Annotated in this window: 197 protein-coding genes, 4 pseudogenes and 1 riboswitch (1 of these 202 running past the window's edge); of the genes and pseudogenes, 99 read left to right on the forward strand and 102 right to left on the reverse strand. The window is 58.4% G+C overall.

Features of this window, described 5'->3' with window-relative positions:
• Positions 1-19 precede the first annotated feature (19 nt).
• Together hutC and N7578_RS03385 are read right to left on the reverse strand one after the other, a co-directional pair.
• Positions 20-763, reverse strand: coding sequence for a histidine utilization repressor (gene hutC, locus N7578_RS03380; RefSeq protein WP_311108892.1), 744 nt, complete (start codon positions 761-763; stop codon positions 20-22).
• 47 nt (positions 764-810) lie between these two features.
• Positions 811-2,157 carry a formimidoylglutamate deiminase gene (locus N7578_RS03385; protein ID WP_311108893.1) on the reverse strand — a complete coding sequence of 449 codons (1,347 nt, stop codon included), beginning with the start codon at positions 2,155-2,157 and terminating at the stop codon, positions 811-813.
• Positions 2,158-2,268: 111 nt separating this feature from the next.
• On the opposite strand from N7578_RS03385, the gene hutI reads away from it, so the two are divergent.
• The 6 genes from hutI to N7578_RS03415 all read left to right on the forward strand — a co-directional run bounded on the left by hutI (position 2,269) and on the right by N7578_RS03415 (position 9,399).
• On the forward strand, positions 2,269-3,528 hold the full coding sequence (gene hutI / locus N7578_RS03390) for an imidazolonepropionase (protein WP_311108894.1): 1,260 nt from the start codon (positions 2,269-2,271) through the stop codon (positions 3,526-3,528).
• Positions 3,525-5,060: a histidine ammonia-lyase gene (gene hutH / locus N7578_RS03395; protein WP_311108895.1), complete on the forward strand. Its 1,536-nt coding sequence runs from the start codon at positions 3,525-3,527 to the stop codon at positions 5,058-5,060. The genes hutI and hutH overlap by 4 nt, the downstream gene beginning before the upstream one ends.
• A gap of 1 nt (position 5,061) precedes the next feature.
• Positions 5,062-5,877 carry an N-formylglutamate deformylase gene (gene hutG / locus N7578_RS03400; protein ID WP_311108896.1) on the forward strand — a complete coding sequence of 272 codons (816 nt, stop codon included), beginning with the start codon at positions 5,062-5,064 and terminating at the stop codon, positions 5,875-5,877.
• Positions 5,874-7,559: a urocanate hydratase gene (gene hutU / locus N7578_RS03405; RefSeq protein WP_311108897.1), complete on the forward strand. Its 1,686-nt coding sequence runs from the start codon at positions 5,874-5,876 to the stop codon at positions 7,557-7,559. Before hutG ends, hutU begins: the two co-directional genes overlap by 4 nt.
• Positions 7,560-7,773: 214 nt before the next feature.
• Positions 7,774-8,796: an alpha/beta fold hydrolase gene (locus N7578_RS03410; protein ID WP_422646664.1), complete on the forward strand. Its 1,023-nt coding sequence runs from the start codon at positions 7,774-7,776 to the stop codon at positions 8,794-8,796.
• A 33-nt stretch (positions 8,797-8,829) separates the two neighbouring features.
• Complete coding sequence (locus N7578_RS03415) at positions 8,830-9,399, forward strand: HutD family protein (RefSeq protein ID WP_311108899.1); 570 nt, start codon at positions 8,830-8,832, stop codon at positions 9,397-9,399.
• Between the two features lie 4 nt (positions 9,400-9,403).
• On the opposite strand, the gene N7578_RS03420 is transcribed toward N7578_RS03415, so the two are convergent.
• The 4 genes from N7578_RS03420 to N7578_RS03435 all read right to left on the reverse strand — a co-directional run bounded on the left by N7578_RS03420 (position 9,404) and on the right by N7578_RS03435 (position 14,229).
• Positions 9,404-10,882, reverse strand: a complete 1,479-nt coding sequence (locus N7578_RS03420) for a M81 family metallopeptidase (protein ID WP_311108900.1) — start codon at positions 10,880-10,882, stop codon at positions 9,404-9,406.
• 71 nt (positions 10,883-10,953) lie between these two features.
• Entirely contained in the window at positions 10,954-12,039 is a 1,086-nt protein-coding gene (locus N7578_RS03425) for a D-TA family PLP-dependent enzyme (RefSeq protein WP_311108901.1), read from the reverse strand.
• 30 nt (positions 12,040-12,069) lie between these two features.
• Positions 12,070-12,465, reverse strand: a complete 396-nt coding sequence (locus N7578_RS03430; RefSeq protein ID WP_311108902.1) for a RidA family protein — start codon at positions 12,463-12,465, stop codon at positions 12,070-12,072.
• Positions 12,466-12,837: 372 nt separating this feature from the next.
• The gene (locus N7578_RS03435) at positions 12,838-14,229 is read right to left on the reverse strand and encodes an FAD/NAD(P)-binding protein (RefSeq protein WP_311108903.1); all 1,392 of its coding nucleotides are present in this window, start codon (positions 14,227-14,229) and stop codon (positions 12,838-12,840) included.
• 420 nt (positions 14,230-14,649) lie between these two features.
• Between N7578_RS03435 and repA the strand changes: the two genes are divergently transcribed.
• From repA to N7578_RS03460, 5 genes are all read left to right on the forward strand, one after another.
• A complete protein-coding gene (gene repA, locus N7578_RS03440; RefSeq protein ID WP_311108904.1) occupies positions 14,650-15,864 on the forward strand; it encodes a plasmid partitioning protein RepA in 1,215 nt (404 codons plus the stop codon).
• On the forward strand, positions 15,861-16,874 hold the full coding sequence (repB, locus tag N7578_RS03445; protein ID WP_311108905.1) for a plasmid partitioning protein RepB: 1,014 nt from the start codon (positions 15,861-15,863) through the stop codon (positions 16,872-16,874). The genes repA and repB overlap by 4 nt, the downstream gene beginning before the upstream one ends.
• A gap of 285 nt (positions 16,875-17,159) precedes the next feature.
• Entirely contained in the window at positions 17,160-18,437 is a 1,278-nt protein-coding gene (repC, locus tag N7578_RS03450; RefSeq protein WP_311110043.1) for a plasmid replication protein RepC, read from the forward strand.
• A 311-nt stretch (positions 18,438-18,748) separates the two neighbouring features.
• Positions 18,749-18,991, forward strand: a complete 243-nt coding sequence (locus N7578_RS03455; RefSeq protein WP_311108906.1) for a hypothetical protein — start codon at positions 18,749-18,751, stop codon at positions 18,989-18,991.
• Positions 18,992-19,152: 161 nt separating this feature from the next.
• The gene (locus tag N7578_RS03460; protein ID WP_311108907.1) at positions 19,153-20,358 is read left to right on the forward strand and encodes a low temperature requirement protein A; all 1,206 of its coding nucleotides are present in this window, start codon (positions 19,153-19,155) and stop codon (positions 20,356-20,358) included.
• 13 nt (positions 20,359-20,371) lie between these two features.
• Here the strand turns inward: N7578_RS03460 and N7578_RS03465 are convergent, their stop codons facing one another.
• Complete coding sequence (locus N7578_RS03465) at positions 20,372-21,841, reverse strand: glycosyl transferase family protein (RefSeq protein WP_311108908.1); 1,470 nt, start codon at positions 21,839-21,841, stop codon at positions 20,372-20,374.
• Positions 21,842-21,989: 148 nt separating this feature from the next.
• Here N7578_RS03465 and N7578_RS03470 point away from each other — a divergent pair, with 148 nt between their 5' ends.
• Positions 21,990-24,101 carry a TonB-dependent receptor domain-containing protein gene (locus N7578_RS03470; RefSeq protein WP_311108909.1) on the forward strand — a complete coding sequence of 704 codons (2,112 nt, stop codon included), beginning with the start codon at positions 21,990-21,992 and terminating at the stop codon, positions 24,099-24,101.
• A 36-nt stretch (positions 24,102-24,137) separates the two neighbouring features.
• Here N7578_RS03470 and N7578_RS03475 read toward each other — a convergent pair whose 3' ends face one another.
• A complete protein-coding gene (locus tag N7578_RS03475; RefSeq protein ID WP_311108910.1) occupies positions 24,138-25,088 on the reverse strand; it encodes a LysR substrate-binding domain-containing protein in 951 nt (316 codons plus the stop codon).
• Positions 25,089-25,295: 207 nt separating this feature from the next.
• On the opposite strand from N7578_RS03475, the gene speB reads away from it, so the two are divergent.
• Positions 25,296-26,354 carry an agmatinase gene (speB, locus tag N7578_RS03480; RefSeq protein ID WP_311108911.1) on the forward strand — a complete coding sequence of 353 codons (1,059 nt, stop codon included), beginning with the start codon at positions 25,296-25,298 and terminating at the stop codon, positions 26,352-26,354.
• Positions 26,355-26,440: 86 nt separating this feature from the next.
• On the opposite strand, the gene N7578_RS03485 is transcribed toward speB, so the two are convergent.
• The 5 genes from N7578_RS03485 to N7578_RS03505 form a co-directional block, all read right to left on the reverse strand.
• On the reverse strand, positions 26,441-27,118 hold the full coding sequence (locus tag N7578_RS03485; RefSeq protein WP_311108912.1) for an ABC transporter permease subunit: 678 nt from the start codon (positions 27,116-27,118) through the stop codon (positions 26,441-26,443).
• Between the two features lie 7 nt (positions 27,119-27,125).
• Positions 27,126-27,803 (reverse strand): ABC transporter permease subunit, encoded by a 678-nt coding sequence (locus N7578_RS03490; protein ID WP_311108913.1) that lies wholly within the window; start codon positions 27,801-27,803, stop codon positions 27,126-27,128.
• Between the two features lie 58 nt (positions 27,804-27,861).
• Positions 27,862-28,632: a lysine/arginine/ornithine ABC transporter substrate-binding protein gene (locus tag N7578_RS03495; RefSeq protein ID WP_311108914.1), complete on the reverse strand. Its 771-nt coding sequence runs from the start codon at positions 28,630-28,632 to the stop codon at positions 27,862-27,864.
• A 23-nt stretch (positions 28,633-28,655) separates the two neighbouring features.
• On the reverse strand, positions 28,656-29,438 hold the full coding sequence (locus N7578_RS03500; protein ID WP_311108915.1) for an ATP-binding cassette domain-containing protein: 783 nt from the start codon (positions 29,436-29,438) through the stop codon (positions 28,656-28,658).
• Positions 29,439-29,509: 71 nt separating this feature from the next.
• The gene (locus N7578_RS03505) at positions 29,510-30,472 is read right to left on the reverse strand and encodes a LysR family transcriptional regulator (protein WP_311108916.1); all 963 of its coding nucleotides are present in this window, start codon (positions 30,470-30,472) and stop codon (positions 29,510-29,512) included.
• A 332-nt stretch (positions 30,473-30,804) separates the two neighbouring features.
• Here N7578_RS03505 and N7578_RS03510 point away from each other — a divergent pair, with 332 nt between their 5' ends.
• Positions 30,805-32,268, forward strand: a complete 1,464-nt coding sequence (locus tag N7578_RS03510) for an FAD-binding oxidoreductase (RefSeq protein ID WP_311108917.1) — start codon at positions 30,805-30,807, stop codon at positions 32,266-32,268.
• Between the two features lie 54 nt (positions 32,269-32,322).
• On the opposite strand, the gene N7578_RS03515 is transcribed toward N7578_RS03510, so the two are convergent.
• The 5 genes from N7578_RS03515 to N7578_RS03535 form a co-directional block, all read right to left on the reverse strand.
• Entirely contained in the window at positions 32,323-33,945 is a 1,623-nt protein-coding gene (locus N7578_RS03515; RefSeq protein ID WP_311108918.1) for an ABC-F family ATP-binding cassette domain-containing protein, read from the reverse strand.
• A gap of 137 nt (positions 33,946-34,082) precedes the next feature.
• Positions 34,083-35,315 carry a TadE/TadG family type IV pilus assembly protein gene (locus N7578_RS03520; protein WP_311108919.1) on the reverse strand — a complete coding sequence of 411 codons (1,233 nt, stop codon included), beginning with the start codon at positions 35,313-35,315 and terminating at the stop codon, positions 34,083-34,085.
• Positions 35,316-35,478: 163 nt separating this feature from the next.
• Positions 35,479-36,360 carry a transglutaminase family protein gene (locus tag N7578_RS03525; protein WP_311108920.1) on the reverse strand — a complete coding sequence of 294 codons (882 nt, stop codon included), beginning with the start codon at positions 36,358-36,360 and terminating at the stop codon, positions 35,479-35,481.
• A gap of 3 nt (positions 36,361-36,363) precedes the next feature.
• Complete coding sequence (locus tag N7578_RS03530) at positions 36,364-38,781, reverse strand: circularly permuted type 2 ATP-grasp protein (RefSeq protein WP_422646665.1); 2,418 nt, start codon at positions 38,779-38,781, stop codon at positions 36,364-36,366.
• A 1-nt stretch (position 38,782) separates the two neighbouring features.
• The gene (locus N7578_RS03535; protein WP_311108921.1) at positions 38,783-42,109 is read right to left on the reverse strand and encodes a transglutaminase family protein; all 3,327 of its coding nucleotides are present in this window, start codon (positions 42,107-42,109) and stop codon (positions 38,783-38,785) included.
• A gap of 278 nt (positions 42,110-42,387) precedes the next feature.
• Here N7578_RS03535 and N7578_RS03540 point away from each other — a divergent pair, with 278 nt between their 5' ends.
• On the forward strand, positions 42,388-44,196 hold the full coding sequence (locus tag N7578_RS03540) for an ABC transporter ATP-binding protein/permease (RefSeq protein WP_311108922.1): 1,809 nt from the start codon (positions 42,388-42,390) through the stop codon (positions 44,194-44,196).
• A gap of 17 nt (positions 44,197-44,213) precedes the next feature.
• Here the strand turns inward: N7578_RS03540 and N7578_RS03545 are convergent, their stop codons facing one another.
• A complete protein-coding gene (locus N7578_RS03545) occupies positions 44,214-44,408 on the reverse strand; it encodes a hypothetical protein (RefSeq protein WP_311108923.1) in 195 nt (64 codons plus the stop codon).
• Positions 44,409-44,583: 175 nt separating this feature from the next.
• Here N7578_RS03545 and N7578_RS03550 point away from each other — a divergent pair, with 175 nt between their 5' ends.
• From N7578_RS03550 to N7578_RS03560, 3 genes are all read left to right on the forward strand, one after another.
• Positions 44,584-44,973: an acyl-CoA thioesterase gene (locus N7578_RS03550; protein WP_311108924.1), complete on the forward strand. Its 390-nt coding sequence runs from the start codon at positions 44,584-44,586 to the stop codon at positions 44,971-44,973.
• A 71-nt stretch (positions 44,974-45,044) separates the two neighbouring features.
• A complete protein-coding gene (locus N7578_RS03555; RefSeq protein WP_311108925.1) occupies positions 45,045-46,232 on the forward strand; it encodes an ATP-grasp domain-containing protein in 1,188 nt (395 codons plus the stop codon).
• A 13-nt stretch (positions 46,233-46,245) separates the two neighbouring features.
• Positions 46,246-47,298, forward strand: a complete 1,053-nt coding sequence (locus N7578_RS03560; protein ID WP_311108926.1) for a polysaccharide deacetylase family protein — start codon at positions 46,246-46,248, stop codon at positions 47,296-47,298.
• 45 nt (positions 47,299-47,343) lie between these two features.
• Here N7578_RS03560 and N7578_RS03565 read toward each other — a convergent pair whose 3' ends face one another.
• From N7578_RS03565 to N7578_RS03575, 3 genes are read right to left on the reverse strand one after another with little or no spacing between them, the layout of a single operon-like run.
• Complete coding sequence (locus N7578_RS03565; RefSeq protein WP_311108927.1) at positions 47,344-48,588, reverse strand: amidohydrolase family protein; 1,245 nt, start codon at positions 48,586-48,588, stop codon at positions 47,344-47,346.
• A gap of 8 nt (positions 48,589-48,596) precedes the next feature.
• The gene (locus N7578_RS03570; RefSeq protein ID WP_311108928.1) at positions 48,597-50,156 is read right to left on the reverse strand and encodes a gamma-glutamyltransferase family protein; all 1,560 of its coding nucleotides are present in this window, start codon (positions 50,154-50,156) and stop codon (positions 48,597-48,599) included.
• Positions 50,157-50,166: 10 nt separating this feature from the next.
• Positions 50,167-50,856 (reverse strand): GntR family transcriptional regulator, encoded by a 690-nt coding sequence (locus tag N7578_RS03575; RefSeq protein WP_311108929.1) that lies wholly within the window; start codon positions 50,854-50,856, stop codon positions 50,167-50,169.
• Between the two features lie 242 nt (positions 50,857-51,098).
• Between N7578_RS03575 and N7578_RS03580 the strand changes: the two genes are divergently transcribed.
• The 10 genes from N7578_RS03580 (at position 51,099) to N7578_RS03625 (ending at position 61,115) form a co-directional block, all read left to right on the forward strand.
• On the forward strand, positions 51,099-52,652 hold the full coding sequence (locus N7578_RS03580) for an ABC transporter substrate-binding protein (protein ID WP_311108930.1): 1,554 nt from the start codon (positions 51,099-51,101) through the stop codon (positions 52,650-52,652).
• Between the two features lie 79 nt (positions 52,653-52,731).
• Entirely contained in the window at positions 52,732-53,697 is a 966-nt protein-coding gene (locus tag N7578_RS03585) for an ABC transporter permease (RefSeq protein ID WP_311108931.1), read from the forward strand.
• A gap of 12 nt (positions 53,698-53,709) precedes the next feature.
• Entirely contained in the window at positions 53,710-54,666 is a 957-nt protein-coding gene (locus N7578_RS03590) for an ABC transporter permease (RefSeq protein WP_311108932.1), read from the forward strand.
• Between the two features lie 9 nt (positions 54,667-54,675).
• The gene (locus N7578_RS03595; RefSeq protein WP_311108933.1) at positions 54,676-55,869 is read left to right on the forward strand and encodes an amidohydrolase family protein; all 1,194 of its coding nucleotides are present in this window, start codon (positions 54,676-54,678) and stop codon (positions 55,867-55,869) included.
• Positions 55,866-57,371: an amidohydrolase family protein gene (locus N7578_RS03600; RefSeq protein WP_311108934.1), complete on the forward strand. Its 1,506-nt coding sequence runs from the start codon at positions 55,866-55,868 to the stop codon at positions 57,369-57,371. The genes N7578_RS03595 and N7578_RS03600 overlap by 4 nt, the downstream gene beginning before the upstream one ends.
• On the forward strand, positions 57,368-58,369 hold the full coding sequence (locus N7578_RS03605) for an ABC transporter ATP-binding protein (RefSeq protein WP_311108935.1): 1,002 nt from the start codon (positions 57,368-57,370) through the stop codon (positions 58,367-58,369). The genes N7578_RS03600 and N7578_RS03605 overlap by 4 nt, the downstream gene beginning before the upstream one ends.
• Complete coding sequence (locus N7578_RS03610; RefSeq protein WP_311108936.1) at positions 58,366-59,346, forward strand: oligopeptide/dipeptide ABC transporter ATP-binding protein; 981 nt, start codon at positions 58,366-58,368, stop codon at positions 59,344-59,346. Before N7578_RS03605 ends, N7578_RS03610 begins: the two co-directional genes overlap by 4 nt.
• 41 nt (positions 59,347-59,387) lie before the next feature.
• The gene (locus N7578_RS03615) at positions 59,388-60,587 is read left to right on the forward strand and encodes an amidohydrolase family protein (RefSeq protein ID WP_311108937.1); all 1,200 of its coding nucleotides are present in this window, start codon (positions 59,388-59,390) and stop codon (positions 60,585-60,587) included.
• 17 nt (positions 60,588-60,604) lie between these two features.
• Complete coding sequence (locus tag N7578_RS03620; RefSeq protein WP_311108938.1) at positions 60,605-60,979, forward strand: OsmC family protein; 375 nt, start codon at positions 60,605-60,607, stop codon at positions 60,977-60,979.
• A 13-nt stretch (positions 60,980-60,992) separates the two neighbouring features.
• Entirely contained in the window at positions 60,993-61,115 is a 123-nt protein-coding gene (locus tag N7578_RS03625; protein ID WP_311108939.1) for a hypothetical protein, read from the forward strand.
• A gap of 40 nt (positions 61,116-61,155) precedes the next feature.
• Here the strand turns inward: N7578_RS03625 and N7578_RS03630 are convergent, their stop codons facing one another.
• The 6 genes from N7578_RS03630 to N7578_RS03655 all read right to left on the reverse strand — a co-directional run bounded on the left by N7578_RS03630 (position 61,156) and on the right by N7578_RS03655 (position 69,001).
• Positions 61,156-61,305: a hypothetical protein gene (locus tag N7578_RS03630; protein WP_311108940.1), complete on the reverse strand. Its 150-nt coding sequence runs from the start codon at positions 61,303-61,305 to the stop codon at positions 61,156-61,158.
• A gap of 133 nt (positions 61,306-61,438) precedes the next feature.
• Positions 61,439-62,518 carry an ABC transporter permease gene (locus N7578_RS03635; protein ID WP_311108941.1) on the reverse strand — a complete coding sequence of 360 codons (1,080 nt, stop codon included), beginning with the start codon at positions 62,516-62,518 and terminating at the stop codon, positions 61,439-61,441.
• On the reverse strand, positions 62,515-64,059 hold the full coding sequence (locus N7578_RS03640) for a sugar ABC transporter ATP-binding protein (protein ID WP_311108942.1): 1,545 nt from the start codon (positions 64,057-64,059) through the stop codon (positions 62,515-62,517). Before N7578_RS03640 ends, N7578_RS03635 begins: the two co-directional genes overlap by 4 nt.
• Positions 64,056-64,679, reverse strand: a complete 624-nt coding sequence (locus N7578_RS03645) for a DUF2291 domain-containing protein (protein ID WP_311108943.1) — start codon at positions 64,677-64,679, stop codon at positions 64,056-64,058. The genes N7578_RS03640 and N7578_RS03645 overlap by 4 nt, the downstream gene beginning before the upstream one ends.
• Positions 64,680-64,750: 71 nt before the next feature.
• The gene (locus N7578_RS03650; protein WP_311108944.1) at positions 64,751-65,692 is read right to left on the reverse strand and encodes a D-ribose ABC transporter substrate-binding protein; all 942 of its coding nucleotides are present in this window, start codon (positions 65,690-65,692) and stop codon (positions 64,751-64,753) included.
• 321 nt (positions 65,693-66,013) lie between these two features.
• A complete protein-coding gene (locus tag N7578_RS03655) occupies positions 66,014-69,001 on the reverse strand; it encodes an autotransporter domain-containing protein (protein ID WP_311108945.1) in 2,988 nt (995 codons plus the stop codon).
• A 436-nt stretch (positions 69,002-69,437) separates the two neighbouring features.
• Between N7578_RS03655 and N7578_RS03660 the strand changes: the two genes are divergently transcribed.
• The 7 genes from N7578_RS03660 to N7578_RS03690 are packed head-to-tail and all read left to right on the forward strand — an operon-like array spanning position 69,438 to position 75,384.
• A complete protein-coding gene (locus N7578_RS03660) occupies positions 69,438-69,872 on the forward strand; it encodes an acetyl-CoA carboxylase biotin carboxyl carrier protein subunit (protein ID WP_311108946.1) in 435 nt (144 codons plus the stop codon).
• A complete protein-coding gene (accC, locus tag N7578_RS03665) occupies positions 69,872-71,239 on the forward strand; it encodes an acetyl-CoA carboxylase biotin carboxylase subunit (protein WP_311108947.1) in 1,368 nt (455 codons plus the stop codon). Before N7578_RS03660 ends, accC begins: the two co-directional genes overlap by 1 nt.
• On the forward strand, positions 71,236-71,649 hold the full coding sequence (locus tag N7578_RS03670) for an acetyl-CoA carboxylase (RefSeq protein WP_311108948.1): 414 nt from the start codon (positions 71,236-71,238) through the stop codon (positions 71,647-71,649). Before accC ends, N7578_RS03670 begins: the two co-directional genes overlap by 4 nt.
• Entirely contained in the window at positions 71,646-72,353 is a 708-nt protein-coding gene (gene pxpB, locus N7578_RS03675; protein ID WP_311108949.1) for a 5-oxoprolinase subunit PxpB, read from the forward strand. The genes N7578_RS03670 and pxpB overlap by 4 nt, the downstream gene beginning before the upstream one ends.
• Positions 72,350-73,345 (forward strand): biotin-dependent carboxyltransferase family protein, encoded by a 996-nt coding sequence (locus N7578_RS03680; RefSeq protein ID WP_311108950.1) that lies wholly within the window; start codon positions 72,350-72,352, stop codon positions 73,343-73,345. Before pxpB ends, N7578_RS03680 begins: the two co-directional genes overlap by 4 nt.
• Before the next feature lie 16 nt (positions 73,346-73,361).
• Complete coding sequence (locus N7578_RS03685; RefSeq protein ID WP_311108951.1) at positions 73,362-74,129, forward strand: 5-oxoprolinase subunit PxpA; 768 nt, start codon at positions 73,362-73,364, stop codon at positions 74,127-74,129.
• 52 nt (positions 74,130-74,181) lie between these two features.
• On the forward strand, positions 74,182-75,384 hold the full coding sequence (locus N7578_RS03690; protein WP_311108952.1) for a pyridoxal phosphate-dependent aminotransferase: 1,203 nt from the start codon (positions 74,182-74,184) through the stop codon (positions 75,382-75,384).
• 4 nt (positions 75,385-75,388) lie between these two features.
• On the opposite strand, the gene nac is transcribed toward N7578_RS03690, so the two are convergent.
• The gene (gene nac / locus N7578_RS03695) at positions 75,389-76,294 is read right to left on the reverse strand and encodes a nitrogen assimilation transcriptional regulator NAC (protein ID WP_311108953.1); all 906 of its coding nucleotides are present in this window, start codon (positions 76,292-76,294) and stop codon (positions 75,389-75,391) included.
• Between the two features lie 262 nt (positions 76,295-76,556).
• On the opposite strand from nac, the gene N7578_RS03700 reads away from it, so the two are divergent.
• The 6 genes from N7578_RS03700 (at position 76,557) to N7578_RS03725 (ending at position 81,212) form a co-directional block, all read left to right on the forward strand.
• Complete coding sequence (locus tag N7578_RS03700; RefSeq protein WP_311108954.1) at positions 76,557-77,330, forward strand: SDR family oxidoreductase; 774 nt, start codon at positions 76,557-76,559, stop codon at positions 77,328-77,330.
• The gene (locus tag N7578_RS03705; protein ID WP_311108955.1) at positions 77,327-78,034 is read left to right on the forward strand and encodes an amino acid ABC transporter permease; all 708 of its coding nucleotides are present in this window, start codon (positions 77,327-77,329) and stop codon (positions 78,032-78,034) included. Before N7578_RS03700 ends, N7578_RS03705 begins: the two co-directional genes overlap by 4 nt.
• Positions 78,031-78,789: an amino acid ABC transporter permease gene (locus tag N7578_RS03710; protein ID WP_311108956.1), complete on the forward strand. Its 759-nt coding sequence runs from the start codon at positions 78,031-78,033 to the stop codon at positions 78,787-78,789. Before N7578_RS03705 ends, N7578_RS03710 begins: the two co-directional genes overlap by 4 nt.
• Positions 78,786-79,553, forward strand: a complete 768-nt coding sequence (locus tag N7578_RS03715; RefSeq protein WP_311108957.1) for an amino acid ABC transporter ATP-binding protein — start codon at positions 78,786-78,788, stop codon at positions 79,551-79,553. The genes N7578_RS03710 and N7578_RS03715 overlap by 4 nt, the downstream gene beginning before the upstream one ends.
• A gap of 36 nt (positions 79,554-79,589) precedes the next feature.
• On the forward strand, positions 79,590-80,426 hold the full coding sequence (locus N7578_RS03720) for an ABC transporter substrate-binding protein (RefSeq protein WP_311108958.1): 837 nt from the start codon (positions 79,590-79,592) through the stop codon (positions 80,424-80,426).
• 111 nt (positions 80,427-80,537) lie between these two features.
• Complete coding sequence (locus tag N7578_RS03725; RefSeq protein WP_311108959.1) at positions 80,538-81,212, forward strand: 4-carboxy-4-hydroxy-2-oxoadipate aldolase/oxaloacetate decarboxylase; 675 nt, start codon at positions 80,538-80,540, stop codon at positions 81,210-81,212.
• Between the two features lie 123 nt (positions 81,213-81,335).
• On the opposite strand, the gene N7578_RS03730 is transcribed toward N7578_RS03725, so the two are convergent.
• From N7578_RS03730 to N7578_RS03760, 7 genes are all read right to left on the reverse strand, one after another.
• Positions 81,336-82,517: a M20 aminoacylase family protein gene (locus N7578_RS03730; RefSeq protein ID WP_311108960.1), complete on the reverse strand. Its 1,182-nt coding sequence runs from the start codon at positions 82,515-82,517 to the stop codon at positions 81,336-81,338.
• Between the two features lie 16 nt (positions 82,518-82,533).
• Positions 82,534-83,358, reverse strand: coding sequence for an ATP-binding cassette domain-containing protein (locus tag N7578_RS03735; RefSeq protein WP_311108961.1), 825 nt, complete (start codon positions 83,356-83,358; stop codon positions 82,534-82,536).
• The gene (locus N7578_RS03740; RefSeq protein WP_311108962.1) at positions 83,351-84,241 is read right to left on the reverse strand and encodes an ABC transporter ATP-binding protein; all 891 of its coding nucleotides are present in this window, start codon (positions 84,239-84,241) and stop codon (positions 83,351-83,353) included. Before N7578_RS03740 ends, N7578_RS03735 begins: the two co-directional genes overlap by 8 nt.
• Before the next feature lie 9 nt (positions 84,242-84,250).
• Positions 84,251-85,162: an ABC transporter permease gene (locus N7578_RS03745; RefSeq protein ID WP_311108963.1), complete on the reverse strand. Its 912-nt coding sequence runs from the start codon at positions 85,160-85,162 to the stop codon at positions 84,251-84,253.
• Positions 85,159-86,166 (reverse strand): ABC transporter permease, encoded by a 1,008-nt coding sequence (locus tag N7578_RS03750; protein WP_311108964.1) that lies wholly within the window; start codon positions 86,164-86,166, stop codon positions 85,159-85,161. Before N7578_RS03750 ends, N7578_RS03745 begins: the two co-directional genes overlap by 4 nt.
• Positions 86,167-86,226: 60 nt before the next feature.
• Positions 86,227-87,783, reverse strand: a complete 1,557-nt coding sequence (locus tag N7578_RS03755) for an ABC transporter substrate-binding protein (protein WP_311108965.1) — start codon at positions 87,781-87,783, stop codon at positions 86,227-86,229.
• 65 nt (positions 87,784-87,848) lie between these two features.
• Positions 87,849-91,709 carry a hydantoinase B/oxoprolinase family protein gene (locus N7578_RS03760; RefSeq protein WP_311108966.1) on the reverse strand — a complete coding sequence of 1,287 codons (3,861 nt, stop codon included), beginning with the start codon at positions 91,707-91,709 and terminating at the stop codon, positions 87,849-87,851.
• A 237-nt stretch (positions 91,710-91,946) separates the two neighbouring features.
• On the opposite strand from N7578_RS03760, the gene N7578_RS03765 reads away from it, so the two are divergent.
• The 4 genes from N7578_RS03765 (at position 91,947) to N7578_RS03780 (ending at position 96,949) form a co-directional block, all read left to right on the forward strand.
• Positions 91,947-92,684 carry an IclR family transcriptional regulator gene (locus N7578_RS03765; protein WP_311108967.1) on the forward strand — a complete coding sequence of 246 codons (738 nt, stop codon included), beginning with the start codon at positions 91,947-91,949 and terminating at the stop codon, positions 92,682-92,684.
• Positions 92,685-92,821: 137 nt separating this feature from the next.
• Positions 92,822-93,481 (forward strand): ABC transporter ATP-binding protein, encoded by a 660-nt coding sequence (locus N7578_RS03770; protein WP_311108968.1) that lies wholly within the window; start codon positions 92,822-92,824, stop codon positions 93,479-93,481.
• Complete coding sequence (locus N7578_RS03775) at positions 93,478-95,886, forward strand: FtsX-like permease family protein (protein ID WP_311108969.1); 2,409 nt, start codon at positions 93,478-93,480, stop codon at positions 95,884-95,886. Before N7578_RS03770 ends, N7578_RS03775 begins: the two co-directional genes overlap by 4 nt.
• Before the next feature lie 31 nt (positions 95,887-95,917).
• Positions 95,918-96,949 (forward strand): lipocalin-like domain-containing protein, encoded by a 1,032-nt coding sequence (locus N7578_RS03780; protein ID WP_311110045.1) that lies wholly within the window; start codon positions 95,918-95,920, stop codon positions 96,947-96,949.
• Between the two features lie 91 nt (positions 96,950-97,040).
• Here N7578_RS03780 and N7578_RS03785 read toward each other — a convergent pair whose 3' ends face one another.
• Complete coding sequence (locus N7578_RS03785; protein WP_311108970.1) at positions 97,041-97,790, reverse strand: SDR family oxidoreductase; 750 nt, start codon at positions 97,788-97,790, stop codon at positions 97,041-97,043.
• Positions 97,791-97,950: 160 nt separating this feature from the next.
• Between N7578_RS03785 and N7578_RS03790 the strand changes: the two genes are divergently transcribed.
• On the forward strand, positions 97,951-98,877 hold the full coding sequence (locus tag N7578_RS03790) for a LysR family transcriptional regulator (RefSeq protein ID WP_311108971.1): 927 nt from the start codon (positions 97,951-97,953) through the stop codon (positions 98,875-98,877).
• Between the two features lie 27 nt (positions 98,878-98,904).
• Here the strand turns inward: N7578_RS03790 and N7578_RS03795 are convergent, their stop codons facing one another.
• Positions 98,905-99,819, reverse strand: a complete 915-nt coding sequence (locus N7578_RS03795) for an asparaginase (RefSeq protein WP_311108972.1) — start codon at positions 99,817-99,819, stop codon at positions 98,905-98,907.
• Between the two features lie 23 nt (positions 99,820-99,842).
• Positions 99,843-101,318: an amino acid permease gene (locus N7578_RS03800; protein WP_311108973.1), complete on the reverse strand. Its 1,476-nt coding sequence runs from the start codon at positions 101,316-101,318 to the stop codon at positions 99,843-99,845.
• Between the two features lie 237 nt (positions 101,319-101,555).
• On the opposite strand from N7578_RS03800, the gene N7578_RS03805 reads away from it, so the two are divergent.
• Positions 101,556-102,980: an aspartate ammonia-lyase gene (locus N7578_RS03805; protein ID WP_311108974.1), complete on the forward strand. Its 1,425-nt coding sequence runs from the start codon at positions 101,556-101,558 to the stop codon at positions 102,978-102,980.
• On the opposite strand, the gene N7578_RS03810 is transcribed toward N7578_RS03805, so the two are convergent.
• The 7 genes from N7578_RS03810 to N7578_RS03840 form a co-directional block, all read right to left on the reverse strand.
• Entirely contained in the window at positions 102,952-103,665 is a 714-nt protein-coding gene (locus N7578_RS03810) for a FadR/GntR family transcriptional regulator (RefSeq protein WP_311108975.1), read from the reverse strand. The genes N7578_RS03805 and N7578_RS03810 overlap by 29 nt on opposite strands.
• A 237-nt stretch (positions 103,666-103,902) precedes the next feature.
• Complete coding sequence (locus N7578_RS03815) at positions 103,903-104,424, reverse strand: 2'-5' RNA ligase family protein (protein WP_311108976.1); 522 nt, start codon at positions 104,422-104,424, stop codon at positions 103,903-103,905.
• Between the two features lie 258 nt (positions 104,425-104,682).
• Positions 104,683-106,938 carry a TonB-dependent siderophore receptor gene (locus N7578_RS03820; RefSeq protein WP_311108977.1) on the reverse strand — a complete coding sequence of 752 codons (2,256 nt, stop codon included), beginning with the start codon at positions 106,936-106,938 and terminating at the stop codon, positions 104,683-104,685.
• 80 nt (positions 106,939-107,018) lie between these two features.
• Positions 107,019-107,351, reverse strand: coding sequence for a DUF2218 domain-containing protein (locus tag N7578_RS03825; protein WP_311108978.1), 333 nt, complete (start codon positions 107,349-107,351; stop codon positions 107,019-107,021).
• A gap of 11 nt (positions 107,352-107,362) precedes the next feature.
• Positions 107,363-109,642 carry a TonB-dependent receptor gene (locus tag N7578_RS03830; RefSeq protein WP_311108979.1) on the reverse strand — a complete coding sequence of 760 codons (2,280 nt, stop codon included), beginning with the start codon at positions 109,640-109,642 and terminating at the stop codon, positions 107,363-107,365.
• Positions 109,643-109,772: 130 nt separating this feature from the next.
• Complete coding sequence (locus N7578_RS03835; RefSeq protein WP_311108980.1) at positions 109,773-110,723, reverse strand: FecR domain-containing protein; 951 nt, start codon at positions 110,721-110,723, stop codon at positions 109,773-109,775.
• A 143-nt stretch (positions 110,724-110,866) separates the two neighbouring features.
• Complete coding sequence (locus N7578_RS03840; RefSeq protein WP_311108981.1) at positions 110,867-111,412, reverse strand: sigma-70 family RNA polymerase sigma factor; 546 nt, start codon at positions 111,410-111,412, stop codon at positions 110,867-110,869.
• Positions 111,413-112,068: 656 nt separating this feature from the next.
• Between N7578_RS03840 and N7578_RS03845 the strand changes: the two are divergent.
• Both N7578_RS03845 and N7578_RS03850 read left to right on the forward strand, forming a co-directional pair.
• Positions 112,069-112,407 (forward strand): annotated as a pseudogene (locus tag N7578_RS03845) (alpha/beta fold hydrolase); the annotation flags it as partial.
• Positions 112,408-113,240: 833 nt separating this feature from the next.
• A complete protein-coding gene (locus N7578_RS03850) occupies positions 113,241-114,329 on the forward strand; it encodes a hypothetical protein (RefSeq protein WP_311108982.1) in 1,089 nt (362 codons plus the stop codon).
• A 1,073-nt stretch (positions 114,330-115,402) separates the two neighbouring features.
• Here N7578_RS03850 and N7578_RS03855 read toward each other — a convergent pair.
• The 3 genes from N7578_RS03855 to N7578_RS03865 all read right to left on the reverse strand — a co-directional run bounded on the left by N7578_RS03855 (position 115,403) and on the right by N7578_RS03865 (position 117,463).
• On the reverse strand, positions 115,403-115,549 hold the full coding sequence (locus tag N7578_RS03855; protein ID WP_311108983.1) for a hypothetical protein: 147 nt from the start codon (positions 115,547-115,549) through the stop codon (positions 115,403-115,405).
• 355 nt (positions 115,550-115,904) lie between these two features.
• On the reverse strand, positions 115,905-116,798 hold the full coding sequence (locus N7578_RS03860; RefSeq protein ID WP_311108984.1) for an SDR family oxidoreductase: 894 nt from the start codon (positions 116,796-116,798) through the stop codon (positions 115,905-115,907).
• Positions 116,799-117,241: 443 nt separating this feature from the next.
• Complete coding sequence (locus N7578_RS03865) at positions 117,242-117,463, reverse strand: hypothetical protein (RefSeq protein ID WP_311108985.1); 222 nt, start codon at positions 117,461-117,463, stop codon at positions 117,242-117,244.
• 61 nt (positions 117,464-117,524) lie between these two features.
• Here N7578_RS03865 and ligD point away from each other — a divergent pair, with 61 nt between their 5' ends.
• Positions 117,525-120,158: a DNA ligase D gene (gene ligD, locus N7578_RS03870; protein WP_311108986.1), complete on the forward strand. Its 2,634-nt coding sequence runs from the start codon at positions 117,525-117,527 to the stop codon at positions 120,156-120,158.
• A gap of 23 nt (positions 120,159-120,181) precedes the next feature.
• Here ligD and N7578_RS03875 read toward each other — a convergent pair whose 3' ends face one another.
• From N7578_RS03875 to N7578_RS03895, 5 genes and pseudogenes are all read right to left on the reverse strand, one after another.
• The gene (locus N7578_RS03875) at positions 120,182-121,000 is read right to left on the reverse strand and encodes a Ku protein (protein ID WP_311108987.1); all 819 of its coding nucleotides are present in this window, start codon (positions 120,998-121,000) and stop codon (positions 120,182-120,184) included.
• A gap of 16 nt (positions 121,001-121,016) precedes the next feature.
• The gene (locus N7578_RS03880) at positions 121,017-121,901 is read right to left on the reverse strand and encodes a Ku protein (protein WP_311108988.1); all 885 of its coding nucleotides are present in this window, start codon (positions 121,899-121,901) and stop codon (positions 121,017-121,019) included.
• Between the two features lie 103 nt (positions 121,902-122,004).
• The gene (locus N7578_RS03885; RefSeq protein ID WP_311108989.1) at positions 122,005-122,343 is read right to left on the reverse strand and encodes a hypothetical protein; all 339 of its coding nucleotides are present in this window, start codon (positions 122,341-122,343) and stop codon (positions 122,005-122,007) included.
• A 75-nt stretch (positions 122,344-122,418) separates the two neighbouring features.
• Entirely contained in the window at positions 122,419-123,306 is an 888-nt protein-coding gene (locus N7578_RS03890) for a TIGR02587 family membrane protein (protein WP_311108990.1), read from the reverse strand.
• Positions 123,307-123,375: 69 nt separating this feature from the next.
• Positions 123,376-123,723: pseudogene (locus tag N7578_RS03895) on the reverse strand (MgtC/SapB family protein); the annotation flags it as partial.
• An 11-nt stretch (positions 123,724-123,734) separates the two neighbouring features.
• Between N7578_RS03895 and N7578_RS03900 the strand changes: the two are divergent.
• Positions 123,735-124,094, forward strand: a complete 360-nt coding sequence (locus N7578_RS03900; protein WP_311110046.1) for a DNA-binding protein — start codon at positions 123,735-123,737, stop codon at positions 124,092-124,094.
• 98 nt (positions 124,095-124,192) lie between these two features.
• On the opposite strand, the gene amyA is transcribed toward N7578_RS03900, so the two are convergent.
• The 6 genes from amyA to N7578_RS03930 all read right to left on the reverse strand — a co-directional run bounded on the left by amyA (position 124,193) and on the right by N7578_RS03930 (position 131,076).
• Positions 124,193-125,680 (reverse strand): alpha-amylase, encoded by a 1,488-nt coding sequence (gene amyA / locus N7578_RS03905; RefSeq protein ID WP_311108991.1) that lies wholly within the window; start codon positions 125,678-125,680, stop codon positions 124,193-124,195.
• 129 nt (positions 125,681-125,809) lie between these two features.
• Complete coding sequence (locus N7578_RS03910; protein ID WP_311108992.1) at positions 125,810-126,574, reverse strand: amino acid ABC transporter ATP-binding protein; 765 nt, start codon at positions 126,572-126,574, stop codon at positions 125,810-125,812.
• A complete protein-coding gene (locus N7578_RS03915; RefSeq protein WP_311108993.1) occupies positions 126,571-127,677 on the reverse strand; it encodes an amino acid ABC transporter permease in 1,107 nt (368 codons plus the stop codon). The genes N7578_RS03910 and N7578_RS03915 overlap by 4 nt, the downstream gene beginning before the upstream one ends.
• Complete coding sequence (locus N7578_RS03920; protein ID WP_311108994.1) at positions 127,674-128,798, reverse strand: ABC transporter permease subunit; 1,125 nt, start codon at positions 128,796-128,798, stop codon at positions 127,674-127,676. Before N7578_RS03920 ends, N7578_RS03915 begins: the two co-directional genes overlap by 4 nt.
• A 16-nt stretch (positions 128,799-128,814) precedes the next feature.
• Entirely contained in the window at positions 128,815-129,840 is a 1,026-nt protein-coding gene (locus N7578_RS03925) for an amino acid ABC transporter substrate-binding protein (protein WP_311108995.1), read from the reverse strand.
• 39 nt (positions 129,841-129,879) lie between these two features.
• Entirely contained in the window at positions 129,880-131,076 is a 1,197-nt protein-coding gene (locus tag N7578_RS03930) for an aminotransferase class I/II-fold pyridoxal phosphate-dependent enzyme (protein WP_311108996.1), read from the reverse strand.
• Positions 131,077-131,183: 107 nt separating this feature from the next.
• Between N7578_RS03930 and N7578_RS03935 the strand changes: the two genes are divergently transcribed.
• Positions 131,184-132,068 (forward strand): LysR substrate-binding domain-containing protein, encoded by an 885-nt coding sequence (locus N7578_RS03935; RefSeq protein WP_311108997.1) that lies wholly within the window; start codon positions 131,184-131,186, stop codon positions 132,066-132,068.
• A gap of 298 nt (positions 132,069-132,366) precedes the next feature.
• Here N7578_RS03935 and N7578_RS03940 read toward each other — a convergent pair whose 3' ends face one another.
• Positions 132,367-133,188, reverse strand: coding sequence for a DUF429 domain-containing protein (locus N7578_RS03940; protein WP_311108998.1), 822 nt, complete (start codon positions 133,186-133,188; stop codon positions 132,367-132,369).
• Complete coding sequence (locus tag N7578_RS03945; protein ID WP_311108999.1) at positions 133,189-133,857, reverse strand: hypothetical protein; 669 nt, start codon at positions 133,855-133,857, stop codon at positions 133,189-133,191. It lies immediately after the preceding gene.
• A 156-nt stretch (positions 133,858-134,013) separates the two neighbouring features.
• Between N7578_RS03945 and N7578_RS03950 the strand changes: the two genes are divergently transcribed.
• Positions 134,014-134,619, forward strand: a complete 606-nt coding sequence (locus N7578_RS03950) for a J domain-containing protein (protein WP_311109000.1) — start codon at positions 134,014-134,016, stop codon at positions 134,617-134,619.
• Positions 134,620-134,731: 112 nt separating this feature from the next.
• On the opposite strand, the gene vapC is transcribed toward N7578_RS03950, so the two are convergent.
• From vapC to N7578_RS03980, 6 genes and pseudogenes are all read right to left on the reverse strand, one after another.
• Positions 134,732-135,046 (reverse strand): tRNA(fMet)-specific endonuclease VapC, encoded by a 315-nt coding sequence (gene vapC, locus N7578_RS03955; RefSeq protein ID WP_311109001.1) that lies wholly within the window; start codon positions 135,044-135,046, stop codon positions 134,732-134,734.
• A gap of 27 nt (positions 135,047-135,073) precedes the next feature.
• Positions 135,074-137,383: a GAF domain-containing protein gene (locus tag N7578_RS03960; RefSeq protein WP_311109002.1), complete on the reverse strand. Its 2,310-nt coding sequence runs from the start codon at positions 137,381-137,383 to the stop codon at positions 135,074-135,076.
• A gap of 26 nt (positions 137,384-137,409) precedes the next feature.
• Positions 137,410-137,835, reverse strand: a complete 426-nt coding sequence (locus tag N7578_RS03965) for a response regulator (protein ID WP_311110047.1) — start codon at positions 137,833-137,835, stop codon at positions 137,410-137,412.
• Positions 137,836-137,846: 11 nt separating this feature from the next.
• Positions 137,847-138,956 carry a PAS domain-containing protein gene (locus tag N7578_RS03970; RefSeq protein WP_311109003.1) on the reverse strand — a complete coding sequence of 370 codons (1,110 nt, stop codon included), beginning with the start codon at positions 138,954-138,956 and terminating at the stop codon, positions 137,847-137,849.
• A 166-nt stretch (positions 138,957-139,122) separates the two neighbouring features.
• A pseudogene (locus tag N7578_RS03975) lies at positions 139,123-139,380 on the reverse strand (IS3 family transposase); the annotation flags it as partial.
• Between the two features lie 254 nt (positions 139,381-139,634).
• The gene (locus N7578_RS03980; RefSeq protein ID WP_311109005.1) at positions 139,635-140,243 is read right to left on the reverse strand and encodes a TetR family transcriptional regulator; all 609 of its coding nucleotides are present in this window, start codon (positions 140,241-140,243) and stop codon (positions 139,635-139,637) included.
• Positions 140,244-140,678: 435 nt separating this feature from the next.
• On the opposite strand from N7578_RS03980, the gene N7578_RS03985 reads away from it, so the two are divergent.
• Both N7578_RS03985 and N7578_RS03990 read left to right on the forward strand, forming a co-directional pair.
• Positions 140,679-141,866 carry an efflux RND transporter periplasmic adaptor subunit gene (locus N7578_RS03985; protein WP_311109006.1) on the forward strand — a complete coding sequence of 396 codons (1,188 nt, stop codon included), beginning with the start codon at positions 140,679-140,681 and terminating at the stop codon, positions 141,864-141,866.
• 3 nt (positions 141,867-141,869) lie between these two features.
• Positions 141,870-144,983, forward strand: coding sequence for an efflux RND transporter permease subunit (locus N7578_RS03990; RefSeq protein WP_311109007.1), 3,114 nt, complete (start codon positions 141,870-141,872; stop codon positions 144,981-144,983).
• A gap of 592 nt (positions 144,984-145,575) precedes the next feature.
• On the opposite strand, the gene N7578_RS03995 is transcribed toward N7578_RS03990, so the two are convergent.
• Together N7578_RS03995 and N7578_RS04000 are read right to left on the reverse strand one after the other, a co-directional pair.
• Positions 145,576-145,815, reverse strand: a complete 240-nt coding sequence (locus N7578_RS03995; protein WP_311109008.1) for a DUF6894 family protein — start codon at positions 145,813-145,815, stop codon at positions 145,576-145,578.
• 492 nt (positions 145,816-146,307) lie between these two features.
• On the reverse strand, positions 146,308-146,568 hold the full coding sequence (locus N7578_RS04000; RefSeq protein ID WP_311109009.1) for a hypothetical protein: 261 nt from the start codon (positions 146,566-146,568) through the stop codon (positions 146,308-146,310).
• A gap of 299 nt (positions 146,569-146,867) precedes the next feature.
• On the opposite strand from N7578_RS04000, the pseudogene N7578_RS04005 reads away from it, so the two are divergent.
• Positions 146,868-147,106: pseudogene (locus N7578_RS04005) on the forward strand (alpha/beta hydrolase); the annotation flags it as partial.
• Between the two features lie 60 nt (positions 147,107-147,166).
• Here the strand turns inward: N7578_RS04005 and N7578_RS04010 are convergent.
• A complete protein-coding gene (locus N7578_RS04010; RefSeq protein ID WP_311109010.1) occupies positions 147,167-148,159 on the reverse strand; it encodes a GlxA family transcriptional regulator in 993 nt (330 codons plus the stop codon).
• A gap of 250 nt (positions 148,160-148,409) precedes the next feature.
• Between N7578_RS04010 and N7578_RS04015 the strand changes: the two genes are divergently transcribed.
• Entirely contained in the window at positions 148,410-149,249 is an 840-nt protein-coding gene (locus N7578_RS04015) for an alpha/beta hydrolase (RefSeq protein WP_311110048.1), read from the forward strand.
• A gap of 61 nt (positions 149,250-149,310) precedes the next feature.
• Here the strand turns inward: N7578_RS04015 and panB are convergent, their stop codons facing one another.
• The 8 genes from panB to N7578_RS04055 form a co-directional block, all read right to left on the reverse strand.
• Positions 149,311-150,132, reverse strand: coding sequence for a 3-methyl-2-oxobutanoate hydroxymethyltransferase (gene panB, locus N7578_RS04020; RefSeq protein WP_311109011.1), 822 nt, complete (start codon positions 150,130-150,132; stop codon positions 149,311-149,313).
• Entirely contained in the window at positions 150,129-151,007 is an 879-nt protein-coding gene (gene panC, locus N7578_RS04025; protein ID WP_311109012.1) for a pantoate--beta-alanine ligase, read from the reverse strand. Before panC ends, panB begins: the two co-directional genes overlap by 4 nt.
• Positions 151,008-151,107: 100 nt before the next feature.
• Positions 151,108-151,902, reverse strand: coding sequence for an enoyl-CoA hydratase-related protein (locus N7578_RS04030; RefSeq protein WP_311109013.1), 795 nt, complete (start codon positions 151,900-151,902; stop codon positions 151,108-151,110).
• Positions 151,892-152,818 (reverse strand): hydroxymethylglutaryl-CoA lyase, encoded by a 927-nt coding sequence (locus N7578_RS04035; RefSeq protein WP_311109014.1) that lies wholly within the window; start codon positions 152,816-152,818, stop codon positions 151,892-151,894. Before N7578_RS04035 ends, N7578_RS04030 begins: the two co-directional genes overlap by 11 nt.
• 1 nt (position 152,819) lies before the next feature.
• On the reverse strand, positions 152,820-154,808 hold the full coding sequence (locus tag N7578_RS04040; protein WP_311109015.1) for an acetyl/propionyl/methylcrotonyl-CoA carboxylase subunit alpha: 1,989 nt from the start codon (positions 154,806-154,808) through the stop codon (positions 152,820-152,822).
• A gap of 7 nt (positions 154,809-154,815) precedes the next feature.
• Positions 154,816-156,417 (reverse strand): carboxyl transferase domain-containing protein, encoded by a 1,602-nt coding sequence (locus N7578_RS04045; protein WP_311109016.1) that lies wholly within the window; start codon positions 156,415-156,417, stop codon positions 154,816-154,818.
• Between the two features lie 8 nt (positions 156,418-156,425).
• A complete protein-coding gene (locus N7578_RS04050) occupies positions 156,426-157,598 on the reverse strand; it encodes an isovaleryl-CoA dehydrogenase (RefSeq protein WP_311109017.1) in 1,173 nt (390 codons plus the stop codon).
• Positions 157,599-157,679: 81 nt separating this feature from the next.
• Positions 157,680-158,153, reverse strand: coding sequence for an Lrp/AsnC family transcriptional regulator (locus N7578_RS04055; protein ID WP_311109018.1), 474 nt, complete (start codon positions 158,151-158,153; stop codon positions 157,680-157,682).
• A 170-nt stretch (positions 158,154-158,323) separates the two neighbouring features.
• Here N7578_RS04055 and N7578_RS04060 point away from each other — a divergent pair, with 170 nt between their 5' ends.
• From N7578_RS04060 to N7578_RS04090, 7 genes are all read left to right on the forward strand, one after another.
• Positions 158,324-159,487: an acetyl-CoA C-acyltransferase gene (locus tag N7578_RS04060; RefSeq protein WP_311109019.1), complete on the forward strand. Its 1,164-nt coding sequence runs from the start codon at positions 158,324-158,326 to the stop codon at positions 159,485-159,487.
• A gap of 143 nt (positions 159,488-159,630) precedes the next feature.
• The gene (locus N7578_RS04065) at positions 159,631-160,863 is read left to right on the forward strand and encodes a 3-methyl-2-oxobutanoate dehydrogenase (2-methylpropanoyl-transferring) subunit alpha (protein ID WP_311110049.1); all 1,233 of its coding nucleotides are present in this window, start codon (positions 159,631-159,633) and stop codon (positions 160,861-160,863) included.
• Between the two features lies 1 nt (position 160,864).
• Positions 160,865-161,878, forward strand: a complete 1,014-nt coding sequence (locus tag N7578_RS04070) for an alpha-ketoacid dehydrogenase subunit beta (protein ID WP_311109020.1) — start codon at positions 160,865-160,867, stop codon at positions 161,876-161,878.
• Between the two features lie 3 nt (positions 161,879-161,881).
• Positions 161,882-163,132 carry a dihydrolipoamide acetyltransferase family protein gene (locus N7578_RS04075; RefSeq protein WP_311109021.1) on the forward strand — a complete coding sequence of 417 codons (1,251 nt, stop codon included), beginning with the start codon at positions 161,882-161,884 and terminating at the stop codon, positions 163,130-163,132.
• A gap of 207 nt (positions 163,133-163,339) precedes the next feature.
• Entirely contained in the window at positions 163,340-164,857 is a 1,518-nt protein-coding gene (gpmI, locus tag N7578_RS04080) for a 2,3-bisphosphoglycerate-independent phosphoglycerate mutase (protein ID WP_311109022.1), read from the forward strand.
• 258 nt (positions 164,858-165,115) lie between these two features.
• The gene (locus N7578_RS04085) at positions 165,116-166,183 is read left to right on the forward strand and encodes a linear amide C-N hydrolase (protein WP_311109023.1); all 1,068 of its coding nucleotides are present in this window, start codon (positions 165,116-165,118) and stop codon (positions 166,181-166,183) included.
• 66 nt (positions 166,184-166,249) lie between these two features.
• A complete protein-coding gene (locus N7578_RS04090) occupies positions 166,250-167,053 on the forward strand; it encodes a hypothetical protein (protein WP_311109024.1) in 804 nt (267 codons plus the stop codon).
• 86 nt (positions 167,054-167,139) lie between these two features.
• On the opposite strand, the gene N7578_RS04095 is transcribed toward N7578_RS04090, so the two are convergent.
• The 3 genes from N7578_RS04095 to N7578_RS04105 form a co-directional block, all read right to left on the reverse strand.
• Positions 167,140-167,640, reverse strand: a complete 501-nt coding sequence (locus N7578_RS04095; protein WP_311109025.1) for a hypothetical protein — start codon at positions 167,638-167,640, stop codon at positions 167,140-167,142.
• Between the two features lie 12 nt (positions 167,641-167,652).
• The gene (locus tag N7578_RS04100; protein ID WP_311109026.1) at positions 167,653-168,444 is read right to left on the reverse strand and encodes an SDR family oxidoreductase; all 792 of its coding nucleotides are present in this window, start codon (positions 168,442-168,444) and stop codon (positions 167,653-167,655) included.
• A gap of 68 nt (positions 168,445-168,512) precedes the next feature.
• On the reverse strand, positions 168,513-169,340 hold the full coding sequence (locus N7578_RS04105; RefSeq protein WP_311109027.1) for an alpha/beta hydrolase: 828 nt from the start codon (positions 169,338-169,340) through the stop codon (positions 168,513-168,515).
• Positions 169,341-169,468: 128 nt separating this feature from the next.
• Here N7578_RS04105 and N7578_RS04110 point away from each other — a divergent pair, with 128 nt between their 5' ends.
• Positions 169,469-170,455: a GlxA family transcriptional regulator gene (locus N7578_RS04110; RefSeq protein WP_311109028.1), complete on the forward strand. Its 987-nt coding sequence runs from the start codon at positions 169,469-169,471 to the stop codon at positions 170,453-170,455.
• Positions 170,456-170,500: 45 nt separating this feature from the next.
• On the opposite strand, the gene N7578_RS04115 is transcribed toward N7578_RS04110, so the two are convergent.
• The 3 genes from N7578_RS04115 to N7578_RS04125 all read right to left on the reverse strand — a co-directional run bounded on the left by N7578_RS04115 (position 170,501) and on the right by N7578_RS04125 (position 173,081).
• Positions 170,501-170,944: an SRPBCC family protein gene (locus N7578_RS04115; RefSeq protein WP_311109029.1), complete on the reverse strand. Its 444-nt coding sequence runs from the start codon at positions 170,942-170,944 to the stop codon at positions 170,501-170,503.
• Positions 170,945-171,076: 132 nt separating this feature from the next.
• Positions 171,077-171,931 (reverse strand): D-amino-acid transaminase, encoded by an 855-nt coding sequence (locus N7578_RS04120; protein ID WP_311109030.1) that lies wholly within the window; start codon positions 171,929-171,931, stop codon positions 171,077-171,079.
• A 223-nt stretch (positions 171,932-172,154) separates the two neighbouring features.
• A complete protein-coding gene (locus N7578_RS04125; RefSeq protein WP_311109031.1) occupies positions 172,155-173,081 on the reverse strand; it encodes a dihydrodipicolinate synthase family protein in 927 nt (308 codons plus the stop codon).
• Between the two features lie 417 nt (positions 173,082-173,498).
• Here N7578_RS04125 and N7578_RS04130 point away from each other — a divergent pair, with 417 nt between their 5' ends.
• The 6 genes from N7578_RS04130 to N7578_RS04155 all read left to right on the forward strand — a co-directional run bounded on the left by N7578_RS04130 (position 173,499) and on the right by N7578_RS04155 (position 178,933).
• The gene (locus N7578_RS04130) at positions 173,499-174,527 is read left to right on the forward strand and encodes an LLM class flavin-dependent oxidoreductase (RefSeq protein ID WP_311109032.1); all 1,029 of its coding nucleotides are present in this window, start codon (positions 173,499-173,501) and stop codon (positions 174,525-174,527) included.
• 29 nt (positions 174,528-174,556) lie between these two features.
• Positions 174,557-175,402, forward strand: a complete 846-nt coding sequence (locus tag N7578_RS04135; RefSeq protein ID WP_311109033.1) for an NADPH-dependent oxidoreductase — start codon at positions 174,557-174,559, stop codon at positions 175,400-175,402.
• A gap of 108 nt (positions 175,403-175,510) precedes the next feature.
• Positions 175,511-175,819 carry a YeeE/YedE thiosulfate transporter family protein gene (locus tag N7578_RS04140; protein ID WP_311109034.1) on the forward strand — a complete coding sequence of 103 codons (309 nt, stop codon included), beginning with the start codon at positions 175,511-175,513 and terminating at the stop codon, positions 175,817-175,819.
• A 219-nt stretch (positions 175,820-176,038) separates the two neighbouring features.
• Positions 176,039-177,208 (forward strand): FMNH2-dependent alkanesulfonate monooxygenase, encoded by a 1,170-nt coding sequence (gene ssuD, locus N7578_RS04145; RefSeq protein WP_311109035.1) that lies wholly within the window; start codon positions 176,039-176,041, stop codon positions 177,206-177,208.
• A 172-nt stretch (positions 177,209-177,380) separates the two neighbouring features.
• Positions 177,381-177,926 carry a flavin reductase family protein gene (locus N7578_RS04150; protein ID WP_311109036.1) on the forward strand — a complete coding sequence of 182 codons (546 nt, stop codon included), beginning with the start codon at positions 177,381-177,383 and terminating at the stop codon, positions 177,924-177,926.
• A 68-nt stretch (positions 177,927-177,994) separates the two neighbouring features.
• Positions 177,995-178,933, forward strand: coding sequence for an acyl-CoA dehydrogenase (locus tag N7578_RS04155; RefSeq protein WP_311109037.1), 939 nt, complete (start codon positions 177,995-177,997; stop codon positions 178,931-178,933).
• A 17-nt stretch (positions 178,934-178,950) separates the two neighbouring features.
• On the opposite strand, the gene N7578_RS04160 is transcribed toward N7578_RS04155, so the two are convergent.
• Positions 178,951-179,400 carry an Rrf2 family transcriptional regulator gene (locus N7578_RS04160; RefSeq protein WP_311109038.1) on the reverse strand — a complete coding sequence of 150 codons (450 nt, stop codon included), beginning with the start codon at positions 179,398-179,400 and terminating at the stop codon, positions 178,951-178,953.
• A gap of 332 nt (positions 179,401-179,732) precedes the next feature.
• Between N7578_RS04160 and N7578_RS04165 the strand changes: the two genes are divergently transcribed.
• The 7 genes from N7578_RS04165 (at position 179,733) to N7578_RS04195 (ending at position 187,763) form a co-directional block, all read left to right on the forward strand.
• Complete coding sequence (locus N7578_RS04165; RefSeq protein WP_311110050.1) at positions 179,733-180,734, forward strand: LLM class flavin-dependent oxidoreductase; 1,002 nt, start codon at positions 179,733-179,735, stop codon at positions 180,732-180,734.
• Positions 180,735-180,757: 23 nt separating this feature from the next.
• On the forward strand, positions 180,758-182,098 hold the full coding sequence (locus N7578_RS04170) for an LLM class flavin-dependent oxidoreductase (protein ID WP_311109039.1): 1,341 nt from the start codon (positions 180,758-180,760) through the stop codon (positions 182,096-182,098).
• An 89-nt stretch (positions 182,099-182,187) separates the two neighbouring features.
• The gene (locus N7578_RS04175; RefSeq protein WP_311109040.1) at positions 182,188-183,375 is read left to right on the forward strand and encodes a M20 aminoacylase family protein; all 1,188 of its coding nucleotides are present in this window, start codon (positions 182,188-182,190) and stop codon (positions 183,373-183,375) included.
• A 21-nt stretch (positions 183,376-183,396) separates the two neighbouring features.
• Positions 183,397-183,954, forward strand: coding sequence for a GNAT family N-acetyltransferase (locus N7578_RS04180; protein WP_311109041.1), 558 nt, complete (start codon positions 183,397-183,399; stop codon positions 183,952-183,954).
• A gap of 13 nt (positions 183,955-183,967) precedes the next feature.
• Entirely contained in the window at positions 183,968-185,773 is a 1,806-nt protein-coding gene (locus N7578_RS04185) for an amino acid ABC transporter permease/ATP-binding protein (protein ID WP_311109042.1), read from the forward strand.
• 25 nt (positions 185,774-185,798) lie between these two features.
• On the forward strand, positions 185,799-186,737 hold the full coding sequence (locus N7578_RS04190; RefSeq protein WP_311109043.1) for an ABC transporter substrate-binding protein: 939 nt from the start codon (positions 185,799-185,801) through the stop codon (positions 186,735-186,737).
• A 120-nt stretch (positions 186,738-186,857) separates the two neighbouring features.
• Positions 186,858-187,763 carry an ABC transporter substrate-binding protein gene (locus tag N7578_RS04195; RefSeq protein WP_311110051.1) on the forward strand — a complete coding sequence of 302 codons (906 nt, stop codon included), beginning with the start codon at positions 186,858-186,860 and terminating at the stop codon, positions 187,761-187,763.
• A gap of 102 nt (positions 187,764-187,865) precedes the next feature.
• On the opposite strand, the gene N7578_RS04200 is transcribed toward N7578_RS04195, so the two are convergent.
• The gene (locus N7578_RS04200) at positions 187,866-189,191 is read right to left on the reverse strand and encodes an FAD-binding oxidoreductase (protein ID WP_311109044.1); all 1,326 of its coding nucleotides are present in this window, start codon (positions 189,189-189,191) and stop codon (positions 187,866-187,868) included.
• A gap of 232 nt (positions 189,192-189,423) precedes the next feature.
• On the opposite strand from N7578_RS04200, the gene N7578_RS04205 reads away from it, so the two are divergent.
• Complete coding sequence (locus N7578_RS04205) at positions 189,424-189,900, forward strand: Lrp/AsnC family transcriptional regulator (protein WP_003506856.1); 477 nt, start codon at positions 189,424-189,426, stop codon at positions 189,898-189,900.
• 45 nt (positions 189,901-189,945) lie between these two features.
• On the opposite strand, the gene N7578_RS04210 is transcribed toward N7578_RS04205, so the two are convergent.
• The 7 genes from N7578_RS04210 to N7578_RS04240 form a co-directional block, all read right to left on the reverse strand.
• Positions 189,946-191,601: an ABC transporter ATP-binding protein gene (locus N7578_RS04210; protein ID WP_311109045.1), complete on the reverse strand. Its 1,656-nt coding sequence runs from the start codon at positions 191,599-191,601 to the stop codon at positions 189,946-189,948.
• Entirely contained in the window at positions 191,601-192,452 is an 852-nt protein-coding gene (locus N7578_RS04215; RefSeq protein ID WP_311109046.1) for an ABC transporter permease, read from the reverse strand. The genes N7578_RS04210 and N7578_RS04215 overlap by 1 nt, the downstream gene beginning before the upstream one ends.
• Positions 192,452-193,402, reverse strand: a complete 951-nt coding sequence (locus tag N7578_RS04220) for an ABC transporter permease (RefSeq protein WP_311109047.1) — start codon at positions 193,400-193,402, stop codon at positions 192,452-192,454. The genes N7578_RS04215 and N7578_RS04220 overlap by 1 nt, the downstream gene beginning before the upstream one ends.
• Positions 193,403-193,495: 93 nt before the next feature.
• Positions 193,496-195,106 carry an ABC transporter substrate-binding protein gene (locus N7578_RS04225; RefSeq protein WP_311109048.1) on the reverse strand — a complete coding sequence of 537 codons (1,611 nt, stop codon included), beginning with the start codon at positions 195,104-195,106 and terminating at the stop codon, positions 193,496-193,498.
• A gap of 94 nt (positions 195,107-195,200) precedes the next feature.
• Positions 195,201-195,914: an HAD-IA family hydrolase gene (locus N7578_RS04230; RefSeq protein ID WP_311109049.1), complete on the reverse strand. Its 714-nt coding sequence runs from the start codon at positions 195,912-195,914 to the stop codon at positions 195,201-195,203.
• 254 nt (positions 195,915-196,168) lie between these two features.
• Entirely contained in the window at positions 196,169-197,542 is a 1,374-nt protein-coding gene (locus N7578_RS04235; RefSeq protein ID WP_311109050.1) for an aspartate aminotransferase family protein, read from the reverse strand.
• 14 nt (positions 197,543-197,556) lie between these two features.
• Positions 197,557-198,393, reverse strand: coding sequence for a GNAT family N-acetyltransferase (locus N7578_RS04240; RefSeq protein ID WP_311109051.1), 837 nt, complete (start codon positions 198,391-198,393; stop codon positions 197,557-197,559).
• Between the two features lie 324 nt (positions 198,394-198,717).
• On the opposite strand from N7578_RS04240, the gene N7578_RS04245 reads away from it, so the two are divergent.
• Entirely contained in the window at positions 198,718-199,386 is a 669-nt protein-coding gene (locus N7578_RS04245; RefSeq protein ID WP_311109052.1) for a haloacid dehalogenase type II, read from the forward strand.
• 16 nt (positions 199,387-199,402) lie between these two features.
• Positions 199,403-200,677: an FAD-binding oxidoreductase gene (locus N7578_RS04250; protein ID WP_311109053.1), complete on the forward strand. Its 1,275-nt coding sequence runs from the start codon at positions 199,403-199,405 to the stop codon at positions 200,675-200,677.
• An 89-nt stretch (positions 200,678-200,766) separates the two neighbouring features.
• Here N7578_RS04250 and N7578_RS04255 read toward each other — a convergent pair whose 3' ends face one another.
• The 6 genes from N7578_RS04255 to argE all read right to left on the reverse strand — a co-directional run bounded on the left by N7578_RS04255 (position 200,767) and on the right by argE (position 207,355).
• A complete protein-coding gene (locus N7578_RS04255) occupies positions 200,767-202,224 on the reverse strand; it encodes an NAD-dependent succinate-semialdehyde dehydrogenase (RefSeq protein ID WP_311109054.1) in 1,458 nt (485 codons plus the stop codon).
• A gap of 15 nt (positions 202,225-202,239) precedes the next feature.
• A complete protein-coding gene (locus N7578_RS04260) occupies positions 202,240-203,283 on the reverse strand; it encodes a tartrate dehydrogenase (protein ID WP_311109055.1) in 1,044 nt (347 codons plus the stop codon).
• A 13-nt stretch (positions 203,284-203,296) separates the two neighbouring features.
• Positions 203,297-204,760: an aldehyde dehydrogenase family protein gene (locus N7578_RS04265; protein WP_311109056.1), complete on the reverse strand. Its 1,464-nt coding sequence runs from the start codon at positions 204,758-204,760 to the stop codon at positions 203,297-203,299.
• A 137-nt stretch (positions 204,761-204,897) separates the two neighbouring features.
• Entirely contained in the window at positions 204,898-205,254 is a 357-nt protein-coding gene (locus N7578_RS04270; protein WP_311109057.1) for a cupin domain-containing protein, read from the reverse strand.
• 25 nt (positions 205,255-205,279) lie between these two features.
• On the reverse strand, positions 205,280-206,206 hold the full coding sequence (locus N7578_RS04275) for a glyoxylate/hydroxypyruvate reductase A (protein ID WP_311109058.1): 927 nt from the start codon (positions 206,204-206,206) through the stop codon (positions 205,280-205,282).
• 24 nt (positions 206,207-206,230) lie between these two features.
• Entirely contained in the window at positions 206,231-207,355 is a 1,125-nt protein-coding gene (gene argE, locus N7578_RS04280) for an acetylornithine deacetylase (protein WP_311110052.1), read from the reverse strand.
• Positions 207,356-207,592: 237 nt separating this feature from the next.
• On the opposite strand from argE, the gene N7578_RS04285 reads away from it, so the two are divergent.
• The 6 genes from N7578_RS04285 to N7578_RS04310 all read left to right on the forward strand — a co-directional run bounded on the left by N7578_RS04285 (position 207,593) and on the right by N7578_RS04310 (position 213,037).
• A complete protein-coding gene (locus N7578_RS04285; protein WP_311109059.1) occupies positions 207,593-208,483 on the forward strand; it encodes a GNAT family N-acetyltransferase in 891 nt (296 codons plus the stop codon).
• Positions 208,484-208,551: 68 nt separating this feature from the next.
• Positions 208,552-208,785: riboswitch (cobalamin riboswitch) on the forward strand.
• Between the two features lie 170 nt (positions 208,786-208,955).
• Positions 208,956-209,990, forward strand: coding sequence for an ABC transporter substrate-binding protein (locus N7578_RS04290; protein WP_311109060.1), 1,035 nt, complete (start codon positions 208,956-208,958; stop codon positions 209,988-209,990).
• A 26-nt stretch (positions 209,991-210,016) separates the two neighbouring features.
• Positions 210,017-211,015, forward strand: coding sequence for an iron ABC transporter permease (locus N7578_RS04295; RefSeq protein ID WP_311109061.1), 999 nt, complete (start codon positions 210,017-210,019; stop codon positions 211,013-211,015).
• The gene (locus N7578_RS04300; RefSeq protein ID WP_311109062.1) at positions 211,012-211,812 is read left to right on the forward strand and encodes an ABC transporter ATP-binding protein; all 801 of its coding nucleotides are present in this window, start codon (positions 211,012-211,014) and stop codon (positions 211,810-211,812) included. The genes N7578_RS04295 and N7578_RS04300 overlap by 4 nt, the downstream gene beginning before the upstream one ends.
• Positions 211,809-212,258 carry a pseudoazurin gene (locus tag N7578_RS04305; RefSeq protein ID WP_311109063.1) on the forward strand — a complete coding sequence of 150 codons (450 nt, stop codon included), beginning with the start codon at positions 211,809-211,811 and terminating at the stop codon, positions 212,256-212,258. Before N7578_RS04300 ends, N7578_RS04305 begins: the two co-directional genes overlap by 4 nt.
• Positions 212,259-212,263: 5 nt before the next feature.
• Positions 212,264-213,037 carry a class I SAM-dependent methyltransferase gene (locus tag N7578_RS04310; protein ID WP_311110053.1) on the forward strand — a complete coding sequence of 258 codons (774 nt, stop codon included), beginning with the start codon at positions 212,264-212,266 and terminating at the stop codon, positions 213,035-213,037.
• Positions 213,038-213,061: 24 nt separating this feature from the next.
• Here the strand turns inward: N7578_RS04310 and N7578_RS04315 are convergent, their stop codons facing one another.
• Positions 213,062-213,886: a class I SAM-dependent methyltransferase gene (locus N7578_RS04315; RefSeq protein WP_311109064.1), complete on the reverse strand. Its 825-nt coding sequence runs from the start codon at positions 213,884-213,886 to the stop codon at positions 213,062-213,064.
• Between the two features lie 109 nt (positions 213,887-213,995).
• On the opposite strand from N7578_RS04315, the gene N7578_RS04320 reads away from it, so the two are divergent.
• From N7578_RS04320 to N7578_RS04365, 10 genes are all read left to right on the forward strand, one after another.
• Positions 213,996-215,129, forward strand: coding sequence for an ABC transporter substrate-binding protein (locus tag N7578_RS04320; protein WP_311109065.1), 1,134 nt, complete (start codon positions 213,996-213,998; stop codon positions 215,127-215,129).
• 106 nt (positions 215,130-215,235) lie between these two features.
• Positions 215,236-216,363: an ABC transporter substrate-binding protein gene (locus tag N7578_RS04325; protein WP_422646666.1), complete on the forward strand. Its 1,128-nt coding sequence runs from the start codon at positions 215,236-215,238 to the stop codon at positions 216,361-216,363.
• Complete coding sequence (locus tag N7578_RS04330; RefSeq protein WP_311109067.1) at positions 216,363-217,430, forward strand: iron ABC transporter permease; 1,068 nt, start codon at positions 216,363-216,365, stop codon at positions 217,428-217,430. The genes N7578_RS04325 and N7578_RS04330 overlap by 1 nt, the downstream gene beginning before the upstream one ends.
• On the forward strand, positions 217,424-218,182 hold the full coding sequence (locus N7578_RS04335; protein WP_311109068.1) for an ABC transporter ATP-binding protein: 759 nt from the start codon (positions 217,424-217,426) through the stop codon (positions 218,180-218,182). Before N7578_RS04330 ends, N7578_RS04335 begins: the two co-directional genes overlap by 7 nt.
• 169 nt (positions 218,183-218,351) lie before the next feature.
• The gene (locus N7578_RS04340; protein WP_311109069.1) at positions 218,352-218,852 is read left to right on the forward strand and encodes an RNA polymerase sigma factor; all 501 of its coding nucleotides are present in this window, start codon (positions 218,352-218,354) and stop codon (positions 218,850-218,852) included.
• A gap of 111 nt (positions 218,853-218,963) precedes the next feature.
• Positions 218,964-219,965: a FecR family protein gene (locus tag N7578_RS04345; RefSeq protein WP_311109070.1), complete on the forward strand. Its 1,002-nt coding sequence runs from the start codon at positions 218,964-218,966 to the stop codon at positions 219,963-219,965.
• A gap of 148 nt (positions 219,966-220,113) precedes the next feature.
• Positions 220,114-222,885 (forward strand): TonB-dependent hemoglobin/transferrin/lactoferrin family receptor, encoded by a 2,772-nt coding sequence (locus N7578_RS04350; RefSeq protein WP_311110054.1) that lies wholly within the window; start codon positions 220,114-220,116, stop codon positions 222,883-222,885.
• A gap of 127 nt (positions 222,886-223,012) precedes the next feature.
• Entirely contained in the window at positions 223,013-223,750 is a 738-nt protein-coding gene (locus N7578_RS04355) for a hypothetical protein (RefSeq protein WP_311109071.1), read from the forward strand.
• A gap of 16 nt (positions 223,751-223,766) precedes the next feature.
• Positions 223,767-225,581, forward strand: a complete 1,815-nt coding sequence (locus N7578_RS04360; protein ID WP_311109072.1) for a type I secretion system permease/ATPase — start codon at positions 223,767-223,769, stop codon at positions 225,579-225,581.
• Positions 225,568-226,881 carry an HlyD family type I secretion periplasmic adaptor subunit gene (locus N7578_RS04365; protein ID WP_311109073.1) on the forward strand — a complete coding sequence of 438 codons (1,314 nt, stop codon included), beginning with the start codon at positions 225,568-225,570 and terminating at the stop codon, positions 226,879-226,881. Before N7578_RS04360 ends, N7578_RS04365 begins: the two co-directional genes overlap by 14 nt.
• 2 nt (positions 226,882-226,883) lie before the next feature.
• Here N7578_RS04365 and N7578_RS04370 read toward each other — a convergent pair whose 3' ends face one another.
• Positions 226,884-229,238 carry a LuxR C-terminal-related transcriptional regulator gene (locus N7578_RS04370; protein ID WP_311109074.1) on the reverse strand — a complete coding sequence of 785 codons (2,355 nt, stop codon included), beginning with the start codon at positions 229,236-229,238 and terminating at the stop codon, positions 226,884-226,886.
• Positions 229,239-229,369: 131 nt separating this feature from the next.
• Here N7578_RS04370 and N7578_RS04375 point away from each other — a divergent pair, with 131 nt between their 5' ends.
• Together N7578_RS04375 and N7578_RS04380 are read left to right on the forward strand one after the other, a co-directional pair.
• Positions 229,370-230,398, forward strand: a complete 1,029-nt coding sequence (locus N7578_RS04375; RefSeq protein WP_311109075.1) for an ABC transporter permease — start codon at positions 229,370-229,372, stop codon at positions 230,396-230,398.
• Positions 230,398-230,686, forward strand: the 5' end (the start) of a protein-coding gene (locus tag N7578_RS04380) for an ABC transporter permease (RefSeq protein WP_311109076.1). The gene runs 593 nt beyond the window's last position; the window shows 289 of its 882 coding nt (coding positions 1-289); it begins with the start codon at positions 230,398-230,400; its stop codon lies beyond the right edge, outside the window. The genes N7578_RS04375 and N7578_RS04380 overlap by 1 nt, the downstream gene beginning before the upstream one ends.

Here is a 230,686-nt window from a genome sequence, read left to right on the forward strand (position 1 = left end):
ACAGCTGTAAAACAACCTCTCAACCCGGAGAACAAAGCTCCGTCGACGGACTAAAACGAGCGATAACACCATGAAAATCCCCGGGGTAGGTGAAACGGACGTAGGTTACCGGCCCGACATTGCTCCACGTCCGGCGCTGCACAACCAGGCAGGCGTGCTTTTCGGAAACGCCCAGCAGCCGTGAGATTTCTCTTGATGCAGAAACAGCGGAGATCCTGTGCTCGGCGCTGCTCCACGGAACATGCTGCAACAGCCACGGACCGGGTGCAACGTCACTGAAATCGACAGAAGCCGCATCCGGCACCGCCATCAGATTGACGAGCCGGTGTTCGACACAAAACGCACGGGGACCGGCAAAGTGGATACAGATGATATCCAGCACCTCGGCACCGGATGCAATTTCGAGATGCGCTAGGTCGTCCGCTTTCGCGTTCCGCCGTCTAAAGTGCAGAACATCAAAGCGGTAATCCAGCCCCAGAGATTCAACCTCTGCGCGGATATCGTGGATTTCCAGAACAGCGGACTGCGCCTGAGGCTGGCGGACAAAACTACCGGATTTCTTGCGGCGTTCGATCAGGCCCGCTTTGGCAAGCTGCGTCATGACCTTGTTGACGGTCATACGCGAGCATTCGTAGTGCGCGGCAAGCTCCACCTCGAAAGGAAGCCGGTGGCCGGGGGGCCACTCTCCGGACACGATGCGGCCCTCGATCTCGCCAAGAATACGTTGGTGCAGGGTCGTCTCTTTGGCGGGTGCTTTTGCCATGATCGGAATGCCTTTCTGCAACGCCTCAATCGGATCGAAAGCGCATATCAGCTATCGGCCAGCTCAGCCATGACCTGGTGGAAACGGCGCGAGATCGCCTCACGGCGAATGTGTCGCCCCGATTCAACCTGTTTTCGGCCCCGCACCCAGACGGAGCCAACCCGGATACCGTTGGCAAAAATCCACTGATCCAGAACCTGCGGCGCGGAGACATAAGGCACATCGGACGTATCGAGCGATACGAGGTCCGCACTTTGCCCTTCTTTGATGGAGGCCATAGCCCCCAACGCAACCGCACCGCCCTCGTGTGCGGCCTCGAACAGTTTCTGTCCCGTGGAACGGCCGGAATCGGCAATGACGTTACGAGCGCGACGCGCAAGGCGCTGCGAGTATTCGAGCGTCCGCAACTCCTCCGTAACGGAAATGAGGATATTGGAATCCGAGCCGATGCCAAAGCGGCCACCTTGAGCCAGAAAATCCTGCCCGTTGAATATGCCATCGCCCAGGTTGGCTTCGGTAATCGGGCAAAGTCCGGCGATTGCACCGGCTTTCGCCATACGTCGCGTTTCATCCTCAGTCATGTGGGTCGCGTGAATGAGGCACCAACGGCCATCCACCCGTGTATTGTCCAGAAGCCATTCGACGGGCCGCGAGCCTGAAAAAGCGAGCGAATCCTCGACTTCCTTCACCTGTTCGGCAACATGGATATGAACGGGGCCACCCTTTGCGAGCGGCTCGATCGCCGTCAGTTCCTCACCCGTTACGGCGCGCAGACTATGCGGTGCAATTCCAAGCACGCTCCCCGGCAACGTCTTTATAATCTTTTCCGCGCCCTGCATCAGCTTTTCGTAGCTATCCAGCGAATGGATGAATCGCCTCTGCCCCTCGATCGGCGGCTGGCCGCCGAAACCGGAATGCGCATAAAACACCGGCAACAGGGTGAGCCCTATCCCCGTTTCTGCCGCCGCAGCGCCAATACGTTCGGCCATTTCGGCGACATTGGCGTAGTGCGAACCATCCCTGTCATGGTGCAGATAGTGAAACTCCCCGACCCGCCCGAAGCCCGCTTCCAGCATCTCCATATAGAGTTGTGCGGCGACGGCCTCCATCTGCTCCGGGCGCATGGAAAGCGCAAACTTGTACATGACGGTGCGCCAGCTCCAGAAACTGTCGTCAGATGTACCGCGAATTTCTGCCAGACCGGCCATGGCGCGTTGGAAGGCGTGGCTATGGAGATTGGGCATGGCGGGAACAATGACGGCATGGCGCTCATCCTCATGCCGGGGCGAGCATTCCGTTTCGACGGAAGCGACAACGCCATTTTCAACAATGATGCGAACGTCGCGCGCCCATCCATCCGGCAACAGTGCCGATTCTGCATGAATTGCCGTCACCTGCTCTCTCCCTCTTTGATTCTGCCCGTAGCGGCCCGTGAGCAATTTTTCATGTTGCCAAGCCTTCTATTATGTATATACATTTATGACATAAAAGAAAGGCGAAAACAGATGCCAGGGAACGAAACTTCAAGCGGGACGACATTCCACACGCCCGTGACGCTATGGCGGAATGCCCGGCTCGCAACGCTCGATCCGGCGATGTCCGGCCTCGGAATCGTCGAGAACGGAGCGATTGCCGTTCGTGCCGGGCGCATCGTTTTTGCCGGATCTGAGGCCGCTCTCCCGACAGACCTTCTGGCGGCAGCACAGATCATTGACTGCGAAGAACGCTGGATCACCCCCGCCCTCATCGATTGCCACACCCATCTGGTGTTTGGCGGCAATCGGGCCATGGAATTCGAGATGCGCCTTAACGGCGCAACCTATGAAGAGATTTCCCGCGCAGGCGGCGGCATAGTGTCTTCGGTACGCGACACGCGCGCACTTTCGGAAGAAGCATTGGTGGCGCAGGCTCTGCCGCGTCTCGATACCCTGCTGGCCGAGGGGATTTCGACCATCGAGATCAAGTCCGGTTATGGCCTCGATATCGAAACGGAACTGAAGATGCTGCGTGTGGCGCGAAGGCTGCAAACGCTTCGGCCTGTCCGCATCGTCACCAGCTATCTGGCCGCCCATACAACGCCCCCAGACTATAAGGGTCGTAACGCAGATTATATAAGTGATGTGGTTCTGCCGGGGATGGAGAGAGCCCACACCGAAGGTCTGGTCGATGCCGTCGATGGCTTTTGTGAAGGCATCGCCTTTTCCGTGGAAGACATGCGTCGCGTTTTCGAAAAGGCGAAGCAGCTCGGCCTGCCGGTAAAGCTGCATGCGGAACAGCTCTCCAATCTTGGAGGCGCGGAACTCGCCGCATCCCATAACGCGCTTTCGGCCGATCATCTGGAATATCTGGATGAAGCTGGCGCAAAAGCGCTTGCCACAGCCGGAACGGTTGCCGTGCTGCTGCCCGGCGCCTTTTATGCGTTGCGTGAAAAACAGGCGCCGCCTGTTCAGGCGCTGCGGGACGCCGGAGCCGACATCGCACTTGCGACCGATTGCAATCCCGGCACCTCACCGCTGACGTCCCTGCTGCTGACCATGAACATGGGCGCGACGCTTTTCCGCCTGACGGTGGATGAATGCCTGACAGCAACGACCCGCAATGCCGCCAGGGCGCTTGGCCTTCTTTCGGAAACCGGCACGCTGGAGGCCGGAAAGTCCGCCGATTTCGCCATCTGGAACATCGGTCGACCGGCCGAGCTTGTCTACCGCATCGGCTTCAATCCCCTCCATAGCCGCATTTTCAAGGGAGAGACGGTTTCCCCATGACAACAACACTTCATCCGGGCAGCGTATCGCTTGCCGATCTTGCAACGATCTACTGGAACAACGGGGCTGCCAGACTTGACCGCTCTTTCGATGCCGGCATCGAGAAAGCAGCGCGGCGTATTGCCGAAATCGCCGCGGGCAATGCCCCGGTCTACGGTATCAACACCGGATTTGGCAAACTTGCCTCGATCAAGATCGATGCCGCCGATGTTGCGACGTTGCAGCGCAATCTCATTCTGTCGCATTGCTGTGGTGTCGGCGCACCGCTGCCGGAAAACGTCGTCCGCCTCATCATGGCGCTGAAGCTGATTTCGCTTGGCCGCGGCGCGTCGGGCGTCCGTCTGGAACTCATCCGGCTGATCGAAGGCATGCTGGAAAAAGGCGTAATTCCGCTGATTCCTGAAAAAGGCTCGGTCGGTGCATCGGGCGACCTTGCTCCGCTTGCCCATATGGCTGCGGTGATGATGGGCGAAGGTGAGGCCTTTTATCAGAATGCGCTTTTGCCGGCCGCAGAAGCCCTTGCCAAAGCCGGGCTCCAACCGGTCGTTCTGGCTGCGAAGGAGGGACTTGCCCTCATCAACGGCACACAGACCTCCACGGCGCTGGCCCTTGCCGGACTTTTCCGCGCCCACCGCGCCGCGCAAGCCGCATTGATTACCGGCGCGTTGTCCACCGATGCCGCCATGGGTTCATCCGCACCGTTTCATCCCGACATCCACACGCTCCGTGGCCACAAGGGCCAGATCGATGCCGGAGCCGCACTGCGCCAGCTTCTCGAAGGCTCGGAGATCCGCGTCAGCCATATGGAAGGTGACGAGCGCGTGCAGGATCCCTACTGCATTCGCTGCCAGCCACAGGTGGATGGCGCTTGCCTCGACCTGCTTCGTCAGGTGGCGCGCACGCTGGAAATCGAAGCCAACGCTGTCACTGACAATCCGCTGGTGCTTTCCGACAATTCGGTCGTATCTGGGGGCAACTTCCACGCCGAGCCGGTGGCCTTTGCAGCTGACCAGACTGCCCTTGCGATCTGCGAGATAGGCGCGATTGCGCAGCGGCGTATTGCTCTTCTGGTCGATCCCTCCCTCTCCTATGGCCTGCCTGCATTCCTTTCGAAAAAACCCGGCCTGAATTCCGGCCTGATGATCGCCGAAGTCACATCTGCGGCGCTGATGAGCGAGAACAAGCAGATGTCGCATCCGGCCTCGGTCGATTCGACGCCGACATCTGCCAATCAGGAAGATCACGTTTCCATGGCCTGCCATGGTGCGCGTCGCCTTCTGGCAATGACCGAAAATCTTTTCGCCATTCTCGGCATCGAGGCGCTTTCGGCCGTTCAGGGCGTTGAACTGCGCGGGCCGCTGAAGACCAGCGCCGAACTGCAAAAGGTCATCGTCGTTTTGCGCACGGCGATCCCATCTCTGGAAGACGATCGTTACATGGCGCCGGATCTGAAAGCCGCATCGGAGCTGATTGCAACAGGCGCACTCGTTTCGGCGGTGTCGGCGGATATCCTGCCGAAGCTGGAGGTGTGACGTGGCGATCTTCGAACTCAAGCAAGGCTCCTCGCCCGTCATTCTGGCCTTTCCGCACACCGGTACCGAGGTTCCGGCAGATATACGGGATCGCCTGAACGACAACGGCAAAATCCTCGCCGATACCGACTGGCATATTCACGATCTCTACGCAGGGCTTCTGGAGGACGCCACGACAGTGCGAGCCACGTTCCATCGCTACGTGATTGACGCCAACCGTGATCCGGCGGGGGTGAGCCTCTATCCAGGCCAGAATACCACCAGCCTCGTGCCGGAAACGGATTTCGACGGAAAAGCAATATGGAAAGCAGGAGAAGAGCCGGGCGAAACCGACATCGCCCGCCGACTTGAGACATTTCATGCGCCATACCATGCAGCACTTACCGCTGAAGTCGCGCGTGTAAAAGCCATCCATGGTATTGCGATCCTGTATGATTGCCATTCGATCCGCTCGCATATTCCGTTCCTGTTCGAAGGCAAACTGCCGGATTTCAACATCGGCACGGACATTGGCAGAACCTGCGCCGCGCAGATCGAAAAGATCGCTGTCGATGTGACGGGCGCAGCCGAAGGCTACACCAGCATCCTGAACGGCCGTTTCAAGGGCGGCTGGACGACACGCCACTACGGCAGACCGGAAACCGGCGTTCACGCCATCCAGATGGAGCTGGCGCAATCCACCCATCTCAAAAGTGAAACGCCGCCCTTCGCCTACGACGCCGACAAGGCCACTCACCTTCGCACCCATCTCAAAACCATTCTGACGCGCCTCGAAAAATTCGCGCTCGACATGAAACGACAAGGGGAAAAAACATGACCAATCCGCGCCATAACATCCGCGACGTCCGCGCACCGCAGGGTACAGAACTCAATGCGAAAAGCTGGATGACAGAAGCGCCGCTTCGCATGCTGATGAACAATCTCGACCCTGATGTGGCAGAGAACCCGCATGAACTGGTCGTCTATGGCGGTATCGGCCGCGCCGCCCGCACATGGGACGATTTCGACCGCATCGTTGCAACACTGAAGGATCTCAACGAGGACGAAACGCTCGTCGTTCAGTCCGGCAAGCCGGTCGGCGTATTCCGCACCCACAAGGATGCACCCCGCGTGTTGATTGCCAATTCCAATCTGGTTCCGCACTGGGCGACCTGGGATCATTTCAACGAGCTGGATAGACGAGGTTTGGCCATGTACGGCCAGATGACGGCCGGTTCGTGGATCTACATCGGCACGCAGGGCATCGTTCAGGGTACCTATGAAACCTTCGTCGAGGCTGGTCGGCAGCATTATAACGGCAACCTCAAGGGCAAATGGATCCTGACCGGCGGGTTGGGCGGCATGGGCGGCGCGCAGCCCTTGGCGGCCGTGATGGCGGGTGCCTGCTGCCTTGCCGTCGAAAGCGACGAAACGCGTATCGATTTCCGCCTGCGCACCCGTTATGTGGACGAAAAGGCGAAGACGCTGGATGAAGCGCTGGCGCTTATCGACAAATGGACCAAGGCGGGAGAAGCCAAGTCCGTCGGCTTGCTCGGCAACGCCGCCGAAATCTTTCCGGAACTCGTCAAACGCATGGAGGCTGGGGGCCCACGCCCCGATATCGTGACCGATCAGACCTCCGCCCACGACCCCCTCAACGGGTATCTTCCAATTGGCTGGACCGTTGCCGAACACAAAGCCAAGCGCGAAAGCGACCCGAAAGCTGTCGAAGCTGCTGCCCGCGCCTCCATGAAACAACACGTCGAGGCCATGGTCGCCTTCTGGGATGCCGGAGTGCCGACGCTGGATTACGGTAACAACATCCGGCAGGTCGCCAGAGACGAGGGCTTGGAAAACGCCTTCGCCTTCCCCGGCTTTGTGCCTGCCTATATCCGCCCCCTGTTTTGCCGCGGCATCGGCCCGTTCCGCTGGGCCGCTCTCTCGGGCGATCCGGAAGACATCTACAAGACCGACGCTAAGGTGAAGGAGCTGCTGCCCGACAACAAGCACCTGCACAACTGGCTGGACATGGCCCGCGAGCGCATCGCATTTCAGGGTCTTCCCGCCCGCATCTGCTGGGTCGGCCTCGGCGACCGCCACAAGCTCGGCCTTGCCTTTAACGAGATGGTCAGGAACGGTGAGCTGAAAGCGCCGGTCGTCATCGGTCGCGATCATCTCGATAGCGGCTCGGTTGCCTCGCCGAACCGCGAAACCGAAGCGATGAAAGACGGTTCGGACGCCGTGTCTGACTGGCCGCTGCTCAACGCGCTGCTTAACACCGCGTCGGGCGCAACCTGGGTTTCGCTGCACCATGGCGGCGGGGTCGGCATGGGCTTCAGCCAACATTCCGGCATGGTCATATGCGCCGATGGCACGGAGGATGCGGCGCGCCGTATTGAGCGGGTTCTATGGAACGATCCGGCAACCGGTGTCATGCGCCATGCCGATGCCGGCTACGACATCGCCATCGATTGCGCCAGAGAACAGGGGCTTCGCCTGCCCGGCATATTGGGAAACTGAAAAAGAAGCCCGGCGTTGAAACTTCTGCCGGTTTGCCGCCGTATTGATGTTCGACGGTCGAAACGGCAGGCGTTGCGGGCACATCTTCCGTGTCCGACGGTACGGCTGGGGTTTTGAACACCAGCCGCCACCACACCACCTGTTCACGAGTATTCGGTGTGTCGGTGCACGGTCTTGAAAAGACTTTCGGAGCAATTGGCCGACGATGGGACGGATGGCTTTCCAGAAAATGCCGCATCGGCCGCTTAAACTGGCTTTATTATTTGTTCTGGGAGTCGTCCTTGTTTCTTCGCATGGGGTGAGCGTGACTTCTGAAGCCGGAGAGTATCGGCCGGTGCGCATTGATGTAGGCGGCTACAAGCTCAACAGCCTGCTCATCGAGCCGGGGCCGAACGCCGATCTTCCGCCAATCATCTTTATTCATGGTGCAAGCGCCAGCCTCTACGATCCGGTTTTCTCGTTTCTTGACAAGCTTCGCGGCCGGGCGGAATTGCTGTTCGTCGACAGACCCGGACACGGCAATTCGGACATCGGCCCCAAAGAGAACATTCTGCCTGACGGGCAGGCGGATGCCTTGGCGCAGCTTATGAAAAAGCGAGGCATACCAAAAGCCATTGTGGTTGGTCATTCATTCGGCGGCGCCATCGCAGCCGCACTCGCCGTTCGTCATCCGGACATGGTATCCGGCCTCGTATTTCTGTCACCCGCGGTATACCCATGGGATGGCGGCATCGCCTGGTACTACACCGCAGCAAACGCGCCGTTGACCGGCCCGCTGTTCAGCACGTTCATCGCGCCGCCTGTCGGCCTTCTCGCAATAGATCAGGCGACACGCGGCGTGTTTGCCCCAAATGTCCGCCCGGCCGGTTACGTGGACGCAACGCGCGTGCTGGCAGCCCTGCGGCCGACGGCCTTTCGGCATAACGCTCGGGAGATTGCTTCTTTAAGTGAATGGGCACGCGCAGCTTCACCGGGCTATCGGCGAATCAAGGTGCCAACCGTCATCATTACCGGGGACAGGGACGACATTGTATCGCCAGACGTGCATTCCCGCCATCTGGCAAGAGATATCCGAGGCGCCACCCTCATCATCGTGCAAAATCTCGGTCACAAGTCAGATTACGTTGCAAGTGATCTTGCCATTGCGGCCATTGAGGAGGTTGCAGGCAGGCCAAACAACCTGAAGCAAACGCAAATCACCCTGGAACAACGGATCCAGCACGATGGCAAACGTTGAGAGAATGGTGCGCTGGCACCCTGTGAGCGAGCAATGAGAATATTATACGCAAAAGACTACAAACGCATGCCGTGGAAGAACGGTGGGGGCGAGACGGTGGAGATCGCCGTTTTTCCACCTGACGCCTCCGTCGAAACCTTCGACTGGCGCATAAGCATGGCAACCGTGGCCAGTGACGGACCGTTTTCCAGCTTCCCCGGCATCGACCGCACGTTGTCGATCCTCGAAGGCGACGGCATGGCGCTCGCCATTGAAGACAGGACGCCCGTTCTTCTCACACAGGAAAGTGCGCCTCTACCTTTTCCAGCCGACGTTCGTGTCCATGCGACGCTGCCGAGTGGCCCGATCACCGATCTCAACGTCATGACACGTCGTGCAAAGTGGCGTCACAATGTTACCAAACATATCGGCGCTTTACAGGTCACGGCACCACTAGGTGCCGTGCTTGTTCTTGCGCTTGATCCGCTGTCGGTGTCCGTTGCCGGTACCGATCTTCGTTTATCGGCTCTCGACAGTCTGCTTGCTGAAAGCGTCACGCCATTCAGCGTGACCCCCGATCACGCCGGAGGTGCATTTTTCCTGATCGAACTCGCACAGTTATAAAGCGTCAATCCAGGCCGAGCGGATCGGCAACCCGGGGCCAAAGCTCGAGACTTGCCTTGCGGTAGTCCGTTCTCGACGGATCGGTCGGATAAGATGTCGGCGCGGCGATGTAGACGATCTCCGACGCAACCGGTGCATAACCTGCATGAAAGTGGTTGGTGGATTTCACCAGCAGCACATCTTTCCTGGCAAAGTCGATTCCGAGGTTGGAAAAGATATCCGGCTCATAAGTCTGCGTGCGGCTGGTGATGAGGATGATATCGATCTGCGTGCCTACGGGCCGAACGACTGCGGCACGCCCCAGCGTTACCCTGCTATTGCGGAAACTTTGCCAGCCAGATTCGGCGGTTCGGATGACTTTGACGCGGAAATCGAGAGGCTCTCCACCCTGCGGGCTGGATTTTCCGCCAATGCGCAGGTCGATTTCGGCCCCCTCGCCTGCCGCATGGCAAAACGAGACGGCGATCGGATCCCAGATCGTCGCGACGCCGATATTGCCCATGCCGCGCTCGACCATGCGCCGCAGGATGTGGGTGGCATCGCCAGCAACGCCACCTCCCGGGTTATCCCAGATATCCGATACGACTACGGGCATATCCGGATGCTTGCTGCGAATTTCGAGAACCTTGTCCAGCCCGGCCTCGGTTTCAAGCATCGGCATGGCCGTCTGCCGGCGCATGGCATAAAGCTCATGGCCCAACTCTTTGGCCAGCGCATCACCCTTGGCCTTATCGCCATCGGTAACGACGACGATCCGGCTCCCCATGTCGGGAACATCGCCCGCCATAAAACCGTGAATTACGGAAATGGACAGGATACCGTCCTTACCTTCCATCGCTTTCAGCCGATCGACGTAAGACCGCATCGGCTCCCGGCTGGTGGGGTAGATGGTTATCATGCGGCAATCGAAGGTCGAGATCACGGGCTTTATCTCGCCACGCAGCGCTCGCAGCGCCAGTTCCACCACATGTTCGCCGCGCTCTTCGAAGTCCGTATGCGGAAATTCGAGGAATGTCGCCATGATATCAAGGTTTTCGACACGTTGCGCGGTCAGATGGCTATGCGGATCGAACTCGGAAGCAATCAGCACGGCAGGACCGACAATGGCGCGGACCCGTGCCAGAAAATCGCCTTCCGGATCATCATATCCCTGTGCGACCATTGCGCCATGCAGACCAAGAACCACCGCATCGACAGGAAGGGCTGCCTGAAGTTCGGCAAGGATCGTGTCACGCAAAGTTTCATAAGTCTTCCGCTGGATCAAACCGGCAGGCTCAGCCCAGCAGGATGTTCCCTCAATGACCGTAAATCCTTCCGCCTTGCCCCGGCGACGAAGGATAGGAACGGGGGAAGAGCACAGGGTCGGCGTGTCGGGGTGTTCGCCCGGTCCCGCATAAAACGCGGCCTTGAAGGCGTCCATATCTGTCGGAACCGGAGAAAACGTGTTGGTTTCGGTTGCGAGCGATGCCGTGAAAATGCGCATGATTGCCGTTCTCGATGTGTGTTCGTCGATGGCGCTATATTCTTTTCGCCAAATTAATTAGCCGGGTAACTTCACCAGACGGCGCCGCGTGCCGCGACGTCTTCTACGCGCGTCACGATGCCGTTTCGATGAAAAACCATGCGGTCGAAAAGATTGCTGACGACACATGTATGATTCGGAACGACCTTCACGATATCGCCGATCTCGGGTCGCACATCGCAGCCAGACAGGTCCACCACCGCATGTTCTTCCGAGAGTGATACGATTCGTGCGCCGTCAAAGCCAACGATCTGGCCATAATCGCTGAACCCGAGAAGGTCTGATGTCAGCGCCTTGGAACCCGAATCCAGAATGGCGCGATCCGGTGTCGGCCTCGAAACCACAGTGGCCAGAACATGCATGGCGAGATCGACCTCGGTGCAGTGACCGGCCCGCACCATACTGCGATCATTATAGACATAGGTGCCTGCCCGGTGTTCGGTGGCGGACGGCACGAGATGCGCTGAGAAGAAATCCGGTGAACCGCCGCTGGAGCGAACCGGGCATTCAATGCCTTTCTCCGCCAGCAACGCCAAGGTCCGGACAATGAAGTCCTCGACCTTGTCAGCCCCACCCGGTGCCGGATATGTGAGGATACCCCTGAACCCCAGCCCCGGTGCTGCCGCGATCTTTTCAGCAAGTGCAACAGCCGCCTCCGGCGTCTGGACGCCGCAGCGCTTGCCACCCGTATCGCATTCCACCAGCACCGAAAGCGGTCTGGTCGCATCGAATGTCGCGGCAAGCCCGGCCACCGTCACGGAACTGTCGGCGACGACACAAAGTTTGCCGATCCGGACGTTCAAAGCCTTCAACCGCGAAAGCTTCGCAGCCCCAAGTATGTTATACGTAATAAGTATATCGTCGAAACCGGCTTCGGCGAAAACCTCCGCTTCGGTTACCTTCTGGCAGTTGATACCGATGGCACCGGCATCCATCTGCTGGCGTGCGACAGCCGGGATCTTGTGGGTCTTGATATGCGGCCGGAAAAGCTTGCCATGCGTATCGAGATAAGCCTGCGCTCGGAGGATATTGGCGGCAAGCCTGTCTTCGTCGATGACCGGCATCGGCGTTGCGATATGTTCGAGCGGTATGCCTTCAGCGGGCCAGGGATATGTCATGATGAAACTTTCCGGACTAGGATAAGGCGTTCAGGCGAGCGGCTTGTAGGCAATCACGTCCATTTCGACCTTTGCATCGACCATCAGCGGTGATTGTACGGTCGAACGCGCTGGCGGATGGTCGATGAAATGCCTCTGGAAAACGGCGTTGAAACTCGAAAAGTCCCTTGCGTCGTCAAGCCACACATTCACCTTCACCACATCGGCAAGCGTGCAGTCCGCAAGCGCAAGAACGTCCTTGATATTCGCCACGACCTGCTCCGTCTGGGCAACGATGCCACCCGTCACCACCTCACCGTCAACTGTCGGAACCTGTCCGGAAACATACACAAAATCTCCGGCGCGGACCGCTTTTGCGAAGGGTCGGCGCTGGCCTCCCGCCTGATTGTCTGCCGACTCGAAACGGATCAATGTGTGTTTGGCCATGCGTCCTCGCAAAATATTTTCATGAAAATACAATCAACGCCGGATCAATACCGTATTTTGGCAATAAACGCCATATTTATGTAAATTATTTAGCAAAAGACCGTAATCCCCATCTTCGACGGGCTTAGAGAGCTGAAACGGATCCTCGCCGCCCAGATACGCGACCAGTCAAAGGATACCAGGACGGAGGACATAACTTCGACAGAGCGAAGAGCGACGTTTTTTCAAAGGCAGAAGGACGACAGCGCCGCATATTCATAGCCGCGCGCTACAGACGGGCGGGCCCGCAAGACGTTAGCCGCGGCTAACCGCTTCGCGAAATCTACTGTGACGGACGCGGCTGGCAAGCCAGTGGCGTCGTCACGCAGGAACTCAGAGTAATCGGATTTCCCGCAACTCGCCCTTTTCCGTGCCTCCATTAACCCGAGCAGAAATTGTCCGCGCAATCTGCTGCGCCTGCACGCGGATATCCGGCACAGCGGTAATCTCCCAGAACCGTCCGGCCGTCAGTGCACCAGCCGCGAAAAGACCGCTCCATGGCCGACCGCCCGGCGCGACAAGACGGGAATTGTCATCCACTTCAACGCCGAGGCCAAGCGGATCGAGGGTGATCACACTGTCTTTTTTCATCGTCTGCAAAAGTGGCGAATGCCCAATCCCGGCGCGCTCCATGCCCGTACAGTTCACTACCCAATCCACCTCCAGTTCGATCAGGTCCTGCGTATGCCTGCGACGATATTCTACTGCAATGCCATCCTCCGTCGGCTCGAGGGCGCGGAGGTAGCCGGCGTGGATTTTCACGGTCCCTTCATCGCGAAGTTCCGCGAACACCTTGTGCACCTCGGGTGCGATACGATGCCGGTGAATATTCCACCATGCTAGTGCGTGTCGCAAAAAGCGTCCGCGTTGTTCGACGCTCAATCTTTGCCAGAGTGTTTGCGTCTGCGGACGCAGTCCGTCCATGACGCTTCGCCACTGCGTCCCATCCCTCACCTGCCGCCGAAGAGCGGACAGTAAAGCGCTGATCTCGGTCACGTTCTCCGGCAAGTACGGCGGGACAGGTGGCAATGGCGGATTAAGATGAGGATGAGGTGCAAGACCGCGCCTGGAGAGAACATGGATCGGTCCCCGATGCCCCTTTCCACGCAACGTCATGACCTGATCGATCATCGTCAAACCCGATCCAAGGATACAGATGCGATCGGCCGATTTCACGCGAGACAACCAACCCGGCGCCCAGCAATGGTTGACGACATTCGGCAACGACACGCGATCGGGTTCCACCGGCAGGCTTGCAGAACCAAGCCCGAGACACATGACGACATTTCGAGCCTCCATTCTCTCGCCGTTGTCGAGCTGGAAAGAAAACGCATCGTCAGCCGCCGGCCGACATGATGAAGCCTTAGCGCGAATGAAATCCACCCTCACCCGTTGGTCGCGGCTTCTCAAGAGCGACGCCAACCTGTCCCTAAGATAAAGTCCGTAATCTCCGCGCGACGCGAACAGCAGCGGATCGTTAGCGATATCCTTTTCACGAAGCCACTCCAGAAAGTCGTCCGGCCGGTCCGGAAACAGGCTCATCCTTCCTGCGGGCACGTTGAGGCGATGAAACGGTAACTCGGTGCGATAAGCCGTGCCGCGTCCGAAATCGGCATCGTCTCCGACGATGGCAATCGATGCGTCTGAAGGCAAGGATGACAATAGCTGGATGGTGACGGATATGGCTGAAAATCCGGTTCCGACTATGGCGACATCATAAGACATCCGCGCCTCCTTCTATTGCAGTCCTTCTTGAACGCCTCTTCTCTAAGGCGTCCATACTCCACTCAGCGAGTAGAGATTAAAATATTCTCAGAGTCTAGCCCGTGGATTTCATCACGACTTCCCATAGGCGTTCAGAATGAAATCGCGATGCGGTTAGCCGCGGCTAACTGTTCATGTTGCTCAATCCAGCAGACGGGAATCCCCGGATTCAAGCCGGAACAGCGCAACCTGTTAGCCGCGGCTAACCCGAAAAAGCAAAAATGAAAAAATTGATTCTCCGCCAATGCCTTAGAAGGAGTTTTGGACACCTTGAAAAAGCCTATTGCGCCCAAAAGAGAATCGGCGCTTATATCTCAGTTGCGGAAAAAAACGTCTTTTTCGGAAAAAACCGCAACTGCACCATCGAGCGAAAGAAGAGCTATGACACAGAGCGCCGACTCAACCCTTGCTGAAAAGGCATCCGATCTGACGGGCCTTATACAACAGCATTCGGCTGCGTTGTCAGCCCAACTGCAGGCGCACAATGCAAATACCTTTTCGCCCCATACCGAAAAGAGCATGCGGCACTTCTCTCCGGCTGAAACGGCAAAGCTGATTGGCATCGGTGAGGCATATCTGCGTCAGATCGCAGCTGAGCTTCCCGATCTCGACGCTGCGCAGGCAACCGGTCGCCGGTCCTATTCGGTGGAAGACATTCATAACATCAGAAAGTTTCTCGACCAGGGCGCTCGCGGAACTCGTCGTTACCTGCCCCATCGCCGCGAAGGTGAAGAGCTGCAGGTCATTGCCGTCATGAACTTCAAAGGCGGCTCTGGCAAAACCACGACGTCGGCTCACCTTTCCCAATATCTGGCGCTGCGCGGTTATCGCGTCCTTGCCATCGATCTCGATCCGCAGGCCAGTCTTTCGGCCCTCTTCGGTCACCAGCCGGAAATCGACGTCGGACCGAACGAGACGCTCTATGGCGCGATCCGTTACGACGAAGAACGCCGCCCGATCGCCGAGATTGTTCGTGGCACCTATATTCCCGATCTCCATATCGTTCCGGGCAACCTGGAACTGATGGAGTTCGAACATGACACACCCCGCGCGCTGATGCGTCGTGCCCCGGGCGATACGCTTTTCTTCGCTCGTATCGGTCAGGCGATTGCCCAGGCGCAGAATTTCTACGATGTCGTCGTCATCGATTGTCCGCCACAGCTGGGCTATCTGACGCTTTCCGCACTCACCGCGGCAACATCAGTTCTCGTCACCGTTCATCCGCAGATGCTGGATGTGATGTCGATGAACCAGTTCCTTGCCATGACCGGCGATCTTCTGGCTGAAATCGGCCGTGCGGGCGCCCGGTCGGATTATAACTGGATGCGCTATCTGGTGACCCGTTTCGAACCGAGCGACGGACCACAGAACCAGATGGTCGCTTTCCTCCGTTCGATCTTCGGCGAGAACGTTCTCAATCATCCGATGCTGAAAAGTACTGCGGTTTCGGATGCCGGTCTGACGAACCAGACATTGTTCGAAGTCGAGCGTACGCAGTTTACCAGAGCGACATATGACCGGGCGCTGGACGCCATGAACAGCGTCAATGCCGAAATCGAAGGACTTATCAAGAAAGCGTGGGGTAGAGCAGCATGAGCAGAAAACAGATCTTCGCAAATCTTGGTTCTCCGAATGCCGAAAACAATGAGCCGGCACAGGAACGTGCTCGCCCGCGTATCAGACCCATCCTCGGTTCACCGGAGCTCGTCAACGACGTTCTCGGTTCGCCGGTTGGCATGATCGGTCAGTCGCTGAACGAGGTTTCAGAGCGCGGCAAACGTGCCGAAGAAATCGAAAAACGTCTGGCCGAAGGTCTGACCATCGTTTCGCTTGATCCGGCAGATATCGATCCTTCGTTCATCCCGGACAGAATGCCGTCGTCTGCGGAAGACGATGCCGGTCTGGTCGAGGCCATTCGTGAGCAGGGACAGCAGGTTCCTATTCTCGTGCGTCCTCACCCGGAATATCCCGGCCGTTATCAGGTCGCCTTCGGTCACCGCCGTCTGCGCGCCATCTCCGCCATCGGTATTCCAGTAAAAGCAGTCGTTCGTGACCTTACCGATGAGCAGCTGGTCGTCGCACAAGGCCAGGAGAACAACGAGCGTCGGGACCTCACCTACATCGAAAAGGCGCGTTTTGCTCAGAAGCTCCAGATCCGGTTCCCCCGCGACACGATCATGGCGGCAATGTCGCTGTATAAGAGTGATCTTTCCAACATGCTGTCGGTTGTTGGCCGTATTCCCGAGGATCTCGTTGATCTTATCGGCCCCGCACCAACAGTCGGCCGCCGTAACTGGATGGATCTCGCAGAGCAACTCTCCTCCTCGCAGGTAAAGGAAGCAGCGCGGGCCTATGTTCAGGACCCAAGCGTTGCCGCCCTGCCATCCGAAGAACGTTTCAAGTCGCTCCTCGACTTCCTCAAGCCGAAGGCACAGGCAAAAAAAGCTGGCGTATGGTCTTCGGAAAGCGGTGGGCGACTGGCGAAGATCGTAGAGAGCGACCGCAAGGTGGAAATCTCGATCGACCGGAAGGAAGCGCCAGAATTTGCCGACTTCGTTCTGGAGCACCTTCAGACACTGTTTGCTGAACACCAGTCCAAACGGTAATTTATTCGGGCATTGGCTTGAAAAGCGGGACGCGGTTTTCAGGCAATCCGATGCTCAAACAGACAAACGGAGCGACGAAGCCTCTTTATTTGGTGAGCCGCTCTAATCTCAACGACCAACAGGAGAAATAGCCCAAAAGAAAAAAGCCCCCGAACGTTGCCGCGCGGAAGCCTTTCTTTGATTTAAGCACCCGAAGAATCTCATTTCCGCGAATCATAGTCAAGAGTCTTGGCATCGAAATTTTTCGGTGAGCGATTTTCTTTTGCCTTTTGAAAGGTGAAAGACATGGACAGCACATGCGTAACGACGCCTTTTGGGCGGCGAACAATGTCGTTTGGCATTCTCGCTACCCAATTCGCGGCGCAGAAGATCAAATCGGTTGCAGCCGTCGACAAGTGGAAACTCTATCGCTCGGTTTGCGAAGCACGCCCATTGCTGGGTGTGACTGATCGTTCTCTGGCCGTTCTGAACGCTCTTTTGAGCTTCTATCCAAAAACCGAATTGTCTGGCGAAACCGATCTCGTGGTTTTTCCGTCCAATTTGCAATTGTCTCTGCGTGCACATGGCATGGCGGAGCAGACATTGCGCCGGCATCTTTCCGCCCTCGTCGAAGCGGGCCTGATCATCCGAAAGGACAGTCCGAACGGAAAACGTTATGCCCGCAAGACAAAAGGGGGAGATATCAGTGAGGCCTATGGATTCTCGCTGGCGCCGCTTCTTGCCCGTAAAGCGGAAATCGAAGAAATGGCCGAGCGGATCATTGCCGAGCGTCTCGATGTTCAGCGTCTGCGTGAAAAGATCAGTCTGTGCCGTCGCGACATCCAAAAATTCTGCGAGATGCTCGCCATCGATGGTCAGCCGGATGTCGCTGCCGAATTTCAGACCCGTTACAGCGCGGCGGCAAACTCGCTCGGTCGTAATCCAAAAACCATTCAGCTTGAGAAAATCGCGGGGATTTTGGGCTCTCTGCGTGCAGAAATAGCCAACTATCTGGAAAATATTGCAAAATCCGAAAAAACGAGCGGCAATGACCGCCAGAATGAGCGCCACATAAAGAATTCAGAATCCGAATCCATATCTGAAGCATGCGTTTCCACGCCAACCGCTGCCATTGCACCTGTCGATCCCAAAGCCAACCGTTCACCGGTTACTGTTGCAAACAGTGCAAAACCCGACCACCAGCCTCCCAAGCCCGTTCTTCAAAAGCAATTTTTTGTTCCTGATATTGTTTTGGTTTTGAAAGCTTGCCCGGACATTGCGCTTTATGCCCCAGCGGCAACGGTAACAGGATGGCGGGATCTCGAGGTGGCAACCTCGGTCGTCAGAACCATGTTCAATATCAGCCAGTCGGCTTATCAGGATGCTGTCGCCGTCTTCGGCAGACAGGCTACGGCGGCTGTGCTGGCGTGTCTGTTGCAAAAGGCGGAGCAGATCAGCTCTCTGGGTGGATATCTCCGTAATCTGACACAGAAGGCGCGTGAGGGCGGTTTCGACCTGAATGCGATGCTGACAGCGCAACTGCGTGCCAGAAGCGAAGGAGCGGGCAGGGCCGTGCGGCAATGACACGGAAAATGGCCAGCCCAGGCCGGTCAGTTGCGAAAACCGGCTTATGGCGCTAAGCTCGCGTCATTCCTGAGCTTTAAAGATTCGTTTCCAGACGGGTTGATTGTGGTCATGATCCACAGTCAAAAGGGTTCCTATGGTTAATCGTCAGTAATGAAAGTTAAGTGCGACTTAGGTTTCTTTACGGATTTTCCATATTTCGTTTCAATGGCTTGGATTCGCGGTTTTGGAATCCTCCAGCTGCGCCTGAACGGTCTGCCAAACGGGGAAAGGCGGGGAAGAACATTTTAGTATCCGTCGTGGGCGGGCTGATGAAACCCTGGAACACCATTGCGCGTTTCCACCGCGTGGCATCAACGGAAGACGAACTCATGACCTTTCCTGACGAGATGGAGCTGGCGGTTGCTCTCTACATGGCGGAGACGGCGTCGCCTCGCCCAAAGGCTCTGGAAACGCTTCTGAGAGGCTGGCTGGAGGAGAAGGGATATCTGACCGGCAACGGCGAGGAGGGTGGCGTGTCCCTGACCGACATTCCCCGCGCCAGTGCGATCTGAAGCCCTGTTCGTGACGACAAGGTTATGGCGTCTGCAGAACGATCAGGTCGGTGATCAGTGCTTTCCTTTACATGAGTGGATTGCATCCGCTGCCGCGCCTCGACTGACAGCACCCCGCCACACTCTTTCTGCATTGGAAATGCCCTGAAACAAGGAGCAGCATGAGCGACGGAATAGAGACGGAAGCGCTCCCGAAGAGCGCAAAAGCGCGGAACTGGATCAAGCAGGAAGGGCAGGACGCCGAAAAGGCGACCTTTCCTGAACTCTTCTTCGACCTTGTTTTTGTTTTTGCGCTGATACAGCTGTCTCACGCGCTGGCGGAGGATTTCGGTCCGACAGCCGTTCTGGAAGCGGCCGTTCTGATCCTTTCCTTGTGGTGGCTCTGGATCCACACGACCTGGATCACCAATCTGCTCAATACGGAGGTTGAGCCTGTCCGGCTTCTTCTCTTCACCCTGATGTTCGGAGGTGTCCTGCTTGCGATCGCTTTACCGCAAGCGTTCGCGGAGCAGGGCTTTGCGTTCGCGCTGATCTACAGCGCCCTTCAGATCGGACGCAGCCTGTTTGCTCTATACGCATTCAGGGGACAAGACCGGCAGTCCTTTCTCGTCTTTCTGCGTGTCACGATCTGGCTGGCCATATCGAGCGTTTTCTGGATCGCTGGAGGATTGTCCGATCTGACAACCCGGCTTGTTTTCTGGGGCTGTGCGCTTGGTATCGAATATGCCGGTCCCGTGTGCCGTTATTTCGTTCCGGGAGTTCCCTCGAGCGACGAGGACAGGCTGCATCTTTCCGGTGAACATCTGGCGGAACGCTGCGCGCTCTTCGTGATCATCTGTCTTGGAGAAACCATACTGACCACGGGGCGCACCGCCACCGATTACATGAGTTCCGGTCTGACATTCGTGGTCTTCTGCTCCGCTTTCATAAGTACCGTCGCGATGTGGTGGATCTACTTCCATCATGGTCAGGAAAAGGCGTCCAGAAAAGCCGAGAATGCGGACGAGAAGGCAAAGATCGCAAACAACCTTTTCAACTACGGGCACCTGCCCATCGTGGCCGGCATCATCGTCACCGCGGTTGGCGAGGATTTCAGCCTGTCACACAGCCATGATGGCGCAACGGTGAGGGAAGCGATCGCAATTCTGGGCGGACCGATCCTCTTTCTTGCGGGAAATATTGGTGTGAAGATCGCTGCTGCCTATGAGCGGCCGCTTTCGCATGTCGTTGGTGTCGTCCTGCTGTGCCTGCTTCTGCCGCTGCAGGGCGTGCCGCTCTATGTTCTTCAGCTGGCCAGTACCGCGGTAATTCTGCTGGTTGCGGTCTGGGAATATCTTGCGCTACGCGGCAATACCGCCAATGCGTAAACGGTGAGGATGGTCACGCGGCCATCAAGCGTGACCGTTCCCGCCAGAGGCGCTGACTTTGCACGGATGCTTCCTCGAATGACATAGCCATGTCGTTGACCAGCATCAGGGCAACCGCTGCCGTGGAAACGATGATCGCCTCGGCTCTTTCATCCCGCGCAGCACCCGTCCACACGGCACACCAATATTCGAAGGTGGTGAACATGGTGGGCATCTCGGCGGGTGGTGTTTCGCGTCCGGGAATGAAGATGTCGATATCCTGGCCCTTCGACAAGCCGAAGATCCTGGTGCTGCGGAAAGGCGTGAACTGCGCGAAATCCCGCGTGCTGCCGAAAATGGCGAGGTTCTCCATGTTCAGAATTTTCGCCATATCGCGATGAAGCTCCTGATAGGAGGGGCGCGCGACGCCGGTGATGATGCTTCGGGCGCGTAGCGGGTTGAGAAGATGAACCATGGTGTTGAGCGGAAGGCGCATCTCCAGCAGCTCGTACAGGCCGAGCAGGCTCTGGAACTGGGATGAAATGCCGCCGATCGGCAGATAGGCCAAACCTCTCGAGGCTGTCGCATGCGCAGCTTCCTTGAGAGACAGGCAAATCGGGATGCCACTGGCCTCCGCGGCGATTTCGAGTTTGCCGCCGTTGTCGCCCTTTCCCATGTTTCCGTGCAGAAGAACACGGCGACCGGTCATTGCCACCAGACGCGCCGAGTGCAGGAACCAGGGTGCATCCCGGTGTTTTGGGGACACATAGACCGGCCAGTCCAGATCGACGGATGCATCAGGGTTCTGGTTTCTGTCCATGTGACGCCACATGGCTTCGATGAAGCCGGCAAGTTCCGCAGCCGTTCCGCCGCGATAGTGCATCGTTGCAAGAAGCGCACCGATCTGGATGGGATCGGCGTCGCCGCCAAGAATGATCGACAGCGCGTCCATCGCCTCCGTCTGGCTGAGGGGACGGCTGTTTCCGATACCCATGGAGGATGTTGCGATATATTTCGCCAGTCTCTGCTGTGGATCTGCGTTGTGGCCAATTTGGGCGAGGCGGTTGGCAATGTGTGTGGGGCTTGGCTGCCCCTCGAGCAACAGGCTGGGACGCGTGGCCAGCGGCGGCGCTTTCATCAGTTGCGGCCGCTCCCATCCAGACGTTTTTGTGGATGGCACCGGTCCGCCGGGTTGTTCCCTCGTGTAGTCGATCAGATTTTCAGCCTCTGCCGCGAGAGAGCGGATGCGCAGCCGCATTTCCTCTGCAAACGGGGTTGGCAACAGCCCCTGGCCTGTCCGGAGAAAAAGCTGATCGTCATATTTTTCGCGGAGCTGCTGCAGGATCCGGCTCATGGATGAAGTCGGCAGACCCATGCCGGCTGCGGCCCGACTGACGCTTCCTTCGCGCAGCAAGGCGTCAAAGGCGATCAACAGCTTCAGCTGCCCGAGCTTGTCGGGTCGGGTTGATGTCGCCTGTTCCTCGTTTCCCTTTTTGATTGTCATCCTGTGCTGTTTCACCTCGCCGCCGGTCGGCAAAGCCCCCAATTTGCAATTTTCAGAATTTAGAATGGTTCAAAAACAAAGGCGTTGTGCCACCCGCTCCTCCTAAATAAGTGGGGGATAATTCTCAAGTTAAATGCGGGGGCATAACATGGAAGTGAAACATTGCGGTCAGATCAGTGCCGCAGGAACGGCACGGGCCATCATCACGGCCGGTATGGCTGGCACCGCATTGGCCGCGGCGATGGCTCCCGCCGTCGCACAGCAGGCAACGGAAGGGAACACCGTCCTTCAGCAGATCGTCGTGACGGCTGCGGGCTTCGAACAGAACGTCAAGGATGCGCCGGCCAGCATTACCGTGGTGACGCGAGAAGAGCTGGAAAAGGGATCCTTCCGCGATCTGACGGATGCGTTGCGTGAAGTTCAGGGCGTTTCGGTTACCGGCGTCGCCAATGAAAAGGACATCTATATCCGCGGGTTGCCCGGCGCTTACACGCTGATCCTTGTGGATGGCAAACGCCAGAGCACGCGTGATGCCCGCACGAACGGCAATGCCGGTTTCGAACAGAGCTTCATACCGCCGGTTTCGGCCATCGAGCGTATCGAGGTCGTGCGTGGCCCGATGTCCTCGCTTTACGGTTCCGATGCGATGGGCGGCGTCATCAATATCATCACCCGCAAGGTCGGTGATGTCTGGTCCGGCTCGGTCACCACCGAAGGAACGGCCCAGCAGCATTCTCGTTTCGGCAACAGCGGTCAGGTTTCCTGGTATGCTAACGGTCCGATCCTCAAGGATATGCTCGGCCTGCAGGTGTGGGGCCGTGGCTTCACGCGGGGCGAGGACCGTATTCTGAGTGGCACGACGGGTGCCAAGGAATATGATTTCAACGGCCGCCTGACCTTCACGCCCAACGAAGATCACGACATCTATCTCGAAGGCGGCAAGACGCGTTTGCGCCGCAGCGCCGAACCGGGCGATACGCTGGCGACGACCGCTGCCAACGCCACATACAACACCAACACACGCGATCATTGGTCCCTGTCGCACACCGGACGGTGGGGACCGACAACGTCTGAGTTCTCGATCCAGCAGGAGTGGGCGGAGCGCACCAACTATTCACGCAGCATTGCAACCGGTCGCGTGACGGAAAACCTCCGTTCTCCGGAGATCCGCAACACCGTGATCGACGGCAAGTTCACCACCCCGTTCGAACTGTTCGGCGGACATACGCTTGTCACCGGTGGCCAGTATTTCGACGCGCATCTGACGGACCAGAATCCAGGACGCGGTACGGGGCTGGATGAAACCTTCTCGGCAACGCAGTGGGCGCTTTTCGTGGAGGATGAATGGCGCATCGTCGACAGCTTCGCACTGACAGGCGGCTTGCGCCTCGACAATCACGAGAAATATGGCAACCATTTCAGCCCGCGCATTTACGGTGTGTGGAACGCAACCGATGCCTTGACGATCAAGGGTGGTATTTCCACCGGTTTCCGTGCGCCGGAGATCCGTCAGGTCGCACCCGGTTACATCTATACGACTGGCGGCGGTGGATGCACCGTAGGTCCAGCGGGCACATGCGGCGTCATCATCGGCGACCCCAACCTAGAAGCGGAAAAGAGCACCAGCTATGAACTGGCGGCACTCTGGGATAACGGTGACGTTGCCTTCGGCGCGACCTATTTCTACACGGATTTCCGCGACAAGATTTCCAACGCACAGGTGCTCGACAGCAGCGGCAACCCTGTTCGCTGGAGCGAGAATAACAATTACCGCCTCTGGTATAACTATAATATCGACGATGCGGTCATTCAGGGCGTGGAGCTGACGGCGAGCTGGTACGCGACGCCAGACCTGACGTTCCGCGGCAGCTATACCTATACCCATTCCGAGCAGAAGACCGGTACGTATGAGGGTTTCCCGCTCGACCGCACGCCAGAACACATGGCCAACCTCAGAGGTGACTGGGTAACGCCGATCGACGGTCTGGAAGCATGGGCATCGATCAACTATCACGGATCGGAAATCAACGCTGGACCGCGTATCGGCACCAATGGTTCGCCGGTGACGATCAACGGTGTCGCAGGTCGGAAATATGATGCCTACACGACGCTGGATCTGGGCGCGAAATACGCCGTTGCCGAGAATGTCGACTTCAATGCGGCCGTCTACAATGTCTTCGACAAGGAAGTGGGCACAGGCGACTTCAACACGGTGATGGAAGGTCGCCGCTTCTGGGTCAGCATGACGGCACGGTTCTGATCATCGGCCGATCCTAAACGAGATGGAGGAGGCGCCTTATGGCGCCTCTTTTTTTGTACGCTGACGCAGGACCGTCCGACCGGACGTCTGCGGGTCGGGCAGCGTGTCGCTTTCGATGGTGGCGAACAGCCAGTCGATGAAGGCCTGCACGATCGGTGCCGCTCGCCTGTCTGGCCGGCAGGCAACGTACAGCGCATGATTTGCCGGAACGGCAAGATCAAACGGTGCGACAAGTTCACCTCTGACGATGAGGTCACCGGCCGTAATCGAGTCGCCCAGCGCGACGCCCTGACGATGCAGCACGGCTTCGGTTGCAAGCCTTGCATCACCCATGAAATGCTGGCGTCCGCGCGGCAGGCCATGGGCGTTGGCGGCGGCAAGCCAGGTGTTCCACTCGGCGCCGTCATCGCAATGCATCAGCACATGATCCTGCAGATCGCGGGTGGAGCGAAGCGGTCGCATGTTGAGCAGCGTAGGGCTGATGACGGGAAAAAGGGAAAAGCGGCTCCACAGCCGCGTCCAGCAATCGCCCCAGTTGCCGTCGCCATAGAGGATCGAGATATCGACATCCGGCGAGTAGGGTGCTGCTGCATCGTTCGATGCGATCAGCCTCAAGGTCACACCGGGGAACTGTTCAGTAAAGCGATCCAAGCGCGGAATGAGCCAGAAGGACAAAAGCGCCGCCACGCAGGTCACTGTCAGCTCTCCGTTCGTCGCCGGTCGCGTCATGGCGGCCGTTGCCGCGGCGATGCCGTCAAACGCGCTGGAGACGGCTGGCAGAAGCAGTGCGCCCTGCGGGGTCAGCTTTAACCGTTTGCCATCGCGCTCGAACAGCGGCGTATCGAAAGACTGTTCCAGCGCCCGGATCTGATGGCTTATCGCACCGTGGGTGACATTCAGCTCCCGGGCGGCGGCAGATACCGATCCCCGGCGGGCGGTCGCCTCGAAGGCGCGGAGCGGATTGAGGGGTGGCAGGCGACTGGGCAACGACGCATTCCAACAGCATAGTTGTGAATTTTTCTCACATAAAATGCTATAACAATGTCAATTGATTTCCAATTCGAATTCTTCATAGTTGTCGGCAACAAGAATGAAGGGGAATGAAGAAGTGAGCGTCCTTGGCGGGCGCAACGACCGACGGCAGGCATCTTTGCCGTGCTTTTCGGCGTCCCTTTCCAACTGCGAGAGGCGAAGATGGCGTTTGATGACAGGAAGCTGGAAGAGCTTCGTGTGAAGTACGGACAGGGCCACGGCGGCGATCTGTTCGATCCCGAATTTCGCAACGTTGCCGACAAGATCTTCAATGAGGGCGGCACGCGGTTGGCGCCTTATTCCGGTATTCCGACGTTCCTGACGGCGCCTTATCTGCAGGTCGATGCGGAAACACCGGATTTCGGTGATCTACAGGTGGCGCTGCTTGGCATTCCGATGGATCTCGGCGTCACCAACCGGCCGGGATCACGTTTCGGGCCACGCGCTCTTCGTTCGATCGAGCGGATCGGCCCGTACAATCACGTGCTGGGTTGCGCGCCGGTTCACGATCTGCGTGTTGCTGATATTGGAGATGTGCCGTTCCGCAGCCGCTATCGTCTGGAAATGAGCCATGAGGATATCGAAAAGCGCGTCGACCAGATCGTGGCCGCGGGCGTCGTGCCGCTTTCTGTCGGCGGCGACCATTCGATCACGCATCCTATCCTGCGGGCAGTCGGGAAAAAGCGCCCGGTCGGCATGATCCATATCGACGCCCATTGCGATACGGGCGGGGCTTATGACCTGACGAAGTTCCACCATGGGGGGCCGTTCCGGAATGCCGTCCTCGATGGTGTGCTGGATCCCACGCGTGTGATCCAGATCGGTATCCGCGGCTCGGCAGAATATCTCTGGGAGTTCTCCTACGAGTCCGGCATGACGGTGATCCACGCCGAAGAGGTTACGGGTCTTGGCATACCCGCCATCATCGAGAAGGCGAAAACCGTGATCGGCGATGGACCGACCTATCTCTCCTTCGACATCGACAGTCTTGATCCCGCCTTTGCGCCCGGCACCGGAACACCGGAAATTGGCGGATTGACCAGCCGTGAGGTTCTGGAGCTGATCCGGGGCCTCAAGGGTATCAACCTGGTTGGCGGCGATGTCGTGGAAGTCGCGCCGCAATATGACGCGACCACCAATACCGCGCATGCGGGCGCGCAGATGCTTTTTGAAATCCTGAGCCTGATGGTGTTCAGCCCGTTCTTGAACGGGGCGCGATAACCGGGCGAAACGCTACGATAACGAATGGCGCCGTGAGCGATCGCGGCGCCGTTTTTTGCATGCGCTGGCGCATCACGGGGCATGCTCTACCGAAACGCGAGAAACTTGCGCTCGGCCTTTCTGAAAACAATGGTGATGAAGAGCACAACGACCATGTAGAGAGCGGCGGCCGTCAGAAAACCTTCGTAGACGACGTAATAGCTCGAATTCAGTTTGCGCCCGGCCCCCAGAATATCGACGATGGTGATGGTCGAGGCGACAACGCTGGCGTGCAGCAGGAAGATCACCTCGTTGGAATAGGCGGGCAGGGAGAGGCGGAATGCCTGGGGCAGGGCAATCAGCCGGATCACCTGCGTGCGCGTCATGCCGTAAGCGGCAGCGGCTTCCATCTCACCCTTGTCGAGACTGACGAGCGCACCGCGATAGATCTCCGCCACATAGGCAGCGCTATTCAGGGTGAAGCCGACGATCGCGCAGGTGTAGGCGTTGCCGAGCAGCAGCCACAGCATCGATTCCCTGACACTCTGGAACTGGGCGAGGCCGTAGTAGAGAATATAAAGCTGTACCAGAAGCGGCGTTCCCCGGAATACATAGGAATAGGCCGCGGCAAGACGCCCGAGAACGGGAACATCATAGGCCTGAACGAGTGCCAGCGGGATGGCGAGAATGGCGCCGAGAGCAAGCGAAATGCCCACCATCGTTACCGTTACCCACAAGCCCTGTGCGAAGAGTGGCCAGTTTTCGAAGATCAGCGCGAAATCCATGGGACACCTAGCGAAGCTTGTAGCGGTTTTTAAGCTGCCGCAGGCCGAGATCCGAGAGGATCGTCAGGCCGAGATAGACGGCAAAGGCCAGAAGCAGAAAGAGGAAGGGTTGATGCGATGAACGCCCGGCCTGATTGGCGTTATACATCACATCCTGCAGTCCGATGATCGACACAAGCGCGGTGGTCTTCAAAAGCACAAGCCAGTTGTTGGTAAAACTCGGCAGCATCAATGGCACGATCTGCGGCCAGACGATCAGGCGCAGCCATGTGGCGGGGCGCATGCCGCAGGCCAGCGCTGCCTCGATCTCGCCCTTGTCGAGAGCCGAATAGCTGCCGCGGAAGGTTTCGGTCATATAGGCGCCGAAGATGAAACCGATGGTTGCCGTGCCCGCGACGAAGGGGCTAATTTCTATGTAGCCCCACAGGCCGGTGGTTTCGCCCACCGAGTTTATGAGGGTCTGCCCGCCGAAATAGACGATCAGCATCAGCACGAGGTCCGGAATGCCGCGAACCAGCGTCGTGTAACCGTTGCCGAGGATATTGAGCAGCCGATGACGCGACAGCTTTGCCCACGCGCCGAGCAGCCCGAAGAAAATGGCGAGCACCAGCGAGGCGAGCGATAGCGAGATTGTCAGGCCAATGCCCGAGAGTACCATCGGCCCGTAAGCGAACAGGGTATCCACGCGACTTCATCCCCTCGTTTGGAGGGCGCCGCCCATGAAGAGCGGCGCCATTTTCAGATTACTTCCCGTAAACGTCGAATGGGAAATACTTCGCGTTGATCTTGGCATAGGTGCCATTCTCGCGGATCGTCTTGATCGCGCCAGTAATGGTGTCGCGCAACTCGCTGTCCTTCTTGCGCAGCGCGATGCCCGTACCCTCGCCGAAATATTTGTCTTCGGTGTATTCCGGACCGAAGAAGGCAAAGTCCTTGCCCTGCGGGGTTGCGAGGAAGCTGTCCTGAACGACAACCATGTTGGCCATGCCGGCATCGATGCGGCCGGCAGCCAGATCAAGCCATACCTCGTCCTGCGTCGGGTACGTCTTGACGGTCACGCCCGGCATGGTCTTTTCCAGAAACACCTGCGTGACCGTGCCGCTCTGCACGCCGACGGTCTTGCCGTCCAGCGTTTCCGGCGTCAGACCAGCCTTTGCGGGCGCCACGAAGCGATAGGGGATCTTGTAATATTTGCCGGTGAAATCGACGGCGCGCTTGCGCTCCTCGGTGATCGACATGGACGCCAAGATGGCGTCGTATTTGCCGGACTGAAGGGCGGGGATCAGACCATCCCAGTCCTGCTCGGTCCAGGTGCACTTTGCCTTCAGAACTTCGCAGATGGCATTGCCGATCTCATAGTCGAAGCCGGCCAGCTCGCCAGCTTCCGTCTTGTACATGAAGGGCTTGTAACCCGCCTCGGTTCCCCAACGGATGGTCAGATCCTCGGCGCTTGCAGCGCCTGCGAGCAGGGCCGCGACGGCCGAAGCGGCCAGAACCCGAAATACCTTGTGCATAGTCGTTCCTCTCTGTGTTGTTTTCACATTCTGGCAATGAACTCGGCCCAGCGGGCCGATACGTCCGCAGGGCTGCGGAACATTTCGTCAGGCGGCGCGATCGCTTCGGCGACGCCTTGATTCATGAACATGACGCGTGTGCTGACATCGCGGGCAAAGGCCATCTCGTGCGTAACCACGAGCATGGTGCGGCCTTCTTCGGCCAGATCGCGCATCACCTTCAGCACGTCGCCGACCATCTCCGGGTCGAGCGCCGATGTCGGTTCGTCGAACAGCAGGATTTCCGGGTCCATGGCAAGAGCGCGGGCAATCGCGACGCGCTGCTTCTGGCCGCCGGACAGTTGCGACGGATAAAAATTGAGGCGCGCCGACATGCCCACGCGGTCAAGGAATTTTTTGGCCTTTTCTTCGGCTTCCGCCTTGGTGGTGCCCTTCACATGGATCTGGGCAATGGTCACGTTTTCCAGAACCGTCAGATGGCGCCACAGATTGAAGCTCTGGAACACCATGGCAAGGCGGGTCCGCAGGTCTGTAAGTTCCTTGATGTTGGCCGGCTCCAGCTGTCCGTCGCGGTTTCGGCGAAGCGCGATCTCGCGGTCGTTGACGAGGATCTGGCCTTCGGTCGGATGCTCGAGAAAATTGATACAGCGCAGAAACGTGCTTTTGCCCGACCCGGAAGAACCGAGAATGGAAATGATGTCGCCCTTGTGCGCGGCCAGCGAAATGCCTCGAAGAACTTCAATATCGCCAAAGGATTTGCGGATATTGAGAACTTCAAGGGGAGGGACTTGTTTCAATTCCGTCATCTCCTTCATCTCCGCCAGTGTGTTATGAGAAACAAAATTTAGCCTCGCGATAAATCGCCGTTATCGAATTTTTAGGTGCGCTTCCGTGCAACTGATTGTTTCTTCGCGCGCGTAGCGGCGCTCTTTGTCAGCCGTTCGAGGAAAGCGTTTGTAACAACCGAACTGCGCCTGCTTCGGCTGACCGCCACACAGATCGGTGCGGAATATTCGAAGACATCAGGCCGGATGCTGACAAGCTCATGGCTGGCGGCATGTTTCGGCAGGAAACCGAGATAGGCTCCCGCCTGCACCAGTGCCGCGACAGCCTCCGTCTGGAAAACTGTTGGTCCGCGCCGAAACTGCTGTTTGATCTTTAGAAGCTTTTCTCCTTCGAGATAACCGCGGAATACCAATTCGTGCCGTGTGATCTTTTCGACCGACAGGTCCGGATCGTTCTCTACAGCTTCCATTAACGGGTGGGATGCCCCCGCGTAAAGCGCAACTTTCTCGTCGTAGAGATCAAAATAGACGAGTTCGTCCAGATGTCGGTACGCCGGGAAGATGCCGAGATGAAAGCTCCCATCCAGAATGCCGCGCTCGATCGTGCCGGGGGACTCCACGGTCAGATTGATCTCGACACGGGGCGCCAGCTTTCGGAACTCCTGAATTGCGGACAGGACAGGGCTTTTCACGTCCGAAAAGCTGCAGTCCATGATGGCCAGATTGATGCGGCCGGAAAAATCGTCGTTGATCGCCGCCATGTCCGCCATGAACTGTTCTGCGGCTGAGAGGAAATTGCGGATCAGCACCAGTGCCTGTTCGCCATGTTGGGTCAGTACGAACCCGCTGCGTCCGCGATAACAGAGCATGTATCCAAGACGCGTTTCCAGATGGGAGATCTGGCGGGAGATGGTGGAACGGCCGACGCCGAGCTGCCCCTGCGCCGCGGAAAATCCGCCGCAATCGGCAACCGTGCAGAACACGCGAAAGAGATGCATGTCGGTATCGCTGACGCGCCCAAGCAGTTTCCGGCGTTTGTTGAGCTTTGGTTGCATTGCCTACCTCATGTCCACATTGCAGGTGGAAGCAACAAATGTGCCTGAAATCCGCGCCGGATGGGATATGGAATCGAAAACCCGGGCAAGCGCTGCTTCTGAGAGTGCGGATCTCGCAAAAATCTCACGATGACAAAGACGGTGCGCAATGATGGTGATACCGGTGGACATGATTGTTGCATAATAATGCAAAAAAACTTCCAAGCTTGCATATTTTTGCATCATGGATCGCCTGCTAGACTGGGATGGAATAGCCAGGGCGGTCGCCCGTTACGGCGATGGCCAGATGCGGCTGCACAGGGCGATATGAGATTTGTCGCAAGGACATGGACATGATGAAGCAGACAGAAGATCATGCGGAACAAGGCGTTCTTTCCACAGAGGCCATCGAACAGCTGAAGGCGATTGTCGGTCCGGCTGGCTGGAGCACGGATCCTGATGTTCTGGACGCTCACACGATTGACTGGCTGCGGCAGTTCCGTGGCGCGACCAAACTGCTTCTGAAACCCGCCACGACCGAAGAGGTCGCCGCGATTGTCTCACTCTGTGCCACAAAAGGCATAGGAATCGTGCCCCAGGGTGGCAACACCTCGCTCGTGGGCGGTGCTGTTCCGTTCGGCACCGGCAACGAGATCGTTCTCAGCCTGTCGCGGATGAACAGGATACGCGCCATCGATCCGCTGAACGACACGATGACTGTCGAGGCGGGTTGCATCCTGGCGAACGTCCAGGCCGCTGCGGAGGCTGCCGAGCGGTTGTTCCCGTTGCGGCTGGCGGCGGAAGGCTCCTGTCAGATCGGCGGGAACATCGCCTCCAATGCCGGCGGAACGAACGTGCTACGTTACGGCAACATGCGCGATCTCGTTCTCGGGCTTGAGGTGGTCCTGCCGGACGGCCGGATCTGGAAAGGGCTGCGCGCACTTCGCAAGGATAATACGGGATACGATCTGAAGCAGCTTTTCATTGGTAGCGAAGGCTCGCTCGGCATCATCACGGCAGCCGTCCTGAAGATGTTCCCACGTCCTTCTTCGGTGGAAACCGCAATCTGCGCCGTCTCGTCGGTCGAGGCGGCACTGGAATTGCTGGTTCGCTGCAAGGAGCGGACCGGTAATCAGGTCACGGCTTTTGAACTGATGCCGCGAACCGGTGTCGAGCTGGTGTTGAAGCATTTTCCGGCGACGCGGTTCCCGCTGGGCGACATTCACGACTGGCAGGTTCTGGTCGAGCTTTCATCCGGCGATAATGGCTCGGCCTTGCGTGAAACGCTGGAAGATCTTCTGGGTGAGGCCTTCGAAGCCGAGCTGGTGACGGATGCGGCACTCGCCGCATCGGTGGAGCAAGCCCGTGCCTTCTGGTCGATCCGTGAAGGGCTGGCGGAAGCCGATGTTCTCGAAGGTGCGTCGATCCACGGCGATATAGCGGTTCCGCTGTCTTCAATCCCCGCGTTCCTTCGTGAGGCGGTCGCGGCGGTCGAGAAGGCCTGTGCAGGCGTTCGCGTGGTTGCCTTCGGACATATGGGCGATGGCAACATCCATTTCGGCATCGTCCAGCCGGTAGGCGCCGATGGCCACGCATTCCATGCGCGTGAGGAAGAAATCACCGGCATCGTTCACGATATCGTCCATCGTTTCAACGGTACGATTTCCGCTGAGCATGGGCTTGGCCGCGTCAAGCGCGATGCGATCCGTCATTATCGGGATGACGTCGAGCATGATCTGATGCTTGTCGTGAAGAGGTCACTGGACCCGAAAGGCATCATGAATCCTGGAAAATTCATCGGCACCGGGAACGATTGATGTGGCAGATCCGCCCCTCCGGACAACGTGAGGGGCTGGTTTTCGTAGCGCTCGTCAGCTACGCAGGCCCGGCGCTTCATGGCCGCTGCGCTCGACATATTCCGTATAGCCGCCGCCATATTGCTGAATGCCGTCCGGTGTCAGTTCCAGAACACGATTGGAAAGTGCGGCGAGGAAATGCCGGTCGTGGGATACGAACAGCATCGTTCCCTCATATTCCGACAGCGCCTTGATCAGCATTTCCTTGGTGTCGAGGTCGAGATGGTTCGTCGGCTCGTCGAGGACGAGGAAATTCGGCGGATCGAACAGCATGGCTGCCATGACCAGACGCGCCTTTTCGCCGCCTGACAGGACACGGCAACGCTTTTCCACGTCGTCGCCCGAAAAGCCGAAACATCCGGCAAGCGCACGCAACGGCGCTTGTCCCGCCTTCGGAAAACGTTCCTCCAGCCATTCGAGAATGGTGGCGTCACCTTCCAGAACGTCCATCGCGTGCTGGGCGAAATAACCCAGTTTGACGCTGGCGCCGAGGGTCACGCTGCCGGTGTCGGGTTCCGCGGTACCGGTAACGAGCTTGAGCAAAGTCGATTTTCCAGCACCGTTGACGCCCATGATGCACCAGCGCTCCTTGCGCCGTACCATGAAGTCCAGTTCTTCATAGATCGTGCGGCTGCCGTAAGCCTTGTTCACCTTCTTCAGTGCAACGACATCTTCGCCGGATCGCGGTGCTGGCGCGAATTCAAACGCCACCGTCTGCCGCCGTTTGGGAGGCTCGACGCGATCAATCTTTTCGAGTTTCTTGACGCGGCTCTGAACCTGCGCCGCATGCGAGGCGCGGGCCTTGAACCGTTCGATGAACTTGATTTCCTTGGCGAGCATCGCCTGCTGCCGCTCGAACTGCGCCTGCTGCTGCTTCTCGTTCTGCGCGCGCTGCTGCTCATAGAAGCCGTAGTCGCCGGAATAGGTGGTCAGCGAGCCGGCATCGATCTCGATGATCTTGTTGACGATGCGGTTCATGAACTCCCGGTCGTGGGAGGTCATCAGCAGCGCGCCGTCGTAATTGCGCAGGAAGTTCTCCAGCCAGATCAGGCTTTCAAGGTCAAGATGGTTGGACGGTTCGTCGAGAAGCATCACGTCGGGGCGCATCAGAAGAATGCGCGCCAGCGCGACGCGCATCTTCCAGCCGCCCGAAAGCTTGTCCACGTCGCCGTCCATCATTTCCTGACTGAAGCTCAGTCCGTCGAGGACTTCGCGGGCGCGGCCTTCAAGCGCGTAACCGTCCAGCTCCTCATAGCGAGCCTGAACTTCACCGTAACGTTCGATGATCGCGTCCATCTCGTCCATGCGGTCGGGATCGGACATGGCCGCTTCGAGCGCGCGTAGTTCGGCAGCGACCTCGCTGATCGGACCGGCGCCTTCCATCACCTCGGCGACCGCGGAGCGGCCTGACATCTCGCCGACATCCTGATCGAAGTAACCGACCGTCATGCCTTTCTCGACAACTACCTGCCCTTCGTCCGGCTGCTCTTCGCCGGTGATCATGCGAAAGAGCGTGGTCTTGCCTGCACCGTTCGGTCCGACGAGGCCGGTTTTCTCGCCCTTGTTCAGTGCGGCGGAAGCCTCGATGTAGAGGATGCGGTGGCTATTCGATTTGCTGATGTTTTCGATACGGATCATGATGCGGCCTGTGACGTGAGCGCCCCCCTATGCCACGGGTATCAGGCGGTGTCACCCGAGCAAACAGGGCGAGGGCAAAGAAAAACCACGGAAACAGGCGTATTTCCGTCGTTTGTGTCACAGGATATGCCCGGCTGTCAGTTCGTCAGCGTGGCGATGCTGCCGGAGGCCTTGCGGGCGATTTCGCCGAATGCCGTGACGATCCCGTTCATGTCTTCAGGGGCGTAGTAGTTGTCGAGGCTCGATGCGCAATATTGCAGCAGCGACTTGCCCTTGTCGGGAGCCATGAAGGCGACGCTGAAAATCTTGATGCCGTCGGCTTTCGCCGTAGCGCAGACATTTCGCACCGACTGGTCGTAGCTGGAATTCCAGCTTGCGCTGCTTCCGGTCATTTCCCCGTCTGTCATCAGAACAATGTAGCGCTCGAAGGATTCACTTCCCTTCGCCTTGTGCTGCTTTGCTTCTTCGGGATTTGATTTTTTGAGAGCGTCGTAGGCTTTTGTCAAAGCCGCCGTCGCGTCCGTGCCGCCCGTCGGGAACTGCGGGATCTGATTGACGTACGTGTTGACGCTGCCCGTGCCCCATATCATCGCCTGCGGTGTAAATGCCTTGGCCTCGTAGGCGATGGCGCCTGTGCGGACCAGTTCGGAGCCGGAGGTTGTGTATGTGGGATCGGCCTTGTTCAGGGTGGTGACCAAGAAGGAAACGGCTGTTTTCAGCGAGTCCATCTTGTTGACGTAACACGGGCTGGATGTGGCCTGCTTCTCGGTTTGACCCCAGTTGTCCTTGGTATAGTTGGCGCAGGATTTTTTCGTGGTATTGATCGTGTCGGTCTTGAAAGACATCGAGCCGGAGCGGTCGAGAACCAGATACATGGAGAGCGGTGCGCCCTTGTTGACACTGGCCTGTGCGGTGCCGGTTGCGGAGATGTTGATGGTGGCTATTCCGAGAAAACCCAGGAGCGGGTTCAGTTTTACGCTCTGACGAATTGTCGTGTTGATGATGAAGGTCTTGCCGCGTGCATCGTCTCGCGTTGTCAGGCCGATGGTGGAATTCTTGTCGAGTTCTTCCTGCTCTTCCTTGGTAAGCTCGTTCTCCATCTGGCCGATGATGAATTTCCTGGCAGTCTCCTTGATTTCGTCATCGCTCGCTTTGCCTTCCTTCAGGCGTGCGTGCGTGACCGCCGCCAGTGCTCCCGCGTCGGCGGTGTTCTGGAGGTCTGCCTTCACCTGCATCACATTCGCTAGCTCCATTCCCGCGCCCGCAGCGCCAAGAAGAACCGGTAGCAATATTGCGGTCATGATGCCGAAGTTGCCGGTGGTGTCGGCAAGAAAACGGCGCTTCAGGGATGTCTCTGACGGCAGGGTCATGGCGCGCTCACAGGCTGAGTGGTCTATTGAGCGCAGCTAACTCTCAAGCGATGTAGAAACCGCTAATGAAAAAAATGCAATTTTATTCAGTGATCAAATCGGGGCAGTTTTCAAAGTATCCGCAAGACATTCCCGCTGTATTACAGCAGTAGATCCACCCGTCTCAATTCTGGACAGGGATAACGTCTACGGCCTGCTTGGCCTGCTGGTTGCCATAGCCCTTCAGCACACCGATAACCGGCGCCACGTCGGAATAGTCCCGTCCGTACCCGACAACGATGTGATCGCACCCGGCGACAATATCGTTGGTAGGGTCAAGCTCGATGTAACCTGTCGCCTCGCCGCACCAGACACGAACCCAGGCATGCATAGCATCCGCACCTTCAAGACGTTCCTTGCCCGGCGGGGGAATGGTGCGCAGAAAGCCGCTGACATAACCGGCGGGAATGCCAAGGCTGCGCAAAGCCAGGATCATGATGTGCGAAAAATCCTGACATACGCCGCGCTTGAGCTTGAATGCCTCCGACGGCGTGGTGTCGACGGTCGTCGCTTCGCCATCGTAGGTGAAGTCTTTGTAGATGCGCTTGCACATCGCGAATGCTATTTCCCGGATCGTCATGCCGGGCTTCACCATTTCTTTGGCATAGGCTGCGATTGAAGCGTCGATCCCGATCCGCGGGCTTGTTCCGGCGAAGTGATGCGGTGACTGGAAATCCACAGACCAGACGTTTGCGAGCTCCTGCGGCAGCCGGGAAAGCTCCGGCGAGAAATCCGCCGTCAATGCAGGCTGCTCCACCATGACGCGTGCTTGCATGCGAATATCCAGCTTCTCATGCGGCGCCCGCACATACACTGTGGTTGCCGGCTGACGGAAAAAATCTTCGAAAACCGTTCGCTCTTCCGGTGTCGGGGAAACGGTGATCGATCCGGCGATCAGTCTCTGGCGGCCCGGTATGGACAGCGGCAGCACACGAATGACATGCCGTCCGCCATGTGCCAGCGTGTCGTAGGCGTAACCCATGTGCAGGGAAAGATCGTAGAGCATCGGTTATCCGAGATAGGTGCGTGCCAGAACATCGGACAGATGCTCCAGATCTTTTTCGAGCTGTCGATAGATTGCGGTATTCATGCCTTCCGGCGTCATGACGGCAAGACCGGAATGAAGCCGCATCGTCTCGCGATAGAATGGCGACATCTGACCGTTGACGAAGGCGTTTGGCAGCTGCTCGACTTCCGTGCGGATTTCGTTCAGCTGGAACAGGATCGAGCGCGGGTTGAGGGGGTCGAGCGCGAGCAGATCGGTCACGGTCAGCCCGGCGGTGTTCACGTTGTAGCGGCGGCGATGGGTCATGACGCTGTCGCCGATTTCGAGCATCATGTCATAGGCGCCATCGGGCGCATCCGGGCCGGTCATATGACCGAGAAGCCGCGTCATGTGCAGCCCGCGCTCCAGATAACGGCCAATCGACAGGAACCGCCAACCGGTGAAACGGTACATGTTTTCATGCACCAGACCGGCAAAACCCGCCACTTTGCGCAGCAGAATGGTCATGGCATGGGTGGCGTCGTCACCGGGCGCAACCTTGGCATGGAAGCGGCGCGCGGTTTTGGCAAGATCGTTCAGCGCCAGCCATCCGTCCGGCGAGAACCGGTCGCGGATGTTGCTGGCGGAGTAAAGCGCGCTGTTGATGTTGGTCAGGAGGCTTGCGGGAACGGCATCGTTCATCTCGATGTCGAGCGTTTCGAGATACCGTGTGACATGGGCAAGAAGTGGCTGCTTCGGATCGGCGGATTCGGCATAACGTCCATGCCAGGCGCGCAGGATGCGCAGTGCGCCTTCCGACCGCTCGATGTAGCGGCCGAGCCAGAACAGGTTGTCGGCAGCGCGGCTTGGCAGGCTGCCCGGCATGTTGCGGGTAAAACTTTCTTCCGCAGGCAGCAGCGAGGTGCGTTCTACTGGCTTTTCGCTGACGATCCAGACGTCGGCGGCGCTGCCGCCCGATTGCATGGCGATGGCCGAGACATCGTTGCTGCTGCCGATGCGCGCAAAACCGCCGGGCATGATCTGCCAGCCGTCCTGTGTGCGGGCGGCAAAGACACGAAGGCTCATCGGGCGCGGTACCAGTTTGCCGTCGACATAGGCGGGTGTGGTGGAAAGCGTCACGACCTCCTGGCCGACCAGCCGGTGACCGTCGGCTGCGAGCCAGTCGCTGATCGATTCCTTCGCCGTTTCGCGTAAGGAGGACCCAAGGACCGACTGTCCGTTGTCGTCGAAAAAGGGCAGGCGGGAATAGGCCGGGCCAATGACCATGCGCTCGATATTGCTGGCGACATTGCGGCGTTCCGATTGCTGCCCGCACCACCAGGTCGCAATGGAAGGCAGCTTCAGGTCCTCACCCAGCAGATGACGGCAGACGCCGGGCATAAAGGCCAGAAGCGCGCGTGTTTCCAGGATGCCGGTGCCGAGCGCGTTGACGATGGTGAGTGCTTCGTTGCGAAGCGCCTGTACCATTCCCGGGGTGCCGATGTGAGACTGCTGGTTCAGCTCTAGCGGATCGGAATAGGAGGCGTCGAGACGGCGCCACAAAACGCCGACAGGCTTCAGACCGGCGACCGTGCGGACCATGACGCGCCCGTTGACGACAGTCAGGTCTTCGCCTTCCAGCAGCATGAAGCCGAGATAGCGGGCGATATAGGCGTGTTCGAAATACGTTTCGTTCGCGGGGCCGGGGGTCAGAACCGCGATGCGGTCATCCGGGTGCCGACGATGCGACTGCAACGTGTCGCGGAACGCACCGAAGAACGAGGCGAGGCGATGTACGTGGGTTTCGGCATAGATGTCCGAAAAGGCGCGGGTCGTCGCGACGCGGTTTTCCAGCGCAAATCCGGCACCAGAGGGGGCCTGCGTCCGATCCGCCAGTACCCACCAGTTGCCGTCCGGGCCTCGGCCGATCTCGAATGAGCAGAAATGCAGGTAATGACCGCTGGCCGGCTTGATTCCCACCATCGGCCGCAGATATTCCGGGTTGGATGCGATCAGCGCCGGTGGAATGTGGCCTTCCGCGACCAGCCGGTTGTCGCCGTAAAAATCGGCGACCATTGCTTCCAGAAGGTCGGCACGCTGTTTCAGGCCGTCGGAGAGAACTGCCCACTCCTTTTCATCGATCAGAACCGGGATATGCGAGATCGGCCAGTTTCGCTCGCTGCTGCCCTTGCCGTAGTCGCGATAAAACACGCCTGCATCGCGCAGATATCGGTCGGTTCGGGCAAAACGCTCGTGCAGTTCCCGTTCCGACATGCGTGAAATGGCACCCAGCAGATGCCGCCAGACGGGCCGAACCTTGCCGTCGGTTCCCAGCATTTCATCGGCAATACCGGGCAAGGCGGCATAATCGAACCCACGTGGTCGCAGGTCCGGTTCCGTCTTGTGTTCGGTTGCCGTTGCCGGTGCCGGGGCTTTGGCCACTTTATACTCCGTAAGGGCGGCGCAGATCGAGTGTCAGCGGAAATTCCGGAGAAACGGTTTCCGGCATCAGGGGATACTGACCGGCCGTATGTCCCCATGGCTCGAAGCGTGCGAGACGCCGCGCTTCGGCTTCGTTACCGTTGACGGGAAATGTCTCATAGTTGCGCCCGCCCGGATGAGCAACATGATAGATACATCCACCAATCGATCGCCTTGACCATGTATCATAAATGTCAAACGTCAAGGGCGAATTGACGGGCAGGACCGGATGCAGCCCGGAGGCGGGCTGCCAGGCCTTGAAACGGACGCCCGCGACCGAAACGCTGTGATTTTCGGTTGCCGTCAGCGGTACCGCACGGCCATTGCAGGCCACGGTGTAACGCGACGGATTGGACGTTTCGAGGCGGACCTGAAGACGCTCCACCGAGGAGTCGACGTAACGGACCGTCCCGCCGATGGCACCCTGTTCGCCCATCACGTGCCAGGGCTCCAGCGCCTGGCGCAGTTCCAGTTTCGCACCCTCGTATTCCACCTCGCCGAAGAAGGGGAAGCGGAACTCCTGCTGCGCCACGAACCATTCCGGTTTGACGTCGAACCCGTTTTCCCGCAGGTCTGCCAGTACATCGAGAAAGTCCGCCCATATGTAATGCGGCAGCATGAACCTGTCGGCAAGCGCCGTGCCCCATCGCACGAACTTGCCGCTCGCCGGGTTTTTCCAGAAGCGGGCGATCAGGGCGCGGACCAGCAATTGCTGCGCCAGCGACATGCGGGCATTCGGCGGCATTTCGAAACCCCGGAATTCGACCAGCCCCAGACGTCCGGTCGGTCCGTCCGGCGAAAAGAGCTTGTCGATGCAGATTTCGGCGCGATGCGTATTGCCGGTCACATCGACCAGAAGATTGCGGAACAGTCGGTCGACCAGCCATGGCAGGGGCGGAATGCCTTCGCCCGGTGCCGGTATCTGCGCGAGTGCTATTTCCAGTTCGTAGAGACTGTCGTGGCGCGCCTCGTCAATGCGCGGCGCCTGGCTTGTCGGACCTATGAACAGTCCGGAAAACAGGTAGGAGAGCGATGGATGCCTTTGCCAGTGCAGGACGAGGCTCTTCAGAAGATCGGGACGGCGCAGGAACGGGCTGTCGTTCGGATTGGCACCACCCACGACCACGTGGTTGCCGCCGCCGGTTCCAGTGTGGCGGCCATCGATCATGAACTTGTCGGCCCCAAGCCGCGACTGGCGCGCCTCCTCGTAAATCGTCGTGGTGATGTCGACGCAATCCTTCCAGTTCGAGGCCGGATGAATATTGACTTCGATAACACCGGGATCGGGTGCGACGCGAATGACATTCAGCCTCTCGTCGTGCGGAGGCGCATAGCCCTCGATATGCACCTGCAGCCCAAGACTTGCCGCGGCACGCTCCGTGGAGGCGATGAGGTCCAGATATTCCTCCAGCGTCACCGTGGGCGGCATGAAAACGCAAAGCCGTCCGTCCTTCGCCTCGACGGAGATGGCGGTGCGGATATAGCCGCCAATCTCGGCCTCGGTCGAACGCTGGCTTGGCTGGGTGCTGGCTTCGAAGGGCTGGAAATGCGCAGCATGTTGCTGGTGGCCCTTGTCGCTGCGGAAATCCGGCAGCGGCTGTCGTTCGACGCTCGGGTCAAGAGGATTGATGTAGGGATACTGCGACGGCGGGATCCACGGCAGGGAATTGAGTGGCAGGCGATAACCGACCGGGCTGTCGCCGGGCACCAGAAAAATGCGCCCGCGCCGGGTGTGCCATCTTTCGCTGACCCAGCGCCGCCCGGTGGCACGGCTGTTCCAGGCCTGCACCGGCAGCACATAGCCCGTGGGGCTCGTCAGACCCCGCTCGAACACCTTGGCCAGGCGGCTTCGCTCTTCCGGATCCTTGAGCTTAGAATTTGCCGGATCGACGTTTTCGGGAAGGTTCGCTTCCTTCAGGATCCATTCGCCGGGATCTTCGAAGGCGGGCATGACCATATCGGGTTCGATATGCAGTTCGGTGGCGATGGCGCCAAGCAGCCTGGCGGCGTCGCTTTCGTTCACCCCGGTCTGGACACCCTCCTGTGCAATGAGAGACGGGTTATGCCAGACTGGCAGGCCATCTCTGCGCCAGTAGAGAGAAAAGGTCCAGCGAGGCAGACTTTCTCCCGGATACCATTTGCCCTGCCCGTAGTGCAGGAAGCCCCCCGGCGCGAAACGTTCGCGCAGGCGGCGGATCAACGTATCGGCCTTTTCACGTTTTGTCGGCCCGACGGCGCCCGTGTTCCATTCTTCCGATTCAAAGTCATCGATCGAGACGAAGGTTGGCTCGCCGCCCATGGTCAGGCGGACGTCATGGGCCGTCAGAACCCGATCAACCTCTTCGCCCAGCGCATTCAGCTCATCCCAGCTTTCGTCGGAAAACGGCTTGGTGATGCGCGGTGTCTCGGCAATGCGCCGAACCAGCATGTCGAAGTCGAACGCGGTATTGGCCTGCCCGAAATAACCGCCGGAAATCGGCGCGGCGTTGCGATAATGCGGTGTTGCCGCAAGTGGGATGTGGCTTTCGCCGGTCAGAAGGCCGGAGGTCGGGTCAAGGCCAACCCAGCCCGCGCCGGGCAGATAGACCTCCGCCCATGCGTGAAGATCGGTGAAGTCGACCTCGGTTCCGGAAGGGCCGTCCAGCGCCTTGAGATCAGGTGTCAGCTGAATGAGATAACCCGAGACGAAGCGGGCGGCGAAACCGAGATGCCTGAGAACCTGTACTAGCAGCCAGCTGGTGTCGCGGCAGGATCCCTTGCCGGAGGCAAGCGTTTCCTCGGGCTCCTGAACGCCGGGTTCCATGCGGATGACATAATTGATCTCCTGCTGGAGACGGGCATTCAGGCCGACGACCATATCGACTGTCGGCTGATCGGGCGAACGGTCTATGGTCGCCATGAAAGCGGTCAGCAGGGGTCCCGTGGGTTCGGGCCTTGTGTAGATCGACAGATCGTCCCGCAGCGTTTCCGTGTAATCGAACGGCCATTTCGTCGCCGTTTCCTCGACGAAGAAGTCGAACGGGTTGTAGACCGTCATATCGGCGACAAGATCGACCTCGATCTTCAGCTCGGTTACAGGGTCCGGGAATACGAAGCGGGCGAGATAATTGCCGTAGGGATCCTGCTGAAGATTGACGAAATGATTGGAAGGAGAAACCCGGAGCGAATGGCTGATGACGCGGGTTCTGGAATGGGAGGCAGGCTTCAGTCTTATGATTTGGGGTCCGAGGCGGACCGGATTGTCGTATTTGTAATGCGTCAGATGATAAATGCTTGCTTTAATCGCCATCTTTTGCCTTGCCCGGTTTTTCCGGCTTATGCGGTTTGTCCGCCCCTCTGAAATTACTTGGATTTTGTGCAATGCAGGAAAAGAAAGCAAGGATCATTTCATGGGCAAACTGTGTTGTCGCCGGCGCATGCGATCTGCCGGAGGTATGGTACCGCACCGGTTTTCAAGGTTTTTGCCGCAGGTGTGGACAAGGTTGAACGGCGTGTTATTGCTTGGCCTCTCAAGGCCGGGATTGTGACCTGCCTCCTTTGCAACTGGGAAGTTTCGGAATCGAACGAATGGCATCCACGGTAACCGACGGCCAGCGCAAAGATGCGGCAAACATCACGGGCTTCGATCTCGATTTTCCAGCTCAGCTGCGGATGATGGGGCGGGCGTTCTGGACGTCGCCTGTCCGCAACCGGCTCATTCTGCTTTCCTTTGCCCTGCTGACGATCATTTTGTTGACGGCCTACGGACAGATCCGCCTCAACGAATGGAACGCGCCATTCTACAATGCGCTGGAAAGGCGTGACCTCTCCGCTTTTATTCATCAGCTGGAGGTGTTTGCCATCATCGCCGGTGCCCTTCTGCTGCTGAACGTCATCCAGACATGGCTCAATCAGATGACGGCGCTGAACATGAGGGAAGGCCTTGCCAAGGACATGGTCGACCAGTGGTTGAAGCCGGGGCGCGCCGCGCGGCTGGCGGGTTTTGGCGCAATCGCCATCAATCCGGATCAACGCCTGCACGATGATGTTCGCAACCTGGCTGAAAGCAGTACGGCACTTTCCATTGGGCTGGTAAACGCCACGATCCTGCTCGTCAGCTTTATCGGCGTTCTGTGGACTCTGTCGGCCGGATTTGCGGTCAATATCAACGGCAATCTCGTTGCCATTCCCGGATATATGGTCTGGGCGGCGATCCTCTACGCAGGGTCCGCTTCCCTGCTCAGCAATCTTGTCGGCCACCGTCTCGTCGGGCTCAATGCCGAGCGCTATTCGAAAGAGGCGGAACTGCGGTTTTCCCTGATGCGGGCGAGCGAAAACCTGACGGCGATCGCGCTGGCACGCGGCGAGAAGAATGAGCGCCGGCGCATCGGCATCGATATCGACGCGGTGCTGGGTGTCATCCGCGGCCTTGCCATGGCGCTGACGCATCTGACCTGGGTATCGTCGGGATATGGATGGCTGGCCATCGTTGCGCCGATCCTGATCGCTGCCCCGGTGTATTTTTCCGGAAACCTGACATTCGGTGGCCTGATGATGGCGGTTGGAGCCTTCAACCAGGTCAACACGGCGCTTCGGTGGTACATCGACAATTTCGGTCCCATCGCCAGCTGGAAGGCCACGTTGCAGCGCGTGTCCGTCTTTCGCAATGCGCTCATTCAGATGGACAAGGTGGAGCAGCATGGGCTGACGATCGAACTTTCGCGCGTCGATGCGGATCAGGGAATCCGCCTGCAATCGGTGGAAATCTGCCGCGATGCGGGCGGTGATAATCTGGAACGGGGCTTCCGGTTGCGCGAAACCGATGTGAAACTGGGACCGGGCGAGCGATTGATGGTCAATGGAGAGCAGGGCGTCAACCGGCGCCTGTTGTTTGCCGCGATGGCCGGTTTGTGGCCTTGGGGGCAGGGCAGGATTGAAATGCCGGAGCAATCCGACACGCTTTTCATTGCCCAGCATGGATACCTGCCGTCAGGTTCGCTACGTGAAATTCTTGCGTATCCGCGCGCGCCGCAACGCTTTGCCGATGAAGACTATGTGACCGCGCTGACGGCCTGCGGGCTTGGAGACATCGCATCACGTATCGATGAAAGCATACGGTGGGACAAGAAGCTGGATTCGGATGAGCAGGCCAGCGTCAGGGTAGCGAATGCGCTGCTGCTCAAGCCATCGTTCCTTGTGATAGACGATCTGCTCGAAGGACTGGAGAAGTCGACACAGGACAGGCTGGCCGATGTGTTGAGAGACATGAAGGAAACCGCGATCATTTATATCGGCAGGTCGGAAACATTTTTGTCGGCAATGTCACCGAATATCGCCCATCTCGATCTGATCGTCTCAAAGGACAAGGAGCCAAAGCCGGTCAGCGCTTCGAGCTGATTTCCCGCTGCGATGGTTCAGAGACGCAGGTGCCAGCTATCGGAGTTCAACGGTTCCTTCTTCGCGAAGGTGACCGGGCTTGCGGGGGTAATCTGCGCGCGCAGAACGAGCGTTCCCGTTGCAATTGTCAGGAATACCGCACCGGCAACCGTCAGAACGATCCGGTCGTAACGCTGTTGCGTGGTGTGATTGCCACTCCAGTCATAAGCCATGCGTTTTGCCCCGTCTGTTTGACGAGATCCTGCTGGATCATGGTTAATCAAGGCTTACCAGAGCCTGGTATTCCTTGCTGTTTGCGAAGGGCTGCTACGAAAAAACGGCTATTGGCTCATGCAGCGGGGTTCTTTAATGGCTTGTTCGGGAGGTTAGCCGAAAGGATTTTTTGCAATGGATCAGCAGCCGCCCGCAGATATGGAACTTACGCTTCGCACTCTCGCCATGCCCGCCGATGCCAACCCGGCCGGCGATATCTTCGGCGGATGGGTCATGTCGCAGATGGACCTTGCCGCATTCGTCCGCGCCAACGATGTTGCCGGTGGACGGACGGTTACCGTCGCCGTCAACGAAATCGTCTTCAAGAAGCCCGTCAAGATCGGCGATACCCTGTGTGTCTATACCCGCATCGAGAAGATCGGCCGCACGTCCATCACGCTCAAGATCGAGGCGTGGACCCGCAGGCACTATCAGGACTCGCGCGACAAGGTCACCGAAGCGGTTTTCATCATGGTGGCAGTCGACGAGAGCGGTAACCCCCGCGCAGTGGCAAGTGACAGCTGAACCTCGCCGAGGTGTCCAATTTGTTTATCAATTTTTGCCATTAAGGAATTGGAGAAGACGGGGAACGGGTTGTGACTATTCCAGGTGTTGTAATTGTTGGAGGTGCGCATGGTACGCTGGCACTCGCCCGCAGCCTTGGCGCCCTGAATGTGCGCGTCACCTATCTCACACATGATTCTCCTCTTCCCGGATGGTCGCGTTTCGTACACGAAACCATCCGATGGCCGGGACCGCATGATCCAGGCGCATTCCGCTTCCTGCGCGACCTCGCGGAGCGACCGGACCTGAAAGGCTCGCTTCTCATCGCAGCCGGTGACGGGGAGGTACAGCTTGTCGCGGAAAATCGCGAGCTTCTCTCTGTCTGCTACAAGATTGTTCTGCCGGACTGGACGGTACTCCGCTGGCTCTGTGAAAAACCGCTTCTCTACAGGCGCGCCACGGAACTCGGCGTCGCCATTCCCAGAACCTATGAGTTGAGCTCTCCTGCCGACGCTGACATCGCAGACATTGTTTTTCCGGTCGTGCTCAAGCCGAACATGGGTGGAGGCAACACCGCTCTTGCCAAGGCGAAGGTCATAAGGGCCGAGAACCTTGAAGAACTGAAACTTGCTTATCTCGATGCTGCCAGCCAGATCGGCGCCGGCAATGTCGTCGTTCAGGAGCTTATCCCCGGCGGTGGCGAAAGCCAGTTCTCCTATGCGGCGCTGTGGAAAGACGGCGAGCCGGTCGCGGAGTTCACGGCGCGCCGTACCCGCCAGTATCCCGTCGATTTCGGTTATACCAGCACCTACGTCGAAGTGGTGGACCAGCCGCAGGCGCTCGAGGCAGCCAGAAAGATCCTCCGTTCGGTCGGGCATAGCGGATTGGTCGAGGTTGAATTCAAGCTCGACCGCAGGACGGATACGCTGAAGCTTCTCGATGTGAACCCGCGTCCATGGTCGTGGTTCGCCCTGTGTTCGGCAGCGGGCGTGGATCTCGGAGCCATGTTGTGGCGGATCGCCAATGATATGCCGCAGCAGCGATCAGCCGACGCTCAACAGGGCGTTGCATGGTCCTATATGGTCCGTGATTTGGTTGCCGCATTCACGTTGCGCAAGCGTGGCCAGACCGGTGCCGCGACGACGTTTCCGTCTGTGCGGAAGGCCCGGTGCTGGGCGGCGTTTGCGTTCAACGATCCTCTTCCGGGCCTGATCGACCTGCCGCTGACGGCGTGGCGGGTGTTGAAGAAGAGGGTTCTGCCATCCATGAGATCGGGATAATCGGTAAGACGCGATGGCAGCTTTGCAGGTCATGAAACGATCGTTGAAATATGTCGCCATCCGCGCCGGGCTGGAAGCCGCGTCGTTTCCCGGCATTCGATCATTCCTGCCGTCTTTTGGTGGACGGGGCGTTATCTTTACGTTGCACCACGTTCGTCCGCCGCTGGTGAAAACCGGCTTTGCGCCAAACGATCATCTGTCCATCACGCCCGAGTTTCTGGCCGTAGCCATCGAAGCCGCGCTGGAATGCGGGCTTGTGCCGGTGCATCTGCATGACCTGCCAGGACTGACGGCTGTGCCGGATGACGGGCGAAAATTCTTCGCTTTCACGCTGGATGACGGCTACCGCAACAATGCCGAACACGCCGCGCCGGTTTTCAGCAAGTTCGGGGTGCCTTATACCATTTTCATCACGCCGGGATTTGTCGAGCGCACGCGCAGCATCTGGTGGGAGACGGCAGAGGCGCTCTTGCAGAAAGCTTCGTCCTTCCGCTTCGATTTTGGCGAGGGAGAGGAACTGATCCAATGCGCCAGTCTCCCCCGGAAGCGGGCAGCGTTTGCGCGTTTCGAACGGTTCGTCTCTTCTCTCGATGAAGACGAGGCCGTTGCCCGGATCGATATTGCTGCCAGGGATAACGGCATTGATCCGCTCGAAATCGTTGGTCGCCTTGTGATGAATGAAGCCGAGCTGAAAGCGCTTTCTTCCGATCCTCTCGTGCATCTGGGCGCTCACACCATGACGCATGTGAACATGCGCCGAGTGAGTGACGACCGCCTGAAATACGAGATCGCCGAGTCGACGGCGCGGGTCGAGCATTATGTCGGTTGCCGCCCTCTGTCCTTCTCATATCCCTATGGATGGGCGACCGCGGCCGGTGATCGAGAGATTGCTGCGACGCTTCACGCCGGTTTTCCCGTGGCGGTCACGACAAGGCCCGGCGTTCTTTTGCCTGAACATCTCAAAAGCCCGACAGCGTTGCCGCGCGTCTCGCTGAATGGCCACTTCCAGAAGAAGCGTTACGTGAAGGCCTTGATTTCCGGCCTGCCGTTTCGTTTTCTGTCGTGAAGTCCCGGAACGACAAACGCGTTTCCGGTTTTCTCCAGCGATGATCTATTCTTTCACGCTCAGCCGGTCATTCAGAATCTGAGCCTTAGGACGGCTGAACGTCTTCCTGCCAGCTTTCCAGCCCGCAAGGGCGGGCGCCGCACAACGGATCGCGTCGCACATATCGCTCGCATCAAGAACGACGATATCCGCCGGTTCGCCAACAGCCAGTTCACGTTGCATCCCCAGAATAGCCGCCGCCTGCGAGGTGACCATATCGAAAGCCAGCTCGATATCCGCTTCACGGGACAATTGCATCACATTGGCATAGAGATTGGCCATGCGCGCCAGTGAAGCGTCGCCGAACGGTGTGAATGGGTTCAGCACGTTGTTCGTCGCGATGGCCGTTCTGACACCAAGGCCGGACAGCATATGCGCGGGTGCGATCCCGCGGGGAATATTGTGTGTAAACTTGCGTCCCATCAGAAAAAGGTCGGTTGCAGGCAGAACCGTAAGCGCAATGCCAGCGGCTGCAATTTCGGCGCCAATCATCGACAGTGCGTCGGTGTCGAGTGCAGAAAGATTGGTGACGTGGCCGATCGTGACACGGCCCGCATAGCCATTCGCCCGCGTCGCCTCGATGACGAGCGGCAGGTCCGTTTTTGCCGGGTCGAGGCTGAAATCGAGATGAAAATCGACGTCGACATCATGTTTGCGGGCCAGCGCGAAAATTCGTCGCACATGTCCGGCCGGATCGATGTCGGTATAGGGACAGCCGCCGATGAGATCTGCGCCGTCGGCCAGCGCGGCATCAAGCATCGTTTCGGTTTCGGGCTCCTGCGTCAGTCCCTCCTGCGCGAATGCGCAGATCTGGAGATCGATCGCGAATGCATATTTCTCGCGCACACGCTTGATGGCCTCGAACGACCGCATTCCGGCCCGCGGATCGATTTCGACGAAGGTGCGCATCCGGTTTGTGCCGTGGGTGATCGCCTTGGCGACAAGCGCGGAAGCTCTTTCGAAAACGTCTTCTTCGGAAAAGCCGGCCTTGGCTCTGGCCGTCTCCCGGACTGCCTCCTCCAGTGTGCCTGCGCAGATCGTGCAGCGTCCAAGAATGCAGGCCTTGTCGAGGTGAATGTGGCTGTCGACGAAACCCGGAAAGGCAAAGCCGCCGTCAAGATCTTCTTCCTGAACAGCCTCGCAACGTATCGCCGGCGCGACGGCGTGGATGCGGCCATCCACAATGGCAATATCCACCAGCTCCGGCCATCGGGCGATACGTGTGTTCCGAAGGACGAGATCGACCTGCATTTGATATCCTATATGCCGATGGCGCAGCCGTCGCTACGCGGATCGTGAGCGCCATCCATCCATCCGTCATCGTTCAAGCGAATGACACCCGCCTGACCGGAGAGGGGACTGAAGGCAGGGATGGGGATGACTTCATGTCCGCGTTGCGTGAGTTCCGTCAGAACTGTCTGCCCTGCTGCTTCCTCGACCTTCAGGTTGTCGCGCGTGTCGGAGAACGTTCGGCCGAGAAGGAAACGCGGCGCTGACAGAGCCGAAAGTGGATCAAGGCCATGGTCGATCAGCCTGCTGAGCAGCACGGTCAGGGTCTGTGGTTGTCCATCCGCGCCCTGTGTTCCGTAGAGGAGATGCGGCAGCCCGTTTTTCAGCGCCAGACCGGGATTGAGTGTGTAGAACGGTCGCTTGCCGGGTGCCAGTACGTTAGGGCTCGACGGGTCCGTACTGAACGCCGCTCCTCGGTTCTGCCAGAGAATTCCCGTATCGGGCAGCAGCACCCCGCTGCCCCAGTCATAATATGTGCTTTGAAGAACGCTTGCCGAGCGTCCTTCGGAATCAACCGCTGCCAGATAGACCGTATCGCCGGTCTTGAAGCGGTGAGGCCAGGACATAGCGGAAACGGCGTCAATCGCCGCAGCCTTGTTGGCAAGATTGCCGCGTTCCAGCAGATCGGCGCACCGTTGCGCGACGAAATTGGGATCAGCGATCTTGCCGCGGTCGAGAAACGCCTGTTTCACCGCTTCGACGCAAAGGTGGTAGAAATCCGCGGATGACGGATCGACTTCATGCATCGGGAAATGCTGCAGGATGCCCATGATGGCAAGCGTTGAGATGCCCTGCGACGGTGGCGGCGGTGCCAGCAGTTCTATGCCGCGATAGCTGATGGAAACGGGATCTTCCATCGTGGCGGCGGTTTTCTGGAGATCACCCTTGCGGATGGGGCTTCCGGCCTGTTCCAGGGCTTTTGCTATGCGATCTGCAAGCTCGCCTTCATAGAATTCGCGATGACCGTGGCGGGCGATCCGCTCCAGAGCGTCGGCCATCTGCGGTTGCCGCTGCAGCCCTTCGGTAACGAAGGCCGTCGATACACCGGGCCAGCTTTCGATTTCGCCTCGGCGGAACGCATACCAGTGCTGCAGGGACTGGCTGACGGGAAAGCCGTCGGCGGCCAGCCCGATTGCGTCTTCGAGCAGCGTGGAGAGCTTTTCGGCCCCGTTCCAGTTCTCCTGAGAATAGGCCAGCGCCTGCCCCCAGCTGTCGACGACGGCTGCCGTTGTCAGAGCAGATAACGGGCCGCGTGCCGGGATGGCATCCAGTTTGGGCAGCGTCGCTGCCGCCTGGCCTATGCCCATGATGGCCTGGCGTCTGCCGTTGCGATCCGCCACGATCCACAGGGCGTCACCGCCCAGGCCGCAGAAGTGCGGATAGAGAACTGTCAGCGCCGCTCCCGCGGCAACAACGGCCTCGATTGCCGTGCCGCCACGGCGCAGAACCTTCGCACCGGCTTCGCTGGCAAGATGATGAGGAGTGGTGACGATACCGCTTCTGGAGCGGGCCGCTGCTGTCTTGTCCATCTGCTGCATATTATTCGGAAACCGACATGTAATGATTGAGGATCTTCGCGATATCGGGACCATCGTCCTTGTCGTCTACCTTGGCGCGATCCTCGACCGCGTGCAGGTGGTGATCCATGATCCGTATCGCCGTGGCCGCGTCCTGATTTTTCAACGCTTCAATCAGTTGCACATGCTCATCTATTCCGCATTCCGCCGAATGCGGGCGCCCGAAGCGAGCGAGGATCAGCGATGAACGGGAAACGATCTGGCTGATGAAGTCGATCAGCAGTTTCGAACCGGTAAGTTCCGCAAGCAGGATATGAAACTCACCAGCAAGCCGTATGGAGCGCGGTAACGACGCCTGCAATGCTCGCTCCTCTTCCCGTACATGGCTGATCAGTGCATCGATGCCGTCGCGTGGCATGCGTTTGCAAAGGCGTTCGATGACTTCACGCTCGAGGCAGCGTCGGAGCGCGAAGACTTCTTCGGCTTCCTCCAGCGTGGGCATGGCCACCGCTGCGCCGCGGTTCGGCTTGATCTCCACCAGGCCATCGGATGCCAGTCGCAGCAGTGCATTGCGTGCGCTTGTCCGACTGACGCTGAATGTATCGCCGATCGAATCTTCCGGCAGCTTCGTGCCGGGTTTCAGAGCCTGCTCGAGAATGGCGCGGCGAAGCGAGGCGTAGATCGCGTCGCTTCTGCTCAAATTCGTGGACATCGCTGTCGCTCTTTCGCTTCAATGCATTTTTCTCAGTCTATTGCATAAAAATTGTACGTTATCTAGCAAATAAATTGCATGCAATTATGGCTTGAGTTCGTATTCTTTTTGAATTAGCGTTTTGAACGATCCGCAGAGAAAGACACTGGAAGTCGCCTGCAGATGCCTGTTTCGGCAGTACGCGCATCATAGCGCATCCTGCATATCGCCAATATTGCATGCAATTCGAGGGGAATTTAAATATGCAATTGTCAAGAATGCTGGCGACGGGTGTTGCCCTGATCGCTTTAACAGTACCTGCCATGGCCGGTACGTTGAAATGGGGTGCTTCGCGTGACATCAGCTCGCTCGATCCCTATTCCTACGGCGACAGCTTTGCACTCGGCGTGCTGAACCACGCCTATGAAGGCCTCATCCGGTACAATCGTGATCTCAAGATAGAACCGGCGCTCGCCACATCCTGGGAAATCGTCTCGCCGACAACCTGGCGCTTCAAGCTGCGGGAAGGCGTGAAGTTCCATAATGGCGCTGACTTCACCGCAGAGGACGTGCAGGCCTCGCTGCTGCGTGCGTCCAACCCGAAGTCGCCCCTGCGGGGCAATATTCCCGCTTACAAGGGATCGCGGGTCATCGATGCGCATACCATCGAGATCGATGTTTCCGCCAACTATCCGCTGCTGCCCAACGATCTCACGACGATCTACATCTTCGACGCCGACTGGCTGAAGGATAACAACGCGGAAGCGCCGACCGATGTCGGTTCGGGTACGGAAGGCTATGCGACCTACAACGAAAACGGCACCGGTCCGTTCAAGGTCGAAAGCCGACAGCCGGACGCCAAGACCGTATTCGTCAAGTTCGACGGATGGTGGGATAAGCCGGAACACAACATCGACCGTATCGAACTGACGCCGATTGCCTCTCCTGCAACGCGCGTTGCGGCTCTGCTTGCCGGCGATATCGACTTCACCGACCAGGCGCCGGTACAGGACCTGCCGCGACTGGAAGCCTCCCCGGAGGTCAAGCTCCTCGAAGGCACGGACCTTCGCACCGTGATGATCGGTTTCAGCCAGCGCGATCAGCTTCTGTCGGGTGCGGCCAATCCGATGAAGGATCTCCGTGTCCGTCAGGCAATGCAGCTCGCCATCGACCTTGATCTCATCCAGAAGCGGGTGATGCGCGGAAAGTCGCGCAATGCCGGTGCGCTCGTCGCGCCGCAGATCCCGGGCTATGACGCCGCACTCGATACGCCTGTGAAGGCCGATCCGGAAAAAGCCAAGGCGCTGCTGAAAGAAGCGGGTGCCGAAGGTTTCGAATTCGAGTTCAACTGTGCCGACAGCCTCGTGAACGAAGAACAGATCTGCCAGGCTGTCGCGTCCATGTGGTCGCGCGTTGGCCTCAAGCCGAAACTGGATCAGGGACCGCGTTCGGTTCAGACGCCGAAGCGTTCGTCCGGCAAGGTCGATGTCTACACACTGGGTTGGGCAACCCTGCCGATGCTCGACACCTACAGCCTAACATCGCAGGTTCTGCACACGAAGGAAGGTTCGTTCGGCATCTTCAACTGGGGTGGCTGGTCCAACAAGGAATTTGACGCGGTGACGAAAGCCTCCGCCGTCGAAATGGATCGGACCAAACGTCTGGCGATGGAAGCGGAATCGTTGAAGATCGCCAAGGAACAATCCCTCATGATCCCGTTGCATCAGCAGCCGCTTGCATGGGCGACAAACGCGAAGATAAAGGATTTTCCGCTCTTCTCGGATAACCTTCCCCGCCTCTGGTTGGTGAAAATGTAAGTCGCACCGTCCCTGCCGAGCCTCGATCCCTCTCGGCAGGGACACCATTTTGCATCCAAGAGGTCAGGAACGTGCGACCATGATCGCCTTTCTCGTCAAACGCATCGGCAACGCCATCCTTGTGATGTTGACCGTCGCCTTCTTCGCATTTCTGATTTTCCGTTTTCTCGGCGATCCGGTCGAGATGATGGTGAACGAAAGCGCTACCCAGGTGGAGCGCGACGAACTGCGGACCCGGCTCGGTCTGAATGACGGTTTCCTTGTTCAGTATGTCCGCTTTGTCACCAACGCTGCTCAGGGCGAATTCGGCCTTTCCTGGCGCAACCAGCAGAACGTCATCACCCTGATCGGCGAACGTTTTCCGGCAACATTCGAACTGGTCATCATCGCGACGATCCTGTCGCTCGCCATCGGCATTCCGCTCGGCGTATTCACGGCCATCGGTCGTGGCCGATGGTGGGCCGAAGGACTGCAGTTTTCCTCCATCGTCGGCGTCTCGCTGCCGAGCTTTTTCGTCGGCATCATCCTGATCCTCGTTTTTTCCGTCAGCCTGGGCTGGCTGCCGGGTTATGGACGAGGCGAGGTGATCAAACTTGGCTGGTGGTCGACAGGGCTTCTCACGCCATCCGGCCGTGCGGCGGTCGTTCTGCCGGCACTCTCGCTGTCGCTCTTCCAGATCACATTGGTGATGCGGCTGGTGCGGGCGGAAATGCTGGAGATACTGCGGGCCGATTTCATCAAATTCGCCCGTGCCCGTGGCGTGAAACGACGGGCGCTGTGGTTCCGTCATGCGCTGAAGAACTGTCTGATGCCGGTGGTGACGCTCACCGCCATGCAGGTCGGCAACCTGATCGCATTTGCGCTTGTGACCGAGACGGTGTTCCAGTGGCCGGGCATGGGCATGCTGTTCATGCAGGCTGTCACTTTCGTCGATATCCCCGTCATGGCCGCCTATCTCTGCATCGTTTCCTTCATCTTCGTGACACTGAACACGGTCGTCGACATTGCCTATGCGGTGATCGATCCGCGCCTTCGAACCGCGTGACGGGAGCCAATCATGACCATTGTCGAACAAACCACAAAACAGATACCTCGTTCTCGACCGTCATGGATCAGCCGGCTGCGCGATTCCGATCTATGGTGGAGCTTCAGGCATCATCCATCAGCGGTCATCGCGGCCATACTGCTTGTGCTTCTCATCGGCTCGGCGTTTTTCGCCCCGTGGTTCACGGTCCAGAACCCCTATGATCTGGCATCCCTGGATTTGCTGAACGCCGAAATCCCGCCGATCTGGATGGCGGACGGGCAATGGCCGTTCATTCTCGGGACCGACACGCAGGGCCGCGACCTTCTCTCGGCGATCCTCTACGGTTCCCGCGCCTCCATCGTCATCGGCGCGGCCTCGGTCGCCGTGTCACTGATCGTCGGTTCGGCGCTTGGCCTTGTGGCCGGCTATTACGGGAAATGGGCCGATGGCCTGTTGATGCGGGCGGGTGACGTTCTGCTTTCGATGCCGACCATGCTGATCGCCATTCTGGTTTCGGCGCTTGCACGGCAGGCGCTTCCGGCATCGCTGCGCGAGGTGGGTGCTTCCGGCGTCATCGTGCTCGCCATCGCGCTTTCCGCATGGGTGCAATATGCCCGTACGGTCCGAGCACTGACGATGGTCGAGCGCAACAAGGAATACGTTCAGGCCGCAAGGCTTATCCGGGTTCCAACGTGGCGCATTCTGGTGAAGCATATCCTGCCCAACACCACGACACCGCTTCTGGTGACCGCAACGCTGAATTTCGGCCTGGGCATCCTCATCGAAGCGACGCTCTCGTTCCTTGGTGTCGGCATGCCCCCCGAGCAGCCGTCGCTCGGCACCTTGATCCGCATCGGCAACCAGTATCTGTTCTCCGGCCAGTGGTGGATCGTGCTTTTCCCCGGCCTGCAACTCTGTCTGCTGGTCGTTTCCATCAACGTCCTGGGCGACTGGCTTCGTGACGCCCTCAATCCCAAACTGCGCTGAGGCATACGCATGAGTGATCTTCTTATCCGAAACACAAGACCGCTGGGCGGTGCGCCTGCCGATATTCTCATCAAGGATGGCCGCATCGTCGCGATCGAAGCCAATCTTGCCGCGGAGAATGTTGCGGTCGAAGACGCGGGCGGGCGGATTGCCATTCCCGGCCTTGTTGACGCGCACACCCATCTCGACAAGTCGCTGCTTGGGTATCCATGGTACCGCAACGAGGTCGGTCCGCGGTTGATCGACAAGATCGACAATGAACGGAAGGTGAAGAAGGAATACGGCCTCGACGCTCACGTCCAGTCGATGCGGCAATCGCTGCAGTCCGTTTCTTACGGCACTACGCTGATCCGCACGCATGTGGACATCGATACGGATCAAGGGCTTGTTGCGCTGGAAGGCGTCATGGAAACACGACGCCAGCTTGCGGATGTTGTTGAGATCGAAATCGTCGCTTTTCCGCAATCGGGACTGATGCGCAGGCCCGGCACGGTGGAACTGCTCGACCAGGCAATGGCCATGGGTGCCGATCTTGTCGGCGGGCTTGACCCATGCGGCATGGATCGCGATCCGAAGGCGCATCTCGACGCCATCTTTGCGCTCGCGGAAAAATACGGCAAGGGCATCGATATTCATCTGCATGAGGGTGGCGAACTTGGCGCCTTTTCGATGGAATTGATCTTCGAGCGTATTCGTGCGCTGGGCATGCAGGGCAAGGTGGCTGTCAGCCACGCATTCTGCCTCGGTGCTCCGGACTGGAACGTGACACAGGGGTTGATCGACACCTGCGCCGAACTGGATGTTCCGATCCTGACGACGGCACCGCCTTCCCGTGAAGTGCCGTCATTGAAACGCCTGCATGCGGCGGGCGTACGTTTCGGCGCCGGTGTTGACGGTTTCCGCGATACTTGGGGACCTTATGGCAATGGGGACATGCTCGAGCGCTCGATGCTGCTCGGCATGAAGAACAATCTTCGCCGCGATGACGAACTGCTGATGGCCCTCGATGTCTGCACCACCGGCGGCGCACTCGCCATGGATCGTGCGGATCATTCCCTCGTTGTTGGCGGTCGTGGCGACGTGGTGATCGTGGAAGGCGAGACGGTCGGTGAAGCAATGGTCACGCACCAGCCCCGCAAGCTGGTGGTTGCTGCCGGCAACGTGACCGGACGGGACGGCAAGAGCCTGCGGGAGCGGCCATGACGGCAGATACCCTCTGGTCAAAACTGCCACTCGGCCAGCGACCGCCCGGTCGCTGGCTGCTCAAGGCGCGGTTTGTCATCGCTGACGGGCCGAAAGGGCGACGCCTCGTCGAGAACGGCGAGGTGGTCATCGAGGCTGATCGCGTCATCTGGATCGGATCCGGTTTCGAAGGAGAGGTTTCGGCCCGTTACGACATGGGCGATGCCCTGATCGGACCGGGCTTCGTCGATCTCGATGCCCTGTCCGATCTCGATACGACTGTGCTTGGCATGGACAATCAGCCGGGGTGGAAGAAAGGGCGCGTCTGGCCGACGGATTATGCCGCACGCGCCCGTGAGATGTACACGCAGGAGGAACTGGCCTTCCAGAAGCGTTATGCCTTCGCGCAACTGCTCCTGAATGGCATCACCTCGGCGCTGCCGATTGCGTCTCTCTTTTACCGTGCCTGGGGCGAGACGGTTGCGGAATTCGAGGCTGCGGCCAGCGCAACAGGCGATCTCGGCCTGCGTGTCTGGCTTGGTCCCGCCTATCGCAGCGGCGGGGTGATCCTTGATGAGAGCGGCACCATGCAGCCGGTGTTCGATGAAGAACGCGGTTTGAAGGAACTGGCCGATGCTGCCGCATTCGCGAAACGTGTTCATGGCACGGCCGGTGGCCTGATCTCCGGAATGTTCGCACCGGACCGCGTGGAAACATGCACGGAAGCGCTGCTTCGCCAGACCTTTGCCCATGCGGATGCGATGGATCTGCCGGTTCGCCTGCACATGGCGCAGGGCGAGATGGAGTTGCAGACCGTGCGGCGCCTGCACGGCATGACCGCTCCGCAATGGCTTGACGGGCTTGGCCTCTTGTCATCACGCCTGATCGCACCCCATGCGACGGTCGCCACCGACGCGGATCTTGTCCTATATGCCGCAAATGGCGTGACGGTCGCCCATTGTCCGCTAGTTTCCGCACGGCACGGTTCATCGCTCCGGTCCTTTTCGCGGCTGAAAGCGATGGGCATCCGTATAGGCATGGGAACCGATACCGCGCCGCCGGACATGGTGCTGAACATGTCTGTCGGGTTGATGGCAAATCGCATTGCCGAAGGTCGCGGCGATGCCGCATCGGCAGCGGAATTTTACGATGCGGCGACGATTGCCGGTGCTGACGCCCTCAAGCGCCCGGATATCGGACGCCTGGCACCCGGCACGAAGGCGGATATCGCGGTGTTCGATATCGCGGATCGCATGATCGCGCCGCGGATCGATCCCGTCCAGACGCTTGTCTATGGTGCAACGGGACGCGTTACCCGGGCAACGATCGTGGATGGACGCATCTCGATGCGTGACGGGCAGGTCGCGGGCATCGATCTCGACGCTGCACGCACCCAGGCGCAAGCGCAGTTCGACGGCCTTGTTGCCCGCTATCCGGAGCGGACTTTCGGGCATCCTCCGGTCGAAACCATCTTTCCTCCAAGCTACCCGTTGCACCAGGCAAAAGGCGAGGTCGCGTCATGAACACCAGCAATCATTCTCCCGCATCCGACGTTCTTGCGCTCGATGTGAAGGATCTTTCGGTCGAGTTCCCCACCCGCAAGGGCGTGCTGCGGGCGCTGTCGGATGTCTCCCTGAGCATAAGGCGCGGAGAGATACTCGGCGTCGTGGGCGAGTCCGGTGCGGGAAAATCGATGACCGGCATGGCGGTACTCGGTCTTCTTGAACCGCCGGGGCGCGTTTCCGGTGGCGAAATCCGCATCGGCGGCAAGCGCACCGACAATCTCAGCGAGGCCGAAATGGCATCGATCCGCGGCAGCATGGTCGGCGCCGTCTTTCAGGATCCGCTGACCTCGCTCAATCCGTTGTTTTCAGTGGGCCAGCAGCTGATCGAAACGATCCGTCTGCATTCGCCACGCAGCAAGGCGCAGGCCCGGGCGGATGCGGTCGACCTTCTGAAACAGGTGGGTATTCCCGGTGCCGATGAACGGATCGATCATTATCCGCATCAGTTTTCCGGCGGCATGCGGCAGCGTGTCGTCATTGCGCTCGCACTGGCGGGCAAGCCGCAACTGATCATCGCGGACGAACCGACGACGGCACTGGATGTTTCGATCCAGGCGCAGATCACCGCGCTCTTGCGCAAGCTCTGTCACGAACACGGCACCGGGGTCATGCTGGTCACGCACGACATGGGTGTGATTGCCGAGACGGCAGACCGTGTTGCCGTGATGTATGCCGGGCGCGTGATCGAGATCGGTCCAGTGGCAGAGGTGCTGAACCGGCCGAAGCATCCCTATACGCGCGGCCTGATGGGGTCGATCCCTGCACTCGGTGGCCGCGTTGAACGCCTGGCCCAGATCGATGGCGCCATGCCGCGACTGAACGCGATTCCCAATGGCTGTGCGTTCAATCCGCGCTGTTCCGAAGCCGGTTCTCGTTGCAGGCAGGTGCGCCCGGCGATGGTGAGAGAAGGGCACGGCGGTGTCGCCTGTCTGGTTCATGATGGAGGTGTGCAATGAGAAGTTCCGGCAACGCATTGGAAGTCGATCAGCTCACGCGTGTCTTCGATGTTTCCGCGCCCTGGTTGAACCGTGTGATCGACCGCAAGCCGAAACGATATCTTCGCGCCGTGCAGGACGTCACCTTCGTTGTGCAAAAGGGCAAGTGTCTGGCGCTTGTGGGCGAATCCGGCTGCGGCAAATCCACGGTGGCGAGGCTGGTGACGGGGCTTTATCCGCCGAGCGAAGGGGCGATCCTGTTTGCTCCTGCCGACAAGGGTAAAAGTCGCGGCAAGCCGATGGAAGCCCAGATGATCTTCCAGGATCCGCATGCGAGCCTCAATCCGCGCTGGCGCGTCGGCGATATCATCGCCGAGCCGATCCGCGAGTTCGGCCTGCGGAACGGAGCCGAGGCGACTGCGGCGCGTGTGGCGGAGCTGCTGCTAACGGTCGGCCTGTCGCCCGATGACGCGACACGTTATCCGCATGAATTCTCCGGTGGTCAGAGACAGCGTATTTCGATTGCCCGCGCCCTTGCCAGTGAACCGGAATTTCTAGTCTGCGACGAACCCACGTCGGCGCTCGACGTTTCCGTTCAGGCGCAGATCCTCAACCTCATGCGCAAGCTTCAGGATGAGCTGGGATTGACCTACCTGTTCATCAGTCACAATCTCGCGGTCGTTCGGCACATGGCGGATCGTATCGCGGTCATGTATCTCGGCCGGATTGTGGAGGAAGCGGATACGGAGGCATTGTTTGCCAATCCGCAGCACCCCTACACGCAGCTCCTGCTCCAGACAATTCCGGACGTTGCAGCTCCCAATCGCAACCGCGAACTGATGGGCGGAGAGCCGCCAAGCCCGCTCGACCCTCCGAAGGGCTGCGCCTTTCATCCCCGCTGTCCGATGGCGACGGCTCAGTGCAGCAGCATCGCACCGCAAGTCCGGGCAAGAAGCGGTGGCGGCAACGTTGCCTGCCATCTCGCTTCTGCGACCTGATACGCTGTTGAACAATAAGAAACTCCGAGGAAACACCGATCATGACAAGAACCCTCTTTATCAATGCAAGGCTTGCCGACGGCCAGCTGCGTGACATCCATGTCGAGAAGGGCCGGATCGCGGCGGTCGAGGCGGTGGCGTCCCAGTCTGGCGGCGCGAATGTCATTGATATTGCGGGCGATCTGTTGGTTCCGGGCTTCGTAGAAGGACACATCCACCTCGACACGAGCTTTTATGGCGGGAAATGGGTGCCGCACCGTCCCTGCACGAATGGTTTCGATGTGCACGAGCGGGTTGCCTTCCAGGCCGAAAACATGGCCAAAGCGGAGCCCATGGCCGAGCGTGCCATCCAGCAGCTCGAGCTATGCATTTCTGATGGCACATTGCAGATGCGTAGTCATGTGATGGTCGATGGCTCCGTGGGATTGAAGTCGCTGGAAACCATCCTTGCGGTCAGGGAGCAATACAAGGATCTGATCGATGTTCAGCTCGTCGCGTTTCCGCAGAGCGGCATTCTGAAAAGCCCGGGAACACCGGAGCTGCTCGATGAAGCGATCGGGATGGGAGCAGATCTGATCGGTGGACTTGATCCGGCAAGTTTCGACCGTGATGTGACGGCGCATCTCGATGTTGTTTTCGGCATTGCCGAGAAGCGCGGCGTGGACGCCGACATTCACCTTCACGAAGGTGGCAGCATGGGCGCCTTCACCATCGAGGAAATCTGCGCTCGGACCGAAGCGCTCGGCATGCAGGGCCATGTGGCAATCAGCCATGCCTACGGGCTTGGCGATCTCCCGCCCGACGCGGCCCGCAGGATCGCTGCAAAAATCGCCCGGAGCGGCATCTCGATCATGACCAATGCACCGGGACATCACACATTCCCGCCGGTTGCTCTGCTGCGGAGCGAAGGCGTCAATGTTTTCAGCGGCAGCGACAATATCCGCGACAGCTGGTGGCCTTATGGCGATGGCGACATGCTGCGCCGGGCGGAAATCATCGGTTATCGCTCGGGTTTCTTTACCGATGCGGAACTCCACGCCGCGTTCGATATCGTCACCTCGGCCGGAGCGAAAGCGCTGAGACTGGAAGGTTACGGGATCGAACCCGGTGCGAAGGCGGATTTCGTCGCGATTGCAGCCGAGCATGTGCCTGAAGCCGTCGTTGGTTTTCCCGCAAACCGCAGGGTTTTCAAGGAAGGTCGGCTTGTGGCCGAAGGCGGCAAGGTCCGGAAATCGGAATAGAAGGCAAACAGCCGTTTTTGACCCAGATCGACAAGGTTCTCTATACCGGCAAGATCCGCACCACAGGCGGTCGCGACGGCTTTGCCCGCAGTGACGATGCCCAGCTCGATGTCCGGCTTTCTTCTCCCGGTTCTCCGCAACCGGGTACCAATCCCGAACAGCTCTTCGCTGCCGGCAAGCGCAAGCTGCGTCTTCCGGAGGGCACTGCCGTGGATGCGGAAGTCGACCTTGGAACGACAGGTGGCGCCTATTTTCTGCAGGCGCGACTGACTGTCAGCCTTCCAGGTCTGGATCCGGCGGTCGCGCGGGCTCTTGTCGATGAGGCGCATCAGAATTGCACCTATTCCAAGGCGACACGTGGCAACATCAATGTCGAACTCAATCTTGTCTGAGCGGGAGGATCACATGCGGATCATGGTCGTCATGGCTGTGGTTGCAGCCGTCTTCGTGACGCCATGCATCTACGACGTCACCTCTACCGAACCGCCTCCCGCGGCCGGTCTTTTCAGCATCGCGCTGTCTTATTGAAACCTGCCCTCGACGGCTCCTGCCTCACGGCCGGAGCCGTTTATTTTGCTATGAGGATTTCGATGCCGCGTTTCTCGAATTCCCTGGCGTCGCGGTCTGAAATCCCGTCATCGGTGATGAACGAATGGATGACGTCGAGCGAGCCGAGCCGCGTGAAGGACGACCGGTTGATCTTGGTGGAATCGGCCACAAGATAGATTCCGAAACAGTCTGCCCGTCCTTCGCTTCCATTCAGATCCACCTAACACCGCTAAACGCAATCATTCGAAATTATTCCGATTCACCCCCTGATCCTTACAGCATCGGTTCTTGCCAGCAAATGTTCAATTGGCATTCTGCTGCAGCACGACGCGGGCCTGCAGCTTCTGCTGCACCTGATCGACGACAACGGCGGCAATGATGACAAGGCCCTTGATCACGGTCTGCCAGAACGAGGAAACTCCCATCATGATCAGGCCGTCGGCGAGAATGCCGATAACGAAGGCACCGACGATCGTACCGGCAATGCGGCCGCGTCCACCCGACATGGACGTTCCGCCCAGAACCGCTGCGGCGATGGCATTCAACTCGAAGGTTTCGCCTGTTGCCGGATGGCTGGCCTGAAGCTGGGAGGAGATGATCAGTCCGACGAGCGCCGCGCAAAGGCCGGAAAACATGTAGACGAACAGTTTGATGCGATCGACACGAACACCCGAAAGCGCCGCCCCGCGTTCATTGCCGCCGACGGCATAGATATGTCGCCCAAGCGGTGTACGGGTTGCGAGATAGGCGGCGATCAACGCCACGACGACCATGATCCATACCGATACGGGAAGGCCGAGGAACGAGCCGGATCCGATGATGCGGAACGTGTCGGATCCATATTCGGCATTGCCTGAGAGGTTGGGGAAGGTCCGTCCCTCCGAAAAGAGCAGTGCCGCGCCGCGGGCAACATAAAGCGTGCCGAGGGTCGCGATGAAGGGTGCGACGTTCAGCTTGGTAATCAATAACCCGTTTATCCAACCGATACACACGCCCACCACCAGAACGACCAGGCAGATTTCGATGGTGTTGAACTGCAGGCTGTAACCGATGCCGAGAAAGCCGAGATCGATCCCGTAAAGGACCAGATAGCCTGCCACCATGGCGCAGAGGCCGACGATGGAGCCGACCGACAGATCAATGCCTCCGGCGATGATCACGAAGGTCATGCCGATGGCGAGCAGTGCGTTGAGCGCCACATGCTTGGAGATGATCAGCATGTTTCCGGCCGACAGGAAGTTCGGGGCGGCAATGGCGAAAAAGGTGAAGACGAGGATCAACGCCACGAAGGTACGCATGTGCAAAAGCAGCAGCAGTGCCGACGTTCTGGAACTGGACCCTCCGGTCACGGCTTTTGCGGTGTCTGCGGCGATGCTGCTCATGATATTTCAACCCTTTTGAGATTGGGCGTGGCTGCAGACATGACATCTGCCGCACTGGCGCCAGCCGGAAACTGTCCGGTCAATTTGCCATTCGCCATGACGAGAATGCGATCGGAGAGGGCGAGGACCTCCTCCAGATCTGAGGTTACGAAAAGAATGCCGAGGCCATCGGCCGCCAGCCGCCGCATGGTGCGGAAAATCTCCGCCTTGGCGCCGATATCGATGCCGCGCGATGGTTCATCCATCAATAGGATCTTCGGCTTCGTCATCAGCGCCTTGCCGATGACCACCTTCTGCTGGTTTCCGCCGGAAAGGCTGGAAACCGGATGCTCGAGACTGGCGATCTTGATCGCCATCCGTTTGACGAATTCCGCCGCTTTCGCAGCCTCTGCCTTGAGGCTGAGATGGAAGCCGCGGGTGAAATCGGACAGCGAGGACATGGTTAGGTTCTCGCGGATGGTCATGATCTGCACCAGACCGTCGCGCTTGCGATCCTCCGGGATCAGCGCCAGACCACGGCGGATCCGTCCGGCGACGCTCTTTTCCTTCAACGGTTTTCCGCCGATGAACAGATGGCCGGATGAATTCGGGTGCTGGGCCATGATGCATTCCAGCAGCTCGGAGCGCCCCGCGCCCATCAACCCGTAAAGGCCGACGATCTCGCCCTCTCGAACGGACAGCGACATGTGGTCGACCGCATAACCGCCTGCCGGGCTTGGAAGGCAGATGTTTTCAACCCGGAAAACTTCGCCGCCCATGCTGTGTTCGACGGTTTTCGGAAACTCCTTCGATGCGCTGCCGATCATGTTGGCGACGATCCAGGGAATGTCGACACCCTGCATGAATCGCGAACCGGTAATCACCCCATCGCGCAGGACGGTGATGTAGTCACCGATGCGGATCAGTTCTTCCAGCCGGTGCGAGATGTAGACGATGCCGACGCCCTGTTTCTTCAGGTCGTTGATGACGCGAAACAGCACTTCGACTTCGGCCGCCGATAACGCCGAGGTCGGTTCGTCGAGGATGAGGATGCGGGCATTTTCGGCCAGCGCCTTGGCGATTTCGACGATCTGTTGCTGGCCGATCCTGAGATTACCGAGCGGCGTGCCGGGATCAATGTCCTGCTCAAGCCGCTTCATCAGCGCCTGTGCTGCGGTCGTCTGCGCCTGCCGGTCGATATGGATGCCGGCGAACGTTTTCTCGTGTCCGACGAAGATATTCTCGGCAACGGTGAGGTTGGGAAACAGATTGAGTTCCTGAAAGACGATGCCGACGCCGTGCCTGGCGGCATCGGACTTGTCGGCGAACACGACGTCCTCTCCATCGAGTTCGATCGTGCCGCCATTGAGCTGTTCGACGCCCGCGATGACTTTCATCAGCGTCGATTTTCCGGCGCCGTTTTCTCCGACGAGTACGTTGACCGCGCCCATGCGCAGGTCGAAATCGACATTTTTCAGGGCTTGCGTGCCCGGATAGATTTTCGAGCCGTTGCGAATTCTGAGGCTAATGGGGTGCGTCTCGTTCGGTATCACGTCACTCATGGCGCAATCTCGATCGAAACCGGCATGACGAGCGGCTTTTCCGAGGCGGAACGGACCACCATGGCGCCGAGGAAGTTGATGCGCTGGCCGTTCAGCGCGATATCGGGGCCGGGCAGTTTGGAAACGGCCTTGTCGTTCAGCGACCGTCCTAGTCTGGCGTATTCGATCTGGTCCCGGAATGTGGAGAAATCATAAAGTGCCGTGGTGTCGCGCAAGGCGGTGCCCTTGACGACCGGACCGAGCTGCAGCGTCGCATCGGCTTTTCCGTCACCATCGAGATCGATATCCGCGACAGCGGCCTTGGATGCGCGGTTTTCCTCGACGACCGTGGCGCTTCCCTTCACGGCGAAGTTCCAGCCGCCGCCAGCGCCGCCGACACGGACCCCGTGGCTTTCACCGGCCTTTTCCAGACCTGTCCTGATCGCGGCTTGCAGGGTCGCGAGGTCGACGGCCTTTTCGTTCAGTGCCGTGACGAGTTTCGCGTCGAAGGTCGTCTCGACAAGTTCGGCGATCGGATCGGCGGCTGGCCCGCCGGCCTCGCCCTTGTCGGTCTTGACCAGTTTGCAGCCGGAAAGGGACGCGGCAAGCACGCTTGCCACAAGCAGGGTGGTGATCTTCATGGGTATCCGCACTTTCTTGAAAGCAAGAACCACCCGGGATGCGTTTCGCATCCCGGGTGGCGGTAGCGGTGTCACTGTGTCAGCGCGAAAGTCTCGAGCTTGCCAGCGTTATCGGCATTGATGAGAATGCAGTCCATGAGCTGCTTTTCCTCAAGTCCGGTGGAACCCGTCTTGATGAACTTGTCAGCCTGCTCGACGGCGTTCTGAGCCTGCTGGTAGGCTGGCTGCAGGACGGTCGCCTTGATGCCGCCCTTCCTGATCGAGTCGCGAACGTCGTTCGAGCCGTCGAAGCCGACGACGATGACATCCTTGCGGCCCGCTGCTTCAAGCGCGGCGTAGGCGCCCATCGCCATGGTGTCGTTGCCCGAAATCACGCCCTTGATATCGGGGTGAGCCTGAAGGATGGATTCCATCACGGTATAGGCTTCGGTCTGCGACCAGTTCGCCGTCTGCTTGGCGACCAGCTTCATCTCCGAATATTGGTCGATGACGTCGTGGTAGCCCTGCGAGCGGATGCCGGCATTGGTGTCGGATTCCTTGCCGAGAAGTTCGGCGTAATTGCCCTTCTCGCCCATCAGCTTCACGAACTCTTCCGCGCCAAGCTGTGCGCCCTGATAGTTGTTCGACACGATCTGCGAAACGGCAACGCCGGTCGTGGTGATCTCACGATCGATCAGGAAGGACGGGATGCCCTTGTCCTTGGCCTTCTGAACGGCGGCGACGGAAGCATCCGCACCCGCATTGTCGAGGATGATGGCTTTGACCCCGGCAGCGATGGCGCTGTCGAAAAGTTCGTTCTGCTTGTTGGCGTCGTCATCATGGACGAGCACCATAGTTGCGTAACCCAGCTCTTTCGCTTTCGCGGCTGCGCCATCGGCTTCAGCCTTGAAGAAAGGATTGTCGTGACTCGGTGTGATGATCGCAATCGTGTCGGCGGCAAGCGCCGGGCCGGATATCACGCCGGCAATGCCGAGCGCGAAGACGGACATCAATAGACGTTTCGTCAGTTTCATAAGACCTCCCGTTGTCAAGGCCACCCTCCCGTGGCCGTCGGCCGAAACTATCGATCAATTTCGTTTATTGTCAATATATTTTTGAATTCGTGCTTTTTTGAATGATTTTATGACGTTTCGTGCTCTTTTATTGCGGTGATTTATTCATTTCAGCTCGCATCGACGTGATATGCGGGAAATTGTGACTGATGATTGTGTCAGTCATCGAAATCAAATTGCAAAATGAAAGAAATCGAAATCATTGCTCCGCTATTCCTTGGAGGGCGCAGGAAAACATGCACGAAATCAGGCATGGCTAAACAGGTGGGAGGTGCGGGTGGTCTAGAAGTTGACCGAGAGATGCGCGTGAGTCACGTTCGATTGGAAGTTTTGCCCAAATTCACCGGAGTAGGAAAGCGTCAGGCGTGCAGCCTTGGAAAGTTTAGCGGATATCCCTGCTTTGACCACCAATGCATCGCGCGGCATTGTCACGCCTTCGAGAATGAAAGGCGATCCGCCTTGGAAGGCCGCAAGCGAAACCGGCGCCAGGTCACCGGTCGAGTGACGCCAGCCCAGCATGCCGGAGACGACGATCGGTCGCTCGTCTGTCGTCATGCGTGCTGACCACCGCATGCCCGCTGTCGAGGCAGCGATATTGCTGGAGCCGCCGATGACCGACAATGCAGCCGCTCCGCCACGTTCCGTGAAGTCGTCCGTATCGAGATTGGTGTAGGCGAGGTTGGCAAAGGGCTGCAAGCTGAGGTCGCCCGTTTCCAGCGTCCATGACATATCGGCGAAAACCTGCGCGGTTGTTCCGGCATAGTCGGCGGACAGCAGGTCTTCGAACGAGCCGAAAGCGATATTGCGTCTGGTCGAGATCTCGTTTCGGGAATAAATCGCGCCGCCTACGAAATCGAGATGGCCGAAATCACCCGCGGCATAGAAACCTGCGTGATAGGAATCGGCGTCCGCCTGATGGGGCGATGACAGGTTGCTGTAGCCGAGAACGCCACCCAGGCGCCACGTGTCTGAAAGCGCCGCATCTGCCCCCATCAACGCTCCCGCAGCCGAATTGTCGGCGCCTCTGGCGTTGCCATCGCCCGCGATGTGATTTTGAGCGAGAATGCCAGTTGCCCAGTACGAAACACCATCGGTGGATGCCGACTGCTGCTCAGAGGATGGGCGCGTCTGGTCGATGATTGCCTCGCGCACATGCTGGCCTTGCCACAAAAGCGCTGTTTTGAGAGACGCGTGTGCCTCGCCGTCGAGTTGAGAGAAGGCGCTGGCTGCAGTCTGGACATCGAGCGGCAGCACGACGGAGAAGAGTGCGTTGGTTGGGCCGAGCTTTTCGATGGCCGCCGCCGTGGCGCGGTCATTTCCGGTCAGCGCAACGTCAGCGAAGTCGACAGTATTGCGATCAAGGTCCAGATCGACGGTCGTGATACTGTAGTTCAGTTCCGGCGACAGGAATGCGAAATCACTCACGATGTTGTCGAAAGTGCCGGTGATGTTGCTGGCCGTCAGGATCGTGTAGCTGTTCGTGAGACCATATGTTCCGCCCGTGGCGCGAATATTCACGGTGCCGCCGTCAATGACAAGGTTGCCGGATGTGTCAACCCGATCGGAAAGGCCGGACGAGGCCACATCAACCTGATAGATCGATCCTGCGTGGAATGTCAGGTCGCCGTTGACGGCAAGCGTCTGGATCTCCGGTCCGGGCGCAAGCGTACCGCCTGCGTTCACGCTCAATCCGCCGGCGATGCCGCTGCCGGATAGCAGGCCGCCATCGAATACGTCGATTGCCCCGGTGACGGTGCCTTCGTTTATCAATTCGCCGCCAGCAACCGTTGCGCCGCCACTGATCGTTCCGGTGTTGGAGAAAGAGCCGTTATTGTTGACGAGAGACGCGATTGTCCCGTCATTGAAGGCGTTACCAGAATTTGTTACCGCGCCCGCGGTTGCCCCGCCGTTGTTGGTGAAGGTTCCGCCGGTACCGATTTCGACATTCGCTAGCGTATCGTTGTTGATGACCGTGCCACCGTCGACCTTTGTCGTTCCCGAAACGGTGCCGCCGCTGTTGTTGGTAAAGGTTCCCGCGTCATTCTGAAGTGACGCTAGGGCGCCTGCATTGTTGACGGTTCCGGCATTCTGGATATTGCCGGCGTTCGCGCCGCTATTGTTGATGAAGGTTGCGACGGCAGCGACGTCGACGTCCGTCACGACGAAATTGTTGGTCACGGTTCCACCTGAAATCGTCGTGGTTCCCGCAACCGTACCTCCGAAGTTGTTTATGAAGGTTCCGGCATCATTTTGAAGCGAAGCGATGGTACCCGCATTGGTGACGGTGCCGGAATTTCGAACATTTCCTGCTGTTGCGCCGCTGTTGTTGACGAAGGCTGCCGCTGCCGCGACGTCCACGTCCGTAACGACGAAGTTGTTGGTCACGGTGCCGCCGGAAATCGTGGTGTTTCCCGTGACCGTGCCTCCGAAAGCGTTCGTGAAGTTTCCTGCATCATTTTGCAGTGAAGCGATGGTGCCTGCATTGGTGACGGTACCGGCGTTCCGGACGTTGCTGGCGGCCGCACCGGTGTTGTTGACGAATGCCGCTGCGGCGGCGACGTCCACGTCCGTCACGACGAAATTGTTGGTCACGGTACCGTTGGAAATTGTCGTGTTTCCGGTGATCGTGCCGCCGGTATTGTTGGTGAAATTGCCTGCCGTATTCGTCAGCGAGCCAAGCGTGCCAGCATTCGAGGCGGTTCCGGCATTGGTCAGCGCCCCTGCCGTGGCGCCGCTGTTGTTGGTAAACGTGCCGCCGGACGATACGGATAGGTCGCCGACCGTGCCATTGTTTGAAAGCGATGTCGCGGCTCCGACTGTGGCGCTGCCGAGCGTCCCGTTCACCGTGACGTTTCCAGTGTTGAGCTTCAGATCCCCATTAAGGCTGCCGTCTATGAAAAGACTGCCGCCATCAAGGTTTACATCCGAATTCAGCACGCCGCCCGCATTTATACCGACGCTGCCGGATGTGATCGTGCTGCCGTTGGTAACCGTGAGCATGCCTGTGTTGGTGATGGTGACGTTGCCGCCATCGACGCCCAGCCTGTCTATCGTGACATCGTTCGTGACCTGGGGTGAGCCACCGTTCACCGCGGCGGCATCGGCTGCACCCGGGAGATCTGGGTTCCAGTTGGCCGTGTTGCTGAACTCGTTGTCATCGGCGCCGGTCCAGACGGACTGCGCGAAAGACGGCAGGGCAAACGCAAGCGAGGCCAATGCGGTGAATAGCCCAAGGCGTCGAGACAACACCGGAAGCAGTTGCTGTGTCATTAAGCGACCGATGCGGTTGGGTGCCGGCATTCATCGGCGAATAGATAACGAATCGCTTGCAATCATGGTTAACGCCGAGTCTGCTGTCAACGCTGACGCGCCAGCCAACCTCCTGAAACTGCGAGAGTTGTTTGCCTGCGCTTGTCATGTTTGTTCTGGTCTTCACCGGGTGCGTGCCGTCGCAAAGTACCGTCTTCAGAACGGTTTGCGGAGTATGGCCGGTCTGTGGGACTGGCGCCGCGCTATTCCTCTATCGCGCCAAACGACACTGAACGGGAGGACGTTTGGCGCCCGCGTCGGGTTTCGCTCCTCGCGGCGAGGCCATTGAAAGTTCGTCTGACCCCATCAACCCATCGCCTATGTTACCACAATGACATGTGGTCGCTGTTGTCCGATCCCTGTGACATCAATTGCGCCGCCATGTTTGGATCAAGGAATGGACCTTTCAAAGATAGAAACACTCATCGGCTTTGTCGGACGGTCCAATGTCACCGAGCTGACAGTTACCGAGAAAGATACGACCGTCCGGATTTTCCGGAACACGGCAAAAGCCGTTTCGCTGCCTGCGGCCGATAATGCCGCGGTTGTCGATCAGGCTCCGCCAGTTGCCATGTCGCGTGACGAGCCATCCTTGTCCGGCTTGACCGTCACGGCGCCGATTTTTGGCGTTCTGCATATCGCTCCAGCGCCGGGCGATCCTCCGTTCGTCGCTGTCGGCGATCATGTCGTGGAAGGTCAGACGCTTTTCATCATCGAGGCGATGAAGGTGTTCAACAAGATTGCCGCCCCTCGTTCGGGCCGTATCACACGTTTGACCGACGTGAATGGCGCGGAAGTCGAAGCGGGCGACATGCTGGCGGAGATCGCGTGATGGAGCCGCAACCGCGTTTTGACAAGGTTCTGATTGCCAATCGTGGCGAGATCGCGCTGCGTGTCGTGCGTGCTTGCCGGGAAATGGGCCTGAAGACCGTTATCGTCTGCTCGGAGGCAGACCGGAATGCCGCCTATGTGCGAAGCGCGGACGAGTCGATCTGTATTGGTCCGGCGCCTGCGCCGAAAAGTTATCTGAACCAGAACGCCATTCTGCTCGCCGCCCGCCTTTCGGGGGCCGGTGCCATTCATCCGGGTTATGGTTTTCTGTCGGAAAATGCCCGTTTTTCGGCTGCAGTCGATGATGCGGGACTTACCTTTATCGGACCCGATGCCGCTGCCATTGCGACGATGGGCGACAAGATTGCTGCCAAGAGTGCCATGGTCGCCGCAGGTGTGCCGTGCGTTCCCGGGCCTGACAGTGAGCTACCAGCAGAGCCGGACGCCGTCCGCGCCATTGCTGCCGAGATCGGTTATCCCGTGATCGTCAAGGCTGCGGGCGGCGGTGGCGGGCGCGGCATGCGCGTCGTGCTGGATGAAGCCGCGCTGCTGGAAGCGGTGACGGTGACCCGTGAGGAGGCGCGCAAGGCTTTCGGTACGCCCGCGCTCTATATGGAGAAATTCCTCCAGCATCCGCGCCATATCGAAATTCAGGTTCTGTGTGATACGCATGGAAACGCGGTCTGGCTCGGTCATCGCGACTGCTCCATGCAGCGCCGTCACCAGAAGGTCGTCGAGGAAGCTCCGGCGCCCGGCATTTCAGACGCGGTGATCGGCCCGGTCGGTGCTGCCTGCGTCGAAGCATGCAAGCAGATCGGGTATCGCGGCGTCGGCACGTTTGAGTTCCTCTATGAGGACGGTGCTTTCTATTTCATCGAAATGAACACGCGCCTGCAGGTTGAGCATCCGGTCACGGAAGAAACCAGCGGCGTCGATATCGTTCAACAGCAGGTTCGTGTGGCACAGGGCGAGAAGTTGCCAATGGCTCAGGACCATGTGACCTGCACGGGTCATGCCATCGAATGCCGTATCAATGCCGAGGATCCGGCAACCTTCATGCCATCGGCGGGTGTCATCTCGGCGTTGGAATTGCCGGTGAGCGAGGGCGTTCGTGTCGATACGCATGTCGAAGCCGGTTACAGGGTTTCTCCCTATTACGACTCGCTCATCGCCAAGCTGATCGTGCATGGCCGTGACCGGGCCGAGGCCATGTCGCGCACGCGCACGGCGCTGGCGGCCTTCAGGCTCGATGGTATTGCCACCAATCTGCCGCTCCTGCGCGAGCTGTTTGAAGACCCCGCATTCGAAAAGGGTGAAACGGACATTCATTATCTTGAGAAATGGCTGAAGATGCGGGGGCAAGCATGAGCAAGGTGGATTTGACCGATCCCGCCATCATCGGACGCTTGACCGCCGCCCTAGAAGCTGCCGGCGTTGATGGCGTCGAGATAACCCGTGCCGGCCAAAGCCTGCGGATACAGGTTGCGTCGACCGCGGAAAAAACCGTGGCCCAGGCGACGACCGGCAAAGCCGCTACGCCCTCTGCGGCCACGCTCGTCAAGGCGCCGATGGCCGGTGAATTCTGGACGTCGGATGTGTCCCGTGCGGCACCGCAGGTGGTCACGGCAAATGGCAATCTGGTTGGTTTCCTGCGCGTCGGACCGATCCTGCTGCCAGTGAATGCCGGTGCCTCCAGCCGTCTTCGACGCCATCTTGTTCAACCCGGAACGATCGTCAGCTTTGGCGATCCGATTGCAGAAGTCGAGCCAGAAGCATGAACGCCTCGCTTGCCAAAATCGTCCCGCCATCGGAAGTTTTCGCACTCGACCGAAACGGTGCACGTGTATCTCCCATCGGCTCGAAGGCGTTCCTCCTCGAGGTGACCGGTGATTTCGACCTTGCCTCGCAACGGAGGATATGGGCCCTGTCCAGGGTTATCGAACTGTGGAGCGAGACGCAGGAGATCGTGCCGGGCATGACGAACCTTCTCGTCGTGCTGAAAGCAACGCCGGAAGATCCCGAAATGGTGGCCTTGCGTCTTCTGGATGCCTGGGACCACGCCGAGAGCATCGATCTTGCAGGCAGGACAATCGAGATCGCCGTAACCTATGGCGGTGAACACGCGACTGATCTGGCGGCGCTCTGCGACAGATCCGGTCTGTCGGACCGCGAGGTCGTGCGGATCCATCACGAGGGAACCTATCGGGTCTTTGCGCTCGGAAGCGCGCCGGGCTTCGGTTATCTGCATGGGCTTGATCCGCGCATCTACATGCCGCGCAAGACCGTCCCCTCGCTCAACATGGCAAAAGGCTGCGTCACCATTGGCGGTATGCAGACCGGTGTTGCCGTGTTGACCGGTCCCAACGGCTGGAATTCGATCGGCTTTGCTGAATTGCAGATGTTCGATCCGATGTCGGCCAAACCCGCGATCATGGCGCCGGGTGATACGGTGCGTTTCGTGCCAGTGAGCATAGAGCTATGATAGAAATCATCCACACCGGTCTTTTCAACACGGTACAGGATCTGGGTCGCCCCGGTTTCCGGAATATTGGCGTGACCACCAGCGGCGCTATGGATCCGCTGGCACTCAAGGTCGGCAACGCCCTTCTGGGTAACGATACCGGCGCTGCGGTGCTCGAGATTCAGACCTATCCCTTCAAACTGCGTTTTTCGGAGCCGCGGACATTCGTGGTGACCGGCGCCGATTGTGGTGCGTTGCTTGAGGGTCGTGCGGTTCAGCCCTGGTGTGCCTTGCCGGTTGAAGCCGGGCAGGTTCTGGAACTCAGGCAGCCACGGGTCGGCACCCGCGCTTATATCTGTGTGGCCGGCGGCATCGACGTCATACCCGTCATGGGATCGCGCAGCACGTCGCTGCGCGGTGGATTCGGTGGCAATGAAGGCCGGTTCCTGAACACGGGCGACAAGCTTCGCGTGAATGAGATCGCGGAGCCGCTGAAATTTCCCGCCGCAGGTGTTGCGGTCATCGATCCGGTCCATGCTCTGGCCCACGTTTATCCGGAACAGGAAGATGGCGAGCTTTTCGTTCGGGCCATTCCGGCTGGCGAGCATGCCCTCTTTGGAGCGGATGCCGAGCGTTTCTGGTCGCAGACCTGGAAGATTTCCACCCAGAGCGACCGCACTGGCTATCGCCTGATGGGTGATCCGATAAAGCCGACGACGCCGGTTGAGATGCGCTCGCATGGTGTTGTTTCTGGTGTCGTGCAGGTGCCTCCGAGTGGTGAGCCCATCATCCAGATGGCCGATGCCAACACCGCTGGCGGTTATCCCAAGATCGCCGGTGTCATCGATGCCGATCTATGGCGGCTCGGTCAGGCACGGATCGGCAGCCGGCTGCGTTTCGTCCGTGCTACCCATCAGGAAGCGGCTGACGTTGAAAAAGCGGTCAACGGTTTCATCGACGATATCCGCAGAACCTCGCGCATGGTCAGCCAGGCGCTTGCCGAGATGAATTGACGTGAAGGACGAACGAATGAAGATCGATCTGAATTCCGACATGGGCGAGGGTTTTGGTCCTTACAGCCTGTGTGACGACGAAGCGATGATGAGCGTCGTATCCTCGGCAAATATCGCCTGCGGTTTTCATGGCGGCGATCCCGATACGATGGCGCGCATGGTGCGGCTGGCCAAGGCGAATGGTGTTGGTATCGGTGCCCATCCGGGCTTGCCGGATCGCGCCGGGTTCGGACGCCGCGAAATACCCTATTCGGCCGATGAACTGCGCCAGCAGATGCTCTATCAGCTGGGTGCGCTCAAAGCGATCGCCGCGAGTGAAGGCCAGCGTGTCGCCCATTTCAGCTTTCACGCTGCCATGGGAAATATGGTCAACCGTGACCCGAAGCTGGCTGACCTGATGATGGACGCAATCCGCGCGGTCGATCCCAGCCTGATCATCTTTGCGATGCCGGGCAGCGAGATTGAAGCTGCCGCCAGGCGCGCCTCGCTGAAGACCCTGCTGCTATTTCTTGCAGACCGTGCCTATGACGCGCAGGGGCGGCTGGTTGCCCGCGGCCTGCCGGGCGCGCTGGTCAAGGATGAGGCTGCGGTTCGCGCCCGTGTGCGTCAGTTCCTGCTCGATGGCACCGTGACAACCATCGATGGCGCGACCATTGCGATGCCGGCCCGCTCGATCCTGGTTCACAGCGATACGCCGGGTTCTCTTGAACTGGCGCGTATCGTCCGTAGCGAAATCGAGGTTGCCGGCGGTTCGCTTGCGCCTGCATCTGAAGTTGCCGGCTGAAATCTTCAGCCGATCCGTTTTCACCATATGTTCAAAACTGGAAGAGCAGAACATGCCCGCCACCGCCGACCGTTTGAAGAATGTTTCCATCTCCGCTTCCGCTGCGATGACGCAGCGCGCGCGTGAACTTGCGGCCCAGGGGATCAAGGTTGTCAGCCTGTCCTCCGGCGAGCCGGATTTCCCGACCCCGTCGCATGCCATTGAAGCAGCTTATGCCGCCGCACTGGCGGGCGACACCAAATACCCGACCATGGACGGCACGCCGGCGATGAAGGCGGCAATCATCAGCAAGTTCAAGCGCGAGAACAACCTGACCTACGAACCGAACCAGATCGTTGTATCGGGTGGCGGCAAACAGGTGATCTTCAACGCCGTTCTGGCCACATGCAATCCGGGTGATGAAGTCGTCATTCCGGCTCCGTCGTGGGTCAGCTACGCGGATATCGTCAAGTTTGCCGGTGGCATTCCGGTTTCGGTTCCTTGCCCGGAAAGTGCCGGCTTCAAGCTGCGCCCGGAGGATCTGGAAGCGGCGATCACCCCTCGCACCAAGTGGCTTTTCCTGAATTTCCCGAACAACCCGACCGGCGCTGCCTGCTCGCGCGCTGAAATGGCCGCGATCGCCGAGGTCATGCTGCGCCATCCGCATGTCTGGATCCTCACGGACGATATCTACGAGCACCTCGTTTATGACGACTTCGAATTCTGCACGATCGCGGAAGTCGAGCCGCGGCTTTATGATCGCGTGCTGACCATGAACGGTGTTTCCAAGGCCTATGCGATGACCGGCTGGCGACTGGGTTACTGCGGCGGACCGAAGGACCTGATTGCCGCGATCAGCAACGTCAACGGTCAGAACAGCGGCGGCACCTCCACGTTGACGCAGGCAGCAGCCGTTGCCGCGCTCGATGGCCCGCAAGATCTCCTCAAGGAACGTTCTTCCATCTACAAGTCTCGGCGTGATTATGTGCTCGGCAGGCTCGCCGAAATTGACGGCATTCGTGCTCATAAACCGGAAGGCGCATTTTACATTTTCCCGAACATTTCCGATCTGATCGGCAAGACCAGCAAGGGTGGTCGCAAGATCGAGACGGATGTCGATTTCGTCATGGGTCTGGTCGAGGAACACCACGTCGCAACCGTCCAGGGCGCGGCTTACGGCATGAGCCCCTACTTCCGCATTTCCTACGCCACAAGCATGGAGATGCTGGAAGAGGGCTGCAACCGGATCGCTGAATTCTGTAACGGGCTGCGTTGATCGTTCAGGATTTCAGCCGGGCGGTGAGTTCCATCAGAATGGATTTCACCGCCAGCGCGGGCTCAGTCAGTTCACTCTGATCGGAGACGCAGAACGACAATGTCTCCTCGATCTTCGGGGTAACGGGGCGCACGACAAGCGGTTCGTTCGTCTCTGCCAGAAGGCGTTCGCTGATCGCCCTTGGCATGATCGTTGCGCCCATGCCGTCGGCGACGGCGCGGGACAGCGTACGGACGATTTCGATTTCCGCAACGACGTTCAGCGAAACACGGGCGCGGGTGAAGGCAAGATCGACAGCCCGGCGCACGAAGTTGTAAGGCGGTGGCAGAAGGAGCGGGACGTCCGCCAGGGCGGAGATCGCAAGGGATTGTTCGCCCGCTTCGATGCCGAGGCGACTGTGGCCAACGAAGTAAAAGTCCTCATTCAGCAGGGGTTCGAAGCGAACGCCCTTGATCGGGCCGGAACCATGAATGAGCGCCATCTCAAGACGTCCGTTCATGATCATCTGGCTGTAGGTCTGGCCGACGCTTTCGGTCAGATGAAGGAGAATTCCGGGATGACGTTTGCGCGTCTCGATCAGAAGGTCGGCTGAGAGCGTCGCGGCGCTGCTGAACGGAACGAGGCCCACGGAAACGCGACCGACCAGCGCGTCGCCTGCTGCCTTCACGTCCGACTGTGCAAGGTCCATCTGGCGCAGGATGATCTGCGCGTGGCGATAGACAGCGCGACCGGCTTCGGTCATGGAAACACCTTGCTGGCTGCGGATCAGCAGTTTCTGCTGAAAATGATCCTCCAGCGCGGCAAGCTGCTGGCTCAGGGCTGGCTGTGCTATGTGCAGAACGTCCGCAGCGCGGGTGATGCTGCCGGTATCGACGATCACGATGAACGATCTCAGTCGTCGTATGTCCATGAATGTTCCCTCTTTATCTGCGACGCGATTTTCGCAGGCCGCGCAGCGGAATGCAACGCGCGCTTCGGCTGCCAGCGGGAAAAAAAGAAGGTGTGCATTTGAGCCGTTTGTAAAAGGAGAACGTCTAAGTGTCTGTCTGAACTTGATGATTTTGAGCGAGTGCGCTCCATAACGCATCCTTATCCATCCAGATTCAATCGGTCTTAGGCAGAAAGCCAAAGCTCCGCTAATCTCAAACCTAACGACAAGGGGATGAATACGAATGCCTTTTTCCGACTATAAAACTGCTCTTGTAACGGGTGCCTCCGGAGGGATCGGTGCGGCGATCGTCGAGCGTTTCCGCCGTGAAAATATCGAAGTGCATGCTCTTGCGAGAAGCGCAGGCGCGCTTGAGGAACTGGCTGAGCGCACGGGTTGCATTCCGCATGCAATCGATGTGATGGATCGTGAGGCACTGGCGAAGCTCGCGTCGGAAGTCGAGTTCGATATTCTCGTCAACAATGCAGGCGTTGATCGTCCCAAGAAGTTTCTTGAAGCGGAAGATGGCGATATCGATCTGCTAATCGACGTAAACCTGCGGGCCGTTCTGCACCTCTGCCGGCTGATCGTGCCTGGCATGGCTGCGCGTGATCGCGGGCACGTCATCAACATCTCCTCCATTGCGGGCAACTACAATTTCGGCGGAAACTCCACCTACCATGCCACGAAGGCTGGTGTCGCGATGCTGTCGAACCAGCTCAGAATCGATACGTTTGGCAAGCGGGTCCGGGTTACGGAAATCTGCCCTGGTCGAGTGGCGACCGATATTTTCAACCATGTGCATGGTGATGACCCGTCGATCCGCGAGCGCTTCATCGATGGTTTTGAATTGCCGCAGGCTTCCGACGTTGCCGACGCGATTGCGTTTGCCGTTGCGGCGCCCGTCGCGGTCAACATCGGACACATGGAAATCACCCCTACACTCCAGGTTATGGGCGGCCTGCAGACAGCCAAGCCGCAGACGCCGGCCGCCAGTTCCGAAGGGACCAAGCGGTGAACGGGTTTGATCTTTCAGCAATCCTGACGAATCCGGAATATGTCTCGATGCTTCTGCACGGCATCGAGATGACCTTCATCATCTATTTCGGATCCTGGTTGCTGGCGATGACGTTGGCGATCCTGTTGCTGGCCCTGCGTGTTTCTCCCCTCCGGTTCGGCGAGCCTGTGGTTGCGGCCTATGTGTCGTATCACCGCAACGTGCCGACACTGGTGCAGCTGATGCTCTGGTATTTCGGCATCTTCACGCTGATGCCGCAGGGTCTGTCAGACTGGCTCGCAACGCATAATGCCGAAGCGATCTTCGCGGTCATCGGACTTGGATTGTGTCAGGCGGCCTATTTCAGCGAAGATCTTCGTTCCGGCCTGCGTTCCGTCAGCCTCGGCCAGATGGAAGCGGCACAGGCGCTCGGTCATGGTTATACCTCGGCCATGCGCTTCGTCATCATGCCGCAGGGTGTTCGCAACGCCTTGCCGCCGCTCATCAACCACAGCGTTTCGCTGTTCAAGAACAGCAGCCTTGCCATTGTCATCGGTGCGCCTGAGCTTACCCATGCGGTCAAGGAAATAGAGAACATCAGCTTCCGGACCTTCGAGGTCTACATGATCGGCACCGTGACCTATCTGTTCTTCTCGCTCATCATCATGGGAATCGGAGCCTATATCTCGATGCGAGCCGATCCGGCGCGGAGGGCACGCGCATGATCCAGGATTTCGTGACGATCATACAGGATTACTGGCTGCTGCTTCTGATCGGGCAGTATCCGAACGGGCCTCTTGGCGGCCTTGCCAACACGCTGATCCTTTCGGCGCTGGCAATCGCACTGGCTTTCCCGGTCAGTATCCTGATGGCGCTTGCCCGTCTTTCCAAGTGGCGGCTCCTGAGCTGGCCGATCACAGGTCTTGTGTACGTGACCCGCGGCGTGCCGCTGCTCATGCTCATCCTGTGGTGCTATTTCGTCATCCCGCTGTGGACCGGTGCAGACGTGCCGAGCTTCCTGATCATGCTGGTGACGCTGGTCATCTACCAGGGCGCATTCCTCAGCGAAGTGGTGCGGGCTGGTATCGTATCCCTTGGTCAGGGACAGATGGATGCTGCCCGTGCCCTTGGGCACAGCCATCTCGGCGCCATGCGCTATGTCATCCTGCCGCAGGCGCTCTACAACATGATCCCGAGCATGATCTCCACCTTCGTGTCGACGATCAAGGACACCACGCTCGGTTACGTCATCAACGTGCCTGATCTGACATTCGCGGCGAGCCAGGTGAACAACCAGCTTCTGACGCAGCCTTTCCAGGTCTTCCTCATTCTTGCAGTGGTCTATTACATCCTCTGCTGGAGCCTGACCTATGTCGCAAACAGTGTCGAGCGTCGGATTGCTCGCCGTCGTGCCGGGCCACGCAATGCCCGCCTTCCGGCTGAAACCGCGCCTCTCAAAACCATTACGGAGCAGCTATGAGCACCTCAGTTTCCGAACAGCAGGCCGCCCCGGCGATCCGTATCGCCGACGTTTGCAAGAACTACGGCGATTACCAGGTTCTGAAGAATATCACCGCTGAAGTGGCGCGTGGCGAAGTCGTGGTCATCTGCGGTCCGTCGGGCTCCGGCAAGTCGACCCTGATCCGCACGGTCAATCGTCTGGAAGAGATCAACAGCGGCGGCATCAGCTTCGAAGGTCAGAACATCCACGCGCCGATGCGCGGTAGCGAGTTGAACAAGTTGCGCAGCCGTATCGGCTTTGTGTTCCAGAGCTTCAACCTGTTTCCCCATCTTTCCGTCGTCGACAATGTTTCGATGTCGCCGATCCGGGTGAAAGGTGTCCCGGCGGCCGTCGCTCATGATAAGGCGCTCAAGCTGCTCGATCGGGTCGGTCTTGCCGACAAGGCAAATTCCTATCCCGGTCAGCTCTCAGGTGGTCAGCAGCAGCGTGTGGCGATTGCCCGCGCGCTGGCTATGGAACCCCCGGTCATGCTCTTCGACGAGCCGACGAGCGCGCTCGATCCGGAAATGGTCGGTGAAGTGCTGAGCGTGATGAAAAGTCTGGCCGCTGAAGGCATGACCATGCTTTGCGTTACCCACGAAATGGGCTTTGCACGCGACGTTGCCGACCGCATCTGGTTCATCGACGCGGGCGAAATCCTAGAAAGCGCTCCTCCCGAAGAGTTTTTCAAGAATCCACGACATCCGCGTGCTCAGCGTTTTCTTGCTGATCTGCGGCACTAACGGACTGCCCTATAAAATAACAATGGAGAACAGCAAATGAACTGGAAATTCGCAATTCTTACCTCGCTTATGGCGAGCGCTGCCGTGGTCGCACCAGCCAAGGCTGACCAGCTCGCCGACATCCTGTCGGCCAAGAAGCTGCGTTGCGCGACCTTCGCCGACGTGCCGCCATTCTCCGCTCCGGATCCGAAGACACGTGAAATGGCCGGCTTCGACGTCGACCTTTGCAACGCCATCGCCAAGGAACTCGGCGTCACGGCTGAAGTGAAGCCGGTTTCGGTTGAGGCCCGCGTGCCGGAAGTCAAACTCGGCCGCGTCGACATCACCGTTGCCAACCTTGCTTACACCCAGAGCCGCGCCGAACAGATCCAGTTCAGCGATCCCTACTATCTTGCCAAGGAAATGCTGATCGTTCCGACCACGGACGAAGGTAAGTCCAAGGCGGATTTCGTCGGCCAGCGCATTGCTTCTGCCAAGGGCTCTACATCTGAAATGTCGATCAAGCTCAACAAGTCCGAGCCGCTGACATTCCAGGATACCGCTTCCGCGTACCTTGCCGTTCAGCAGGGCAAGGCTCGCGGCATGGTCGCCAACACGATGACGACGACGAAGTTCGTCAACGAATCGAAGAACCGCGGCAAGGAAATGCGCATGATCGAGGAGCCGATGCTGTACCAGCCGATCGGTATCGGCATGCAGAAGGACCAGCCGGCGCTGACCGCCAAGGTCAACGAGATCCTGCGCAAGCTGGACGCCGATGGCGAGATCAACAAGATCTGGGACAAGTGGCTTGGTCAGGGCACCGAATACAAGATGACCCGAACCGACAAGGTCGTCCCCCTATCCGAACTGAAGTTCGATCCGATTCCGTAATCTGACGGCGCGTCGCGCCTTCCGGTCTCAAAACCCAACCAAAATCCGAGAATTGCCGACGGCGGCATTCTTGCCGCCGTGCGGTTTATCTATGGCCTCGAGGAGGGCCCAATGGCACATATCAAAGACATTCCCGAACGCCCCTCCAAGGAGGATCTGGCGGCTATTGCGAAATTTTCGCCCGCTACCATTCATGAGGCGCAGGGTCGCCGCGGCGCGCTGTCGTCGCGTCTGAAGCCGGTTGATTACCGCATGAAGCTTTGCGGTCCGGCCTTCACTGTTAAGTCCTCACCGCGCGACAACATCATGTTGCAGCTGGCGATCAACTATGCCAAGCCGGGCGACATCATCGTCGTTTCCGCTGGAGAGTACGAAGAAGCCGGTTCGTTCGGCGACGTTCTCGCCAATGCCTGCCTTGCCAAGGGCATCGGCGGTCTGGTCACCGATACCGGCGTGCGCGATACGCTGCAGCTGCGCGAACTTGGCTTCCCGGTCTTCTCGTTCAGCCAGTGCATCAAGGGCACCGTCAAGGAAACGATCGGCACGACCAACGACAGCATCATCGTTGGCGGTGAAATCATCAATCCGGGCGATGTGATCGTCGGCGATGCCGATGGCCTCGTTGTCGTGCGCCGCCATGAAGTGGCAGACGTGGCAAAACTCTCGCAGGCACGCGAAGACGCCGAAGCCGGTTACATTGCCGCTTACAAGGCCGGTAAGTCCGTGATCGAGGTCAGCAATCTTGAGGCAGTGCTCAAGGCCAAGGGTCTCGTGGTCGACATCTGAGGGGAAAAGGAAGCCCGCTGCCGGATGCTTCCTTTTCAATCGTCACATGCCGGTTTGAACGGATGTTGAAAGGGTGCTCACGCGACCACCCTTTTTTCGTATGTATCGTGGGTCCGATTTTGATCAAGCTGCAGGGTCGCTGAGACGTTGACCGACGAGCGACAGCCAGTAGCTGACGCCGTGAATGATCGCATCGTCGTTGAAATCATAGGCCGGATTGTGCAGGTCCGCGCTGTCCCCGTTGCCCAGCCAGATGATCGCGCCGGGACGCTTTTCCAGCATGTAGGAAAAGTCCTCCGAGCCCATTGTCGCAGGCCAGTTGGTATCGACCTTTTCTGCGCCCGCAATAGCGGTGGCGGCGGCAGCGGCAGCCAGCGTTTTTGCCGGATTGTTGACGGTCACCGGATAGCCCGGACGCCAGTCGATGACGGCTTCCGAACCGAGGGATTTCGCCGTGCCAGTGACGACTTCGCGAAAGCGTTCCTCGACCATCTTCCGCGTTGCCGCGTTCATGGTGCGGATCGTACCGCCGATGCGGATAGAGGCGGGGATAACGTTCAGCGCGCCGGCATTGCCGCCTTCCATGAAGGTGATCGAGACGACGACGGGATCGAAAGGATTGGTGAAGCGCGAGGCAATCGCCTGCAGGGCAACGATCATCTGTGCTCCGGCAAGAACCGGGTCATGGGAGAGGTGCGGGTAGGCGGCATGGCCTCCCTTGCCGTTGATCGTCACCACGAAACGGTCGCCGCCAGCCATCATCGGGCCGCTGCGGATGGCGAACGACCCCACAGGTAGACCCGGCTGGTTATGCATGCCGTAGACTTCTTCGATGCCGAAGCGTTCAAGAATGCCTTCCTCGATCATGACCCTTGCGCCAGCGCCGCCCTCTTCGGCGGGCTGGAAGATCAGCACGACCTTGCCTGCAAAATCGCGGCTTTCGGCGAGCTGCTTGGCGGTGGCCAGAAGCATGGCGGTGTGACCGTCATGACCGCAGGCGTGCATCATGTTTTCGACCTTGGAGGCGTAAGGCAGGTTTGTCTGCTCCGCCATCGGCAAAGCATCCATGTCGGAGCGCAGCGCGATCGTGCGGCCCGGCCCGCGCTTGCCATTGATGACCGCAACGACTCCTGTTCTGGCAATGCCGCCGACCACTTCGTCGCAACCGAATTCCTTCAGCTTTTCGGTTACCAATGCCGCAGTCTTTGGCAGGTCGAAGAGCAGTTCGGGGTGCTGATGGATGGTCCTGCGCCAGGTTCTGGCTTCATCTGCAAGGGCTGCGAGAGACGGCGCGTCGAAGGTCATGCTTGCTCCAAGATCGTTATGCGGATGCGGCCTGGCGGAAGGGCGAGCGATCCGGGTCTGGATCCGGCATCGCATCAAGCAGCATGCGCGTGTATTCGTTGGTTGGTCGCTCGAAGATATCCTCAACCGGGCCGCTTTCAACCAGCTTTCCGCGATAGATCACAGCAACTTCGTCACAGATATAACGGATGACGCCGAGATCGTGGCTGATGAAGAAATAGGTGAGGCCGAGTTCTTCCTGTAGTCTATGCAGGAGATTGAGCACGTCAGCCTGAACGGAGACGTCGAGTGCCGACGTGGGTTCGTCGAGGATCAGGAATTCAGGCTTGACCGCCAGCGCGCGGGCAATGCCGATACGCTGGCGCTGGCCACCGGAGAACTCGTGCGGGTATCGGAACAGGTGTTCTTCGCGCAAACCGACCTGAAGGAGCAGTTCCAGCACGCGCTCGGTGCGCTGACGCGCAGTCATGGGAACGATATCGCGATGGATAACCAGCGGTTCGGCGACGATGTCATGGATCGTCATGCGGGGATCGAGCGACGCATAGGGATCCTGAAAGACGATCTGCAAGCGGGCGCGCAGGTGGCGCATCTCGTTCGGCGTTAGTTTGGCTATGTCGGCGCCGTCATAAAGGATGTTGCCTGACGTCAGCGTCTCCAGTCGCAGGATGCAGCGCGTGAGTGTCGTCTTGCCCGAGCCCGACTCGCCGACGAGGCCAAAACTCTTACCCTTCCGTACATGCAGACTGACATCGTCCAGTGCGCGAAAACCCTCGGTTTGGCCGAACAGGCTCTTGCGCTGGCCGGGAAAGATTTTCGAGACGTTTTTGATCTCAAGCATGATGAGCCTCCGGCATGACGCCGCCAAGGCCGCGGAGTTCGCCACGCTTGGTATGGGCTGTCGGAATGGAATTGAGGAGCGCTTGCGTGTAGACGTGGTTTGGGCGTTTGAGAACGTCCATCACTGGCCCGCGCTCCAGAATGCGGCCACGATACATGACAGCCACATGGGAGCAGATCTGCGCCACGACACCGAGATTGTGGGTGATCATCAGCACGCCGATGTTTCTTTCGGCCACCAGTTCATGGATCAGCTTCAGGATCTGCGCCTGAACGGAAACATCAAGCGCGGTTGTCGGCTCATCGGCAATCAGCAAGTCCGGTTTGCCGATCATCGCCATGGCGATCAGCACGCGTTGCTTCATGCCGCCGGAAAACTGGTGCGGATAATCGTGGATGCGCTCCGCCGCCTTCGGGATCCCGACCTTGTCGAGCATGTCGATGGAAACGCGTTTTGCCGCTTTTTTCAGCTCGCTGGATGAGGCGCCGGGTTCGAGGCCCAGCACGGTCGGGTCGGCATGTCCGGCATGCAGTGCCACATCGACCAGCTGCGTGCCGATGCGGAAGACCGGGTTGAGGTTGGTCGTCGGATCCTGAAAGATCATGCCGATCTTGCGGCCGCGCAGCGTCCGCATTTCCTTCTCGTTGGCCTTCAGCACGTCGCGGCCTTCGAACTCGATCGAACCGGCCAGATAGCGTCCGGTTGCCGGTGGGATGAGGCGCGAAACGGAGAGGCCGGTCAGCGATTTGCCGGAGCCAGTCTCGCCGACCATGCCCCAGATCTCGCCGCGTTCGACCGTGAGGTCGATGCCGTGCAGGATCTGCGTTTCGCCCTCGAAGCTGCGCATGGAAAGGTTGAGGTTCTTGATATCGAGCAGTGTCATGTCGTCACCTCACCGCCGTGCCTTGGGGTCCATGACGTCGCGCAGACCGTCGCCAAGGAGGTTGAAGGCAAGAACTGCCAGGAAGATGGCGCAGCCCGGAAAGACGGCCGTCCACCAGTAATCCGGCATGTCGGCCCGGGCGACAGACAGAAGCGTACCCCATTCCGGCGTTGGTGCCTTCACACCGATACCGACGAAACCAAGAGAAGCGACGGTCAGGACCGCAAAACCCATGTCGAGGGAGCCTTTCACAATGATCGGCGACATGATGTTGGGCAGGATGTGGCGGCCCAGAATGCGTGGCCAACCCGCGCCGAGTGCCTTTGCGGCGGTGATGAACTGCTCTTCCTTCTTGCCGATCACCTCGCCGCGCACGAGGCGGGCATAGGCGGGCCACCAGGTAATCGCGATGGCGATGATCATGTTGGTGACGCCAGTGCCGAGGGCGGCTGCGACTGCCATGGCGAGGATCAGGCTGGGGATGGTGAGCAGAAGGTCGGTGATCCGCATCAGGATCTCGTCGATCCAGCCGCCGAAATAACCCGCGATCGCACCGATCAGGCCGCCGACCACGATGGCGATGATGACAACGGCGAGGCCGGAAAACAGCGAAACCTGCGAGCCGACGAGAACGAGCGAAAACACGTCCTGACCGAGCGCATTGGTGCCGAACCAGTAGTCCGCGCCGGGCGCCATGAAGCGGGCAGCCGTGTTGGTGCCGCCTGCGACATGTTCGGGATGGGGTACGATGGCGGGTGCGAAGATCGCGATCAGCACGAGGGCGACGACGATTGCCAGACCGATGACGGAAAGCCAGCTCTGACGGAACCTGTAGAAGGCTCTGGCCCAGTTTTCCAGCCGGGCCGACTGGTCACGCTTCGGCAGAGCAATCGGGGTAAGGGTGTTCGATGTATCGGTCATGTGTAACGAACCCTCGGGTTGAAGACGCCGTAGAGCAGGTCGACGATCAGCATGGTGACGAGATAGATCATGGCGATGACCAGCGTGACACCGATGACCGGCATGAAATCCTGGGAGAGGATCGCCTGCGTGGCGTAAAGGCCAAGCCCCGGCCAGTCGAACACCGTCTCGACCAGAACCGTGCCGCCGAGCAGCCAGGACACGTAGAGGCCGATAACGGTCAGCGTCGAGGTCATGGCGTTTTTCAGCACGTATTTGAACAGGATTTTTGTGTTGGAAATGCCAAGCGCCCGTTCGGTCATCACAAAATCCTGCTGCAGCACCTCGATCGTCGACGCACGCATCATGCGCATGATGGTCGCCAAGGGGGAAAGCGACATGGCAAAGGCGGGGAGAGCGAGGTGTTGCAAGGCAATCGACAGCGAATACCAGTCGCCAGCGAGGATGGAGTCGATCGTGTAGAAGCCCGTTGGACCTTCCGGAGGGATTTCGATCAGCGGAAACCGGCCGGAGAGCGGCAGTATATCCAGCCATGATACGAACATAAGCTGCAGCAGCAGGCCAAGGAAGAAGCGCGGCATGGCGATACCACCGAGTGCCACCGTGCGTGTGAGATAGTCGACAACGCCGTTGCGATAGACGGCGGCCGCCAGCCCGAGCGGGATGCCGAGCACGATGGCGATCAGCATGGCTGCGGCCACCAGTTCCAGCGTCGCCGGCAGGAAGGTCATGATGTCTTCGAACACCGGGCGGCGCGTGAAGATGGAAACGCCCCAGTCACCCTGAACAAGTCCCGTCACATAGGCCCAGTATTGCAGGAGCAGCGACTTATCGAGGCCGAACTCCTGACGCACGCTTTCGATCACGTCGGGCGTGGCATTCGGGCCTGCAGCAAGGGCCACGGGATCGCCTGGCAAAAGTCGGGCGATGGCGAAAACGATCATCGTCAGCCCGATCAGCATCGGGATCAAAAGGACGAGGCGTCTCAGAGTGTAAAGGATCATGGGCGCTTCCGGTGGTCAGAAGGAGGCGCCGGATCGTCTCATCCAGCGCCCCTGATGGCATCAGTCGAGCGACAGCGGCAGAAGCTCGATGGCGTTGGCGGCGACTGGGGTGAAGACGAAGTTCTTCACATTGGCACCGAAACCCAGCTTGCGCTTTTCGAGTACGCCAAAGATATCCGGCGCGTCATCGATGACCAGCTCCTGGAACTGTTTGTAAAGCTCGGCGCGCTTTGTCTGGTCCGTCTCGATGCGGGCAGCCTCAATCAGCTTGTCGACCGCCTCATTCTTGTAGACCGGGTTCTGCCACTGGCCGTTGCGCGACGAGTGATAGGCGGCGAAGGCGACATTGTCCGGGTCGGCGTAGTTGGCCGTCTGGAACAGGCACATGAAGCTCGGCATCGTATCCGGCGACTGGGCTGCGGCAACCGTATCCGGCCAGGTGGCGGGGCGGATGTCGAGTTCGATGTTGAGTGCCTTTAGGGCTTCGAGCAGCAGAAGCGACCAGCGGCGCTGGTTCTCGTAGCCGGTGGCGTGCATGACGGAGAGCTTGAAGCCGCCATCCTTATATTCCGATTTCGCCAGATATTCCTTCGCCTTGTCCATGTCGTGACGGTAGACGGCAAGGTTCGGGTCGTGGCCGAAGATGCCGGTCGGCAGCGGGCCAACCATCAGTTCGGCCGGGCCTGCGGCATCCAGCATGCTCTGGTAATTGAAGGCGTAGGAGATCGCCTTGCGCAGGTTCTTGTCGGCCAGCGGTCCTTTTGCGGTGTTCATCTTGATCGAGAAGGTGCGGTATTCCGGCTCGATGACGCTGACGACGGCCGGGTTGTCCTTCAGGGCTTCCATGTCTTCGGCGTAGAGTTCCAGCGCGATATGCGCTTCCTTGCGCTGAAGCATCATGCGTTCGGTGGACGCCTCGCGGACGATCTTCCAGATCGCGCCTTCGAGATTGCCGCCACCCTGATGCCAGTCGTCCTTGACGCGGATGAATTCATAAAGATTGCCCGGCGCGACGCGGCCCATCTTGAAGGGGCCGGAACCGGCGGTGTTCTTCATCAGGTAGGCCTGCCCGTCATCACTGCCGATATTGGCTTCAACCACGGTCTGATTGACGATGAACATCCAGGGCAGAACCTGCAGGAAGGGAGCGAACGGCGCCTTGAGATCAAATGCAACGGTCTGGGCATCGATAGCCTTGACGCTGTCCGCATCGACGATGCCGGCGATCATCCACGACGGGCCGCGTTTCAGCTTGACGATACGCTTGAAGGAATAAACGACCGATTCCGCCGTGACCGGCGAGCCGTCCTGAAACTTGGCGGTCGGATCGAGCTTGAATTCGTAGCGTTTCTGGTCTTCCGAAACCGTCCAGCTGACGGCGAGGCCCGGTTTGATTTCCGGCGGGGTGCCGACGACGCGCACAAGCGCATCATAGGTGTTGCGGAACAGCATGGCCGGAGCATAACCGGTGGCGACATGCGGGTCGAAGTTCGGAATATCGACGCTGCTCGCCATGATCAGGATCTTGCGGCCTGCGGCGAAGCTTTCGAGCGGCATTGAGGCGAGTGCTGCAGCCGAGACGGCAGTGCTCAGGAAGTTGCGGCGGGTCATTTTCATGCGAATGATCTCCTGTTTTTTTGAGAGCCGGCCGTCTCCCCTTAAGACGGCCGGATAGTTCGTTCTCAGGCGGCGTTGCCCGGCTTCTTCCGTTCCCCGCTTCGTGCGGTGCGGCCGTAGATGCGATCTGCCGCTTCCGCACTGACATAGCCGTGCTTGATGTCGTCATCGAGCTTGTCCAGATCGCGGTTCATCGGGTCGCCGTAACCGGAGCCTCCGGCAAGCGTCAGCTCGACGACGGTATCCGTGTCGACCAGATCGACGATTGCGCCGGTGCCGCAATCCTGCAGCATCTCTCCGGTGGACTTCGACAGGATCCTGCCGGTTGCCGTCTTGCCCGGCTTGCCGCCGAACAGTCCTTCGACCGGGAGATCGACGCCTTCCGGCGAAACGATCGTCTTAATCGGGTGACCTTCGGAATTGCGGCGCGAGATCCGGACGCGAACGCCAAGACCGCCGCGGTTTTCGCCTGCGCCGCCGCTGTCGGTCATCAGGTTTTTTTCCCAGATGACGATTGGCGAACGCGTTTCGAACATTTCCAGCGATGACGTGGCAGCCGAGGTTGGCCACAGAAGCGAGGACTTGCCGTCCTTGGTCTGGGATGCGCCCTGACCGCCGCCAAGCAGCAGCAGTTCGTAGAACAGCGCGCCGGTCGTCGCCGACTTGCCGTAGAAGCTCATCAGGCTTGGCAGGCCGGAGAAGGACTGGGCGGTATCCGGTGCGGCTTCCGACAGCGCACGGAAGATGTTCGGAGCAAGATACCAGCCGGTACGGGTTCTGAGCGACACCGGAGCCGGCTTTTCGCAGTTGAGGATCGAGCCTTTTGGCGCCTTCACAGTGAACGGACGATAGCATCCCGCATTGCCGCGAATGCCCGGTGTCAGCATGCACTTGATCGGGTAGGTCGCATGCGCGGTCGTGTAGGAAAGCGTGCAGTTGATGCCGCCCTTGACCGTCTGCGGCGGTGCGCCTTCGAAATCGAGTTCGATCTCGTCGCCCTTGACTGTCACCTTCAGCGGGAAGGTCATGGTCGAGCCCATCGGGTTGTTGGAAATCGTCGAGTGATAGACGCCATCCGTCAGCTTCGTCACCGCATCGCGCATCGCCTTTTCGGAGAGTGACTGTACGACATGCGACAGCGCCTTCAGGTCGTGCATGCCGTATTCTTCCATGAAGGAACGCATACGGGCGGAGCCGGTCTCGTTGGCGGAGATGAAGGAGCGAACATCGCCGAGAACCTGATCGCTATCGCGGATATTATCCGCCATCAGGCGGAACAGGTCTTCGTTTTCGACACCCTCGCGCACCAGCTTCATGGCCGGGATCTGGATGCCTTCTTCGTACAGTTCGGTGACGTTCAAACCGTCACGGCTGCCACCGATATCGCCGACATGACCGACCGTACCCATCAGCGCCACGACGCGGCCGCGATGGAAGACCGGCGTGACGATGGCCAGGTCGAACAGGTGACCGGCACAAAGCCACGGATCGTTGGTGATATAGACATCGCCCGGCTTCATCGTATCGACCGGGTAACGCTCGATGATCGCCTTCACCGCCATCGGCAAGGTCAGGTTGAAGACCGGCATGACGCGCGCCGAGTGGGCGAGCGTCTCGCCATCCGGATCGAGAATGGCGCAGCCAAAATCCTGGCTTTCGGAAATGATGAGTGAAAACGCGGTGCGGCAGACCGTCGACCACATTTCCTCCGCCACGTTGACGAGACGGCTCCACATTACTTCCAGCGCGATCGGATCGGACTGGATGCGGGCACTTGCCTGCTCAAGCGTCATCGTTTCGTCGACAATGGTCGCGCCCTTGGCTGTCTCCGCGATCCGGATGCGCAGATTGCCGGTTTCGTCGACCGTCACCTTGTCACCCGGCGGGATGATCGTGGTGGATTCCCGTTCCTCAATGATGGCGGGACCTTCTACGAGAATGCCCGGGCGCATCGAATAACGGTCATAGATGCCAGCCTCGACCCAATCGGTTCCGAAGAAGGTTTTGCGTGTGCCCTTCTTGGGATCGGTCGCGCCGCCTTCGATGCCAGCCTGGCGAACGGTAAGCTGTGGCACGGCACCGGAAGCACGGATGCGGAAGGAGAGGATTTCAAGCTTCGCTTCCGTCGGCACCCGTGTATAGCGGGCGCTGTAGACGGCTTCGAAGGCCTTGCGGATTTCAGCATAGCCGCTGGCATCCAGCTTGCCTGCTGGCAGTGGCACGTTGATCTCGTGCAGCTGGCCAACGAGGCGCATGTCGGCCGAACGTTCGACCCGGATATCGGCATCCTCAACACCGGCGCTGCGCAGCTGCACGCGGCCATCCTCGGAGATTTCCTCGATGATGGCGTTGAGCTTGTCCGCGTCGAGATTTTCCGACAGCGCGATAGGATGCGAGCGGACGATATCGAAGGACAGAGGTGCGGTGAGGAAGCCGAAGGCTGAGGCAGCGCCGCTGGCCGGCGGAATGATGACTTCCGAAACGCCGAGAATGCGGGCGACCTTTGCGGCGAACGCCGGGCCGGCACCGCCAAAACCGATCATCGAATAACCGCGCGGGTCCTTGCCCTTTTCGACGAGGTGGATGCGGGCGGCGCTCGCCATGCTTTCGCTGACGACCTGATGGATGCCCCATGCCGCTTCGACGGCAGAAATTTTGAGCGGCTTGGCGATCGTGCCGAGCGCCTTTTCGGCGGCATCGAGATCGAGTGTCATGCGTCCGCCGAGGAAAAAGGACGGGTCGTAATAGCCGAGCGCGACGGATGCATCCGTCACGGTCGGCTTCAGGCCGCCGCGACCGTAGCATGCGGGACCCGGTTCGGAGCTTGCCGAATGCGGGCCGACCTGAAGCAGGCCGACGCCATCGATGGACGCAATCGAACCGCCACCGGCGCCGATCTCGATCATATCGACAACGGGCGACTTGATCGGCAGGCCTGAGCCGTTCTTGAAGCGGTGTTCGCGCCCGGCTTCCAGATAGGAAGCGATATGGATCTTGCCGTCCTCGATCAGGCAGGCCTTGGCGGTCGTGCCACCCATGTCGAAGGCGATGACATTGTCATGACCGGCATTCTTGCCGAACCATGCGGTGGCGAGTGCACCACCGGCAGGACCGGATTCCAGAAGGCGGATCGGGAAAGCGCGGGCGGTTTCGAGCGAAACAAGACCACCTGCCGAATGCATCAGGCGGAAATCGCCTGTAAAACCCATCCTCGCCAGTTCGCCCTCGAAGCGTCGGAGATATCGATCCATCAACGGCTGCACATAGGCATTGGCGCAGGTGGTGACGAAACGCTGGTATTCGGAAATCTCGGCCACGACCTCACAGGAAATCGAAATTGAAAGCTCAGGCAGAGCTTTTGCGATGATGTCGCGGGCGCGGCGCTCATGCGCCGGGTTGCGGTAGGAGTGCATGAAGCAGATGGCGATTGCCTCTATGCCATCTTTTTTCAAGGCTTCAGCGGCGCGCAGTACGGCAACTTCATCCAGTTCAAGGATGACATCGCCATCGGCACCGATACGCTCGGACACCTCCATGCGACGGGAACGTTCGACCAGCGGCGTCGGGAAAGCCAGCGTCAGGTCATAGATGTCGTAACGCTGCTCCGTGCCGATTTCGAGAATATCGCGAAAACCTTCCGTGGTGATCAGGCCGACAGCCGCGCCCTTGCGCTCGATAACGGCATTCGTCACCAGCGTCGTGCCGTGGACGATCTCGGACAGGTCGGAAATGCCGATCCCGGCAGCCTTGACCAGTTCGCCAAGACCTCCAAGGGCACCTTGGGACGGGTCGCGGGGTGTGGTCAGGCACTTGTGCAGACGGATCGCAGTCGCGTTCTCGTCGAAAAGGATGAAGTCGGTGAAGGTTCCGCCGATATCCACGCCCGCACGCAGGCGCTTACCGGTCGTCAGGCCAGTAGCTTGCATATGTCAATCCTAGATCACGCGAATAAGCCGGCCTCGTGGGGCCAAGCCTTCATGTTCCCGAGCTGCGACCCTGGGCAAAATGCGTCTTATGGAGCGCATGCCTCAAAATTCAGCTTCTCTTGTTGTTGAAGAATTTGTAGGCGGGGAATTTTAGGGTGTCCAGTATTTGTTTCAACATTGACACCGAATTTCAATAATGAAACAAATGAGCATAGTGATTCGACGTGGGGTAGGTCTGTGGGCGTTCTTGATGATACGATTGCAATCTTTGAGTGTTTCTCTCTGGAGGAGCCTGCAATCGGTCAGGCTGACCTGGCGCGTCGCCTCGATCGCCCGAAGGCGACCGTGCACCGTGCGCTGAAGACCCTCGTGGCGTCCGGCTTGCTGGAATATGATCAGTCGACCCGGCTCTATTCGCCCGGCATGCGCCTGTTCGAACTCGGACAGATCTTTCGCTCACGCCATCATTTCCTCGATATGGTCTACAAGCGTGTGAAGCAGATCTGCGATCTCGCCGGTCATACCGGCTACATCACCGTGTTCGATGGCGCCGACCTTATGGTGCTGCGCGTCGTGCGCGGCTCCAACCCGTTGGCCATTGCCTCGACGCCGGGCTACAAGTCCTCGGCATATGCAACGTCAAACGGCCGCGCGATGCTGGCTCTGCTGGATGATACCGCGCTGAAAAACCGTGTTCCGGAACCGCTGCCCTACGTATCTCCTAACTCGCCGAAAGATCATGCCGAACTGATGGAGCGGATCGGCAAGATTCGTGCGACAGGAAGGTCCTATGCGTCGAACGAGATTGTCGAAGGTGTGTCATCGCAGGGTATCGCGATGCGCGATCCGGATACGATGGAGATTTTCGGCGTGGCGATTTCCTATCCCGCGAGCCTCGGCAACCCGGAACTGAAGGAAAAGATCGCTGTCCTGCTGGATCAGATGCGAACGGATCTCAGCAATCGGCTGGACTAGTCCCGACTTCCGTCGATGCCGTTCCGGGGGGGCTGACCCAGCGCTGGCGATTGGTTATCTATTCGATTGCGATAGGATTGTTTGTAGTGTCAGGCGAACCGGGTACACTCTAGGTGAAAAGTTCCGCAGAGACATCGATGACCCTGATCCTGACCAATATCACCAAATCCTATCCAACCGCGGAAGGTCTGGCACAGGTTCTGCGTGGCGTTGACCTGCAGCTGAATGCGGCGGAGAGCCTTGCCTTGACGGGTGAATCCGGGAGCGGCAAGAGCACGCTGCTTCATCTGGTCGGTGGCCTCGACAAGCCCGATGGCGGCACGATCACGGTCAACGGCCGCGATATCGGCAGCCTCGACGATACCGGGCGCGCCAGATACCGCCGCCAGGATGTCGGCGTCATTTTCCAGCAGTTCAACCTGATCCCGAGCCTCGATGTCGCGGCGAACGTCTCGTTCCATGCCAGACTCGCGGGCCGTTTCGATCCCGTATGGGAGGCTGAACTCGTTCAGTCGCTGGGCATCGACCAGCTTCTGAGACGATATCCCGAACAGCTTTCGGGTGGGCAGCAGCAACGGGTGGCGATCGCGAGGACGCTGGCGGCAAGACCTGCACTGGTGCTGGCCGACGAACCGACGGGCAACCTTGACGAGGCCACGGCGGAGACGGTTCTGGACATCATGCTTGACCTTACGAAGACCGCCGGAATAGCCCTTCTCTTCGTCACGCATTCCAGTCGCATGGCTGAAAAGCTTGATCGCCGTGTGCTGCTGCATGGTGGAAAGGTCGTGGCATGAGCTGGCCCGCCTTCCGGGCTCTCCTGTCGCATTGGCGCTATCGGCCACTTCAGTTCGTCACCCTCATTCTTGGGGTAGCGCTGGCGACGGCGCTCTGGACCGGGGTGCAGGCTATCAATGCCGAGGCGCGGGCAAGTTATGGCCGTGCTGCCTCCGTGCTGGAGCAGAACGATTTCGAGCAACTCGTGGCCAGGGATGGTGGAGCAATTCCGCCGCAGACCTATGCGCGGCTTCGAAGGGCCGGCTGGATCGTATCGCCCATCATCGAAGGCGACCGCAGGTTCGGGCAGGTGCGGATCAGGTTGATCGGTATCGATCCACTGTCGATGCCGGCCGGAGGGCAGGGTGTACGCGTTGCCGGCACTTCGGATCTGATTGCGTTTGTCGGCGAGCCCGGACAATTGGTCGTTTCCGCCGCGACGGCGGCACGTCTGAAGGATGTGGGTGGCCTCTCCATCAAGATCGACGCCGATCTCCCCGATGATGCAGCCTTCGTCGATATCGGTGTGGCCGATCGGTTGCTGAACCGGGGCGGCGTTTTAAGCCGTATCGTCGTTGCGCATGAGCAGCGGCCGGGGCTTGCTTCCATCGAGAGCCTTGCGCCCGAACTTTCGGTGCGCGCGGCGGGCGAGCGGCCGGACGTTTCCCGGCTGACCGACAGTTTTCATCTCAATCTCACTGCTTTCGGTTTTCTGGCCTTCATAGTCGGCCTCTTCATCGTCTATTCGGCAACGGGACTGTCGTTCGAGCAGCGCCGCGGCACGTTCCGCACACTGAGATCGGTTGGCATCTCGCTGCGGTCGCTGGCGGCCATGCTGGTCATCGAGATCATGGCCTTTGCCTTGCTGTCAGGAATCCTCGGTGTGGTCATTGGCTATTTTGTTGCGTCGGCACTGCTGCCCGGCGTCGCCGCGACATTACGCGGATTGTACGGCGCGAGCGTGCCGGGTGCAGTGTCGCTCAGACCGGAATGGTGGATGGCCGGACTGGCAATGGCGCTGCTCGGCACTGCCATGTCTTCGGCACAGAGCCTGTGGCGCGTCTGGGCGATGCCGATCCTGTCCTCGGCACAGCACAGGGCATGGGCGCGTGCCTCTGTGCGGAGCCTTACGGTTGAAGCTGCGGCCGGGGTGATGCTTCTTCTGGCGTCTGTTGCGCTGGCTGTTTTCGGCCATGGGCTGTATTCGGGTTTTGGCGTTCTGGGCTGCCTGCTTCTCGGCGCGGCTCTGATCCTCCCGGCGTTCCTTGCGCTCGGTATGGGCGTTGCCCAGCGACTGTCCCGCAACGTGCTGGCGGAATGGTTCTGGGCAGATACCCGTCAGCAGCTTCCCGGACTGTCGTTGGCGTTGATGGCGCTTCTGCTCGCGCTCTCGGCCAATATCGGTGTGGGGACAATGGTGTCGAGCTTCCGGCAGACTTTTCTCGGCTGGCTCGACCAGAGGCTTGCCGCAGAGGTTTATGTGACCGCCCGCGACGAGAGTGAGGCGGCGCGTCTGCGGCAATGGCTTCCGGACCATGCGCGAGCCGTTCTTCCCCTGTGGAGTACGCAGGCAGAGCTTGCCGGGCAACAGACGCAGATATCAGGGGTGGCCGATGATATGACCTATCGCGACCACTGGCCGGTGATCGCCGGAGAGCCTGACGCCTGGGATGAAATCGCCAGCGGGCAGGGAGCGCTGGTGAACGAGCAGCTCTGGCGAAAGGGGAAGGCGACGATTGGACGCGAGATCGAGCTGCCCGGTGGCTGGCACACCAAAGTCGTCGGCGTATTTTCCGATTACGGTAATCCGGAAGGGCAGGTGATCGTGGGGCTGGACGCGCTCGTCAAACATTATCCGGATATCGGGAAGCTGCGTTACGGCTTGCGAATGGATCCCGGTGAGGTGCCGGACTTCCGGCGGCGGATTGTCAGCGAGTTTGGACTGCCGGAAAGCAACATCATCGATCAGGCGTCTCTTAAGCGGCAGTCGACTGCGATATTCGAGCAGACCTTTGCCGTCACCGGTGCGTTGAATGTTCTCACGTTGGCGGTCGCGGGTTTTGCGATGTTTTCTAGTCTCTTGACCCTGTCGGCCCTTCGTCTGCCGCAACTGGCCCCTGTCTGGGCGATGGGGCTGCGCCGCCGCGATCTTGCTCTTCTCGAGATAGCGCGCACACTGGCTCTCTGGTTCGCCACGTTTGTTGCCGCTCTTCCAGTCGGGCTTGCGCTGGCATGGGTGCTGCTGGCGATTGTCAATGTCGAGGCGTTTGGCTGGCGCCTGCCGCTGATCCTGTTTCCGCTAGACTGGCTGTGGCTCGGCGCCGTCGCGCTGCTTGCTGCCGTGATCTCGGTCTTGCTGCCGGTGCGGCGGCTGGCGACCATCGATCCTGCCGATCTTCTGAGGGTGTTTGCCAATGAACGCTAGATCGAGGTTTTTCGCAGTGCTGGCGTGGATCATGCTGCTGCTCTTTCCGGCCATCAGCATTGCTCAGGGTTTCGCAGGCCTCGGCTCGACTGCGGATGGGTTCTCCATTCCACAGCGAGGTGTATCGCTTCAGTTTCCCCGCGATCACGGGGCGCATCCCGACTACAGAATTGAGTGGTGGTACATCACTGCCAACCTTGAGACGGTGGATGGTGAGAAGCTGGGCGCGCAGTGGACGCTGTTCCGATCGGCGCTCGCCCCGCACGACAAGGCCGGATGGTCCGACCCGCAGATCTGGATCGGCCATGCGGCGGTGACAACGAACAACCGTCACTATGTCGGCGAGCGGCTGGCGAGAGGCGGAGTAGGGCAAGCCGGGGTCGCTGCCGCGCCATTCGAGGCGTGGATCGACGATTGGGGGATGAAGGCGGCGGACAACGGCACCGGCGATCAGCTTGATGCGCTCAGTCTCACGGCCAATGGGCAGGGTTTCGAATACCGATTCACGCTCCGAGCCAACGGGCCGCTGGTGCTTCAGGGAGATCAGGGTTACTCGGTAAAGTCTCTGGCGGGGCAGGCGAGCTATTATTACTCGCAACCGTTCTACGAGGTCAGCGGAACCGTCGTGCTGGATGGCAAGGTCATCGAGGTCAAGGGAAAGGCCTGGCTTGACCGCGAATGGTCATCGCAGCCGCTTGCATCGGACCAGACGGGCTGGGACTGGTTTTCGCTTCATCTGGCATCCGGCGAAAAGGTCATGGCTTTCAGGCTGCGCGATGGCGGTGAGGGGTATACCTCTGCCAACTGGATATCGGCCGCCGGCACGCCATCGCCGCTTGCATCTCAGGACGTTTCGTTCGAGCCGCTTCGGACCGCAGATGTCAATGGCAAGCGGATTCCGGTGGAATGGCGCGTCCGGATACCCAGTCGAGGTCTGGATATCACGGTAAAGGCGCTTTACGACGGGGCCTGGATGACGACGACAACGCCTTATTGGGAAGGCCCGATCCAGTTCGAAGGCAGCGTGTCCGGACAGGGGTATCTGGAGATGACCGGGTATTAGGAACGCCGGTGGGGCATTTTCACCGCTTGGCATTGAACACGCAAAAGCCCGCTTGAAAAGCGGGCTTGCCTGATAATTGAAGTTGTTTCGGTCAGAGCGTGCCCATGCCGCCATCGATCAGCAGTTCCGCGCCAACGGTGAAACTCGCTTCATCGGAGGCTAGGAAAACCACGGCCTTGGCGATTTCCGAGGGTGTGCCGAAGCGGGCGGCGGGAACCTGCGCCAGCACGCCGGAAGCCATGGCTTTCGTGCCCTCCTCCGAGAGGCCGAGCTTGCCGTAAAGCGGCGTTGCCACAGGACCGGGGCTGACGGCGTTGACGCGGATGCCACGTCCGATCAGTTCGCCGGACAGCGTGCGCGCCATCGATAGCAGGGCCGCTTTGCTGGCGGCATAGATGCTCGACGTTGGCATGCCGATATGCGCGTTGACCGAGGTATTCAGCACGATCGAGGCCGGGTTGCCGAGCAGCGGCAACAGCGCCTGAATGAGGAAGAACGGACCCTTGACGTTGATGTCGAAGGTGCGGTCGAAACCGGCTTCGTCCCAGCTCTCGACAGGGCGGAGATCGGCCACACCGGCGTTGATGAAAACGATGTCCAGTTTGCCGAAGGCTTTTTCGATTTCCACAGCAACGGTCTTCTGTGCCGCAACGTCGCCGGCATCGGCACGGATGATCAGCACATCGTCGCCCAGTTCCGTGTGGGCTGCTTCTATGGTCTTGGGGTTCGTGCCGGTGATAGCGACGCGGGCGCCTTCGGCAAGGAATTGTCTGGCGGTTTCCAGGCCGATGCCGCTTGTGCCACCGGTAATCAATGCAGTCTTGTTTGCGAGACGGGTCATGATGATAGTCCTCTTTGGATCAATGAGTTAACGGTTAGGGCAAGACCGGTCGGCGCATCTTTCGTTTTCGTCAGGCCGTTTGCTTGAAAGGAATATGGCCTTTTTCTTTCGTTCGGATTAGTCTGCGAAAGACGGTTCTATTTTCCGGATTTTCCGAACGATGATGAAGCTTGAAGGCATTGCGGTATTTGTTGCGATCAGCGATGCGGGATCGATCAGCGAAGCAGCGCGACGGCTGCGCCAGTCCAAATCGGTGGTCAGCGAAAGGCTGGCGGAACTGGAGCGTACACTCGCAGCGAAGCTAGTGCACCGCACGACGCGTCGGCTGACGTTGACCGAAGACGGCAGCGCTTTTCTGGAACGGGCCAGACGGATCATCGCCGATGTAGAAGGGGCAGCGGCAGACATGGCCGAACGGCGCGGTGCCATGCTTGGTCCGCTGCGTATTTCCGCGCCGGTGACATTCGGACGGATGCATCTTGGCCCGGCGCTCTATCCGTTTCTGGCCGCACATCCGGATATCGAACTGACGCTTGATCTCGATGACCGGCGGGTGGATGCCAGTTCAGGCGGCTTCGATGCCGTCATCCGTCACGGTCCAATTCTCGATTCAAGGTTGATGGCCTGGAAACTGGCGCCGAGCCGACGTGTGTTATGCGCCTCGCCCGCCTATGTCGCCGCGCATGGCGCACCGCGGTCAGTCGAAGAACTTGTCGAGCACAAGGGCATTTTCTACACCAATCGCGGTGTGGCCGACTGGCGTTTTCCACGCGGGACTGTCGGCGGTGCGGAAGCGGATGCCATCGTTGTGCATGGGCGGCTCGGGCTTGCGCTCAACAATGGCGACATGATCCGAGACGCGGCAATCGCCGGACTGGGTATTGCCCTGCTGCCGATGTTTATTGCCGGTCCGTCGATGAAGGCTGGCGATCTCGTCACCGTCGATATCGGCATGCGCCCCGAAGATGAGTTCATCTACATGGCGCACCCCGAGGGGCGAAATCCATCGGTCAAGCTGCGGGCAATGGCCGATCATCTGCGGGCCGCGTTCGGCACTCCACCCTATTGGGACCATCCGGCCGCCTGACGTGCAGAAACCCGTCAGGCATTCAGCTCAGTTGGCGGAGAATGCGTCTCTGATGGATTGCGAACTCGCCCCTGAGGCGAGCAATGCCGCCAGCAATATGCGCGCCTGTCCCGGACGGAGGCTGGTGGAGTGTACGGCACCCGCGTGGGCAAGATCGTGTCCGCCGCCACCGCCGCCGTAGCTCGGTGTGAGTTTTCCCTGCGGCACGCGGCTGGAAACTACCACCGGTATGTTGCGTGCCGAACAGCGGCGTACCGCCTCCACGACCAGTGGATTGGCATTGCCGGAACCGAGTGCCGCGAGCACGATGCCCCTTGCACCGGCATTGATGCTCGCCTCAAGAAGCGCGCCGTCGCAGCCGGGATAGATGGCGATGATATCGACGCGCAATGCGCTGACATTTCCCGGCAAACGCTGCCTGGGGTTTTCCTGTTCGACGGATTGCCGGAAAGCATCGACGTTGTCGGCGGAGTGTTTGTAGAGGCCGAAAGCCGGGTATGTGCGGCCACCAAAACAGACCAGAACACCGCGTTCGGTATTGTTTGCATCAATTGCCGCCGTGACCGCCGCCGCCAGATTGGCCGGCCCGTCAGCCTCCGGGTGATCGGCTGTGTATTGGGCGCCTGTGAAGATGACGGGTTTGGTCAATGTCTGCTGCAACTGCACCAGTATCGCCGTTTCTTCCATGGCATCCGTGCCATGCAGCACGACGATTCCGTCGATCGTCTCGTCGAGGAGGAGTTTTTCGATGGCGTTGCTGACAGACTGCATGTCGGCCAGCGTCAGGCTGGACGAATCCTTTGCCATGAGGTCGATGGCCATGAGATCGATGCCCGCTTCCGGCAACAGGCCGAGAAGGCTTCCACCATCGAGGCTCGGTTGGCTGGAACCATCGGCATTGCGCTTGCTGGCAATGGTTCCACCGGTGGCGATGACCGCCACCAATGGTTTTTTCGGTGACGCGATCACGAAGCAGCCCGATCGTCAGCGGCCGTCTGCGTTGCGGCCGTCTGAGCCGCGATGGCGGCAATGCGGTCACGGGCGAGATACCATCCGATGATGAGCGCTGGAACGATGATGACCAGCGATGCCATCGTCCAGCTGCCGACCGGGTAGTCCAGCGCCATCAGAACCAGTACGCTGAACAGGAAGACAAGCGTGATGATGCCGGTATAGGGCGCGCCGAACATGGCGAAGTCCGGCCGTTCCATCTTGCCCTGCCGGGAAAGGCTCCACAGTTTCAGCTGGCACAGAATGATTACAGCCCAGGCGCTGATGATGCCGAGTGCCGCCATGTTGAGCGCGATTTCGAATGCCATGGCAGGTACGATGGCGTTGAGCACGATACCGATTGCCGTGACGCCAGCGGTGACGGCGATGCCGCCATAGGGGACGCCTGCCTTGTTCATCTTTGCGAGCGCTGCCGGGGCCGAACCCGAAACGGCCATCGAATGCAGGATGCGTCCGGTCGAATACAGGCCCGCATTGAGGGACGACAGAACCGCGGTCAGAACCACGAGGTTCATGACGATATCGGCGCCTTCGATGCCAATCGCGCCGAAGAAGGTAACGAAGGGGCTCTCACCGGCCTTGTAGGCGCTGTAAGGCAAAAGCAGCGACAGCAGCACGACCGAACCGACATAAAAGACCAGCAGGCGGACGACGACCGTACGGATGGCGCGCGGCATGATCTTGCGGGGATCTTCGGTCTCGCCAGCGGTGGTGCCGATCAATTCGATCGAGGCATAGGCGAATATTACACCCTGAATGATGACGAAGGCGGGCAATATGCCGTTGGGCAGGAAGCCTCCATTGTCGCTGATCAGGCTGAAACCGGTGACATGGCCTTCGATGGGTGTGCCGAATATCACGAAATAGACGCCGACAATGAGGAAGGTGACGAGTGCGAGAACCTTGATCAGGCTGAACCAGAATTCCAGCTCACCGAAGACCTTGACGGAAAGCAGGTTCATGGCAAGCACGACGACGAGCGCGATGAAGGCAAACACCCACTGGTCGATGCCGACGAGGAACGGCACGTACTGCTTGAAGAAGTTCATGTAGAGCGCGACGGCGGTCACATCGGCGACGGCGGTCATTGCCCAGTTCAGCCAGTACATCCAGCCGACGGCAAAGGCCATCTTCTCGCCGTAGAACTCGCGGGCGTAGGACACGAAGGACCCCGAGGTCGGGCGGTGCATGATGAGTTCGCCCAGAGCGCGCAGCACCAGAAAAGCGAAAAAACCGCAGAGCGCATAAACGAAGATGAGTGCTGGACCGGCTGCCGCCAGTCTTCCGCCCGCACCGAGGAAAAGCCCGGTGCCGATTGCGCCACCAATGGCGATCATCTGGATCTGACGTGGCTTGAGGGCTTTCTGATAGCCTTGGTCTTCGGCAAACTCGATGCCTTTTTCAGCCTTGATCTGTTTTGATATATTCACTGAAACGCTCCTCCCTAGAGCTCCATATGCCGCGCAGCGCGCAGTATGGCGTCGTTTATTCGCATATTTCGTTATGGCATCCTGTAATGCTGTAATACAGATTTTGCCTTTTTAAGACCATGATCCGGCTTTCGTCAAGTTTGAAGAAATTCGTTTGACGATCTCACCGAGCCAGGCTTATGTGTAAAAATCTGTCTTACAGCATGACAGATTATATTTTGGTGGAGGATGCCAGGGATGGCGACACGCATTGAAAAAGACCTTCTCGGCCCGAAGGAAATTCCGGCGGATGCTTATTGGGGTGTTCACACGGCCCGCGCCGTCGACAATTTTCCGGTTACCGGCATAACGGTGGGCAAATACCCGCACGTCATCCGCGGTCTGGCCTATGTCAAGGAGGCAGCGGCAGAGGCGAATTTCGAACTCGGTTTCCTCGACAGGCAGCGGCGCGACGCCATTGTATCCGCCTGCCGGGAGATCAGGGAAGGTGCGTTGCACGACCAGTTCGTTGTCGATGTGATCCAGGGCGGTGCGGGCACATCCACGAACATGAATGCCAATGAGGTGATTGCAAACCGTGCGCTTGAAGTGCTCGGTCATGCCAAGGGGGACTACGGCCACCTGCATCCCAACGATCACGTCAATCTCAGCCAGTCAACGAATGATGCCTATCCGACAGCGATCAACGTCGGCACGATCGAGGCGATCGACGGGCTTGCGGCATCAATGGAGTTCCTACAGTCGGCATTTGAGCGAAAGGCCAAGGAATTCGACCCGATCCTGAAGGTCGGCCGCACACAGTTGCAGGATGCGGTGCCGATGACGCTCGGTCAAGAATTCCGTGTATTTGCCGTCATGCTCGGCGAGGACAGGGCGAGATTGCTTGAATCGGCGCAGTTGCTTCATGAAATCAACCTTGGCGCCACCGCCATCGGCACAGGCCTGAATGCCCCGGTGGGCTATGCGGCTCTGGCATGCCAGCATCTGGCCCGGCTGACAGGGCGACCTCTGACGACCGCCGCCGATCTTATCGAGGCGACGCAGGATCCGGGCGCATTCGTGCATCTCTCCGGTGTTCTGAAACGCATTGCCGTCAAGCTCTCGAAGACCTGCAACGATCTTCGTCTGCTGTCTTCCGGTCCGCGCGCCGGCATAGGAGAGATCAATCTTCCCGCCATGCAGGCCGGTTCCAGCATCATGCCGGGAAAGGTCAATCCGGTTATCCCCGAAGTCGTCAATCAGGTCGCTTTCTCGGTTATCGGTAATGACATCACCATCACCATGGCGGCGGAAGCGGGTCAGTTGCAGCTAAACGCCTTCGAGCCAGTGATCGTGCGCTCGCTCAGCGACAGCATCGCCCATCTCGACGCCGCCTGCCGCATTCTTGCTGAACGTTGTGTAGATGGCATTACCGCCAATCCGGCCGTCATGGCGCTGCGTCTGCAGCAATCGCTCGGTCTGGCGACCGCGCTCAACCCGCTGATCGGCTACTATGCCGCGACCGAGGTCGCACGCGAAGCGCTGCAAACGGGACGCACTATCGTCGAGGTCGTGCTTGAGCGTGGCTATCTGACCACCGAACAGCTGGACAAGGCTTTACGGCCGGAAGTGTTGGCGAATGTTCAGCCGTCTGTCAGCGATCTGGCTGACCTGCCTCTATGATTTCGGTGACTGCCTGCTTCACCTGCCCCAGGTGAAGCTCCATGGCTCGCGAGGCATCCTCTTGCGAGCCAGCATCGACCGCTGCCGCGATCTGCCGGTGTTCCCGGTTGGACGCAACACGGCGGCTGGCCATCAGGTTGACCAGTTCCGACTGCTGCATGAGCGCATCGCGGGAATCCGCGACGATCTTGAAAAACACGGCATTGCCGGAGGCTTCCGCCAGCAGCATATGAAAATCCGAATCGAGCTTGACCCAGCGGCGCGGATCTTCTTCTCTTTCCATCTCGTCGCAAAGTTTCAAGAGGCCTGCCGACTGCTGTTTGCTGCGGCGCAGAGCGGCCCAGCCAGCCGCTGGGATCTCGATGAACGGCCGTGCCTCGATCAGATCCCGTGCGGAGTAACCGCTGTAGCTGAGATCGCTCGGTGGCGTCGCTGTCGTGACGAATGTGCCGCTGCCGGTCCTTGTCTGGGTCAAGCCGAGCGTTTGAAGCGAACGAAGCGCCTCGCGAATGACCGGGCGGCTGACGCCGTATTTCGATGCAAGATGCGTCTCGGATGGCAAACGCGTACCCACATCGATACGGCCTGAAATTATCGCAGAACGCAGTTCTTCGAAGACCGCTTCAGCCGCATTCTTGCGACTGATCGGGCTACTTTCTGACAACCAATCAGTCAATGCAATCATGATTTCAACCTGTCCGATGGCTGTCGTGTTGTCAATTGCCGACCGAATACGAGGGAGGATTTTGCCGTTGAAACGGCCGCGCCTATGCCCATGTACCCGTGCCTCGCGATACGGTTTTGGATCACGCCATAGCCGGTTGCTTCGGCTCCGGTCTTCGCCGCACATAGGCTTCGATGACATCGACGACGTGCTGACGCCGAAAGTGACCGGTCTTTCATGACGGGTATAGGTTTATCGTCAGGTTTCCTTCCTGGAAAATGCAATTGAAGCCTCCTGTTCCCATGGGCCGTCCAGATATTTCCAGAGATCGACGCCCGTGATCCTGATGCTGTGAGGCCGGAAGTCTGCGCGTAACTCCCTGTAGAGATCATCTGCCGCCGTCTTCGATGCCTTGTTCTGCACGGTGATATGGGGACGCCATATCTGCATGTCCTGTGAACCTAGCCATTTGATGAAGGCGGATTTCAGTTTGGCGCGGATGGCGGTGAGTGCATCGCTTTCAATCGAGAACGCCACACCTGCTCCAATATGGCGGATGCCGGTAACGTCTGCCGAGACTGCGTCGATTCCGGAGGTCGTCTCTTCAAGCTGAGCCAGGATGCGCTCACGATATTCGCCCGGCAGCCGATAAAACATCGTGAGATGTGCTTTCAGAAAATTCCGAGCGGGTGGAAAATGCTTTTGTCGCAGGAAATCGAATGGCTGGAGGTCATTTTCCGCGATTTGTGCCGTGACGATAAGTGGGACCTGTGTCTTCAACCGATTGTCCTTGCGAGCCGAGCAGGGGGAGTGTCGGGCAAGTCTGAAGGTTTGACGTCGGTATTGTCCAGAGTTCCAATGCGGTAAAATCGACGGTGAGGCGTTCCGACATCTTGGCACGTGCGGATGCGGCGCAGAACGCGAAGGCAGTCAGGGAGGCAATCGCCTTGAAACTTGTCAGCCTGCCATAAAGATATGGCCGCACCATTGCCGGTGCGGCCACAATGTTCCTGTTAAACCCGTGATCCTGTTGCCGGATCAGAAGTCGAACGATGCGGAAAGCATGAACGTCCGGGATGCTCCCGCCGCAAGGAAACCGCGCGCCGACGAAGCCCAGTAGTTTTCGTTGAAGACATTCTCGACATTCGCCCGGATTTCCACCGCCTTGCCGTTCTCTCTGTTGAACTTGTAACGCCCGCCGAGGTCGACCCGCGTCCAATCGTCGATCTTTTGCTTGTTGGCCTGATCGTAAAGCGTGCTGCCATTGTAAAGAACACGACCCGTCATGGTCAGCCCTTCGACCCAGGGCAGATCGTATTCGCCGTAGACGCTGATCGTCGTCTTTGGAACGCCCGGTACGCGATTGCCATTGAATGTCCCTGAGAGGGTGCGGTCGAGTTCTGCGTTCATGAAGGTCACGCCACCCAGAAGACGAAGGCCATCCATGGGTTCGCCGAACATCGAGAGTTCGACGCCGCGATTGATCTGGAGACCGTCAACGGAATAGATTTGCGTCACTGGATCGGTATAGGCGCTTTTCTGTCTGATTTCGAACAAAGCAGCGGTGATGGCGAAGGAACCCAGATCGTATTTGGCGCCCACTTCCTTCTGATCGTGGACGAATGGCGGAAAGACTTCATTCCTGTTTTTCGCGGTCGCGGGTGCAATTCCGCCTTCCGATAACGCTTCCACGTAGTTGGCGTAAATGGAGAGGTCATCCGTGACGCGCCAGTTGGCCGCAACGGCAGGGCTGAACCGCGTTTCTTCATAAAAGTAGTTCTGCTGTCCGATCGGAGTGGCGCCGGGACGTGTATTGAAACCGCGTGAGCGCACCTCCTGATAGCGGCCACCCAGTGTCAATTCCATCCGGTCATCAAAAAACGACAAGGTATCGGAAATCGCCACGCTGGTGGATAGAAGGTCTGCAAAGAGTGGTAGATTGTTCGAACGTGGCAATGCGGCCGTATTGACGGAGTTGTCGGGCAGGTAGATCGGATTGTAGATATTGGTTGCATACGCTGCAGGAAGGCCGAGGGCTCCAGGCAGGAAACCGCCCCTGTAGTTCTCATTCAGGCTCCTTTGCACGGAGACGTTGAGTTCATGGCCGATGAAGCCTGTCTCGAATTCCGAACGCAGGCCGATTTCGCCCGAAAAGCCCTGGATCTGCTGGGGCTGAATGGCAAGCTCCGACGTTGCATCGCCGTTTGCGTTCAGAATCTTGTAGGACGAGGTGAGAAAGTCCTCGCGATAACGGCTGGCACCGGCCGCGGCATAGATCGTGGTGGTGTCTAAAATGTCATATTCGATACGCGCAGCCGCCATGTTGTGCGTGCTGTCATGATATTCGAACGGATTGGCCGTGTTGATCCTGCCTTTTGGCGCCTCTGGAATGGCGATGCCGGAACTCGCAGAGTTGAACAGCGACGTCGGCGCGTCGATATTCTGCGTGGAATGGTTGAGATCGAGTGATGCGCGGACGTTCTCACCACGATAGTCTATTCCGAGTGAGGCAACGCCAACCTCGATTTCGTTATGATCCATTCCGGTTTCGCCGAACCGGTAGGAGCCATTGGCCCGGATGCCCCACTCACCGGCGGGACCGAAGCGGCGGCCGATATCTGCGTGGTTCCAAAGCTGGCTGTCGCTGATATAGCTCGTCGTCAGGCGCGTCAGCGGCTCGTCGGTTGCGCGCTTTGGAACGAGGTTGATCGTGCCGCCGACGCGGCCGACACCGCCATTCACGAAAGCTGTCGGTCCCTTTAACACTTCCACCCGCTCTATACCTTCGAGGAAGCCGCGACGCGGATTGGCGATGTAGGGAAGGCCGTCGTAAAGGACATCCAGGTTGACCACTGAAAAGCCACGGATGAAGAAAGAGTCGCGTTCACTGTAAGCTGGCGCATCCTGTCGTACGGAAGGGTCGTTCAGCGTGATGTCGGCAATGGTTCGCGCCTGCTGGTCGCGTATCAGCTGCGCGGTATAGGCCGCTATGCTGAAGGGTGTTTCAAGAACTGAGCGGTTGCCGAGTGCGCCAAGGCGCGCGCCCTTGGCGACCTGGTTTCCGGCGTATGGCTCGGGAGGCTGGCCGACGGTGCCCGTTGCGGGCGGGCGCTTATCGGCACCGCCGGTCACCACGATCGTCTCAAGTCGTGTATCGGAAGCGCTCGACGCCTGCGCGTTACGGTTGGCTTCCTGACCGTGTGCCAAAACTGATGACATCGCCAGCAGCGATACGCCCGCCAGAACCGCTTTGCTGTGTCTCAGCACGCCGTTGTGAAAATTGCCCCTCAACATGTCTGTTACTCTTCCCCTGTTACAAAAGATGAATTGTCTGATTGCCGGTTCGACACCGCTGCCGCAGGTCGTGTCGAATGCTAGAGTTGCGCGGAAGCGTCATCTCGCTGCTGCCATCGCAAGGATTGGAACGCTTCGCGGAAAGCGAACTGGACAAGATGCCGTTCAACGACAGTTTGGGTTTCCCGCAATTGCGCGTCGTCGTGGGACTGAACCCTGATCCGCAGTTCGCCGTCCTTTGCATCCAGGATTGCCGTTCCGCAGATGAAGCGGCATTCTCCGTGGTCGCCATCATAGGAAACGTCGACCTTGTGAGCGAAATGCCTGCAAAGCTGCGTCAGGTATCTGGCTGCGTGCTCTGTCTTGAAAATTGCCAGCGCTTCCATGGTGAATAACTCCTCTTTTATGGGCATGTGTCGCGTGGTCAGAACTTCGCTTTGGCAGCGATCAGGAAGCTGCGGCCCGGTTCGGAGAGTGGAGTGACATTGCCGAATTCCTGTCCGTACGTGGCGCGTTGCGAGTAGGTTTCGTTGAACAGGTTCCTCACCTCCGCCCGAAATGTGATGTTCCTCAGTCGTTCGGGTTTCCATTCGGCGAAGGCGTTGACGACTGTGTAGGCTGCATATGGAATGCGCCTGCTTTGAGCGTTTTCGTCGACATGATCGTATTCGGGGGCAATCTCGATATCGCCGCCGATCGTCAGGTTCAGGTCTTCGAAAACACGTGCTGCAGACACCGTGATGATGTCGCCAACTGGCGAGGCCAGGTAGTTGCCGCTGTCCGAGCTGGCAGGGCGACCGTCCACGTCCACATCGATGTGGACGTATTTGGCTTTCGCGTAACCGCCCGTCGATTCATAACCCACGCCGATCTCGAAGCCTCTGGAGCGAAGGTCACGTTGGCGCAGTGCGCCTCCGGCAGCCGGGTTGTGGACAGGGACGCGGGCATCGGCGATATCGGTCCCAAACAGGCTGGCCTCCGCCATGAAACCGTGATGTCGCGCGGTCAGCCCGATCAGGTAATTCCTGGCCGTTACGGATTCCGGGCCATCGTCGCCGTAATCCCATCTGGGATTGATGATGAAGTTTTCCGTCAACGGTACACCTGCCCAGACGCGGGAAAACCCAGCCTTGGCGGAGAAGATGTCGGTGAGATCGTATTCACCCGATATGTTGGCGCTGATGCCGGAATCGCTGAAATCCTGACCGTTGACGCCGGTGAACCGCTGCCGGTCGACACGTCCCCCGAAGGAGAGCCGCGTCCTGTCCCAGGGCTCAAGGCGGGCCTGCGTGTAAGCGCCGAGATTGAAGGCGCTTTCGCGGCCTGCCTCATAGGGGTCGTGGAGCTCTGCCCTGTCGCTGTAGAAATCGATGCCGGAAACGACATTGCCGATATCGAATGAGAACTTGTTTTCGAACTTGCCATTCAGGCTGGATGTCTCGCCGGTGTCGTCGTAGAGCCGGCCTGAAGAACCATAGATCGGTATGGTCACTTTTGTGGCGCCATAGGCGAGTATGACCTTGGGATCCCACCACTGCTCAGGTGTTTCGTCCGTATAGGTGATGACGGTGTTCTGTCGGGCAAGCCGGTAATCGCGCAGACGCGGTTCCCATGTTCGCGGTGTTGCCACGAAACCGGAATTGGCCCGGTACGGGCGTGGCGCGTCGTCTTCCACCCGGTCGTGGCTTATCTCAAGGCGATCTCCGCTCTCGAATTCGTAGCCGATCTTGCCGAGGCCACTCACAATGTTGGTCTTCGTTCCCTCGACCTCGTTTCCACCACCGTCATTGAATTCGTTTCCCTTGCCGAGGGTCAGGTATCCGAGGAAATCAAGCCCTTCCTTGCTGCCATAGCCTGATATGCCGGTTACGGCAGTATGGCTGTTGAGGTCGTAGGTGGATGTGACGAGGCCTCCGAGAGATTTGCCCTCGTCCAGAAGATCGGCAACTTTCTTCGTTTCGTAGCTGATTGCCCCGGCAAGCGCGCCCGGTCCGGCATCCGCGGGCGCGATGCCGGCATCCACGTCGATCGCTCTGAGGATGGAGGGGTCGATGAGATTGGTCGCGTTGTGGTGGAAGACCTTGTTGTTCTGGCGGGCGCCGTCGATGCTTATCGCCAGATTGGTTTCTTCAATCCCGTTGACATAGACCTTCTGGGACATCGGCAGGGAGCTTCCCACCTGTATGCCCGCTTCTTCGCGAAACACATCGGCGATGTTGACAGGGTTGAGCCGTTCGAGCTGCCTCGTGCCGATGATCGTTTCAGCGATGTCTCCCTGCCCGATGTCCTGCGCTTCGATAACGATGGGTGCGAGGACATTGCCCTCATCGGTTGATGTCGTGGCACCCGGATCACCGATCACGGCGGTGCCGTTCAATATGCGGTAAGAAATCCCGCTGCCTTCAAGCAGCTTTCCAAGTGCCACGTCGGGCGAAAACTGACCGGAAACTGCGCGCGAGCTGACGCCATTGGATGTCGAAGCGGCGAGAGTGACCTGAAGTCCGGACTGTCGGCCGAATGCGTTCAGTGCCGATGCGAGCGGTTGAGCAGGGATGTTGAAGTGGTGTTGCGCAGTCTGCGCCATTGCCAAGGGTGGATCGATGAGGGAAGGTGTGGCCAGTGCCACTGTTGCCGACAGCGTCAGCGCAAATGCTTTGCCGCAAATGACGCCTTTCTGTCGTTCCCCGTTCACCAGAAGCGTCATTCCGCTTCGTCTCCCATTCGCCTTTATTCGCAAGCCGTCTGCTTGAGTTCAGGGTAAAGACGATCAGGGTCTGAGCATTTTTCAGCGCGATGTGAAAAATTTTTCGAAAATGCGTCGGAATGCTGTTGTGCTAGAAAAGAGCGAGAACTCTCAGGTAGGGCGAAACACGATGTACCTTGCCGCCGAAGGGGCTGACCAGTGCTTCCAGAGCGCGATCGGGGTCAGAAAGATCGTAGAGGCCGGTCACACGTCGATCACCGAGTTCGATACTCGCCACTGCGATCCAGGATTTGTGATAGCGTTGCAACTCGGCAATCACGGACGTGACTGGAACATCCTGCACGAAAAGTTTACGCTCACGCCAGGAGGCTATGGTGTCCACGTCGACAGTTGCACGAGAAAGGCGCCCGCTCGTGCGGTCGAGAGTGACGGTGTCACCGGCCATCATTCTGAGTGTGTTTTTGCTTCCGGCATCCGACAGATTGATGATCCCGTGTGCCAACTGAACCGTCTCGATTTGCGGCGTGACATTGACGTCGAACGCCGTGCCGACAACGGTCACGTCGAGTGCGTCCGTCTTCACGTTGAAGGGGCTTCGGGCATCCGGCCGAACATCGAAGAAGGCCTGTCCAGACAGCAGGCGAACCTGACGACCTGTGGCTGAAAACGCGACGGCTATGGCGCTGTCTCCGGCAAGCTCGACCGTCGATCCGTCTTCCAGAGTAACCCGCCGGACTTCTGCGGTCGCGGTCACATAATTGGCGTTGTAGCGTGTCAGTATCGACGGTGCCGCGACAAAGGCAATTAAACAGGCGGCAAGTGCCGCGATACCTATCGAGATCGGCTTTCTGTGGCCGGATCTGCGTGAGCGGGCGGCAAGCGGCAATGTGCGCCGATCGGAATTTGGTACGGTTTGGCCGGATGATGCGTGAGCCGGAACAACCGCACCCATGACCTGCCAGGTTCGAATGGCTTTTGCCCAAGCGTCACCGTTTTCAGCCGATCCGTTCAGCCAGAGCGTAAAAGCTTTTTTGTCGTCGTCAGTGCACGTGGGTTCGTTCAGGCGCAGGAACCAATCCATTGCCTCTTCCAGCCGCTTGTCACCAGTCTGGTCATGCCGCGTCAAATCATACCTGCTTCGAATGTCGAGAGGTTTTAACCGAATTTTCCTGCCGAAAGTAGAAACGATTATCGCGGGAATATTTTTCGTGGCGAGAGGGCAGTTCAGGCATTTTTTCTGTCGAGCGCGACCGCTATCTTCATCATTGCTGTCCGGACATGCCGATGTGCGGTTGTAACCGACACACCCAGATGCTGGGCAACCGCCGCCAGCGTCTGGCCGCCGTGACGATGCATCTCGACTGCGATCTGGATTTCCTCAGGCAGCGAGGCTAGTACCTCCTGGGCGATGCGCACTTCGTCACAGAACATGGCCGTCTGTTCCGGCGTGTCGGACGGGCGCGGAACAATCCAGAACGGTGGATCCTGCAATTGTGCCCGTTGCTCGATCTTGCGGCGTTTGACCAGATCGAGTGAGAGATTGCGGACGATCCGATAGAGATATGCTAGCCCCTGGCGAGCCGTTTCCGATGCCGAAAGGTCGGGTGCGAAGCGCAGGTAGGCTTCCTGAACGACGTCTTCCGCAGCGTCTCTCGATCCCAGGATCCTGGCCGAATAGCTGATCAGCGCGGCTCGATGACCAAGGAACATATTTTCGGTTTCGAGGCTCATATCGAGGCGTTCCTGCTGCTCCGTCTGTCTTTCGTGCACGCTGTTTTCCGAAAGGTGGTCGATTGAGCTGAATTGACTTAGAGCGCCGTGTGTCCTTTCGGACGCACAAAGGACGCTCTAAACTATTGAATCTGCGCATCGTGCTTTCCGAAAATCGATTCCGATTTTCGGGCCGATGCGCTAGATCTGTAAACGCATGGTGCTTTATCTAGCAACAAAAACTTGAATTAGAAAGTCATATTCAGATCTGTCACAGCAATTACGGACTCTGCCTATGCGGCGTAATCCCGGCGGTGCCTGGACGACCAGATCCGTAGGGGGGTGATATAATTGGGAGAGGCGATCACCAGCGAACGATTTGCCATGGTTCAAGGCCGGGTCTCGAGTTCACCGGAGAAGGCCGCCCGGACAAGCTCACGCCGGATGTTGTCGGGCGCTTGATCGTCATCGATTGTCGGGGCAATTTTTCAGGCGCAGCTCAGTTGTTGCGTCTCTAACCGTTTCCATTGACCAGTCCCTTTGCCAGCCTTCCTGCTCCCGCCTTGGCTGATCGATTGTGTATGCACCAACATCCGCGAGTGCTCAGCTCCTCGCTTATCCCTACGTTGGTGCCGGTGACGCACATAGGCTTGTCGCTCGTTTTAGTCCGTCGACGGAGCTTTGTTCTCCGGGTTGAGAGGTTGTTTTACAGCTGTCCGTTCTACGGTTTCAACCGTGACGGTGCGACGGTTCAGGAAGGCGTGATCCAGAACTGGTGGCGTCAGGGCATGATGGGCGGCGCCAAGGCCCATTACGACGGCATCAAGGCGTTTTCCGAGACAGACCAGACGGAAGACCTGAAGGCCATCACGGTTCCGACGCTGGTGCTGCATGGCGAAGACGACCAGATCGTGCCGATTGCCGATGCGGCGCACAAGGCGATCAAGCTTCTGGCGAACGGCACCCTGAAGACCTATCCCGGCTTCTCGCACGGCATGCTGACCGTCAATGCCGACGTGCTGAACGCCGATCTGCTCGCCTTCATCAAGGGCTGATCGTGATCCGGTATGGGAGACCCATGCCGCGGCCGTCTCCGGCAGATCGAAAAAATAAAAGGGCGTCCGCGCCCTTTTTCAACGATCATTGCCCCACAGGCCGCGCTCGGCCGCGCAGTGCACTCCGTAGCGACTACCACGGCACAGCCGTTCACCGGTTTTTCGAAGTCGCTCCCTCGGAAGGACTGAGTTAGCTTGGATGCGATATAGACAATGCCCGGTGATGCCCGACCAAAGCTGCCAAGCTTCCTGGTATTGGCAACACTAATTTCCCCACGCCATCCGCAATGCCATGACCGGTCGCCTCTGGATGATAGCGCGGGTTTTGGTGCATCGGCGCGGGCCTATTTCCGGGCTTAAAGCCAACGAGCGCTCTTGTTGTGATGACGGAACCGTCTTGCTGCGCATGAAGTCCGTTGCACACGGGCGCACTGATTGGTTCGTCTTGTTCTCCCTAGTCTCAGCATAGGCCTCCGGTTCGGCCCCTGGGTTCGCATAGACTGAGGGGACTTCGACCAGAAGACATTGCCTCTGCGCCCGGAGGATATTGCGAGCGCGATGGCATCACACGCCGCGATCATTTCTCTGCCCCTATCTCTCATCGCCTTGTGCAGCTTGGCAGTGACGAGCTTGCTGGTGTTCTGTGAAACCTTTTGGAATGCCGAGAGTTTGGTCTGGGAGCATATCAGCTCATTTTTTTCACAGCATGCGATCGCCGTAGACAAGGGTGGTTTGCATCGGTTTGCGAGGAGATGCCGTATGAATTCCATAATTTACCTGGTTGGGCTGGTCGTTGTCGTCCTGTTTATTCTCTCACTGCTGGGGTTACGCTGATGGTAGATTCAAGCGGAATTGATACAAATCCAAACCGCAGCTACGTCGATTGGCCCGCAATTTTCGCCGGAGCGATCATAGCTTCCGGAGCGATGGCAGTGCTTACGACCTTTGCCAGTGGCTTGGGACTGAGTTCGATCTCTGTTGACGAAGGTGGCGATGTGAGTTCCGTATGGCTGATAGTGACGGGACTGTTCATCATTGTCTCGATGGTCGCTTCCTACATGCTGGGCGGTTACATCACAGGTCGGATGCGGCGCCCAGCGGGTTCGGCCGATCGTGATGAACTAACAACCCGTGACGGCGTGAATGGCCTTGTCGTCTGGGGGATTGGAACGGTCGTTTCGGCATTTTTAGCGGTTGGCGTTTTGTCCGGTGGTGCGAAGGCTGTCGGCAGCGTCGCTCAGACGACTGTCGAAGCGACAGGGACTGCTCTTGGTGGCGCATTGCAAAGTGTGGGTCAGGCCACCGGTGGGTTGGTCGCAGGTGCAGGCAGCGCGGCTGGCGGCCTTGCACAGGGTGCCGGTCAGGCAGTAGCACCGAGCCTTGAACAGATGCTTCCGCAAGGACTGAAGGCCAATCCGGTAGATTATTTCACTGATACGCTACTTCGCACGGACGCGCAGGCCGGTCAGCCACAAGGAGCCCAGAACACCGGCGACTACCAGAGGCAGATCGGTGGAATACTCGGTAACGTGCTCTCAACCGGCGAGATCTCCGATGCTGACCGAACCTGGCTGGCAAACGAGGTCGCTGCCCGGACCGGTATCAGTCAAACCGACGCACAGGGACGGGTCGATGAGACAGTCGAGCGTGTCCAGGCAGTCAGGACCCAAGCTCAACAGAAAGTTGACGAAGCAAAGAAGCAGATCGACGATACCAGAGCACAAGCCGAACGGGCCCTGGAGGATGCGAAGACCAAGGCTGCGGATGCTGCCGAAAAGGCGCGAATTGCCGGCGTGCTCAGCGCTTTTCTACTGGCCGCGTCCGCGCTGGTGTCTTCGGCTGCCGCCTATATTGGTGCTGTCCATGGCGGACGCCATCGCGACGAAGGTCGGATATGGGGAGGCCTTTCCTACAGGAGATAATTCCCATCGAAACAATTGAGCTTCCGGACTCCGCGCCGGAAGCTCATCTATGAATGATGCTCCACAGATGGTCACCTTCCGGGTTGAGGGGCAACCGGAGCGAGAGGGATTGCGTCACTGCACTGATTGCCGGACAGAAAGCGGATCAGCTTTCCCCATTTCGGAATCTGTTCCGCGAACCGTTCGAAACATCCGGCGAGATGCAGGTGTATTGTGGACATGGATTTCGCAAGCCCAAGACTGTTTTCACGCAGCGACGTAGGTCGAGATCAAGCTGGGCTGCATCGGAGATACACCGATACATCTGAGACCCGCATAAGAACTCTGGCTCAAGAGGCGTGAGCTTTGGCTGTCACCCGCGGCGGATGGTGCACAGTTTGGGGAGGATCGTTTCTAGCGTTGCTTTCTCCGTATGCTGCCCGCGTAATATCAAGGAAACGGTCAGCTAAGAGTAGAGCCCCCCGCATGTTGCTAGGTAAAGCCAGAGTCCAGCCGCAAGCCCCACGGGCCTGGCAATATCCCAGCCCCTGCTGAACGTACCTGAAGGTGCTTCTAGCCCAGTCGGATCATCGCCGGAAATCGCGGCAATGCCACCTCGGGCGGGTGGGGGGTGAAGTTGAAGGACTTTCGTCCCTTGACGACCCGGCGCCAAATTCCATCGTGAGGATTTATACCGCGACCGCCGGTCTGACGGCGATTCGGCGAAGGGTGAGTTTCGACTGCTGTCGGTCTCGAAAAGTCCGCTTGAGACATTCCAACCCGGGAGATAGTAGCTCGTACCATCACCATATCCGTGACCTGCACATCGATAGGTTGAAGGTAAACTCGCAAAATCTCCCACTAAAATCGCTTGGGAGAGGAAGTGCGTGACGTATGAGTTGACTTTCATTGGAGCGAGGGGAATGGAAAGGGCAGCTGCCTTTGAAAAAGTATTGATGCTTGACCCTTGGGTAGACACTATTCCCGATCTCAGTAGCCTTTGGCGGATCCGGCGCCGTAGCAGGACGCGTCATTGACATTCTCATCTGAAGCTTGCGGCGAGCGTTTTACGGAACCAAATGTCCGGAGAGACGTTACCAGAGCAGCCAGGTATCCGCGTCCCCCAGCAACGCCTGGCTGAATTCTGAAAGTGGCACGTCCTTCTCCATAAGGCGTGTCGCTTTCGCTTTGTCCATATCTTTGATCGCATAGTGAAACTCGATACTTGGTATCGGCGTCATGCTGTGCCCTCTAAAGGCGAGAAGCATTGCACGAAAGATGTGATCCTACATCTTTCACGCTCAAGCCTTCATTCCTGCTTGCGACACGGTATCTCGCGCTTGCCAAATCCCGATCATGTAGGGCTGGGCGGTTGAAAATCCCGCGAGGCAGACTGCTTCCATATCGATTGAGTAGAGGTGCAATGCGAAGGAGGCAAGGCATTCCCCTTGCCGGGATGTTCATCGATAACGGCGTCTGTTCGTGCACCACGACACACGGAAAGAATGGGGTCGTCGATCACATCTTTGACGCGGCGTGCGCATGAAATGGAAACGAGCACCGTCAGACCACGTCTCAACACTTTGGGACTAGCACCTAGGCGATACCCTTTCCACCCGTCATGCCGTAAACTTCGCCATTGATGAAGCTGGCGTCCTGTGAGGCCAGAAGGACATAGAGCGGTGCCAGTTCAACGGGTTGGCCGGGTCGCCCAAAATCGCTGTCTTCTCCGAAGTGTTTCACCTTTTCGTCGGGCTGACCGCCACTGGGTTGAAGCACGGTCCAGAAAGGCCCTGGCGCGACGACGTTGGCGCGTACGCCCTTTTCGATCAGTTGTTTCGATAGCGCCTTGGTATAGGCAACTATCCCTGCCTTGGTTGTCGCGTAATCGAGCAGGATGGGTGAGGGTTTATACGCCTGGATCGAAGCCGTTGTGATCACCGACGCGCCGGGTTTTAGATGCGGCGCTGCCGCTTGAGCGATCCAGTGAAGAGCGTAGAGATTGGTCTTCATCGTCTGGTCAAAGTCATCAGTAGACAACTCGCCGATGTCATCGCGGTACTGCTGCCGCGCCGCATTGATGACCAACACATCCAGGCCGTTTAGATCACACACGGCCTTCTCCACCATTTCCCGACACCAAGCCTCCTGTTTGATGTCCCCCGGAAGCGCCACCGCAATGCGGCCCTCGGCCCTGATCAGCTCGATCACCCTTTCAGCGTCAGGCTCTTCCTCTTCGAGGTAAGAGATGGCAACGTCTGCGCCTTCGCGGGCAAATGCTATCGCTACAGCTCTGCCAATGCCGGAATCGCCGCCGGTGATAAGCGCCTTCCTCCCTTTGAGTTTTCCGGACCCCTGGTAACTTTCCTCACCGTGGTCTGGTATCGGCCACATGTTCCCAGCCAGCCCTGGCTGGGTTTGACGTTGTGCTTCAAAGGGTGGCGAGGGGTATAGGTTGCGTGGGTCCTGCAGCGTGTGAGGGTCAGACATCATTGCTCTCCATGACGAATTTGCGAACGAGATCGCTCACGGTGCGAATTTATTTTTGCGTACGTAGGTAACGCGCAGTTCGCTGCGTCGTTCCAGAAAGTGCGTTTCAATTTTGCGGGCGAACCGAGTTTGCAAGAGAAGGGAGACGGTGATGGCGATGGTGAAAAAAGAAAACTTTTCGTGCCGAATTCGGTTGGTCGATGGGAAGACATCAGTGGCAAAAGTTATGCGCTGAGTGTCCGGCCAGGGAGAGAAAATGTTTGTTCTGTATGGGATTGGGCGGACACGCGATTACCAGCCAATGGGCGTGCAGTTGCCTCTTCGATATCCCCTATAGGTCTTTCGACCGACCGATAGATCATCTTTCCGCTTGCCGGTTGAGTGTTATTTACCTGCACCTTGGAACCTGCTCAGGGCCAACGCCTTTTTACCTTATGGACATATCAGAGAACAAACCCAGCCGGCTGCAAGCTGATCTCGATATCCGGGATGCGATCATACACGTCCTCTATCTCAAGCTCGTTGCTGAGCATGAAACGCGAGAAGCTGTCATCGACGCTGCTCGTGCTGGAGCCGCGCCGGAAGTGCTTGAGGCGATAGCGTCCGATCCTGTACCCGTGATCGATGAATTCGGACAAAAGGAAACCGTGCGCGAGCTTCTGCATCACTTCTCGAAGATGCAGTCTCATTGTTCGGGCAAGAAAACCCCGTCGGACCGGTGAACTCATGTCCGAAAAACTCTCGACCTACCAAAGTAAACGCGATTTCACGAAGACGAAAGAGCCCGCCGGGAGAGCAGAGATAAAGCCCTCGCAGCGGCTACGCTTTGTCATCCAGAAACATGATGCCACCCGCCTGCATTACGATCTTCGCCTTGAGCTTGATGGCGTATTCAAGTCCTGGGCCGTCACGCGTGGTCCCTCTCTTGATCCGGAAGACAAACGTCTGGCGGTGGAGGTTGAGGACCATCCCCTCGACTATGGTGATTTCGAAGGCACGATCCCCGAGGGCGAATATGGCGGCGGTACGGTGATGCTGTGGGACCGTGGCTACTGGGAGCCGGAAGGTGATCTCTCTCCAGAAGATGCGATCAGGAAAGGCGACCTCAAATTCGTCCTCCATGGTGATCGCCTGCAAGGCAGTTTCGTGCTCGTGCGCATGAAACACGACCGAAACGGTGGAAAGCGAACCAACTGGCTGCTGATCAAGCACCGCGATGACAACGCCGTCAGCCGGAATGGCGGTGCCATCCTCAACCGCGAAAAAACGTCGGTTGCGTCCGGTCGGGAAATGGCGGCAATCGCTGCGGGCACAGGCCGAAAGCCGAAGCCATTTATGTCCAGTGAAGCCATCATCGATGCGGATGCCGTGTGGGACAGCAGCGAGGGGCACACGGCGCAGGAGCGGCAAAAACATCGGCAAAACGAAGCCAACAGAAAAAAGCGCGCTGTAGCAGGCACGATGCCCGCCTTCGTCCCGCCACAGCTTTGTAAATCTCAGGAGAGGCCGCCGTCTGCCACGGGCTGGGTACATGAAATCAAGTTCGACGGTTACCGTATTCAGATACGCGTCGAGGCGGGCAAAGTTCAGCTTAAGACCCGGAAAGGGCTCGACTGGACAAAGCGGTTCAGCCACATCGCTGCCGATGCCGCCGGTCTTCCCGATGCCATCATCGATGGCGAGGTCTGCGCGCTGGATGAGAGCGGTGCTCCGGATTTTTCAGCGCTTCAGGCGGCCCTGTCCGAGGGGCAGACCGAGCGCCTGGTCTATTTCGCTTTCGACCTTTTGTTCGACGCCGAAGCTGATTTGCGGGATCTGCCGCTTCATGATCGTAAATCCCGGCTAGAGGCCCTTCTCGCCGAAGGAAAGCTCACACAGCGCATCAGGTATGCCGATCATTTCGATACGGGTGGCGATGCCGTGCTTCGCTCGGCATGTCGCCTATCTCTGGAAGGTATTGTCTCGAAGAAGGCTGATGCGCCCTACCAGTCCGGTCGAAGCGATAGCTGGATAAAGTCCAAATGCAGGGCCGGTCATGAGGTGGTCATTGGCGGTTACGCAACGACGAACGGCAGGTTTCGATCTCTGCTGGTCGGAGTTTATCGAGGCAAGCACTTCGTTTATGTGGGCCGTGTCGGTACCGGGTTTGGTACCGGTAAATCGGATATGCTGCTGGACGTTCTGTCGCCGCTGAAGATTACCCGTTCGCCTTTTACCGGGATCGGCGCGCCGAAGAAGACGGCGGATATCCACTGGGTGAAACCAGCATGCGTTGCCGAGATCGAATTCGCGGGATGGACCGCCGATGGACAGGTACGTCAGGCTGCTTTCAAGGGATTGAGGGAAGACAAGCCAGCCGATGAGGTAACGACAGAGGTAGCCACATCGGTCGATCCGATCAAACCCGATGCTGCGGCCGTACGGAAATCCGCTTCAAGGGCAAGAGGCCGAAAGGATGCGAAAGTGGAGATCATGGGTGTTCTCATATCCCATCCCGACAAGGTGCTTTGGCCGGATAAGGATGACCCGGTGACCAAGCAAGATCTGGCTCACTATTTCGAGGCTGTGGGCGATTGGATGATCGCTCATGTCAGGGGCAGACCATGTTCAGTCATCCGGGCGCCCGATGGGATCGACGGCGAGCAATTCTTCCAGCGGCATGCGATGCCGGGCATGTCGAACTTGCTGGAGCTCGTCAAAGTCTCAGGCGACAAGAAACCTTATCTGCAGGTCGACAGGATCGAGGGGCTGGCATCGCTGGCACAGGTTGCCGCCCTCGAGCTTCATCCATGGAACTGCCAAGCGGGTGAGCCGGAATTGCCCGGCCGTCTGGTCTTCGATCTCGATCCGGGCCCGGATGTTGCATTTTCCACGGTGGTCGAGACCGCCCGCGATTTCCGGGACCGTCTGGATGAGCTTGGTCTTGTCAGTTTCTGCAAGACGACCGGTGGCAAGGGGTTGCATGTGGTGACCCCATTGAAGACCACAAGAGGCGCACTCCCCGGATGGGATGAGGCAAAGGATTTTGCCCGGCGTGTCTGTGAGTTGATGGCAGAAGAGAAGCCTGACCTCTATCTCACTAAAATGGCAAAGAAGCTCCGGAACGGGCGTATCTTTCTCGATTATCTGCGCAATGACCGCATGGCGACGGCGGTGGCTCCATTGTCACCTCGTGCGAGGCCCGGTGCAACCGTATCGATGCCACTGACATGGACGCAGGTGAAATCCGATCTTGATCCCCAGCGTTTTACGATACGAACCGTACCGGCATTGCTGGGCAAGAGCGCGGCGTGGAAGGACTACCATCAATCGGATCGCTCACTTGCGGAAGCCATTAAGCGTCTGGACAAGATGACCTGACCCAGCGCCCAAAACGTCTTCGGTTACTTCGTCTTTTTCGATCGGCGATTGTCTGCCTCTACCGATTTTCGAAGCGCATCCATGATGTTGATCACGTTGCTCGGTTTGTCGGAGCCTGTGTCGCTTGTTTTTTGTGCCGGGGCGGGCCTACGTCGCTTTTTCTTGGACTTGATGAGATCAAGGAGGTTTTCCTGAACCGGATCTGAAACCATCTTTCCGTCCCAGTGCCGGGTCTGCGTCTTGATGAGCTTGCGAATTAACGGAAGCGCTTCCTTTTCAGGCTTTGTCTCGGTCAAGCCGCTGAAATAGTCGCCTGCCTCTCGCACCTCGTCGCCATATCTGAGCGTCCACAGCACAATGCCCTTACCGCGCGGCTCGAGCATGACCGCCCGTTCTCGGCGTCCAAGTACGAGCCTTGAAATACCGACCATCTTCTGCTGGTCCATCGCGGCGCGAATGACGGCGAAGGCCTCTTCGCTGACCTTGTCGTTGGGGGTGAGATAATACGGCTTTTCCAGCCATATCCAGTCAATCTCGTCACGTGGGGTGAAGGTCGAAATGTCGATGGTTTTTGTGCTGTCCAGCGCGACATGCTCAAGATCTTCATCCTCGAGCATGACATAATCATCATCACCGCGCTGATAGCCTTTCACCTCGTCCTGTTCACGGACTGCTTTACCGGTAACGGCATCGACGTAGTGGCTTTGAACGCGGTTGCCCGTCTCGCGATTGAGCGTGTGGAACTTCACTTTCTCGCTGTCGGACGTTGCCGGCGTCATCTCAACCGAACAGGTGACGAGGGAGAGTTTTAGATAACCTTTCCAATGGGGACGAAGTGGCATGATGGCAATCTCCGTTTCAGCCGGCCTTGCGGCGCGGCGATGACGACGGCGAGGCGGTCTTGTTGCTGGAAGCCTTCTTACGCTCTGGATTGGTGTTGGCAGATTTACGCTTCGTTGTAGACGCCTTCATGGCTTGCGCGCTTTCTCGCAAGGCCTGCAAGAGGTCGCTGGGCTTCGACGCTTTTGGAGCAGCGATCTTCTTGAACGGCTTGCCCTCAATCTTAGCCTTGACCAGTTCGGCGAGCGCATCTTCGTATCGGTCATCGAATTTCGAGACGTCAAAGCTGCCGCTTTTCGTTCCGATGATATGAGCGGCAAGGTCGAGCATTTCCTTGTCGATCTTGATGTCGGTCATGTCCTCGAAAGCTTCCTCGGCCGGGCGAACCTCGTAGTCGAAATTCAGTGTGGTGCCGATCAGGCCATCGCCGTTTGGGCGGATCAACAGGGTTCGCAGACGACGAAAGAGCACCGTGCTGGCGACAGCGGCAACTTTTGCCTCCCTCATGCCGTCGCGCAGCAGCGCAAAGGCTTCCTCGCCCATTTTCTGCGGAGCCAGATAATAGGGCTTGTCGAAATAGACGTCGTCGATTTCGGTGCAGGGGATGAACGCTTCGATGGCAAGTGTCTTGTCGCTGTCGGGAATGGCTGCGGCGATCTCCTCCGGCTCCAGCACGACATATCGGCCATTGCCGGTTTCGTAACCCTTCACCTGGTCATCGTGTTCAACGACATCTCCCGTCTCGCTGTCGATGAACTCGCGACGGACGCGATTTCCGGTTTTTCGGTTGAGAATGTTGAAGCTGATGCGTTCGGAGGAGGATGCCGCAGTGTACAGCGACACGGGACAGGTGACCTCGCCAAACTTGATGTAGCCCTTCCAGTTGGCGCGCGGTGCCGCCATCTCCGTTGCTCCCGATACAGACAATCACGCTAAACGAAGCGGCGGGTTATTCGTTCCGCCGCTGCGGCCCGATCTCTGCCGATCCTCAACCACTTACCAAGGGTTACGGGTCGGCATAACCGCGCGGCTGGATACGGATTTCGCGATTGGTCGTGTCGGTGATGAAGATGAAAGCACCGCCCGCCTTTGAATGGCCCGGGACATAGTCGAGGACGACCTCAACGCTCTCAAGTACAGTCCCAGCGTCGATGACTTCACCCCGCACGGTGACTGCGGCGGCAGTTCGGTCAGAACGGTTCAGCACCTGAAACTCGACGCGATGTCCGGCTTCCGTCACATCGTCCTGCCTGACCTCAATGGCAAGATCCGGTGGGTTGTTATCATGCGTCATCGCCTCATAGCCGACCCACGCCAGGATGCCGATGACCACCAGGCTTGACATAAGACCTGTGACCCACTCGATCCAATGAGGTTCCTGCGCTTCGGGAGGTTTGTTTTTTTTAACCATCGCCACCCTCTAAAGAATGAGGCGCGCTGCGGCCGCGCCGATTGCCCCGGGGAAGGACAGGACGATTGTCGACATCAGCATTTGCGCTGGCACCGTGTGATCCAGTCTGCCAAAGACCCAGAGAACATAGAGGCTGACGATCAGCGCGATAACGTAACCAGGCAGGGTGAAGCGGAAAAATACATGCCACCGTGGTGTATCATCCGGTATCTCGTGGGTGCCTCTGAACGAAACCGCATAAACGAACCCATGCATGATGGCGATCGACACGAGAATGACGACAAGGGCGTGCCAGGGAGTCATCTTGTAGGAAATCAGGATGACCTCCTCGGTGGGAGCAACATTCAGGTTGAGAAAAAGGGCACCAACCGCCATGAGGAAAAGCTCGCGGCTGTACCGAGTTGAGAGCTGTCCTTCAACAGGATCGCTGTCATCCAAGCCATTGTTCTCGTCTGCGTCATCGCCCGTATCCTCCTTGTCTCCCAACTGCGAGCGACCGAGCAACGCGCCGATGCTTGCCGGCACAGCCTGAATCGCGATCTTTCCGAGTATCTCTGAAAGCGGCATTTCGAGTTTGATGTCTCCGAGCATGACGAGGATTGCAGCGCTCATGAAAACGCCGAGAGCATAGGCAATCATCGCGTCGCGATACGCCTCCGGCCATCTGGACGTCTGTTCGAAGCCGATCATCCTTGCGAGCATGATCAGGAGCGGAATGTTGAGAAGCAGCAGAACGAACAACCTGTCACGTTCGATGTAAAAACCAAGCTGCCACAACTCCATGGTCATCAGCATGGGAATGCCGAAAAGCAGGGCTCCGGCGGCTCCGCGAGCGATGCCAATCGCAAACTCTGTCAGCTCTTGTGGTTCCCCCGTTCGGGTTGAAGCATCTGCCATTGAGATTTCCCATTTCGGTGAACAGATGATCGACTGACTGCGGCTATTGGCACCGAGATGGCACCTTGTCTAATGGGCTGGATCGCTGTCACTCGGCTTTTGTAATGGTTCGTTCTCCGGCGATTTGAAGGTGGTCATCAGCCTCAGGGTGGCAAAGGTAGCAATTGAAAGCATGATTGCGGTATCATAGGCTTCCAGCCCTACAGCAACACCAATCGCGCCAGTGACCCAGATACTCGCCGCAGTCGCAGTACCGCGCGTCCCACGTCTTCCCACGAGGATCGCGCCACCACCGATAAAACCAACGCCATTGATGAGCCCTTCCACAATCCGTGCAGTGGCTTCCGGGTTGCCAGTTGTAACGGTTTCAGTCGCTTCAATGAAGCCACATGAAGCGATCGCAACCAGAGGGAATGTAGTTCACCGCCATCACGGCATTTGCCAAGGAGAACAACATCAACGCCGCCTCTGTCACGGGTATCGGCGCCTTTGAGAGTGCCATACTGGCCTTTTTTGAGGTTGAGACGAAACAGTATCGAGAAATCCCCGTAGAAGGCCAAACTGAGGTTCTCAGTCTGGTGGGGGACATAACTTTGGATGCAGATGGAACGCCGCTTCCACATCTGCATGCGGTCCTAGGGTTTTCGGATGGACATACACGGGGAGGACATTTCCTGAAAGGCATCGTCAAACCTACGCTGGAAGTCGTTATCCATGAAACGCCGTCGCAGCTGAAACGAAGATTCCATCCAGAACTCGGTCTCGCACTCATAGACGTTCAGGAATAAGCGCGTGTAGTTTTCCGCGCTGCAGAACACTTGCAAAGCAATTCGGAAGCGTCAGGGACTGCCCTTAAGCGCGCGGGTGGCGCGGTCTTGGCGTACCTCTATAAATCGGTGATGCAGACCCATACGCCCACGCTGCCCCCATTCACCATGAAGGTCGCCTTGCCATCGACACCAATATGAATTTCCTCGTCATGATGTCCGAGAAAGTCACGGAAAGTCTGTCCGGCAAAGTGGGATCCGAAATCAACTGATTTCTCTCCCGCATCCGCATTGGAAAGAAGCACAACGCAGCCGGGTTCCACGTCCGTTCCGTGGCGGATGAAGCCCACGCATGAAGGATCGTTGAAAAGATCCGTCTGATCGCCATGCGCAAAACGACGGCGTGCCTCGATAAGTTTTGGGAGGCAACTGATAGCCGGCATATCGATATCGTGCTCATTACCATCGTCACCTTCATCGCGGTAGGATGCGCCATAGAGATCTGGATAGAACACGCACGGAACGCCTTGTTCCCGCAGCAGGATCAGGGCATAGGCAAGCGGTTTGAACCATGGCTCAACAGATGCTTCCAGCGATTGCAATGGCTGGGTGTCATGATTGTCAACGAGCGTTACGGCGTGGTCAGGCATCGATGCAACGAGCGACCCATCAAAAATCGTGCGCATGTCAAAATCAGCGCCCTGTTTCGAGGCGTCGTGGAAATTGTAATGAAGCGCCACGTCGAACAGCATCAACTGCCTGTCGACGAGTTCGAGATATGAGCCGAGCGCTGCCATGTCAGGATGCCAGTATTCGGCGACGACAAAGAGTTCCGGATCGACACTTTCTCGCATGTGGCCGACCCAATCGCGAAAGAACCATGCGGGTATATGTTTGGCGGCGTCGAGACGAAAGCCTCCGACCTGGACCTGATCGCTCAGCCAGCGGCCCCAGTATTTCAGTTCCTCATAAACAGCCTTGTTACGGAATTCGACATCGGCCCCCATCAGATAGTCGAAATTGCCGAGTTCCTCATCGACTTCCTCATTCCATTGTCCGTCGCCGTACTCGTTCACAAGCTTGAAGACGCCGCTTTCATCCGGCTGCTCGATGACATCAACACCGCTGAAACATTGCTTGTCCCAGATGAACTCGGAGTGCTGCCCGTTTCGACCGGGAAAGGTGAAGCGCGTATGGGCGAGCGCCTTGAACTCTTCATTTTCAATCTCCGTGCGGTCTTCGGGGTTCACCCGCCGAACCATCACGCTTTCCTTTTCGTCAGCACCCATCTTGTGATTGAATACGACGTCATGAATGGCGCGCAGGCCGTGTGCTTCCAGTGAGCGGCACGCCGCTTCAAGCGAGGCTCTATCACCGTACTTCGTAGCGATACTGCCTTTCTGGTCAAACTCTCCCAAATCGAAGAGATCATATGTATCATAACCTACAGACGAAGCCCCGCTGGCGCCCTTGTAAGCGGGAGGCAGCCAGACATCGGTTATCCCCAAAGTAGCAAGCGCCTCTGCTTCCTGGGCGAGCTCTTCCCAGATTTTTCCGTCCGCCGGACTGTACCAATGAAAAAATTGCAGGAGAGTGCGTTTGAACATCTGCTACCCCGTTGACCCATTCCATGTCTTAACGGCTGCGAGGGCGTTTGGTTTCTTGATGTGATGTCCCGGTGTGTTTCTCTGCTCTGCAGTCGTGGTTCGTCCGCCCTCACACCCAACCCGCGCTGGTTAGTGAACGATCTGGCTGAGGAAGCTTTTTGTCCGCTCATGGGCCGGGGTGTCGAAGAAGGCATCGGGTGCACTGCTTTCGACGATGGCGCCCCTGTCCATGAACACGACACGGTCTGCCACACGCCGGGCAAAGCCCATCTCATGGGTGACGACGATCATCGTCATGCCGTCCTCGGCAAGAGCAACCATCGTCTCCAGGACCTCCTTCACCATTTCCGGGTCAAGGGCCGATGTCGGTTCATCGAAGAGCATGATCTTCGGTGACATGCACAACGCGCGCGCGATCGCAACACGCTGCTGCTGGCCACCGGAAAGCTGGCCAGGATACTTCAGCGCTTGCTCCGGTATCCGCACCCGTTCCAACAATTGCATTCCACGTTCTTCGGCGAGCTTTCTCGGCGTCCCGCGTGACAGAACCTGTGGCAGCGCACAGTTCTCCAGAACAGTCAGATGCGGGAACAGGTTGAAGTGCTGAAACACCATCCCGACATCGCGGCGGATCGCATCGATGTTTCTCAGGCTGTCGTTCAAGGTCACACCATTGACGACGATCTCGCCCTGCTGGTGCTCCTCCAGATGGTTGACACACCGGATGAGCGTTGATTTGCCGGAACCGGACGGTCCGCAGATAACGATGCGCTCGCCCGGCTTGACCGACAGGGTGACATTCCGCAGCGCGTGGTAACTGCCATACCACTTGTCGAGATTGCGGATCACAATGGCACACGGCTCATGGTTGGACGGCTGTTCAGCGGACATCATCGGTAATCCTTTGCTTTTACACGCAGTTCAAGCCAGCGGGCATAATAGGAGATGGCAACGCAGAGCGCGAAATAGATGAGGCCGACGAACAGATAGGCTTCCCGATAGGGAGCAGGCCAGACAGGGTCCATGGCCGCCGAGCGACCGGCGCTCAACATGTCGAACACGCCGACGATCATCACCAGACTGGTGTTCTTGACCATGACGATCGCCGTATTGGTCAGCGGCGGGATGACCTTCTGAATGGCTTGCGGCATGACGATATGCTGGATCGCCTTCCAATGGGGAATGCCGAGCGCCTTCGCCGCTTCGACCTGACCGCAGGGGATGGCTTGCAACCCGCCTCGAATGACTTCGGCAAGATAGGCCGCCGCAAAGACCGTTAGCGCTGCGAAGGTGCGCCCGAGCTTGTCGATCGTCCAGGTTGGCGGCAGGAGCAGAGGAAGCAGGATGGAGGCAACAAACAGCAGCCCGACAAGTGGAAGCCCGCGGATCGTCTCGATCAGCCCGACGGACAGGAACTTAGGGATCGGCAGTGATGAACGCCGCCCAAGCGCCAGAAAAACGGCGAAGGGGAAGCCGCATCCCAGTGACAGCAGGGCGAGCAGGAGGGTGACCGGCAGACCGCCCCATTGCGATGTCGGCACAAAGGACATGCCCGCAACGCCACCCCACATCAGGCCAAGCATCATGGCCACGGCTGCCAACCATGCGATGACCAGCTTCCGTCCCCAGAGCGCTGGCGACAGCGACACCAGAACCATCAACACCATGAGGTTCATCACGATCATCGGGCGCCACTGTTCTTCGGGAGGGTAGAGGCCGAAGAGGATGAAACGCAGTTTGGCGCCGATGAAGGCCCAGCATGCCCCGCCGGCGCGGCAGGCCGCAGGATCCGAGGTTGTCCAGGTGGCATCCACAAGACCCCACTGGAAGGCCGGCATCAGTGCCAGGATCGTCATCAGCGCGCCGACTGTAAGAGCCGCGCTCAGGATATCGCCAAACAGCATCTTGAGGATGGGAATCCGCTTGATCGGCGGCGCTTCCCGTGCGGGCACTATGTCGGCGGCCACATGGCCGTGCGAAATGGAAAGACTTGTCATCGCGTCACCAGTGCCACATGGGCATTGTACCAGTTCATGAACATCGACACCGCGATGCTGATTGTAAGGAAGACGGCCAGAAGGATGGAAATGCTCTCAATGGCCTGGCCTGTCTGATTGATGACCGTTCCGACCACGAGGCCGAGTTCCGGATATCCGACAGCCAGCGCCAGGGTCGTGTTCTTCACCGTCGACAGATACTGGGAGGTCATGGGAGGAACGATGATCCGCAACGCCTGTGGAATGATGATACGGAACAAGACGTGCCGTTCGGACAGACCGACCGCTCGTCCGGCTTCCCATTGACCGCGCGAGACAGCTTCTATCCCACCGCGGATGACTTCGCTTATGAAAACCGAGGTGTAGAGGACGAGACCGAGCATAAGGGCGGCAAATTCCGGCGACAGGCGAAGCCCCCCGACGAAATTGAAGCCCTTCAATTCAGGAAAGCTGGCCGACGGGCGGAGGAGCGCAACAACACCTAGAAGCAGACTGCTAAGCAGAACCCATTTGCCCAACGACCAGAGGGGTTTCGGCGCCCATTGATGCATGATGACGGCGGCAATGAGCACGCCAAGGCAGACAACAGCGAAAGGAGCGGCCTGCGGCCCCAGCGAGATCGTCGGAATATAAAGTCCCCGCAGCGATAGGTAGAAGCCGGGCAGCGGGTTGAATGCCAGACGCGGCGCCGGCAGCAAGGTCGTTGCCAGCGCATACCAGAAGAGGAGTTGCACGATGAGCGGCATGTTGCGGATAACGCCGACAAACAATGCCGCCATCTTCGACGCCAAGGGATTGTTCGACAGCCGGACGAGAGCGATCATCAGGCCGACGAGTGTCGAGATGGCAATCGCGGTAAACGAGATAACAGCGGTGTTGGTCACGCCGATCACGTAGGCCCAGCCGAATGTATCGGAAGGATCATAGGGCAGGACACTTTCCGAAATCGGAAAGTTCGCCTGCCGGCTCAGATAGTCGAAACCAACCCGGATACCTCGGGCGGCGAGATTGGCCGCCGTATTCGAGCAAAGCCAGAAAAGAAGACCGGCAAAGCCTGCCAACAGCAAGACCTGAAGCGCACTGTCTCGAATGCGACGATTGTCCCAGAGTGCGAAGAGCATGCCGGCCTCCGCGAGCTTACTGAAATGCCAGCGGGAACATCAGCCCGCCGTCGGAGTAGAGACGATTTGCGCCGCGCTCCAGCTTCAGCGGGCTATCCTTGCCGACGTTGCGGTCAAACATTTCACCGTAGTTGCCGAGTTGAGCGATGATGTTGGACGCAAACCTCTCGTCGAGGCCAAGTGCCGAACCGTTTCCTGGCTCAACGCCGAGGAAGCGCTTGACGCGGGGATCTTCGGATTTCTGCATCTCGGTGGCATTGGCCTGCGTTACGCCCAATTGCTCGCCGGCGATCAGGGCCTGGATCGACCAGTTGACGATATCGAGCCATTGATCGTCGCCATGACGAACGGCGGGCGTCAACGCATCCATGAACCGGGTGGCCGGGAAGATGATGTAATCGTCGGGATTTTTCGCGGATGTCGCGCGAATGGAAGCGAGCGCCGCCGCATCGGTGATGAGGGCATCGCAACGTCCGGAGAAGAACGCCTGGCTGACGGCGGAGCTGTTTTCGAAGACGACCGGCTTCAGCCCGAGATTATGTTCCTTCGACACATCATTGGCGACCACCTCGGTGGTGGAGCCCGTCTGAACGCAGACCGACGCGCCGGACATGTCCTCCACCTTCGTCACGCCAAGCGCCTTCGGCATCATGAAGCCGGTAAACTCGTAATAGTTCGGCGTCGTGAAGTTCAGGCCGTTGGCATCACGGCGCAAGGTCCAGGTGAACGTGCGCGGCAGGATGTCGATTTCACCGGTCTGCAAGGCCGGCACGCGCTGCTGCCCGCTCAACGGAACGAATTCCACCTTGTCCTTGTCATTGAAGATGGCGACCGCCACGGCCCGGCAGGTCTCTACATCGAGGCCTCGCCAATAGCCCTTCTCATCGGGCGCACCAAAGCCGACAGTACCCTGGCTTGACGCGCATTTCAGAAATCCGCGCGCCTTGACGGCCTCAAGCGTTGGTCCCGCCACCGCCGGTGACAGGCCGGCCGATAGCATGCTTGTGAGCAGGAAGCTCAGTCCAAGAATTTTCGAACGCATGTCATTCCCCTTTATTGTTGAGTGCGTTTTTAGCGATGGTCAGCTTGCCCGCACCAGTTTGGCCTGCGACGTCCGGCGGAGGATCTCGGCAAAAAATGCCTCGATGTCGTCCTGGAGGTCCGTCGGGTCTTCAAGCCCGACACTGATGCGCAGCACGAGGTCGTCTTGCCCCCAGACAGTGGCCGTGCGGTTCTGACGAACCGGCATGGGCGCGATAAGGCTTCGCGTTCCGCCCCAGGAGGCGCCGATGGCAATCGTTTTCAAGACGTCGAGCGCGGCGGCGGCGTGTGGGACTGCGTCGGGTGTCAAGACGACCCCGAACACCCCGCTTGTCCCAAGGAAATCCCGTTTCCAGATCTCGTGTCCCTGATTGCCCGGCAGAGCCGGAAACAGCACGCGCCCGACCAGAGGGTGGCAGGAGATCCACTCGATCAGCTTCGAGGCGCCATCTGCGGCATGCCTGAGGCGGACGCCGAGCGTTTCCATGCCGCGTAACACGAGCGATGCATCATCGGGAGACACACCGATTCCGAAGCGCCCGAGCGTAGCTCGGATCGGCGCAATGAGGTCCTTAGATCGCACGGTGATCGACCCCATCAAAACATCGGAGTGACCGGAGACATATTTCGTCAGGGCTTCCGTGACGATATCGGCTCCGAGCGTCAGCGGTTTGTAGTTGAGTGGCGTTGCCCAGGTGTTGTCGCAGCCGACAAGCGCACCCTGTCGATGCGCAATGGCTGCAATCGCGGGGAGATCCTGGATTTCCATTGTCGTCGAGCCGGGGGATTCACACCAGACGAGCTTTGTGTGGTTATCAATCTTTGCCGTGAGATCTTCGATCGAGACGGGATCGTAGTAGGCAACCTCGACACCGAAACGCGCCAGATCCTGGTTGGCGAAATCACGCATAGGCGGATAGGCGGTATCCGCAATCAGGATCTTGTCACCGCCCTTCAAGAACGGAAGTGACGCAATCGCGTTCGCCGCCTGCCCCGATGGCACGAGAAATGTGCGAACGCCCTGCTCCAGCGCCGTTAGCTTTGCTTCCAACGTGCGGGTCGTTGGCGTGCCGTAGAGCCCGTAGGTGTAACCATCATGGCCGCGCTGGCCACGCGTCGCGTAGGCTTCCGCATTCTCGAAGACGATGGTGGATGCCCGGTGCGTTGCGACACCAAGGGCTTCAAACCCGTCAACATTGACGTCCGGCGTTACAACACACTGGGTAAGATCTTTCATTCCGCTTCATCCTGAGCAATTTCTTCAGCGGATTAAAACATCGGCATATCAATTCCGTCCAATATCAATATCATGCCACTTTATTCTTTTTAGTTATGAGGTGTCGAATGAACATTCGTCAGGTCGAGGTGTTTCACGCCGTGATGACCAACATCACCGCCTCGCGAGCCGCTGAGGTGCTGCGCATTTCCCAGCCAGCAGTTAGCAAGGCGATCCAGGAACTGGAGCGCGATATCGGGTTTGCCCTGTTCAGGCGTGAACGCGGTCGTATGTTTCCGACCGCCGAGGCGAACATCTTTTTCAAGGAGGTCGAGAGTTCGTTCTCCGGTCTCACACGGCTGAAAAGCGCGGCTGCGAGAATTCGCGATTTCGGATCAGGCGAAATCAAGGTCGCAAGCCTATCCGCGCTGAGCACGAACATCCTCCCCCGGGCTCTGCGCGGCTTTCAGGCGCGACATCCGAATGTCGCCATTGCGTTTCAAGCGCAATTGTCTTCGACCGTGAAGGATTTGGTGGCCTCGGGGCAGATCGATGTCGGCTTGGCCGCCGACGAGATCGAAACCGAAGGCGTCGATGTTCGGCCCTTTGCGCGTTATCGTGCCGCCATCGCGGTTCCCGCGGGACACCGCTTGGAGCAAGCCACCGAATTGACCCCCCAGGATCTGGACGGGGAAGCCTTTATTGCCCTGTCTCCGGAAGACACGACGCGACGTGCCGCCGAAGCTATCTTTCGAGACCGGTCGACCAAACTGAGGGTCGTGCTGGAAACGCCATATTCCACCACCATCTGCGCCATGGTGCAGGCAGGACTTGGCATCGGCCTGGTCAACCCCATGACAGCCGAACCCTATGTGGGTCGTGGCGTGACGATCATCCCGTTCAATCCTGCGATTTATTTCCGCACTCTGCTGGTGCTACCCCAAAACCGCTATCCTTCGCGCATCGTTGCCGACTTTGTCGACGAAGTGATGAAGCTTTCGGTTTTCCAATGACCGTCGTCAGACATGCTCATTCTCAGATACCAACCGACACTCCCGCTGTTAGGTGCAGCGAGCAATCGAAAATATTGGATGATTCACTGGCCGCGAAGCATGACATACGTGCTCGTTAGCGACCGGGCGCTCATGATCGACAATTGTCGTGACGACCTCGAAGTCCATCGCAGCACGCAGCCCTTCGCTGCGCCTCGTAAGAGTCGTTGACCGGGTCAGCGGCAGCAAGGCGCCTGGCATCATCCTGTCAACGGCGGCTGATCGCCCGACGGTTCGATCCGTTGCCACAGGCGTTGGATCATCGCAGGCTCCGAGGCAACGCCAGACGCTCTGATCTGGGAATCCAGATTGCCGAGGTCTCGTCCCCGAACGGCACGGCAGAGCCCTCGAAGGCGCATATCCCAACCCATGCGCAGATGACCGCGTCGAGCATATCCTCGAACGCCTTCATTTGCCATGACGGTGCCTCAAACGGAGGAAGCTGCAAAACAGCAGAGGCGCCTGCCAGGTTCTGATCAAGGCAGGCAACGATCATCCGCCAGGTTTCGAAAAGCTTGGCGCGGCGGCTGGTGCGGCTTTCCCCTGGCCAGTAATTACGGATTTTCCCGTGCTTGTAGGGCAGACGCCTTTCGGCGCGCATCAATTCGACCAAGGCCGGATGCGGGTAGACTTCCAACAGGCCTGGCGTAGCAACCTCTTTCGTCAGCAGTTTGTATCCGCACTGTTCAAAACTGCTTCTCAGATCGTCGCTGATTTTGCCGGGCCTCATCGCACTCGGCGTGTGCGTGCTGCAATGCCGGGCGCCATAGTGAGTCGAAACAAGATTGTCTGAAACTCGTCGTGCTCTGATCGGCTCGAGAGAAAGAGGCATGTCCATGGCAACAAGGTCGACCGGAACTCCAGCGATTTCCTCCGCAGCAGCAAGGATAGCCACGGCCTCAGGGACCGAGCCTGACGGTCGGGAAATAGACACCACACCCTCCCCGGCGAGGTCCAAAAGGTGACGGTAGGACGGGCCCGCGAAGATAAGACGCCAATTGTCGTCCACGGAGGAAACCAACGCGACGCCACTCGGCTGTGTCGCCGTCCAGGCTGCATCAATTCCCAGAATGGATGTCATTTACCGCGCCCGAGACCAGAAGCAATCGCAAGCCGTCAGATACTTGACCGGCGGATCGGCGTGCCAGCCATAGATTTCGAGCCGCGAAAAATGCAGTTCTTTGTCCAGCTTCTCTTCGGACAATCCCACCCACCAGGATTTCGGGCGGCCGTCGGAACCGTCCGCCCGGCGGTAACCCCGCGCCTTCAGGTGATCCTTCATGTCGAAAGGGCTATTCTCAGCAAAAATGCGAACTCGAGAGCGTTGGCTGGCCTGATAAAGTTCCACGAACGGCGTGACGATTGCGTCCGACGGGACTTGGCGAGGCGATTCCAAAAGGGCGAAACAATCAGCAACCGCACGATTGCCTTCGTGGAAACATCCTGATTGGCGGATCAGATAACCGAGTTTGATGCCCTCGAAGCCGCGCGCCGGCCAGTCGATTTCTATGATCTTGTCGGTTCGATAGTTCGGGCCTGTGGCTTCTGTATCGACAATAACCCATTGACGTGGAAATTCCGGCCGTGGCTGAAGTTTTCGCAAGATGCGGTAGTTGCCGATCGCTTCCAGATGACGCGCCATATCTTCATCATCAGCGCCTCTCATGCCGTTCGCGGCAACCGACGGTCGGGCAGTTTGCGCCACGGTTGGCGAAACAGGAGCTGCGAAGACGTCGAGTTGCGAGATCATTCCATCCCAAATCCGGCTAAAGCTGGGTCGAACACATGATACGCACCAGTACCCCTATGGGCAAGGATCGCCCTGCCCCCCTTTCACTCAAGGTAAAGATAAGCACTTGTACTTCTCGGCGTTGCCCGGGTGGAACTCTGGGTCCATAAGGTAGCTATGACGCAAGATTCGAAAATATTCGTCGGGCTCCGGTCCACTCGTACGAGGTCTCCTTCTGCGAGCGAACCTTCAGGTCCAAGATGTCAGTGGGATGGGTGCGAAAGAAGCGGTACCCACCGCGCTCCCGTGGGAGCAGGTGGTGAAGGGCTTTTCCTTCTGTTCTGTCTTGAGCATGTTAAAGATTACAACAAGGGATACAGCTACACGGCAGCACCAACGAATCCCGATGTCGCCCGTTATCAAAAAGAGGCCACGCTCGGTTCTCGGCCAACCTTGGGAACTCGTGTTCAGGACCCGACGGAGATACCCATACCGTCAACCGAACGTTCCGGCTCAGCGAAGACGCTCAATGCTCGCAGAACCAGCACACAGGGACAGACAAAGGTCGGTCAGCAAGTAAGAAAGCTGAAGGCACTCGAAGCCAAAGCGTTCGAAACCCTTGGCCTTTCTACTCAGGCAACAGCCAGCGAAATCAGGAGTCGTTACAAGGAAAGGCTCAAGATGCATCATCCCGACGCGAACGACGGAGATCGCAATTCTGAGGACGAGCTCCGCGCTGCAATTGGAGCCTACAGAATTCTTAAATTAAACGGGTTCTGCTGAGATCTGTTCGCGACAGGCTTTTTTGGGTTCTGATGAGATCAGAATCAGCGCCCCAGTAAAATCTTGTCTAGCCTCGTTGGATTGGACAAACGGTCAGGACAATTGGAGTGGGTCAGACGGTCCAATCTTCGACGCGTAAGCCGTCCACGCGATCAAACTCGCGGCGGTTGTTTGTGACAATAATCAATCCGCGCGAACGGGCATGTCCTGCGATCAATTGATCGTATGGACCAATGGGCATTCCGCTGCGTGCAAGCTCAGCACGCAACTGGCCAGTATGGATGGCTGCTATATCGTCATAAGTTAGCACTTCCAGGCGAGCCGCGAACCCCTCGACGACGGCCAGGTTGCGTTCTGGGCTAGCCGATTTCTCCGCACAGAGGAATGACAGCCACCCTACCGGGACGATCTGGAACCGGTAGCGCATACTCGCCCGGATCGCTTCAACGGGATGTCACTGCCCAAGCTGTGAAACCAGCGCATGCATGGTTACGCGCACTCCATCGGGATCATAATCGATTTCTACGCCCCCATTTCCCATCAGGCCCAGACGGATGAGCTTGGACCCAAATCCTTTGCCGGACGGTACCACCACGGGGGGACCATCTTTTTCATTCCATTCGAGAACGAGCGTACTTTCACCACCGAGGGCTTGGATTTCCCAAGTCACAACGACGCTTCCCGCAGCGCTGGACCACGCCCCGTATTTGAGCGCATTTGTGCCGAGTTCATGCATCAGAAGCGCAAGGCTCAAGGCAGTCCTTGGACCAACTTCGAGGTCTACGCCCGACAGACGGTAGCGATCCGGAAGGGAAAGCTGCCGGAGCACGGGATCGATGACAGTCATCATGCGAGTATTGGACCAGTCATGATTGAGCAGAACTTCATGCGCCTTGGACAGGGCGTGCAACCTGTTGGTAAAGGCCTCGACAGGCGCTCTGTCCGTGACCGGCCGCAGGGTCTGGGTCGCGATCGCCTGAACCATCGCCATCGTGTTTTTGAGACGATGGCTTATTTCGTGATTGAGAACCTGCTGGTCCTGCTCGGCGCGTATCCTGGCGATCGCCTCGCGTGTCCGGTCGGCAATCGTGCGCACGAAGTCACGTTCTTCGGGCGAGAACTCATGCGGCTTTTCATAATGAACAAACATGACGCCGACGAAAGCGCCCCGTTCAAGAATCGGGACATTGACAAGAACGGAAATACCCAGCGAATTCAGAAGCTCCGCCGAATCCGAGGTTCTTGGATCTGTAGCGACGTCCGATATGATGATCAGCTCGCCGCGCTTCAGATCCTCAATATATGATCCATAGTCGCGGAAATAGTGAAGGCCTGCAACGGTGAACATTCCCGTCGCACGCCAGTCGGGAAGTATCTCGACGGTCTCGGCAATGGGATCAACGATGCCATAACCGGCCCTCGTCGCTCCTTGCAGATTGCGGGCCATGATCTCCGCTGCTGCGAAAGCGACTTCGGCGACAGTGTCGACCTCGCGAATCTTTTCTCCGAGTTCCAGGAAGGCGAGCTGCCGGTCCTGCGACAGTTTCTGTGCCGTCGCGTTTCTTGCAACCTTGATGAAGCCCGACAGATGGGATGATGAATGGTTTGGCAGCGGCCGCATCGTGCCGTCGAGAAATACCCTCGTACCATCGGCTGCGAGGTGCCATCGGCGGTCGGGCGCAACACCGTCGCGAGCCGCCGTTTCGATCTCAAGCTGCGGAATACTCGCCGCGCGATCTTCCTCCGTGAACATTTCCTCAAAGGGCCGGCCCAGCATCTCCGTTTCGGACCATCCAAACGTTTCCTCGGCTCCACCGAACCAGCTGGTGATCCGCTGGTCTTCATCGAGCGTCAGGATGATGTAGTCCTTGGCGCCTTCAACGATCAGTCGCAGCTTCGTCTCGCTGTTGCGCAACGCCTCAATTGCCTGCATGCGGTCAGTGACATCGACGAAGATGATGACGAATTTATCTTCTCCGGTGGCCTGGACATAACCGTCGAACCATCTATCCAGCAAACCGACCCTGCGCGTGAACCGCTTGCTTTGCCGCGTCTCCATCGCTTGGGCGACGTCGGAAATCCATGCTTCCTCCAAATCGGGAAAGACGCCTCGCATCGTTTGGCCAGGAACATCGTCACCTGGTATGCCAAGCAAAACGCTCCACGCCGGATTGATCGTCTCGTATCGCCAGTCAATAATCGTCCCGTCGAGATCACGTATCACCGAGCCGACGACTATGCCTTCTTCCAGTTGCTCGAAAAGTGCTCCCCATCGCCGCTCAGAAAGGAAGGTGGCAATCTGGTTCGATGCGACCCGGCCGATCCGACTGAGCAGTTCCAGCTCGCTTTCGGTCCAGGTTCGCGGCTCTCCGTCAATTGCGGCCAATGCTCCAATCACCATGCCATCAGGCATCGTCACAGGCACACCCATATAGGAAATCACGCCCAGATCGGTGATTGCCAGATTGTCTCTGACAAGGTCATGAAGCGTTGCATCCCCGATGATAAGGGGGGCCTTGTCGCGAACGACGTGCTGGCAGAAGGAATGCGTCAGGGGCGTTTCCGCTGCCTCGGCCCATTTCTCGGGAAGGCCAAGGTGGGCGATGAAGACTTGCCGGTGCTCATCGAGAATCGAAATCAAGGCGACCGGACATCTCAACCCAGCCTTCACGACTTCGATAATATCCTGGAATTCGGATTGGCCCTGAACATCAAGCAAACCAGAATTGCGAACGGCTTCAATGCGTTCAGATGGTGAGTTCAAGGTCGATCCCTAATCACGGAGTCATTTCACGCCGACAATGCAGCGAGCAAATTGGGTGACAAAACGAGGCTTGGCGGTACGGTAGCTGATTGAGGATCACCACTGACGATAGTTTCAATGAATTGCAGCGCGTTTTGCAAGCCGTTCATCGTGTAAGGCTTCTCAATTGCGCCAAGCGCGCCTGCGAAATCTTCCGGTATCCGCTTCAGATTACCAGAAACGAAGACATATGGAACCGAGCGGGAAGCAAGATGTCGACCAACGTCGATCCCACTCGGGCCATCCAGCAACTGGATGTCTACGAAGGCAAATTGCGGTGACGTCTTTTCTATCAACGACAGAGCCTGCTTGCTGTCGGCGGCGACGCCGACGATCTCGTGTCCGGCATCTTCCACTTCGCTTTCGAGTTCCATTGCCAGCAGAGCTTCGTCTTCGACAATCAAGATTTTCACCAGATATCCTTTCAATCATTTACGGAAAGCGTGACCTGAACGTCGGTGCGGTGATCGTCTACTGTCCTCACGATCGTCGCACGCAGCTGCCTCAAGGAGGCTTCCAACATTTTCTTGCTGAAGGCGGCCTGTTCGCTGTCCACCTCCACGGGTTCGACGGTGTCGATAACCCTGATGAGGAAGTGACCGTTGAGCCGCTTCACCTCCAGGTGAAGCTCGCCACCACCTTCTCTCAACCCGCGGCCAATGGCGTCGCCAATGAGCTCATTTATTATCAGAGCGAGAGGAGATGCCTTGGTTGCGGGAACCACAACCTCGTGAAGGTCTGTCGTCAGCCGTATATCGGTCCGCTTCAAGGCGCCGATCTTGTCCAGCATCAGGGTATTGGCGAAATCCGCAACGTCAAAATGGCCTACATCCTCATCGTTCAGAAGCTTTCGCTGAACGGTACTGAGTGCTTCGACCCGATTTAACACAGACATCAATGTCCGCTTAACAACCTCGTTGTCGGTCATACGTGCTTGAAGCTTGACGATGGAAGCGATCGTCAGAAGATTGTTTTTCACACGATGATCGACCTCGTGGACCAGCGCCGTTTTCGCGCGCAGGGCTTCGGTCAGATCCGCTGTTCTCATCGCCACTTCTTCCTCGGCGATATGTCGGGCGCGGGCGAGTTCGGCCTCCTTGCTTTTTATGTTGGTGAAGTCGAGCTGCGAAGCGAAAAAATAGATCACCGCTCCGGACGCATCGCGTACCGGGCTCACGAACAACGCGTTCCAGAAGGTCGAGCCATCTTTCCGGTAGTTGAGGATATCGACGGATATGTCCCTTTCAGATGCAACGGCGTCACGAAGTTTGGCGACGGCAGCCAGATCGGTCTGTGGTCCTTGAAGGAGGCGGCAGTTTCGTCCAATCAGTTCATCGACCGCGTAGCCGGTGAGGGTGCAGAAGGCGCTGTTACAAAAAATAATAGGATTATCCGGCTGTCGAGGATCGGTGATGAGCATCGGCATGCGGGTGGCCTTGAATGCCGCCGCAAACGGATCTTCAGAAGCATGTCCTGAGACGAGACGCTCTCCGGCGTCTTTGGCATCCTGCCTGGAGTGGGTGTCGTCTTTCATTCAGAGCCCTGGAAATTACACGCCGAAGAAATGGGTCACGTCGGCTTTTGTTCCAATGTCAGCAAAAAACTATCGATGCACGTTTCGGGTTGTAGAACATTTCGATGTGGTCGAAAACGTCCTGGCGAGCTTCATCGCGTGAGCGGTAGACCCGGCGGGAATAGAGGTCGACAGCGACGGCTGGCCTGCCGCCATAGATGCCGGGACCGCGTTTGCAGCCAATCTGCGCCGTGATCCCGGCAAGACAGGCAAGACACGCAACCCGGTTCGGGCAGCAAATCTTTCCCTGATCGAGAAGATCGTAGTGAAGCTTGCGATCTCCGTAGACCTTGCCGTTTTCTTCCGACGCCTTCAGAAGCAGATCGGTCTGTCGCTTGTCCTCGCTAGCGCGCCTGCTCAGTGGGCTCTTCAGCCACATGTAAAATCAACCGGAATGAACCCGTAGAAGGCGGGCACGAACCAACGACCACACAGTTCGGGATACCGCCCGAAGACAAATCTCCCTGGCAACCAAGCGGTTGGCTCTGAAGATAGTCAGTTTGGGGCCGGCTGCGACTGTCGGTTTCAGAACTAGGAGTTACGAGAGCTCTCGCTCGAATTCCAGCATCGAGCGAGAATGCTTGCTTGTTCGCTATGGAGGCCACTGATGGATTCCGGGCAATCGAGCCGATCAGTTGCCTATATGTCAGGCTGGCTGGTTGTCGCGAAAGCCGTGACCAACGTATCGATTACCGCCTGAAGTCGCGGCTCCAGATCCAGACCGGCCACGACAGCCTGCTCCACATGAGCAGGATGCACGAAGACCGTGACAGTGTCGCGCACCACACCGGCAGCTGCATCAAGGTCCCGAATAATGAACTCACCACGCACTACCCCATCCTCAAGCACTTGCCGGACGAGACGCGTCATGCGCCGGCCATAGTCGGCGATGAGTTCCGGGCGTTCAGCCATGATACGACGGTAGAGACCGTGAATCTCCGGGTCCTCATCCAGCTTGGCCCGCTTGCTGCGGTGGAGCGCCAGAACAAGTCCGCGAAGCCGGTCTGCCGCCGAGCCATCGGCCGTTGCAAAGCGGGCCGCCAGATCGGCCTCTTCCGCCATCGTCCGCGCCGCAAGGGCATCGAAGATGTCCGCCTTCGACCGGAAGTGCCGATACAGCGCCGAATGCGACAGACCCATGGCCTTGGCAATGTCGACAACGTTTGTCTTTGCCTCACCAAACCGACGGACCTGTTCGGCGGCAGTGTCTAGTATGCGGTCGCGATAATCAGCGGCGTCGTTTGTCATGAGCAGTTTTTATCTGGCATACCCCCACTGCGCAACATGTGACAAATTTCAGAATTCTTATTATGCAACAAGCCAGAGTATGACGATGGATTCCTGGGCGACTGCAATTCCCACGAACATACGTCTCATCGAGCTATCCGCTTTTTTAGGGTTGCGGTGCGCGTATCCAAAAAGCCTGGCGCGGGGCGCGTGCGCGAATATCATCCCTACATATATTTGCTCCTTCATGGGTATTGGTCATCCGCCACGCCTCGGAGGCAGATGGGACTTGCACGGCCGCCCAGCACTTACCTATGGGTAGGGGTATCTAGATCAGCGGATAGATTACGCTCCATCACGCTGCCGGTATCTTTTTATGGAACGCGCGCATTGACGGCATCGGGCACGAAGACTGCTTGCTGGCCGCGCCCTTGCCGCTAGAAATCGGAGCGCAGTATGAAGTCCTTGCAAGACGACAGTCGGCACAGCGTCAGAATGCATCACATGATGGCGTTCGTCGGAATCTTGAGTGCGTCGGTCGGGGTAGCCGCGATCTCGGCGATTGCGCTGGAGTTTCTCCCCTCGCCGGCTTTTGCCCTGGACACGCCACCAGCAGGTGTGCCGGTAGAAGTTACATACCCAAAGCGGCAGAACGTGCCAGTTTTTCTCAATGGCCTTGGCTTCGTTCAGTCAGAAAACACTGTCAACATCACGCCACAGATCAGCGGACAGTTGGAGAGCGTCAGCTTTGTCGAAGGCCAGAACGTCCGTAAAGGCGACTTGCTTGCCGTTATCGATCCACGTCCATTCCAGGCATCTGCCGATGAAGCGGCAGCCAAGATCGTGCAGGACCAGGCCAATCTCGCCAATGCCCAATATCTGTTGGAGAAGGACACGAAACTGGCCGGTCAGCAGATCGTCACCCAGGAACAATTGGAACAGCAGCGGACTGAGGTCAATGTACTCACCGCACAGCTGCAACAGGACCAGAGCGCCAAGGAAAGCGCCGACGTCTCGCTGACCTACACCCAGATCCGCTCGCCGATCGACGGCCGCACTGGCATCCGACAGATCGATCCAGGCAACCAGGTCTCTCCCGCTGGCGCCATTCCCATCGTCACGATTACGCAGACAGATCCGATCTCCGTTATCTCGACCTTGCGAGAGAGCGATCTCGAGGAGGTAAAGGCAGCCCTGGCTGCCGGCCCGGTCTCGGTCACGGCAACCTCGGTCGATATGACGACCGAACTGGGGACCGGCAGGATCTTGCTGCTCGATAACGAAATCAATCAGGATACCGGCACCCTGAAGATAAAGTCGACATTTCGCAATCCCGAAGGGAAGCTCTGGCCGGGTCAATCCGTTTCGCTGCGTATCCTGCAAAAGCAGGTGCCCGATGCGCTGACCGTGCCATCGGCGGCGCTTCAACGCGGACCGGACGGCTATTTCCTCTACGTCATCGATCCCTCGAAGAAGGCGCAGGTGAAGAATGTCGTGGTCGGGCCGATCGAAGGGCACTCCGCGATGATCGCGAGCGGCCTGGAACCAACGGACGAGGTCGTGGTGACAGGCCAATACCGGCTTTCGCCGGGAACGCTGGCCAATGCGACGCCCTATTCAGCAGCCACGGTTGCGAAGGACTAGACGATGTCGATATCTTCCTGGTTTATCAAGCGGCCGATCGCGACCTCCCTGTTCATGGTGGCGCTTTTCGCCGTCGGCGTCGCAGCCTATCCTTTCCTGCCGGTTGCAGCCCTGCCACAGGTTGACTTCCCAACCATCCAGGTTTCTGCACAATTGCCAGGAGCCGATCCTCGCACAATGGCGACATCGGTGACGCAGCCGCTTGAGCGCCAGTTCGCGCAAATCCCCGGCGTGTCGCAGATGACATCGACCAGTACATTGGGAAGCTCTTCGATCATCCTGCAATTCGATCTCTCGCGCGATACTGATGGAGCGGCCCAGGATGTGCAGACGGCCATCAATGCGGCTGGCGGCCAGCTGCCGACCGGTCTTCCCTCGCCACCAACCTACCGGAAGGTGAACCCGGCGGATCCTCCGATCATGATCCTCGCACTGACATCTGATGAGTTGCCGCTAACGGCCGTCGATGACTACGCCGAAAATGTGCTGGCACAACACATAAGCCAACTGAACGGTGTCTCGCAGGTGGTAGTCTTCGGGCAGCAGAAGCCGTCCATCCGGGTACAGATCAATCCGGCCGAGATCGCCACGCGCAATCTCGGACTGGAAGACATCCGCAGCGCGATAACGACCCTGTCGACCGATGCGCCCAAAGGGACAATCCAGGGCGCTACCCGTACATACACGATCTATGACAATGACCAGTTGCTCGACGCCAAGGGATGGAACGAGGCGATCGTCGCCTACAAGGATGGCGCTCCGATCCGCATCCAGGACATTGGCCACGCGATCAGTGCGCCTGAAAACACCCAACTCGCGGCATGGGCAAACGGCAAGCCGGCAATCCTCCTGCCGATCTTCAAGCTACCCGGCGCAAACGTGATCGACACCGTGGCGGCCATCAAGGCTGCCATGCCGCAGTTGAAGGCGATATCACCGGCCGCCGTCGATATTTCGATCCTCAGCGACAGGACCGAAACTATCCAGGCGTCGGTTCTGGATGTCGAAAAGACCCTTGCGATCACCATCGGCCTCGTCGTCATGGTCATCTTCGTCTTTCTGAGAAGCTTCTGGGCGACCGCCATTCCGAGCGTCACCGTGCCGCTGGCGCTGATGACGACAATTGCGTTGATGTATGTTGCAGGCTTCAGTCTGGACAATCTTTCGCTTATGGCTCTGAGCATCGCGATCGGCTTTGTTGTCGACGATGCGATTGTCATGATCGAAAACATCCAGCGCCATATCGAAATGGGCAAGTCGCCGCGCATAGCCGCGATGGACGGTGCAGCTGAAATCGGCTTTACCATCGTCTCGATCAGCGCCTCGCTGGTTGCGGTCTTCATACCGCTCCTTCTGATGGGGGGGCTTGTAGGACGGCTTTTCCAGGAATTCGCCATCACGGTGACGTTGACGATCGTGGTGTCGGCAATCGTTTCCTTGACGGTGACGCCGATGCTGGCGGCACGCTTCCTAAAACGGGATTCCGATGTCAGCCACGGTCCGCTCTTCATGGCGTTCGAAAAGGGCTTCGAGGCGTTGCTCGCGGGGTATAGCCGGACGCTGGATCTCGCACTACGCCTTCATGTGCTCACCTTTTCGGTCTTCATCGCTTCGATTGCCGCGACCGGCGTTCTCTTCATCGAGATCCCGAAAGGCTTTTTCCCGACCCAGGACACCGGGCTCCTGATCGGTCAGCTGGAAGCCTCCCAGGACATTTCCTTCAGCCAGATGGCTCGGCTTCAAAAGGAGGCCGGTGCGATCATTCAAAGCGACCCGGCCGTTGCAACCATCGGGATGGCCATCGGCAGTGGCGCGGGTCAGACCGTCAATACCGGACGGATGTTCATCACGCTCAAGCCGCGCGACCAGCGGACCGCATCGGCAACTGAAGTCATTCGCCGGCTTCATCCGAAGCTCGAGCAGATGAACGGTGCCCAGCTCTTCCTCCAGGCTGCCCAGGACATCAATGTCGGCGGCAGGGTCTCGGCGACCCAGTATCAATATACCCTTCAGGACGGAGACGGCGCCGAGCTCGACGAATGGGCGGGCAAGCTTCTCGCCAAGTTCAAGACGCTTCCGGAACTTGCGGATGTGGCTTCAGACCAGCAGAATGGTGGCGCAACGATCACGCTTTCGATCGACCGTGACCAGGCGGCACGCTTCGGGATCGAGGCCCAGACGATCGACAACACTCTGTACGATGCATTCGGTCAGAGGCAGGTCGCCCAGTTCTTCACTGACGTTAACAGCTACCACGTGATCCTGGAGGTAAGTCCCGGTTTCAAGGATAATCCGTCTGCGATCGACGGCCTCTACCTCAAGTCGCCGGTGACTGGCGAACAGGTTCCCTTGGACCTTCTGGTCAAGCAGACGACAGAGCCCACCGCTGTGCTCGCGGTCACCCATCAGAGCCAGTTCCCATCGGTGACGCTCTCCTTCAATCTTGCCAAGGGTACAGCGCTAAGCCAGGCGGTGAGCGCCATCGATAGCGCACAGAAAGCGCTCGGCACACCGGCAACCCTCACCGGCACCTTCCAGGGCAACGCGCAGGCTTTCCAGTCGTCCTTGGCAAGCGAGCCTCTTCTTGTCCTTGCGGCGCTGTGTGTGATCTATCTGATCCTGGGTGTGCTTTACGAAAGCTACGTCCATCCGGTGACGATCCTTTCCACGCTTCCATCGGCCGGGCTTGGGGCGCTTGCGATGTTGTGGGGTTTCGGCTTCGACTTCACCATTATTGCGCTAATCGGCGTGATCCTGCTGATCGGCATCGTGAAGAAGAACGGCATCCTGATCGTCGACTTCGCGCTCGAGGCCCAGCGGGAGCTAAACATGACACCGCAAGAAGCGATCCGCCATTCCTGTCTCCAGCGTTTCCGCCCGATCCTGATGACGACCTGTGCTGCCCTATTTTCTGGCGTGCCGCTGATGCTGGGGCACGGGACGGGTTCGGAGCTGCGCCAGCCGCTCGGCTATACGATTGTGGGCGGCTTGATCATCAGCCAGCTGATGACGCTCTACACGACACCGATCGTCTATCTCTATCTCGAACGGCTGAGCCGCGTGCTCACCCGAAAGCAGCCATCACCCGACCAGTCCCAATCGAGCGGGACGGCATGAGGCATCGATTGCTATGAAAAAGACAAGCGGAACGGTGTTCGTATATCAGACCCAGCTTGCATATATGTTCCTCGCGCACGACGTTCGGCCCCTGCACGCCTGCCCATCTGGCGCGGGCACGGACCGCCTGAGAGGTCGCTTCCGAGCTTGAAACCACCGCTATAGTCCTTATCGGCCCAGTATAGCTCAGATCGCCTCCAACCCCGGCGACGAAGCCGTTTGGAAAGCTACCAGTAACCGGCAAACCCGCCAAGCCTTCCCCCGTAGCATCCATAGTCGGTCGATCGTGGCGTCCGGACTATCCTGAAAGTTTGAAACAGGTCGGCGTCATCGAGCTTTGCAGGGGAGAGGAAAGTGTCCAACGAGTAGCGGACCGACTGGGCGTATGCAGGCCGACATTGTACAACTGGAAAGATCAGCTAGTCGGTCATGATGCTACTTCATCCATGAAACGCCATGTGAAGTGGCTGACAGACATCACCGAGTTCGAGATCCCGGCTGGGAAGATCTACCTTTCGCCCATCATCAACTGCTTCGATGGCATGGTCATCAGTTGGTCGATTGGAACGCAGCCAGACGCGGGGCTGGCACCCTACTCACTAAATCGCATCACCGACCTGAGGGGTATTTTTGCGATCAGCGAGCCATCGTAGCGCACCACCTCGAACTGAGTGCCATCGAGCACCTCATCTCGAATGATTTTCTCGGCAAGCATTTCTCTCGCCGCCTTCAGAGCTTCAAGGCGGGCCTGTTCATCGCCTGAGAGTATCGCGCCTTCGTTGTCCTCTGATAGGCCCTCAGAGTCACGCAAGTGAAAGAAGTAACGAGGCATTTGATGGTGTCCTGAATTTACAGTCCCACGAAAACTCAGCATCACATGCATGGTTCCTCAATTCTCACGATAAGGCGCTCCCTATTGTAACCTTCCCGTGCTGAAGGCCTTTGGGAACAATCGCGATGGACACCTGTTAAGCGAGCAAAGAGCGAAGGGAGGACGGCCATATGTTACAAAGCTTCGAATCAAGGCGTATATTGATCTTTGAAAGGCAAGTGATACTGACACCGCGTGCAATGATCTTTTGCTCGGCGCAGGAGCCACCATCGTCGGTCCCGTTTCACCCTTGGTGGACGCGACCGAAACCCCGTTATCACGGGTGGTTGATGACGTGAATATCGAGATTGAATTCGACGAGTTTGCACCTGTCGAGTTACTGAAAAACTTGGATGCTGTCGGCCTCTACGTTCTAATCGATGACGTTGTTGAGGTCGCTAAGATTGGCCTTGCGCTGTTTTCTCCGCCGCGATCTCGAACGATACACTGATGTCAAGCTACTCGTGACCGGGACTTTCGGCCTGGGGAAACATTGGAGAGCCCAAATTCCACCAACGCGACATGGCGCATTGTGGCGATCAATTGAAAATCAATCTCGATCTCATCATTCGATGTGGGAAACGCTTCCAAAGTTTCAGCTATCGTTGCCTCGACGAGTTTGATCTGAAGTTCTTCGGAACTGGTGAAGCGCATCGCCCAAGGCAGCAGAAGAGTTCGGAGTGGGCATGCTTCGGTATAGGCTGGTTTACACATGGGTGCACTCCTAGCTAGGCAGGCGGGAGCACATAGTAACCCTCAGTCGGCATCGCCTACGAATTCGGTTGATGCCAATGGAATGAGGTTAACGCCCTTCTTCATCAAAAGCACCAGCGAATAATAGTGGGTCATAGATAGTCTAAAACCGACCGAAGACGGCTTGGGACGACTGGGAGATGTGTGCCGCTCAAGCAGTTTATTTCAACGCATAAGTAGCGTTTGTGAAAACGCTCCCACCCCTTTTTTGCGTTGAATGATAGAGGTCTTCGAACCTGCCAAGCTTTGTCCCGGAATGCCCCGACGTCGACGACACGACTATCCTCGCCCACTCGATGAGAGGCTGGATCACGGCTGGAGGCCCTGCGCGCGGGGTTGCGATGCATGAAAAATGGATTCGCGTTTGTGATCAGGAATGTCATTCTGGAATCCCCGGACATCGACAGACGTGTTTCGCCGTCAGTTCAAGGAGATGTGGCCGAGGCGAGCGCATTTTGCAATCTTGACATCCACGCGCGACAAAGCGCTCGGGGTGGCCGCCCGTGCGGCGCGTGCTGCCATTAAGAAACCGGCGGCCAGTCCATCATCCGGCAGGGCATCAATTTTCTGATGATTTGAGTCGTGTATCACCGCGATAAACATTCGGCTTCGCGCCCGTCAGTCGGCCAAATATTTTTCGGAATGCGGCCGGATCTGTATAACCCACTGAATATGCGATGCTCTCGACCGAACCATTCGTCGTCTCGAGCAACTGTCGCGCCTTCATGATGCGAACGTTCTGCAGATATTCGGTCAGTTTCAGCCGTGTCGCTCGGAAAAAGCGGCGCTGAAGTGTCCGCTCTGAAAGACGCACGCTCTCCGCCAATTCGCCGATCGACTTTTGCATCTCCGGTGCCGAATGAAACTGGTGCTGGACTTGCAGGACCTCTTTGTCGCCGTGATCGAAGCGCGGAAGGAAAGCCTTGTACTGGCTCTGACTGCGACGCGGCGGATCGACGACGAGAAAGCGTGCCGTCTCAAGCATTACGGCCTGTCCAAGCAGCTTCTCGACAAGCAGCAGACCAAGATCCGCCCAGGCGAGGATGCCGCCGGCGGTGATGACGTCACCGTCGTCGATGATCATGTTGTCGGGCGAGACGTCGATATTGGGAAACTGTTCGGCAAGCCTTTCGGCGAAAGCCCAGTGGGTCGTGGCGCGTCGGCCGTCAATGAGACCGGTCTCGGCAAGAACAAACGCTCCGGCACAGATCGAACAGACGGTGACGCCACGCGCATGCTGAGACGCTAGCCATTGCGACGCGGGACCCATACTCTGCATTTTCTCCGGCATTATGATGCTCGGTGGCGCAATAACGTAGCTCAGCGCGTGCGGAATTCCTGGGCGTGAATCCCATGTGCAGGACACATCCCCGTCCTCCATCTTCCAGTAGCTGACGCGGATGTTGCGAAGGCTTGTCGGCACCTGCAGATCCGTCGACCAGTCGCTGGCGACGCGAAACAGATCGGTCAATCCGTAAACGGCAGACAACTGGCAATCCGGGTAGACCAGCAACCCCACTTCGATGAAATCAGTCTCTTCGCGTTTTGCCACTTTTGCCTCGGATAAAGTCATTTCCGCCACGTGTTTCTGCCAGGCGATGGCGCTATGTTCTCTTTGTCAAATACGGAATTCGCAAACACAGCGCGACAGGAGAATTGCAATGGCATCCGAGACAGATCGATTTTTCGTGTCGAGGCGCAGCGTACTGATCGGAAGCATCGCACTTGCCAGCGTGAGCATCCCGGCGCTCGCCTTCTCACACAACTCTTCCACAAACAGTTCATCGCAAGGAGATATCGACATGGGCTTTGTAACCACCAAGGACGGCACTGAAATCTTTTACAAGGACTGGGGCCCGAAGGATGCCCAGCCGATCATGTTCCACCACGGCTGGCCCCTGTCGTCGGACGACTGGGACGCACAGATGCTGTTCTTCCTGTCGCAGGGTTTTCGCGTGATCGCCCATGACCGGCGTGGCCATGGCCGCTCCGCTCAGGTGGCCGACGGTCACGACATGGATCATTACGCCGCCGACGCCTTTGCCGTTGTCGAGGCGCTCGATCTGAAGAACGTCGTTCACATCGGTCACTCCACCGGTGGCGGTGAGGTTGCCCGTTACGTCGCAAAGCATGGCCAGCCGTCGGGCCGCGTCGCCAAGGCCGTTCTGGTTGCCGCGGTTCCGCCGCTGATGCTGAAGACGGCTGGCAATCCGGAAGGTCTGCCGATCGAGGTGTTCGACGGTTTCCGCTCGGCGCTTGCCGCCAACCGTGCGCAGTTCTTCCGCGATGTTCCGGCCGGCCCGTTCTACGGTTTCAACCGTGACGGTGCGACGGTTCAGGAAGGCGTGATCCAGAACTGGTGGNNGCGTCAGGGCATGATGGGCGGCGCCAAGGCCCATTACGACGGCATCAAGGCGTTTTCCGAGACCGACCAGACGGAAGACCTGAAGGCCATTACGGTTCCGACGCTGGTGCTGCATGGCGAAGACGACCAGATCGTGCCGATTGCCGATGCGGCGCACAAGGCGATCAAGCTTCTGGCGAACGGCACGCTGAAGACCTATCCCGGCTTCTCGCACGGCATGCTGACCGTCAATGCCGACGTGCTGAACGCCGATCTGCTCGCCTTCATCAAGGGCTGAAACGGCCAACGACAGACAAAGGGTGCGGCCAGCAAAGGTCGCGCCTTTTTTACATCACACGCTATTTTCTGATCTGGAATGTGTGTTCCTGTGCCGGAAAAACGCCATCTCGAACTTCTTTTGCGTAGGTTTCAACTGCATTCGAAACGAGTGGGCTCAGGTCGGCAAACCGTTTGACGAATTTCGGTTTGAAGTCGGTGAACAATCCCAGCATGTCGTCTGAGACGAGAACCTGTCCATCGCAGGCAGGCGACGCGCCGATCCCGATGGTCGGGGCGGCTACACTGGACGTGATCTCACGCGCAAGCGGTTCGACGGTTCCCTCCACGACAATTGCGAAAGCGCCAGCCTGATCGACCGCGACGGCGTCCCGCCGAATCTTTTCGGCTTCTGCATCCGTATGGCCGAGAGAACGGAACCCGCCAGCCGTATTGACCGACTGTGGCATCAGCCCGACATGACCGAACACCGGAATACCGCGTGCAACGAGGAAGGCGATGGTTTCGGCCATTTCTTCGCCGCCCTCCAGCTTCACTCCATCGCAGCCGGTTTCCTGCATCAGTCGCACCGCATTGCGAAACGCCTGTTCTTTCGATTCCTGATAACTGCCAAAAGGCAGGTCGACGATGACGCAGGAATGCTCGACGCCACGCATGACGGCACCGCCATGCGCGATCATCATGTCCATCGTCACGCCGACGGTAGTATCCATGCCGTAGAGCACCATGCCGAGCGAATCTCCGACGAGCAGCAGATCGCAATGGGGATCGAGCAGCCGGGCAATCGGCGTTGTATATGCTGTCAGACAGACGATGCGACCGTTGCCTTTCATCTTGCGGATGGACGCTGTTGTCAGCCGTTTCTCTTTTCCGTGGGTGCTCATCTCGCAGCCTTTCCATGGGGGGCTGCGCCCGCACCGATCACACGGTTGTCGAGAAGACGCGTCGAGCCGATTCGGACGAACAAGGCGACCAGCACCGGTCCCGATTGTAGCGATGTCAGCGGTTTCAGCGTCTGCGGATCGCAGACGGAAACGACTTCCGGCGCTGCTAGAGGTTCGTTTGCGATAAAGCGGGTGATCGCAGCTTCGAAAGCTGCCGGGTCATCGTTGCCTTCGGTATACAGGCGTTCGGCTTCATCGAGCGCGCGGGGCACGACGACGGCCGCGGCCCTCTGCTCGGTGTCGAGGTATACATTGCGCGACGAGCAGGCGAGGCCGTCCGCTTCGCGAACGGTTGGCACGGCGACGACGCGGACCGGCTGGGCAAGATCCTCGACCATCCGTTTGATCAGCGTGACCTGCTGGTAATCCTTCTCGCCGAAATAGGCGGCATCCGGCTGGACGAGGTTGAAGAGCTTCGTCACCACGGTCGCGACACCGGCGAAGTGTCCGGGGCGAACCGCACCTTCCAGCTGGCTGCCAAGTTCCGGAACATCGACGACCGTCAACATGGGGCGAGGGTACATTTCGCTGGTATCCGGAGCAAAGAGAATATCGACACCGGCGGCCTGAAGCATCGCGCTGTCGCGGTCGAGATCGCGTGGATAACGCGCCAGATCCTCGTTCGCGCCGAATTGTAGCGGGTTGACGAAAATGGAGACCACGGTGACGTCGTTTTCCGCCCTGGCATTGGCAACCAGCGTCATGTGTCCGATATGGAGAAAGCCCATTGTCGGTACGAAGCCGACCCTTTTTCCGTCGCGCCGGAATGCTGCGATGTGTTCGCGCAATTCCGCCACGGTTTTGACAAGGCGCATATCCTATCCCTCCCTGTTCCACCGGCGCGACCCGGCGAAAAGCAGCGGATAGAACTCGATTTGCCGCAAGGCGTCAACGCGTTACCCGGGATAATATCGATTAACCATCCGCGCCTCTTGTGGTTTCCGTGAACCAGCGTGGCTGTCGCCTTTCCGCAAAGGCTTTTCTGCCTTCAACGGCGTCATTGCTGCGGCTTATTTCGGCGATGGTCCTTTCAGCAAAAGCCAGCCGTTCCGCCGCTGCCATATCGCGCATCCTCAGCATGGCCTGTTTTCCGGCGGTAAGCGCGTTGGGTGAGTTTTGCCGTAACCGGGCTACTGTTTCCGCGATCACGTCATCGAGTTCACTCGATGAAACCGTACGGCTGACAAGGCCGCACGCTTCCGCTTCCGCTGCGCTGATCGGCTGTGCGAGATAAGCCATTTGCTGCAGGCTTCTAAGGGGCATTTTTTCCAGAAGTTTGGCCGCAACCATGGCCGGGAAAAGACCCACGCGCACCTCCGGCAGGCCGAATTCGGCGTGATCCGCCGCATAAGCGAGATCGCAGGCGGCAACGAGACCGATGCCGCCGGCCAGAACCCGGCCGCCAATGCGTGCGATCACGATCTTCTCGCAGCTCTCGACGGCGCGTATGACATCGGCGATCGGGTTCGTTCCGTCTGACGAAAGAAACATGCCGCCGGCATTTTCCTTGAGGTCGGCACCGGAGCAGAAGCTGCGCTCACCGCTTGCCGTTATCACCACGGCACGCAACGCCATATCGCGTGAGGCCGCGTTGATTGCGCGTGTGAGTGCCTCGGTCATCGCAACATTCAGGGCGTTGTGAACCTCCGGCCGGTTGAGGGTCAGCCACAGCACGTCGCCCCGTCTCTCGATAAGCAGTTCATTCGCCATGTGCTATCCTCCGGTTTACCGCTGCAAGCAGTGCCTTTCCCGCTTTGGACGCGTTTTCACGTCCAAGTAGGCGGCTGATCCAATCGCCGGTTTTCGCGACCGTCATCACGTCCACTCCGGTTTTTATGCCAAGGCCGTGCAGAAGATAGAGAACGTCTTCTGTGGCGACATTTCCGCTGGCACCCGGGGCAAAAGGACACCCCCCCAGTCCTGCAACGGAGCTGTCGAACGTGGAAATCCCTGCTTCCAGCGAGACGAGGATATTGGCAATTCCCTGACCATAGGTGTCGTGAAAGTGCATGGCCAGTTTGTCCCGTGGAGTATGTTCCGTCACGCGATCAATGATCCCGCTGATCTGGCCCGCAGTGCCGACGCCGATGGTGTCGCCAAGAGAAATCTCGTAGCATCCGATTGCCAGAAGCGCGTCCGCCATGGCGATTACGTTGTCGGGAGAGACAGTGCCATCATAAGGGCAGCCTGCGATACAGGACACATATCCCCGCATCTTGATGTGCTGGCTGGCTGCTTTGTCCGCTACCTCCCGCAACCGCCCCAGACTTTCCGCTCGCGAGCAGCCGATATTTTGCTGGCTGAAACCCTCTGACGCCGAAACGAAAACCGCGATTTCACTCACACCCGCCTCTAGCGCAGCGTCCAGCCCCTTCATATTTGGAACAAGGGCGGGATAGGCAACGCCGGGACGTCGTTCGAGCGCCAGAAAGACATCTGTTGAATCCGCCATCTGCGGGATCCGTTTGGGTGAAACGAACGCGCCTGTCTCGACTGCTGGCAGACCGGATGCCGCAAGGCGCTCGATCAATTCGACTTTCACGGCGGTTGTAACATGCCTGACTTCGTTCTGAAGGCCATCACGCGGTCCGACTTCAACGATTTTCACGGCGGTGGGCCAGCCCATCTCAGTTGGCCTCCGGCTCGAAATCAAGCAGGACGGTTCCAGCCTGAACCATGTCGCCCTCTGCGCAGTTGAACGTGATGATTTTGCCGCTGGAGGGAGCACGGATGGTATGCTCCATCTTCATCGCCTCCATGACGACGAGGGCATCTCCTGCCTTGACGGCAGAACCGTTTTTGCCGAGCACCGAGCGAATGAGGCCGGGCATCGGAGCTTCCAGCCCGCCGGACGGTGTTTCATCAGCCTCGTCATCGCCATGATCGGTCTGCGCGACGCGATAGTGTTTTCCTGCTGTGAGGAGATCGTGGATGTGGTCGCCTGCAAGGAAAAAGCCTTTGTCCTGCCGGTCGTTGATGGTGGCTCGGAGCTTTCCATCTTCCTCAAGCGTGCCTGAGAGACGGATTGGCTTTCCATCGATATCCAGAGTGAAGCCATCATCTTCATGCGTTATTGGTGCCGCGAATTCGTTTTCCCCGAGCGTGAAACGCAGCACTTCGCGCGCGGGACCATTCAGCCGAAAGGCATTCATGGCGTTCCATGGGCTGTAGGCATCGCCTTCATCTGGGACTGCACGACTTTTACGAAGCAGAAGCAGTCCGAGAACCGCCATGGCGATTTCCGTCTCTTCAGATATTTGAGGTGCGAAGAGCGTCGTTTCGTTGCGGCCAATGAACCCGGTATCGAGATCCGCCTTGGCGAAGGCTTCAAGTTCCGCAAGTCTCGCCAGAAAGGAGGCGTTGCTGGTGACGCCGGCAACGGCCAGATTTTCGAGCGCGAGGCGCAGGCGGCTTACCGCTGAGGAACGGTCCTTATCCCAGACGATCAGCTTGGCAATCATCGGATCGTAATGCACCGAAATGCTGTCTCCCGCCCTTATGCCGCTGTCGATCCTGATGTGCGGTGTTTCAGCAGGGAAAACGAGATGATGGACGGTGCCGGTCGAGGGCAGGAAATCATTTGCCGGGTCCTCCGCATAGAGCCTCACCTCGATCGCGTGGCCGTCGATGCGAAGCGATGACCAGTCTTGCGGCAGAGCTTCTCCATCCGCCACACGGATCTGCCACTCGACAAGATCAAGACCGGTGATGAACTCCGTTACCGGGTGCTCTACCTGGAGCCGCGTGTTCATTTCCATGAAATAGAAATCGCCGGAGGCATCCAGAAGAAATTCGATCGTTCCGGCACCGCGATAATCGATGGCGCGGGCCGCTGCGATCGCGGCATCGTACATGCGCTGGCGCAGCCTATCGGATAGGCCGGGGGCAGGGGCTTCCTCGATGACTTTCTGATGGCGGCGCTGGATGGAGCAATCGCGCTCGAACAGAGAAACGCAGTTACCATGCCCATCGGCGAAAACCTGCACTTCCACATGCCGCGGCCGGGCGAGGTATTTTTCGATCAGCATGCGGTCGTCGCCAAAGGCCGCAAGCGCCTCTCGTTTCGCGCCCGCCAGTTCCGCGGCGAAGTCCGCCTGCCGGGTGACGACGCGCATGCCCTTGCCACCACCACCCGCGGATGCCTTTATCAGCACGGGATAGCTGATACGTTCGGCTTCAGATTCCAGTTTTTCTTGCGTCTGGTCTTCGCCGTGATAGCCCGGTACGACTGGAACGCCCGCATCGGCCATCAGCGCCTTGGCTTCGCTTTTTCCACCCATGGCTCGTATCGCGTTGGCGGATGGACCGATGAAGACCAGACCTGCCTGGGTAGAAGCTTCCGCAAAATCGGCATTTTCCGAAAGGAAACCGTACCCAGGGTGGATTGCTTGCGCGCCGCTTCTGCGCGCTACCTCGATGATCTTTCCGCCATCGAGATAGGAGGAGCGGGCCGGTGCCGAGCCGATCTCGAACGCTTCATCCGCCATCGACACATGCAGCGCGTTGCGATCTGCCTCGGAATAGACGGCAACGGTGGCGATACCCATCCTGCGGGCGGTGCGGATGATCCGGCAGGCAATTTCACCACGGTTGGCAATCAGTATTTTTGAAAACATGACCGCCTCACATCCTGAAAATGCCGAAGGAGGTGCGCTCGACCGGCGCATTCAGCGCTGCGGAAAGGCCAAGGCCGAGCACAAGGCGCGTGTCTTTCGGGTCGATGATGCCGTCATCCCATAGTCTTGCACTGGCGTAGTATGGATGCCCCTCCCGCTCGTATTTTTCACGGATCGGCTTCTTGAAGGCATCTTCGTCTTCGGTGGGCCAGCTTTTGCCTTCCGTCTCCATGCCGTCGCGTTTGACCTGCGCCAGAACGGATGCCGCCTGCTCTCCGCCCATCACCGAAATACGGGCATTCGGCCACATCCACAGAAACCTTGGGGAGTAGGCACGCCCGCACATTCCGTAGTTGCCCGCGCCGAAAGAGCCGCCGATGATGACGGTGAATTTTGGAACGTGGGCGCAGGCGACGGCGGTGACCAGCTTTGCGCCATCCTTGGCAATGCCGCCTGCCTCGTACGCCTTGCCCACCATGAAGCCGGTAATGTTCTGAAGGAAAATCAGCGGAATGCCGCGCTGGCAGCATAACTCTATGAAATGTGCGCCCTTTAGCGCCGATTCAGAAAAGAGGATGCCGTTGTTGGCGACGATACCGACCGGATAGCCGTGGATACGGGCAAAGCCACAGACCAGCGTCGTGCCGTATAACGCCTTGAATTCATCGAACTCGGAAGCATCTACCAGCCGCGCGATGATCTCCCTTACCTCAAAGGGTTTGCGGGTGTCGGTTGGTACGATCCCGTAGAGTTCTTCCGTTGGGTAAAGCGGTTCCACGATGGGGTGGATAGCAAGGCTCACCCGCTTGCGTCGGTTGAGATTCGCGACGATGCGCCGGGTGATAGCCAGAGCATGCCGGTCGTCGCGGGCGTAGTAGTCCGTGACACCCGACTGGCGGGAATGAACCTCTGCCCCGCCCAGTTCCTCCGCCGTCACCACCTCGCCGGTGGCGGCCTTCACCAATGGTGGCCCGCCGAGGAAGATCGTGCCCTGATTTCTGACGATGACCGACTGGTCGCTCATGGCAGGGACATAGGCGCCGCCCGCCGTGCAGCTTCCCATCACAATGGCGATCTGGGCAATGCCCTCGGCCGACATGGTTGCCTGATTGTAGAAGATGCGGCCGAAATGATCGCGATCCGGGAAAACCTCATCCTGATTGGGAAGGTTCGCACCGCCCGAATCCACCAGATAGATGCAGGGCAAGCGATTTTCGCGGGCGATTTCCTGCGCCCTCAGATGCTTCTTCACCGTCAGCGGATAATAGGTTCCGCCTTTCACCGTCGCATCATTGGCAACGATCATGCACTCCTGTCCTGAAACGCGTCCGATGCCGGTCACGATGCCGGCGGCGGGAACCGTTTCGTCGTACACCCCGTAGGCGGCAAATTGGGAAAGTTCGAGGAACGGGCTGCCCGGATCGAGAAGTGCATCGATACGATCCCGCACCAGAAGCTTGCCGCGAGCCAGATGTTTTGCGCGCGCTCTTTCTCCGCCACCCTCGCTGATCCGTTTCACATGCTGTTTCAGGTCCTTGACGAGACCGGACATGAACGCACTGTTGGCGGTGAATGTGGGATCACGTGAGAGATTGGATGACAGCTTCATGGCGATCCTCACATGTTGCCTTTGACGAGTTCCCGGCCGATCAGCATCCGGCGGATTTCGCTGGTGCCTGCGCCGATCTCGTAGAGCTTGGCATCGCGCAGCAGGCGTCCCGCCGGGCTTTCGTTGACGTAGCCGGAACCTCCAAGAAGCTGGATCGCGTCGAGTGCGACGTGTGTGGCGCGCTCGGCGGCGAATAGGATCGCGCCCGCCGCGTCCTGCCGGGTGATCCGGCCATTGTCGCAAGCTTTCGCAACCGCGTAGACATAGGCGCGGGATGCGTTCATGGCGGCATAGATGTCAGCCAGTTTTCCCTGCACAAGCTGGAATTCACCGATCGGCTTGCCGAACTGCCGGCGCTCCCGGCTATAGGGCAGCACAAGATCGATGGCCGCCTGCATGATACCGACCGGACCTGCGGCAAGGACCGCGCGTTCATAATCAAGACCGCTCATCAGCACGGTGACGCCATCGTTGAGTTTGCCGAGAATGTTGTCCTCCGGCACCTCGCAATCTTCAAAGACGAGTTCGGACGTGGGCGAGCCGCGCATGCCGAGCTTGTCGAGTTTCTGGGCAGGACGAAAACCCTTGAAGCTTCTTTCGATCAGGAAGGCGGTAATGCCACGTGGACCGGCGTTGGCATCCGTCTTGGCGTAGACCACCAGAGTATCGGCCTCGTGGCCATTGGTGATCCACATCTTCGCGCCGTTCAGCACAAATTTGTCGCCTTTGCGCTCGGCTTTCAGCCGCATCGAAACCACGTCAGATCCGGCCTCCGTTTCGCTCATGGCGAGCGATCCGACATGTTCACCTGAGATCAGCTTCGGCAGATAGCGCTGCCTCTGGTCTTGCGTTCCCCAACGATGGATCTGGTTGATGCAGAGATTGGAATGTGCGCCATAGGACAGACCGACGGAGGCCGAGGCGCGGCTGATCTCCTCCATCGCCACGCAATGGGCGAGATAACCCATGTTTGCGCCGCCATAGTCTTCGGAAGCGGTTATACCGTGCAGGCCGAGTTGGCCCATCTCGGGCCAGAGTTGACGTGGAAATCGATCCTCCCGGTCGATCATGTCTGCCAGTGGCGCGATCCTGTCGTCGGCAAAGGTACGCACTGTTTCCCGTAGCGCGGCAATCTCGGGTGCAAGATCGGCATCGAAAATGGCGGCGAGGTTCAGGCTCATCGCGTTATGTCCTCCTCCGGCGGCTCTTCCACACCGCCCTGTTACAGAAAACCAGCACCTCCTCCGCGCTGGCCTTCCCTTTTATGTGTTGTCGCCCCCTGTAAAAGCGGCCGAGCGGCGCACGAATGTCTTGATGGCAAAATTGGACTGGATGCGTGCCACACCGGGAACGGTCGTCAGGAAATCCAGAAGCTGCTGGTAATGTGGCAGGTCGCGCACCATCGCGTGAATGAGATAATCGGAACTGCCGCTCGTCTGGTAGCCGCCCACGACTTCCGGAATGGAGGCGACGTGATGCTCGAAAGTCGTCAGGGCTTCCTTGATCTGTCGTTCAAGCGTTACGGAAATGAAGACGCCCATATTGCCGAGCAGGCGGTTCTCATCGAACACCGCAGTATAACCACGAATGATGCCTTCTTCTTCCAGCTTGCGGACACGCCGCAACGTTGGCGTGAAGGAAAGACCGATGCGGGATGCCAGGTCGCGCCAGCTTATCCGGCCGTCATCGCCGAGCACATTCAGAATCTTCTGGTCGAAACTGTCGAGCTCAATCATGGATCATATGCTCTATGATATGCCGTATCGTTGGATCAAAGATATCGCCATTGTGAAAACTGTCAATCAAAATAGCTTTGAAATGAATTCGCGATAGTGATAGCGTTCATGGTGTCGCAGCCTTGGAGGAGGTTGAGGCAGACGTTCGGCTCTTTCCAGGGAGGTGGAAAGTGACTGCACATGATCCCATCGTCATCGTTGGGGCCGCCCGCACGGCTATGGGTGGTTTTCAGGGTGAACTCAGTTCGGTTGTTGCCCCGGCGTTGGGTGCAGCGGCTATCCGTGCTGCCACCGAACGATCCACTATCGCTCTTTCAGATATCGATGATGTCGCACTGGGCTGTGTGCTGACGGCGGGGCAGGGACAGGCGCCCGCTCGGCAGGCGGCTATTGCCTCAGGCATTCCCTATTCGGCCAGCGCGGTGACCATCAACAAGATGTGCGGATCGGGCATGCGGGCAGTCATGCTGGGGCATGATCAGATCGCTGCCGGGACTTCTTCCGTCGTTGTGGCTGGCGGCATGGAAAGCATGAGCAACGCTCCCTATCTGCTGGATCGTGCCCGCAGCGGCTATCGCCTCGGCCATGGCAAACTGACGGACCACATGTTTCTCGATGGGCTGGAAGACGCCTACGACAAGGGACGTCTGATGGGCACCTTTGCCGAAGATTGCGCCGAAGCCTATCAGTTCACACGCGAGATGCAGGATGCATACGCTCTTACTTCGCTGGAACGGGCGCGGCACGCGATAGCGACGGGTGCCTTTGCGGAGGAGATCGCGCCTGTCGGCGATGTTGCCCTCGACGAACAGCCCGGCAAGGCGAAGCCTGAAAAGATTCCGCTTCTGAAACCGGCCTTTCGTGATGGCGGTACGGTAACTGCCGCAAATTCCAGCTCCATTTCGGATGGCGCTGCGGCGCTGGTGTTGATGCGCCGGTCGGACGCTGAAAAACGCGGCTTGCAGCCATTGGCGACGATTGCCGGTCACGCGACATTTGCGGATGCGCCTGCAAAATTCCCGACGGCACCGATTGGAGCGATCCGGCGGCTGGCGGACCGGACCGGCTGGGCGGTTGGGGACGTTGACCTCTTCGAAATCAACGAAGCCTTCGCGGTTGTGGCGATGGCCGCGATGCGCGATCTCGATCTGCCGCACGACAAGGTGAACGTGCATGGCGGCGCCTGTGCTCTCGGTCATCCGATAGGAGCTTCCGGCGCGCGTATCGTCGTGACGCTGCTTGCGGCACTCAGGCGCTACGATCTGAAGCGTGGTGTTGCCGGCGTTTGTATCGGCGGTGGCGAGGCGACCGCAATCGCCATTGAACGGACTTAAATGGGCGGAGGTGATGCTGAAAGGCGTCCGTCAACAGATCAGAGCTGTGACCCGCATCGGATGAGGCCAGCCGCAGGTGTTCGTAACCGGGAGAGCCGGTTTTGGAAGGGTGAACTGAATGAGATGGGAGGAGTAGAATGGACATGACCGAAGCCACCCGCCTGAGCCTGCATGTTCCAGAGCCTGCGGTTCGTCCGGGCGATCACCCGGATTTTTCCAATGTGAAAATCCAGAGGGCGGGGGCGGTTGCCCGGCCGGAGGTGGATGCCGCACCCGAAACCATCCGCGATCTCGCCTATTCCATCATTCGTGTCCTCAATCATGAGGGGGAGGCGGTCGGGCCGTGGGCGGGGCTGCTTTCGGATGAGGAACTGCTGACGGGGCTTCGCAACATGATGCGGCTTCGCGCCTTCGATGCCCGGATGCTGATGGCGCAGCGACAGGGCAAGACATCTTTTTATATGCAGCATCTGGGTGAGGAGGCCGTAAGCTGCGCTTTCCGTAAGGCGCTTACCAAGGGCGACATGAATTTTCCGACCTACCGGCAGGCGGGTCTGCTGATTGCCGACGATTACCCGCTGCTGACGATGATGAACCAGATCTTCTCCAATGAGCATGACCCGCTGCACGGGCGGCAGCTGCCGGTGCTCTATTCCTCGAAAGAGCACGGCTTCTTCACCGTTTCCGGTAATCTCGCCACGCAATATGTTCAGGCGGTAGGCTGGGCCATGGCGTCTGCGATCAAGGGCGACACGAAAATCGCTGCGGCGTGGATCGGCGACGGATCGACGGCTGAGTCGGATTTCCATTCCGCGCTGGTCTTCGCCTCTACCTACAAGGCGCCTGTCATCCTGAACATCGTCAACAACCAGTGGGCCATTTCCACCTTCCAGGGCATTGCGCGTGGCGGGTCAGGTACATTCGCTGCACGCGGGCTGGGCTTCGGCATTCCCGCCCTTCGCGTCGATGGCAACGATTATCTTGCGGTCTATGCCGTGGCGCGATGGGCAGCGGAGCGTGCCCGCCGCAATCTTGGCCCGACGCTGATCGAATACGTGACCTATCGTGTTGGCGCGCACTCCACCTCCGATGATCCAAGCGTTTATCGGCCGAAAGACGAATCCGAGGCCTGGCCGCTTGGCGATCCCGTTCTGCGACTGAAGAAGCACCTCATCCTTCGGGATGTTTGGTCGGAGGAACGCCACCGTCAGGCCGAGGCCGAGATCATGGATGAGGTGATCGAGGCGCAGCGGGAGGCGGAGAGCCACGGCACGCTCCATGCCGGTGCCAAACCGCCGACAAAGGACATTTTCGAGGGCGTCTATGCCGAGATGCCGCCGCACCTGCGCCGTCAGCGTGAAAAAGCGGGGTACTGATATGACAAGAATGACGATGATCGAAGCGGTTCGCAGCGCCATGGACGTATCGATGGGGCGAGACGATAACGTCGTGGTCTTCGGTGAGGATGTCGGCTATTTCGGTGGGGTGTTCCGCGCCACGCAGGGGCTTCAGGCGAAATACGGCCGGACCCGCTGTTTCGATGCGCCGATCAGCGAGTCAGGCATCGTCGGCACGGCCATCGGCATGGCTGCCTACGGTCTGCGGCCCTGCGTCGAGATACAGTTCGCGGATTATATGTATCCCGCCTACGATCAGATCACCCAGGAAGCCGCTCGCATCCGCTATCGCTCAAACGGCGATTTCACATGTCCGATCGTTCTGCGCATGCCGACCGGCGGGGGTATCTTCGGCGGGCAGACGCACAGCCAGAGCCCTGAAGCGCTTTTCACCCATGTTTGCGGGTTGAAAGTGGTTGTTCCCTCTAATCCGCATGATGCGAAGGGATTACTGATTGCCGCCATCGAAGACCCCGACCCGGTGATGTTTCTGGAACCGAAGCGGCTCTACAACGGGCCTTTCGACGGCCATCATGACCGACCGGTCACGTCCTGGGCGAAACATGAGCTGGGTGAAGTGGCGGAAGGCCATTACACCGTGCCGATCGGTAAGGCGGTCATCCGGCGTCCTGGGGAAGATGTCACGGTCATCGCCTATGGCACCATGGTGCATGTGGCGCTCGCTGCCGCGGAAGAGACGGGCGTAAATGCCGAGGTCATCGATCTGCGGAGCCTGTTACCGCTTGATCTGGATACCATTGTCCAATCGGTCGCCAAGACTGGCCGTTGTGTCATGGTGCACGAGGCGACGCTGACATCCGGCTTCGGTGCCGAAGTCGTGTCGCTGGTTCAAGACCATTGTTTCTACCACCTCGAGGCTCCCATCGTTCGCGTTGCCGGTTGGGATACGCCTTACCCGCATGCGCAGGAATGGGATTATTTTCCAGGTCCGGCCCGTGTCGGGCGCGCACTCGTCGAAGTCATGGAGGCCTGAAGAATGACGGAATACGTTCTGACGATGCCCGATGTTGGGGAAGGCGTTGCGGAGGCCGAACTGGTCGAATGGCATGTCAAACCCGGTGATCCGGTTCATGAAGACATGGTGCTGGCGGCGGTGATGACCGACAAGGCAACGGTTGAAATTCCCTCGCCGGTTAATGGTCGGGTCACCTGGCTGGGGGCGGATGTCGGCGAGCTGATCGCAGTGAAAGCGCCATTGCTGCGGATCGAAACCGATGCCGCTGCCGAGCAGCCGGTCGAGCGCGATGTTCAGGCTGAGGCTCCGTCCGACATGACGGAGGAGCCGCCCGCCGTCGAAACTCGGCCTGCCGTCTCGCAAACGGAGGATGTTTCGCCGTCGCAAGCGCCCCATCACGACAAACCCTTGGCGTCCCCTGCAGTCCGACAGCGCGCCGACGATCTCGATCTCGATCTTCATGATATAACCGGCACCGGCACGGAAGGACACATCACCCACGCCGACCTCGACGCATTCCTTTTGAAGAGGTCGCGATCTGAGCAGCATCTTGCGGCGTCGCCGGGGGATAGCGCCGTGGAGCAGGTGAAGATGACCGGGCTGCGGCGCAAGATCGCCGAGAAGATGGCGTTGTCCGTGTCCCGTATTCCGCACATCACCTATGTCGAGGAAATCGACGTGACAGATGTGGAGGATCTGCGGGCGACCATGAACGGCAATCGCAGGCCCGGTCAGCCCAAGCTGACGATCCTGCCGTTCCTGATGCGTGCCATGGTCAAAGCAATTTCCGACCAACCGGGGATGAACGCCACCTTCGATGATGAAACGGGTGTCATCAGTCACTATAGCGCGGTTCATATCGGCATCGCGACGCAGACGCCTGCCGGTCTGGTCGTGCCGGTCGTCTGCCACACGGAAGCGCGCGGTCTATGGGACTGCGCCGAAGAACTGGCTCGCGTTGCGGATGCTGCCCGCAAGGGTACCGCGAAGCGAGAGGAACTGTCAGGATCCACCATTACCGTCAGTTCACTGGGGGCTCTTGGCGGCATCGCGTCAACACCGGTTATCAATCATCCGGAGGTGGCGATCATAGGTGTCAACAAGATCGTCACGCGGCCGGTCTGGGATGGCAATCAGTTCGTGCCGCGTAAAATGATGAACCTTTCGTCGAGTTTCGATCATCGGGTGGTCGACGGTTGGGATGCTGCCGTCTTCATCCAGAAAATAAAGGCTCTTCTTGAAAAGCCAGCCCTGATCTTCATTGAAGAGTGACAGTCTTGTCTACTGATTAGGCGGGAAAAACCGGAGCGATAGAGGGCGCTCCGGCATCGATATGGGCTTGCGTTCATGGTCTTCGGGTATAGAAGAGGACGGACGAGAAGCCTGTTTCTCACCACGATTAAAAACGGCGAACGGGGATGCTGAGGCAGCCTTTTTCTTTCGCCGCCCGCCGATGTTTAACGAAGAAAAGGTCCCTTCATGAGCACTCCGAAACCCGTTGTTCTGACCATTCTCGATGGCTGGGGGCTGAGCGAGGATCGGTCAGGTAACGCGCCCGCCCTTGCCAATACGCCGACCATTGATCGCCTCTTCGCAACATGTCCGCATGCAACGCTCACCACCTTCGGTCCCAAAGTTGGCCTGCCGACCGGGCAGATGGGCAATTCCGAGGTCGGTCATACGAATATTGGCGCCGGCCGTATCGTGGCGATGGACCTTGGCCAGATCGATCTCGCCATTGAGGACGGCAGCTTTTTCAAGAATGCTGCCATTCTGGAATTCGCAGCCAAGGTGAAGGCGGCTGGCGGTACGGTGCAGCTGATGGGCGTGATTTCCGATGGTGGCGTGCATGGCCATATCGTCCATGTTCAGGCTGCGGTGAAGCTGCTGACGGACCTAGGGCTTAATGTCGTCGTTCATGCCATCACCGACGGTCGTGACGTCGCGCCGAAATCGGCTGAAGGATTTATGAAGACCTTCGTTGGCAGCCTGCCGCGGGCCGCAAGCGTCGGCACCGTCATCGGTCGCTATTATGCCATGGACCGCGACAATCGCTGGGAGCGCGTCGAAAAAGCCTATGACGCCATGGTTCTTGCCAAGGGCGAGCAGGCGGAAGATGCAGTCAATGCGGTTGCCACAAGCTATGGCAACAATGTTACGGACGAATTCATCCTGCCGACCGTGATCGATGGCTATCAGGGCTTCAAGGCTGGCGATGGGCTTTTCTGCCTCAATTTCCGCGCCGACCGCGCCCGCGAAATCCTTGCAGCCATCGGCGCTGCCGATTTCGATGGGTTTGAGCGCGAAAAGCCTGAGCTTTCCGCTCTCTTGGGCATGGTTGAATATTCAACGAAACATAATGCCTATATGGCAACGGCCTATCCCAAGCGCGATATTGCCAATACGCTGGGTGCGTGGGTGGCGGCCAAGGGGCTGCGCCAGTTCCGTCTTGCCGAGACGGAAAAATATCCACACGTCACGTTCTTCCTGAACGGCGGCAAGGAAGAGCCGGAAGTTGGTGAAGACCGCTTCATGCCGAAGTCTCCGAAGGTCGCGACCTATGACCTGCAGCCGGAAATGAGCTCTGCGGAAGTGACGGAAAAATTCGTAGAGGCGATTGGCAAGGGTTATGATCTCATCGTCACCAACTACGCCAACCCCGACATGGTGGGACATACCGGCGATCTGAACGCCGCGATCAAGGCGTGTGAAGCGGTTGACCGTGGATTGGCCGAGGTCGTTGCCGCACTTGAAAAAGTGGGTGGCGCGATGCTGGTGATCGCAGATCATGGCAATTGTGAAACCATGATCGACCCGGTGACGGGTGGACCTCACACGGCGCACACGACCAATCCGGTGCCGGTTATCCTGTTCGGTGGTCCGGAAGGCGCAACGGTGCGTGACGGCATTCTCGCAGATGTCGCGCCGACGATACTGCAACTGATGAATTTACCGCAACCTGCGGAAATGACAGGGAAAAGCCTGATCGAAAAGTGACATCGGCGGCTCGCGACTAAGACGTTATTCGCGAGCCCTTTTTTGTTCCCGTCAGCCATGACGTACCGTTTTTCCTTAAAGGGAAGGCGGTCATGTCGTTTGCATATGTGCGAATGATGGCCGATGAGCGCTTAACATTAGAAGATTCGCATCTTGAGGTTGTCGTAAACGTGGTGCATCCTCGTGCCGCTCTGGGGTGACTACTGTGTGGAATTTGATGCCCCGTTGAGCAGTCAAATAGCTTGAGGGGGATGGTCGATGATATTGAAAGCTACGAGACGTCTTTTCACGTTCGGGCTTGCGGGCTTCTATGCAATCGTGTCGCCGCTAACGGCGGATGCATGCACCAGGTTCGTGTTTCTGGGAAAGAACGACAATATCGTCACTGCCCGTTCCATGGACTGGAAATACGATATCGGCAGCAATCTCTACATTCTGCCGAGAGGCGTCGAGCGCAGTGGTGAGGCCGGGCCGAACTCCCTGAAATGGACCGCAAAGTACGGATCCGTGGTGACGACGGGGTACGACGTTTCGACGACGGACGGAGCCAACGAAGCCGGGCTGGTGGCGAATCTCCTGTGGCTGACGGAATCGGAGTATCCGAAATTCGAGGCTGACAGTAAGCCGGGGCTGACGATAGCCGCTTGGGCACAGTACGTTCTCGACCGTTTTGCCACCGTTGCAGAAGCTGTCGAGGACCTGAAAACGCAGCCTTTCACGATCGTCACCGATAACGTGCCGGGCCAGAACCGGCTGACCACTCTGCATCTGTCGCTGTCCGACGCCAGCGGTGACAGCGCCATCATTGAATATATCGATGGCAAGCAGGTCATCCATCACGGTCGCCAGTATCAGGTCATGACCAATTCCCCGACGTATGACGAACAGCTGGCGCTGGCGTCCTATTGGCAGGGCATCGGCGGAACGGTGATGTTACCGGGGACGAACCGTGCTTCGGACCGTTTTGCACGCGCCGCGTTCTACGTTAATGCGATACCGCAGAGCGGGGAGCCAAACCATTTGCTCGCCAGTGTTTTCGGCGTCATCAGAAACACCTCCGTACCGCTTGGCATTTCGTCTCCGGACCAGCCAGAAATATCCTCGACCCGCTGGCGCACGGTCTTCGATCACAAGCGCAAACTCTATTTCTTCGAGTCCGCCATGACACCCAATACGTTCTGGGTGGATCTGAACAAGATCGATTTCTCGAAGGAAACCGGACAGGTCAAAAGGCTCGACCTCGGCACGGATCAGGCCCATACGTTTTCAGGAGATGCCACAGCAGCGTTTGAAGTGGCGAAGCCCTTCCCCTTTCAAGGGCTTTGATGAACCGAAGGCATGTGAACGTCCGAAACTCTGGTCGAGTGAGAGGGTTTGTTGATGGGGAATGTTATGAAATGGGCGCTGGCTTTTTTGCCGTTGCTGGTCGGCGGTGCGCAGGCCGCGGATGTGGCGCCGCTACAGACTGCGGAGAGTAGCTGGGAGGAGGAAAGCAGCCTGCCACCGGGCTGGGCCTTGCAGATCACGCCTTACCTGTGGGCTGCGGGACTGAAGGGCGACGTCTCGCCGTTTCGGCGTGGCCCGACGATTTCGGTCGAAAAATCGTTCTCGGATGTCATGGAGCATCTGAACGTCGGCGGTTTCATCGATGTCTGGGGACGTTACGACCGTTTCGTCTTTTCGGCGGACATGATGTACGTCAATACGACGGACAGCCGTGTGATCGGCGCGCTTCCGGTGGTGGGCGCTACGCCGGGATTGAGCGCGGACGTGGACACCATCGAATTTTCGGCGACGCTGAAGGGCGGATATCGGGTTTACGATGATCGCGATTTTTCGTTCGACCTATTGGCCGGTGTACGTATCTGGCATATCTCCAACGATGTGACGAACAACTACGGCGCGTTCTCGCGCAGCTACGGTGAGGAATTCGGCTGGGTCGATCCGGTCGTCGGCTTCAGGGCTTTTTATCGCTTTACGCCGCAGTTCTCGGTGCAGGCACAGGCTGATTTTGGTAGGTTCGGTGCTGGATCGGATCACACATGGCAAGCGCTTGCGACGGCAAATTATGCGTTCACGGATAATCTCTCTGTTTCCGCAGGCTACAAGATTCTGGATGTAGACTATGAGTCCGATGGGCACGTCTTTGATGCGACGCTCAAGGGGCCGGTTATCGGCCTGACCTACCGCTTCTGATCGCGGTCATGTGTTAGTGTTCGTGATATAGCCTCCCGACTAGCCGGCCTTTCTTGGCGGGCTTTCCGGGAGGCCGTTATCCGGGTTTATTTTCCAAATACTGCGACGCCACTGCCTGCCGTAAACGCTTTCCTGCCAAGGACGATCGCGGCGAGGAGAAGTACGCTTTGGGCGACGAGAAATGGCGGCTCGTTGCCGTTCGGGGCAAGGTTATTTAGAGCTTCGACTTTGAGAAACGATTGAACGATCAGCACGAACATATTGAGATAGAGGCCGATTGTCGCCGTGATGACGAAGATGGCGCGCGCCCTGCCATTCAGCTTGTAGACATAGAGTGCCGCGAGGGCGACCGCCAGAATGGCGGTCGAGATGATGCCGACACCGAGTGCCGGGGTGAAAACACTGATGGGAAAGAGAAATCCCGTCAGCGTCGTGGCAAGTGTCGTGGCGAGAAATAGTGCCGTTGTCCGCGGCATCCATTTTCCCGACGCATAGGCGGGAAGGGCGATCAGCCCCGACGCTATGCCGATAAAACTCAGGGCAACATGAAATGCCGTAAACTGGGAAATTGTCAGGCCAAGTATCATGGCACGTATCCCTTATTCGATTGTTGCTGTGCCGTACCGGCTGGCGGCACGGGCATGCGAAAGGTTGGGCCTCAAGGCCGAACGGGCGGCGAGATAGTGTTCGAGATCGGCATTGTCCGGCAGTGACGGAATGGTCAGGACCTCGCCGAGATCGAGCCCAGCCAGCGCCGCATCAACCATCTCGTTCACGTCCATGACCATCGAGGCGGGGATCGTCTCCAGCTTTTCCTCTTCCCAGATCGCGGTGCGGGTAATGCCTGGCAGGACTCCCTGAACCCGAACACCAGAGGGCGAGAGTTGCGCGTGCAGTGCTTCCGTAAAGGCCAGCACGAACGCCTTGGTCGCGGGATAGACGGCCGTGAATGCATCCGGCATCAGGGCCGTGACCGAGGTTATGTTGATGATCGTTCCCTTGCCTGCTGCGGCAAGACGTGGACTGATGGCTGCCGCCAGTCTGGTTACCGCGAGAATGTTGAGGTGGATCATGCCGGTGACATAGGCCGGATCCAGCTCCGTGACGTTGCCTTCCCCGGCAATACCGGCGTTGTTGACAAGGCCCGTGATCTTTCCGTCTTCGCGTAACCTCTTCTCGACCTTATCAAGGCCGTCCGCATTGGAAAGATCGGCGGCAAGAACCTCGACGGAGATGCCGTGATCCGCCGTGAGCCTGTCAGCAAGCGCTTTCAGCTTTTCGGCACGCCGCGCCACCAGCACCAGATCATAACCGCGACCCGCAAGACGGTCCGCATACACTGCGCCGATACCGTCAGATGCACCGGTGATGAGAAATGTTTCCTTGGTCATCTCGATTTTCCTTTGTTGAAAGCGGCGGCCTGGCACCGCGGGTGCCAGAGCTTTGCCGGGAACTGGTTTCAGGCATTGATGAAGGTTAGCAGATCCGCATTGAAGCGGTCCTGATGGGTCTGCGTCAAACCGTGGTCAGCACCTTCGTAGACTTTCAGAACGGCGTGCTTGACGATCTTGACGGTGGAATGCGCGGATGCGCCGATCGGAACGATCTGGTCGTCATCGCCATGCAGTACCAGCGTCGGTTTGTCGAAAGCCTTCAGGTCCTGGTTGAAGTCGCTTTCGGAAAAGGCGCGGATACTGTCGAGCTGGCCTTTCAGGCCGCCCATCATGCCCTGCCGCCAGAACTCTTCGCGAATGCCGTCGGAGATCTTCGTGCCTTCACGGTTGTAGCCATAGAAGGGGATCGACAGATCCTTGAAGAACTGGCTGCGATTGTCGTAGGTGCCTTTGCGGATGCCGTCGAAGACGTCGATGGGCAGACCGCCGGGGTTGCTTTCCGTCTTCAGCATCAGCGGCGGGACTGCGCCGATCAGGCCAACCTTTGCGACCCGGCTGGTGCCGTGGCGGCCGATATAGCGGGTGACTTCGCCGCCCCCGGTGGAATGGCCGACCAGAATGATGTCGTGGAGGTCAAGCTGTTCGATCAGTTCAGCCAGATCGTCGGCATATTGATCCATGTTGTTGTTGTGCCAGACCTGATCCGAGCGGCCATGGCTGCGACGGTCATGGGCAATGGTGCGGAAACCGTGATTGGCAAAGAACACCATCTGCGCGTCCCAGGCATCGGCGCTCAGAGGCCAGCCGTGGGAGAAGATGATCGGCTGTGCATCCTTGGAGCCCCAGTCCTTGTAGAAGATATGCGTTCCGTCTCTGGTGGTGATCGTGCTCATTTCTCTCTCCTTTGGTTGAGGGAGCGTTCTTGCGTCCCGTGGCAATAGAGATACTCTGGAGGCTGCCGGGGAAGGATTGGTGCTTTTGACAGAAGGCGAGCCGAAACTGACAAAATGAGGAAACGGTTATGACGGGTAGTGCAGGACGTGCAAAAGAAGTCGGGCTGGTTCTTTACCGCGACTGTCAGGTCGCCATGGTGCATGGCATCACGGATCTCTTTGCGATCGCCTCGGTGTTCTCCCGGGACAGAGGTGGCCCGGCGCTACGCGTCAGTCACTGGAGCATGGATGAGTGCGGCAGATTCTCCCGCTGTTACGATACAGCCCCCGATACGCCCGGACAGCCAGACATTCTCGTCGTACCCGGCAGGCTGACAGGACCGGCCGAAATCGATGAGGCCGAACCTTATGCTCGCTGGCTGCTTGATCGTCATGCGCAGGGGACGACGCTCGCGGCCAGTTGCGGTGGTTCCTTTATCATTGCTGCGACCGGCTTGCTTGCCGGCCGCCCGGCCACGACGCACTGGTTTTTTGCCGAGCGCTTTCGCGAACGCTTCCCGGATGTCCATGTGGACGCCGACAAGATCGTCATCGAGGACGGCGACATCATCACTGCCGGAGGCCTGATGGCCTGGACGGATCTCGGCCTGCGCATCGTCGACCGTCTTCTCGGGCCATCGGTGATGACCGAGACGGGCAAATTCCTGCTCATCGATCCGTCAGGCCGTGAGCAGCGGCATTACAGCAGCTTCGCGCCGCGCCTGACGCACGGCGACGAGTCGATCCTGAAAGTGCAGCACTGGCTTCAGGGGCGTGCCGGGCGTGCGACGAGCGTTGCGGATATGGCAGGCTGTGCCGGGCTTGAAGAACGTACCTTCCTTCGACGCTTCAAATCGGCCACGGGTATGAAGCCCATTGAATATGTCCAGCATCTGCGTGTCGGCAAGGCGCGCGAGTTGCTGGAGTTCACCAGGCGTTCGGTTGACCAGATCGCATGGTCGGTGGGCTACGAAGACGCTGCCGCGTTTCGCCGCGTCTTCCATCGTATCCTCGGACTGTCGCCCGGAGAGTACCGCAACCGGTTCTCCAGCAGTTCGGCAATGGCCGCTGCATGATGCTGGTAACGGTCGGTCAACCGTGGCGCGGCCTGCCGCTGCGGGTCACTGGTTGATGTCCGGCTCCACAAGCTTTGCCAGCTTGCGCAGGGATTCCTGCCAGCCGAGATAGCAGGCGTCGGGCGGGATCAGATCCGGTATACCCTGCTGCTCGATGTTGACCTCGGTGCCTGAGGCGACGGCATTCAGATTGACGGTCACTTTCATCTCGCCTGGCAGGTTAGGGTCATCGAAGCTATCCGTATAGACGAGGCGTTCACCGGGCAGGAGTTCCAGATAGGTGCCGCCAAAGGAGTGGCTGTCGCCGGTGGTGAAGTTACGAAACGACATTCGATGCTTGCCGCCGACCTTTGCATCCAGTTCATGAACGGTGCAGGTGAAGCCGAATGGCGGCAGCCAGCTGGCAATGGCGTCCGGCTCTATGAAGGCACGGTACAGCTTCTCGGGTTTTGTGGCAAAGACACGGTGCAGACGGATCGTACTTGGCATGGCTTCCTCCCGGCGGTCCTGTTTCGATCGGCGTTGTTGATCGCGAACGGATTGAACAGCAATTGGAAGGCGTAGTGAAGGCGCTTGCGCGCGCCTTCGGATTTCGGCGTATTTTAGTGACGTGGACTGGCCTCAGATCGCCGATGCGAGCTGGTGCTCGATATACAGTTCGCGCAGTTTTTTGGCGACAGGTCCGGGTTTCCCGTCACCGATCACTGTTTCATCGATCTTGAGAACCGAGGTGGCGAAATTACCCGCCGATGTGATGAAAGCCTCGGCTGCCGTCTTTGCTTCCTCGACAGTGAAGGCGCGTTCCTCCACGGCAACGCCTGCCTTTCTTGCGAGGTCGAGAATGCTTCCACGGGTGATGCCGTGCAGAAGCGCAGTCGAAAGCTCACGGGTAACAAGCGTGCCGTCCTTAGTCACGATATGGGCATTGGCGGAGCAGGCTTCGGTTACGAAACCGTCTTCCACCAGCCATGCGTCGTCGGCGCCACGGGCGCGCGCTTCCATCTTTGCCATGGAGGGGTAAAGCAACTGTACGGTCTTGATGTCGCGCCGCTGCCAGCGCAGGTCCGGGAGTGTGGCGATTGCAATGCCGCTGTCGGTGCGCTGATTGTTCACGAGTTGCTTGGCCTGCGTGAAAAGCGTGATCGTCGGTTCGGCATTGGTCGGGAACACGAAATCGCGGTCTGCGACGCCGCGGGTTATCTGGAGGTAGATGACGCCTTCATCGAGATTGTTGCGGCGGACGATTTCCCTGTGAACCGCCAATAGCTCATCCTCCGAGAGCGGCGAGGTCAGGCCAAGTTCGGAGAGGGAGCGGTTGAGGCGGGCCTTGTGTCCGGGATAGTCGATCAGTTTTCCGCCGATCACGGCAGTGACTTCATAGATGGCGTCGGCAAAGAGGAAGCCACGGTCGAAAATGGAAACCTTGGCATCTGCTTCGGGTAGCCACTCGCCATTCAGATAAACAATGCGTGTCAATCAAGTATCTCCGGATCAGATATATGGTTTGGCGAAGGGAAAAAATCCAGCCTGTGTCGGGACACTGGTGCGGGAACAAACCGTGCTGTCTCCACTCCTCGCAGTGCCTCCATCAATGCAGGGCGTGGTGGCCATCATCAGCAAAATCTCGCCACAGATGGTGGGAATACCTGCGTCGCAGACCATGGACAAGCCCTGATCCGGGCTTTGTTGCGGATCGTTGTTATCGCAGGGAAGACAGTCTGCGCGTCTGGCGTTCGATCAGTCTCTCGACTTCGGTCACGGCAAGAGCACTCAGAGCTGCGCCCGGACGACGCTGTGCGGCGCTGGCGATCGCTCCGCGTTTGGCCAGTATGTATTTGCGGATCGCAAGCCCGAGGCCCGGCTGCTGCTCGTAGCGCATCAACGGCAGATAGGCGTCGAACAGATCCTGTGCGGCATCATGTTCACCTTCATTGCTGAGACGCACCACGTCGACCATCATTTCCGGGTAGGCGAAGCCGGTCATTGCTCCGTCTGCTCCGCGCTGCATTTCCTCCGGCAGGAAGACACCGGCATTGCCGCAGAGAATGGAAACACGGCGTCGGCCTTTTGCCTCGGCATCGCGCAGATCGGTTATTTTCTGCAGTCCCGGCCAGTCCTCATGTTTCAGCATGACGATGCTCGGATGAGTTTCGAAAATCACGCCAAGGGTTTTGGAGGATATCTGCACGCCGGTGGAAAGGGGGAAGTCCTGGAGAACGACAGGGACGTCGGTTCCTATGGTTTCAACGACGTTGCGATAATAGGTGATGATCTGTTCGTCGGTGCGAAGGCTGGAGGGCGGAGCCACCATGACACCGGCCGCGCCCATATCCATCACGGTTTTGGTCAGCTCACCGATGGCCGCCAGGCCAGGTGCCGAAACACCGACGACAACCGGCTTGCCTTCGGAACGCTGCAGGGTAATGCGGGTGACTTCGATGGACTCGGCTTGTGTAAGTTTCGGCGCCTCTCCCATCATTCCGAGAATGGTCAGGCCGTTCGCACCTTTTTCGTAATAGAAGTCGACCATGCGGTCGATGCTTGAACCGTCCAGCGCGCCATTGTCGTGGAAAGGCGTCACGGCGATAACGAACACGCCCTTCGTATCCTGGGAAATCAATGACATGGCATTCTCCTGTTCAAGTGGAACGTGACTGCGAGCGACAGATATAGCAACGTGATGGATCGGTGAAGAACGGTGCTGCAGCCGTGATATATCACAGGTATACCAGAGGCATTCTCCTGTCAAAACTCAGATACGGTCTTCCGCATGTCCACCTTGTGTCGCGTGGGCCGCGAGAAAGGAACGGTGAGGTGCTGCACTCTTCGGCGATGCGGAGGCAGACTGGATAGTGCCCGGCTTGCATACGGTCGCTGCTTTCGTAATCAGTTCAATATATATTTTTAGTGAACTTTGGAAACGGGCAACGATCTTTCACGAACGGTTTGCACAATAAAAGATCATGCCGTGCAAACACATCTCCTCATCATGCATCCTCCCGCTCTGCTTTGTGCTGACGCATTTTTGGCCTGGAGGGCGATCATGCCACTTTCCCACATCACTCATTTTTCGTTTCTGGTCCCCGGCAACTACGATGATGACGATCCGTTCAAGGGCTTGGAAGAAACCCTGCAGCTTTTCGAGCGTGGGGAGGATCTGGGTTATCATGGTGCTTGGATCCGCCAGCGGCATCTTGAAAGAGGCGTCTCTTCCGCGTCCACATTCCTCGCGGCTGCGTCCCAGCGCACGAAAACGATCGGTCTTGGAACGGCGGTCATCCAGCTCGGTTATGAGAACCCGTTCCGGCTAGCGGAAGATCTCGCAACGGTTGACGTTCTGTCGCGCGGACGCCTGAATGTCGGCGTTTCGGTCGGCGCACCGCCTTTTGCGCATCTGATCCCGGATTACACCGATCCTTCGCTGGAGGCGGACTATAGTCATAAACGTGCTGAAAAACTGGCGCGCGCCTTGAGATCGGAACCGCTTTCCAGCGAGTCCGAAGCGGGAAATGCGGCGGGTACGCAAGTGCCGCGGCTTCGCCCGATTGCCAAAGGGCTGACGGACCGTCTCTGGTACGGTGGCGGCTCCCAGAGTTCCGCGAGCTGGGCGGGCAAAGCGGGCTTCAATCTCTTGACGGGCAATATCATCAGCGGTGAAAACACGGATGACTTTCATACGGCCCAGACCGCACTGATCAACCGCTTCCGGCAGGACTGGGTACATCACCATACGCCGCGTGTCGCGCTGGGCCGCGTGATTTTGCCCACCGATAGCGCGGCTCCGGCAACGCGTCGCCGTTATGCCGAGTTCGTGGCTGGGCGGACCGAGCGTACGCGAACGGCGCATGGGCCACGCCGTACACTCTTCCTGCCCGATATTGTCGGAACCACGGAGGAAATTCTGGAGACGCTGGCGAAAGATCCGGTTTTGCCGCTGGTGTCGGAATTCCGCCTTGAGCTGCCTTATGAATTCCAGGCGGAGGATTATCGGCAGATCATAGAGGATTTTTCCCGCATAGCCCCGCCGCTGTCTGGCAGGCATCCGGTCTTGAAAGTGGCAGGCAATCAATGAAACACTGGCAGCAACAACCGGAGTGAAAAATGACAATACATTCGGCTTCCATCGCGGAAAACGAGACAGCCCGGCAACGGCTTGAAGCGCGTTACGGTTTGAACCCGGAATTTTCGTCGCCCTTCTGGAATAGCACGCTGGACGCGCTGTTGAACCACAGGACATCGCGATCCTATCAGGACAAGCCATTGCCGGATGGAGCTCTCGAGCTTTTGGTTGCGGCAGCGCAATCGGCTCCCACGTCATCCAATCTTCAGGCGTGGAGTGTCGTTGCGGTGGAGGATCCGGTGCGCAAGGCGCGTCTGGCCGGATTTACGGGCGGAAATGATCATATTCGTGCCGCGCCGCTGTTTCTCGTGTGGCTGATCGATCTCAAGCGGTTGCGGGCAATCGCTCACGCGCATGGAAATGAAGGCGAGGGACTGGATTATCTGGAAACCTTCGTGCTTGGTGCCATCGATGCGGCGCTGGCGGCGCAGAATGCCGTGGTAGCGATCGATTCTCTTGGGCTTGGGTCGTGTTATGTCGGCGGCATCCGCAACCGCCCCGAAGACGTTGCGCGTGAGCTTGATCTTCCGCCTGAAACCGTTGCGCTCTTTGGTTTGACGGTCGGTTACCCCGACGTCGACGTGAAGACCGACGTAAAACCGCGCCTGCCACAATCCTCCGTTCTGTTTCGCGAAAAATATGTCGAGCCTTCGGCTGGCGATCTTGCCGCTTACGACGCGATTATGAAGACCTTTCAGGCGGGACAGAACCTTCCGCAGCATGGGTGGACGAGCGTTGTTGCGAAACGCATCGGAAATGCCGCTGCGCTGAATGGCAGGGCGGAACTGGCACACGTGCTTGAAACACTTGGGTTTTCGCTCAAGTGATCGAGTGCCTGAAGAGGCGCCGAGCTGTCGGCGTCCATCACCAGTATTGTTGGTGGGCAGGCGTAAGTCTACCTGTTCCCGTTTTCCACTGCCGGCAAGGGTAAGGGAATGAAAACGAATTCCCCCAACGGCGTTTTTGTTGTGGGGCTGATGTTTGCCAGCTTCGCGGTCGCGCTGGTGTCGGGGCAGTTCAAGCCGTCATGGCTCGCTTGGGCTTGCAACTCGTTTTACAGGTGGCGTGCTGATGGGGTGGGGCGGATGACGGCGCTGGGATGCACTGTCGGCGTCCTGCTTTCAGGCATCCATGCCGGTGCGTTATCAGGATGGATTTTCCTGCTTTGTTGCGGGCTTGGAGTGGAGCGCGAAGAAGTGTCTGAAATCGCATTCGCGACGTTCGGTTTCTATCCGGTTCTCTGAATGTGGACTGTCGATTGTTCGTGCCGACAGTGCGCCGAAGGTTAAAGGGAACACTTGTCGCACCGATACCTGTTCCGCGTCAGTGCATCCATGCGTAGAGATAAACTCTCTGTCGTGAAAGCAATTTGGAACAAAATTTCTTAAACACTTCGAATAAATGGCTACCCTTTCACCTCAATCAGTCCAAGCCCCGGTTGGGCAAATTGTAGAGGTTTCTAGATGAGCGCGACGGATAAGCCACTCGATTTTCTCTGGTTCATACCGTCCTCGGGTGATGGAAGCTATCTCGGTTCCGATGATCTGTCGCGGCCGGCCGACCCTGATTATTTCAAGGAGATTGCCCAGGCGGCAGATCGCCTTGGTTATTCCGGTGTGCTGATCCCCACGGGTGTTGCCTGCGAAGAATCGTTTATTCTCGCCGCAAATCTGGCGGCCCATACGGAGAAGTTGAAATTCCTCGTTGCGATCCGTCCCGGCGTCGCTTCGCCCGCCTATTATGCGCGTCTGGCCTCTACGCTCGATCGTGTTTCCCGCGGTCGCCTGCTTCTCAACATCGTTGTTGGCGGCAGCGCGCAGGAACTGGCCGGTGATGGCATTTTTCTTCCGCATGACGAACGTTATGACCACGCCGGAGAATTTTTTGAGGTGTTCAACTCCCTGATCGAGACAGGCAAGGGCAATCTCGATGGGAAATACATCAAGGCGCATGATGCCAGACTCGGTCTGCCGCCGGTGCAGGAACCGCGCCCTCCGCTCTATTTCGGCGGCTCCTCCGATGCTGGCATCGAGTTTTCGGCAGGTCTGACCGATAAATATCTGACCTGGGGCGAACCCCCGGCGCAGGTGGGCGAGAAGATCGCCAAGGTGCGCGCCGCCGCTGCCAAGCGGGGGCGGGAGGTGACATTTGGTATCCGTCTGCATTTCATCGTTAGAGAAACGGATGAAGAGGCATGGGCCGACGCCGACAGGCTGATCTCGAAGCTGTCCGACGAAACGATCGCGACCGCTCAGGAGGCATTTTCCAAGGCGTCGGACTCCGTCGGGCAGGCGCGTATGCAGGCACTGCACAACGGCCGTCGTGACAGGCTGGAAGTGTCGCCGAACCTGTGGGCGGGTATTGGCCTGGTGCGTTCAGGTGCGGGAACGGCGCTTGTAGGATCGCCGAAGACTGTCGCCGCGCGTCTGCGTGAATATCAGGAGTTGGGCATCGATACGGTGATCGCCTCGGGGTATCCGCACCTTGAGGAAGCTTACCGCGTGGCGGAACTGTTGTTTCCTGAAATCGGTCTTGAGGGGCCAAGAAACCAGATTCGCTCGTCCTTTGGCGCGAAACAGGTTTTCGGCGGCGGCGGTCATGGCGGCAACGTCAAGCTGGTTTCCGGTTCATGATGATCGTTTGGGGCAGGGTGTGATTTCACATTCCGTGAGTTTGAGAAATCACACGTCCGGCGATAAAAATATTATTTCTATGTAATATATCAAATATGGAAAACGATGCCTATTTCAGATGTTGGGGCGCTGCTAACTGTTTGAGCAACAAAACTATTTTCGGGAGTTTCCGATGACGGTGCAATTTGCTGCAAACGATGAACAGTTCAGGACGTCCAGGGGTGGCGCATCTGATCGCGTGGCTGATGCCGACAATCTGAAGGTTGCTCTCAGAGCGCTCGGCGGGGGTGTCAGCCTCGTCACTGCCGGTGAGGGTGAGGCGCGGACGGGTGCGACTGTCACGTCCGCGACGGCCCTGTCGGTAGATCCCCCGAGGATGCTGGTTGCCTTGAACCGCTCGTCTTCAACCTGGCCTATCATACAGCGTTTCGGCCACTTCGCCATCAATATCATCGGTGAGAACCATCAGTTCGTCGCCAACCAGTTCGCGGGTATCGGTGGCCTGAAAGGGGCCGAGCGGTATCGCGGCGCGGAGTGGACCCGCCTTGCAAGCGGTGCTCCCATTCTGGAAGATGCCGTTGCGGCTATAGATTGCACGATCGAAGAAGCCATTGAGCGGCATAGCCACGTCATCGTTATCGGCAAAGTCGAAGCGATACGCATCGGTAACGGCGGCTCGCTGATCTACCAGAACGGCCGGTATCATTCATTGGGTTGAATGCCCATGAAGCTGCGCGCGGCACAGTTATGCTGCATCTGTGTTTTTAGCTTTTGAGGGAGTTGAGCATGGGGTCCGTTATGCAGTTCAACGAGAAAATACGTGCCGTTCCCCCGCAGCTTTTTGCTGACGATGATATTCTGGCGGCAGCACGTGACATAGCTTGTCTATGCGGCATGCAGGCGGCACGACAGATTCACGAGGCCATCTCACAGTCCGGTCTTCTTGCCTTGTCCGTTCCCAACGATATAGGCGGTGCCGACGTCACGAACGATCTTATCGCGCAGGTGATTGCGATTGTGGCTGAAATCGATACGGACATGGCCCGTCGTATCGCTGAGCATTTCACCGCGCTGGAATTTATCCGCAACGCGGGTAGCGACGAGCAACGCCGGGTGCTTTTCCACAAGGCAAGTCTGGGTGAGACCTTTTCCCTGGCTACGGATGTTCCAGATCCGGAGCATCCCGTTGTGCTTGGTGACGACCTGGCTTTCCGGTTCTCGGATAAAAGACTGGTCGCGGCATCATCGGATACGGACTGGATCGTCACGCCAGCCTTCAACTATCTCCGGCAGCCGGTTCTCGCTGTGGTGAGGAGCCGTGGGTCGGCGTTGGCTGACGGTCGTCTGCGTGCCGATGAAGTCCTGCCTCTTATACAGGCTACCAACAACCTGCCGGTTTCACTGGGTAGTCTATTAAGGGCAGCTGTTGTTCTCGGAAAGGTCCAGCACGATCTCTCCGACATGCTCGCCCACGTTTCTGCCGACGAAGCTGCAGGTCAGTCCGAGATCGGCGAGGTCTTTCTTGCCGCCGAACTTTTGAAAGCCCAGATCACGCGGGTCGCTGCAATGATCGACGCCGCACAGGTAGGAGCTGAAAACGTAACATTCCGCTCAGTCAGACGTGCGGCGATCACTCTGGAAATCCTGATGCTCAGGGCCGGGCTGAATGATGCTGAAAGCGCCTCCGGCCTGATCGCGTCACTCGGAGACGATCTGCGCCGATAGCAGGGTTCGGGTTCCGTTTATTTGCCTGACGGCAAGGACTGAGCGCTTGCCGCGTCCTTTTCGGCGAATTGCGCCAACGTCATGTTGTCGAGGATGGTTGCGATGGCGTCCCGAACGTCCGTCATCGACAACCTCACCTGACAGTTATCCGGATCGTCGCAGTCGTCACACGCTTCGAAGGCTGTTCGGCTCGCACAGCGAATGGGTGCCAGTGGCCCGTCAAGTGTGCGAATGACCTGCCCGATCATGATCTCGGTCGGCATTTTCGAGAGTGAGTAGCCCCCGTTCGGACCCTTCTTGGAACGGAGAATGCCGGTATTGCGCAACTCCAGAAGAATGGTATCGAGAAACTTCTTCGGAATGTTGTTACGGGTCGCGATCTCCGTCACAAAAGCCGTCTCCCCTGGCGGGAGACGTGCCAGATCGACGAGAGCTTTCAGTCCGTATTTGCCTTTTTTTGTCAGCATTGATCCGCCCGAAAGTAACCGGCACGCGCTGACGCGCCGGATCGATTGTTTTTCAACTTACTACGTAGTTTTTAGCGATTTCCTTCGCAAGTCCATTTCTCCTGCTTTTGGCCGCAGTGGGCGGCCGTATCGATAAATGCAGACGATTTCTGGCTCCTAGGCTGGCGGGATGCCGGATGCCACGAGCATGCGCTCCATATTCACTGCACTTCTCAGCCATCCGAAAAGGAAAACAAGATTTTTTCCGTTCGCGATGAAACGTGGAACGATCGTCCTTTATTAGAATATGAAATCAGTAGAAAAAGTATGCATTGTCAAAGATGACTGAGGTGATGATGTATACGCTCAGCTTGCTGGATAAGAGCCCGGTTGCTTCGGGTGAAAATGCCGCCAGCGCCTTCCTCGATACCATCAATCTGGCGAAAAGAGCTGAAGAGTTGGGGTATCGTCGCTTTTGGGTCGCCGAACATCATAATTCACCGGAGCTGGCTGGCTCTGCGCCGGAAGCTCTGGTCTCGTGGATTCTGGCCAAAACCTCTCGTATCCGGGTGGGTTCAGGTGGCGTCATGCTGCAGCACTATAGCCCCTACAAGGTCGCTGAAGTGTTCAACGTCCTGTCTTCACTGGCTCCGGGCCGCGTGGATATCGGTGTGGGCAAGACGCCTGGCGGATTGCCACTTGCCACATCTGCCCTGCAGAAGGCCTATGACCCCGCGAAGAAGCCTGATTTCGAAACGGCTTTTGGCGAACTGAACACCTTTCTTTCTGGTGCCGCGCCCAAAGGCCACGACGAGGCGGGGCTTCTGGCGACGCCTGTACCGCCGGTTGCTGCGGAGCGCTTCCTGTTGGGGGCAAGCGCGGAAAGCGCAAGGCTTGCCGCGTCGAAGGGCTGGAACTTCGTATTTGCCGGACACCTCAATGGCGATCCGGAAAATCTGCGCCGCAGCCTGACCGAGTACCGCGAAAAAAGCGGCAAATCGCCGGTTCTGGCGCTTTCTGCTTTCGCAGCCAATGATCCGGAACATGCGAAACGGCAGGTTGAGGACAAGCGAATCTATCGGGTGTTCCTGAGTGATGGGCGGGCGTTCAATCTCGGCAGCCAGGAACAGGCGGAGGAGTTTGCCCGTCAGGCCGGAGATGAGAATTATCGCGTCGAGGAGCGTCGGCCCAACGTACTGCACGGCACCCCACTGGACATCCACCGGGAGCTTCGCCGTCTCGCCGATGAACATGGCATCGAAGAGTTCATCATCGAGCCCCCCCATGTCGGCGCGGATCAAAGGCTGGCATCGATCGAGCTGCTGGCAACCCACCGCCTGTCCAGGGCGGCATGAATTCCTCACAGGGAGAGAACGATATGACGAAAAAATCCATCCGTTTCGGCATCATGCTGCAAGGGCCAGGTGGCCACATGAATGCATGGCGGCACCCGAAGAGCCCCACGGATGCCAGCGTCAATTTCGACTTTTTCAAAAAGACAGCCCTGAAAGCCGAAGCGGCAGGCATTGCTTTCGCATTCGTTGCGGACGGTCTTTACATCAACGACAAATCCATACCGCACTTCCTCAACCGGTTCGAACCGCTGACGGTTCTGTCCGCTTTGGCCTCGGTGACGTCGAAAATTGGGCTGGCTGGAACGGTTTCCACATCCTATAGCGATCCTTTCACCATCGCGCGCCAGTTCGCCTCTCTCGACCTGCTGAGTGGTGGGCGCGCAGGCTGGAACGCTGTGACGACCCCGCTGGAAGGAACGGCGAAGAACTACAGCCGCAATCATCCCGAGCACGCGCTTCGTTACGAGATCGCCGACGAGTATCTGGAGGTCATCAAGGGGCTATGGGACAGCTGGGATGACGATGCATTCGTGCGCAACCGCGAAACCGGGCAGTTTTTCGACAAGGACAAGCTTCACACGCTTGGTCACAAGGGCCGGTTTTTCTCGGTCGAAGGTCCGCTCAACATCCAGCGTTCCGCGCAGGGCCAGCCGGTGATTTTCCAGGCGGGGTCTTCCGACGCCGGAATTGGCCTTGCTGGTAAACACGCCGATGCCGTCTTTACGAATTCGGCGTCGTTGGAAGAGAACCAGACCTTCCTTGCTTGCGTCAAACAGAGTGCGGTGGCGCAGGGCCGGTCGGCTTCCGACGTCAAGATATTCCCAGGTATCGGTCCCATTGTCGGAGAAACCCAGGAAGAGGCCGAGGCCAAATACGCCGTTATCTGCAACCTCATCACGATTGACGAGGCATTGGCTTATCTCGGACGCTTCTTCGATCACCACGATTTCAGCGTCTATCCGCTGGACGAACCATTCCCGGACCTTGGCGATATCGGCAAGAACAGCTTCCGTTCCACCACGGACCGGATCAAGCGTCGTGCGAAGGAAAAGAACCAGACCCTGCGTGAAGCAGCTCTCGATGCCGCTACGCCGCGGGAAGGGTTTATCGGCACCCCCGACAAGGTGGCGGACGAAATCATCCGCTGGGTGGAGCACGATGCCGCCGACGGCTTCATTCTGGGTTTCCCGGTCATTGCCGAGGGGCTGGACGACTTCGTGCGCCTCGTCATTCCCGTCCTGCAACGGCGCGGTTATTTCGATCCGCATCTGGAAGGCAAAACCCTGCGTGAGCATCTCGGGTTGCGCTTCAAGGAGAGCGTGTACTCGGCAGGACAGGCCGCCTCGGAGCGGGCGATTGCGTAAAATTTCAAGGGTGAGGGGCGTAGCAGCCACTCCCCGGTAGCACGAAGGCGGGCGCGGCTGAAACGATCGCCGCGCAGGAGATCAGACTGATGAATATTCACATTGACGGCGCGCGTCAGCATGACGACGCCGAACGGGGAATCCTTGCCTTCTCGGAGGAGATCATCGCGCTGAGGCGTGATCTTCACAGGCATCCCGAACTGTCGCTGAATGAGAAACGCACGGCGGGCCTTATCGCTCGTTACCTGCTTTCGTTCGGCTATGAGGTTACTGAAGGTGTCGGTGGTCACGGTGTTGTTGCCACCTTGCGGCGGGGCAATGGTGAAAAACGCCTTGGCATTCGCGCCGATATCGACGCCCTGCCGATCGTCGAGGAAACCGGGCTTGCCTATGCGAGCCAGACGCAGGGTGTCATGCACGCCTGCGGTCATGATGGCCATACAGCCATTCTGCTGGCTGCGGCGCGTTATGTCGCCGAACAGTCCAATTTCTCCGGAACGATCACCCTGATTTTCCAGCCTGCCGAGGAAATCGGTGCCGGGGCGAGGGCTATGATTGCCGACAGGCTTTTCGAGCGTTTCCCGGTCGATGCCGTTTTCGGGCTTCATAACTGGCCAGGTGTCCCAACAGGCCAACTGGGGTTTGTCGAAGGCGCGGCCATGGCCTCGGTCGACAAGGCGACGATCAGGATCATAGGCAAGGGCGGACATGGTGCTGCACCGCATGAGACGGTTGATCCGGTTCTGGCTTCGGCAAGTTTCATAACCGCCCTGCAAAGCGTGGTTTCCCGCAATGTCGATCCGCGAGAAATGGCGGTTCTGACGATCGGATCCATTCATGGCGGCACTGCGTCCAATGTCATTCCGGAAAGCGTCGAGCTGAAGATAACGGCACGCGCCTTTTCGCCGTCCGTGCGCAAGCAGCTCGAAGAACGGGTACCCGCGCTTGCAAAAGCGCAGGCCGCAAGTTTCGGCGCTCTGGCCGACGTCCGGTATGAACTCGGATTTCCCCCCGTCATCAATCACGTCGAACAGACCGGCTTTGCGCAGGCTGTCGCACGGCGTCATTTCCCGGTCGGGCAGGTTGCCGAGAATTTTCAGCCCCGCACGGCGAGCGAGGATTTCGCTTTCATGCTGTTGGAGCGTCCGGGTTCATACGTCTTCGTTGGTAATGGCGACAGCGCTCCGTTGCACAGCCCCCATTACGATTTCAACGACGCGATCATCGCACCGGCGGCGCGCTACTGGGTGCGGCTGACCGAGGAATTTCTCTCTTGATACAACACATTGGGAAGAAACATGAGCGACAGTTTTCTTTATACCTCGGTTCTCGATCCGCTCGCCAAGCCACTGCTGGATGAGCTTCTCTTCGAATACGACAGCCGTTACGGCACTTTTTTCAATGAAGAGGGCGCCAAGGCGGAACTGAACAGATACCCGCCGGAAGCATTCAGTCCTCCCTACGGAAATTTCCTTCTGTGGCTGCGCAACGGTGAGGCCATCGCTGGCGGCGCCTTCATGCGCTACGACGATGAAACCGCGGAATTCAAGCGGGTCTGGACCCATTCAGCGCATCGCCGTCAGGGGCTTGCCAAGAAGGTGCTGCTGGAGCTGGAAAAGCAGGCCGTCCGGCAGGGTTACGCCCGCGTCTATCTGACTACGGGCTTCCGCCAGCCGGAAGCGGTGGGACTTTATCTGACCAATGGCTATCGCGCGCTGTTCGACACGACGGCGGAGCCTGAGACGATCCGGTCGTTGCCGTTCGAGAAATGGCTTCCCAAAGGGGATCAGGACGCTGTCTTCGGCGGCACGCCAACGGCTGACACAAAACCGCAGCACGCCCAGATTCATCAGTGAAAGGCGATTTTCGATGACGATCGTATCGGATTTTCCGACCATTGCGGGCAAAGAGGACAAAAGCGAGCCGGTAAAAGGCTCCTATGCTCACTTCCGTATCGTGCCTGCCCGATATCCCCTCAGGACGCTTGGCACGGTCTTTTCCGTTCTGGTTATCGCCGCCGTCCTGCATTCAATCTTCGGAAATCCGCGCTGGGGCTGGAATGTCTTTGCCGAATGGTTCTTTGCCGAACCGGTCCTTGTGGGGCTGGGACGCACCCTGCTACTGACAGTGCTTGGTGCCCTGTTCGGGTTTGCGCTTGGAACATTGCTGGCCCTTGCACGCGTTTCGCGCTCTCCGCTTCTGGTGGCAGTGTCATGGACCTATATCTGGATTTTCCGCTCGATCCCTCTGATCGTGCTGCTGCTGATCCTCAACAATCTGGGTTATCTCTACGAAACCGTCACGATCGGCGTACCCTATACCGGCATCAACTTCTTCAGTTGGAACACGACCCAGATCATGACGCCGTTCGCGGCAGCGGTTCTGGGGCTGACGCTCAATCAGGCGGCTTTTGCATCAGAGATCGTTCGCGGCGGCATTCTGTCCGTGGACCAGGGGCAGCTTGAAGCCGCGGCCGCACTAGGTCTGCCCCGTGGCCGACAGGCATCGCGTATCGTTCTTCCGCAGGCCATGCGCTCCATCCTGCCGACCGCGTTCAACGACATCATCGGTCTGGCGAAGGGGACCTCGCAGGTCTACATCCTCGCGCTGCCGGAACTCTTCTACACCATCCAGATCATCTATCGCCGCAATCTGGAGGTCATTCCCCTGCTGATGGTGGCAACCGTCTGGTATCTTGTGATCCTGACGGTGCTTTCTATCATCCAGCACTACATCGAGCGGCATTTTTCCCGCGGTGCGCTTCGCAACCCGCCGCCGTCGGTTTTCAACACGCTTTATCGTACGCTGCTGCCTCGAAAAGCAGAGGTTCAGGCCGGGGTGCCGCAGCCGGATCAAGCCGTGAAAATCGAGCGGAAGGCGGTTGTTGCGGCGAGTGCCACACCACCTAGAAATCGCGGTGGCGATGTCAGCATCCACGGCGTCTCGAAATCTTTCGGATCGTTGAAGGTGCTGAACGAGGTGAGCATCGATATTCCGGCTGGCAGTGTCACAACCATTCTCGGCCAGTCCGGGTCGGGCAAGTCGACGCTCCTGCGGTCGATCAATCATCTGGAACGCGTGGATGACGGTTTCATCTCCATTGATGGCGAATTGATCGGCTATCGGCAGCAGGGTGAGACGCTCTACGAGTTGAAGGAAAAGGACATCCTGAAGCGCCGCGTCGAAGTCGGCATGGTTTTCCAGAATTTCAATCTTTTCCCGCATCTCACCGCTTTGGAAAATATCATCGAGGCCCCCGTATCTGTCCGCGGTATTTCCAGAGAGCAGGCGGAAGCAGAGGCACGCGAGCTTCTGGCCCGTGTTGGCCTGTCGGAAAAGGAAAACGCCTATCCGCGCCAGCTTTCCGGTGGCCAGCAGCAGCGTGTCGCCATTGCCCGCGCGCTTGCACTGCGGCCCAAGGTTCTCCTCTTCGATGAGCCGACATCGGCACTCGATCCGGAACTCGTCAACGAAGTGCTCGATGTCATCAAGGAGCTCGCCCGTTCCGGCGTCACGCTCATCATCGTCACGCATGAAATCGGTTTTGCCCGTGAGGTGTCCGATACGGTCGTCTTCATGGAGCAGGGCCGGATACTCGAAACCGGCAGTCCGGAGAAGGTCTTCAACAGACCCGATCATCCCCGTACGGCCGAATTCCTCGCAAAAGTTCTATAATTATCAATAACAAGGAAACACTCACATGGCTTTTTCATCGAAATTTTTTTCTCTCGCCGCGAGCGGCTTTCTCGCCGTCACCATGGCACTCACGCAGGCCGCTCATGCACAGCAGGTCGATCTGTCGCCGGAGCAGAAGGGGCGTGTCCGCGTCGAGAAGGTTGAGGACGCAATCAAGCTGCTTCCTGCCGGGTACAAGTTCATCGCGGATGGAAAGCTGACGGTTGCCACCGTTCCGTTCCGTTTGCCGCTCGTCGATTATGCAAGCGATACGAAGACACCTATCGGCGTCGAGCCGGATATCGCGCAACTCGTCGCCGATAGCCTGGGCCTTGAGCTGCAGCTTGTTCCGATTGCCTGGGCGGACTGGCCGCTCGGTCTGTCTTCCGGGAAATACGATGCGGTCGCATCCAACATCACCGTTACGGAAGCGCGTAAGGAGAAGTTCGATTTCTCCAGCTACCGCAATGACCTGCTGGGTTTTTATGTGGCTAGCAACAGTAAGGTCACGACCATCGGCAAGCCGGAAGATGTGGCTGGACTGAAGGTAATCGTTGGTGCCGCGACGAACCAGGAGCAGATCCTGCTGAAGTGGATCAAGGACAACAAGGAGAAAGGCTTGGCCGATACCGAAGTGCAGTATTACGACGATCAGGCGGTGCTTGACGTTGCCCTGCAGTCCGGTCGCGCTGATGCCTATCTCGGTCCTAACGCCACCTCCGCTTTCCAGGCTGCAAGCCAGAAGAAGACCAAGCTGGTCGGTACATTCTCCGGCGGCTGGCCAGAGGCTGCGGAAATTGCCGTCGCCACCAAAAAAGGCTCCGGCATTGCGGACGCCATTACGGCGGCCCTGAATGCGCAGATCAAGAACGGGAATTACGCCAAGGTTCTTGCCCGTTGGAATCTCGGCTCCGAAGCCATCACGGAATCCCGGACGAACCCGCCCGGTCTGCCGAAAAGCTGAGTTGAAGGTGGGACATCACTCAGCCGGTAGCGCGGGCTTCCTCCCGCCCGCGCTACCCACTTCGGCCAACCCTTTTCCAGAGACATCCACATGACGCTTTCTTATCGCCTTTTCGTGGCCATGACCGGCGCTCTCCTGTCATTTGCCGTTTCCGCACCAGCGTTTGCTGGCGATGTTTTCGATCTTTCGCCGGAGCAACCCGGCCGGGTGCGTGTCGAGAAAGACGCGGCTGCCGTCGCTGCCGTGCCGAAGGATTTCAAGTTCGTTTCGCCCGGCAAGTTTACTGTCGCCGTTTCCCCTGGCGGGCCTCCTTTGGCAACCTATGCAACTGACGCAAAGACGGTCGTGGGTGCCGATCCCGACTATGCTCTGGCGATTGCCGACAGCCTTGGTCTTGACCTTGAACTCGTTTCCGTAGCGTGGGCAGACTGGCCGCTTGGTCTTGCTTCAGGCAAGTACGATGCGGTGATTTCCAATGTGGGTGTTACCGAGCAGCGCAAGGAAAAATTCGATTTCTCCACGTACCGGCAGGGTCTTCACGGCTTCTTCGTGAAATCTGACAGTGGCATCGCCTCGATCCAGCAGCCGAAGGACGCGGCAGGTTTGAGGATCATCGTCGGCGCCGGCACCAATCAGGAGCGCATACTCCTGAAGTGGAGCGACGAAAACGTAGCCGCAGGACTGAAGCCCATCGAACTTCAATATTACGATGACGAGGCAACGCGTTTCGTTGCGCTTGCCGCCGGCCGTGCCGATGTCATCGTTCAGCCGCACGCCCAGCTGGTTTTCATCGCGGCGCGTGACAAGAACATCAAGCGTGTCGGAACGCTGTCGGCGGGCTGGCCAGAGTGTTCCGATGTGGCGATCACCACGAGAAAGGGATCCGGCCTTGCCCATGCGCTGACGTTGGCAACCAACGATCTGATCAAAAGCGGCGCCTATGCGAAAATCCTCGACCGTTGGAAGCTTTCGGAAGAGGCATTGCCTGAATCGCGAACCAATCCGCCGGGATTGCCGAAGACTTGACAATCAGAAAATGCGGCGGGCGGGCAGCATTCGCAGGGCAACCTGCGGATGCTGTTTTGATTGATGTCAACGTTTTGCAGATGCGGAAAATGCCTTGATTTTTTAGAAATCGGCGACCTTGCCCCATGCCGATCCGCGGAAACGGTCCGGGTGATAGGCTGTTGGGTCAACGATCGGTGCGCTGCCTGTCACGATGTCCGCGATCAGATGGCCTGCCCCTGGTCCGATCCCGAAGCCATGGCCGCTGAAACCGGCAGCGAGAATAAAGCCAGGCAGCTCCGTTGTTTCGCCAATGGCGGGAACTCCGTCCGGTGTGCTGTCGATGAAACCCGCCCATGCTGCCGAAATCGTCGTTTTGCGCAGTTCCGGGAGCAGATCGAGAGCGCGCTCGTGGGTGAGGCGGATGGCCTCTGCGTTGGGTTTCGGATCGAGAATACGCATTCGCTCCATCGGGGTTGGAGCATCCAGACGCCAGCGTTTCAGCGATTCATGGCCGCCGCGAATGCCCTCCAGTCCGCCCGGCCGCAGGCTGCGCCAGCGTTTCAGAAACATCGGAACGAATTCGCGCCCAAACCGCAATTGCTGTGCCGTCGGATCGATGCGACCGAGTCCGCTAATGGCAAGTGTATAGCCGCCATCGCTGCGGCGGGTCGCCGAGACAGCGGCGGTATGCAGCGCGTCCGGCAGACCTTCCGCACCGGGGGTAACGGACAGGATGGAGGAGCGGACGGAGGCTTGCGGAAAACGGATGCCGAGTTGGCGGCAGAAAGAGGATGCCCACGCGCCACCTGACATGATGGCCGTTTTCGTGCGGATTGTGCCTTTTTCGGTAACGACGGCGCTGACGCTGCCGTTCTCTGTTTCGATGCCGCGTGCCGCGCAGTTCTGATGCACACTGCCGCCAAGCTTCATGATGGCACGCGCAACAGCCGGTGCGGCGAGCGATGGGTCGGCCGTGCCGTCCGTGGGTGAAAAGACGCCGCCTTTCCAGCGCTTTTCAGTCGTCTTTCCGTGTTCGCTCGCGGCTTCGGAGCTTAACATCTGGGTTGTTACTCCGGCGGTGATGGCGAAGTCGCGCCAGCGCGCCCATCCCTCAAGTTCCGCTTCATTGTCACTTAGATAGAGGAGGCCGCACCGTCGAAAACCCGTGTTTTCGCCGCTTTCTGCTGCAAACCTCTCCCATAATGTCAGGCTTTCGGTGGCCATTGGGAGTTCGCGGGCGTCGCGATTCTGCTGGCGGCACCATCCCCAGTTCCGGCTTGATTGCTCCGCGCCGATCAGTCCTTTTTCAACAAGCGCCACCTTGAGGCCGCGCTGCGCTAGATAATAGGCGGCGAACACGCCCACTATCCCGCCACCGATGATAACCGCATCCGCGGATTTCGGCAGGTCAGGCGAGGTCGTGATGTGGTGCAACGGGGCAGGCATGGCAAGGCTCCTTCAATTCGCAATAATGTAACCTGCCTGACGGTAAAACGTTACCAGACTGCGCCGAATGTCAGCATGTCCTGCTGTTGAAGGCCATATATCCAACTCATTATGCTTTATGAAAAAATCTCCGCCGCGTCGACACAGCCCGCTTATGTGATAAAGTTTAAACCGCAGTATCGGAATTTTATGCTGCGCTTTGGACATGCGGCAGGAAGGGGTTCGCCCGATGATGAAACTTGATCGGATCGACATCAAGATCCTCTACGAACTCCAGAAAAACGGCCGTATCACCAATGTGGAACTGGCCGAACTGGTCAACCTGTCTCCCAGCCCGTGCCTGATGCGGGTGAAAAAGCTTCAAGCTGAAGGGTATATCGAAGGCTATTCTGCCCAGATCAACATCAACAAGCTTGGGCAGACCCTGACGGTTTTCACGGAAATTACCCTCAAGAACCACAGGCAGATCGATTTCGCCCGCTTTCTCGGTGTCGTCGAAAAGATCGATCAGGTGGTGGAGTGCCATCTCGTGTCGGGCGGTTACGATTATCTGCTGAAATTCGTGACGTCCGGTATCGTTGAATATCAGTCGATCATGGAGCGCCTGACCGATATGGATGTTGGTATCGACAAATATTTCAGCTTCGTGGTGCTGAAGTCACCGATCATCAAGTCGCATATGCCGCTGACCAGTCTATTCCCACTTTGAAAACTGGATGACAGCGGCTCGCAACAGAGCCGCTGTCATGGCGTATCAGCGCTTGCAATATTCCCTGACGAGTTCTGCGTCCTGCTGAAGATTGTCTAGCCAGCTGGGGTTGAGCTGGGGCACTGAAGAGAACAGCAGCTTCGAATAGGGATGCGTCGGTGATTTGATCGCGTCCGTCGTCAGGTGCTCGACCTGACGCCCACCATACATCACGACGATCTCGTCGCAGATAGTCTCAACCACGGAGAGATCGTGGCTGATGAAGATGTATGACAGGCCAAGCTCCCGTTGGAGTTCGCCAAGCAGATCGATGATCGCAGCGGCCACCACCGTATCCAGCGCCGACGTGATTTCGTCACAGATAATCAGGGATGGTTCCGCAGCAAGCGCTCTTGCAAAGTTGACGCGCTGCTTCTGCCCGCCGGACAGCCCGGCCGGATTGCGATGCCGCACCGAACGGGGCAGTTTCACCATATCAAGCAATTCGTCGATCCGCGCATCACGGGCCTTGCCCTTCAGCCCATGGTAAAAGGTCAGCGGTCGTCCGAGGATATCATCGATGGATTTCGACGGGTTTAGGGCGGTGTCGGCATACTGGAAAACGATCTGCATGCGGCGAAGCTGATCGCTGGTGCGCCACCGTGCATTTGCGTCTAGTTCCCGGTTTTCGAAGATGATATGGCCGCCTGCCGCGGGAAGAATGCCGGCAATGGCGCGTGCCAGCGTCGATTTTCCGCAGCCGGATTCACCGATGATGCCGAGATTGCGTCCGGGATAGACCGAGAGGCTCACGGTATCGACGGCGCGGACCAGCGGTATCTTGTCGTCGCCCTTTGTGCCGTAACCGGCGATCAGGTTTTCGATCTGTAATAGGGGAGCGACCTGCTCTTCCCTGGCGGGCGCTGTGATACGCGCCTTGTCGTGGAAAGCATTGAGAAGCTGCCGGGTGTAGGGGTGTTGCGCGTTCTCCAGCAGATCGGCGGTTTTTCCGGTTTCCTGGACTTCGCCGCCTTTCAGTACGACGATCCTATCGGCAATTTGCGCGACTACGGCGAGATCGTGTGATACGTAGACGCCACCGATGCCGCCCTTTTGCATTGCCGACTTGAATGCGCGCAGAACCTCGATCTGTGTCGTCACATCCAGTGCGGTTGTTGGCTCGTCAAAGATGACCAGCTTCGGGCTTCCGATAAGGGCCATCGCAGCCGACAGGCGTTGAAGCTGACCGCCGGAAACCTGATGCGGATATCGATCGCCGATCGTATCAGGGTTCGGCAAGGACAGAGCACGAAACAGTTCAACAGCTTTGATACGTGCCTCGTCAGGCGTCATCAAACGATGGATACGTGTGATCTCGATCACCTGATCGATGATCTTTTGCGCCGGGTTGAAAGCCGCAGCCGCGCTCTGGGGAACGTAAGAGACTTTCGTACCGCGAACGGAGGCGCGTTCTTTCTCCGAAAGCTGCACCATGTCCTGTCCGCAAACTCTAACGCTACCGCCGGAAATACGGCAGCCCGGACGGGCATAGCCCATGAGCGTCAGGGCGATTGTCGTTTTGCCCGAGCCGCTTTCACCGATCAACGCGACGATCTCGCCTTCAGCGATGTCGATGTCGACGCCCTTGATGATCTCGACACGGCGGCCGGAATCGGTGCTGGCTTCGACCTGGAGGTTTCGGATTTCTACGAGATTGGCCATCATTCGCTCCTGTCGCGGATTTTTTGCGGCAGATTATCGATCAGCAGATTGACGCTGATCGTCAGGCTGGCAATCGCCAGACACGGGAAGATCACGGCGGGCGCCGCAAATGGCAGGCCGCCAATGTTTTCACGCACCAGTGCGCCCCAGTCGGCATCCGGTGGCTGAAGGCCAAGTCCGAGGAAGGACAGGCCGGACAGCAGGAGCACTATGAAGACGAAGCGCACACCCAGATCTGCCAGGACAGGGCGGATTATGTTCGGCAGGATTTCCGAGCTGATGAGATAGAAAAGGTTCTCGCCGCGCACACGGGCTACGGTGATGAAATCCATCGTATTGATGTTGACGGCGAGCGAACGGGCAAAACGATATGCGCCCGGCGTGTAGATCACTGAGAGTGTAATCACGAGTACCGGAATGGAGGAGCCGACGGCGGCAACAACCACAAGGCCGAAGAGCTTGCTTGGAATGGAGTTGACGGCATCGAGAAAACGGCTGAGGCAGGCATCGAACCAGCCACCGATCACTGCTGCACACATGCCGAGCACCACACCCGAAACACATGCGATCGTGACCGCTGCGAGCGAAATGCCGACCGTGAAGCGTGCGCCCATGAGAATGCGCGACAGCACGTCACGCCCCAGATAGTCGGAGCCCAGCCACAGCTGCGATGTCATCGGGCCAAAGTAGTCGAAATCGACGATCTCCCCAACCGGGTGAGGGATGATGTAGGGCGCGAAGATCGCGACCATTGCCCAAAAGAAAATAACGAGAAAGCCGAAAACGCCGACTGGGTTTATCCGGTAGCCCAAACGCGAGCCTCCTGAAGTTTTAATGATTTGTTCAGCCATCAGCGCAACCTCGGATTGGACATGATGGCGATAATGTCGGCAGTGGTAATCAAGATGAGATACCCCACGCAGAAAATCATCGCGCAGGTCTGGATCAGCGGCAGATCCCGCGTCGCCACCCCATCGACCATCAGCTTGGCGATGCCCGGATAATTGAAGATCGTCTCGACGATGATGACGCCACCGACCAGATAGGAGAGAGATAGAGCGACAGCGTTGACGATCGGGCCAAGCGCGTTCGGAAGCGCATGGCGCAGAACGATACGCAAGCGCGGAGCGCCTTTGAGGAGCGCCATCTCGACATAGGGTGTGTTCAGCGTTTCGATAACGGCGGCGCGGCTCATACGGATCATCTGTGCGGAAACGACGAAGGTCAGCGTAATGACCGGCATGGCGTAGACACGCAGGACGTCGAACAGGGAATTCACCTCGCTGACCAGCGACAGGGCGGGCAGCCATTTCAGATAGACGGCGAACAGCAGCACTGCGAGCGTCGCGATCATGAATTCAGGCACGGAAATGACGCCGATGGTCAGCACCGTCACCGTACGGTCATACAATGTGCCCCGCAGCATTGCGGAACTTATTCCAAGCGTCAGCGCCAGCGGCACGGCAATCAGCGTCGTGATGCCGGCAAGTTTCATGGAATTGATGAAGCGAGGGCCGATCAGATCGGCGATTGCCATATTGTTGGCATAGGACGTGCCGAGTTCCCCTTGAAGCAGGCCGACCATCCAACGGACGAAACGCACCAGGGCCGGATCGTCGAGGTGCATTGCCGTTCTCAGGCCAGCCACTGCTTCCGGCGTTGCCGCCTGGCCAAGGAGGATCGTCGCCGTATCGCCGGGCAAAAGGCTCGTGGCGGAAAAAACGAGGAAAGAAACGATAAGCAGCGTCGTCAGCATGACGACGATCCGCTTGGCGATAAGGGATATTATCCGGCTGTTCATTCAGATGCTCCTGCGACCTGCCCTGGGGTGTAAAACCTCCCGCTTAAAGGAAAGGGACCGGACGCAAAAACGTCCGGTCCCAAGGTCGGTTCGTCAGGCGTCGAGCCAGACATACTCCGCAAAGGCGTAACCCATCATGCCACCGAGCGGATTGGCTTCAAGCCCCTTGAGCTTGGATGAGATGGCGTCGACGTTGGAGATGTAGGCAGGGATGATGGTGCCGGCTTCCTCGGCGATCATCGTTTCCAGCTCGAAATAGATGTCCTTGCGCTTATCGAGGTCGAGCAAACCGCGTGCCTCGAGCATCATCTTGTCGAACTTCGGCGACTTGTACTGGCTTTCGTTCCACGGCGCGTCGGACGCGTACAGGAGCGAGAAAAGGATGTCCGGCGTCGGGCGCGGGTTGATGTTGCCAAAATGAATCGGCGCTTTTAGCCAATAGTTGCTCCAGTAGCCGTCCGAAGGCACACGCTGGACATCGAGCTTGACGCCGATTTCCGCCGCGGATGCCTGGATAATCATCGCCATGTCGACGGAGGAGCTTGCCGCATCGGATGCGATGACGGGGATGGACTGGCCGATGAGGCCAGCCCTCTGGAAGTGGAACTTCGCCTTGTCCGGATCGAATGCTTTCGGCTTCAGGCTCGGGTTGTGGTAGGGGTTCATAGGCGGAACCGGCTGGTCATTGCCGACCTCACCCAGTCCGCGCAGTGCCGCCTTGACGATCTGTTCGCGATTGACGATCGACTTCATGCCCGCGATGAAATCGGCATTATTGCCCGGCGTCATATCGAGGCGCATGTTAAGATTGGTATAGTTGCCGGAGGTCGTTTTTGACAGGACGACGCCTTCCTGCTTGTCCAGCAGGCGAAGCGCGCGTGGATTGACCGCTGCGGCAAGCTGGATGTCACCGGACAACAGTGCATTGACGCGGGCATTGTCTTCTGAAATCGCGAAGAACTCGAACGAGTCGACGTGTGGGCCGCCCGATTTCCAGTAATTCGTGTTCTTCGACATGACGGAGCGCACGCCCGGTTCGAATTTCTCGAGCTTGAAGGCGCCGGTGCCGTTGCCCTTTGAAAAATCGGTCGTGCCGTCGGCAACGATCATGAAGTGGTGCATCGCCAGAATGGTCGGAAGGTCGGCATTCGGGCTTGTCAGCGTGATCTCGACGGTACTTTTGTCGACGGCTTTGAAGCCGGTCATTTGTGCGGCGATCTTCGCCACCTTCGATCCGACAGCGGGGTCGAGGTGCCGTTTCAGCGAATAAACGACGTCATCGGCCGTGAGAGACTTGCCGTCATGGAATGTGACGCCCGACCGAAGTTTGACGGTCCAGACCTTCGCGTCCTTGGACTCGATGGATTCGGCCAACTCCATCTGCGGCGTACCGGTGGTGTCAAGGAAGCTCAGCCGGTTGTAGAGGGCGCAGCAGCGCACGTAGTCCGTGGAAAGAGATGCCTTGGCCGGATCGAGCGTATCGGCAGTGGAGGAGGACCAGCCTGCGGCTTTCAGCGAGCCACCGGAAACCGGTGTTGCGGCGACAGCCTGGGAAGCGCGGCCCAGAATTGCGGAGCCTGCGGAAAGCGCAACACCGCCCGCCAGCATCATGTGAAGCAACTCGCGTCGCGTTGCGCCTCGGCGTATGGCCTGTTCTACAGCAGCATCGTCGGATCGGGTCCAGTTCGTGATCTTGTCGTTCATGGTCTTCCCCTTTTTGTGTCTTTAGCAGAAGTCTCAAGTCATAAAATTCCGGCATGCCGCATCCCAGTTTGCGACAAACCCTGCCCACGGCGGCTCAGACGCCAGATTGCTTCACCGCCTCGGCAAGGGCTGCCATGGAGGTGAAGTGGTAATCTGGCTCGGTGAAGTTTTCCGGTTCGATGGTGCCGCCGTAACCCTTCTGGGCATGGCGTCTTTCGATCCAGCAATTTGTCATGCCGAGTTTCCGGGAAATGCCGATATCGTGATATTGGCTCTGTGCAACGTGCAGGATGTCGTCTTTCGACGCTCCTTCGCTCTCGACGAAGGCAAAGACCTTCTCGAAGAAGGCGGGATCCGGCTTTTCGGTGCCGGTGTCATCCGCCGTAAAGGCGGCGTAGAAGGGATTGCCGAGTTCCTTTGCGAAAAACTCGAAGGCCCACCGCTGTGCGTTGGTCATGGCGATGAGCCTGTAGTTCTTTGCCAACTCCGCCATGGCGGCTCGGCTGTCCTCGAAGCCTTTCCACGTTTTTGCCGCGTCGCGCAGGCGTTCGCCATAAGCGCGGTCGGCCGGCAGGCCAAGGTCTGGCGCGATAATCAGGTAGACGCGGACCAGATCGTCGGGAAAGAGGTCGGTTGCGTCGCTGTAGCGGGCTGCACGATAAAGCGCCAACGCCTTCTCGCCATCCACCGCAACGCCTGTCTCGGCGCCGATCTGCTTCAGGGTGGCTTTCAGGCCACCTTCGAAATCGATGAGGGTGCCAACGACATCGAAGCTCAAGTATTTAAAATCGCTCAGGTTCTTGGACAATGTACAGTCTCCGCTTTGCCGCCTCCGGGTAGCTGGAGCTTGCGGCATATTATTCTGTTCCCAAAAGGGGTGCTTTGCCCCTTTCTTTTTTCGGAAGTGCCGAGTTTCTCGGCATTTCGCGCCGTTTTCATGGTTCAGTTTGGCAGTTTCGGAACACTGGATTCTCCGAAAAGGATCGGGAGTTCGGCAGAAAATTGCGAATATGCCTTGCGTGGCGACATTTCGAAGAGATGTCGCCACGCCTGCTGATGGCTTCAGGCCATGGCCGCACGCACGGCCGGATCTTCAAGCGTCTGGTTCAGGGTTTTAAGCGTTCGCTCGACAATGGCATCGATATCGCTATCTGTGCAGCAGAGGGGGGGCGCATAACCCAGAATGCCGTTTGCAAAGGCGCGAACGATCAGACCGTTGTCCCAGGCGCGGTCAAAAACCTTGCGTGCTGGTGCGGCTGCGGTCGGGAGCGGCGTCTTTTTATCCTTGTCTGTGACCAGCTCAATGGCAGCAAGCATGCCCCTGCCGCGAACGTCGCCAACAAGGGGATGGTTTCTCAGGCTTTCGAGACCGGCCATCAACCGCGCTCCGGCGCGCTTGCCGTTTTCAAGCAGCCCGCCTTCGTAGAGCCTCAGAACTTCTAGGCCGACGGCGGCACTGACAGGATGCGCGGAGTAGGTGTAACCGTGACCGATTGCGGCTTCGCCAGCGAAGTCCGCGATTGTATCATAAACGTGGTCGGCCATGAACATGGCCCCCATCGGAACATACCCAGATGTCAGCCCCTTGGCCGTCGTGATGAAATCCGGAACGATATCTTCGTCGGAGCAGGCGAACAGGGGACCGGTGCGGCCGAAGCCGGTGATGACCTCATCGGCCACGAAAAGGATGCCGTACGAGCGGCAGAGTTCACGCATGGCCTTGATCCAGCCGGGAGGCGGAACCAGCACGCCACCCGATCCCTGGATGGGTTCCGCATAAAAAGCGGCAACCCGGTCCGGGCCGATTGTCTCGATCTTTTCTTTCAATGCCTCCAATGACGAGGCAATGATTGCCGCGGGGTCACTTCCAACAGGGTTGCGGTAAGAGTAGTGCGACGGAATCTTGTGCTGCCATTCGTAAGGCACGCCGAATCCGGCATGAAAGGCGGGGAGGGCGGTCAGACCGGCGCCGGCGGTTGTCGAGCCATGATAGCCCTGCTGAATGGAGATGAACTGGTCACGCTGTGGCTGGCCCTTGGCGTGCCAGTAATACCGGATGAAACGAATGGTGCTGTCGACGGCATCAGAGCCGCCCAGCGTGAAGTAGACGTGGTTCAGGTCGCCGGGCGCACGGTCGGCAAGCTCCGATGCGAGCCGGATGGCAGGTTCGCTGCCGAGATCGAAATAGGCGGTAGCGTAAGGCAATTCACGCATCTGCCTGGCGGCTGCCTCGACAATGCTGTCGTGCCCATAGCCCGCATTCACACACCACAGGCCAGCAAAACCGTCGACGAGTTGATGGCCCGTCACATCGGTCACGGTGGCGCCGGTTGCCGATTTGAGAACACGCACGCCAAGCTTTTCATGGCCGCGAAATGATGACACGGGATGGACGAGGTGCGCGCGATCAAGCTCGATGAGTGAATTGCTCAACATATGGAATCTCCAGATTAGCCCAGTGCCTGACTGGTCAGTGCGTATGTTTTGTAAGATGTTTCGGCGGCTGTGCCGTTTGTCGCCCGGCGCATGGGAATGCCGCCGCCGACATGGGCAAGGCCGTGTTGTGTGAGCCACGGGGCAAGCCCCGTATCCGTCCTGGTATCGACGCGGACGAAAGCGCCAGTCCTTTTGGAGAGGAGGAACGCGATCAGGCTGCGGGCGTCGTCAGTGTTCGAAGCAACAACCGGACCGATGACTTCGCCTCGGCCGAAAGCCCGAAGCGCTGCAAAGCCGACAACTGCGTCGCCGTTTTTGAGAACCGCAAACCGTGCATCGTCCGCAAGTGCTGCAAACAGGGAGATGCGGTCAGCACCGAAGGCCTGCCTGTCGAGTGATGGGAGCTCTGCGACATTGACCGATGTTGCCCATTGAACGCCCGCCGGCCTGTCTGCCTGTGCCGCAATGCCCTGATGCTGAATCACTTCTCCCCGGGCGATGAACCCCATCTTCTCATAAAGCGGGAGACCGTCTGCCGTGGCGATCAGGCGGCATTCGCGCCCTTCGGCCGCGTCAAGCGCTGCCTGCATCAGCCTGCGGCCCAGACCACGGCCGCGCATGGTTTCGTCGACGATGACCATATTGACGGTGGCGCACGTCTCGTCAAACAACGTTGCCATCGCCGTTCCGACGATGCGTCCGTTTTCGAGGGCGACGAAACCCTTGCTGAGAGAAAGAACCAGCGCCCAGTCTTGTTTCCGGTGTGGCCAGCCGGCCTGGCGTGAAAGTTCGACAGCGCCATCAAGGTGTTCGGGTTGAAAATTCTGGATATCGATCAGGTCAGCCTGCATGCCCAAACTCCACTTCATCTTCTTATTCAGTGATAGACCGGAGCCGGAAGAAGATTGTCCCGACAAATCACCAGCTTCGATATGTTTGGCTGTTGCTTTTACCTGCTGCCGCATCTTATGCCGCACATCTCCTGTATCGAGCGGCAAATCGGATCGGTTTAGAGTCGGCGATGAGTGGATGCGCAACTCTCTGCCAAACTGGCGGTCGCATACGCAACAATCTGCTTCCCCGGATGGCAATTGCGGTGCGTCGGCCGGATAAAGGCTTTCTATGATCTTGATGTTCCGGCCACCATCGACCATTCAGACAAGGATAAGGACGACATGACCACCTTCCGCCCCAAATACATCTCTTTCGATTGCTATGGCACGCTCATCAACTTCCAGATGGCTGAAGCCGCCCGCGATCTGTACGGAGACCGTCTGACCGAGGCTGCGATGCAGCAGTTCATCAAGAATTTTGCTGCCTACCGTCTCGATGAGATCATGGGCGACTGGAAGCCCTATGCCGACGTGGTTCACAACTCACTGAAGCGCGCCTGCAAGCGCAACGACGTGTCCTTCAAGGATGAGGACGGCACATTCGTCTACGAGCGTGTCCCGACGTGGGGGCCGCACGCGGATGTTCCGGCGGGACTGGCGAAGGTTGCCAAGGAAATTCCGCTCGTCATCCTCTCCAATGCTATGAATTCGCAGATCATGTCGAATGTCGAAAAACTCGGCGCACCTTTTCATGCTGTCTATACGGCCGAGCAGGCGCAGGCTTACAAGCCGCGCTTCAAGGCGTTCGAATACATGTTCGACATGCTGGGTTGCGGCCCGGAAGACATGCTGCACGTTTCTTCGTCGTTCCGTTACGACCTGATGTCCGCGCATGATCTTGGTATCAAGAACAAGGTCTGGGTAAACCGTGGCCATGAGCCGGCGAATCCCTATTACGGTTACGTCGAGATCGCCGATATTTCCGGCCTTGCAGGCGTCGTCGGATTGTAAGGGAAGGAAACAGACCATGAAGTTCGTCTCCTATTGGCACGACACGGCGCCGCAGTTTGCAGGCGGCGCGAAAGGCTCTGTCGAAGGGCACTACGATGTGGCTGTCATTGGTGGCGGCTTCACGGGTCTGGGCGCGGCGCTGCAGCTTGCAAAAGCCGGTGCGCGGGTCATCGTGCTGGAAGGCGAGCGCGTCGGCTGGGGTGCCTCCGGCCGTAACGGCGGGCACCTCAACAACGGTCTTGCCCATTCCTACCTGTCTGCCAAGGCGGAATTGGGGAAGGAAAGGGCGATTGCGCTCTATAAGGCGCTGGACGATTCCGTTGATACGCTGGAGGCGCTGATTGCGGAGGAAGGCATTGATTGCAATTTCCGCCGTTCCGGCAAGCTGAAGCTGGCTTCCAAGCCGCAGCATTTCGGTGGTCTGGCGAAAAATTTCGAGGCGCTCAATGCCGAAGTGGACCCTGACACGGCGCTTCTTTCTCCTGCCGATCTCAAAAACGAGATTGGTTCGCCTTTTTACGGCGCGATGCTGTCGAAAAAGAGCGCCATGATGCATATGGGCCGATACGCGGCAGGTCTGGCGCAAGCCGCCAGCCGTCATGGTGCAGTGATCTTCGAAAATGCCGCGGTTACGAAGCACACGCAGAACGGTAATACCCACGAATTGGAAACCGTGCGCGGAAAGTTGACCGCGAACAACGTTCTGATCGCGACCGGGGCTTATACGCCGTCGGGTTTTGGTTACTTCCGTCGTCGCATCATAGCGGTCGGCAGCTTCATCATTGCCACGCGGCCTTTGACGGAAGACGAGGTACAGGCATCCGTTCCCGGTAACCGTACCTACGTGAACACCATGAATATCGGCAATTATTTCCGTTTGGCACCTGACAACCGATTGATTTTCGGTGGTCGCGCCCGGTTTTCAGCAACGTCCGATCAACGCTCGGATGCCAAAAGCGGTGCGATCCTCACCGAAAGCCTGCACCGGATCTTTCCGCAGCTTTCGCATGTGCCGATCGACTATTGCTGGGGCGGCCTCGTAGACATGACCAAGGATCGTTACCCGCGCGCTGGGTATCAGGATGGGGTTTGGTACGCGATGGGTTACTCCGGCCACGGCGCGCAGCTCTCCACCCACCTTGGCATGACCATGGCGGATGCCATTATGGGGCGACCGGATCGCAATCCGCTGAAAGGGCTGGACTGGCCAGCCGTTCCCGGCCATTTCGGCAAGCCGTGGTTTCTGCCGCTCGTCGGTTTCTATTACAAGATGCTCGACAAGTTCCAGTAAACACAAGGCGGCCTTCGGGCCGCTTTTTTGTGGTGATGAAAAAAGAGGGCCGCAAGCGGCCCTCCAGTCGGGGAGACCGTGAAGAGTGTTCAGTTAAGCCCGCCGATATGGAAGGTCTTGATTTCAAGATATTCTTCGATGCCGACCTGTGCGCCTTCGCGACCGAGGCCGGACTGCTTGACGCCGCCGAACGGTGCGACTTCAGTGGAGATCGCACCGGTGTTGAGGCCAACCATGCCGAATTCCAGCGCCTCGCCCACGCGCCAGGCGCGCTTGAGGTTTTCCGTGTAGAAATAGGCGGCAAGGCCGAATGGCGTGCCGTTGGCGATGGCAATCGCCTCCTCTTCCGTCTCGAAGCGGAACAGCGGTGCGACGGGTCCGAACGTTTCCTCACTGGCGAGGCGCATCTCGGTTGTCGCTCCTGTCAGGACGATCGGCGCCGTATATTGCGGACCGTCCGGCAAGGCATGCGGCTTGGTGATGACCGTCGCGCCTTTGGAAACTGCATCATCGACATGTGCGCGGATTTTTTCGATTGCCGGTTCGTTAATCATGGGACCTATAGCGACGCCGGGTTCCGTTCCCGGGCCTACTTTCATCGCGTCGGCGCGTTTTGCTAGCATTTTGGCGAAAGTGTCATAGACGCTTGCCTGAACGAGAATGCGATTGGCGCAAACGCAGGTCTGCCCGCCGTTGCGGAACTTGGAAAGGATGGCGCCTTCGATTGCGAGGTCGAGATCCGCGTCATCGAAGACGATGAAGGGTGCGTTGCCGCCGAGTTCCAGCGAAAGCCGCTTCACGCTGTCCGCCGCCCCGCGCATCAAAAGCGATCCGACACGGGTAGAGCCGGTAAAGGAGATTTTGCGGACCGTTTCATTGGCCATGATCTCATTGCCGATTTCTGTCGGCATGCCTGTGACGATATTGATGACACCGGTGGGAATACCAGCGCGTTCGGCAAGAACGCCGAGCGCCAGCGCCGAATAGGGCGTGAATTCCGAGGGCTTGATGACGACGGTGCAGCCTGCCGCAAGTGCGGGTGCTACTTTACGGGTAATCATCGCATTCGGAAAATTCCATGGCGTGATGATGCCGCAGACGCCGACGGGTTCCTTGAGTACTACGATGCGCCGGTCGGGTGTCGGCGAGGGGATCGTACCGCCGCTGATCCGGCGTGCTTCTTCGGCGAACCATTTGACGAAAGACGCGCCATAGCGAATTTCACCTTTCGCCTCGTCAAGCGGTTTGCCCTGTTCCGTCGTCAGGATCAGGCCGAGATCATCGATATGCTCGATCATCAGCGCATACCACTTTTCGAGCAGGGCCGCCCGTTCGGCATGGGTTTTCTTTTTCCAAGGACCATAGGCGGCATTGGCGGCTTCGATAGCAGCGTGGGTTTCCGCACTCCCCATGTCCGGAACGGTGCCGATCACTGCCTGTGTCGCCGGGTCGATAACATCCACCGTCTTGGCGGAGGTTGCGGTCGTCCACGCGCCGCCGATCAGACCGGTCTGGCGAAAAAGTTCCTTGTCCTTCAACGCTTGCATGTCATGTCTCCGAAATCAGTCGAGCGCCGCAAGAACTGCGGCTGTAATTGTGTCCGTCTTGTCCTTGCCGGGAACGGTGCCGATACCGCGTGAGGTGGCTGTTTCCAGCGCCGTCATCACGCGTTTGGCCGCTTCCTGTTCGCCAAGGTGTTCCAGCATCATCGCACCGGACCAGATCGCCGCCATCGGATTGGCGATGCCCAGATGGGCGATATCGGGCGCGGAGCCGTGGACCGGCTCGAACATCGATGGGGCTGTCCGGTCGGGATTGATATTGGCAGAGGCTGCGAACCCGAGGCCGCCCTGAATGGCCGCGCCGAGATCGGTCAGAATGTCGCCGAAGAGGTTCGAGGCGACAATCACATCGAGGCTTTCAGGCGCCATCACCATACGCGCGGCCATTGCGTCGATGTGGTAGCTTGAAACCTCGACATCGGTATATTCCGCAGCGAGCATATGGGTGATCTCATCCCAGAAGACCATGGAATATTTCTGGGCGTTGGATTTGGTGATCGAGGCCAGCTTGCCGCGGCGTTGGCGTGCCTGCTCGAAGCCGAAGCGCAAAATGCGCTCGACACCCTTGCGGGTGAAGATCGACGTTTCCACAGCAACCTCGTCGGCAGTGCCCTGATGCACGCGCCCGCCTGCGCCGGAATATTCGCCTTCCGTATTCTCGCGAATGCAGAGAATGTCGAAGCCGTCCGATTTCAGCGGACCCTGAACGCCCGGCAAAAGCCGGTGCGGGCGAATATTGGCATATTGTACGAAAGCCTTGCGGATCGGCAGCAGCAGGCCATGCAGCGAAACGGAATCCGGCACTTCCGCTGGCCAGCCGACAGCACCGAGCAGGATGGCGTCGAAATTCCGAAGCGTCTCGATGCCGTCCTTCGGCATCATCGCTCCGGTTTCTTTGTAGAAAGCGCAAGACCAGGGGAATTCGGTTCCTTCAAGCGCAAAACCGGAGCCTTTTGCTGCGGCATTGAGAACCGTCCAGGCGGCGTCGGTGACGCTGCTGCCGATGCCGTCTCCGGGAATGAGTGCGATGCGATGGGTTTTCACGATGTTTCCCCTGTTACAATCCGATAAGGACGCTTTTGCTCTTGCGGTTGGCGAGATAGGCTTCACGACCGAGATCCTTGCCGATGCCGGAACGCTTGTAGCCCCCAGTCGGCAATATGTGGTCCCGCGAGCGGCCATAACGGTTGACCCAGATCGTTCCAGCCTGAATTTTCCGGGAGAGGCGCAGGACGCGCGATACGTCGCGGCTGAAAAGGCCGGCCGCCAGACCGTAGGTCGGATGATCGGAAAGCGCCAGCGCCTCTTCCTCTGTCCGGAAGGTTTGAAGGGTCAGGACCGGCCCGAAGATTTCCTCGATGACGGCAGGCGACGTCTGGTCGACATTGGCGATCAACGTTGGCTGGTAGAAGTAACCGGGGCCATCCATGACGGCGCCACCGGTCAGGCATTCGCCGCCATGGGCGATCGCCGCCTGCACGATGCCGTCGATCCGCTTGCGCTGAACCTCCGAGATGATCGGTGAATATTGCGTTGTCTCATCCCAGGTCGGGCCGGGTTGCGCCTTTTTCATCCGGGCAATGATCGCTGAAGAAAGCGCATCAGCAGCACTTTCCTCTACAATGACCCGTGAACCGGCCACGCACGCCTGTCCGGCATTGGAAAGAATATTGCCAGCAATTGCCGCTGCCGCTTTTTCAATGTCTGCATCGGCAAAAACAAGCTGCGGGCTTTTCCCGCCAAGCTCCAGCGTCATCGGCTTGATGCCGGTACGGGCAACGTTAGCCATGATCGCAGCACCTGCGGCTGTTGAGCCGGTGAAGCTGACCTTGGAAATGTCCGGGTGTCCCGTGATCGCATTGCCGGTTACCGGCCCGTCGCCTAGCACGATATTGATGAGGCCGGCGGGCAGACCGGCCCTGATGGCAAGCTGCGCCAAGTAGATGGTCGAAAATGGCGTGATTTCCGATGGTTTCAGCACAACGGCGTTGCCTGCCGCGAGTGCTGGGCCAAGTTTCCAGCCCGCCATGGATATGGGGAAATTCCATGGCGTGATCGCGCCCACAACGCCATAAGGTTCCGTGACGATCATGCCGACACTGGTATCGTCGGTCGGCACCAGATCGCCGCCTTCCTTGTCGGCGAATTCGGCAAAGAAACGGATCTGCTCGGCGGTGATTGCGATATCACCAGCGACCAGATGACCGACTGGCCGCGTCGAGGACAGTGCCTCGATCTTCGCCAGCGTTTCGGCCTCCGTTTCGATCAGGTCGGCCCAACGTTGCAGGACCTTTGTGCGCTCGCGTGGACGCACGCCGCCCCAGTTGCTGCTTTTCAGGGCAGCCTTGGCAGTTTGCACTGCCTGATCCACGACTGCCTCGTCGGCTTTCGGGCAGCCTGCATATGCAACGCCGTCCGAGGGGCGGTACATGTCGATACCATCTTTGGCAGGGATCAATCGGTCGCCGATGAAATGGCCGACCGGCAGAGACAGGCTGTCCGGATCGAAGCTGAGCGTCATGTGGAACCCTTCCTTGATATTCCTGAAACGCTAGTCCCTGACGGCAAGCAGCATCGACCGACTACGGCACTGGCCTTGAACGAAAATCCCGTTTTGTCATAGGCAGACAGCGCAATCTTCGGCGACCGGTTTTCAGGTCAATCCGTGACGGTGACGTAGATTTTCCGGACGGTTTCAATGGTTTTCCAGACGCCCACAAAGCCGGGTTTCATCACGAAACTGTCGCCAGCCGTATAGCGTATCGGAGCGCCATCTTCGGGAATGATTTCGATCACACCTTCGAGAATGTGGCAGAACTCGAACGTTTCGCCCTTGATGGAGCGGGTTTCTCCCGGCGTGGCTTCCCATACGCCCGTATGAACCGTGCTGTTGCGCGCGTCGTCCTGCGCCCATGTCTTGAAAGACGGATCGCCTGAGATAAGGCGTTCCGGCAACGCCTTGGAAGCTTTGGGTTCAAAGGATGGATTTGTGTCGATGGTCTTGAGAAGAGACATGGAATTTCTTTCGTATTGCGATGGTTCAGTAGCCGCGTCGACGGTCAACGAGGCCAATCGGCTCCAGGCCGGATTCGTAACGCTTGATGTTGTCGACGGTCGTGCGCGCCGCAGAATGGGGTTGGGTGACGCTTGCGATATGTGGCGTCAGAAGAATTTTCGGATGCGTCCAGAAGCGGTGGCCTTCAGGCAGGGGTTCCGGATCAGTCACGTCGATGACTGCGCCCGAGAGGTGGTCGCCGTCGAGAGCATCCAGCAGTGCTTCGTGGTCGAGCTGGCGGCCGCGTCCGGCATGGACCAGACCGGCACCCGCTGGCAGCAGGGCGAGACGTTCGGCGTTCAGAAGGCCGATTGTTTCGTCGGTCAACGGCAGAAGGCAGATGAGGATGTCGCTGGTGGAAAGCAGCGTTTTCAATCCCGCTTCGCCATGATGACATGTCACACCATCGATTGCGCGGGGAGATCTGCTCCAGCCGGACAGTGGAAATCCGAAAGGTTTCAGCCTTTCCAGTGCGGCGATGCCGAGCGATCCGAGCCCCAGAACGCCGACCCTGCGATCTTCCGCCTGTGATTGTCCCGGCAATGCGTGCCAGAGAGACTTGCTCTGCTGGTGGATATAGGCTGGCAGGTTTCGATGAAGCGAGAGAACGCCGAGCGTTATATACTCCTGCATCATACGGACGATGCTTTCATCCACCATCCGAACGACCTGAACGTGCTCTGGCACCGCTTCAATGCTGAACTGGTCGACACCCGCCCCAATCGAGAACAATATCTCGAGGTTTTTATAACGGTTGATATCCTCCGGCAGCGTCCATGTGATGAGGTAGCGCACAGCATCTGGATCGACGTTGGCAGGGCTCATGGAAAAAGGGACATGCGGCAAATCGCGGGCGAAGGCTTCCTGAAAGATCGCGCCACGTTTTGCATCGGAGTTGAAAAGAAAAGTCATCTGAAATCGGCCTTTCCAAAAAAATCAGGATGCGCAGCGAGCGCCAAGGGCTTCCACCATCGACTGACAGGCGGCCAGTTCGCCTGCCGTTATGAACTCGTTCGGCTTATGCGCGCGGCCAATGTCGCCAGGGCCGCAGATGATGGCGTCGATGCCAGCTGCCTGAAACAGTCCGGCTTCGGTGCCGTAGCTGACGGCTGCCAGCGACGCGCATCGGGTCAGTTCTTCCACGAGGGCGACCAGCGGAGAGCCGGCAGCCAGAGAAAGGGCAGGATAGTCGCTCATCGGCGTCCATTCGATGTCGATGCCATTGGCTGCCAGGGTTTCGACGGCAGCACGTATCGGCTCGAGCAGGGCGGTTGGCGATACGCCGGAGATTGCCCGCGCTTCCAACTCGGCAACGCACAAATCGGGAATGATGTTGATGGCCTGTCCTCCCCGGACCGTGCCGACCTGAAGCGAGGAATAGGGGGGTGCGAAGGTCGTGTCGAACGGACCTTGCGCGAGAGCCTGTGCGCTTTCTACCGCTTTGGCCAACACCCCGGTCATCAGGTGAATGGCGTTTACTCCCTGATCTGGACGCGATGAATGGCCGGAGCGTCCGCGAAGGGTAATCCGTGCGGCGGCTTTACCCTTATGGGCGCGCACGCCCCGCATGTTGCTAGGTTCGCCGATGATCGCGCCTGCCGGTTTGGCGCAAAGCTCCGGTAATTTCGCGATGAGATGCGGAACGCCCCGGCATCCGGCTTCTTCATCGTAGGAGAACGCAATATGGATTGGCCGCTTCAGCGCCATCGCCGAAAGCTCCGGCGCAGTCGCCAGCACAGCCGCAAGGAAACCCTTCATGTCTGTCGTGCCGCGTCCGTAGAAGCGATCTCCATCGGCTTTCAAGACGAATGGATCGGATTGCCATTCTGGCTCTGTCGCAGGCACGATATCCATGTGGCCGGACAGGACGTAGCCAGCGACATCGGCAGGTCCAAAGGTCGCAAAAATATTGGCGCGATCCCCTTCTGGTCCGTGAAGCACGGACACCTTCGCGCCGTAGGCAGCCAGATAGTTGGCAATCCAGCCGCAGATATCTTCGTTGGAGGTGCCAACGATCGAGGGGAAACCCGTCAGGCGCTCGAGGATGTTGATTGCGTTCATGGTACCCCTGTTGCCGACTGCCGGTGCGGCCGGATATTTTCGTCCGCAGAGCTTAGGGCTGTGGAGCATGTTTATCTGCTGAAATGGAGCCCATTTCGGTAGATTGTTGTGCCACCTCAAGGCTTTCAGGGAATTCGTGCTGACAGGTCCGGGTAATCTCGGACGTTACCGGCTGGGGCTGGCCGCGTCCTCTGTCGCAGGGCAGTCTCAGTCAAGGGAGGAGCAGGGCCGTTTGCCATGGATCGTCTGAGAGTCGACAGTTTCGAACTGCGGACAGTGAGTATTGCTGATGTGCATCCCGACAAGCTGCATGCCTTGTCGATGACGGTCGGCTGGCGATACCACGCAAACGAATGGTGCTTTCTGCGCCAGTGCGGTCACGGTATTGCCGCGCTCGATGAAATCGACCGCGTTGTGGCAACCGCAATGGTGTTTCCATTCAGCGATGGTTTTGCGACGCTCGGTATGGTTATCGTATCTCCCAGGTTGCAAGGACAAGGAGTTGCGCCGTGGCTGGTAAGGCAGCTTATCTGTGATTTTCCGGGCGCGACTTTCAGGTTGAATGCGACAGGAGTCGCCCGACGGGTTTTCCAGTCGCTTGGTTTCGCGGGCGAGGCGGAAGAAGTTCATCTGTATCGCGGCAAGGTGCGTCCCATGGCCGAGCCGACGGCATTCCCAAGGAAAAAACGGATCGAGCGCCTGTCAGCGGCAGACGTGCCCGCGGTGATCGACGCCGATTGTGACGCCTTCGGTGTCTCAAGGGCGGATGTCATGCGGCATCTTCTCGCCCGGAACGTTGGATACGGACTGTTCGAGGGGGCGCGTCTGAAGGCGTTTGCTATTCGCAGGGCCGCCGGGCGAGGTCATATCGTCGGCCCGGTGGTTGCGGAAAATACCGAGGACGCGGTAGCGGTCGTCAGGCGACATCTCGCCGATCTGCCGGACCAGTCTGTGCGTCTCGATACGCCATGCGACGAGGGGCCATTTACCGATTTTCTGGTTCAGTCCGGACTGGCTGTTTTCGAAACACTGACAACGATGGCAGGTCCCGCCCCGGTGACCGGCCGCTATGCCGACAGGTCAGGGCAAGTGAGAACATTCGCCCTGGTCGGGCCGTCTCTTGGCTGAAAATCGCCATCGCGCGTCCGGGTATCAATCATGCCACCGTCAGGGCATTGACGCATGACGCGTTGCTGCGTATGTCAATTGTCGACGGTTCCCCAAGCTGAAAGGCGAGGGGATTAATAGGGAACATGGTGCGACGTCCTCGACGCCTCAATGCCATGGCTGCCCCCGCAACTGTAAGCGGATTACCGTCCATCCTCGTGGCGCCTCGTGCGTCATGCCACTGCATCCTCACCGATGCGGGAAGGCAGGTGGGCGGTAGATATTCGTGAGCCAGGAGACCTGCCGTCAGGACAACGACCATCGTTACGGGCGGGGATGCCCGGAAGAGGAGCAGGCCATGATATTCTTTAGCGCGGATTCTCATTCCGTGTCTTGTTCTCCACCTTCAGGATCGTCGCTTGTCTGTCGCTCTGCGGTCTGACGCATTGCAGCTTTTCCATCACACGACGCACGTATTCTGACTGGAGAATTTATGTTCGATTTCAAACGCCTGTCTCTTGGTGCGGGTCTTTTCGCATCGGTCCTTTCCGTTCTTTCCGTATCGCATGTGGCTTATGCTGCCGAAACCACCTATCCGCTGACCATCAACAATTGCGGTCGCGAGATCACTTTCAAGCAGACGCCATCGCGCACGGTTTCGGTTGGGCAGAGCACCACGGAAGTGCTGTATCTGCTCGGTCTTGCCGACAAGGTTGCCGGTACGGCCCTGTGGATCGGTCCGGTTCTGAAGGGCTATGAAGACGCCAATGCCAGGGTGGAGCGTCTGGCCGACAACGACCCGAGCTTCGAAGCCGTGGTCGGCAAGAAGCCGGATCTGGTTACAACGCAGTTTCAGTGGCAGATTGGACCCGAAGGTGTCGTGGCCACGCCCGAGCAGTTCGAGGAGCTTGGCATTCCGGTCTATACGTCGCCTGCCGATTGCATTGGCAAGGACAATGCTGGCGGTGGTGACGGCGTGCGAAATGAAGTCTTCACGATGGACCTGATCTATCAGGAAATCCGTGACCTTGCGGCGATCTTCAACGTTCAGGACAGGGGCGAGGAGGTCGTCAATGACCTGAAGAAGCGCGAGGAAGCGGCGCGTGCCAAGATCGCATCGTCAAACGGCAAGCTTTCCGCAGTGTTCTGGTTCTCGAGCGCCGAACTCGATATCGATCCCTATGTCGCGGGCCGGAAGGGAGCACCTGGCTACATCATGTCGGCGCTCGGTATCACCAACGTCATCGAAAGCGATGAGGAATGGCCGACCGTTGGTTGGGAAACCGTTGCCAAGGCCAATCCGACGATCATCGTTGCTGGCAAAATGGACCGCCGTCGCTTCCCGGCCGACGATATTACCGTCAAGCGCGAGTTCCTTGGCAGCGATCCCGTCGCGAGCATCATGCCAGCGGTCAAGGAAGGACATGTGTTCGACATGGACGCGCAGGCGATGAATCCGACAATCCGCACGATTGAAGGCATCGAAACACTGGCTGATGCGATAGCCGGCGCTGGCCTGTCAAAGTGAGGGCTGGCCTTCTCAATCCGGTGAGAATGGGGGCGGTTGTCCTTGCCCTCATTCTGCTGGTGGCCGCTCTGATTGCAGGGGCCGCAATCGGCGAGACATCGATCCCATTCGATGTCGTTGCCAAAACCATCGCCAATCGGGTTTTCAATGCGGGCTATCCGCTCGAGCCGCTGGATGAGGGTATTGTCTGGAGCTATCGGCTCAGCCGTGCAGTCGTTGGCGCCTGCTGCGGAGCCTCGCTGGCGCTTGCCGGTGCGGTGTTGCAATCGCTGCTTCGCAATCCTCTGGCCGATCCCTATATTCTCGGCATTTCTGCCGGCGCATCAACCGGTGCCGTCGCGGTCGCCCTGCTCGGGTTTGGCGCCGGGATGCTGACGATGCCGTTCGGTGCGTTGCTCGGCGCGCTTCTCGCTTTCACGCTTGTCAGCCTTCTGGCCGTCCGGGCCGGACATGGCAACAGCGCCATCATTCTGGCGGGTGTTGCTGGCTCGCAGCTCTTTAATGCCCTGACGTCCTTTGTCGTGACGAAATCCGCCAATGCCGAACAGGCGCGCGGCATCATGTTCTGGCTGCTTGGCAATCTCTCGGGCGTCCGCTGGCCGGATGTCTGGCTGGCGTTACCGGTCTGTATCGCGGGCCTTGGCGTCTGTCTGTGGTACGCCCGCGCACTTGATGCGTTTTCGTTCGGTGCCAATGCGGCCGCATCGCTCGGAGTTCGCGTTCGTGCCGTCTATGCGGTGCTGATCGGCGTGTCCGCGATCATGACGGCCGTCATGGTTTCGCTGGTGGGTTCCATCGGTTTCATCGGGCTCGTCATTCCGCATGCGGCCCGCATGTTCGTTGGCGTACGCCACGCCACCCTCCTGCCGGTAACGGCACTGACGGGAGCCATCTTCATGATCGTCGCCGATATCCTGTCGCGTGTCGTCATTCCCGGACAGGTGCTGCCGATCGGCGTCATCACCGCCCTGTTCGGCGCACCCGCCTTCGCCTTCCTTCTGGGCCGCAAGAGGGTTGGCCGATGAACCTGTCCGCAAATGACCTGCACTGGAGTGCGGGCGATCTGGAGATCGTTCGCGGTGTCTCGTTCGAGGTGCGACCCGGCGAATTTCTCGGGGTCATCGGGCCGAACGGTTCCGGCAAGAGCACCCTTTTGTCAATGCTGGCGGGAATACGTCGCCCGCGCCGGGGTAATGTCATGCTGGAAGGGCGGCCTCTGCTGTCGTTTGGACGGCGTGAACTCGCCCGCAGACTGGCGCTTGTCGAGCAACAGGCCGAAACCACGGAACGCATCACGGCCCGTCAGGCGGTCGAACTCGGCCGCACGCCCTATCTCGGCCCGCTTTCTGGCTGGTCCGAAAAAGATGATGCCATTGTGGATGCGGCGCTTGTCGACGTCGATATGGCGGACAAGGCGGAGCGGAGCTGGCATCACCTGTCCGGCGGCGAGCGTCAGCGGCTGCATATTGCGCGCGCACTGGCGCAGGGGTCGCGGATATTGCTTCTGGACGAACCTACCAATCACCTCGATATCGGCCATCAGATCGGCCTGCTCGATCTGGTAAAAAAGCAGGGGCTGACGGTGGTGGCGGCATTGCACGATCTCAACCATGCGGCGATGTTCTGCGACCGGATCGCGGTCATGGACAAGGGCGAAATCGTCGCTCTCGGATCGCCTCACGAGGTTCTCACGCCCTTGCGTATCGGTGCCGTGTTTGGTGTGGAAGCTGCCGTGACGACGGACGAAGGCGGCTTCTGTCACATCCGCTTCCTGCCTGCTCACAGGCGGGCGGTGTCTCCGAAAAAGGTATCGATGAAATGATGAAAGTTATTGGGTTGGCGTTTTGCGTCGCGACGGGTTTTTCGCTGCAGGCGGTGGCGGAGACGTTTGAAGTCAGGATGCTCAATCGCGGTGAAAAGGGTTCGATGGTGTTCGAACCGGATTTTCTGGAAATCGCGCCCGGTGACACGGTGCGTTTCGTACCGACCCACAAGAGTCACAACGCCGCGACGATTGACGGCATGGTTCCAGAGGGTGTCGAGGGTTTCAAGAGCAGGATCAACGATGAATTCGAGACGGCCTTTGACGTGCCGGGATTCTACGGGATCAAATGCTCGCCGCATTACGGCATGGGCATGGTTATGCTCATAAGGGTCGGCGACGCGAAGTTGCCGGAGAGCTACAAGTCCATCAATGTGCCCGGCCGAGCAAAGCCCAGAATGGAAGCCCTGTTTGAGAAGGCGACGGAAGGGGAGGCTGCGAGGTGAACCAGATGTTCGGTGCCAATCACGGTTTGAAGGAAGAAATCCGCGAATATTGGTCGGAGCGTTCAAAGACCTTTGATCTGGCGTTCGGGCATCGTATTCCAGCAGGCCCGGAACTCGACGCATGGGCGTCGGCCGTGAAGCAGCATCTGGGTGAAAGGCCGTTGCGTATTCTGGAACTTGCATGCGGTACAGGCGAGGTGACGAATGTGCTTTTGTCTCTCGGCCATGATGTGACGGCGCTCGATTTTTCCGAGGACATGCTCGCCGTCGCGAAACGCAAGCATGCGGGGAATCCGAAAGCCCGCTTTGTTCTGGCCGATGCGGAAAACACGATGGAGCCGGATGGGGAGTATGATGCCGTTGTCTGCCGTCACCTCGTCTGGACGCTGCCCGACGCGCTACACGCTCTTGCAGACTGGCATCGTGTTCTGAAACCGGGCGGCAAGCTTCTGGTTTTTGATGGGGACTGGGCAAAGCCTGCACCGATCGGCCATCTGGCGCTCTTTTTCATCGGCGTGCTGGACCGTATGGTTGGCAAGGATCGTCACTATGACGGTGCCTTGAGTGACCGGCATCGGAACATCATGCAGCAATTGCCATTTGGCGATGGGCTGACCGTTGAAAAACTCATGCCATTGGTGGATGCGGCCGGATTCGTAGGTGTGGCGACCACATCTCATCGCCCCATTGCCGTGGCTCAACGCAAGACGGCGGACTTGCGCAACAGTTTGCGAACTCTTGTCTATCGCCGCTTCATTCTGTCATGCCAGAAGGCGTGACAGAATGCTTTACTTGATCCCTGTTCAATTGTTTTTAGGGATGTTCGGTTTTACTGCAACAACGGCGTAACGGTGTTGTAGGCCGCGCAGTATGCCTTTGAAGAAACTGAAGTTTTTCGCCTGTGCCCGATGGATCGCCCTCAGGTCCTGATCCGTGGATACAGGCTCGAAACCGGTTTCCCGCAGCAGAGAGGCAACCGCATCCGCTCTTGCGCCCTTCGCAAAATAGACACGTGAAAGAATGCTGTTGAAGGTATCGGCGGTGTCCGCCGGCCGGTGCGGCTGTTCGGACTTTATCAACCCGGCCCGCTCCAGATAGCTGGCGATTTTCTTTACCAGTTTTTCACGGATGCCGGTGTTGACGAAATCGCCATCGATGACGAGAAGACGACCGCCCGGTTTCAGCACGCGAAACCATTCGGCGAAACTGGCCTTCGGGTCCACAAGCGTCCAAACCAGATGGCGGGTGATGATGACGTCGACGCTTTCGTCCGGCTCCATCGTGTGCTCGGCGTCGCCAACGAAAAAGCGGATGCTGCGACCGTTTCGTTTGGCCTTTGCTCGTGCCAGTTGCAACATGTCCTCCGACCAGTCCATGCCGGTAACATGGTAGCCGAGGTCATCCATCAGGTGAGAGATCACGCCGGTGCCGCTGGCAAGGTCGAGCGCCGTTCGGCCATCGCCCTTGCCGAGATGTTTGACAATCAGGTCATGCCACGCTTTCCGCTCCTTTTCGGAAAAAATCTCATGGCCCGGGGACAGATCGAAGGTCGCCGCGCGGCTGGACCAGTAAGCTTTTATCTCGTCCCGCAGACTATCGTTTTTTCCGTACCGAAGAAGTTCATTCATTTTTCACGCTCACTCAGACAGTTCAGAATGGTTCTAAAACATAATTGTTGACTGTGATAGTCATAAAATAATAAAGGCGCGCTCAGTCATAACAGGAGAGTATGATCCGATGCGCACACCAGCAAAATTTGCTGCGCTTACCCTAGGCCTCCTCGTTTCATCCGTCTGGCCGGCATTTGCCGAAAAAGTCACCGTCAAGGATGTGACGGGTCGCGATGTCGAGGTCAATGTTCCCGTTTCCCACGTCATTCTCGGCGAAGGTCGTCAGATCTACTTTCTGGCCGCGCTCGACAAGAGCAATCCTTTCCAGCATGTCGTCGGCTGGCGCGACGATCTGGCGAAGGCTGATCCGGAAACCTATGACGCTTATCTCGCGAAGTACCCTGATATCGCCAAGCTGCCGACATTCGGCGGCATGAAGGATGGCACGTTCGACATCGAACAGGCCGTGGCGCTGAAGCCTGACGTCATCCTGATGAACATCGATGCCAAGACGGCGACGGAAGAAGCCGGTTACATCGAAAAGCTCGGTAAGGTCGGCATTCCGCTGGTTTATGTCGATTTCCGTGAAAAGCCGATGGAAAACACCGAGCCGAGCATGCGCCTCATGGGCAAGCTGATGGGCAAGGAAGATATCGCCGAGGACTTCATCAAGTTCCGTGCAGATTCCATTGCCCGTGTGACCGACACGCTGAAAAAAGCCGATCCCAAGAAGCCGGTTGTCTTCGTTGAACGCGCCGGCGGTTACTCCGACGATTGCTGCATGTCATTCGGTAACGAGAACTTCGGCAAGATGGTCGAACTCGCTGGTGGCACGAACATGGCGAAAGACATCATTCCCGGAACGTTCGGCACGGTGAACCCGGAGCAGATCATCGCGTCCAACCCGGAGCAGATCATTGTCACCGGTGGTAACTGGAATGGCTACGTTCCGGGCGGCAACTGGGTTGGCGTTGGTTATGGCGCGGACGTGAAGGAAGCGCATCGCAAGCTGGAAAACCTGACGAAGCGACCGGCCTTCACAGGCGTTCAGGCGGTCAAGGATGGTAACGTCCATGCCATCTGGCACCAGTTCTACAACAACCCGTATCAGTTCGTGGCAATTCAGGAAATCGCCAAGTGGCTGCACCCTGACCTGTTCAAGGAGCTCGATCCCGAAGCGACGTTCAAGGAACTGCATGCCCGCTTCCTGCCTCTGGATTATAAGCCGGGTTACTTCGTATCGCTGAAGGGCGATCAGTAAAAGACGATTGGCGGCATACGGGGAACCTGCCCCTGAGCAATGGATGAAGCCGCTCGCGCGGCTTCATCCTTTCCGTTTAGAACCAAAAGGATTTCCAGTGCGGTTTATGGGTTTAAGATATGTTGCGGCTGTGGTCCTCGCCGTTGTAGCAGGTCCGGCTTTTTCAGCGGAAATCATTGATGTTACGGGGCGCAAGATCGAGATCGATCTGCCTGCGAAGCGCGTGATTGTCGGCGAAGCGCGCCAGATTCATGTCATCGCCGCCCTGAAGGGTGATGCGACATTCGATAACATCGTCGGATGGCGTGACGATCTCATAAAAAAAGATCCAGACAGCTATACGGCCTATGTCGAGCGCTTCCCGCAGATCGAGAAACTGCCGCGCTTCGGATATCTCCCGCAGGGCAACTTCAGCCTCGAAACGGCCATTTCGCTTTCGCCTGATGTGATCACTCTCAATCTGGAAGCTGAAAAGGCGGCCGAGGAAAGTGGTTTCGAAGAAAAGGCGGCGTCCGTCGGGATCAAGGTGGTCTATCTGGATTTCCGCATTGATCCGGTAAAGAACAGCGAACTTTCGACGGAGATCCTTGGCAAGCTGTTCGGCGCGGAGGACCGTGCCCGGGAATTCATCGCCTATCGCCGTGCGGAGATTGCACGGGTCACGGATCGGATCGCTGCTGCCAAGGATCTCAAGCGCCCTAACGTCTTTATTGAGCGTTCGCCTGGCATCACGGGCGAGAACAACTGCTGCCGTACATTTGGACCCGTGAATTTCGGTGCGATGGTCGACCTCGCAGGCGGCCACAATATCGCGGACGGCATCATCAACACCACTTTCGGTGACCTGAACCCGGAGCAGCTCGTGGTGTCCGATCCCGATCATGTCATCGTCACGGGCTCGAACTGGGCCGCCGAGTCCGATCTCAATCAGTTCGTTCCGGTTGGACGCGGTGCCGACATGGCCTTGTCCCGCGAACGACTGAAGAACCTGATGACCCGTACGCCGTTTCCCGAGCTGAGGGCCGTCAAGCAAGGCCAGGTCCACGCCATCTGGCATCAGTTCTATGGTGCGCCTTACGAATTTTTCCCAATTCAGCAGTTTGCAAAGTGGTTCCATCCGGACCTTTTCACGGATATGGACCCGGAAAAGAACTTCGAGGAATTCCATCGGAAATTTTTGCCGATCACCTATAAGCCGGGCTACACCGTTTCGCTCGAAAAAGGTTCCAACTGATGACTGCCTTGCATGAAACCGCGACAGCAGCGGCAGGGCGCGATCAATATCGCGCCCTTGCGTTTCGCCGTATTGTCATTCTGCTGCTGCTGACGATTGCGCTGCTCGCCAGCATCGCAATCGATATGGCGCTTGGGCCAGCAAACTATTCGCTGTCGGATGTCCTTGCGGCGATTGCGGACCCGTCCGCTGTCGCCAATCAGCTTCGGGTGGTCATATGGGACATCCGCATGCCGATCGCATTGATGGCCGTGACCGTAGGCGCCTCGCTTTCGGTCGCAGGCGCGCAGATGCAGACTATTCTCGCCAACCCGCTGGCAAGTCCGTTCACGCTGGGTATCTCGGCCGCCGCAAGTTTCGGTGCCGCACTGGCACTGGTTGGTGGCGTCGCGATTTTCCCCGGCGCGGTTCACTACATGGTGCCGATCAACGCGTTCATCATGGCCATGGTCGCCGCGCTGTTCATTCATTTCGCCTCCACGTTGCGAGGTGTAACGGTTGAAACGATCGTTCTGCTCGGCATCGCGCTGGTTTTCACCTTCAACGCTGCCCTGTCGCTCCTTGAGTACCTCGCGTCGGAACAGGCCCTTGCCGCCGTCGTCTTCTGGACCATGGGCAGCCTGACAAAGGCGACGTGGGACAAGGTTTATGTCACCGCTGCCATTCTTTTTCTGGCAGTACCTCTGTTCATGCGCAATGCGTGGGCGCTGACGGCCCTTCGGCTGGGCGACGACAAGGCTGCAAGCATGGGTATCAACGTTCGGCGTCTGCGCCTGCATACGATGCTGACGGTAAGTCTCCTGGCTGCCATCCCCGTCTCCTTCGTCGGTACGATCGGTTTCGTAGGGCTGGTGGGGCCGCACATTGCCCGCATGGTGGTGGGTGAAGACCAGCGCTTCTTCCTGCCCGGTTCGGTGATCTGCGGCGCGCTGCTTCTTTCGGCAACGTCGGTCATCAGCAAGATCCTGATCCCCGGTGCGGTCCTGCCAATCGGCGTCATAACGGCCCTCGTTGGCGTGCCTTTCTTCTTCGCCCTCATTTTCGGTAACAGGAGGCGCGCATGGTAGCGCTCGCACTAAAAGACGTCGGCGCCGCTTACGGACGCGTCGTCGTTCTTTCGAAAGTTGGTATCGACACCCTGCAAAGTGGCAGCGTCACCGCCGTCATCGGTCCAAACGCCGCCGGCAAATCGACCCTGTTCAAGCGCATCGCCAGCCTCATTTCCGGTCCCGGTCTTGTCGAGCTTTCCGGGACGGCGAGGGGCGAGCGGGCCATCTGTTACATGCCACAGGATACGGGTGCCAACGCGGTTCTGACCGTTTATGAATCCATTCTGCTTTCGGCAAAGCAGGGCAGCGGCTGGCGTGTTCACGATGACGAGCTATTCGAGATCGATGCCATCCTGAAAGCGCTGAAGATCGAAACTCTGGCCTTTCGCGGGCTTGGCGAGCTTTCGGGCGGTCAACGGCAGCTGGTATCTCTGGCGCAGGCTCTGGCGCGCAAGCCAGAGGTTCTGCTGATGGACGAGCCGACATCGGCGCTTGATCTGCATCGGCAGATAGAGGTGCTTGGCTTTGTCTCCGAGCTTGCCCGCAAAACCGGCATGATCGTACTGATCGCTCTGCACGACCTGAACCACGCGCTTCGCTATTGCGAAAACACGATGGTGATTTCCAGTGGGGAAATGGTTGTGAGTGGCGCGACCGAAGATGTGATCACCGCTGCAATGCTACGGGATATCTATCGAATCGATGCCCGTATCGAGCCATGCTCACAGGGCAAGCCGATGGTGATCGTGGACGGCGCGATACACGAATAACGGATAACGTCATGATTTGACTTTGATGAACCGGCCACTAAATCATGAGAGTAATACTCATGAAATGTCTGGTTCATTTTTGATTTCGATGCTAAGGAGTTGCCCGCGGTGGCTGCGAAACTGCCACAGGTCGCATTTCGATCATTCTTGATTTTCGTTCGGTTGGGACATGGGTATACGGGAAGATGACAAGCGTTTTAACGCTTACGTCGTGTATCGGATCGACCTCATCAAATATGCGACGCTCATTCTTGGTTCCCGCGCGGACGCTGAGGATGTGGTGCAGGAAGCTTTCCTGAAATTCGTACCTGAAACCAGCAGCAATCCTTCCAATCTCAAATCCTATCTTTTCAGGATCGTGCGCAACCTGGCGCTTGATAGCCGAAGACGTGGCCGTCTCGATATGCGTGAAAGACCGGATGATACGCCGTTTTGGGGATTGCCTCAGGATCAGGGGACGCCGGAAGATCACGCGCTGTTTTGCGACGAGATCAGACGGATGCAGGATGTTCTCTCTACGTTGCCTGCCGAGGCGCGCATCGCGTTGGAGATGCACCGGTTCGGCGGGTATAATCTTGAAGAAATAGCCAGCCATCTCGGCATCTCGGTCGCGGGAGTGCATCGCCAAATTAAGGATTGCATTGCCGCGATTACTAAAGAAATGAAGTAAATAGGCTAAAGATGGCTGATATCCTGAAAAAAAATCTTGGGTTAAACGTCTTTAAAGCAGGCCGAATGACGGGACGGCTCATTGATATTGCAACGGAACTGGCATGGCTCAATGACCATCGATCCAGATAAGAAAATTGAAATCCCACCCGGAAAGCTGGAGGAAGCAGCCGATTGGCTGATTCAGCTTGAAGACGGGTCGCGCGACCCGGAATGCCGCCAGAGATTAGATAACTGGCTTGGGGCGTCGGTCGCTAATCGCCTTGCCTGGGAGAGGACGCTTCGAACCTGGAAGACGCTCGGATTGACGGACCCCGCTTTCGGGGACCAATGGATGGATGCACCTCGCTTTCCGTTGAAAACCGAGCGGAAGGCATTGCGTCGCCATTGGCCATCAAAGCGCGCCTTCGGTGGGATATCGCTAGCCGCCGTGTCTCTCTGTCTTGCGATCATATCTTTCCCTTCGCTCCTGATACAGGCGCGGGCGGACCACACCACGGGCACGGCGGAAAACCGCAGCGTGACCCTTGAGGATGGCAGCCTGATTCAACTCGCTGCGTCCAGCGCGATATCAGGACAGTTTTCTGCCGGACAACGTAAAATCCGCCTTCTGGAAGGCGAGGCATTTTTCGATGTTGTTCCGGATCCCGGACGCCCGTTCGTCGTGGAAGCGAATGGCGTCTCGGTTGAGGTAATCGGAACGGCATTTGATGTTGATGTCACCGGAAATACCATTCAGGTCGCTCTCGCCCGCGGGTCGGTCAAGGCGTCATTGGAAAATGCCCCGCCGACCACCCTTGTTCCGGGTGAAATGCTGGTCGTCGATACGGTTTCGGGTGAGGTTCGCAAAAGCGCTGTGTCGGTGGAGGACATCGGCGGATGGCGCAACGGTGAGCTCTATGTTGTCGATGCAACGATTGGCCAGGTGGTCGAACAGATACAGCGGTATCATCCCGCGTGGATCACGCTTGCCGACAGCACGCTGTCGCAACAGCGGGTGACAGGCTTTTACGACCTTCACGATCCAGACCGGGCGCTTGCGGCCTTGGTGGAGCCTTATGGCGGCAAAGTCCGTGGAGTTTCCGGGCTGGCGCGTGTCGTAAGTCGCTACTGATGCCTGCATTATTCTAAAAAAGTACTTTTATTTCAATTAATTGTAAGTTTTTTGAAATTTTCTGAGAAATTTTACAGAGGCAAACGTCTTTTTGTTGAGTGCGACGGTCAAGATATTCCCGGCGCAGGAAACAGGAAGAAAAGTCATTATGCGCCTCCGTATACTGAAAGTCATAAAGGCCAAGGGCACGAGAAAGCGGGCCAGCCAATCTCTTTTGATGGCAACTACCGCGTTGGCCGTTTCGGTTTCCGCAACGCAGGTCTTCGCGCAGGAGCCATCGGGTTCTTCTGCCCGAGCAGCGAACGGTGCCGGACATGCGGCAGCTAGGCCATTCAACATTCCCGCGCAGCAGCTTTCCTCGGCGATCGGTGCGTTTGGCCGACAATCCGGCCTCCAGGTAACGCTTGCAACGCCTGCGACCGGAAGTACACGGACGAACGCAGTGATCGGCAGTTTTACCGCGCATGAGGCTCTTGCCCGCCTGCTGGCGGGAACAGGCATAAACTTCCGCATTACCGGAGGTGGGAGGAGCGTTGTTATCGGTGTAGGACAGGCGGCTGTCGATGTATCCTCGTCTGCTGATACCACCGTCCTTGAAACCATTACGGTGGCTGGAAAAAGCGGCCGCAGCGCTGCTGCCGGGGCTGGTTATCAAGGCACGCCTGACTGGGTTTATGAAACACCTGCCAGCGTCAGCGTCGTTGGTCGCGAGGCAATTCAGTCTGCTGGCGTGCGCAACACGCGTGACGTTTTCAACCGTGTTTCCGGCGTCTATGCCGGTGAGGGCAACGGAAGCTTTCCGACTGTTTCTCCCAATGTGCGTGGTTTGCAGGAAAGTGGCCGTGTCGTCGTTTCGATAGACGGTGCCCGTCAGAATGCGCAGCGCGGTGCTGGTTTCGGTGGTGCTGCGAACTACACCGCAAACTCCGGTCAGGGTTACGTCGATACGGCATTCATCCGTGCGGTTGAAGTCGAGAAGATGACCAGTGCGTCTTCCGGAAGTGCCGGCTCTCTAGGCGGCAAGGTGGATTTCCGCACGGTGGGTGCCGATGACTTGATTGCGGAGGGTGCAACAAAGGGCGGCGACGCCAATATGTCGCGTGGCAGCAACGGATATGATCTGCAGGGTTCAGTTCTCGGCGCCATGCGTCTGCCGGACGGCCCGCTCGCTTTGACGCTTGGGTACAGCCGCACCATCATGGATGAATACAAAGTCGGCACGAAGGGCGAGGATCGCAATACGTCGGCCAATATGAAAAACCTGATGGGTCGCGATGGCTGGTCGACGTTTGTAAAAGGCGAAGGGGATTTCGGTGACGTCGAGACGTCTTTGTCGTGGATGCACCAGCAGAACAACTTCGTTTACGGCACCTCCGGTGGCGCGAACATCAATCGTGAAGGTGCGCGCAACGACAGCATTACATTCAAGGTGGACTGGGATCCCGAAAGCGCGCTCATTGATCTGAAGTCGTCCCTATGGCTCAACGACAATATGACGCACGAATTGCGCGAGGCCCGCCCTGGTTTAAGTGGCGCTGCGGAAACCAACATTGACCTTGGCACGAAAAGCTTCGGTGGAACCATAGAAAACACCAGCAGGTTCGATACTGCGTTCGGTGCTTTGAGCCTCAACTACGGAGTTGAAGCGTTTCGCGATGTGACGACAGCCGTGGCAACAAGCACAACAATAACGGCCAATCCAGACTGGGCCAGCAACTACACGTCTTTCAGTCCTCCCGGAAGACGCGATGTCGCAAGCCTGTTCTTGGGCGGCCAGCTCGAACCAGCTGAGTGGATGATGCTGAGAGGCGGGGTGCGATACGATTGGTCCCGGCTTAGGGGGACATCAACTTATTACCGCAACGTACCTGCGTCGAGATATCTCGCCGGACGTGTAACCAACAACTACGATTATCTCGTTAGCATCGGGCAAGGGGGGACGGTGCCCGCTGTCCTGATACCTATTTTCCGGAGTCAACTAGGAGAAGTGTATAATGGTCTCTTCTATCGTGCAGGTACCGAGATTCCCGCGTTAAGCACTGACTCATATGATGATCCGATACCAGTAGACATCAATCGAACGGATAGCGCATGGCTTCCCTCCGCTACAATTGAGTTCAAGCCTACCGATTGGTTTCGCCCCTACCTGAGTTATTCTCAAAGCTTTCGCCCACCCACCATACTTGAAGCCTTTTTTGCCGGTGGCCCTCCTGGCGATGGGGGAGCAGGAACGACCTACGCCCCGAACGAATATCTAAGGCCCGAAAAAGCAACGACCTATGAAATAGGCGCCAACATGAGTTTCGATGGCGTCCTGTCGGACTATGATTCAGTCCGTTTGAAGGTTGCAGCCTTCAAACGTGAGGTGAAGGATTACATCGCCCTGGGCTACATCGTGACCGATGAGGTTTTGAACAGGACATACAACAGCTTCGTCAACCTCGACGGTACGACGCATATGCGGGGGCTGGAACTGGAGGGGAATTACGATGCGCGAAGCTTCTGGCTTGGAGGGTCGGCAACGTTCCTGAAAACCGAATGGCCAAGCAAGACCCAAGTCTTCTCTAACGGCACCATAACAACAAGTGGTGAGGTATTTGGATGGCCGGGTGACGTCGCGCCCAAGATGAAGCTGACGCTGGATACGGGTGTGCGCTTGTTCGATGAAAAAGTGTCTCTAGGGGCAAGGGCCAATCGGGTCATGGCAACGCAATCCCGTACCCTCGATAGCGAGGGCAATCTCATCAACCTCACGGGAGATTACACGACTGTGGATCTCTACGGCTCATACTCATTTACGGAAAATGCAACGCTTCGTTTCGCTGTGAATAACCTCACCGACAAAAATTATATTCCAGCGGCAAGCGGATACAGCGCACCGGGTCGAACGTTCGTCGCGACGATGACTGTGAAATTCTGATGTGATTTCCGGCGGCCTTCCGCCTCAAGGAATTCCTCGGGCCGGGTTGCAGCCCTTCCCGAGGATAACGCGCCCCGGCTGCATAGATCGGGGCATCGATCAACAGCCTTTATCAGGAGTAGAACTCATGGCTGTCACTATTGAACTTACCTCAGCTTCGTCCGATTTGGTAGGCTTCCTCAACGGTTGGGCAAGCGGTTTCAGCTCGACATACGGCGCTTTTTGGGATCAGGGCGTTGGCCTCGTGACCAATCCGGTCATCGGCACCACCTATGAAGGCTGGGGCAACGGCAGCACCGGCGGCAAAGGCATCTACTTTGAAGGTTCTGTCCAGTATTCTCAGGGCAATCTCACCGGCACCGTGGACAGCATTGCTCTGGGCACTGGTTACAGCCAGTCGTCGTCCGGTTTCAGCCTTGCCCAGGAAGAGCTGCTCATCACACCGGACAGCGCATTCCCGAGCGCCACGACGGATGCTTTCGATCTCGCCATCTACCAGCTTTCGAGATTCGGTTCGTTGACGGGTTTCTATGACTATTTTGCTGCTACGGGCACGGTTCTCGAAGATACCGCGTCTTCTGACACGCTGACCGGCTTCGCTGGTGCCGACACCTTCGTCTTCTCCGGTGGCAACGATATCGTGACGGCCGGCCCGACTGGCACTTATGGATATCAGGACGGTGTTGACAAGCTCGACATTTCCGCATGGGGCGCCACGAGCCTCGGCGATTTGACGATCGTCGATGCTGCTGGTGATGCTTACGTCGTCTATGGTTCCGACTCGATCCAGCTCGTTGGCGTTTCCTCCAGCGTTCTAGACGCGTCCGACTTCATCTTCGCAAGCGCGACGGCTCTGGCCGCCTAATCGGGAAGAGATCGCTGTGGGCTTCCCAAACCAGCAGCAAACGCCGCCGCAGTCCCTCACTGCGGCGGTCGTTTCGCCCCTCAAACGCGCCTTTTGTGGTCTTGCGCTCGTCAGCGGTGTGGTCAACATCCTGGCGCTGACCTCTCCCCTGTTCATGCTTCAGGTCTATGATCGCGTTCTGGCAAGCGGCAGCGTGCCGACTTTGGTGGGCCTCGCCATCCTAGCTCTCGGCCTGTATGCCTTCCAGTGTGTGCTGGATATCATTCGCGCACGGGTTCTGACCCGGATCGGCGAAGATTTCGATACACGCTTCTCCGGCAGGGTGCACGATGCCGTGGTGCGTCTGCCGCTTCTGACACGTAACTCTGGCGACGGTTTGCAGCCGTTGCGTGACCTCGACAACGTTCGCGGTTTTGTGTCCGGAACCGGTCCGACGGCATTTTTCGACCTGCCGTGGATGCCGCTCTATCTCGGCATATGTTTTCTTTTTCATGTCTGGATCGGCACGACCGCGCTGGTTGGCGCCGTTCTGCTCATTTCGCTGACGGTATTCACCAATATCTTTTCCCAAAAGCCGGTCCATGACACCATGGTCGAGAATATGGCGCGCAATCGGCTTCTGGAAGCCTCGCGCCGCAACGCGGAAGTCGTGCAGGCCATGGGGCTTGGTGGGCGTCTTGGAAGGCGATGGCAGGTGGCGAACGACGCCTATCTCGACGCCAATCGCAAGGCGGGCGATATCGCTGGTGGGCTTGGCAATATCTCGAAATCACTGCGGGTCGTGCTCCAATCCGCCATTCTTGCCGTCGGCGCGTGGCTGGTGATCGAGCAAGAAGCGTCCGGCGGCATTATGATCGCAAGCTCCATCATGATGGGGCGGGCACTTGCGCCCGTTGATCTGGCGATCTCCAACTGGAAGTCTTTCGTGGCTGCACGGCAAAGCTGGTCGCGCCTGCGGGAGCTTTTTGGACATATGCCGCACACGGCACCACCGCTGGCACTGCCGAAACCGGTGAACGATCTGCGCGTCGAAACCGTCACCATCGTCCCGCCCGGCGAAAAGAAGCCGACGGTGGCTGGGGTGGGCTTTGTGGTTTCCGCTGGACACGCCCTCGGCATCATCGGTCCGTCCGGCTCGGGGAAGTCGACGCTTTCGCGTATTCTGACCGGAGCGTGGTCACCTGCTGCCGGCAAGGTGCGCCTCGATGGCGCCAGCCTCGAGCAATGGGATCGTGAGGCACTGGGGCGGCATATCGGTTATCTCCCGCAGGGCGTCGAGTTGTTCGACGGGACGATCGCCGAGAACATATCGCGTTTTGAGGATGATCCAGATCCGCAGGCTATCATCGCTGCGGCCAAGGCTGCCGGTGCACATGACCTGATCCTGCGTTTCGAAAAGGGCTATGATAGCAATATCGGCGAGGCAGGTTCTTCGCTTTCTGCCGGTCAACGTCAGCGCATTGGTCTGGCGCGAGCGCTTTATGGTGATCCCTTCCTCGTGGTGCTGGACGAGCCGAACGCCAATCTCGATGCGGAAGGCGAGGCTGCCGTCGTGCGGGCAATCGCTTCGGTAAAGGAACGCAAAGGCATTGTGGTCGTCGTCGCGCATCGTCCAAGCGCCATCGGGATCGTTGACTACGTTCTGATGATGGTGGATGGGCGGATGAAAACCTTCGGCCCGCGTGAGGAGGTGCTGTCGAAAGTATTGCGGGCTCCCCAGCAGGCCCATGGTTTTGCCGCCTCCGCACAGGCCATCACGCCGTTGCGCGTAGTTGCCAATTCCTATTCGCAGCCCGATGGCAGTAAAGGAGAGCCAGATGCCAAGTCGTGAGCATGATGACCACGCCAGGCATTCCATTCGCAGGCATCTTCTGGCGGCGTTGGCGGCGAGCGTGGTGCTGATGGGCGGTGTTGGAGGGTGGGCTGCAACTACCAATCTTTCTGGCGCCGTCGTCGCTTCCGGTCATCTGGTGGTCGATTCCTATGTGAAGAAGGTCCAGCATCCGACAGGTGGGGTGGTCGGCGAAATTCTGGTGAATGAAGGTGATGTTGTCCGCACTGGCGACGTGGTGATGCGGCTGGATGCGACCCAGACTCGGGCCAATCTCGCGATCGTGACGAAACGCCTGGATGAACTGACGGCCCGTCTTGTAAGGCTTGAGGCCGAGCGCGATGGTCTTCCGGCTCTTGAGTTCCCGGCCGCGCTCATCGCGCGTGGTGGCGAGCCGGATGTGGCATCAGCCATGCGCAGCGAAACCAAGCTCTTCGAATTTCGCAAATCTTTTCGCGATGGAAGAAAGGCTCAGCTTGCAGAACGCATCACGCAGTTCGGGCATGAAATAGAGGGTCTGAAGGCGCAGGAAGAGGCCTATGCAAAAGGCATATCCGTTCTGGAGGCGGAAATCATTTCACAGACGTCCTTGTGGAAACAGGGCATTGTTTCCGTGCAGCGTCTGAACAGCCTGCAAACACAGGCCGCGACGTTCGGCGGTGAGCGTGGCGAAAAGATTGCCTATCAGGCGCAGACGGCCGGGCGCATTACGGAAACGAAACTTCAGATCCTGCAGATCGATCAGGAGCTTCGCACCGAAGTCGGGCGTGAATTGCGGGAGATTCAGGCTCAGATGGGGGAGTATGTCGAACGTAAGGTTGCCGCCGAAGATGAATTGAAGCGTATCGATATCGTCGCCCCGCAATCGGGTATCGTACATCAGATGACGGTGCACACGGTCGGAGGCGTTGTGGCGCCAGCAGACCCGATCATGCTTATCGTTCCGGAGGGTGATGATCTGGCGCTTGAGGTGCAGATCATGCCTAAGGACATTGACCAGCTTCAGGTGGGGCAGAAGGCCTTGCTTCGCATGTCGGCATTCAACCAGCGGGTGACGCCAGAGCTGGAAGGCCATATCAGCCGTATCGCGGCGGACCTGACAATCGATCAGCGGACCGGGCATTCCTATTACCTGGCGCGCATTTCTGTGTCAGCATCGGAAAAAGCCAAGCTCGAAAACGCCACTCTGGTGCCTGGTATGCCTGCCGAAGCCTTCGTCAGGACCAGTGACCGTACCGCGTTGTCATATCTGGTCAAGCCGCTGACCGACCAGATCAATCGCGCCTTCCGGGAAGAGTGACGTCAGAGCCAGCCCAGCGCCTTGGCCGCACGGATTGCTTCTGCACGTTTGCTGCAGCCCAGTTTGCGAAACAGGTTTCCGAGGTGGAACTTCACCGTTACCTCGGAAATGTTCAGCGTCTGGGCGATCTTCTTGTTGGGCATGCCGCTGGCCAAAAGCTGAAGCATCTGCGCTTCGCGCTGGGAAAGCCCCCCGTGCAGTGCGCGTGCCTGTGGCGAATTGACTGCGGACGCAAAGATGGCAAGGGCGGTTCTGACATCCGATGATGTTTCGATGAAGCTGCGGATGCGCCTGTTGTTCAGGAGAGGAGACAGGAAAAGTCTCTCTTCCGACAGGACGCCGTTGCAGCCGAGCCGTGTGGATGCCTCCAGCGCGGATAAAAGATGCGCGCGCGCCGCGGCGTTATCCCGCCGCTGATGGGCGGCATAACCCTGCCATAGCTGCAGCGCTACTTTCTCGCGGTTGGTGACATTCGGGTTGGCGAGCAGGGCTTCGATCTGACGGGAAAGATAAGGACGCGGCGTCCAGAGACGCACCGCATCACGCAACCACGCCATGGCATAGGCGATTTCGTCGCGACGGGTCAGGCGTGAAAGGTCGTCTGTGGCGCTCTCCACCCAGTTTCGCCCCATGGGCATCCGGATCGCTGACAATGTGGCGGCGGCTTCCGCCCAGCGATTGGCGTTCTGGTATGCGATTGCGGTGCGTATCTCCATCATGGCATGAAATTGCAGCCCCTCCGAAAGATGGATCCACAACCCGTCGAGAAAACCGGGGCGTACCGTCATCGGGAAATGATCGATCAGAATCTGGGACGCGTATTGCAGGGCAAACTGCATCAGGCTCGGCCAGATTTCCGCGGCGGCAAACTGTTCAAACTCCTGCTGAACAAACGCCAGAAGGTCACGAGGGCGGCCGGCCTCGTAGGCGATGCAGGCTTCGGCAAGACGCAGCATCCTGAACTCCTGAACGGCGTCGTGCGACACCTGCTCCAGCTTCTGCCTTGCATCCACTGCCGCCCTGCGCGCCATGAGGACATCGCCGCTCATCAGCCTGAGCACCATCTGGTGGAGATGGATAAAGAACTCGAGAAGCGGTTGCCCGCCCATCTTGCCGAGATAGATAAGCGCACGCGCGGCCGCTGCCTCAGCCTCGCGAAAATTTCGGCGGCGAATTTCGAATTCGAGAAGCGCGTTGTAATAGGCCGCCCATTTTCCGTGATCGTCCATCGGGTAATCGGCCATGAATTCACCGAGCCGCTGGATGATTGCATCGGTGGGTGTAAAGTCCTCTGCAATCATCAGGTTAAGGCGGAAGGTTCGCGCTGCGAATGAGAAACGCGAGCCACGCGTCAGAACCTTTAGGGGATCGAGAAAATCGGACCCGAGATGCTTGCCAAGCAGATGGCGGACGCGTTGCAGTTCTCCCTGTTTCAGCAACGCGCGGGTAACGGCGAACAATACCGTTTCATTGGTCGCGATCATCTCCTGCGAAAAGCGCATGATGATGTCGCGGAATGTGGTGACGCTGCTTCGATAGATAAGTTCGCGGCCATGCGCGCGCTCCAGGATCTGCGCTGCCTGCGTTTCGTATCCGTGCTCGAGCAGCATCGCCATGGCCGAAAGTGAGTGCCCTTCCTTTTCCAGCGCGGCGCCAATTTCCATGACTGCGCTGCCAGCTTCCAATGCTGCCAGCCGTTCACGTACTGCCAGCCGAAGAAGGCGTATGAGTGTCTGATGGTCTTCCCGCTGCCGTGTCAGGAAGGGAGGCAGCAGGTCGGCCCACTCCGGCGATGGCTCTGAATGTGGATTTTCGAGCCAGAGGGACAGTGCGACCGTCTGGGATGGCGACAGGTGCGGCAGGTAGTTTTCACGCAGGTAATCGACACTCAGTTGATCGTCTGGGGTGGAAGACAATGGCAGGAATGCGGGCCATCCGGCATGGGTTTCAAAGGCCGACTTCATTCGCTGTTCCGGTAGCGCCTGCAATTCCTGTCTGGTGAAGGCAAGGTCCGGCGCGGTGATGGTTGCAGAGCCGTGGTGCAATATCTGCCGAGCCAGTCCGCTGATCCGTTGATCCGGGCGGCAGGCAATGACCACGTGGCGCGCCGTTTCCAGAATATTGGCGGAAAGCCGTGCTGCGCGTACATGCGTTGGCACATCCCACAACAGCCATCCATCCGAAGCGTCGACAAGTCTGGGCTGCTGGGTACGGCACACGCTTTTTTTCATCCGCACGGCGATCATATCCAGCAGAACGCTTTTGCCCGCTCCGGCGGGTGCGCGCAGGAAAATGACCCCGGCGGTTTGACGGGTGATGCGGTCGCAGAGGGCAGGGCGGAATAGGATATGTGTCATAGGTCGTCTCAAGTGATGCCGACAAAACCTATACCATATCTTCAAAAAACTATACCTTTTTGAGATTGTTCAAACAGGGCGGCGGTGAAAAGTTGCGGTCAGACAACTGATGCACAAGGAACTTTCCGCCGATGCAGCAACATCCGTTGGTCGCGATTTTGAACCGGCTCGGCACGTTCGTGCTGGTCATGATTGCCCTGTCCATCATGATTTTCGTTCTGGCCCGGGTGGTGCCTGGCGATCCGGCGCGTATGGCGCTGGGGCCCGCGGCAACGCAGGAGCAGGTGGACGTTCTCAGAGGCCAGATGGGGCTGGATAAGCCTCTGGCTGTGCAGTACATTGATTATGTCACAAAGGCGCTCCAGGGCGATCTCGGCTTTTCGCTGGTTTCCCAGCGCTCGGTCACGGCTGATCTGGCTCAGACTGTTCCGGCTACCGTGGAACTGGTGCTGGTGTCCGTCATCTTCATGTTCGCGGTTGCGATCCCGCTCGGTGTCATCACCGCGCATTACCGTAACCGGGCATTCGATCACATTGGCCGCGTCCTTTCGCTTACCGGTGTGACAATCCCAAGTTTTCTCTTCGCCATTACGCTGCAGTTGCTGGCAGCGCGTTTCATCTCGGGATGGCCGATCATCGGTCGCATCGACCATTCCCTCGGCTGGCAGGGTGGCCCGACCGGTTTCATACTGCTCGACGGCATGCTTGCCGGCCGTTTCGATGTTGTGTTGAACGGGCTGCAGCATCTCGCGCTTCCAGCCTTCGCGCTGTCCATGGCCGGTATCGGCCAGATCACCCGCATCACCCGTTCCTCGATGATCGAGAACCAGCGCAAGGATCATGTCCTCACCCTGCAGAGTTTCGGTGTGCCGGAGCGGGTTATCATTTTCCGCTACCTGCTGAAGCTTTCCTCCATCGCGCCGCTGACCATCATGGGGCTGGAGTTCGCTTCGCTGATCGGCAACGCCTTCGTGATCGAGATGGTTTTCGCCTGGGGTGGTTTCGCATCCTACGGTTTGACCGCGATCCTGCAGAAAGACCTCAATGCCGTAACCGCCGTCGTTCTGGTGGCTGGCCTGTTCTTCATCGTCGCCAACCTGATCGTGGATGTCCTCATCTCGATCATCGACCCCCGACTGCGCCGTAAGGAGGCCCGTTGATGGCCGATATGAATATACTTGACAAATCGGACCGCGATCTGAGCACAGGCTACATGATGTGGTACCGCTTCAGCCGCAATCCGGCAGCGGTCATCGGTTCACTCATCCTGTTGTCAGTCATCATTCTGGCGGTGTTCGCCCCCTGGCTGACGCCTTACCCGAAGCATATCGGCGCCGTAGTCGATTTCCGTTCGCGGCACATGCCGCCGGACCTCGAACACTGGTTCGGCACGGACAAGGCCGGACGCGATATCTTCTCGCGCACCATCTTCGGTCTGCGTGTTTCGC

Origin of the sequence: Agrobacterium tumefaciens (genome assembly GCF_031801495.1) — a bacterium.
GTDB lineage: Bacteria > Pseudomonadota > Alphaproteobacteria > Rhizobiales > Rhizobiaceae > Agrobacterium > Agrobacterium tumefaciens_K.

What these genes read in the sequence shown, in the direction of transcription:
- hutC (WP_311108892.1), bottom strand. Translation starts at nt 763, where the DNA reads ATGGCAAAAGCACCCGCCAAAGAGACGACCCTGCACCAACGTATTCTT.
- hutI (WP_311108894.1), top strand. Translation starts at nt 2,269, where the DNA reads ATGCCAGGGAACGAAACTTCAAGCGGGACGACATTCCACACGCCCGTG.
- hutH (WP_311108895.1), top strand. Translation starts at nt 3,525, where the DNA reads ATGACAACAACACTTCATCCGGGCAGCGTATCGCTTGCCGATCTTGCA.
- hutU (WP_311108897.1), top strand. Translation starts at nt 5,874, where the DNA reads ATGACCAATCCGCGCCATAACATCCGCGACGTCCGCGCACCGCAGGGT.
- N7578_RS03410 (WP_422646664.1), top strand. Translation starts at nt 7,774, where the DNA reads ATGGCTTTCCAGAAAATGCCGCATCGGCCGCTTAAACTGGCTTTATTA.
- N7578_RS03415 (WP_311108899.1), top strand. Translation starts at nt 8,830, where the DNA reads ATGAGAATATTATACGCAAAAGACTACAAACGCATGCCGTGGAAGAAC.
- N7578_RS03420 (WP_311108900.1), bottom strand. Translation starts at nt 10,882, where the DNA reads ATGCGCATTTTCACGGCATCGCTCGCAACCGAAACCAACACGTTTTCT.
- N7578_RS03425 (WP_311108901.1), bottom strand. Translation starts at nt 12,039, where the DNA reads ATGACATATCCCTGGCCCGCTGAAGGCATACCGCTCGAACATATCGCA.
- N7578_RS03430 (WP_311108902.1), bottom strand. Translation starts at nt 12,465, where the DNA reads ATGGCCAAACACACATTGATCCGTTTCGAGTCGGCAGACAATCAGGCG.
- N7578_RS03435 (WP_311108903.1), bottom strand. Translation starts at nt 14,229, where the DNA reads ATGTCTTATGATGTCGCCATAGTCGGAACCGGATTTTCAGCCATATCC.
- repA (WP_311108904.1), top strand. Translation starts at nt 14,650, where the DNA reads ATGACACAGAGCGCCGACTCAACCCTTGCTGAAAAGGCATCCGATCTG.
- repB (WP_311108905.1), top strand. Translation starts at nt 15,861, where the DNA reads ATGAGCAGAAAACAGATCTTCGCAAATCTTGGTTCTCCGAATGCCGAA.
- repC (WP_311110043.1), top strand. Translation starts at nt 17,160, where the DNA reads ATGGACAGCACATGCGTAACGACGCCTTTTGGGCGGCGAACAATGTCG.
- N7578_RS03455 (WP_311108906.1), top strand. Translation starts at nt 18,749, where the DNA reads ATGAAACCCTGGAACACCATTGCGCGTTTCCACCGCGTGGCATCAACG.
- N7578_RS03460 (WP_311108907.1), top strand. Translation starts at nt 19,153, where the DNA reads ATGAGCGACGGAATAGAGACGGAAGCGCTCCCGAAGAGCGCAAAAGCG.
- N7578_RS03465 (WP_311108908.1), bottom strand. Translation starts at nt 21,841, where the DNA reads ATGACAATCAAAAAGGGAAACGAGGAACAGGCGACATCAACCCGACCC.
- N7578_RS03470 (WP_311108909.1), top strand. Translation starts at nt 21,990, where the DNA reads ATGGAAGTGAAACATTGCGGTCAGATCAGTGCCGCAGGAACGGCACGG.
- speB (WP_311108911.1), top strand. Translation starts at nt 25,296, where the DNA reads ATGGCGTTTGATGACAGGAAGCTGGAAGAGCTTCGTGTGAAGTACGGA.
- N7578_RS03485 (WP_311108912.1), bottom strand. Translation starts at nt 27,118, where the DNA reads ATGGATTTCGCGCTGATCTTCGAAAACTGGCCACTCTTCGCACAGGGC.
- N7578_RS03495 (WP_311108914.1), bottom strand. Translation starts at nt 28,632, where the DNA reads ATGCACAAGGTATTTCGGGTTCTGGCCGCTTCGGCCGTCGCGGCCCTG.
- N7578_RS03500 (WP_311108915.1), bottom strand. Translation starts at nt 29,438, where the DNA reads ATGACGGAATTGAAACAAGTCCCTCCCCTTGAAGTTCTCAATATCCGC.
- N7578_RS03505 (WP_311108916.1), bottom strand. Translation starts at nt 30,472, where the DNA reads ATGCAACCAAAGCTCAACAAACGCCGGAAACTGCTTGGGCGCGTCAGC.
- N7578_RS03510 (WP_311108917.1), top strand. Translation starts at nt 30,805, where the DNA reads ATGATGAAGCAGACAGAAGATCATGCGGAACAAGGCGTTCTTTCCACA.
- N7578_RS03515 (WP_311108918.1), bottom strand. Translation starts at nt 33,945, where the DNA reads ATGATCCGTATCGAAAACATCAGCAAATCGAATAGCCACCGCATCCTC.
- N7578_RS03520 (WP_311108919.1), bottom strand. Translation starts at nt 35,315, where the DNA reads ATGACCCTGCCGTCAGAGACATCCCTGAAGCGCCGTTTTCTTGCCGAC.
- N7578_RS03525 (WP_311108920.1), bottom strand. Translation starts at nt 36,360, where the DNA reads ATGCTCTACGATCTTTCCCTGCACATGGGTTACGCCTACGACACGCTG.
- N7578_RS03535 (WP_311108921.1), bottom strand. Translation starts at nt 42,109, where the DNA reads ATGGCGATTAAAGCAAGCATTTATCATCTGACGCATTACAAATACGAC.
- N7578_RS03540 (WP_311108922.1), top strand. Translation starts at nt 42,388, where the DNA reads ATGGCATCCACGGTAACCGACGGCCAGCGCAAAGATGCGGCAAACATC.
- N7578_RS03545 (WP_311108923.1), bottom strand. Translation starts at nt 44,408, where the DNA reads ATGGCTTATGACTGGAGTGGCAATCACACCACGCAACAGCGTTACGAC.
- N7578_RS03550 (WP_311108924.1), top strand. Translation starts at nt 44,584, where the DNA reads ATGGATCAGCAGCCGCCCGCAGATATGGAACTTACGCTTCGCACTCTC.
- N7578_RS03560 (WP_311108926.1), top strand. Translation starts at nt 46,246, where the DNA reads ATGGCAGCTTTGCAGGTCATGAAACGATCGTTGAAATATGTCGCCATC.
- N7578_RS03565 (WP_311108927.1), bottom strand. Translation starts at nt 48,588, where the DNA reads ATGCAGGTCGATCTCGTCCTTCGGAACACACGTATCGCCCGATGGCCG.
- N7578_RS03570 (WP_311108928.1), bottom strand. Translation starts at nt 50,156, where the DNA reads ATGGACAAGACAGCAGCGGCCCGCTCCAGAAGCGGTATCGTCACCACT.
- N7578_RS03575 (WP_311108929.1), bottom strand. Translation starts at nt 50,856, where the DNA reads ATGTCCACGAATTTGAGCAGAAGCGACGCGATCTACGCCTCGCTTCGC.
- N7578_RS03580 (WP_311108930.1), top strand. Translation starts at nt 51,099, where the DNA reads ATGCAATTGTCAAGAATGCTGGCGACGGGTGTTGCCCTGATCGCTTTA.
- N7578_RS03585 (WP_311108931.1), top strand. Translation starts at nt 52,732, where the DNA reads ATGATCGCCTTTCTCGTCAAACGCATCGGCAACGCCATCCTTGTGATG.
- N7578_RS03590 (WP_311108932.1), top strand. Translation starts at nt 53,710, where the DNA reads ATGACCATTGTCGAACAAACCACAAAACAGATACCTCGTTCTCGACCG.
- N7578_RS03595 (WP_311108933.1), top strand. Translation starts at nt 54,676, where the DNA reads ATGAGTGATCTTCTTATCCGAAACACAAGACCGCTGGGCGGTGCGCCT.
- N7578_RS03600 (WP_311108934.1), top strand. Translation starts at nt 55,866, where the DNA reads ATGACGGCAGATACCCTCTGGTCAAAACTGCCACTCGGCCAGCGACCG.
- N7578_RS03605 (WP_311108935.1), top strand. Translation starts at nt 57,368, where the DNA reads ATGAACACCAGCAATCATTCTCCCGCATCCGACGTTCTTGCGCTCGAT.
- N7578_RS03610 (WP_311108936.1), top strand. Translation starts at nt 58,366, where the DNA reads ATGAGAAGTTCCGGCAACGCATTGGAAGTCGATCAGCTCACGCGTGTC.
- N7578_RS03615 (WP_311108937.1), top strand. Translation starts at nt 59,388, where the DNA reads ATGACAAGAACCCTCTTTATCAATGCAAGGCTTGCCGACGGCCAGCTG.
- N7578_RS03625 (WP_311108939.1), top strand. Translation starts at nt 60,993, where the DNA reads ATGCGGATCATGGTCGTCATGGCTGTGGTTGCAGCCGTCTTCGTGACG.
- N7578_RS03635 (WP_311108941.1), bottom strand. Translation starts at nt 62,518, where the DNA reads ATGAGCAGCATCGCCGCAGACACCGCAAAAGCCGTGACCGGAGGGTCC.
- N7578_RS03640 (WP_311108942.1), bottom strand. Translation starts at nt 64,059, where the DNA reads ATGAGTGACGTGATACCGAACGAGACGCACCCCATTAGCCTCAGAATT.
- N7578_RS03645 (WP_311108943.1), bottom strand. Translation starts at nt 64,679, where the DNA reads ATGAAGATCACCACCCTGCTTGTGGCAAGCGTGCTTGCCGCGTCCCTT.
- N7578_RS03650 (WP_311108944.1), bottom strand. Translation starts at nt 65,692, where the DNA reads ATGAAACTGACGAAACGTCTATTGATGTCCGTCTTCGCGCTCGGCATT.
- N7578_RS03655 (WP_311108945.1), bottom strand. Translation starts at nt 69,001, where the DNA reads ATGACACAGCAACTGCTTCCGGTGTTGTCTCGACGCCTTGGGCTATTC.
- N7578_RS03660 (WP_311108946.1), top strand. Translation starts at nt 69,438, where the DNA reads ATGGACCTTTCAAAGATAGAAACACTCATCGGCTTTGTCGGACGGTCC.
- accC (WP_311108947.1), top strand. Translation starts at nt 69,872, where the DNA reads ATGGAGCCGCAACCGCGTTTTGACAAGGTTCTGATTGCCAATCGTGGC.
- N7578_RS03670 (WP_311108948.1), top strand. Translation starts at nt 71,236, where the DNA reads ATGAGCAAGGTGGATTTGACCGATCCCGCCATCATCGGACGCTTGACC.
- pxpB (WP_311108949.1), top strand. Translation starts at nt 71,646, where the DNA reads ATGAACGCCTCGCTTGCCAAAATCGTCCCGCCATCGGAAGTTTTCGCA.
- N7578_RS03680 (WP_311108950.1), top strand. Translation starts at nt 72,350, where the DNA reads ATGATAGAAATCATCCACACCGGTCTTTTCAACACGGTACAGGATCTG.
- N7578_RS03685 (WP_311108951.1), top strand. Translation starts at nt 73,362, where the DNA reads ATGAAGATCGATCTGAATTCCGACATGGGCGAGGGTTTTGGTCCTTAC.
- N7578_RS03690 (WP_311108952.1), top strand. Translation starts at nt 74,182, where the DNA reads ATGCCCGCCACCGCCGACCGTTTGAAGAATGTTTCCATCTCCGCTTCC.
- nac (WP_311108953.1), bottom strand. Translation starts at nt 76,294, where the DNA reads ATGGACATACGACGACTGAGATCGTTCATCGTGATCGTCGATACCGGC.
- N7578_RS03700 (WP_311108954.1), top strand. Translation starts at nt 76,557, where the DNA reads ATGCCTTTTTCCGACTATAAAACTGCTCTTGTAACGGGTGCCTCCGGA.
- N7578_RS03710 (WP_311108956.1), top strand. Translation starts at nt 78,031, where the DNA reads ATGATCCAGGATTTCGTGACGATCATACAGGATTACTGGCTGCTGCTT.
- N7578_RS03715 (WP_311108957.1), top strand. Translation starts at nt 78,786, where the DNA reads ATGAGCACCTCAGTTTCCGAACAGCAGGCCGCCCCGGCGATCCGTATC.
- N7578_RS03720 (WP_311108958.1), top strand. Translation starts at nt 79,590, where the DNA reads ATGAACTGGAAATTCGCAATTCTTACCTCGCTTATGGCGAGCGCTGCC.
- N7578_RS03725 (WP_311108959.1), top strand. Translation starts at nt 80,538, where the DNA reads ATGGCACATATCAAAGACATTCCCGAACGCCCCTCCAAGGAGGATCTG.
- N7578_RS03730 (WP_311108960.1), bottom strand. Translation starts at nt 82,517, where the DNA reads ATGACCTTCGACGCGCCGTCTCTCGCAGCCCTTGCAGATGAAGCCAGA.
- N7578_RS03735 (WP_311108961.1), bottom strand. Translation starts at nt 83,358, where the DNA reads ATGCTTGAGATCAAAAACGTCTCGAAAATCTTTCCCGGCCAGCGCAAG.
- N7578_RS03740 (WP_311108962.1), bottom strand. Translation starts at nt 84,241, where the DNA reads ATGACACTGCTCGATATCAAGAACCTCAACCTTTCCATGCGCAGCTTC.
- N7578_RS03745 (WP_311108963.1), bottom strand. Translation starts at nt 85,162, where the DNA reads ATGACCGATACATCGAACACCCTTACCCCGATTGCTCTGCCGAAGCGT.
- N7578_RS03750 (WP_311108964.1), bottom strand. Translation starts at nt 86,166, where the DNA reads ATGATCCTTTACACTCTGAGACGCCTCGTCCTTTTGATCCCGATGCTG.
- N7578_RS03755 (WP_311108965.1), bottom strand. Translation starts at nt 87,783, where the DNA reads ATGAAAATGACCCGCCGCAACTTCCTGAGCACTGCCGTCTCGGCTGCA.
- N7578_RS03760 (WP_311108966.1), bottom strand. Translation starts at nt 91,709, where the DNA reads ATGCAAGCTACTGGCCTGACGACCGGTAAGCGCCTGCGTGCGGGCGTG.
- N7578_RS03770 (WP_311108968.1), top strand. Translation starts at nt 92,822, where the DNA reads ATGACCCTGATCCTGACCAATATCACCAAATCCTATCCAACCGCGGAA.
- N7578_RS03775 (WP_311108969.1), top strand. Translation starts at nt 93,478, where the DNA reads ATGAGCTGGCCCGCCTTCCGGGCTCTCCTGTCGCATTGGCGCTATCGG.
- N7578_RS03780 (WP_311110045.1), top strand. Translation starts at nt 95,918, where the DNA reads ATGCTGCTGCTCTTTCCGGCCATCAGCATTGCTCAGGGTTTCGCAGGC.
- N7578_RS03785 (WP_311108970.1), bottom strand. Translation starts at nt 97,790, where the DNA reads ATGACCCGTCTCGCAAACAAGACTGCATTGATTACCGGTGGCACAAGC.
- N7578_RS03790 (WP_311108971.1), top strand. Translation starts at nt 97,951, where the DNA reads ATGATGAAGCTTGAAGGCATTGCGGTATTTGTTGCGATCAGCGATGCG.
- N7578_RS03805 (WP_311108974.1), top strand. Translation starts at nt 101,556, where the DNA reads ATGGCGACACGCATTGAAAAAGACCTTCTCGGCCCGAAGGAAATTCCG.
- N7578_RS03810 (WP_311108975.1), bottom strand. Translation starts at nt 103,665, where the DNA reads ATGATTGCATTGACTGATTGGTTGTCAGAAAGTAGCCCGATCAGTCGC.
- N7578_RS03820 (WP_311108977.1), bottom strand. Translation starts at nt 106,938, where the DNA reads ATGTTGAGGGGCAATTTTCACAACGGCGTGCTGAGACACAGCAAAGCG.
- N7578_RS03825 (WP_311108978.1), bottom strand. Translation starts at nt 107,351, where the DNA reads ATGCCCATAAAAGAGGAGTTATTCACCATGGAAGCGCTGGCAATTTTC.
- N7578_RS03830 (WP_311108979.1), bottom strand. Translation starts at nt 109,642, where the DNA reads ATGACGCTTCTGGTGAACGGGGAACGACAGAAAGGCGTCATTTGCGGC.
- N7578_RS03835 (WP_311108980.1), bottom strand. Translation starts at nt 110,723, where the DNA reads ATGGATTGGTTCCTGCGCCTGAACGAACCCACGTGCACTGACGACGAC.
- N7578_RS03850 (WP_311108982.1), top strand. Translation starts at nt 113,241, where the DNA reads ATGGTAGATTCAAGCGGAATTGATACAAATCCAAACCGCAGCTACGTC.
- N7578_RS03855 (WP_311108983.1), bottom strand. Translation starts at nt 115,549, where the DNA reads ATGACGCCGATACCAAGTATCGAGTTTCACTATGCGATCAAAGATATG.
- N7578_RS03860 (WP_311108984.1), bottom strand. Translation starts at nt 116,798, where the DNA reads ATGTCTGACCCTCACACGCTGCAGGACCCACGCAACCTATACCCCTCG.
- N7578_RS03865 (WP_311108985.1), bottom strand. Translation starts at nt 117,463, where the DNA reads ATGCAGAAGCTCGCGCACGGTTTCCTTTTGTCCGAATTCATCGATCAC.
- ligD (WP_311108986.1), top strand. Translation starts at nt 117,525, where the DNA reads ATGTCCGAAAAACTCTCGACCTACCAAAGTAAACGCGATTTCACGAAG.
- N7578_RS03875 (WP_311108987.1), bottom strand. Translation starts at nt 121,000, where the DNA reads ATGCCACTTCGTCCCCATTGGAAAGGTTATCTAAAACTCTCCCTCGTC.
- N7578_RS03880 (WP_311108988.1), bottom strand. Translation starts at nt 121,901, where the DNA reads ATGGCGGCACCGCGCGCCAACTGGAAGGGCTACATCAAGTTTGGCGAG.
- N7578_RS03885 (WP_311108989.1), bottom strand. Translation starts at nt 122,343, where the DNA reads ATGTCAAGCCTGGTGGTCATCGGCATCCTGGCGTGGGTCGGCTATGAG.
- N7578_RS03890 (WP_311108990.1), bottom strand. Translation starts at nt 123,306, where the DNA reads ATGGCAGATGCTTCAACCCGAACGGGGGAACCACAAGAGCTGACAGAG.
- amyA (WP_311108991.1), bottom strand. Translation starts at nt 125,680, where the DNA reads ATGTTCAAACGCACTCTCCTGCAATTTTTTCATTGGTACAGTCCGGCG.
- N7578_RS03910 (WP_311108992.1), bottom strand. Translation starts at nt 126,574, where the DNA reads ATGATGTCCGCTGAACAGCCGTCCAACCATGAGCCGTGTGCCATTGTG.
- N7578_RS03915 (WP_311108993.1), bottom strand. Translation starts at nt 127,677, where the DNA reads ATGACAAGTCTTTCCATTTCGCACGGCCATGTGGCCGCCGACATAGTG.
- N7578_RS03920 (WP_311108994.1), bottom strand. Translation starts at nt 128,798, where the DNA reads ATGCTCTTCGCACTCTGGGACAATCGTCGCATTCGAGACAGTGCGCTT.
- N7578_RS03925 (WP_311108995.1), bottom strand. Translation starts at nt 129,840, where the DNA reads ATGCGTTCGAAAATTCTTGGACTGAGCTTCCTGCTCACAAGCATGCTA.
- N7578_RS03930 (WP_311108996.1), bottom strand. Translation starts at nt 131,076, where the DNA reads ATGAAAGATCTTACCCAGTGTGTTGTAACGCCGGACGTCAATGTTGAC.
- N7578_RS03935 (WP_311108997.1), top strand. Translation starts at nt 131,184, where the DNA reads ATGAACATTCGTCAGGTCGAGGTGTTTCACGCCGTGATGACCAACATC.
- N7578_RS03940 (WP_311108998.1), bottom strand. Translation starts at nt 133,188, where the DNA reads ATGACATCCATTCTGGGAATTGATGCAGCCTGGACGGCGACACAGCCG.
- N7578_RS03945 (WP_311108999.1), bottom strand. Translation starts at nt 133,857, where the DNA reads ATGATCTCGCAACTCGACGTCTTCGCAGCTCCTGTTTCGCCAACCGTG.
- N7578_RS03950 (WP_311109000.1), top strand. Translation starts at nt 134,014, where the DNA reads ATGACGCAAGATTCGAAAATATTCGTCGGGCTCCGGTCCACTCGTACG.
- vapC (WP_311109001.1), bottom strand. Translation starts at nt 135,046, where the DNA reads ATGCGCTACCGGTTCCAGATCGTCCCGGTAGGGTGGCTGTCATTCCTC.
- N7578_RS03970 (WP_311109003.1), bottom strand. Translation starts at nt 138,956, where the DNA reads ATGAAAGACGACACCCACTCCAGGCAGGATGCCAAAGACGCCGGAGAG.
- N7578_RS03980 (WP_311109005.1), bottom strand. Translation starts at nt 140,243, where the DNA reads ATGACAAACGACGCCGCTGATTATCGCGACCGCATACTAGACACTGCC.
- N7578_RS03985 (WP_311109006.1), top strand. Translation starts at nt 140,679, where the DNA reads ATGAAGTCCTTGCAAGACGACAGTCGGCACAGCGTCAGAATGCATCAC.
- N7578_RS03990 (WP_311109007.1), top strand. Translation starts at nt 141,870, where the DNA reads ATGTCGATATCTTCCTGGTTTATCAAGCGGCCGATCGCGACCTCCCTG.
- N7578_RS03995 (WP_311109008.1), bottom strand. Translation starts at nt 145,815, where the DNA reads ATGCCTCGTTACTTCTTTCACTTGCGTGACTCTGAGGGCCTATCAGAG.
- N7578_RS04000 (WP_311109009.1), bottom strand. Translation starts at nt 146,568, where the DNA reads ATGTGTAAACCAGCCTATACCGAAGCATGCCCACTCCGAACTCTTCTG.
- panB (WP_311109011.1), bottom strand. Translation starts at nt 150,132, where the DNA reads ATGAGCACCCACGGAAAAGAGAAACGGCTGACAACAGCGTCCATCCGC.
- panC (WP_311109012.1), bottom strand. Translation starts at nt 151,007, where the DNA reads ATGCGCCTTGTCAAAACCGTGGCGGAATTGCGCGAACACATCGCAGCA.
- N7578_RS04030 (WP_311109013.1), bottom strand. Translation starts at nt 151,902, where the DNA reads ATGGCGAATGAACTGCTTATCGAGAGACGGGGCGACGTGCTGTGGCTG.
- N7578_RS04035 (WP_311109014.1), bottom strand. Translation starts at nt 152,818, where the DNA reads ATGGGCTGGCCCACCGCCGTGAAAATCGTTGAAGTCGGACCGCGTGAT.
- N7578_RS04040 (WP_311109015.1), bottom strand. Translation starts at nt 154,808, where the DNA reads ATGTTTTCAAAAATACTGATTGCCAACCGTGGTGAAATTGCCTGCCGG.
- N7578_RS04045 (WP_311109016.1), bottom strand. Translation starts at nt 156,417, where the DNA reads ATGAAGCTGTCATCCAATCTCTCACGTGATCCCACATTCACCGCCAAC.
- N7578_RS04050 (WP_311109017.1), bottom strand. Translation starts at nt 157,598, where the DNA reads ATGAGCCTGAACCTCGCCGCCATTTTCGATGCCGATCTTGCACCCGAG.
- N7578_RS04055 (WP_311109018.1), bottom strand. Translation starts at nt 158,153, where the DNA reads ATGATTGAGCTCGACAGTTTCGACCAGAAGATTCTGAATGTGCTCGGC.
- N7578_RS04065 (WP_311110049.1), top strand. Translation starts at nt 159,631, where the DNA reads ATGACCGAAGCCACCCGCCTGAGCCTGCATGTTCCAGAGCCTGCGGTT.
- N7578_RS04070 (WP_311109020.1), top strand. Translation starts at nt 160,865, where the DNA reads ATGACAAGAATGACGATGATCGAAGCGGTTCGCAGCGCCATGGACGTA.
- N7578_RS04075 (WP_311109021.1), top strand. Translation starts at nt 161,882, where the DNA reads ATGACGGAATACGTTCTGACGATGCCCGATGTTGGGGAAGGCGTTGCG.
- gpmI (WP_311109022.1), top strand. Translation starts at nt 163,340, where the DNA reads ATGAGCACTCCGAAACCCGTTGTTCTGACCATTCTCGATGGCTGGGGG.
- N7578_RS04085 (WP_311109023.1), top strand. Translation starts at nt 165,116, where the DNA reads ATGATATTGAAAGCTACGAGACGTCTTTTCACGTTCGGGCTTGCGGGC.
- N7578_RS04090 (WP_311109024.1), top strand. Translation starts at nt 166,250, where the DNA reads ATGAAATGGGCGCTGGCTTTTTTGCCGTTGCTGGTCGGCGGTGCGCAG.
- N7578_RS04095 (WP_311109025.1), bottom strand. Translation starts at nt 167,640, where the DNA reads ATGATACTTGGCCTGACAATTTCCCAGTTTACGGCATTTCATGTTGCC.
- N7578_RS04100 (WP_311109026.1), bottom strand. Translation starts at nt 168,444, where the DNA reads ATGACCAAGGAAACATTTCTCATCACCGGTGCATCTGACGGTATCGGC.
- N7578_RS04105 (WP_311109027.1), bottom strand. Translation starts at nt 169,340, where the DNA reads ATGAGCACGATCACCACCAGAGACGGAACGCATATCTTCTACAAGGAC.
- N7578_RS04110 (WP_311109028.1), top strand. Translation starts at nt 169,469, where the DNA reads ATGACGGGTAGTGCAGGACGTGCAAAAGAAGTCGGGCTGGTTCTTTAC.
- N7578_RS04115 (WP_311109029.1), bottom strand. Translation starts at nt 170,944, where the DNA reads ATGCCAAGTACGATCCGTCTGCACCGTGTCTTTGCCACAAAACCCGAG.
- N7578_RS04125 (WP_311109031.1), bottom strand. Translation starts at nt 173,081, where the DNA reads ATGTCATTGATTTCCCAGGATACGAAGGGCGTGTTCGTTATCGCCGTG.
- N7578_RS04130 (WP_311109032.1), top strand. Translation starts at nt 173,499, where the DNA reads ATGCCACTTTCCCACATCACTCATTTTTCGTTTCTGGTCCCCGGCAAC.
- N7578_RS04135 (WP_311109033.1), top strand. Translation starts at nt 174,557, where the DNA reads ATGACAATACATTCGGCTTCCATCGCGGAAAACGAGACAGCCCGGCAA.
- N7578_RS04140 (WP_311109034.1), top strand. Translation starts at nt 175,511, where the DNA reads ATGAAAACGAATTCCCCCAACGGCGTTTTTGTTGTGGGGCTGATGTTT.
- ssuD (WP_311109035.1), top strand. Translation starts at nt 176,039, where the DNA reads ATGAGCGCGACGGATAAGCCACTCGATTTTCTCTGGTTCATACCGTCC.
- N7578_RS04150 (WP_311109036.1), top strand. Translation starts at nt 177,381, where the DNA reads ATGACGGTGCAATTTGCTGCAAACGATGAACAGTTCAGGACGTCCAGG.
- N7578_RS04155 (WP_311109037.1), top strand. Translation starts at nt 177,995, where the DNA reads ATGGGGTCCGTTATGCAGTTCAACGAGAAAATACGTGCCGTTCCCCCG.
- N7578_RS04160 (WP_311109038.1), bottom strand. Translation starts at nt 179,400, where the DNA reads ATGCTGACAAAAAAAGGCAAATACGGACTGAAAGCTCTCGTCGATCTG.
- N7578_RS04165 (WP_311110050.1), top strand. Translation starts at nt 179,733, where the DNA reads ATGATGTATACGCTCAGCTTGCTGGATAAGAGCCCGGTTGCTTCGGGT.
- N7578_RS04170 (WP_311109039.1), top strand. Translation starts at nt 180,758, where the DNA reads ATGACGAAAAAATCCATCCGTTTCGGCATCATGCTGCAAGGGCCAGGT.
- N7578_RS04175 (WP_311109040.1), top strand. Translation starts at nt 182,188, where the DNA reads ATGAATATTCACATTGACGGCGCGCGTCAGCATGACGACGCCGAACGG.
- N7578_RS04180 (WP_311109041.1), top strand. Translation starts at nt 183,397, where the DNA reads ATGAGCGACAGTTTTCTTTATACCTCGGTTCTCGATCCGCTCGCCAAG.
- N7578_RS04185 (WP_311109042.1), top strand. Translation starts at nt 183,968, where the DNA reads ATGACGATCGTATCGGATTTTCCGACCATTGCGGGCAAAGAGGACAAA.
- N7578_RS04190 (WP_311109043.1), top strand. Translation starts at nt 185,799, where the DNA reads ATGGCTTTTTCATCGAAATTTTTTTCTCTCGCCGCGAGCGGCTTTCTC.
- N7578_RS04195 (WP_311110051.1), top strand. Translation starts at nt 186,858, where the DNA reads ATGACCGGCGCTCTCCTGTCATTTGCCGTTTCCGCACCAGCGTTTGCT.
- N7578_RS04200 (WP_311109044.1), bottom strand. Translation starts at nt 189,191, where the DNA reads ATGCCTGCCCCGTTGCACCACATCACGACCTCGCCTGACCTGCCGAAA.
- N7578_RS04205 (WP_003506856.1), top strand. Translation starts at nt 189,424, where the DNA reads ATGAAACTTGATCGGATCGACATCAAGATCCTCTACGAACTCCAGAAA.
- N7578_RS04210 (WP_311109045.1), bottom strand. Translation starts at nt 191,601, where the DNA reads ATGGCCAATCTCGTAGAAATCCGAAACCTCCAGGTCGAAGCCAGCACC.
- N7578_RS04215 (WP_311109046.1), bottom strand. Translation starts at nt 192,452, where the DNA reads ATGGCTGAACAAATCATTAAAACTTCAGGAGGCTCGCGTTTGGGCTAC.
- N7578_RS04220 (WP_311109047.1), bottom strand. Translation starts at nt 193,402, where the DNA reads ATGAACAGCCGGATAATATCCCTTATCGCCAAGCGGATCGTCGTCATG.
- N7578_RS04225 (WP_311109048.1), bottom strand. Translation starts at nt 195,106, where the DNA reads ATGAACGACAAGATCACGAACTGGACCCGATCCGACGATGCTGCTGTA.
- N7578_RS04235 (WP_311109050.1), bottom strand. Translation starts at nt 197,542, where the DNA reads ATGTTGAGCAATTCACTCATCGAGCTTGATCGCGCGCACCTCGTCCAT.
- N7578_RS04240 (WP_311109051.1), bottom strand. Translation starts at nt 198,393, where the DNA reads ATGCAGGCTGACCTGATCGATATCCAGAATTTTCAACCCGAACACCTT.
- N7578_RS04245 (WP_311109052.1), top strand. Translation starts at nt 198,718, where the DNA reads ATGACCACCTTCCGCCCCAAATACATCTCTTTCGATTGCTATGGCACG.
- N7578_RS04250 (WP_311109053.1), top strand. Translation starts at nt 199,403, where the DNA reads ATGAAGTTCGTCTCCTATTGGCACGACACGGCGCCGCAGTTTGCAGGC.
- N7578_RS04255 (WP_311109054.1), bottom strand. Translation starts at nt 202,224, where the DNA reads ATGCAAGCGTTGAAGGACAAGGAACTTTTTCGCCAGACCGGTCTGATC.
- N7578_RS04265 (WP_311109056.1), bottom strand. Translation starts at nt 204,760, where the DNA reads ATGACGCTCAGCTTCGATCCGGACAGCCTGTCTCTGCCGGTCGGCCAT.
- N7578_RS04270 (WP_311109057.1), bottom strand. Translation starts at nt 205,254, where the DNA reads ATGTCTCTTCTCAAGACCATCGACACAAATCCATCCTTTGAACCCAAA.
- N7578_RS04275 (WP_311109058.1), bottom strand. Translation starts at nt 206,206, where the DNA reads ATGACTTTTCTTTTCAACTCCGATGCAAAACGTGGCGCGATCTTTCAG.
- argE (WP_311110052.1), bottom strand. Translation starts at nt 207,355, where the DNA reads ATGAACGCAATCAACATCCTCGAGCGCCTGACGGGTTTCCCCTCGATC.
- N7578_RS04285 (WP_311109059.1), top strand. Translation starts at nt 207,593, where the DNA reads ATGGATCGTCTGAGAGTCGACAGTTTCGAACTGCGGACAGTGAGTATT.
- N7578_RS04290 (WP_311109060.1), top strand. Translation starts at nt 208,956, where the DNA reads ATGTTCGATTTCAAACGCCTGTCTCTTGGTGCGGGTCTTTTCGCATCG.
- N7578_RS04295 (WP_311109061.1), top strand. Translation starts at nt 210,017, where the DNA reads ATGGGGGCGGTTGTCCTTGCCCTCATTCTGCTGGTGGCCGCTCTGATT.
- N7578_RS04300 (WP_311109062.1), top strand. Translation starts at nt 211,012, where the DNA reads ATGAACCTGTCCGCAAATGACCTGCACTGGAGTGCGGGCGATCTGGAG.
- N7578_RS04305 (WP_311109063.1), top strand. Translation starts at nt 211,809, where the DNA reads ATGATGAAAGTTATTGGGTTGGCGTTTTGCGTCGCGACGGGTTTTTCG.
- N7578_RS04310 (WP_311110053.1), top strand. Translation starts at nt 212,264, where the DNA reads ATGTTCGGTGCCAATCACGGTTTGAAGGAAGAAATCCGCGAATATTGG.
- N7578_RS04315 (WP_311109064.1), bottom strand. Translation starts at nt 213,886, where the DNA reads ATGAATGAACTTCTTCGGTACGGAAAAAACGATAGTCTGCGGGACGAG.
- N7578_RS04320 (WP_311109065.1), top strand. Translation starts at nt 213,996, where the DNA reads ATGCGCACACCAGCAAAATTTGCTGCGCTTACCCTAGGCCTCCTCGTT.
- N7578_RS04325 (WP_422646666.1), top strand. Translation starts at nt 215,236, where the DNA reads ATGGGTTTAAGATATGTTGCGGCTGTGGTCCTCGCCGTTGTAGCAGGT.
- N7578_RS04330 (WP_311109067.1), top strand. Translation starts at nt 216,363, where the DNA reads ATGACTGCCTTGCATGAAACCGCGACAGCAGCGGCAGGGCGCGATCAA.
- N7578_RS04335 (WP_311109068.1), top strand. Translation starts at nt 217,424, where the DNA reads ATGGTAGCGCTCGCACTAAAAGACGTCGGCGCCGCTTACGGACGCGTC.
- N7578_RS04340 (WP_311109069.1), top strand. Translation starts at nt 218,352, where the DNA reads ATGGGTATACGGGAAGATGACAAGCGTTTTAACGCTTACGTCGTGTAT.
- N7578_RS04345 (WP_311109070.1), top strand. Translation starts at nt 218,964, where the DNA reads ATGACCATCGATCCAGATAAGAAAATTGAAATCCCACCCGGAAAGCTG.
- N7578_RS04350 (WP_311110054.1), top strand. Translation starts at nt 220,114, where the DNA reads ATGCGCCTCCGTATACTGAAAGTCATAAAGGCCAAGGGCACGAGAAAG.
- N7578_RS04355 (WP_311109071.1), top strand. Translation starts at nt 223,013, where the DNA reads ATGGCTGTCACTATTGAACTTACCTCAGCTTCGTCCGATTTGGTAGGC.
- N7578_RS04365 (WP_311109073.1), top strand. Translation starts at nt 225,568, where the DNA reads ATGCCAAGTCGTGAGCATGATGACCACGCCAGGCATTCCATTCGCAGG.
- N7578_RS04370 (WP_311109074.1), bottom strand. Translation starts at nt 229,238, where the DNA reads ATGACACATATCCTATTCCGCCCTGCCCTCTGCGACCGCATCACCCGT.
- N7578_RS04375 (WP_311109075.1), top strand. Translation starts at nt 229,370, where the DNA reads ATGCAGCAACATCCGTTGGTCGCGATTTTGAACCGGCTCGGCACGTTC.